This window comes from Streptomyces mirabilis, from assembly GCF_018310535.1.
Lineage (GTDB): Bacteria > Actinomycetota > Actinomycetes > Streptomycetales > Streptomycetaceae > Streptomyces.
This window is the reverse complement of record NZ_CP074102.1, coordinates 8243034-8471276: the sequence shown is the minus strand read 5'-3', so window position 1 is coordinate 8471276 and position 228243 is coordinate 8243034. Positions and strand designations below refer to the sequence as shown.

Here is a 228243-nt window from a genome sequence, read left to right as displayed (position 1 = left end):
GCCTCGATGATCTGGATCAAAGACCTCACCCGGACCACCCATTGATCACGACTCGATACGCGCCCTAGTACTCCAGTTGCGGTACTCCATTTCCTCTGGTCACGGTGCCTGTTTCGAGGGTAGTGATCTGACGGATCGCCAGGGTAGTGGTGGTTCGTGACTCATCCGATCGGGGTGCGTTGAGCCAGTCATGGAGACGGAGTCCTGGCGCTTCCTGGCCAAGGTCCGCATGAACGCCCGTCACGCGACCACCCTCCTGCGGGCTCCGCTCGTCCTTGCGAACACCGAAGTGCAGAGGTAACGGACGATCTCCGTCAAGCGATCACGCTCACGGCCTGCGCGAGTAGGTCACTCCCGACCCACACCATCCCCGCGACCTGCGAAATCACGGTGAAAACCTCTCATTGGACTGTCCGAGCAGTCCACAGGATTTGACAATACCTCCCCCAACTCCCCGTCGCAGACATGTAGTCTATGAATCATCGCAGTTCAGAGACGGTCTACGAGCTCCTGCGGTCGGTAAAGTGGAGTACAAGCGCGGCGTCGATGCCGGCGTCATCAACCAGGGCCTGTTCTACCTGGCATGGCTGATGGACCATCGCGCCGAGTTCGAGCACCTGGTCCGCGACCGGCTCGGGTGAGGGTGTGTCAATTTAACAGCTGATCTTGGTTGTTGAGCGGTCAGTTGTTGCTCGGGGTCAGGCGGCCTTCGAAAGCGATCTGGAACGCGTTCAATGGTGCTTTCCAGCGTATGGTCCACCGCTTGCGGCCCTTCCCCGTCGGGTCCAGGCTCATCAGCGCCATGTAGATGCACTTGAGGGCGGCGGCTTCGTTGGGGAAGTGTCCGCGGGAACGGACGGCCTTGCGGATGCGGGCATTGACGCTCTCGATCGCGTTCGTGCTGCAGATGACCTTGCGGATCTCGATGTCGAAGGAGAGGAACGGCACGAACTCGGCCCAGGCGTCCGACCACAGCTTCACGATCGCCGGATATTTCTGGCCCCACGCTTCCTGGAGCTCCAAGAACCGCTCAGTCGCCGCGTCTTCGCTGGGTGCGGTGTAGACGGGCTTGAGGGCCTTGGCGACTTTGTCCCAGTCCTGACGGGCGGCGTATCGGAACGAGTTCCGCAGCAGGTGAACCACACACGTCTGGACAATCGTGCGAGGCCGGACGGCCTCCACCGCCTCGGGTAGGCCCTTGAGCCCGTCGCAGACCAGCATCAGCACATCGTCCAGGCCGCGGTTCTTCAGCGCGGTGAACACGTGCAGCCAGTACTTGGCACCCTCGCCTCCGGAGTAATCGTCAAGACTTGTGGATGGTGTCTTCTGGGTTTGATGCGGTGATCTCGGCTGCGGCGAGGCGTGCTTCCTCGCGCGCGACCTGGTCGGGGGTGGTTGAGGAGGGCTCGATCGCCGGGAGGGCCATGGGGTCGTGCGTGGCCCCGAGGCCCTAGGGCCTGTGTGGTGTCGTGATCAATCTTGAAGGGGGATCCGGTAGGAAGACGATCGTGACACGCAGGCAACTCACCGACGAGCAGTGGAAGTTGATCGAGCCGTTCCTGCCGATAGGCGAGTACGGGCCGTACCCCGCACGGCTGCGGGATCAGTTCGAGGGGGTGATCTGGCGGTTCCGTACCAGCAGCCAGTGGCGGGAGATGCCCGGCGAGTCGCCCCATCACAATCCTCACCTCCGACCCGGAGGACATCGCCACTCTGTGCGGCGCACGCGCCACCGTGATCAAGATCTGAGCAGTGAGCTCCCCCGCGCTTCGTAGCAGCCGACTTGCATGGCCTGAGGTGTGGTCGAGGAGATCGACGACTGATAGACGCAGCCCCTAACCCTGCAACGGACAGCTTGGCGCCGGTCACTTTCGGGCGGGGAACGCCTCGTCGAGCGTGGGGACGGCGAGGTAGCTGGATGACAGCGCCTGTCGAATGTCGACGACCCGAAGATACCGTCCCTGTTGGATCACCGGTGAGACCTTGTCGATCATGCCGACCTCGTTGAGATAGAAGACTGTCCACGGCGCCTGCGAGGCGTCAAGCGTCTCTCCGTCGCGCACGATCTTCCGAGTCACCGCGTTCGTACGGCGAGTCCCCGGGGCCTGCTGATGAACGACCTCCACTGCCGTAACGTCGAAGACGAGCCCCTGGCCACCGGGGCGGTACATCACGAGCAGACCAGCCGTTCATGGCGCCTCCCGACGAACTGTTCGCGCAGCGTCGAGTTGATGGCGGCCCGAGGGCCGGCCCACGCGGGTCGGTACTCCGTCGTCCGGGGCCCGCTGGTTCACATCAACCGCAGGAGCTCCGTGAGGCGCGTGACCACGCCCGGCCGCTCCTCGCGAGTAGCGGGAGTTCATCGCCTCGAAGGTGATCCGGTCATAACTCCGTGAATCCGTCATGTACTTGGCGGCTCCGTTGACTTCCCGCGTGCGCGAGCGCACCCGGCGAGACGTCAGCGGTGCGGAGCCCTTTGTGCGCGCGCGTCACAGTGACGACGACATGCTCGGCGGGCAGGCCGAGTTCCCGCTCGATCCACTCGCGCACCGGCGTGATGTCGCCTGCAATCGAATCCTGAGATCCAGGCTCGCCCCCCTGACAGAGCGCGAGCAGTGTGGCGTCAGAAGGTCAGGTCGGCCTTGGAAATGCGGCAGTGGACGCCCTTGACGATGTCGACCACCTGGGAGACCTGGAAATCGGCGGCCGCGCTGAGGTAGGCGAGGGCAACCGGGCCGGGGACGGAGAAGCGCTCGTCGAGGAAGGTGAGGGCGTCGCGTACGGCATGGCGCATCGCCTCGTCGAGGTCGATGTCCAGGCCCATGACGATGTGCTCGGTGTCGGTCTCGGCGAAGGGGGCGCGCAGGCGGGATGCGAGTCGGCGCAGGGCGGGGTCGCGGTGGACGGTGAGGCGGAGGGTCGCGCGCAGAGGGGCTTCGAAGGCGGTGAGGGCCACTTCGCCGTCGCCCTGGGAGAAGTGCGGGTCACCGGCGTAGAAGAGAGCGCCCTCGACGGCAACGGGCAGGAAGAGGCGGGCGCCGATGCCGAGGTGGCGTACGTCGAGATTGCCTCCGTGCGGGCCCGGAGGCACCGAGTGGACCGGGGCAACGGTTGCGGGGGCGGTGCCCATGATGCCGAGGAAGGGACGGAGCGGGAAGCGGAAGTCGCGGCCGTCGCCCACGGGGAGGCGGCCACGGCCGTCGTCGTCGACGGTGGCGACCAGGCTGACCGGGTCGGGGCCGGGGCCCTGGGGGTACTCGCCGGGGAGCGCGCCCTTGCCGTGGCGATTGCTGATCACGCCGTAGGGGGCGCGGCGGCGCAGGCGGAGGACTTCCACTTCGAGTACGTCGCCGGGCTCGGCCCCCTGGATGTGGACGGGTCCTGTGACCACGTGCGGGCCGTGGGCGGCGGGGTCGTGAAGGCGCGTGGAATCGGCGAGTTCGACCGTGTCGTGGAGGATGCCGTGGATGCCGGCCGCGGCGAAGAAGGCGGCCGGGTCTCGGCCCTGGTCGGCGAGGATGCCCTCGTGGCTGATGGTGTCGAGGCTGACGCTCGCGCCGGTGGGGACCGAAAGGGCTGGCTTGGAAAGGGCGTTGGGGAGCAGACCCCAGTGGACCGCGGCCGGGTCTGCGGGCAGGTAGTGGTCGCCGTCGACGGGGCCCCGGTGGGGTTGGAGGAGGGTCACAGGGCTTCCTGGAGGTCGGCGGCGGTGAGGGTGAAGCCGAAGCACTGGCGGACGTTGTAGACGGTGGCGTCCATGCAGTACGCGGGTGAGGTGGTGGCCACCGCGTCCTCCAGCATCAGCACGTCGTAGCCGAGGCTCGCCGCGTCCATGAGGGTGGCGAGGACGCACTGATCGGCGTTGACTCCGGCGAACAGGAGCGTGTCGGCGCGGAGATTGCGCAGGACGCTGTCGAGTTCGGTGTCGTGGAAACCGCTCATGCGGTACTTGGCGACGTGCAGGTCGCCGGGTGCCGCAAAGAGGGGTGCGGTGATGTCGGCGGACGCGCTGTCGCGTTCCAGAACCTTTGCGCCGGTGGGCAGTTGGGAGCCAAGGCCGCCTCCGGTTCCATCCTGGTCGTAGACGTGGAGGACGCCGGGCGGGAGGTTCGCGCGGTCGGGGCGGTTGCCCCAGTTGAGCCAGACGACGGGGACGTCGGCCGCCCGGAGAGCGGGGAGGAGCCGCTGGAGTACGGGGATGGGGGTGCGGGCCGGGGACACGTCCACGCCGATCGAGGCCAGCCAGCCGTCGGGCGAGCAGAAGTCGTTCTGCATGTCGATGACGACGATCGCCGTTGAGGCCAGGTCGAGCGTCAGGATCTGGGGCTGAGCCTCCACGGTCACGGGGCGGGCCGGGCGCTGCGGGCGGCGGAGGTCGACGTGAGTGGCGTCCGCGCGCCAGGAGTTGCGGGAGTTGGGGCCGATTTCATGCATGGGTCAGCTCCAGGAGGGCGTGGTCCGTGCCCGGTGCGCCGATCGCGCAGAGGCCGACCGGGAGGTCGCGGACCCGCAGCCGGGGCATGGTGACGGCGGGCAGCCCGGCGAGCGAGGCAAGGCAGGTGAGGCGGAGGGTTGCGGCTCGTACGGTCTCGACCTCGGTCGGTGTCGCATCGGCGCGGGGGGCCGGGCTGCTCGTGGCGGGGAGAAGGAGCGCGCTGCCGGGCGGGAGGGCTTCGACGATGACCGAACGGGCGGACAGGAGCCCGGAGGTGGCGTCACGCACTTCGCCCTCCGCGACCTGGCTCCCCCCGGCGAACCGGGCCTCGATGTCGGCCCCCAGCGCGCCTGGGTGCTTCTCGATCCACTCCCCGTGCGCGGCCCATGCCTCGGCCGCCTGGACGGTACGGAAGGCGGGCAGCCACTCCTCCAGGTGTGGGGCCATGCCGGTGTCGGTTCGTACGAGCTCCAGGCCGATGCGGAGGGAGAGCGCCCGGCATGCCGCCTCGAAGGATGCCTGGACTTCGGGTTCGGCGAGCGCGGTGAGGGCGTCGTCGACCAGAAGCGTGGTCATCGGGGCTTCGTCGTCCCGGGGCAGGAGCACCTTCGCCGCTGTACGCAGCAGGTAGGGGTCCCGGGCGAGCAGTCCCGCCGTGTCGAAGGACGGGGCCAGCGGGAGCAGGCCGCTGATGGGGACGGCTCCGTGGGTGGGGCGCCAGCCGTAGAGGCCGCAGTAGGAGGCGGGGACCCGGATCGAGCCCGCGGTGTCCGTGGCCAGTCCCAGATCCGCCCAGCCGCGGGCGACCGCCGCCGCCGGGCCGCTGCTGGAGCCGCCGGTGATGCGGCCGGGGGCGGCGGGGTTGACGGGGGTGCCGTAGTGGATGTTGGTCCCGGCGAGACTGTAGGCGAGTTCGTCGGTTTGGGCGATCCCGGCGAGCTGGGCGCCAGCGCTGAGCAATTCCCTTACCGCGTCGGCGTGTTGGGACTCCATCGGCGCATCGGCCAGCCACTGCGGGTTGCCCCCACCGATCCGCTGTCCGGCAACGGCGAAGAGGTCCTTGACGGCAGTACGTACACCGGCGAGCGGCCCCGCCTCCGCCCCGGCGACCAGCGGCTCGCCCACGACCCGCCACACCGCGGGGTCCAAAGCCTCGTCCGCCACCGGGCCCGGCACCGCGCTGACGTGCGCGGCCGCGATCCGCCAGCCCTCCCCCATCAGCCGCCACACCTGCGTCTGCATCCCGCGCGCCCCGTCGGCCCGCAGCGTTTCGGCGGTCAGCACGGCAACGTCCTCGGCGATCCACACCTCATGGACGCGCTCGACCGTACGGGCCGGCGCTCCCCCGCTGCGGCCGCGACGGAAGTCCGAGATGGCCGCATGCCCGCTCAGCACCATGGAACCCTCGGCGCGCACCGTGTCCGGGGCGTCCAGGAACCAGTGGTCGAGGCCCGCCACGTCATTGGCGCCGAGGGCCTGCTCGTACGACCAGAAGGCGTCGAGGAGTTCGCTCATCGGGCGGCTCCGAGGACGGCCAGGTCCGCGTCGTCGAGCACCGCGAGGGGGCCGCGCTGGATCAGGTCGGCGAAGCCCTCGTCGGGGGACATGATCGTGAGGGTGTAGAGCCGCTCGGTGGCCGAGGTGTTGGTGATTCGGTGCTTGGAGCCGACGGGCAGGACCAGTACGTCGCCGGGTGCGAGGTCGCGTTCGTGCTCGTCGCTGACCGCGCGGCCCTCGCCCGCGATCACCACGAAGGTCTCCACGGACTCGGGATGCCAGTTGAGCGGCTGGGTGCCGCCCGGTTCCCACACCTCGAAGACGACGGTGGTCGGTGAGCCGTCAGCCGGTCCGGTAAGGACGGCGAGCTTGACCGTGTCGCCCGCGGTGATGTGGTGAGCGGTGATCTCGCTGAGCGGCTTGTGGAGCGGGGGGATGGCCATGGCAGGTGTCCTCGACGTCAGGCGTTCAGGAAGAGGCGGTCAGGCGGAAGGCAGGAAGCGGGCGCATTCGCGCAGTGCGGCCGCGTTGTCGGCGATCGCGGTGTCGACGAGCTTGCGGCCGAGTTCTGGGGTGGCTCCGGTGGGGTCGCCGATGACGCCGTTGCCCGTACCGAAGTCGTCGCTCGTCCAGCCGAAGGAGACGGACTTGCCGAAGCCGATGTGCTCGTAGGCGGTCAGGTGCTCCGGGACACTCCGCTCGGCCAGCGACATGTCCACCGTCTCCGGGTGGAGGTGGAGCATCGCCGCGGTCTCGTTCAGCCCGCCGTGCACCCCCAGACCCAGCTCGCCGGACGGGGACGCGCCGCCCTGGTCCACGGGGAGCGCGGCGTGCAGCAGGAAGGTGAACAGACCGTATTTGGTGCGGAGTTCGCGCAGAGCGACTCCCAGCAGCGCACTGTTACCGCCGTGCGCGTTGAGGAACGCGAGCCGCCGGACGGGCCCTTTGGCGAGGGACCGTCCGAGGTCGTCCAGTACCGCGAAGAGCGTCGCGGCGCTGAGCCACAGTGTCCCGGGCGACCAGGCGTGTTCGTCGGACTTGGTGTACGCGAGGCCCGGCAGCAGGGTGATGTCGCAGCTGTCGGAGGCGGCCAGGGCCGCTCCCTCCGCTATCGCCTCCGCCATGAAGTAGTCCGTGGCGACGGGCAGATGGGGCCCGTGCTGCTCGATCGCGCCGACGGGGAGGACGGCCACGGTGTCGGCGGACAGGTCGGTGACCGACGGTCCGCTGAGGTCGGTGAAACGCGTGAAGGTCATGGTCAGCGCGCTCCCAGGAGGTGGCCGGGGTTGAGCAGCCCCAGCGGGTCGGCCGTGCGGGCGGCGGCGCGGGCGAGGTCGAGGCGCCGGTCGACGTACCAGTTGTGGACGTCATGGACGCCGACGCCCAGCGCCTCCAGGGCGGCGATCCCCTCGTACACGGTGGCTTCGTCCTGGTAGTGCGCCATCAGCATGCCGACGGTCCCCGAGCGCATCCCCTCCAGGTGCAGCACCGTCCCGGGGAAGACGGCCTTGACCGCCGCCGGGTCGCCGAGCAGTACGTCGCCGCCGATCTCCAGGTGGAAGTAGCCTGCCTCGGCCTTCATCAGGTGGTACGTGGGGTGGTTGAAGGAGAGCGAGGAGATGAGGGCGGGACCGCGCGGCGCGGGACGCACCTCCGTCACCCGACCGCCGTGCTTCTCGATGACCGCGCGGGCGTCGTCCTCGGCCCGCTCCTCGATGATCGCGCGGACGCTGAGCGCGGCCGGGTCGAGGGCCGGGTCGGTCTCGAAGGCCTCGACGAGGCCGGGCTCGTCGAGGGAGACCAGGCGCGGGGCGGGCTCCAGACGCACGAGGTCGGAGAGTGCGGCGGTGGCGGAGGTCCAGGTGTCGAAGGAGGCGAAGAGGCCGGTCCAGTCGTGGGCCGGCTGGAGGGCGACGGTCGCGGTCGTGGTGATGCCGGTGGTGCCGTAGGCGTGGATGTACGGGAGTGCTTCCTCGCCGCGTACGGTGAAGGGCTCGGCCTCCGCCGTGCACGGGACGATGGTCAACTCCCGTACAAAACCGTCCCCGTTGGTGCCGTTGGCGAGCGATCCCGTGCCGCCGTTCCCACCGGAGAGGAAGCCGCCGAGCGATGTCCCGAAGGTGGAGGGGAACATCCACAACTCCTGACCCAGCGTGCGCGCATGCGCCTCCAGGTCGGACATCTTCGCGCCCGCCTCGGCCCTGATCCACCCGTCGCCCGCGCCCAGGATGCGTCCGCATCCGGTGAGGTCGAGGACGGCGCCGCCGTGCAGCGGGATCGCCTGACCGTAGTTGCCGGTGCCTTTGCCGCGCGGGGTGAGCGGGATGCGCAGGCGATGGGCGAGAGCGACGAGGGGCTGGATCTGCTCGTACGAGGACGGGCGCAGCACCACCTCGGCGCGACCGGCGGGGAGCTTGGCGGCGAGGATCGGCGACATGTGCGCCCAGTCGCGGGACGCCTTGTCGAGGGCGGAGTCCTCGCGTACGACGGCATCCTCGCCCAGCAGTGCGGCGGCCTCCGCACAGAATTCCTCGATGCCGGGGGTGCGGTGCGTGGCACCTGGGCCGGCGCCCACCATCGCGTCGTCCGCGACCAGTTCGGTCATCCGGCGCAGTTCGGCAGCGGACAGGGTCGTGCCCTTGGGGTCGACGGCCATCACTTCATTCCGATCTTGGTGTCGATGAATTCGTTGGTCGCCAGGTCGTCGGCGCTCAGCCCGGCCGGGATCTTGACGCCGCCCTTGGCGAGGATCGGCCCGAAGGTCCTCAGGGAGTCGGTCACCCGCTTCTTGTCGAAGCTCGCGATCGATCCGTCGGCCTCGTTGCCGAGGATGCCGAGCTTGACCATCTCCTTGGCGGCGTACTGGCCGGTGCCCTTGGAGTAGACCCAGCTCGTGCCGTACTGCTTCACGATGTCGTCGATGAGCGTGACCGCGGTGTCCGGAGCGGCGGCGAAGTCGGCGGCCGACTGCTGGATGACGGGGACCAGCTTCTTCAGGCAGGGGCTGAGCTTCTTCAGCGCACCGGTGCGGACGGAGAGAGCCTCCGGGTAGACGGTGTAGCCGACATCGGACAGCAGCTGGAACTTGACCGGCTTCTTCCAGGCGGCGACCTCGTGCTCATAGATGTACGGTTCCGCGGTCGCGAAGCCCTGCTGCGCGATGGAGGGGTCGGCGACGAAACGGGACGGTGAGCTGTCGTAACTCCCGTCCAGCTGGCTCTCCTTGATGAGCCCCTTCGCCACCAGCATCGGGGCGAAGACCTCGCCGTCGCGGTACACGACCTTGGCGCCGCTCTTGCCGATGTCGGCGACGGTCTTCCAGTCCGGGTGGGTCTTGGGGTCCCACATCAGGACCTGTGGACTCTTCTTCATCAGCGCGGCGACCGCGGTGACGGGCCGCTTGCCGACTGTCTGGATGGCGCTGTCGGTGGTGACCATGCCAAGGGTGATGGACTGGTCGATGTACATCTCCGAGGCGGGGGTCTGGTACCCGACGGCAGAACCTCCCGCCCGTACCTGGATCTTGACGCCGGTGTCCTTGCCGCCGATGACGAGGGGGCCGGTGACCCGCTTCTTGTCGGTGTCGACGGTGTAGCCGGGGCCGACAAGGTTGTAGATCGGACCGTGTTCGGCCTCGGGCTCCCAGTCGGCCTGGACGACGACGGTGGCGGGACAGACCTTGTCGAGGCGCTGGGCGGCGGGGGCGGGCTTGAGGTCGGCGGACGAACCGGCGGTGGTGGTGGTGGCGCCGGCGCCGCAGCCGGTGGCGGCGACAAGGAGCGAGGCGCTCAGTCCCGCAACAAGGCTTCTTCTGGCGGCAATGGGCATGGCTGTCTCCCGGAAGGGGCTCTGACGAGGAAGCGGAGAGGGGGTGGGGCCGGCTCAGCTGCGGCCGGACGCGTGCCAGGAACCGACGGCGAGGCGGGACAGGAGCGTGAAGAGCGCGAAGACGGCGACCCCGAAGAGGGAGGCGAGGATGATCGCGGCGAAGAGGTCCTCGGACTGGAGGCGTGAGCGGTAGACGTCGAGGAGGGTGCCGATGCCGGGCGCGCCCTGCTTGAAGAACATGTCGCCGACGATCGCGCCGATGACGGAGAGCCCGGAGGAGGTGCGCAGCCCGGTGAAGATGGCGGGGAGCGCTGCGGGCAGTTCGAGCTTGCGCAGGCGGTCCCAGTGGCTCGCCTTCTGGAGGGTGAAGAGGTCGTGGTGTGCGCGGTCCACGGACTGCAGTCCGAAGAGGGTGTTGGCGATCATCGGAAAGAGGGCGATGAGGACGCAGACGATGACCCGGCTGGTGAAGCCGAAGCCGAACCAGAGGCCGATGAGGGGGACGATGGCGAGGATCGGGACGGTCTGCAGGATGACGGCGTACGGATAGAGGGAGCGCTCCAGCCAGCGGGCGCGGCTCATCACGACGGCCCCGGTGATGCCGAGGGCGGCGGCGATGGCGAGCCCGGCGAGAGCGACCTGTGCGGTGAGGGCGAGGGCCTGGAGCATGGGCTGCAGGTGGGTCCAGTCGAGGACGGCGACCTGGAGGACCTGGTGCGGGGGCGGTACCAGGAAGCGGCGGGCGGGGGCGAGGAGCAGGTAACTCACCGCGTACCAGAGGCCGATGGCGACGACGAGCGAGCCGACGGGGGCGAGCAGGGCGACGGGGCCCCGGCGGGTGCGGGCGGGCGCCTCGACGGCCGGGACAATCGTGACAGTGGCGTCGGTGGCAGCCTCCGACTGGCGCACAGGGCTCTTCGCCTCGTGGGCCGGAGCGGCAGCGTTCGAACCGGTGACGGCCGGTTCGGAAGCGGCAGACGGTTCGCCGCTCGGGCCGACTGTGACCGAGGCGGCAGTGGTTGCGTGTGCGGTCGGCGCGTCGGCGGGCGTGGCAGCCGGGGTGTTCGTGGTCACTGGGCGTCTCCTCGCAGGGCCCCGGAGACCGCGCCCGCGATCGCGGCGAACTCCGGTTCGTAACGGAGCGATGCGGGCCTGGGGTGGGCGAACGGGACCTCGAACTCGGCGGTGATACGTCCAGGTCGGGCCGACATCACCACGATCCGGTTGGCCAGGAAGACCGCCTCGGTCACCGAGTGCGTGATGAAGAGACCCGCGAATCCCGTCTCCGCGAAGATCCGCTGGAGCTCCTCCTGCATACGAAGCCGGGTCATCTCGTCCAGCGCACCGAAGGGTTCGTCGAAGAGGAAGAGCGCGGGGCGCATCATCAGCGCGCGGGCCAGCGACACCCGCATCCGCATCCCGCCCGAGAGCTGCCCCGGCAACTGCTTCTCGAAGCCGTCGAGGCCGACGAGGCGGATGGCCTCCATGGCCTGCTCGCGCCGTTCGGTCTTGGGGCGGCCGGCCAGTTCGGCCGGCAGCGCCACATTGGCGAGGACGCTCCGCCAGGGCAGCAGGGTGGCGTCCTGGAAGACGTAACCGACGTCCCCGCCCGGGATGTCGATCTCCCCCGCGCTGGGGGCATCCAGCCCGGAGGCGAGCCGCAGCAGTGTGGACTTCCCGCATCCGGAAGGGCCCACGACCGCCACGAACTCCCCTGCCTCGACGCGGAGATCCACACCCGAGAGCGCGGTGGTCCCGCTGTCGAAACGCTTGTCGACGGCTGCGAATCTCAGCGCCGTCTGCACTGCTGTCGCCACGTCGGCTCCTTCCTTCAGGACTGTGCCGCAATCACCAATGTTCGTAGCATCAACATTCATTGTTTCGGGGGGATGTCCTGGGCGTTTACGCCCTGGACCAGTCAGAGCGCTTCGCGGATCACCGTGGTACGGCTCACCGCTCGCCCGCCCTTGAAGACGATCCGGTCCGGGTACGAGGCCCCGACAGCCCCGGAGAGCGAGTCGGCCCGTACGGCGAGGAGGTCGGCGATCGCGCCCTCGTACGGCCCTGCGGCGGGTAGCCCGAGGACCGCACGGGCGCCGGTGGTCACCGCGTGGACGGCCTCGGGCAGCGTCAAGTGTCCTGCCGCGACGAGGAGTCCGGCGGTCTCCAGGGGGTCGGCCCTGCCCACCGGGTTGAAGGGGTCGCGGATGTTGTCGCCGCCTCCGGCCAGGGGCACGCCCGCGTCCAGGAGGGCGCGTACGGCGGTGAGACCGCGCGGGGTGCGGGCAGGGGTATCGCGGCCCTGGAGGTAGAGGTTGGTGAGCGGCAGTGCGACGACCCCGATCCGGGATGCCGCCGCCTCCTTGGCGATCCGGGCGGCCTCGGCCGGGTCCAGACCGCCCAGGCCCACGCAGTGGCTGGCGGTCGCGCCGTGGGCGAAGCCCCGCTCCCGCACCGCCTGGGCGAGCAGCAGCAGATCCTTCGGGTCCGGGCGGAGATGCTCGTCCGCGTGCAGATCGACGCCGGCGCCGTGCCGCTCGGCGATGGTCAGGGCGCGGGCGACTGCGGCCTGCGGGTCGTCGGAGAGGTGCGGGCAGCCACCGAGCAGGTCGGCCCCCAACTCCAGTGCCTTGTCCAGGACTTCGTCGGGCGCCTCGATGTGCAGTACGGCGATCTGCAGGGCAACCCGCTCGCTCAGCTCCGCGCGCAGCCGCAGCAGCGCCCGCAGCCCCCGGAGCGGATCGGGGCCGGGCAGGACGTCGGCGTGGGTGCGGACGGCGGTCGCACCATTGGCGACCAGCTCGTCCAGGGCACGGCGGGCCCTGATCAGCACGTCCTCCTCGGTCACCTGCTCGGCATAGCCGCGCCAGGCGGCGACCGCCCCCGGCAGGTCGCAGGGCGGCGCACCGGCCAGGTCCCAGGTGAGGGCCTTGTCGAGGTGGGCGTGGGGTTCGGCGGGGGCGGGCAACAGCAGAAAGCCGGAGAGGTGCATCTCCTCGCATACGGAGGGGAGTTGACCGGCCTGTGCAACGGCCGATACCCGCCCGTCCTCGATCAGTACGTCCCGGACCTGCCCTTCGGGCAGCCGCGCCCCGCGCAGCAGCAGTGCCGTCGCCGTCATCGTACGTCCCCGTTCTCCGCTGCCGTGAGTACCGCGAAGCCGTCGAAGGCGTGCCACATCGCGGGCGCGCCGAACATGTCCTGGCGGCGGACCGGGCGGGTCCGTCCGCGTACCACCTGGTCGAAACCTTCGGCAACCCGTCCCACGAAGTAATGGCCCTCACGATGGCGGAGGTTGTGCCCCAACAGGGCCGTTCTGACCGGCAGTTCGGCCAATCGCCGAGTCGATGCGGCGAAGGCGGGTACATCGGCGCCCGGCACATGGGCGAAGAAGGTGCCGCTGATCAGGGTGTCGCCGGCGAGGAGCTGGCCGCTCTCCGGCTCCCAGAGGCAGATGCCGTCGGGCGAGTGGCCGGGGGTGTGCAGGACGTGCAGCCTCCGCCCGCCCAGGTCGAGCTGCTCCCCTTCCCCGAGCAGCCGGGTCGGGCGCACCGCGTCGATACGCCATTGGGTCAGTTCGGGGACGGGCCGCACCTCGATCCGCGAGTCGGTGAGGAAGAAGCCCTCGGCGGAGAGTGCGCTCAACTCGATGTAACGCTGTCGCATGTCCTGGGCGATGTGCTCGTACGCCTCGAGCCACTCGCGCGGTGCGGGCTCGCCGTGCAGGTCCGCGCCCGCCTCGTGGACGGCGAAGTCCTTGGCCTCGCCCACGAGTGAGACGTTTCCGCCCCGGTGGTCGTAGTGGTGGTGGGAGTTGACGACGAGCAGCGGCAACGAGGTCAATGCGCGCACCTCGCGCCCGATGTCCCCGATACCCATCCCGGTGTCGTACAGCAGGGCGAGGTCGTCGCCCACGACGAGATAGCTGTTGACGTGCCCCGGCTCGGCGATGAGGAAGGTCCCGGGTCCGGTCTCCCGCACGGAGAACCAGTCGCGCCCGCTCATGCGCCGATGCCGTGGTAGCGGCGGGCGTGGTGGACAAGAGCGCTGACCCCGCCCTGCCCGGCGATGATCTCGTCGATGTCGGCTATCAGCAGCAGGTGGTCCCCGGCCGCCACCTCTTCCCGTACGCGGCACAGAACGGTGTACGTGCTCTGCGCGAGCAGCAGCGGGACACCTTCCCCTCCGGCCGTCCACTCCAGCCCGGCGAACCGGTCGGCGGCCGGATCGGCGAACCGCCGCGAAACGGATTCGCCGTCCGCGGCAAGAATATTGAGGGCGAACCTGCCGCCGTCCTGGAGCAGCGGCAGGGTGCGGCTGCCGCGCTGGACACCGATCGCGATCAGCTGCGGCGTGCGGCTGAGGCTCATCACGGCGGTGCTGGTGAATCCGGCAGGTGTGCCATCGGTTGCGATGGCGGTGACCACGCAGACGCCGCCCGCGAGGGCGGCCATGGCATCGAGGAATCCGGCCGTGGCGGGTCGGTCGGCGGTGGTCGCGGTCATTCGGGCTCCTCGCCTAGAATGTTCGTCACATCAACATTGAGCGTAGGAGACATGTGTTTCGCAGGAGTAAATCCCACTCCGAAGTGACCGTTTAGGATTTCCGCCATGGCAGACCGCCCCACCGAAACCCCCGCCGATCCGGACCAGCAGCTCGGTAACGCGATCCGTCGGCTGCGCAAGAAGCGCGGCCTCACCCTTGTCCAGCTCGCGGGCAGCGCAGGTCTTTCGCACCCCTTCCTCAGCCAGCTGGAGCGCGGGCTGACCCGCCCGAGCATGCCCTCGCTGCACCGGATCGCCCAGGCACTCGGCACCACCCAGCAGGCCCTGCTGGCGCACTCGGCCACCTCCCCCGCCGACATCCATGTCGTACGGGAAGGGACCGGCACCCCCGTCGCCAACAGCGGCGGCTCGGCCCGGATGCTCGGGGCACCCCAATTCGCCGTCCACCCGGTCGAGTACACCGGAGGACCCACCGGCTTCGAGGAGTACTACGACCACCCGGGCGACGAGTTCCTCTATGTGGTGCACGGCGCGATCGAGGTCGACCTGCTGGGCCCCGGCGGCCGCGAACTGCACCGGCTCTCGGCCGGAGACAGCCTGCTCTACCCAGGCGGAACCCCGCACCGCTGGCGGGTTCTGACGGAGGATCAGGACATCCTCGGGGTGCGCATCCTCGCCGTACAGAACGCGCCTCGCTAGAACGCCGAACCAGGAGCGACGGGACAGTGCAGAAGGCCCGCGACCCTGGCTCCGGATCGGCCGTACTCGACAGCCAGGGTGGCCGGTTCGCCTTCCCCTGCGGGGAGTGGCACGCACTCGGGCATGCCTTCGCGCTGATGGGTCAGGCGGTGCTGCGCGGTCCGTTGTACGTCGCCCGAGCGCCGTCTCGGGCGACGCCTTTCACAGGGAGCGCCCCGACAAACGCTCCGTTCCCTCCGGCCAGGAGGCAACCCATCGCAGGGCGCCGAGCAGGTGGGCCCGAAAGACCGGGTCGCCGTAGGCCTCGGTCGCATGGCCGAGCGCAGTGTAGAAGCTGCGTCCGCGGCCATGGCGCCGGTGCCAGACGAGGGGATGGCCGACGCCCATACCGCCGCCGACGTAGGTCGCTTCGTCGACGGTGGCCAGGACAGTGACGTCGCGGGGCGGTGACCTGAAGTCGTACCACTCGTCGGTCCAGTGCCACTGCCGGGGAAGGTGTGCGGTGGCCGGATGTGAGCGGTCGACGGTGAGTACGGCCGGCTGCACCGGGGGATGTCCGGCGAACCTGGCGCCGAGGAGTTCGCCGTAGGCGGGCCACTCGTACTCGGTGCAGGCGGCGGAGTGAACGCCCAAGAATCCCCCGCCTCCCGCGATGTGATCGAGCAGTGCCACCCGGCCCGCTTCGTCGAGGACTTCGCCGCTGGTCGACAGGAACACGACCGCGTCGTACCCGTCGAGGGAACGCAGTGGCTCCTCAGTGGCGTGGACCTTGAAACCGTGCTCGGCGCCCAGCTCGCCGATGGCGGCGACGGCGGCGGGAATGGACTCGTGCCGGTATGCGGCGGTCGCTGTGTACACGAGAACCTGTCTGGTGGACATGCACGCTCCAGTGCTGGAAAACGATCTTTATCGCCACCCGCTGCCCCTTCGGATGGCGCTGTCATCACCGGCGGGTGAGGGAAACACGGCAGCGCAGGGTGTGCTCGCCCGGATCGAGGACGCCTCGCAGAGCCGGAAGGACCGTGCGCGGGTACAGGAGGTGGGAGCCCGGCATCTGCAGCACGACGACGCCGTCGCGTGGTGACTCGTCGGCGGCCAGGCAGACGATCTCGCTGACGGTCACGTCGGCCGTCGCCCGGGCCAGGCCGGGGCGCTCCGTGACGTTGTGGGGCGTCGCGCCGAGGCCGGTCTTCGGGACGCAGAACGCGCCTTCGGCCGTGTACAGCCGGCGCCCGGTGGTGATGCGGTGCTCGCGGACGTGCCCGCCGTCGACGTGCCGCAGTCGGGTGTCGACGACCACGTCCGGCCACGGCCGCCAGCGCACGACCAGGGTCTCGCCGTCGATCCCGGACTCTCCGGCGGACCGCGTGCGCCAGTGTTCGCCGTCGTCGGACAGGGCCAGCGCGCTGTCGAAGCCGCCCTGGTCCAGGGCCGGTTCGCCGGTGGGCACACTGACCCCGGCAAGGGTGGAGTAGGCGAACTTCGCGTACTTGGCGTTCCCGCCACGGGGGTTCCAGCCGGGCGCGTTCTGCCCGGCGAGCGCGATGACATCCCCCGCCGCGTCCCGCGCGAGGATCATCGCCGCGGCCGGTTGCGGGCTGACGCGAGGATGCAGGTCCGACGCGGGCGTCGCCGTCCAGAATGGATGATGGTCGGCCGCGGCGAGGCTCGCGAAGATCTTCATGCCCCAGTACGGCGACCCGCCGGCCATGTACTGCTCGACGACACCGGCGTTCGGGTAGGCGTAGCCGACAGTGAGGGAGCCGTCCTCGGCAAGGATCGGCTGCTGCCACCACCAGCCGAGGTTGCGCTGCGCCAGGGTGCGCGCGGTGGCCCAGTCGACGGCGGGTAGGTCGGCCGCGGCCAGCGCCGACCAGAAGGAGCCCTGGGCGAACCGGTAGCCGAGGCTGCGGCCGAAGGGCACGGCGGCTCCGTCGGCGGCGAACCAGTGCTGGAACTGCGCCGCGAACTCGGTCGCCCGCTGCCCGTAGCGTCGGCACCGCTCGTCGTCGACCGCTTTCAACGACGCCAGCAGGAGCCCGTAGAAATGGAACCCGAACGGGACGTAGTAGTCGCGGGAGCCGGGCCGCTCGGGCGTGCCGGGCCCGTCGGCATACCAGCCGTCGCGCAGTGCGAAGTCCTCGATGCGATCCAGATGCGCGGCCACCCGCCCCTCGTCCACGGGTACGCCCACCGAACGCAGTCCCACGGCGGCGAGCACAGGGAAGAAGCACCAGTTGTTGTCAAAGGGCGTTGCCGACGCCGCCGCCGACAGCCAGTCGGCGAGCTGTTCCCGCTGCCGTTCGGTGAGGGGATCCCAGAGCCGGTCCTTCGCGACGGCAAGGGCGTAGCCGACGGCGGCGGATTCGACGAGGCGCTGGTCCATGTCGGCCGGTCGGCCCACGTACCAGGGATGTTCGGGGTCGACGGCGGCCGTCAACGCGCGGCGCAGTTCGTCCCACTGCCGGTCCGCGCCGGACAGGCCGCCGGCGGCGTGCCCGGCGAGTCCCCACAGCGGGCGGGCGACGAGTTCGAACCAGACCGCCCCACGGTCGCTCATGCTCGGGTAGACCGGCATGCGCTCGGGCCCGGCGGCCGCCATGCACGTGGCCGGTGCGGCAAGGGCGAGCAGCGCGTCGGCCCAGCCCTCCCGGGTGGTGGGGGCTGGGCCGAACAGCTGTGACGGGGTGGGCATGGCCGCCATCGTATGGATCAAGCCTCCCAGCGTGCAACCGGTTGCCTATAATTTCATCAGACAGATCATCCTGTGATGACCTGCAAGAACGGCGGATTCGTGGAATTGGTCCGGCTGGCCAGGAGGACGAGGACCCCGGCCGAGGCCTCGTCGAGGGCGACCGTCGCGGTCGCGTCGCCGGCGTACTGGGTCTGGATGTGGCTGGTGACGTCGATCGGGATCCAGTCCTTGGCGCTACCGATCGAGCCGGAGGAGAGCGCGCTGCCCAGCGCAGGCTGGGTGTTCCAGGTCAGGCCGGTCTCCGTCCAGCTGTCGCTGCTCACCGCGTACCCGGTGACGATGGCCTGGGTGCCGGCGGAATCGGAGGTGGCCCCCTGGACCCACAGCACCGCGCGCCTGGGCGTGGCCGCGAGGCCGGACAGGTCGAACTTGAGGAAGGACCGGCGGTTGTAGCCGGTGCTGCTGGTGGACTTGATGTCCAGGTCGGTGGAGCTGCCGTAGTTGGTTGTGGCGTAGGAGCCGTCGCGGACGTACGCGTCCGCGGTCGGGGTGAGCTTGGTGTATCCGCCGGCGGTGACGGTCGTGCCGGTGCCGAACGTGATGGTGCGGGAGGCGCCCTGCGCGCCACCGACCTCCACGATCAGTGTGAGGGGAGACAGGCCGACGACGCTGACGCCGTCGTCCGCGGTGGCCTTGGTGTATCCGCTGCGGTTGATGGTGACGGTGATGGTGGCGGCGGCGCGGGTGGGGTCGGCGACGCTGACCGACAGCGCGTCGTCGGACTCCCGTATGAGGACGGAGCAGGGGGCCGAGACGGTGATCGGGCCTGCGGTGCCGGCGGCGAAGAAGTTGGCGGCGGTCACGCCGGTGGCGGTGTCCGTGACCGCCTGGATGGAGCTGGTGTTGGCCAGGACGCTCACCGTCGGGGCGGCGGCGCGGGCGGCAGTGACCGTGGACGTGGCGCCGGGCAGGAGGATGTAGCTGTAGGCGGCGGCGGTGGGATCGGTGCCGTGGTCGAACCACAGGGTCAGGTAACGGCGGGTCAGGGAGGTGGTCGAACTCTCGGTGTTGATGTCGCTCCAGGCGCCGGTGCGGGCCTCGCGCACCGCCTTCACGGTGGCCCCGCCGGGAAAGACGTAGCCGCCGACCCCGTTGATCGACGCCCAGGAGGCGCCGGTGAAGGTGGCGGACCAGCCCAGCGTGGTCGACTGGGTGACCCCGTCGACGACCAGCCCGTTGGAGGCGGTGGCGCCGAGGTTGCGGTTGTCGGCAGTGGTCTCGACGGTGTATCCGTCGGTGGCGGTGATCCCGGCGCCCAGGCAGACGACCTGGTCGTCGAGGCAGAACCAGGACTTCTTGGCTACCAGTGTGGAGCCGAGGCCGCGGGTGTCCTGGCCGAGCGCGCTGTAGGTGCCGTCGGTGGCGCCGCCGACCCAGACGACGCTGGATGACGGCGCCGGCCGGGAACCGCCTTGGCCGTCCGACAGCGGGATGCGGGACACGGTCGTGCCGGGGAGGCGGTAGGGGTCGACGGTCGGCCAGTACGCGTCGGAGTACTGGCCGTTGCCGTAGGTGTCGCCCCACCAGTAGGTCATTCCGGAGCTGGTGTGCCAGCCGTGCAGGTTCTCGCCGTTGATGCACTCGTAGAACGCGGTCCGACCTGAGCACATGGAGACGGCGAGGGCCCAGGAGCCGCGTCGGTGGGTGGCGCGGTCCATGCTGCCGAAGACCCGGGCGGCGACCGGTTCGGCGGTCGGGGTGATCGAGGTGTCCTCGAGAACGGACTTGCCGAGCGCCAGGACGGGAAGCGTCTGGTCCGAGTCCTCGAGCAGCGGGGCCCAGTAGTCGCGCTCCAGCCAGCCTCTGGCCATCGCGTTCCACGTGGCGGCCTCGGTGTCCGAGGCGGCGTCCGCCAGCATCAGGATGCTTCCGATGATGAGATGGCCGCGAACATGGTCGTCCTGCTGAATCCCCAGCGGATTGTCGACGACCTTGACGCCGCGGCTGATCGCCCGCCCGGACACGCCGTCCATCATCAGCCCGTTGAACAGGAACGGGGCGAAGGCGTCGGTGACGGCGTCGAAGAGGAGCTGCCGGTTGCCGTCGGTCACCTCCCAGCTCGATCCCGCCAGCAGCGACAGCAGGCCGGCCAGTCCGCTGATCAGAACGGAGCCGTAGGACCCGGTGTAGGGCACGGTGGTGTGCTGGATGAACGAGCCGTCGGCGTAGAACCCGTCGCCGCTGCTGACCAGCGGGAACACCGGTGAGAGTCCGGTGACCCCGGTGGTGATCTTCGCTGAGCTCTTGGCGAGGACGCCGCGCAGGATGAGTACGCGGCACAGGTCGACCCGGTTCGCTCCGGTGCTGACCCCGCTGTAGGAGGAGACCGCCGAATCCGGCACGAAGGTGTCGACCGCCGCGCAGTAATTGGCGAGTTGGCCGCTGCTGAGCTCGGCGTACACCAGGCAGGAGATGTCCAGCGAGAGGCGCGGTGCGCCGATCTGCCAGTCCCACCAGTTGTCGTAGGTGGTGGTCGTCGGGGTGTAGGCGTTGGCGTACATCCAGTCCAGGCCGGTCAGGAGGCCGGAGAGGAGATCGGCGTCCCCGGTCAGCCCGGTGCCGTCGAAGGCCCACGCCTGAGCCATCCACTTCAGGCGCGCATAGCTGGAGGTGACGTTGCCGCTGACGCTGCCGACCGGCAGGTCGTCCCAGAGCGACGCACTGGTCGGGTTCATGTCAGTCAGGAAGCCGGTCGCGGTGCTGCCGATGAGGGCGAGGAGGGTGGCGAACGGCTCGTCCGAGGAGTCGTAGCCGGTACCCAGCAGGGTCTTGTCGATCCAGCGCAGGCGCAGGGTGTCGTACTCATCGGCGGCGAAGGCCGGCGGCGCACCGGTCGCGGCCAGGCCCAGGGTGATGCCGGCTGTGGCGCTGGCGACTTGCAGCAACTGTCGGCGAGTGAGCATCGGGGATCCCCTCCGCACCCCGTGCGGGGTGTGGTCAGGCGGACGCAGACGTCCGCGGTGGACGGTGGGCCAGCTCCCCCCGGTAGCTGGGGCAGGTCAGTTGGCGGGGACGGTAAACCGGTTTCATCATGAGAGGCAATCTCTCCGACCGTCATCGTTCCCAACTCTTAGCCGATTTTCATGGCGAAATCGTCTCCTCACCGCCGTCTCTTGACGCAGCGTCTCGACGGCCTCTACCTTGACGACGCCCAAATATGAAACCGGTTGCACACACAGGAGCAACCACCTTTCCCAAGGAGCAGTGAACCGGTGAGCCGCCGCATGACCGTCGCGATCGCGATGCAGCCTGAGGTCGCCGCACTCGCCCTCACCGAGGCGCTCGTCGCCCGGCTGGAAGAGAGCGCGGCCGTACAGCCCGACGTCATCACCGACTTCACCGATCCGGCCGCCGGCGAGCGCCTGTCGGACATCGACGTGCTCCTCACCGGCTGGGGCTGTCCCCTCGTCGACCGCGACGTCCTCGACGCCGCACTCCGGCTGCGCGCGATCGTGCACGCCGCGGGGTCGGTCAAGCACCACCTCACGCCCGAGGTCTGGGAGCGAGGAATCCTCGTTTCCTCGGCGGTTTCCGCCAACGCCTTCCCGGTCGCGCAATACACCGTCAGCGCGATCCTGCTCGCGGGCAAGCGCGCCTTCCGACTGGCCGACGCGTACTCGCGGGGCCACTACAAGAACAAGCTCGCCGACGACACCGGCAACCACGAACGGGTCGTCGGGGTCGTCGGCGCCTCCCGGACCGGTCGTCTGGTTCTGGAGCTGCTCGCCCCGCACGGCTTCCAGCTGCTGGTCAGCGACCCGACCCTGGAGGCGCGCGCGGCGGCCGAGCTGCTTCCGGCCGGACAGGTGCAACTGGTCGAGCTTGACGACCTGCTGCGCCGCAGCGACGTGGTCAGCCTGCACGCACCGGCCCTGCCCGAGACCCACCACCTGCTCGACGACCGCCGTCTCGCTCTGCTGCGTGACGGCGCCGTCCTGATCAATACCGCGCGCGGACAGCTGATCGACACCGAGGCGCTGCTCCAACACTGCGCCACCGGCCGGATCGACGCCGTGCTGGATGTCACCGACCCCGAACCCCTGCCCGCCGGCCACCCGCTGCTGGCACTGCCCAACGTCACGGTCACGCCACATGTGGCCGGGGCGATGGGCACCGAGATACGTCGGCTCGGCGAGTTCGCCGTCGCCGAGATCGAACGCCTCGCCGCCGACCAGCCCCTGCACGGGCTCATCCGCGGCGACCAACTCGCGCTGCTGGCCTGACCCGGCCTGTCCGGCGCCGACCCCATCGCAGCACCGTCCCCATCGCAATCAAGGAGAGGCACCAATGAACACCCTCCCCCCGTCCTTCTCACGGCGGGCCCTGCTGAGATCCACAGCGGCCGTCGCTCTCGCCGTGCCCGCCGCCGGCCTGCTGGCCGCGTGCGCCGGCTCCAGCGGCGACAGCGGCACTGCGGCTGAAGGCAAGGTCACCGCCGCCAACCCGTTCGGCGTCGCTGAGGACGCCGCGCTGGACGTCGTCGTCTTCAAGGGCGGCTACAGCGACGACTACGCCAAGTTCGACGAGAAGCTGTACGCCAAGAAGTTCCCGAAGGCGAAGGTCAGCCACTCCGGCATCACCGAGATCGGGACCGAACTGCAGCCGCGGTTCGTCGCCGGCGACCCGCCGGACGTCGTCGACAACAGTGGTGCCAAGAAGATGGTGTTGGGCACGCTGGTTGCCGACGGTCAGCTGGCCAACCTGTCCGACCTGCTGAAGGCCCCCTCGGCCGACGACCCGGACACCACGGTCGAGGACACCCTCCTGTCGGGCGCGCTGGACCCCGCCACGTTCGACGGCAAGGTGATGGGTCTTCCGTACGTCTTCACCGTCAGCGGCTTCTGGTACTCCAAGACACTGCTCGACAAGCACGGGTGGACCTGGCCGACCACCTGGGACGGCCTGACCGCGCTGGCCGCCAAGATCAAGAAGGCGGGCATCGCACCGTTCGCGTACGGCGGCACGACGGCGCCCGACTACTTCTTCAGCCCGCTGATGGCGCTCGCGGCGAAGCAGGGCGGGGTCGACGTGATCAAGGCGATCGACAATCTGGAAGCCAAGGCGTGGCAGGCCGAGCCGGTGAAGGCCGCCGCCGAGGCAATCGCCTCGCTGGCCTCGTCCGGGTACTTCCTCAAGGGCAGCGAGGGACTGGACCACACCCAGGCGCAGACCGCGTGGGTGCAGGGCAAGGCCGCGCTGTACCACTCCGGATCGTTCATCGAGAACGAGATGAAGGCGATCACCCCGGACGGGTTCGACATGGTCTTCGGCACGGTCCCCCCGCTCTCGAAGACCGGCAGCCTGCCGCAGACCGCGCTGCACGCCGTCGCCGGGGAGATCTACGTCGTGCCCGCCAAGGCCAAGAACGTCCGTGGCGGCAAGGAGTACCTGCGGACGATGCTCTCCAAGGAGGCAGCGGTCAACTTCACGAAGACGACCCATGCCCTCACCGTCGTCAAGGGGGCAACGGGCGAGGAGGACTTCGGTTCCACCGCGCTGGGATCGGTGACGAAGGCCATCGACGCGGCCGGGGACGACCTGTTCTCCTACCTGTTCCCCAGCTGGTACGCCGACCTGGCCACCACGTTGAAGACCGAGATAGCCAACCTGCTCGCCGGGCGCACCGACGCGGCCGTCTTCCTCTCCAAGATGCAGGCCAAGGCCGACGCCGTCGCCGCCGACTCCTCCATCACGAAGTTCAAGCGCTAGCCGGATCCGATCTGCCGCCCTCACGAGGTTGGGGCGGCAGATCCCGTCTCCCTACTTCCGGAGTCGTTTGTGAACCACGGAAAAACCCGCATCATCCTTCTCTTCCTGGCACTGCCGCTCACCCTGTACGCGGTGCTGGTGGTCTCCCCCTACGCGCAGGCGTTCCAGATCTCGCTGACCAGCTGGTCGGGGTTCACCGCAGACAAGCCCTTCGTCGGGTTCGACAACTTCCAGCGCCTGCTTCAGGACCCGGAATTCTGGCGGGCCTTGGCTCACAACGGGTTGCTTCTGGTGGTGGTGCCGCTGGTCACGATCGCGCTCGGACTGTTCTTCGCCGCCATGCTCAACGTCGGCGGCTCGGGGGGCAAGGTGGCGGGAGTCCGCGGCTCGGCCTTCTACAGCCGCGTCTACTTCCTTCCGCACATCCTCCCCGTGGTGATCACGGCGGTTCTCTGGCAGTTCATCTACAACCCTCAGATCGGGCTGCTCAACGGGGGGCTGGAGGCAATCGGGCTGGGCGGGCTGGCGCACTCCTGGCTCGGCGACCCGACCGTCGCGCTGTGGGCGCTGATCGGCGTGCTGGTCTGGGCCGGCGTCGGGTTCTACGTCGTGCTGTTCAGCGCCGCGATGCAGTCCATTCCCAAGGACATCTTCGAGGCCGCCGAACTGGACGGCGCCGGACGGTTCCAGACACTGACCCGCATCACCCTGCCGCTGCTGCGGGAGACCGTCCAGGTCGCCTGGATATATCTGGGCATCCACGCGCTCGACGCGTTCGCCTTGTTCATGGTTCTCGCCCCCTCCGGCGGACCGGACAACTCCACCATGGTGCTGTCCCAGTACCTCTACCTGTCCGCGTTCCAGAAGGGCAACTTCGGCTACGCCACCGCGATCGGTGTGCTGCTGAGCCTGCTGAGCCTGCTGATGACGGCGCTCACCTTCGGCACCTCCCGCAAGAAGACCACGATCGAGTTCTGAGGCCGGCCCGATGACGACTTCGCCCCAACGCACCCGCCCCACTGCCCCCCTGGCCGAACGATCGAGTTCTGAGGCCGGCCCGACGACGACTTCGCCCCACCGCACCCGCCCCGGCGCTCCCCTGGCCACCGGCGTGACCCACGCTCTGCTCGCCGTCTGGGCCCTGCTGTCCACCGTGCCTCTGCTGTGGGCCCTGATCAGCGCTTTCAAGGACAACAGCGAGCTGTTCGGCAACCCGTGGCAGCTCCCCAGCACCTGGCACGCCGACAACTTCGCCCGGGCCTGGTCCAAGGCGAGCATCGGCGACTTCTTCGTCAACACCCTCATCGTCGTGTTCGGCGCGCTGGCCCTCACGATGATCCTGGGTTCGATGGTCGCCTACGTGCTGGCCCGGTTCACCTTCCCCGGATCCCGGCTGATCTACTACACGTTCGTCGCCGGCATGGCCTTCCCCGTCGTCCTCGCCCTCGTCCCGCTCTTCTTCATCGTCAAGAACCTCGGCCTGCTCGGCAGTTACGAGGGAATGATCCTGGTCTACACGGCGTACGCGCTGCCGTTCACGGTCTTCTTCCTGACCAGTTTCTTCCGCACCCTGCCCACGGCCGTCGCCGAGGCCGCCCTCATCGACGGCGCCTCGCAGGAGGCCATATTCTTCCGAATCATGCTGCCCATGGCCAAGCCCGGTCTGCTGTCGGTCGGCATCTTCAACTTCCTCGGCATGTGGAACCAGTACCTGCTGCCGGTCGCGCTCAACACCGACCGCGACAAGTACGTCCTGTCCCAGGGCCTGGCGAGCCTGTCCAGCCAGCAGGGCTACGAGGCGGACTGGAGCGCCCTGTTCGCCGGACTCGTCATCGCGGCCGTCCCCGTGATCGCCCTCTATCTGATGCTCCAGCGGCGCATCCAGGCCGGCCTCACCGTGGGGATGCTCAAGTGAGCCCGTTGGCTCCAGAGGAAACAGACAGGCAACCGTATACTTCAGATATGCACGACAGCCAGGACGCGGCTCCGCGTGCCGCCACCATCCGCGATGTCGCCGCCCGGGCCGGCGTCTCCCCGGCGACCGTCTCCCGGGTTCTGACCGGCAACCGCCCGGTCTCCCCCACGGCTCAGGCCCGCGTGCAGCGGGCCATCAGAGATCTCGACTACGTGGTCAACGCCCAGGCGCGCGCCTTGTCGGCACCGCACTCACGCACCGTGGCGATCCTGTTGCCGTCGCTGTCCTGGCAGTTCCACAACCGGGTCGCCGGCGGCATCGAAGAGCAGGCCATCAACGAGAACCGGCTCTGCATCGTCTGTTCCACCAGGAGCGACCCGGACCGGGAGATGGCACTGCTGGAGACACTGCGCCAGCACAGCACCGAGGCGGTCGTGCTCATCGGCGGAACGTTCGTCACGCCCCACTACGCCGAGCGCATCTCCCGCTTCGCCCGCGTCCTCGACGCCAGCGGCTCCCGGCTGGTGCTCTGCGGTCGCCCCGCCCCCGCGCCCGACCTGCCGATCACGGTCGTGGACTACGACAACGAAGGCGGCGCCCACGCCGCCGTCAGCCACCTGCTGTCCCTGGGCCACCGGCGCATCGCCCTCCTCGGCGGCCTCCATGACCACACCACGACCAACCTGCGCATCGCCGGATACCGCCGCGCGCATGAGGACTACGGCATCACCCCGGATCCGGGACTCCTCTACGTCGGACGGGCCGACCGGCCGTTCGGTTATGAGACCGTGCGCACCCACCTGGCCTCCGGGCCACTGCCGTACACCGCGGTGTTCTGCTTCGACGACTACCTCGCTGCCGGCGCGATGGCCGCCGCCCGCGAGGCCGGCCTGTCCATTCCGGACGACCTGTCGCTCATCGGCTACAACGACGAGCCGATCTGCGCCGACCTCTACCCACCGCTGAATTCCGTGCACGTGCCCTTCGACGAACTGGGCCGCACCGCGGTGCGGATGGCGCTGCACCGCGACGACCCGTTGCACTCCGCCCAGAGCGTCATGCTCGGCACACACCTGGTCATGCGCCAGAGTGCGCGCTCCATCAATGCGAGACCGTAGGTACGCGGCGGTTGAAGGACGCCGTGGCGGACGCTCCCACCGACCCTCCAAAGATCCCCGGCGCGCTCGGTGGCAGGGGCCTGAGTCCCCGTACTCAGGCGGGTGGCGGCAGCCGCAGTCGACGATAGCTGCTCAATCATCTTGGTCGGCCACTCCAGCAGGTCCGATTCGTGGCGATGCCTGCGCGCTGCCCGATCCGCCGGACGTCGAGAGCCTGAACGACCTCGCGCCCTTGCCCTTGCCCTGCCCTTACCCGCGCTATGGGACGTATTCCGCCGGAGTGGTGGACGTCGGCCGAGTCTGCTTCTCTGCCTCTGCCTCGTCCTCCGCCGTGCGTGCCGGGCGGGTCCGGTTGAAGGCCAGGTTCAGCCCGAACGCGATCAGGGTCGCGCTCGTCACCGGTGAGCCCAGCACGATGCGCACACCGTCCGGGAAACGGGAGTAGAGGTCCGGTGCCACGTCGGGCGCCATGCCCACGCCGATCGACACGGCGACGATCAGCAGGTTGTGCGTTCCCTCGAACTCGACCTTCCGCAGTGTGCTGATGCCGACGGCAGCGACCGTGGCGAACATGACCAGTCCCGCCGCGCCCACGACCGGTCCGGGCAGCCCGGCCACCACCGCCCCCAGCTTGGGAACCAGGCCCAGGGCAACCAGGATGGCGCCCGCGACGGTGACCACATGACGGCTGCGCACCCGGGTCATCGACACCAGGCCCACGTTCTGGGCGAAGACGGTGTCGATGAAGGCGTTCATCACTCCGCCGAGCACCCCCGACAGGCCGTCGGCGGCCAGCCCGCGCGCCATGTCCGCGGTCGTCAGCTCCTTGCCGGTGAGTTCGGCGACCGCGATCAGATCCGCGGTCGACTCGGCGAACAGGACCAGCATCACGACACACATGGAGATGACCGCGACCGGCGGGAACTCGGGCGCGCCGAAGTGGAACGGAGCAGACAGCCCGATCCAGTCGGCGCCACGGGCGGCGGACAGGTCCACCAGACCCAGCGGTACAGCGACCGCGGTACCGGCCAGCAGCCCGAGCAGGACACCGGTCTGGGCCAGAAAACCCCGGCCGAACCTCGCCACCAGCAGGATCACGATGACGACGAAGGCGGCGAGGGCGAGGCGCGACGGCGCCGCGTAGTCCGCCGCCTTGGGGTCGCTGCCGACGACAAGGTTGACGCCGACACCGATCAGCGCCAGGCCGACCACGGTGATCACCACACCGCTCACCAGCGGCGGGAAGAAGCGCGCTGCCTTGGCGAACGGCCAGGCGACGAGCAGGCCGAAGAGTCCTGCGGCGAGCATCGAACCGTATACGGCCTGGAGCCCGTACTCACCGGCGATCAGGATCATCGGCGTCACGGCGGTGAAGGCCGCGCCGGCCATCACGGGCATGCGGACGCCGAGCACCCGCCCGACGCCCGCGCCCTGAATCATCGTGACGACGCCCGCGACCAGCAGGTCCGCGTTGATGAGCAGAGCAATGGTCGAGGCATCGAGCCCGGCGGCCGCGCCGAAGACGAGCGGCACCGTGACACAGCCCGTGTACATCACCAGAACGTGCTGGAGACCCAGCACCGCGAGCCGCCCGAACGGCGCCCGCTCCTTCGCGGACATCATCACAACAGACCCCTTACCGTGCGAAGTTGGCGGCGATGCGCTGCTGGATATACTGCTCCGCCGTGATCGGCAGATACCGGCCGTCCGGCCCCTCGATCACCACGTCACGATCGGCCTGGGCGAAGAAGGCGATGCTGTAGCGGGCGCCCCGGTCCTCGCCGGGGCCCGGGGACTTGACCCGGTGGAAGTTGGACGGAAGCCGGTCGTCGCTCCACCGCATCAGCATGTCGCCGATGTTGCAGGTGACGGCGTCGGCCGAGGGCACCACGGGAGTCCACTCCTGTGCCGCAGCCTCCTTTCCCGGGCACACCTGCAGCCCGCCCTGCCCGTCCCGCTGGAAGAGCAGCGTCAGGCAGTCGAAGTCGGTGTGCGCACCGGCCCGCCACACGCTCGGGTCGGGCTCGGCGTCCTCGGGGAGCGCGAAGTAGTGCAGCATCCGCAGGGTGGACTGGTAGTGCTCGCTCCGCGGGTCGTGGGCGCGAGTGAAGAAGTCGCTGTCGAAGCCCAGCTTGTCCGCGAAGCAGGACAGGACCCGCATCGCCACCTCGCGGCAGCGCGCCTCGAAGTCGAGGGCGCGCAGCCGGAATTCAGGCAGGACGTCGTCGGGCCAGAGCCCCTCCATGTGAGGGCGGGTGACCTGGTACGACTCCTTCTGGTCCGGTGTCCCGACGGACGGCCTGACCTGGGTCATGGACTCCCACCCGGAGTTGAGGCCCTTCTTCAGCCCATGCCGGGCCTTGTGGGCCTCGGGCAGCGCGAAAAATCCCTCGGCGTTCGAGAACGCCTCGTCCACCAAAGCCTGTTCGATGCCGTGGTTGACCAGCTGGAAGAACCCGATGTCCGTGGCCGCCGCCCACAGCTCCTCGGTGATCTCGGCCTTGCGGGCCTCGAAGCCGGAGAGGTCGATGCAGCGGATCTCCCGCGCCGTGGTCTCGCTTCCGGCCCCGCCCATGCGGGTTTCCTTCTCGAGTTCGGCGAGGCCGTACGTCGATTGAGGCTTCGTGTGCGGCACAGCACGCGTCGTGATGTCAGTCATCGCGGCAAGTACCCCTGAGTACGTCGGAGTGTTGTTCTCCGAGTCCTACGGGGTGCAGTCACCGCCCCTGCACCCCCACCGCGGACACACAGAGGTCCGCGGGCACGGTCAGCCTCGGACCCGTCCGTGGGCCCGGCGCCGTGGGCTGGCATTCGCCCCGTCGACAGGGGCCATGCGCGATGAAGTCAGCCTGGCGGCACCGTGTTTCGTCCGGGAACCAGTTCTGTTACTGCGACAGCACGTCCACGACGAACGACGACGTCGGTGTGGCGGCGGTACGGGCCGAAATCGGGACCACCCCCGATGCTGTGCGCTCGGCGCCGCCCACCGTATTCGAAGGGCGATCACCAGAGGGTGGCCTCTATCGCGACAACAGGTCCACCAGGAACGCCTCGGACAGGCGCGCACTGCGCCCGTCCCGCACCACCGCCTCGCCCGCCACCAGGACCGTGTCCACGGTCCGGCTGCTCGCGCAGGTCAGCAGCGTTGCGCCCGGATCGTGCACCGGAAGGCACGCGTAGTCCCGCTCGAAGCGGTGCAGCACGAGGTCGGCCCTGGCACCGGCCACCACACCGTCCGCGCGGGAATCGAGCCCGAGCACCTCGTTGGCGCCGCCGGCGGCGATGGCCAGCATCTCGGTGAAGCCGAGCAGATCGGCCCGCTGGTGCGCTGCACGCTGCAGATACGCCCCGATCCGCATGGCCTCCAGAATGTCCTGGGTGTCGTTGCTGGCGGCCCCGTCGACCCCGAGCCCTACCCGAAGTCCCGCTTCCCGCATGGCGATCACGGGGGCGATGCCGCTGCCCAGCCGCATATTGCTGAGCGGGTTGTAGGAGACGCCGACTCTGTGCCGGGCGAGCGCCGCACGGCCCGCCGCGTCCAGCTCCACACAGTGCACGGCGAGCAGCCGCTCCCACAGGAATCCGGCCGCCTCCAGGTATTCCACGGCTCCTTGACCGGTGTGCTCCCGGCACATCAAGTCGTCCGTCGCCGTCTCCAGGAGGTGGATCGACACCGGCAGGTCCCGCTCTTCGGCGTACGTCCGTACCTGCCGCATTCCCGAAGGAGTGAGGCTGCGCGGATTGGGTACGGCGAGCCCCACCGAGACGCGGCTGCCCGCCGTGGCGTCCACCAACTCGTCGGTGTGCGCGAGGGCGCTGTCCAGCGGCTGCATGAGACGTGGGTCGAAGCCCCACCTGCGGGACGGGTCCGCCCGGTCGGCCATGCCGCGGCACAGCACCGCGCGGATCCCCGAGTCGTGCAGGGCGCGCAGCACCGCGTCGTGGATCTCGGCGGACGGGTTCGGCCACATGTGGTCCACCAGGGTGGTGGTGCCGCTGCGCAGGGCCTCCGTCGCCGCGGCGGCGGCCGCTGCGTAGGCGCGATCGGGAGTGAGCGCGACGGTCTCCTCGCCGACGGTTCGCAGCCAGGACAGCAGCGGCTCGCCTTCGCCGATGCCGCGCATGCACGCCTGGTGGAGGTGGGTATGCGTGTTGACGAGGCCCGGGATCAGATGCCCGCCCGCCGCCGCCAATACCCGCTGTCCACAGGGCAGTTCGCCGGCCCCGACGACCGCCGTCACCCGCCCGTCCGCCACGTGCACGTCCCGCGCGTCCAGCCACCGCCCGCCGCTCCACACACAGACGTCGGTGATCGTGTCGACGTACATCAGGACTGCTCCTTGCCACGAGGCAGGCGACGGGAATGACCCGTGTGGTGGAACAGCAGATTCAGCGTGAAGGCGACGATCCCGGTCACCGCGATGCCGCTGTCCAGGACGGTGCGCAGGTACGACGGCAGCGGCGCGTAGAAGTCGGGCGCGCCGACCGGGATCATGCCGAGACCGAACGCGAGTGCCGCCGTCAGCAGATTGCGCCCGTCGGAGAGGTCGGCACGGCTCAGGATCCTCAGCCCGACCGCGCCGACGGTGCCGAACGTCACGAGTGACACCCCGCCGAGCACAGGTCCCGGTACCGCCGCAACCGCCGCCCCGAACACCGGAACGAAGGCGAGCAGCACCATCAACGCGCCGGACAGCGCGACGACATGACGGCTCATCACCCGCGTCACGCTCAACAGACCGACGGACTGCCCGAACGTCACGATCGGGAAGGACGAGAGACCGCCGGAGACCACGGTGGCCGCCCCATCGGCGCGCAGCGCCCTCACCACGGTCCCCGGGTCGTCGCCGCGCTCCACGATCTGTCCCACGGCGAGGGTGTCGCCCACCGACTCGACCATGTTGACCACCTGCACGACGAGAAGGGCGACGATCGCCGGCACGACGAACGTGGGCGCCCCGAACGCGGTTGGATCCGGCACCGACAGGGCCTGCGCCTCGCCTACCGCCGAACCGTCGAACAGGCCCAGAGGTACGGCCAGAAGCGCACCAGCGGCCATCGCGACCAGCACGGAGAAGCGGGCCATGGCGGGGGGCGCCAGCCGTTCGACAAGGACGACGAGGGCGACGGTGACGGCGGCGAGGGCGAGCCCTCGCGCGCCGCTGCCGTCCTCGTTCCCGCTTCCGGTGATGAGCCCGGCCGCCGACGGCACCAGGGAGAACCCGATGACCGCGATGACCGAGCCGGTGACGAGCGGCGGAAACAGATGCAGGATCCGCCCGAACCATGGCGCGACCGCCACCGTCACGAGCCCGGCGACGATGGTCGCCCCGAACACTGCGGCCAGGCCGTGCTCCTGGCCGATGAGCACGGCCGGAGTGATCGCGGTGAACGTCGACCCCATCACGATCGGCAACCGCGCCCCGAACCACTTGAAACCGAGTGTCTGCAGCAGCGTCGCCAGACCGCTGACCAGAAGGTTGGCGCTGATCAGCAGCCGGATCCGGTCGTCCGGCAGATCCAGCGCGACGCCCACGAGCAGCGGCATGGTGGCCAGGCCCGAGTAAGCGACGAGCACATGCTGCAGGCTCAGCGGCACCATGCGGTGCAGGGGCGGTCGTACGTCGACGGGGTGCGCGGCGGCTTCTGGGGCGCGCGTGTCGGCAGGAGGCTGCACAGCCATCCTTCCTCCTCAAAACGCGGTGAAAGGTGGCTGGTTAGCGCCGGGCTGCCGGTCACCCGTCGGCCGTTGCAGCCATGACCGACGTGCGGGCGACCCTAGGGAGGGTGTGTTTCGCACGAATTTCGGCCAGGCAACGGCCGGGGTGCCGTTCGGTCCCGTGTCTACGGCCGCACAGTACGCGCAGCGACCAGGTGGCGGAGCCAGACGTGAGCGGGGTCGTCGGTCACAGTGGCGACCCGATGTACAGCGACCAGAACGTCATGCTGGGCATGCACCTGCGGCCCGGGTGACGCTGCGCTCGCGCATCAGGGACTCGATCGTGTTCTTGTCGCGGGAGCCGCGGAAGGTGAGGAGTCCTGGATCCGGGGTGATGCCGTAGTCCTCGTGCGCGCGGTGCCAGATCGAGTTGACGGTGTACTCGGGCATCGGCAATGCGCGGCTGGAGCCCCTACGGACCCGCCTAGTGACCGCACGCTCCGCCGGACTCCCGGCCCGCCAAACCACGAATCGAAGCGCGCCCGCCGCCGCAATCAGCGTCGGCAAAACCAGACCGATCTTCGCCAAGTTTCCGCAAAGACGGACCTCAGGAACTGCGCCTCCCGCCCCGCATGACCTGCACGATCAGCTGGGTGACGCCCCGTCAGAACGTGCGTCATACGTGCGTCACGTGCGTCGAATATGCGTCAAGATATCGCCCGTAACGCCCACAGCGCACATAACGCACACCACCCGAACCTGCAGGTCAGATGGCCTTTGCGGCAGGCTCCAGGATCGCTACGCACTCCACGTGATGCGTCATCGGAAACATGTCGGCGGAGCGGAGCAGGACCTCGACCAGCGCAAAATTCCCCAAGGCCGTGGCCGACCGATCACCATCCCCCTCGGTTCACGAAGTGCACCAGTTGACCGCGGCTTCCCGGCCCGCCCCCACCGCCTGGGACGCGGCGGGGACGATCGCGCTGACCGCCGCCCAGGCCCGCCAGCCGCTCCTCGCCCAGGACTGAGCCACCCTGGCCGAGCAGACAGCCCGACGCCTGGCCCGCACTCACACGACCGGACCCCGCCACGAGTTGTCGGTGACCCAGTGCACGCTTTACCAAATCGGGATCCACCACGAACTCAGCGACACCGACCTCGCCCACGCAACCCTGCCCACCCCCGATCGCCGGCCCGCGCCCTGAAAAATCGTGACGACGCCCGCCCTGCTCACCGCTGGCGACCCGGCCAGCGTCTTCACCTAGCTGCGCCTGCTGGCGATTACTGCGTAACCTGTGCGTGGCGGTCGCGTTCATCGGCTGTGTGAAAGATCATCACGTGTGGCTGCTGGATCTGGTGTGCTCCGGGGGCCGGCATTCTCGGTAGCGTGACCATCTGCTGCATGGAGTGTCCATGTGTCCGGCTGGTGCGTGCGGCGGCTTCCGACGGAGAGTGATGATGCTGCAATGAGTGAACTGACGAAGCCCGAGGTCGACGTTCCGGAGGGTGACGCTCCTACCGAGCTGACCATCCGGGACCTGGTCGTCGGGGACGGGGCTGAGGTGAAGCCGGGCATGGTGGTAAGGGTCCACTATGTCGGGGTGACCTTCGAGTCCGGGAAGGAGTTCGATGCCTCCTGGGACCGGGGCCAGCCGTTCAAGTTCGCCCTGGGCAGTGGCAAGGTCATCAAGGGCTGGGACCGGGGGGTGAGGGGGATGAAGGTCGGCGGTCGGCGCGAGATCATCGTTCCCCCGCGTCTCGGCTACGGCAATCAGTCGCACTCGCCGTTGATCCCGGCGGGCTCGACCCTGGTCTTCGTGGTGGACCTGCTGGACTCGTATTCCAGCACAACCGGGTGGAGCAACGCCTAGGGCGTGTTCTGAGTTGAGATCACGGGAGGGCTGGCAGGCTGCGTAACCAGAGGATGGATCCGCGCAGGTGGAGTCCTGCGGCGTAGCTCTCGGATGTCTTGTCGTACCGGCTGGCCAGTCCCCGCCATTCCTTGAACTTGTTGATGGCGCGCTCGACCGTGTTGCGATCTTTGTAGAGCGTGGCGTCGTGGCTGACCGGGCGGCCGCCGGAACGTCCCTTCTTCCTGCGGTTGGCGGCCTGGTCGGCCTTTTCCGGGATCACTGCCTTGATGTTGCGTCTGTGCAGGTGGGCGCGGTTGGCGCGGGAGGAGTACGCCTTGTCTCCGGCGACCGCGTCCGGCCGTGTCCTGGGGCGGCCGACCGGGACGCGCACCTTGATCTTCTTGAGGACCGGGATGAAGCGCGGGCTGTCCGCGGACTGCCCGGGGGTGAGGATGATGGCCAGCGGGCGGCAGCGTCGCTCGACGGCGAGGTGGACCTTGCTGGTGAGCCCGCCCCGGGAGCGGCCCAGTTCGGCGGCCCGCAGTCGGGCCCTGCGGCGTCGGCGCACGGCGCGGCGCTGTTCCCGCTCGGGGTCCTCCCTGTCCGCGGACCCCTCACCTACGGGGTTGTTTTGCCCCTTTGCTGCAGCCCCTTTTCTTCCGCCACGGCCTTCTCCAGGTCCTCAAGGAGCTCCGGGTCGACGACCATGCCCGCCGCGTGGTGATGCGCGCGGGCAACGGTCGAGTCCACGCTGACCAGGCTGAGATCGACATCGTCGCGGGCCGCCGCCTCGGCGATCATCGTTTCCATGAGGGCCTGGAAGACTTCGCCATGCGCCCACATCCGGAACCGGTCGTAGATCGTCGACCAGGAGCCGTAGCTCTCCGGCACATCCCGCCAGGGGCTGCCGGTGCGGAACCGCCACATCACCGCGTTGAAGTAGCTGCGCAGGTCAGGGATCGGTCCGAACGCCCCCAGCGGCAGGTGCGGCTCGATCAACTCAAACTCGGCATCGGTCAGATCACCACGAGTCACGCGACCGGTCTACCGCAGCCAGCGCCCTCCTGAAGCGGGAATGACCGATCCTGTGATCTCAACTCAGAACAGGCCCTAATGACCCTGGCCGCTCCTCCCCTACGACGTACTGCGTCGTCCCTCGGGGTTGGCGCCGACATGCTCCTCGCTGCCGCTCCTGCCTCCGCCTCCGCAGCGTCCGAACGGTTCCGCTGCGACTCATTGACCGCCGAAGGCCACAAGGCGACCGACTTCCTCAACTGCCTGCCCGGCGCCGTCTGAACGTCTGAACCCTGCGGAATCCAGCTCGTCGCACTGCCGATCACAGCGCCGGTCCGAGAAGGCCCCGCCCAGCAGCAGCACATTGCGCAAGCCGATACGGACCAAGATCCGGACCATTTCCGGACCAGCCCCCGCCAGAGAGCCGCACCATCTACTGTTTCCGCTGGTCAGCTTGGGTGCAACTGCTGTACCACCAGCAGACGAAGAACATGCTGGGAGCTTCGTCTTCACCAGAGCGACGTACCAACAGCATGGGTGAGCGGGTATGAACGATCGTGGCTGCCACGCGGCGAACGGCGAGTCAGTCTTGGGAGGTCACGGCGGTCCGGTGTGTGGTGGGGGCTGCGGTTCAACGCTGTCGCGGTTTCACTCCCTCCTCGCCTGAGCACTGTCGGGGCGAGGAGGTTTTGCACCGACGATGACGTCGACAGGGCGGCGCAGGGCGCAAGTGCGGGGCAGGTAACTCACTGGTCGGGCTCGCCGTCACACTCGCGGTCCCTGCGATCGCAGACGTCGTTTCCCTTGCTGTTCGTTGGTACGAGGACCTCAGGGGCCGGACGGTTTTCGATCCACGAGAGGCCCCCGAGATCGAGTCGGCGACGGGCGCGGTCACCGCAACGTACGCGAGTCGGGCGTCCGTTTCATTCACGGGTGCCGGGTTCGGGCGGCCGCAGTCGTCGTTCCGGTCGGTATCCGGAGGCTGAGGAAAGTCGTCGGCGATCCGCACCTGGGGCCACTCCCGGCCTTTCGCTTTGTGTGCGGTGGAGACTGTGACGTCGGCACTGTGCTCGTCGGTCAGAGCGCCGACTGCGGCGATGATGGGCTGTGGGCCGTGTGTGTCCAGGAGTTCCACGAAGGGCTGGAGGTCGCGGCCAGCGGGATCGTAGTTCGCGTAGTCCTGCAACTCGCCCCAGGAGGAGAAGAGAGCCAGTTCCGGGTGGGATGTGCGGCGGCCCTCCTTGAGGTCCTGCGCGGCGAGAGCGAGCCCGGTCAGCGTCTGCCCGCCGCGGGGCAGGACGACCCGGTGGCCGGCGGTCAGCAGTCGCATCACCTCGGTCACTGTGCCGATGTTGGTCCGGCACAGCACGGCGTCGGGGCTGGTGACAACGCCGACCTCGTGGGGATCTCGTCAGTGCCGGTCAGCCGAATGGGGGCCTTCGTGAACGACAGCCATCGGTTGGCCTCTGCGGCCAGGGCAGGGCCGAAGCGGAACGAGCGGGTCAAGGTGGGGTGGGTGGCGTCGAAGCCGGTCATCACGTGGCGAGCGCCTCGCCGGCCGTAGTTGGCCTGAGCGGAGTCACCGACCATGACCAGCTGGGCGTGGGTGCGCTGAGCGGCGAATACTTTGCTCCAGGACCGGGTTCGTGTCCTGGGCCTCGTCGAGACAGAGGAAGTCGGCCTCAATCTTCGTGTCGGTCAGGGCCCACATATTCAGGTGGTGGTCGTGCTCGAAACGCATGACGCCGCGCTCGGCACCGGGTCGACGCCGTCGTCCACGAGTTCCTCATCGCCGCCACTCAAGTCGGCGTGAAGATCCCCACCTCCCCAGACGGCGCCGTCGGACAGATCCACACCGCCACTCGCTTGATCGCCCCGGCATCGGCTGCACGTGGTGCAACGGGCTCATCGACCCGACCGAACTCGCCATCGAGACGCACCCCGAGGCCGAGCGCAAGCAAGCCCGGTACGTCCCCGGCGTGCCCGCACCCAGCGTGATGCCCTTCGACACGCTCGCCGTCGGCGAGGCCGTGACTCACTTCCTCCTCGCATCTGTCGGCCTGCACGAGAACGACGACGATCTCGGATCAATCATCCACCGCCCGCGAACTCGCGAACGGCCTCTCCAAGATCCCCGCCAGAACGCCCGCTGCCGCTGGTGCACGACCACGGGCAACCTCGGACGCGGCGCCAACGGAGAACTCGCGGCCCAGCAGACGGCAACCACTCGATCTTGAATTGGGGCCACCCTTGCCGAGGAGTCGTAGTCGACGTCGGTTCAAGTCCTCGTCGCAGAGTGCCAACTGTCGTGTCACCGCTCAGCCGCCATCTCGATCCCACCTAGTGCCAACCAGCCTCGGTATGTGACAACTAGCGTCGGTAGTGACATCACTGTGACAAGGATCGCTAGTTGGCACCAGGCAACATTCGTGACCTGCACCGATGCCAACTAGGTTCAGCGATTGGAGGTACGGAATCAGAGAGATAGTTGGCACTTTGGTACAGCGCAGGTCACAAGGCGTGTCGCTGGAGTAGGAGATCCAGCTGTCCTCCGGGCGTGAGGCTCCCCCGTGTGCGGCCGACGGACTTCAGGTCCCGATACCGCTGGTCACGAAGAAGGTGCCAGGCAGTGTGTGCCGGCGATCCGTCGCACCGCTGTCCTGTCGGCCACGGATGGTCTCGTCAGCGCACCCCGATGATCAGGCCAGTCCCAGAAGCGCTTCGGCGTTGCCGGCCAGGATGCCCTGGGTGTCCTCTGCGTCGAGACCTGCCCGTTCGATGTAGGCGACAGTGTCGAGGTAGTGCTCGCCGCCCTGGTACGGGAAGTCGCTGCCGAGGACGAGTCGGTCCGCGCCAACGGCCTGGACCGCGGCCCGCAGCGCCGTCTGGGAACTGTGGGCAACGGTGTCGTACCACATTCGGCGCGCCGCCTGGCTCGGCGGGAGGGGGGCCTCAGGTGCCTCGAAGTGGGCAAGGTTGTCCCACCGCTCCAGCAGCATGGGCAACGCCCCTCCGAAATGGGAGTTGAGGATGCGCACATGGGGGTAGCGCGTCACAAAGCCACGGGTGATGAGCTGGGCCGCTACGACGGTGTCCTCCACGGGCGCGCCGACCATCCAGGTGAGGTGGTGGTCAATGATCTGCGGGGAGGCGACGCCGTCGCCGGCGGGGTGGAGGTACATCACGGTGCCGCGGCGGTCGAGTTCCTGCCACACCGGCGCGAAGGCCGGGTCGGTCAGCGCCCGGCCCGCGGCCGAGGTGGTCAGGGCCACGCCCACCACCCCCGGCGCGTCGAGGACGCGGTCGAGTTCCGCCAGGGCCGCGTCGACGTGCGGCAGAGGAAGCACGACGAAGGCCAGGAAGCGGTCGGGGTGGCGGTCCACCAGGGCGACGTACCGGTCGTTGATCAGGCGCGCGGCGGCAGCGGCCCGATCCGGATCCGGCAGGGCGCCCGTCAGCGGCGAGGCGGAGATCACCTGCCGGTCCACACCGGCCCGGTCCATCAGGGAGAAGCGGGCCTCGAGTTCCTTGTCGGTGTCGTCGGCCCCGAGCCCACGCTGGCCGCCGGTGGTGGTGACGCCCGAGTCGGCCAGGAAGTCCAGGTAGTCGCTGGGGTAGACGTGCGCGTGCGTGTCGATGCGCATGAACGCGTTCCTCAATCGTGGAGGGAAGAGGGGAGAGAGAAGGGGGGCGGATTCCGGATTCGCCGAGGGCACATGGCGGCTTGGGCGTCGCTGTTCAAGGAGACATCACCCGCTGTGAGCCGGCTCCCCGGCCCGCAGGTCCGGGGTGGGTCGACAAGCTCTCGGTCACCGAGCAGGACGCGTACAAGTGGGACTACCACAGCGGTCCCACCGACCTCTGGCAGGGTTCTGCCGCCTTCACCTCGTCAGTGATCGTTAGGGCAGGAGGAGTACTTTGCCGGTCTGTCGGTGGCTTTCGAGGTAGGTGTGGGCTTCGGCGGCTTGTTCAAGGGGGTAGGCGCGGTCGATGATCGGGGTGATCTTTTTGTCTGCCAGCAGTTGAAGGCATAGTTGCTGGTCGCGCAGGGTGGCGCCGCGGACGCTGGCGATGGTCACCTGCTGGCCGATGAGGGCGAGTGCGTCCAGTTCGAGGCGGGATCCCTGGTCGGTCGGTGTGCCCAGGACGATGACGGTGCCGCCGAGCCGTGTGCAGGCGAGGGAGAGCTGGAAGAAGTCGTTGCCGCCGACGCAGTCCCAGACGGCGTCGGCGCCCAGGCCGTGGGTCAGCTCCCGTACCTGTGCGGGCAGTCGGGGATCGGTGGAGTGCACGATGTGGTCGTAGCCGAGCTTGGTGAGCGCTTCGTCGTGGTCCGGCTTGGTGGTGGTGCCGATGACGGTGGCTCCGCTCAGTTTTGCCAGTTGTGCGCAGGCGATGGCCATTCCGCCGCTGGCGCCGGTGATGACCACAGTGTCGCCGGGGCCGACGGGTGCTTGGCGCGCGCAGTTGAGGGGGGTGGTGTAGGTCCACATGGTGGCTGCGGCTGTCTCGTAGTCGACGCCGTCGGGGATGGCCAGGATGGCGTCCTGACGGCGGGCGACGTACTGGGCGTATCCGCCGAAGACCTGGTGTCCTGGGTAGGCGGTGTCGATGCACAGGTTTTCGAGTCCGCGTAGGCACAGGGCGCAGTTGCGGCACGGGGGGTGCGGGAGCTGTACCGCCCTGTCGCCGGGGCGCCAGCGGGTGACGTTCTCGCCAGTGGCGACGATTTCACCGGCCGCGTCCCGGCCGAGCTGGAACGGCAGGGGCCACGACGGGCGTCCCGGGAGAGGCTGCGGCAGGTTGCCCGAGCGGTAGCGCAGGTCCCAGCTGTTGACGGCCGTGGCGTGCACGCGCATCAAGACGTCGTCCGGGCCGACCTCGGGAATCGGCGTCTCGATGTACTGGAGCACCTCGGGGCCGCCGTGTTCGAACAGGCGGACCGCCATCATGGTCTGTACCACTTCACGTTCCTTCAGATCGTTACGCAATTCACCGCAGGCTCCACACAGCCGCCCGCACCTCATCCGACCCGGCGACACCGTGAGCGAACGGATCCCGGCCAGGCGGCTCACCAGGGCCGGACCACGAACGCAACAGCGACCGAGTCCGACGCACCCGACGCTCGACACCCCGACGCAGCCACATCGGCAGCCGCCACACGTTGACAGCCCGCCCACATTCTTGACTACGGGTCATGAGAAAAAGACGAGCCTACGCAGCTTCCTTGCTGGCCTTGACTGGAAAGTACCCTAGAACTAGCTTGGCTCCAGTTCAAGAGAGGGACGACGGCAGTCCCACGCCACGCAGGAGCGCTCTGTAGCGGCATGAGCCAACACCGCCTCTGCTCAGACGCTGATGGTCAGGTGGCACGCAGGAATGAGCATCAGCGACTTACCGAGAAACAGCCTGACCTCTTTCGGGCTGGTCCAGCCCGAAAGAGTGCACTCACAGTCGGACCCTGTCGCCGGACGCGGCTCGCCGACTCTGAGAGCCGACCAGGACCAGCCGGTCACGACCAACCCCCTGACTGACGCCATGCCTTCAGCGGCCGCGGCTGGAAGGGCCGTCGGACCGCTCGCGAACGACGCGCACCCTCGCGGAGCGCAACAGCCATTGACAGGACCCCGGCAATCACCCGCGCGCCCTCGATGGAGAGTGGACATGCCCGACGACCGTCCCTTCCAAGCCGTGACTCCGCCCGCCGAGCCCCGCACCCGGCGAAGATTCATCGCCGCGACCGCCGCTGCTTCAGGAGCCGCCATGGTCGGCGGTCTGGTCTCGGGGTCGCCCGCGCGGGCCGCCGAGGCCGCGCCCGGCAGCCGTGTCTCCACGGCGGTCACCGGCGCCCAGGGGGTCAACCCCAAGCACCCGACGTCAGGTCCGCCGCCCCGGCCCGCAGGCGGCCGCTCGAAGGACCATCGGAACACTTCGGAGGACAAGATGCGCATTGTGGCCGTGGAAGAGGCGTTCTCCGTTCCCGGAGCCATCCGGCAGGAGGAAGCGATCCGTCAGCACATGGCGGTGCCGGAGGCGATCAAGCAGGAGTGGTTCCGGCGCCTGGACGATCTGACCGAGCTGCGGCTGGCGGACATGGACGCCAACGGCGTCGACGTCCAGGTCCTCTCGTATTCCACGCCGGGCGTGGAAGTGATGGAGGATCCCGCGGAGGCCGTGGCGGCCGCGCGGCGGATCAACGACTATCTCGCCAAGGCCATCGCCGCCCATCCGACCCGCTTCGCCGGCTTTGCCACCCTTCCGTTGCAGGATCCCAAGGCCGCGGTCGTGGAGCTGCGCCGGACGGTGACGGAGCTCGGTTTCAAGGGCGTGCTGTACAACGACCATGTGCGGGGGCACTACCTTGACGAGCCGCAGTTCAGGCCGGTCTGGGCCGAACTGGAGCGCCTCGGTGTGACGTTGTATCTGCATCCGGCTGTCGTTCCGGCAGACAACTGGCATGTCTTCGACGGGTATCCCGTGCTGGTCGGGCCCTCCTGGGGATGGACCGCGACGACGGGTGCCCATGCGCTCCGGCTGATCTACGGCGGAGTGTTCGACGAGTTCCCGTGCGCGTCGGTGATGTTGGGCCACATGGGCGAGCTGCTGCCGTTCCAGATGGCCAGGCTCGACAGCCGCTACGACCAGGTGCCCCCCGAGCACAGGGTGCAACACCTGCCCTCGTACTACCTGCGGAACAACGTGTACGTCACCACCAGCGGAGTCATGTCGCATGCCGCGCTGCTGGGAGCCGTCCATGCCGTGGGTGTCGACCGGGTGCTGTTCTCCATCGACTACCCGTTCGAGTCCAGCGCTGCAGCGGTGGAATTCCTGCGCTCCGCACCGTACGCGCCGGCCGACCTCGCGAGCATCGCGCACGGCAACGCCGAGCGCGTTCTGGGACTGTGACGAGCCACGATGCCGAACGGGTAGGGGCATCGACGTACGGAACGTGGTCGGCGTCAAAGGGCCCCAGCCCGGTGCAGGTCTAGGGGACGGCCGCCGGGATCCACCCGGGCGAGGCGCGGCACCAAGATGGAGGTTGCGCCGCGGCAAGGGCAATGTCCCGCAGAGTGTCACCACGCTGATCGCCGATGGTGATCTGCGAATCCCCATCGCCCTTGCCACCGGCTCGACAACGTGCTCAAAGCCTTCCAAGGACCGGAACGTCCTCGCACGGTGAGGAAGGATCGTGCTCAGCCGCGACGAACTCTCACCCCCGCTGATGAACGAAGTTCGCGCCCAGCCGGTGAGTCGGCGGCGCGCGCCGGGGCCGCTCTGGAGAACGACTACAGCTGCCGCCTTCACCGGGATGCCCTTCGCAGAGGTCGTACGACATGCCTCGAAGACGCTACGGCGCACGCCACCATGCGGTTTGACGGTGGCGTGCGCCGCTGCCGTTCACAGACCCTGACCGATGTCCCGCGCGGTCGCGAGCAGAGGTTGGGACAGTTCAGCGAGCCTTGCGCGGGTGCAGCGGACAGACGGAGCCGCCACGACCACGGCAGCTACGGCGGCGCCCGTACGGTCGCGCACACACGCGCCGACGGCGTGCACTCCGCGCTCGCTCTCCTGAAAATTGAGGGCGTAGCCGTGGCGGCGCACGGACACCAGCTCGTTCATCAGGCTCTCGAAGTCCTTGGGAGCTTTGGCCCGGTCCTCGGGGAGCCCGTTGGGGTAGAGGGCCCGGAGGCGGTCAGTCGGCAGTGCCGCGAGCAGGGCCTTGCCGCCCGAGGTCACGTGGGCGGGCAGGAGTGTGCCGGTGCGGTAGCTGACGCGCAGCGCCTGTGGGCCTTCCACGCCGTCGAGGAAGCGGCTGCCGTTGCCCTCGAGCACCATCAGGTGGGTCGTCTCTCCGACGGCGTCCGCCAGCCGTTGCAGGTGGGGGTGGGCGATGGTGATCAGGTCGGGAGGAGGGGCTGTCTGGCTTCCCCTGATCGCCTGCAGCGCCGGCCCCGGTCGGTACACCTTGTGGCGGTCCTGCACGGCGAATCCCTCGAAGACGAGCATCGCGAGGATCCGGTGCGCGGTCGAGCGCGCGACGCCGAGCCGGTCGGCAACATCCATCACCCGAAGCTCGTCGAGTTCGTGCAGCAGCCGGACGACGCGCAGGGCGTTGCCGGCGGCGCTCACCGGATACGAAGGGCTCGGCGAAAGACTGCCTGAATTCTCCATAGAGGAATCCTACCCTTCACGGATTCCGGTGAGAGGAAAACGCGGCGTAACGTCAGGGACAGCGCGGCACGATGCGCGCTTCTTCCGGCGGTCGCCGTACAACACGACGTGGAGGTTTCCGTGACCGACACCACCAACGAACAGACCGAGCGCAAGCTGCTCGACGAGCTGTACGCGGATTTCGAGGACGCGGGCCTGATCCCGCTGTGGACCCAGGTGGACGGCCTCATGCCGATGGTGCCGCAGCCCGCCGCGGTTCCGCACCTGTGGCGGTGGGCGGAGCTGCTGCCCATCGCGCAGCGCTCCGGAGAGCTCGTACCGGTGGGGCGTGGCGGCGAGCGCCGCGCCATGGCCTTGTCCAACCCCGGTCTTCCGGGCCTGCCTTACGCCACTCCGACCCTGTGGACCGCGATCCAGTACCTGGGGCCGCGCGAGGTCGCACCCTCGCACCGGCACAGCCAGGGAGCCTTCCGGTTCGTGGTCGAAGGCGAGGGCGTGTGGACCAACGTCGACGGGGACGCGGTGGCGATGCGGCGGGGTGACCTGCTGCTCACGCCGAGCTGGGCCTTCCACGAGCACCAGAACGTCACCGATGAGCCGATGGCCTGGCTCGACGGCCTGGACATCCCGCTCGTCTCCAAGCTGGACGCCGGCTTCTTCGAGTTCGGCCCCGACGAGCTCTCCACCCGCGAAACCCCCGAGCACTCGCGCGGCCAGCGACTGTGGGGCCACCCCGGGCTGCGCCCGATCAGCCGGCCTGACCAGCCCAACTCCCCGCTGAACGCGTACCGCTGGAAGCACACCGACGCCGCTCTGACCGCCCAGCTGGAGCTGGAGCTGGAGGGTGTGCCCGGTGTGCTCGAGCCCGGGCACGCCGGAGTCCGCTTCTCGAACCCCACCACCGGCAGGGACGCCCTGGTCACGATGCGCACAGAGATGCGCCGCCTGAGTGCCGGCACCCGGACCACCCCGGTGCGCACGGTCGGCTCCGCGGTTTGGCAGGTGTTCGAGGGCGAGGCGGTCGCCCAGGTCGGTGACAAGGTCTTCGAGATCGCCAAGGGCGACCTGTTCGTGGTCCCGTCCTGGTGCGAGGTCTCGCTGTCCGCCCGCACCCAGGTCGACCTGTTCCGTTTCAGTGACGAGCCCGTTTACGAGGCCCTCGGCCTCGCCCGTACCTCCCGAGGAGAACACAAGTGAAGCTCGCCACCATCCGGGTCAACGGCACCACGCGCGCCGTCCGTATCGATGACGACAAGGCGGTGGACCTGGGCGAGAGCGATCTGGTGGTCTTCCTGCGCCACAGTGACTGGGCGACGCGTGCCGCGGACGCCGACGGTGAGACGTACGAAGGCGCCCTGGACTACGCCCCCGTGGTCGTCGCGCCGGAGAAGGTCGTGTGCGTCGGTCTCAACTACCGCACCCACATTCTGGAGATGGGCCGCGAACTCCCCTCGCACCCGACGCTGTTCTCCAAGTTCGCGCGGGTGCTGGTCGGCGCGTACGACGACGTGACCCTGCCCGCCGCGTCCACGCAGATGGATTGGGAGGCCGAGCTCGGCGTCGTCATCGGTGCCGAGGTCCGGCACGCCGACACGGAGCAGGCGCGGGCCGCGATCGCCGGGTACACCGTGCTCAACGATGTCACCGCCCGCGACTGGCAGTACCGCACCACCCAGTGGGACCAGGGCAAGAACTTCGAGGCCACCACGCCCATCGGACCGTGGCTGGTGACCGCCGACGACCCCGCGGTCTCCGCAGCGGGTCTGAACCTGACGTGTGAGGTCGACGGCGACACGGTCCAGAAGGCCGACACCGGTGACCTCGTCTTCGACCCGGCCGCACTGGTCGCGTACCTGTCCGAGGTCGTCACCCTCGTGCCCGGCGACGTGATCGCCACCGGCACTCCGGGCGGGGTCGGCCACGCCCGGAAGCCCGCCCGCTATCTGCAGGACGGATCACTTCTCGTCACCCGGATCGAGGGGATCGGCGAGACCCGCAACACCTGCCGTCGGGAGACACGGTGAGCGAACGCCCGGCCGCGATGCTGGGGCGGGTGACCAAGGGTACGGCGGCGTTCGAAGCCGCCGTGCACCGGCTGACCGACCCTGGATTCCCCAGGCCCTCGTACCTGCCGGGCTGGAGCCGCGCTCACGTGGTCGCCCACGTCGCCCGCAACGCCGACGCACTCGTCAACCTGCTCATCTGGGCGCGTACCGGTGTCGAGACGCCCATGTACGCAAGTGGCGACCAGCGTGCGCGCGAGATCGAGGAGGGCGCCCGGCAGCCGGCCGAAAAGCTGCGTGCCGAGCTGCTCGCGGCCGACGGCCGTCTCGCCGAGGAGCTCGCCGCGCTGCCCGACGAGTGCTGGGCGGCCACCGTCCGCACCGCGCGAGGCCGTGAGGTGCCCGTCTCTCAGGTGCCCTGGATGCGGGTGCGCGAGGTATGGGTCCACGCCGTCGACCTGAACATCGACACCAGCTTCGACGACGTGCCGCACGAGGTGTGCGCGGGCCTCGTCGACGACGTGGCCGCCTCCTTCCCCGGCCGGCCGGACCGACCCTCCGTCCGGCTGCGGTCCGAGGCCGGTGCGCACACCTGGCTGCTGGGCGACTCGGCCGACGTCGAGCCGGTCGTGGTGAGCGGTGACCTGCCCAGCCTGGCCGCCTACGCGACCGGGCGCCCCGTCCCCGGCCCGTTGTACCCGACCGGCGGGGGATCCCTGCCGAAGCTGCCCGCGTGGCTGTGAGCACGAAGGAAAGACGATGAAAGTTGCCTGCATCGGCGCAGGTCCCGGAGGACTGTTCTTCGCCACACTGCTCAAGCGGAGCCGGCCCGGCGCCGAGGTCGTGGTCTTCGAACGCAACCGCCCCGACGACACGTTCGGCTTCGGAGTGGTCTTCTCCGACGCCACACTCGACGCCATTGACGCCGCCGATCCCGTCCTCAGCGAGGCGCTGGAGAAGCACGGCCGGCACTGGGACGACATCGAGGTCCGCGTGCACGGGGCCCGGGAGCGCGTCGGCGGCATGGGCATGGCGGCTGTCGTACGCAAGACGCTGCTGAGCCTGCTGCAGGAACGGGCCCGCGCCGAGGGCGTGCAGATGCGCTTCCAGAATGAGGTCCGCGATCCCGCCGAGCTGGACGACTTCGACCTGGTCGTGGTGTGCGACGGCGCCAACAGCCGCTTCCGCACCCTGTTCGCCGACGACTTCGGACCGACCGCCGAGGTGGCGAGCGCGAAGTTCATCTGGTTCGGCACCACCTACGCGTTCGACGGGCTCACTTTCGTCCACCAGGACGGCCCCCACGGTGTCTTCGCCGCCCACGCCTATCCGATCAGTGACTCGCTGAGCACCTTCATCGTCGAGACCGACGCGGACTCCTGGGCCAGGGCCGGTCTCGACGCCTTCGATCCGTCGACCCCGCCAGGCATGAGCGACGAGAAGACCAAGGGCTACCTGGAAAACCTGTTCCGCGAGCAGATCGACGGGCACCCGCTGGTCGGCAACAACTCCCGCTGGGCCAACTTCGCCACCCGCAGGGCCCGTTCGTGGCGACGGGGCAAGTGGGTGCTGCTGGGCGACGCTGCGCACACCGCGCACTTCTCCGTCGGGTCCGGAACCAAGATGGCCATGGAGGACGCGGTCGCGCTGGCCGAGGCCCTGGGTGAGGCGTCGCACAGCGTGCCGGAGGCACTGGAGATCTACGAGGAGCGCCGCCGCCCAAAGGTGGAGAAGATCCAGAACTCGGCGCGGCCCAGCCTGTCCTGGTGGGAGCACTTCGGCCGCTACGTCCGTACGCTCGACGACCCGACGCAGTTCGCCTTCCACTTCCTCACCCGCAGCATCCCGCGGGGCAAACTCGCCGTGCGCGACGCGTTGTACGTGGACCGCGTCGACGGATGGTGGCGGGGCCGTCACGATGCGGGGCCCCTGAAGACGCCTTTCCGGGGCGGGCCGTACCGACTTCCCTCGCGGCGGGTGACGGTCGACGACGACGTCCTGACCGGGACCGACGGCACCGGCATCCCGATGGTCACCTTCAGCGGTCAGTCGTCGGGGGCGGGCGTATGGATCGACGCCCCGGACACTGAGAAAGGTCTGCCGCTCGCCCTTGATCAGGTGCGTGAGACGGCAGAGGCGGGCGCCTTGCTCGTCGGTGTGCGCGGCGGTACGGCGCTGACCCGCGTACTGGTCGCGGAGGAGGCCCGGCTCGTGCACAGCCTGCCCGCCGCGATCGTCGGCGCGTACGACGACGACACCGCGACCACGCTCGTCCTCTCCGGCCGGGCCGACCTCGTCGGAGGCACCAAGTGACCGCCCTGGAAGCGCTGTTCGCCCCCCGAGCCATTGCCGTGCTCGGCGCATCGGCCACGCCTGGGAAGCTCGGCGCGGCGATGGCCGACTCCCTGGCTTCCTTCCCGGGGCCGGTGATGAAGGTCAACTCCGGCCGTCCGGACCCCGATCGGGGCTTCTTCCCCACCGTCGGCGAGGCCGCCGCAAGCCACGGCATCACACCCGACTTGGTCGTCTCCTGCATCCCGGCCGCCGTGACCGCCGACGCCCTGCGGGAGGCGGCAGCCGTCGGCGCCCGCGCCGCACTGGTGTGCGCCGGCGGGTTCGGGGAAGCCGGGGGTGACGGTCCGCTGCACCAGCAGGCGTTGACCGAGGTGGTACAGGACACCGGCATCCTGGTCCTCGGACCGAACACCTCGGGCTTCCTCGTCCCCCACCGACGGCTCACGGCCAGTTTCGTCCCGGGCGCGCCCGGCCTGGAACCGGGTCCGGTGGCGGTCGTGGCCGCGAGCGGCGGCGTGAACCACGCGCTGGCGTTCGCCCTGGCCGAGGCCGGCGTCGGTCTGCGCCTCGGGGTCGGCCTCGGCAACAGCCTGGACGTCACCCAGGGCGACGTCCTGCGCCACCTCGCCGAGGATGACGGCGTAAGGGCCGTCGCCCTGCACGTGGAGACCGCCGCGGAAGGCCGCCGCCTCACCGAGGCGGTACGGCGTCTGACCGATCGTGTCCCCGTGGTGGCCCTGGTCGTGGGCCGTAGCGACATCGGAGACTTCGCCCGCTCCCACACCGGTGCCCTGGCCACCTCCTGGCGCGTGACCAGGACGGCCCTGCGCCAGGCCGGAGCAGTCCTCGTCGACGACGAGCGCGACCTCGTCGACGCCATCACCGCGCTCAGCCGCGTACGACTTCCCGCGCATCCCCGTGCAGGCGTCGGCCTGGTCACCGCCCAGGCTGGACCCGGTCTGCTGCTCACCGACGACCTGCGCTCCCACGGCATCCAGGTTCCCCCGCTGGTCGAACGGACGGTGAAGGAGCTGCGTGAGCTGCTCCCGGCCCTCACTTATCTGAACAACCCCGTCGACACCGGCCGGCCTTCGCCCGTGCTCACGCAGGTGGTGGAGCGGGTCTCGGAGGACCCCGGTATCGATGTCACCGCCGTGTACGGGCTGCTGGAACCGACGGCGGTGGACCTCCCGGCGGCGCTGACCGCCGCCCGTACGGCCACCCCGCTCGTCGCCGTCGTCGGCGGACCCGTGGAGCAGGCGCGGCGGGCCCGCCGTGAACTCGGCGAAGCCGGCATTCCCTGCGCGGCCACGCCGGCCTCGGGATCGGCGATGGTGCGTGCGCTCGTCGAGGACGCGGCTGCGCGCACTCGACTGGAGGCCGTCCTCACCGCCTCCGATGCTCCCACCCTGCCCCCGCCGGGGCCGGTCGACGAGCACACGGCCAAGGGCGTCCTCGCGGACTTGGGCATCCACACGCCCGTACGGCGCGTGTGCGCCGACCCCGCCGCGGCGCACGCGGCTCTCGATGAGCTCGGCGGCTCGGTCGTCGTGAAGATCCTCGACGCGGACATCCTGCACAAGACGGAAGTGGGCGGGGTCCAGGTCGGCATCCGCACGCACGAGGAACTCGACGAAGCCCTCGCCCGCATGCCCGCGAGCCCCGCGCTGCTGGTGGAACAGATGGCCCCCGCGGGTCCCGAACTCATCGTCGGCGTACGCCGCGACCCGGTCTTCGGCCCCGTGCTGGCTCTGGGCGCCGGGGGAACGGCTGCCGAAATCCTCGGCGACGTCTCCCTGCGCCTCGCGCCTCTGTCCGCGAACGAGGCCCACGCGATGCTCGACGAGCTCGCCACCCGCCAGATGTTCCTCGGCACGCGCGGCGCCACCCCGGTCGACCGCGCGCGACTCACCCACGTGCTGCTCGCCCTCGCCTCCCTCGCCGCCGACGATGCCGTGGCCGAGTGCGAGATCAACCCTCTGCGCGTCCTGCCCGACGGCGACGTCGTCGCGCTCGACGCCGTACTGCTGCTGCGAGACCCCCGGGATCAAGGAGGATCCGATGACGCGTGAGGGATTCGTGCCCTGGCCCAAGGAGGCGGCCGACCGCTACCGCGAGGCCGGGTACTGGCGTGGCAGGCCACTGGGCTCGTACCTTCACGAGTGGGCCGAGACCTACGACGACACGGTGGCCGTCGTGGACGGCGACATACGCCTGACGTACCGTCAGCTCATCGACAGGGCAGACGGATTGGCATGCCGTCTGCTGGACAGTGGTCTCAACCCCGGTGACGCCATGCTCGTCCAGCTGCCCAACGGCTGGGAGTTCGTCACACTCACCCTCGCCTGTCTGCGGGCCGGAATCGCTCCCGTGATGGCGATGCCCGCGCACCGCGGTCACGAACTGCGCTACCTGGCCGCACATGCCGAGGTCACGTCGATCGCCGTACCGGACCGACTCGGCGACTTCGACCACCAGGCCCTGGGGCGGGAGATCGCCGAAGCCACCCCGAGCGTACGGCTGTTGCTCGTCACGGGTGGCACGGTCGGCACGGGCGCCACGGACCTGCGCGCCCTGGCGGAACCGGCCGACGACCCGGTCGCCGCACGGGCCCGGCTCGACCGGATCGCCCCGGACAGCGGCGACATCGCCGTCTTCCTGCTCTCCGGCGGCACGACCGGACTGCCGAAGCTCATCACCCGTACCCATGACGACTACGAGTACAACGCCCGCCGCAGCGCCGAGGTCTGCGGCCTCGACTCCGACTCCGTATACCTGGTGGCCCTGCCCGCCGGACACAACTTCCCCCTGGCCTGCCCCGGCATCCTCGGCACCCTCATGAACGGCGGCCGGGTCGTCCTGGCCCGCACCCCGGAGCCCGGCAAGGTGCTGCCGCTGATGGCCGCCGAGGGCGTGACGGCCACCGCCGCCGTACCGGCCGTCGTCCAGCGCTGGATCGACGCGGTGGCCTCCGGCCGCCACCCCGCCCCGCCCGCACTACGGCTGTTGCAGGTGGGTGGCGCCCGCCTCGCGCCGGAGGTCGCCCGCCGCGCCGAACCCGTGCTCGGTGGCACGCTCCAGCAGGTGTTCGGCATGGCAGAGGGGCTGTTGAACTACACGTGCCCTGACGACCCCGACGAGATCAAGATCGAGACACAGGGGCGCCCCATGTGCCCGGACGACGAGATCCTCGTCGTCGACGCCTCCGACGAACCGGTCCCGCCCGGCGCGATGGGCGCCCTGCTCACCCGCGGCCCGTACACCCCACGCGGCTACTACCGGGCCGCCGAGCACAACGCCCGAGCGTTCACTCCCGACGGCTGGTACCGCACCGGTGACGTCGTCCGGCTGCACCCGTCGGGCAATCTCGTCGTCGAAGGACGAGACAAGGACCTCATCAACCGGGGCGGCGAGAAGATTTCCGCCGAGGAGGTCGAGAACCTGATCTACCGCCTGCCCGGTGTCGCCCGCGTCGCGGCCGTCGCGAAGGCCGACCCCGACCTGGGGGAGCGGGTGTGCGCGGTCGTGGTCGTCGAGCCGGGAACCCGCTTGAGCCTCGAATCGGTCCGTGCCGCCCTCATCGCGATGCAGGTGGCGCGATACAAGCTCCCGGAAGACCTGCTGGTCGTGGAGGAGTTGCCGCTGACAAAGGTCGGCAAGATCGACAAGAAGCGTCTGCGGGATGTCGTCCGTGGCAAGGCGAACTCCGTCGAGGCGGTGTGACGGCGCTCGCCGCGGCGGCGAACGGGCCGGCGGCGTTGCGGTGACGCTCCCGCTTCCCCGGAGAAAGTCAATCGGCTTTGCCGGCCTTCTGGCGGTACCTGGGGAAACAGCTCCAGGTACCGCCATCGCCGTCGCCCCGTCCCGACTGTCAGACCAGCAGCGGGATGTACCCCGTCCTGGTGACCAGCGATATGCGTCCTCTCGTACGTCCTGCCGCTGAGTCTTTCTCTGTACGGACCAGGCCGAGTGCTTCGAGCACCAGTCGGTCGGTCAGAGGACACGGATCGGCGTCGTCGGCGCGAGCCCACGGCTGACCAGGGACCGAACGTCGCCACCCGTCGTGCGCATGGCGAACGGCGGCCCGGAATCGAGTAGTGGTCGTCATTCCCCGTCGCAGACGCCCTCTACAGCGAACTTCTGGTACAGGTGCGGGTAGGCCACGGTACCGGCAGGGTAGCTCCCCAGATGCGAGGCGAACTCCGGCGTTCCGAGCGCTGCACGGAGGTGCTCGGTGGATTTCCAGACTGCGACGTTGGTGAAAAGCCAGCTGCCGCCGATGCCCCGGTACAGCTGCACCGAGAGGAGGCTCCCCGACTTCTTCATGTACTCCGCGTCGTCCGTCCAGGCGGCCACCACCTCATCCTCCTTGCCCTCCGGGGCGACAAAGGTGTTGATGATGGTGACCGGGCCGGCCTCCTCCTTCTGCTGGTCGTGGAAGTGGGTGGACTCGTCGAGGTGGCCGAACTTGAGCATGGTTCCTCCATGAACTCGTGTGTGGTGAGTTGTGATCAAGGAGCGGTCCGGGTGAGGGGCCAGGCCCCTGTGGCACAGCCCGTGGTGTGCGTTCAGGCGTTGTGCTTGTCGAGGAAATCGGTGATGAGCTGCAGCCACTCGTCGGTCCGCTCCAGCATCGGCAGGTGGCCGGTGGCGATTTCGGCGAGTTGGGCGCCGGGGATGGTCTCGGCGAGCCGGCGGTGCAGGGCGGTGGAGGTGAGCCGGTCGTCGGTGGTCGAGACGACCAAGGTGGGGACCGCGATGCCGACGAGGTCGTCCCGGACGTCGACCTGGCCGACCAGGTCGGTCTGCTCGGAGCTGCCGTCGGCCGCGCCGGCGGCGACGTAGCCGAGGGTCTGCCGCAGCTGCTCGGCGGGCATGGACTCCAGCGCCTGGGTGCCGAGGGCCATCATGAGCTGGAATTCGGCGAGCAGTTCGCGGTCGCCGGAGGCTGCGATCTTGCTCCAGACCGAGGAGGCGAGAGCGAGCCGGTTGTCGCGGTGCGGGAAGGCGGCGGTCAGGACGAGTGCAGTGACGCGCTCGGGGTGGCGGGCGGCGGCTCGGATGGCGACCGGGCCGCCGAGGGAGAAGCCGGACACAGCGAAGCGGTCGAGGCCCTCCGCATCGGCGGCGGCGACGAGCTGGTCGGCGAGGTCGTCGACGGACAGCGGGGTGGTGGAGCGGGGGGTGTCGCCGCTACCGGGGTAGTCGACGCCGACGACGGTGTGGCGGGCGGCGAGGGCTTCCAGGACGGGGCCGTAGGTGCCGGCCAGGCTGCTGCCGGCGCCGTGGGCGAGGAGCAGGCCGGGGCCCGAACCGAGGCGAGTGCGGGCGAACGTGGGTGCGATCAGGTTGCGAGGTGACATGGCCGTCTGCCTTTCGAATGCGCCGACACGCGAGAATCATCCAGCGCGTGTGATTACTTCTCCAGGTCTATCACACGGAGCGTATGATTTACGCCTGTGACGTCAATCACACGCGCCGTATGATGTGCCGGTAGAGTGGCGGCATGAAGCAGCCCCTCCACCGCCGTCAGCCGACCCCGGGCAACCCGCGCGTACAGCGCACCCGCAATCGCGTGCTGGCCGTCGCGCGGGAACTGCTGCCTCAGGTCGGACCGGCCGGGCTGACCTACGCCCTGCTGGCCGAGCGGTCAGACGTCACCCGCCAAACCCTCTACCGGCACTGGCCCACCCGAGCCGCGCTGCTCTTCGACCTCGTCCTCGAAGGCCCCGACCTCGGCACCTACCCCGAACCGGGCAGCGACGTACGTGAAGTGGCCACCGCCTGGCTGAAGAGCCTGCGCGCCGGCGTCAGCGTGCCGGCCGTGCGAGCGGCGGCCCTGGCCGTCACCGCCCAGGCCGACCACGACCCCGACAGTGCGAGGGCGCTCGTCCGCATCGGCGAAGACCGCTACGTCGGCTTCAACAGGCTGCTGGAGCCTTCGGGCATCCAGATCAGCGACGACGAGTTCACCCTGCTCTACGGGCCCGTCCTCGCCCGGCTCTTCCTCGACCGCGGCCAGGTCACCGACGCCTTCATCGACGCCGTCGTTGCCCAATGGCTCACCACGCTGCAGCCTGCCGACGCACCGCAGGACTCCCGGTAGTAGTCACCGAAGACATCCGACAGAGAGGAACAACCGCATTCAGGCAGCGAAACCGGACTCGTGTCGACCCGTCATCGCCGCCCCTGCCGAGTGAGCCTCGCCACCTGGTGCCGGGCGCTACTCCACACCCAGCATGACCGCCGGCCAGCTGCCCGGGTCCGCATGTGGAGCGCCGTCAGGTCCTCCCGGACGTGCTCGCCGACCCTTGGTTGGCCGAGCCGGTGTGGTCGACCACCGACCTGAGCGAGGCGCCCTGCACCGGTGCGAAGTTCTCGAAGGCACGGGCGTCGCTCCGGCGATCGGCTTCATGGAGGCTTCATGTGCTGAGTGGTACGTGCTTTATGAGGCGGCTGTTGTCTGGCGGTCATGCACGCACTCCTCGTCCCGCCGGTGGACAACGTTGACCACCCTGCTGTGCGGCACCCGACTTCGGCGGTCGGCACCGCGCGGTCCGGTTCCGTCGTGACCGGCGCGTTCCTTGGTCTGGGGTCGGCCAGGCACGTGGAGCCCGCTGGACACGAGCTCGACGATGACGCGCTGCATGAAGGAACCGCCGGCCTGTTCACCCGGGTGGGGGCAGCGGCGGCGGGGCCGGCGGCGTTGCTCGCGGGTCCGCTCCACTAGCCGACCGGTGACCGCCGGCCTATGCGGCTGCGTCGGCGCCGTGGGTTCCCACGCCTGAGCGCCGGACCGGCCTGTTGGCGGCAACCGGCCAGGCCGAGGAGCGGCTTGGCCGCTTGCGCTCCCCGGTCGGCCTGGACCGCGCGCACGCCAGCCCGAGGAGAGGCGGTCTCCACCATCGCGGGGACCATCGCCCTTCTGCGCAGGCCCTGCCGGGCTGGCGACGGCGCCGTGACGCACGCACACACGACCTGACTCGCACACAGAATGAAGAGGGGAACCGGAAATGAACCTGCGACGGAACATCTCGCGTCGAAGGATGATCGAAGGAACATCGGCCGCGGCGCTTGTCACGGCGGCTGCGGCCACGGTGCCTGCTGCCATGGCCAGTCCGGAGGCGGCAGCGTCCGGGCCGGGGCTACCGAAGGGCAACTGGCGTATTGACACCCACGCGCACCACTCCCCCGACGTGTACAACGACTACCTCAAGCGCTATGGCCTCCTCGGCGCCGGGCATCGACCTGGAACTGGCCATCGACATGTTCGTCGGCCCGCTACTCATCCGCACGTTCGTACGCCACGACCCCGACCTCCCGGATGGACTGCCCGAAGAGATTGTCGACACCGTCCTCCATGGCCTACGGCCTGTCAGCTCCCCACGCAGTTGAACGCGTAGGCACGGGGGCGCAGCCGCTGCCACCAGCCCACCGCACCGCACCCGGTGGGCGCGCGAACCCGACATGGTGGTGCGCCCCGGCCGCTTGTCTGTCGCACACCGACCAGCCGTCAGCGCGGTGGTGGTTCTCCGTTGTCCCTACGTGAGGTGTCTCCCCTCCATTGGCGGGCACCCCACGACTGCGTCGGGGGCGCTCAGCCTCGCGCGGCGAACGCGGTGGCCGCTTCCGCGAAGGACGCGGGTTCACGGCCGAGCAGCATCCGCAGGACGTTGCTGTTGCCGCGCAGGCCGTGCCGGTCATAGTCCCGCCACATGGCGCGCATGTCCGAGGCCCGGGACGCAGAGTCGGCAACTCCCGGCGGGAGCGGTGCGTCCGCCCAGTCCACCGTCCTCGCCTCCAGATCCACTCCTCGTGCACGCCCGGCAAAGCGCACCGCCTCGGCCAACGTCAGGGCGGGTCCCGCGAGTTCGTAGGTCGCCGAGTCGTGCCCCAGCTCGGAAAGCACCTTGACGCCGGCTTCTCCGAGGTCACGCAAGTCGATGAACGAGAACTCGTTGTCGACGTTGAACGGCACCCCAACGGGGCCGGCCGGAGCCCTCCCCCACGTCGACAGGACGATCTGCGCGAACATCGAGGGCTGGAGAATCGTCCAGTTCAGCCGCGAGGCCCGCACGGCGGCCTCGGCGTTCGCCTTGCGCAGGTGGTGGCGCAGCCCGGGGGTGTGCGGATGGAGGACGGACAAGTACACGAACCGGTGCGCGCCCGCGTGCTCAGCCGCCTCAAGTGCCCTGATCGCGAGCGCGTCTTCCTCCGGGTGGAACGCCGGCGGAATCATGAGCACGAAGTCTGCGTTCTTCAGCGCCTGCCGGACGGTGTCCGGCTTCTCCAGGTCCGCCTCGACGATGTCGTCCACGCCCAGGGCAGCCACTCGTTCCCGCCCTGCCGAGCCGTGCACCACGGCCCGGACCCGGAAGGGAGCTCGCAGCGCGGCCTCCAGCACGTACGTACCGCAGAGCCCCGCCGCCCCGATCACCGCGATCAGGGGCGGCTCCTGGCTGCGTACGGCTTCTGATTCGGACACTTTCCCGGCTTCCTCTCGCTGTTCTGAGGCGACTCCGCGGAGCCGTGACGCATTCGTGCGTCGGGTCAGGGGTTGATCACGGTCATCCACATGGGGTCGTCGACCCGTTGCTGTATCGCGTCCATGGCCTTGAGCGCTTCGGTGAGCGGGAACCGGTGGGTGATGAGCTCGTCGGCCGTGAGGGCGCCCGTCGCGAGCAGACGCAGGACATCCGTTGCGTCCCGGCGGGTGTAGGCGCGAGTGGCGACGAAGCGCCAGCAATGCATCATCAGGGCGATGGGGGGCAGCGACAGCGGGGTGGAGTTGCCGCCCATGTGCACGAGTGTGCCGCCGGTGGCCATGCCGGCCATCGTCTGGCCGAGGGCGGGACCCTCCGGGATGAAGTCGATGACGGCATGGGCTCCCTCGGGTGCCAGCTCGCGCAGCCGACGGGTGAGAGTGCCGTCGGTCGACCAGTTCTCAGGGAGTTCGTCGAGGGCCACGACGCCGGCCGGTATGCCGCCGGCGAGCCCGGCGACGCGGTGGAGACGCTCGGTGTCGCGGCCTACGAGGATCAGACGGGCGACTCCGAAGTGCTCCGCGAGTTTGACCGTCGCGGTTCCCATGGTGCCGGTCGCGGCGGTGACCACGAGGGTGGCCCGTTTCGGAAGGTCGGCGCACTTGAGTGCGCGCACGGCGTTGGCCAGGTCGTGGACCTTGGCCGCGACGTCGAAGCCGACGGAGTCCGGCAGGGAATCGATCAGCCAGTGCGGGGCGCGGATGTACTCCGCGAGTCCGCCGTCGTGGTACTGGTCGTACAGGGGCATCGGGCCATCGCCGAAGGCGGCGTGGCCGAGCATGGCCTGCTGGGCACACATCATGTCCCGGTCGGTACGGCAGTAGTCGCACTCACGGCAGTTCAGCAGGGGGTGGACCCGCACCCGGTCGCCGACCGCGTGGCCCGTGACGTCGCGGCCCACGGCGGTGACGACGCCTGCGGCCTCGTGGCCGAGTGTGGTGGGCAGGTGCTTGAGCGCTCCCATCCGCAGCAGGCGCATGATCCCCGGGGCCAAACCGGCGGAGGCGACCTTCACGATCACGTCGAGCGGACCTGGCTCGGGGACGGGCATCTCGTCCAGGGCGAGTGCTTCGGCGCCCTGGTGCGCTCGCAGGGCAAGCATCGTGGCCATCAGCGGACCTCCACGGTGAGGCTCGGGAGCCGTTCGGGGGTGTGGGCATCCGCCGTACGCGTGGTCTCGGCGACCTGGGGCAGTTCCTGGTGCGAAAGGAGACTGACGTAGTCACCGGGCTCGGTCACGACGCTGGCGTGGGAGATGCCGAGCGGGATGCGCACGAAGTCGCCCGGCTCGAGGTCGACGACGCCCCGCTGGGTGATCAGCGTGCGGTGACCATGGGCCTGGTACTGGATCTCGTCGGCGTCGAGGGTGCGCCGGTAGCGGCGCTGTCCGCCCGGAACGGTGGTGACCATGCCGAGGCGGATGCGATCCGTCGTGTACAGCCAGGTGACGTCCTGACCGGGATCGGCCCGCAGCACCGCCATCCGACGGTCCTCCTGGTGCACCTGCTCGAGCAGGAGCTGTTCGTCGATCCCGAAGACGGTGATGTCGTGGCCGAGCGCGGCCATGCACTGAGTGATCGCCTCGTTGGCCTCGCCGGGCTGCCAGCCGGGAAACGGCGGGAACATGGCCCCGGACTCCCGCTGGGCCAGGGCCAATTCGGTGACCGGTGCGGGGATGTAGAACAGCAGGTGGCTGTCCTCGCGGCAGTAGTTGTCGTGGGCGACGCCGCGCGGAATGCGGGAGAACTCGCCGGGCTGGAACTCGATCACGCCGAGTTCGGACATCAGCGTCCGCTCGCCGCCGATCTGGTAGGAGATCTCGTCGACGTCGCAGTTGCGGTGGTAGAAGGGCTGCCGGCCGTCGAGTTTCTGCCACTCGACGCGGATCTCGTCGTTCTCGTAGACGCCGCGCGGCGGGGCGTACGCCTCCGGCTCGTACTGCTGCGGGTAGTGCACCACGGTCAGCGGCGGGTGCTCCTGCCACAGCTTGACGGGCACCTTCGGGGGATGCGGTGGCGAGAGCAGCAGGTGCTCGTCGCGGACGATACTGCGCAACGGATGGTCGGAGCCCAGGACCATGACGTCTTCAACGACACTCACGGGGACCTCCTTGTCCTTGGGTGAATGAGTGGATCGACTCGGGTGACGGGGAGGGAATGTGTGCCGCAGCCTGTTGTCTGAAGCCCGCGGCAGTGCTCACCTCTTTCGGCCCCAGTACATCTCGATGCCCTTCCATTCCATCAGCTGAGGGCTGTCGACCTTGTCCCCGAACGCCTCGCGGATCTGCTCTCCGGAGTAGTAGGGAATGTCGTCCACGGGGACGTGCGCGAAGAGTTTGTCGAACCACTGCCGAAGGTGGACGTCGGAGTTGATACGGGAGGAGAACGTCGCTCCCTTCAGGACCGCTTCGGCCAGCACGATGCGCCGGCCGGGCTTCATCACCCGGAGCAGGTCCGCAGCCGTCTCGTGCCAGTCGTCACAGTGTTGGGTCGCCTGCAACACCGCGACGCAGTCGTATGCCTCGTCATCCACCGAGTCCGTGTACGACCAGCGCCAGCAGCCGATCTGGCCGTTTCGGCCGGGGACCTTGCCGAGGACGGCGTTTCGTCCGTCCTTGATGATCTCCACGGTGTCGATGACACCCTCAGGTCCCACCAGGGCCCGCATGTCCTCGACCCACCCGGAGGGCGCGATGCCCTCACCAATGAGCAGAACCCGGTCTCCGGCACGGAGTTCGAGCAGACCGTAGACGATCTCGGAGATCGGCCGCGCCAGCTCCTGCCAGATGTACGGCAGGCCACCGGCGATGGCCATGGCCATTTCCCATTTCACCCGTTGGTTGACGTCGTGGATCTCCGGGCCGAAACGCTCCTCGTCCCACGGCTGGATGTATTTCCAGGGGTCTCCGCCACCGAAGCTGTCCTCGGCTTGTGTACTCATGTCGTCATGTCCTCCATAGCCTGCCGGAATCGTGTGGTGAGGGCGCCATTTCTCCGGCTGGAATGCCGCCCCGAAGCGCCCGGTCCATCAAGCGCAGATGTTGACAAGGGCGCCGATGCCTTCGATCTCGAGGGGGTCGTCGTCATCGTGAGGGCCTCCTTGCCCGTCAAACGGTGGGGTGCAGCGGCCTTGAGGCGCGGCGCGCGATGCGGCATTGGCCCCCGGTACGGCGGAACCGGTGGGTCGTGTTGAGGACGCCGTCCGGGACATAGGCGCCATCAGGCTGTCGCACGTGCAGCAGGATCAGCGCCTGCAACTGGACGGACTCACCGTGGGGCCGCCGGCCTGGACCGTGGTGACCTCATTGGCAAGCACAGGGACGGTCTGCCTCGCCGTGTCGGCCTCCCGCGCAGGAGGAAGTCGAGAATCTCACTGCGCCCACGGAAGGCCCTGCCATGGGCCTCGAATGCGGCATCGTCCCGCGAACACGTCGATCCCGGCAGTGGCCCAGCCTCTGTCGATGTCGTGGTGGTAGCCGACAACCAGAGCCAGGCAGTTGCTCCCGGCATCGTCTTGATCAGCAGGTGTCACCATGACGTTCCCTGTCTCTTGAACCTGAGATGAGCGTAGCACCGCACATGATCGGTCAAAAGTCTTGTATTTTTCCAGGTCTTCCATACATCGACATGCGCGTGCAATTCTGACCCTGGTTCAAGAGGTGGGCCATGAGCGGTCCGACCCTTGCTCAGGAAGGCAGATCTTCTATGTCTGACCAGCACGAGAGAGCCGGATCTCGGCGCGTCCTAGTCGTAGGAGCGGGGCCCGTGGGCCTCGCGCTCGCGATCGAGTTGGGGTGGCGTGGTGTACCGGTCACCGTGATCGATCAGGGCGACGGCCGCGTGCCCTTTCCGGCAGGCGAGGCGATATTTTCACGCACCATGGAACACCTGCGCCGCTGGGGTTGCGCGGAAGAGGCACGCACGGAGTCGGCACCGGCCCCGGACTACCCGCACCGCACGGTGTTCGCCACCTCCGCCACCGGACACGTCCTCACCGAGTTCGACTACGGGGTCACCAACCGGTCTTCGGGCGTGTACAACCCGCTGACGCCGGAGGGTCCCGCATTTCTGTCCAAGTTCTCCTTCGTGCCATTGCTCGCACGCACAGCCGGTGAACTGCCAGGAGTGGAGATCAGGTACGGCACCCGTCTGGAGACGATGGAACAGGACTCCGAGGGTGTCCTGGCCGTGGTGCGCGACCTGGCGAGCGGTGCCACGGAAACGCTGACCGGCACCTACCTGGTGGCCTGCGACGGAGGCCGCAGCGGCATACGTCGGGCGCTCGGCATCGAGTTCGAGGGCATGTTCGCCCAGGGGCACAACTTCGCCGTGCACTTCCGTTCGCCGCAGCTGCTGGACCTGCTGCGGGAGCGGCTGGGCGGCCCAGCGGTGCAGATCCACACCCTGTCGTCGGTGCGCAGGCCGTACATCACGGTCGTCAACGGCGTGGACGAGTGGCGGCTCTCGGTCTACCTGGACGAGGAGCCCGACCCCGACGACGCGGTCGCCTGGATACGCGAGGCCGTCGGTGCGCCGATCAACGTGGAGATCCTCGCAGCGCAGCCCTGGAGCGGACACTGCGTCGTGGCCCGCACCTACCGTGAGGGGCGGGTGTTCCTCGCGGGCGACGCCGCGCATCTGCTCTGGCCCAAGGGTGGCTTCGGCGCCAACACCGGGATCGGCGACGCCGTGGACCTCGGCTGGAAGCTCGCCGCGACCCTCCAAGGATGGGGAGGCCCGGCGCTCCTGGACAGCTACGAGAAGGAGCGGCGGCCGGTCGCCGTCCGCAACGTCACGGAAGCCTCCAGCAACTGGAGGGCCGACGCGCGGCTCGTCCCCGATCCAGTGCTCGACCGTATGGACGCGAAAGGCGAACTGCTCCGACGTGAGCTGGGCGAGGAGATCCGCCAGTCCCGGGCCAAGGAGTTCCGCTGCACGGGCGTCCAGCTCGGATACCGTTACAGCGGTTCCCCGATCTGCGTGCCGGACGGAAGTCCGGAGCCGCCCGACGAGCCGGACGAGTACGTACCGTCGACGTGGCCCGGCTGCCGCGCACCGCACGTCTGGCTGCCCGACGGCAGTTCGGTGCTCGACCACTTCGGGCGCGGGATTACTCTCGTGGTCTCGGGTTCCGCGGACCCGACGCCGCTGGTGCAGGCCGCCCGCCGGTGTGATGTGCCGTTGACGGTGCTGCGCCTCGCCGACCCGGCCGCCGCAGAGCTGTACGAGCGGCCACTCGTCCTCGTCCGCCCGGACGGCCACGTCGGCTGGCGGGGTCGGCAGGCTCCCGCGGATCCCGTCGCTGTGCTCGACATGCTGCGCGGGGCGACGGTCCCGCCTCCGGACGCGAAAGCGCCCGGAGCGGCGCGGACGGTATCAGCGGGAGTCGGTACTCACCTCGTCTGAGTTACCGCTCTCAGCGCTCCCGCCCCTTGGCCCCCGAACTCCTGGCCAGGGCGGACTCCATCAGGAACCGGATCATCTCGTGGGCCGGCCTGTTCCGGTCGTTGGGCACGTTCGCCCCTTCGAACACGGCGACCGCGACATCGCGGACGAGCGCGGCATCGACGCCGGGAGCGTGATCGAGGCCGTGCTCGGCCATGAGCTCGTCGACCAGTCCCACGATCCAGTTCAGGAAGGTGTTGTGGGCCTCGCGGACTGCCTCCGAATGAGGAAGCCGGTCGTGCATGGCCTGGTGCAGCGGACGGGAATAGCGCATGTCGGACAGCCCGCGCACCAGGCGGCTCAGTGGGTCGGCACCGGCCTGCTCCTCGTTGAGGATGCGGATCTCGCGACTGAGCATGCGGTTCATGACGGCGGCGAAGATGTGGTCCTTGGAGTCGAAGTACCAATAGACGTTGCCCCGGGCCACGCCTGCGGCGGAACTGATGTCCGCCATCGTGGTCTTGTCGTAGCCCTTCGAGAGAAAGAGCTCGGTGGCCGCGGCTAGCAGATCACCCGTGCGCTCCTCCCGGGGGATCTGTTGGCGGTTCCGCGGCATCCCGACTCCTCCCATGAGTTCACCACATCTCAAGTGAGTGTAGACACCCGGCAGGCCGCGCCCTGCTCAGGAGGAAGGAGTGCTGTGCCCACCGGCCCCCGGCGAGGAGTCCCTGGAGATCCTTCACCGGGGAAGATGCGGCGCGCGTTCAGCGCGAGGATCGTGCCGCGGAGCAGCTCGCCGCCGCGACGGAACTGTTCCTGACCCGCGGCTATGCCGGCACGACGATGGCGGACATCAGCGCGGCAGCAGGTGTCGCCCGAAGCAATGTCTACGGGTATTACTGACTAAAGAGTGACATATTCGCCGCGGTGATGGACGTGGTGCTAAGTCACGAGATCCAGGCGCTGGACAGCGAATTCCGTGACCGCGATCCGCTGACCTGGCGCCTCGCGGACATGCGTACTTTCCGCTCGCTGCATCGGGCTTCGCACGAGCGACTCGACCGCTCATCGGTCGTGCGGGAGGTCCACGAGCGGTTCCTGCACTGGATGCGGTCGATGGTGTGCGAGGTGCTCGACCGGTGCCCGCACCCAGTGGACAGGGAGATGATCGCGGATCTGACCGTCGCCGTGTTCGAAGGCGCGAATGTGCCCCGCTCCCGTCAGCGCCCCGCCCACGAGCTGATCCGATTCCTGCTGGAAGGGGTCATCGCGCGGGCGGGCTCCTGAGATGGGTCGTTATGAGCTCACGGAGATGGGTTACGGCGTGACGACGATCTTTCCGGTGGTGCGGCAGGCCATACCGGACCGTCCGATGAGCGCGAGCCCCATCACCCTCGACGTGACGGGGTTCCGGATCACAGGCGGCGGCCGCTCGCCGGTTCAGTCCACGGCGGGCCGGGCGAGGCCGTGGTCGTAGGCGAAGATCACGGTCTGGATGCGGTCGCGGGCTCCGATCTTGGCCAGGACACGGCCGACATGCGTCTTGACCGTGGACTCGGACAGAACGAACCGCGCAGCGATCTCCCCGTTGGTCCAGCCCTTGCCGACGGCCACGAGGATCTCGCGCTCACGGTCGGTCAGGGAGGTGAGCCTCAGGTCCTCGGAGGGGTCAGTTCTGTGGGAGGGGACGTACTGGGCGAACTCGTCAAGGAGGCGGCGGGTGAGAGCGGGCGCGATGACAGCGTCGCCGACGGCGACCGCGCGGATCCCGGCGAGGAGCTCCTCGGGGCGGGCGTCCTTGAGAAGGAAGCCGCTCGCGCCGGCCCGCAGGGCGGCGTGGACGTACTCGTCGAGGTCGAACGTCGTGAGCACGAGGACGCGTGAACGGTCACCGGCGGCGACGATGCGGCGGGTGACCTCTATGCCGTCCTTGCCGGGCATGCGTCCTCAGCCTCGTCCGCTCTCGGTCCCCAGCACCCTAAGTACACGATGAGTGCCGAACCCGCCCTGGTCAGCGGGGCGTACGCGCTGTTCGAAGCCGCGTGGGAGACGGCCACCGAACTGGCGGCCTTCTTCGGCCCCAACCGGCCCCGGATCGACGCGCGAGCCCGCGAGGTGCTGTACGCACTGGGCTCTGGAATGACCGACGTGACAGCCTCACGCGAACTGGGCATCTCGCTGCGCACCTACCGCCGCAGAGTCGCCGAACTCCTCGTCGCCCTGGACGCGGGCTCACGCTTCCAGGCCGGGGTGCGCGCGGGCGAGTTGGGCCTGACCCGCGGGTGAGCGGACCCAAGCCCGGACCGAACGGGGTCAAACATCGAGGTTCAGGCGAAGTAGCGGGGGTCCCGCCTGATAGGAGTCGGCGCTGCCTTGGGCCCGGCATCCTCCGATGTCCGGTCCAGCGCTCCGTACCATCGCCAGGCGGCCGCATGCCCGGCGGCCTTCCATCGCTCACCGCTCGCACCCGCGCGCGCACCTGGCGCGTCGCAACTCTCCCATGCGCCCCGACATCGGCGCGGCGTCCGGGACCCGGGTCCAAGACGGTGCAGCGTCTCGAACCCGGGTGCCGGGCAGGCCGATGGCCTGCCTCGTGAGGGCACGTACGGCGTTCCGGGCTCGGCCCGGAACGTCCGTGGGCGCCCGTGAGTTGAATCAGTCCGACTTCTCGCCGCTCTCGGCCAGGATCCTGTTACGGGCGCCGGCGAGGGCTCCCTCCATGGCTCCCTGTGGCCTGCCGAAGGTCGAGGCGGAGAACCGGGCGGGGCCAGTCTTGGCGGTGAAGGAGTGCGCGTAGGCGAACTCCCGCAGTCCCTCCTCCCCCTGCTTGCGCCCGTAGCCGCTGTCGCCCCGACCGCCGAAGGGCACGGCGGGGTTCATGGAGAACACCAGTGCGTCGTTGATGCTGGTCATTCCCACGCGGAGGCGACGGGCGATGGCTTCGCCGCGGTCGCGGCTGAAGACCGCGCTGCCCAGCCCGTACCGGCCGGCGTTGATGTGAGCGACGGCCTCATCGGCGTCGGCGACCTTGATGACCGCCAGCGTCGGTCCGAACGTCTCCTCCGTCGCCGCGAGGGCGTCGGGGGCCACTCCGACCAGGATGGTGGGCGCGGCATAGCGGTCGCCCACCGCGTCGAGGCCGCCGACGGTGGCTGTCGCGCCGCGCTCCAGGGCGTCCTCAATGTGTTCCCGGATGATCAAGGTCTGGCTCGGCAGCGGAACCGGCCCGATCTCCGCGTCCTCGTCGCTGCCGACGCGTACCTGCCCGGCAAGCTCGCTGATCTTCTCGACGAACTCGTCGTGCACCAACTCGACTACGTAGGCCACTTCGAGACTGATACAACCGTGCCCGGTGTTCTGCATGGCGCCCCACGCGATGTGAGCGGCGGCTTCGTCCAGGTCGGCGTCCTCGGCGACGATGACGCCGTCCTTTCCGCCGAGTTCCAGCAGAACGGGGGTCAGGGTCTGCGCGCATTGGGCGGCCACCGTCCGGCCTGTGGCGACGCTGCCCGTGAACGCGAGCTTGTCGAGGCCGGCCTCGATGAGCGCCTGACCCGTGGCCCCGTATCCGTTCAGGTTCTGCAGGACGGCCGGCAGTTCCGGAACGGCACGCTGCCAGGTTCGGATGAGCCATTCGGCGACGCCGGGCGTGATCTGGCTGGGCTTGAGGACGACGGCGTTCCCGGCCGCGAGCGCATCGGCGAGGATGGCCGCGGGAGTGAGCAGGGGGAAGTTCCACGGGCCTATGACGCCGACCACGCCGTAGGGCTGGTACTCGACCCACGCACGCTGGTTGGGCGTGGTGGGGCTGGATGGAACCTCCCGGCGCTCCAGGACCCGCGCGGCGTTGTCAGCAACGTACTGCAGGTGCTCGAGAGTCCCGAGCACCTCCACGCGGGCGTCGTCGAGGGGCTTGCCGTTCTCGGCGTGAATGAGTGCAGCGCCCTCTTCACCGCTCGACGCTATCTGCCGCCGCCACGCGCGCAGCCGCTCCGCACGGCCCTCGAAGCCGAGGTCCCACCAGGCCCCGGTGACCGAGCGTGCGGCGGCGACGGCCGCGGCAGCCTCTTCCTTGCCGGCAACGGGATATCGGGCGAACTCGGCTCCGGTGGCCTGGTCGATGGTGACGATCTCGGTCGCGTCGTACCCGATGACGCCGTCACGGGTGATCGTCGGAATGTTGTCGGTCATAGGTCTTCCCTAACTTTCTTCCGCCCGCCCGAATGAGACACACCGTGGGTGAGGGCGGTGGCGGAGGCGGTCTTCGGCACGAGTGGCCGCTGGAGGGCAGTCGGCGCGGGCCGACGTGGAGGACTGCATGGTGGAGGTCATGGGGAGCGTGTGCCGTGCCCCGTTCGGCAGCTGGGCAAGGGTGGCCGCGGATCGGGAGGCACCCTCGACGGACGGGCGTAGCGCAGCCTTGGGAGGGCGACCCGTGGCCGGGTCGGGGGCAGCGCCGAGGAGACGCCCGCTGCTACGCGTGCGGGCCGCGGTAGCGAGTTGCGGGGGTGGGCTGGTTGCCGCCGGTGAGCAGAGCGGACTCCGCGGCCAGCAGGGCTTCAAGGGCTGCGGCCTGGTCCTCCAGACCGGGTGCGCACACGGTCTCCCCCAGGCGCAGGCCGGCAAGGCTGGCCGAGGCGACGTCCTGCGGGGTCATCGCCCAGGGGATGTCGCGGCCGACGCCTTCGTTCCACTCCGTGGCCACGACGCCGGGCAGCAGCAGCTGCGTACGGATGGGCGTGTCCGCGAGCTCACCTGTGAGGGTCCGGGTGAAGGCGACGGTGGCGGCCTTCGCCGCCGCGTAGAGAGTGCGTCGTGGTGCGCGGGGATCGTTGAGGCCGCCGCTGAAGGCCAGCAGCGAGGCCACCGTGATGATCGCGCCTTCTCCGGCGGCGAGCATTCCGGGAAGCGCGGCGCGGACCAGCTGAATGGGGGCCACGGCGTTGAGGGTGAGCAGGCGGTCGATGTCGGCGGGGTCGACGTCGACGAGCGGGGCGTAGCCGCCGACGCCGGCGTTGCTGACCAGCAGGCGCACGTCCCCCGCGGCGAGACGGCCGGTGACGGCGGTGATGCCCTCGTGGGTGCCGAGATCGGCGGGCAGCACCTCCACGGCGGCACCCCGGGCGCGGAGCTCCTCTGCGAAGTCGCCGAGCCGGTCCGCGCGGCGCGCCACCAGCACGAGGTCGTGGTCATCCACCAGCAGACGGGCGTATTCGGCGCCGATGCCGGAGGAAGCTCCGGTGATGAGAGCGATCGGGCGAGTCATACGCCGAGCATGCCTCAACCGTTAGCTTAGTGTCAAACGCTTGATGGTTATGAAGTGTCGTACCCTTGGCAGGTGATACGTGATGACGAGGAGCCTGTGGGGCTCGGCGCGCTTGACCGGGTGACCTGGGCATTGCGGCGCGCGGAACTGGCGGTGCAGACGCTCAAGGAACAGCGGCTACGTCCGCTGGGCATGGCCGCCGCGCACTACACCCTGCTGATGTCGGTGCACAGCGAACCAGGGCTGGCCGGCGCCGAGTTGGCCCGCCGCCTCAACGTCACCCCTCAGGCCGTCGCCTCCCTCGTGGCACGCCTGGAGGGCCGCGGCCAGTTGGAGAGGCGCGAGCACCCGCGCCACCGGCACGTGCAGGAACTGCACCTCACCGACGCCGGGCGGGAGGCGCTGCGCGCGGCCGACCAGGTGATCGCCGACGTAGAGCGTCACATCACCGAGGGCCTGGGACCGGACCAGAGCGCGCAGCTACGGACGCTGCTCGACCAGGTGAGCAAGACGGTGCGCAACGCCTGAGCTCGTCGGCCGGTCAAGGACAGGCTGGCGCGTCGGTGGCCTAGGCACGGCGCACGCCGCCCGCTCCCCCGGCGGTCTCGGCGCATCGTATGCCGCCGCCAGCGGGGTTCCAGCCGACCGCGGCACCGGTCGGCCCGCAGCGAAAGCAGCGACCACTCGCTCGAGGACCAGTCCACCGCCCTCGCCTCAAGGTCGACATCGGCACGGCGATCTCGTCCATGCACGGTCGGTCCGTGCAGGGCGGCAGGGATCCTGAACGGCGCCCTGCCGCCTGAAGCAGGTGGGTGCCGCAGCTTCCAGCGGTCCCCACCACCGCGAGCAACGGGGCAGAGCTTCTTCGCCCTCCGCTTCCGCCTCGGACGCTCCCTTCTCTCTTCTACTGCGTCATGACGTCACGGGCACACCAGCGTCAGGACTCGTGCGTCGGCCGGCCACGGCCATCCGAACGGAGTTGCCGGTGCAGTCAGGGGCCCGGTCACGGGACGAGGACGATCTTCCCCGTCGTATGCCCGGTCATGATCTGCCGATGCGCGGCGGCGGCTTCGCGCAACGGATGGCTGGCGGCGATCAGGACGCGCAGTCGCCCGGCGCCCGCGGCTTCGGTGAGCTGCAGGCGCGCAGCGGCGCGGACTCCCGTGCCCGGGTCCGCGCCGGGCCCGCCGCCCAGGAGCCTGATGCCGGCTCGGGCCCCGCGTTCGAACGCCGCGACGGTCGCGATGCGGGACCGGTCCGCCACCAGCTCCACCGAGACGTCCACCGCCTCGTCGGTGCCCACCAGGTCGGCAGCCGCGTGGACTCCCTGCGGTGCTGCCGCGCGCACCCGGTCCGCCAGACCCGGCCCGTACGCGATCGGAATCGCCCCCAGGTCGCGCAGTACGTCGTGCTTGGCCGGGCTCGCCGTTCCCAGTACCCTGGCTCCGCGCTCGACGGCCAGTTGCACGGCCATCAGGCCGACGCCACCCGCCGCGCCGTGGACCAGCACCGAGTCGTTCTCGCGCAGGCCGATCGCTTCGAGAACGTGCACAGCGGTGACGCCCGTGACCATCAGTCCTCCGGCCTGCTCCCAGGAGAGAGCGGCGGGCTTGGGCACCACCGACGAGGCCGGGACGATGAGTTCGGCGGCGTACGCGCCGGGCGCTCGGTACGCGATCACCTCGTCGCCGATCTGGATCGGACCGGCGGGGCCGGTCGCGTCGGCACCGACAGCGGTCACCACACCGGCCGCTTCGGCACCGAGCCGCATCGGCAGGTTCGCCGGATCGGTTCCGAAGGCGCCGCTGTACATCTTGTGGTCGAAGGGGTTGACGCCGACGGCGCGGACCTCGATGCGCACCTGACCCGGCCCGGGCTCCGCTACGGCGACATCGATCACCGACAGCACCTCGGGACCACCGTAAGCACGCGCTACTACTACTTCGCTCATGTCAGGAGAGAACGCGGTGCCGGAAGGCCCGATTCCCCATTGCGGTGACTTTTTTGAGCGGAGCGCTCCGCTCCGATAAGTTGGGCAGCCGATCAACCGACGCGGGAGGACACATGAACGCCATGACCAAACCCACGGCCCTGGTGACCGGCGGCAGCCGGGGAATCGGCGCTGCCACGTCACGGGAACTGGCGGCTCGCGGCTACCGCGTAGCCGTCAACTACTTCTCCCGCCGCGAGTCCGCCGACCAGGTGGTCAAGCTCATCGAGGCCGACGGCGGGGAAGCCTTCGCCGTACAGGCCGACGTGTACGACCCCACCCAGGCTGCCGAACTGCTGGAGCGCTCCGCGGTCGACGGGCGCTTGGACGTTCTTGTCTGCAACGCCGGTGCCCGCTTCATTCCCACCCCGGTTCAAGCCCTCGCCTGGGACGACTTCAGGACGAAGGTGACGGACGAGCTGGCATCCGTCTACACGCTCACCCAGGGGGCATTGGGGCTGATGGGCACCCAGGGGCAGGGCCGGATCGTGTACGTCTCCAGCGCCGTGGCCGACGGTCCGCCCGCCCCGGGCATGGCCGCCCACGGCACCGCCAAGGCCGCCCTGAACACCTTCGCCCGCTTCGTCGCCCACGAGGCAGGCCCGCTGGGCATCACCGTCAACGTCGTGGCACCCGGCTACGTCCGCACCGAGAGCAGCGCGCGTATGCCGCAGGAATTCCAACAGCGACTGGCTGCGAACACCCCCCTGGGGCGGGTCGCGGAACCGGAGGACGTGGCCCGGGCGATCGCGATGCTCGTCGGTGAGCAAGCCGCCTTCGTCACTGGCGAGGTGCTCACCGTCGACGGTGGGTACGGCGTGGCACGCCGGTAGGGAAAAATACCTGTCCATGGGTGACACGCAGACCGGCAGACCGCGCGGCCGCCGGCGGGAGGCGGACCGCAACGACGCCCGCCTCATGCAGGCTGCGCGCGAAGTCTTCGCCGAGCTCGGCTGGGACGCCCCCGTCTCGGAGATCGCCCGCCGGGCTGGCATCGGCATGGGCAGCCTCTACCGCCGCTATCCCAGCAAGGAGCTGCTGGCCCAGCGGATGCGCGTCATGGGGATGGAACAGCTCATCGCCCAGGCCCGCACAGCCCTCGCCGAGGAGCCGGACCCTTGGGCGGCCTTCGCCCGCTTCCTGCGGAACGCGCTCTCGGCCCAGGGTGCAGTCGGTCCGCTGCTCCCGCTGGTGGGCGGCCGACTGCCAGCCACCGATGAGATCGTGGCCGCCTCCGGCCGGCTCCGGGCCGCCCTCGACGACCTGGTGGACGGCGCGCACCGCGCGGGCGTACTGCGCGCCGACTTCACTTCCGCCGACGTCCCCTTGCTGCTCGAACACCTCACCGCGCGGATCCCCGTCACCGACGAACGCGCCACCACGCTCCACCTGCGGTACCTGGACCTGATCCTCGCCGGACTGCGCACGTCGACCACCGATGGGCCCTCCGCGTTGCAGAGCCCGGCTCCGGACTGGGCAGAACTCAGCGAGCTGTGGAACGCCTCCGAGGGCTGAGCCCTGCGCTCCCATAATGAATGCAGCGCCCCCGTGCTTTTGCTTCGCCGTTCTGCGCTTTTTCCTTCTCACCGAGGGATCAACCGGATCCCCGGTGCATTGCGTGCCGGGGAAAATTCCTTCCCCCTCACACCGCGTCCTTCCGATGCAATGCTTCATCACGCGGCGAGCACGACATGCGACAAGCCGCGCGACCATGTGCCGTTTCAGGGCCTCCATCTGATGCGCCTCCGCAAGGAGAGAACTATGTCCGACTCCCCGAACATCGCCCTCATCCGCCGGCTCTACGAATCCGGAATGTCCCCGGAAGCAACCGCCGACATCATGGCGCCGAACCTCATCTGGGACATCACCCCGGGCTTTCCGAACAGCGGCGTGTACCACGGCTGGGACAGTGCGGCGAAGGACTTCTTCGGCGGGATGATGCCGAATTACAAGTCCTTCGGCGCGGTGCCCGAGGAGTTCTACGCGGACGACCAAGGACACGTCTTCGTGTACGGGCATTACCACGCCGAGACGAAGACCGGGAACAAGGCCGACGTCCGCTTCATCCACCTGTGGACCATCCGCGACGGCAAGGCCGTACGGATGCAGCAGGCCGCCGACAGCCACGTCCTTCAGGAAGCCCTCAAGGGCTGATCCAGCACCGGGAGACCCCCATGGCGAAGATCCTCTTCGTGATCACCGCGTCCGACCACTGGACGCTGGCCGACGGAACCCGGCAGCCCGCCGGCTTCTGGGCCGAAGAAGCGCTCGGCCCGTACCAGGTCTTCAAGGAGGCCGGGTACGAGATCGCCGCCGCCACACCCGCAGGTGTGCCGCCCACGGCGGACGCACTCAGCCTCAGCCCGGAGTTCAACGGCGGCGAGGAAGGCGCCGAGCGCATGCGGGCCGCACTGCGCGAGGCCACCGAGCTGGCGCATCCGATGCGCATCGAGGACGTGAACATCGACGACTACGTCGCCGTGTTCTACCCCGGCGGCTGGGGCCCGATGGAGGACCTGCCCGACGACGCCGCGTCCGGCAAGCTGCTCACCGAATGGCTCGCCTCTGGCAAGCCGGTGTCCCTGGTGTGCCACGGCCCCGCGGCGCTCCTGGCCACCATCGGTGCGGACGGGACGTCCCCGTTCACCGGCTACCGCCTGACCGGCCTCTCCAACGCTGAGGAAAAGCAGAACGGTCTCGCGGACCGCGCGAAGTGGCTGCTGCAGGACCGCCTCGTCGGCGAGCTCAAGGCGGACTACCGCGAGGCCGAGCCGTTCACCCCGCACGTCGAGGTCGACCGCACCCTGTTCACCGGCCAGAACCCTGGCTCGGCGGTTGCACTGGCCCAGGAGCTGCTCAAGGCACTGGGCTGACGTCCCAGACGTCCCAGCGGTGCGCTCACTCGGCGGCCAGGTCGCGCTCACCAGGCGCGACCTGGCCGCGCCGAGTCTCGTCACATGCGGATACAAACGTCGAAACGCATGATTTGCCCACGCTGGTCGAACGCAACGTAGGAAGAATCCTTCCCCCTCACAACGCCTGACCTCTGTGCGACGCTGGAGGTGATGAACCGCAAACCGCACCTGAACGAGCTGGGAGAGTTCCTCAAGGCCCGCCGTGCCGAGCTCAGCCCCGAGGAGGTCGGGCTGCGCGGCGGCCAACGGCGGCGTGTGCGCGGTCTGCGCCGCGAGGAAGTGGCCTTTCTGGCCGCGATCAGCACCGAGTACTACGCGCGGATCGAGCAGGGCCGTCTCCAGGCGTCGGGTCCCCTGCTGAACGAGGTCGCCCAAGTGCTCCGCCTCAACGAGGACCAGCGCACCTACATGTTCGAGCTCGCGGCGAAGGAGACGGTGCGCACGCCCAGGGCAGGCGAGCGCCAGCAGGTGGACACCCAACTACGGCGCATGCTGGACGATCTCACCGCCACTCCGGCGTTCGTGATCGGTCGGCGGACCGACATCCTGGCCTGGAACCAGCTCGCCGCCGCCCTGTGGACCGATTTCGGGCGCTACCCGGAGCAGGAGCGCGTGTTCGTCCGGCTGCTGTTCGCCGAACCCTGGATGCGCGAGCTGTACGCGGACTGGGAAGAGGTCACTCGTCTGGCCATCGCCCAGCTGCGCATGCAGAGTGCGCGCTACCCCGGCGACCAGCGCCTCACCGATCTGGTCGAGGAGCTCTCTGCACGCGACGCGCAGTTCCGGCAGTGGTGGACCGAGCACGACGTCGCCACGCGGGGCAAGGGCACCAAGAAGCTTCGTCACCCGGTGGTCGGGGAGCTGACGCTCGACTGGGACACGCTCACCTGTGCCACGGATCCCGAGCAGCACATCATCGTGTGGACCGCAGCACCCGGTTCCCCTTCGCACGACGGGTTGCGTCTGCTGGCATCCTGGGCAGCGGACCAGAAGCGGACGGCATCCGGCTCCTTCCGGTGAGCCCTTTCCCAAGATGAGCGCGGTCGGATTCGGGGGAAAGCCCTTCCCCTGGTCAGGGACCCGGACCGGGTACGCGCGGAAGTTCCCGACGCGTCGAGGGGCTCCTCGACGGGGCGCTGCTCGGCGCTATCACCGCTCGGGCCGTCCGGGGCGGCGGCCCTGTGGTGCCGCTGCGCGGCTTCGAGGGTCCCGGCGAGCGAGACGTCGTCTGTCGAGCCGATCGCCGTGTTCCGCTACGCCCGTCAGCGCGCCAGGCTCGACCGGCTCCCGCAGCAGGTGGAGGAGGGCCGGATCACCCCTCCGGGCCGCGAAGACGTTTCCGGCGAAACGGGCCGCCGAGGCCCATCAGGTGCCGGCGGCCGGCGGGGTGCGAGGCCGGCTCGTCCTGACCTTCTGAGTGCCACTCAAGCTGTCACATCCCGTTCCGGCTCGTACGGATCGGCAGTCCGCGACGCCAAGAAGCGCAGTCCGTCATGGGACCGCGTCCCGGGCTCCGCGGTCAGGATCACCAACTGCTGCGTGGGGTCGGCCGAGCAGGTCAGGCTGTCCCAGTCGAGCGTGAGGTCGCCGACGACCGGGTGGCGCAGCTTCTTGGCGCCCACCCGCAGGCCGGCCAGGTGGCGGCCTGCCCACCACTGCCGGAAATCGGCGTCCGCCACCGACAACTCGCCGACGAGCGCCGTCAATCCGGGTTCCCCGGGGCACCGGGCGGCCAGCAGGCGCAGTTGCGCGACGCAGCTCCGGGCGACCGTACTCCAGTCGACGTAGAGATCACGGAAGGCGGGCTCGGTGAAGAGCAGCCGGACGTAGTTGCGCCGTTTCTCCGGGACGCGATGGAAGTCAGTGAAGAGAGCGGCCGCCAGAGAGTTCCAGGCCAGGATGTCCATGCGGCGACCGATCACCACGCTGGGGGTCGCGGTGAGATCGTCGAGCAGGCGACGCAGCTGCGGTTGCACCTTCTGTGCGGCCTGACGGCGCGGGCGAGCCGCCTGGCGACCGGCCAGCTCGAAGAGGTGGTCCCGCTGGTCGTTGTTCAGGTGCAGGACCCTGACGAGAGCCGCCAGCACCGGCGCAGAGGGCTGGATACGCCCCTGCTCCAGCCGTGCGTAGTAGTCGGAGCTGATGGCCGCGAGCAGGGCGACCTCCTCCCTGCGCAGGCCGGGCACACGTCGCGGGCCACCAGTGTCGGGCAGACCGACGGTGCGCGGACTCAACTCGGCCCGCTGCTCCTTGAGAAATGCTCCCAGCTCGTTCACATGCGCGTCGCTGGTCATGCCGACCAGTCTCGCACCGCCCCGTCCTGACGAGGGGGGGAAGGATTCTTCCCTGGATAAGCCTTGCCCGGGGTGGAATTCTCCCCATTGCGGGCTCACGCGATGGTGACAGGGTCGAAGACGGGGTCGGCGAGCGCGGTCGGCCCGCGGAAAGCCTTCAACCGAACAGGCAAGCCGTCAAACGCTGAGTACGGAATTCGTTTGCGAATATGAAACAGCTCCCGGCCGCAGGCCGGGCCACCCGAATCCCTGAACACGCAAGGAGCACCACCCCATGACCGAGCGGAAGAAGTTCGCACCGCCGGCGATCCAGGAATTCGCCCCGAAGCTCGCCGAGGTGACCGACACGGTCCTGTTCGGCGACATCTGGGAACGCCCGGGCCTGTCCCCTCGAGACCGCAGCCTGGTCACCGTCACCGCTCTGGCCGCCTTGTACCGCAACGACCAGCTCGGCTTCCACCTCGGCAAGGCGCTGGAGAACGGCGTGACCAAGGACGAGCTGGTGGAGGCCCTCACCCATCTGGCCTTCTACGCCGGATGGCCCAACGCGATGACCGCGGTGACCCAGCTCAAGGCGATCGTGGAGAAGTCGGACCAGTCGGGCTGAGGTACCGCTCCCATTAAGGGACAGACACACCATGGAACTGCTGAAGCTGCCTGCCGAATGGTTCACCGGCGACGCCTACGCCGACGTGATCCACCGTGGCGAGGAGCCCTCTCGGATGCGGGCCAACATGGTCCGTTTCACTCCTGGCGCCCGCACCGCCTGGCACTCCCACGGCCTGGGCCAGACCCTCTACATCGTCGAGGGCATCGCGCTGGTGCAGTCCCGTGGCGGCAACATCATCGAGGCCCACCCGGGAGACGTCATCCACACGCCTCCGGGTGAGCAGCACTGGCACGGTGCAGCGCCCGACCAGTTCATGACCCACCTCGCCCTGTGGGAGACGGACGACGCCACCTGGCTCGAGCACGTCTCGGACGACGAGTACAACGGACCGCGCGCCAACGCCCGTACCCGCCCCTGACACCACGCCAGATCCGACGCGACCTGAGAGAGCATCATGCGAGCCACCATCATCCACGCGCCTGGTGACATCCGGGTGGAGAACGTCCCCGAACCGAACATCGTCGCACCGACGGACGCCGTCATCCGTACCGTCGCCACCTGCGTGTGCGGCTCCGACCTGTGGAGCTATCGGGGCATCAACCCAGTCACCGAGCCGCAGCCGATCGGCCACGAGTACGTCGGCATCGTCGAGGAGGTCGGCAGCGACGTATCCAATGTCAGGCCCGGCCAGTTCGTCATCGGCTCCTTCATCGCCTCTGACAACACCTGCCCGGTCTGCCGGGCCGGCTACCACACCTCCTGCCAGCACCGTGACTTCCCCAACGGCTGCCAGGCCGAATACGTCCGCATCCCCCTCGCCGACGGCACCCTCGTCGCCACCCCGGAGCAGCCGGCCTCAGAGCTGGTCCCGAATCTGCTGACCCTCTCCGACGTCATGGGCACCGGCTGGTACGCCGCCAAGGCGGCCGAGGTCGAGCCGGGTTCGACGGCCGTGGTCGTGGGTGACGGTGCGGTGGGCCTGTGCGGTGTCATCGCGGCGAAGGAACTGGGCGCCGAACGCATCATCGCCATGAGCCGGCACGCATCCCGGCAGAAGCTGGCCCTGGAGTTCGGTGCCACCGACATCGTCACCGAGCGCGGCGAGGAGGGCGTCGCCCGCGTCAAGGAGCTGACGAACGGCATAGGCGCCGACTCGGTCCTGGAGTGCGTCGGCACCCAGGAGTCGATGCACCAGGCCCTGCAGTCCGCGCGCCCGGGTAGCAACGTCGGCTTCGTCGGCATGCCTCACGGCGTGCAGATCGACGGCCAGGAACTCTTCTTCTCCCACGTCGGTCTACGCGGCGGCCCTGCGCCCGTGCGCGCCTACCTTCCCGACCTGATCGACCGCGTGGTCAGCGGCCGTATCAACCCGGGCAAGGTCTTCGACCTCACCCTGCCCCTGGACGAGGTCGCCGAAGGCTACAAGGCCATGGACGAGCGCCGCGCCATCAAGGCGCTGCTGCGTCCGTGACATGAAGCCCGGCGGTGGTGGGTGCGGGATGAGCCTTGCCCACCACCGCCGCCACCACCGAGCGGTGAGCGCTCGCCCACCGCAGCCCAGCAGAAACGGACCGACGCCATGACCAGCGAGGCGATTGCCACCGTCGAGGCGTACTTCAAGGCGCTCGGTACGCGCGACATGGAACGGATCCTCCCGCACTTCGCTCCCGATGCCACCTGGACGATCCCCGGTGATCCGGCCCTGACGCCATGGGCTGGGCGCCGCAGCGGGCCGGAGGAGATCCGGCAGTCTCTCGCCGCGTTCTTCGCGGCCGTCGAGCCGCTCGCATTTGAGCTGCGCTCCTTGGTGGAGACCGACGGACAGGTGCTGGTACCGGGCCGGTACGCCTCCCGGTTCCATCCCTTGGGGCAGGTGCTCGAAAGCGAGATGATCCTGCGGTTCACCATCACGACGGCCTGATCACCGACTACCGCGTCTTCGAGGACTCGCCCGGCATCACCCGTAGCTACCTCGGTGCGCCTCTCACCCCAGGTCCCGCCTGACCGCAGGTCTTCCGAAACCCCTCGACAGCAACACATCGGTACCTACGCCTTCCTCGGTCTCAGGAGCCCCCGCATGTCCGTTCGGCGCCCTGTTGGCAGCCCATGGCGACATCCCGCACAGCCTGCGCGAAAGCCTGGCCATCACCGCGGTCATGGCCTTCGTCGGTGTTGCGGCGAATCTCTTCCCGAGGGCGGCCCGACGACCTGACGAGCTTCCTCGCGTACTCACCGGATCAAGGAGATCGGAGACACACCCATGACGGCATGGACGAGCGATGACCTCAACCGCATCGCCACCGCTGACGAGTTGGAGATGGCACCGCTCAGGCGCAACGGCACTCTGCGGAGGCCGGTGCCGATCTGGGTCGTCCGCGACGGTGACGACCTTTACGTCCGCTCCTTCCGAGGCACGGATGGCGGCTGGTGGCGTACGGCCCGTGCGAGCTACGAGGGGCACATCCGCTCCGGCGGAGTCGCCCAAGACGTCACCTTCGTGGAGGTGCAGGACGACGAGATCAACGACCGTATCGACACGGCGTACCGCACCAAGTACGGCCGCTTCGGCGGCGCCTACGTCGACCCCATGGTCGCCGCACGCTCCACGACGCTACGGCTGATCCCCCGATGAGCAGAACGATCCCCGCGGAAGCCGCTGAACCCCCACGAACAGCTGGTCCAGCACTGGAGTAAGCGCCATGCTCGGTCTTGAACTCGTCGTCGTCCTGGGCGCGGCCGTGCTGCTGGGCAATGCCCTGGGGCAGCGCTTCGGTGTCGCGCCGCCCGTCGTCCTACTGATCGTGGGCGCCCTCATCGGGCTCGTGCCGGCCGTCCGCCAAACCCAACTCCCGCCCGAAGTCGTGCTATTGCTCTTCCTCCCCGTGCTGCTGTACTGGGAGAGCCTGACCACGTCCATGCGGGAGATCCGTTCGAACCTGCGCGGCATCGTCCTGCTCAGCACGGTCCTGGTGATCCTCACCGCGTGGGCCGTCGCGGCCGCCGGGCACGCGCTCGGACTGCCGTGGGGGCCGGCGTGGGTTCTGGGCGCGGCCGTGGCGCCCACCGACGCGACCGCGGTCGGCGCGCTGGCCGGTTCCCTGCCGCGCCGTGAGGTCACCGTGCTCCGGGCGGAGAGCCTCGTCAACGACGGCACGGCGCTGGTCATCTACGGGCTGGCGGTCGGCATCACCGTCGGCGAGGAGCACCTCACCCTTGCGCACGTCGGAGCGCTGTTCCTGCTGGCGTACGGCGGTGGGGCCGCGGTCGGCGTGGCGGTCGCCTGGGTCAACATGAACCTCCGGCGCCGCCTGGCCGATCCCCTGCTGGGCAATCTCGTCATGATCCTGGCACCGTTCACGGCCTATCTGCTCGCCGAACTGATCCACGCCTCGGGTGTCCTCGCTGTCGTCGTGAGCGGACTGATCATGGCCCAGGTGGCTCCGAGCCTGATCCGGGCCGAGCACCGACGCCAGGCACTGGCGTTCTGGCCGCTGGCGACCTTCATCATCAACGGCGCCCTGTTCGTCCTGGTCGGAGTGGAACTCCAATACGCGTTCCGCCACTTGAGCCGCGCAGATCTGCGGGATGCACTGATCGCCGTCGGTGTGGTCAGCCTGGTTCTGGTCCTCGTCCGGTTCGCGTTCCTGTTCTCCTCCGCCTACCTGATCCGCCTGATCGACCGACGTCCACAGCAGCGGCTGCGGAGAATCAGTCACCGGGCACGCACCGTCAGCGGCTTCGCCGGCTTCCGGGGCGCGGTGTCGCTGGCCGTGGCGCTCTCCGTACCGGAGACCGTCGACTCGGGCGCACCCTTCCCCGACCGCGCCTTCATCGTCTTCGTCACCTCCGGCGTCATCGTGGTGACCCTCGTCGTGCAGGGACTGCTGCTGCCGGGCGTGGTGCGCTGGGCCCGGCTGCCCCGCGACACCTCCGTCGACGAGGAACAGATCCTCGCCGAGACCACGGCAACCGAGGAAGCCGTCAAGGCGCTCCCGGAACTCGCCGTCGAACTGGGCACCACTCCCAAGGTCACGGAGTGGCTGCGCCAGGAGTACGAAGCCCACCTGGCGACCGTACGGGCCGAAGGCGCCGGCACCGACGAGGATCCCGCTCTGCTCCACAACCGCCACTACACCGACCTCCGCCTCGCCCTCATCGCCCACAAGCGCGCAACCGTCGTCCGCCTGCGCGACGAACAGCGGATCGACGACACCGTGCTGCGCCGCCTCCAGACCGCCCTGGACTACGAAGAGGTGCGGCTGGCCGGACGCGAGCAGGTGGAGTGAGCCGAGCCGGCCTCGACGACACCACACACCAGAAGGGACCTCCCGTCATGTCCACCGGCCTCATCGACGTCCACGCCCATCTCCTCCCCGACTTCTACGTCCAGCAGGCGACGGCAGCCGGCCACGGCCACCCCGACGGCATGGGCGGCTGGCCGTCATGGTCCGTGCAAGCCCACCTGGACCTGATGGACCGCAACTGCATCGAGACCGCGATGCTGTCCGTGTCCTCACCCGGCGTGCACTTCGGCGACGACAAGGCGGCCCGCCTCCTCGCCCGCCGCGTCAACGAGTACACCGCCGAACTGGCCCGGGGCCACCCGGGTCGCTTCGGCACCTTCGCCTCGCTGCCCCTTCCCGACGTGGACGGATCCTTGGAGGAGATCGCCTTCGCCTTCGACGGACTCGACGCCGACGGCGTGGCCCTGCTGACCCACACGCACGGGGTGTATTTGGGCGACCAGCGCCTGGAGCCGGTCTTCGCCGAACTCGACCGCCGCCAGGCCGTCGTCTTCCTGCACCCCACCTCACCGGTGTGCTGGGAACAGTCCGCACTCGGCAGACCGCGGCCGATGGTCGAGTACATCTTCGACACGGCCCGTACCGTCACCGACATGGTGATGGCGGGCGTCCTGACACGTCACCCGAACATCAAAGTGATCGTCCCGCACTGCGGCGGTGCGGTGCCCGTCCTCGCTGATCGCATCAACGAGTTCATGAGCCTGTTCCTGCAGTCGCAGCAGCCGCCCCGGTTGGACGCGGTGCAGCAACTGCGCGGTCTGTACTACGACGTGGCGGGCACCGCTTTCCCACGACACGTGCCGGCGCTGTTGAAGCTCGTCGACCCGGACCGCGTGCTCTTCGGCAGTGACTACTGCTGGACGCCGTCCCCGCTGGCCGACGCGCACATCGCGGCGATCGACGCCGCCGAGCCGCCGGCGAAAGGCGCCACGTGGCGGTCACTCACGACGGCAAACGCCAAGCGTGTCTTCCAGAGCGCCTCGTGATGAACCACGGCAAGCCACGTGCCGACGCGGTGATGAAGCCTGCGCCGCCGGTCCGGCGACGAACCTCGTCTCCAGGGCCCAGGTCCGATGTGCCTGCTCGGCGAAGGCGTCACACGGCGGCGCCGTCCAGTCCCTCAGGCGCCCTCTCGATCGTGGACGCCAGAGAGCGCAGAGCCTCGTGAGCGGGGCTTCCTGGCTCCGCGGTCCACACGACGAGCTGCTGCTCGGGATCCTCGGCGCACATGAAGGTGGACCGCTCGAGGGTCAGGTCGCCGACCACGGGATGCCGGAGCAGCCTCGTACCGCCGGCCCGCACGGCGACATCGTGCGAGGTCCACCACAGGCGGAAATGCGCATCCAGCACGGAAAGCTCCTCGACGAGGGCAGTCAGTCGAGGGTCATCAGGGTTCCGTCTGCTGTCCATGCGCAGATGGGACAGGGCCAGGCGACCCATGTCCTCCCAGTCCCGGTACAGCACGCGGATGGCGGGCTCGGTGAACACCAGGCGCACGTAGTTCCGCTGTTCCTCCGGGACATGTCCGAAGTCCATCACCAGGGCGGCGGCCATGGCATTCCACGCCAGCAGGTCCGTGTTGCGCCCGATGACGAAGCCCGCGGTCAGGGAGAGGTCGTCGAGCAGGTGCTGCATCTGCGGCTGGACTCGTTGGCGAACGCTCCGGCTGACAGGGGGCGAGGCCGTTTTCCCTGCGAGGGTCAGGAGGTACTCGCGCTGATCGCCGTCGAGGCGGAGCACCTGTGCGAGCACGTCGACTACGGCAGCCGACGCCTGGACACGTCCCTGCTCGAGCCGGGTGTAGTAGTCGGTGCTGATCGCGGCGATCTGAGCGACTTCCTCACGCCGCAGGCCGGGAACACGCCGGGGCTCACCGTTGTCGGGCAGCCCGGCCTTGTCGGGACTCAGCTGGGCACGGCGCGCCTTGAGGAAGGCGCCCAGTTCCTCCAGGCTCGGATCGCGTCGCACACCCACAGCTTCGCACCTTGCCGCGATCCCGCGCCCCAAACGCCCCTTCACCACCAACCCCGTCCTCACCTGGAGGTCGAGACGCCGGGCGAAGGGCACGGGGTGGCCCCCCGTCATCGCCGAGCGGCCCGCAAGCACCCCCTGATCAAGATCTCCCTTGCAGGGGGCGGCCAACGGTTGCCCCAGCGGCCGGCTCGCTGGTCATGCCCCGACCACGGCTGTGGTGCTGGAAAGCGGCAGGCCTCGGCGCGCCGGCACCGCCAGCGGCGTGTCCGAACCGGGCAGGCGGGTCGGCGGCGCCCAGGCCGCCGACGCTTTCGGCACCCTGCTCGCCCGCCCACTCCAGAGCGGGGGCGGAGATGCTCAGTGCAGGACATCGTCCTCGGCCTCGCGGCACTCGATCAAGCCGCCGTCCTTCGAGGTGGTTGTACGTCATCGTCATCGATGCTTCTCCCTCTGGGAACGGCAGTACGTCGTGTACGGGCCGTGCGGAGGAAGTCACTACGGCTGCCTCTGGTTCTGCAGCCGGGGAGCCGGCTGCGTGGTCGGCGTACCGCTTGAGTGGCCTACAGGTACATAGCCGCCCGCTGACTCGATACCGGCGGTCGGGACACTTCCTGTACGCGGACGCCCCCATACGACGGTGGCCTGAGCGAGCGGTTCGGACGCGGACGTAGCGACGTACGCGTTGACGATGAACACGATTCTCCAAACAGGGGTGGAATGGGAATTGGGTCGCAGCCGCAGCCGCAGCATGACTGTAGGCGAGCATTGCGGCCACGGATCTTTTTTGCCGGGACCTATTAGTCACCGGATCGATGCATGCGCAGTCGTCCGGACGCGAGAATTCCTGCCAAGGACGATGCTGCCAGGCAGATAGAGCTTGCACGGTCGACCCACCCCTGCGCAGGGGAAGGATTCATCCTGGGAAAAATCCTTCCCCCCTTCAGGATCGAGTGCCTGGGTACGATAACTGGTGGCTCTGCGCGAGAAATCCATTGAGCCTCGCCACATCACATCGCGAGAAGTTAGGAAACGGCCGGATGAAAGTCATTGGACTGCGCGAGTTCGGCGGACCGAAAGTGCTGCAATCTTTCGAACTCCCCGACTCGCACCCTGGGGCCGAGGAGGTGCGGCTCCGTGTTCACGCCGCCGGAGTTAATCCCGTGGACGCAATGGTTAGGTCCGGGCAGCTGGTGCAGATGTACACGGGCCTCACGCCGCCCTTCGTCCCCGGGATGGAGGTCGCAGGTACCGTCGAAGAGGTGGGCAGCGATGTCGACCCTCGCTGGGGCCTGGTGCCGGGCGCACACGTCGTGGGATTCGTCGACAACGCCGGAAGGCACGGCGGCTACAGCGAATATCTCGCCCTACCCGCGCGGTCCGTGGCCATCGCTCCCTCGAATGCCTCCGCCGCCGAGACGGCCGGTTTCCTCAACAATGCGCTCACCGCTCACAACGTGCTCGACGCATTTCGGCTGCCAGAAGGCGCCACGCTCTTGGTGACAGGCGCTGCAGGATCGGTCGGCGGATACCTCGTGGAACTCGGTGCCGCGGCGGGCCTTCGCGTCGTGGCCGTCGCGGCAGAGGAAGATGCCGACCTCCTGGGCTCCCTCGGCGCGCACGCGTTCATACCGCGCGGCCCCGGCATCGCCCTCCGGGTACTCGACGAGCTCGGTACTCGGGTGGACGCGGTGGCTGACGCCGCCTTGCTGCACGAGCAGATCGCTCCCGCCGTGCGTGACGGCGGCCAGATCGGCATCCTGCGCTCTTGGGACGGCGATCCAGGGCGCGGAATCAAGGTCAAGCACCTCAACGTGCGAGAACGACGGACGGACCGGGACGCGATCGTACGTCTGCGCGACCAGGTCGAAGACGGCACGCTCACGCTGCGCGCCGCCATGCCCTTCGATGCGGACGACGCGGTTGCCGCCCATGCCCGGCTCGAGCAGGGCGGCCTGCGCGAACGAATCGTCCTCGTGTTCGACAACGAAGCGTGGTAGCCCGGCTCACCAGGCACCACTTCGCTCACCTGGAAGCCCTGAACACCGACTGCGCCTCCACCATCGGCCTTGCTCATTCACCGTTGCGAACCGGAGACGCCGGGAACCGACCGCATGCTCCGGGCTCCATGGGCCGCCGGAAGGACGCAGGACGCTGCGGCCGGCCGTCCTGCGCTCGACATCGGCCGGCCGGCGCCAGCCTCGACAAGGAGAAACAATGCACACGCGAACGCTCGGGCGCGACCTGCGGGTCTCCGCCATCGGCCTCGGCGCCATGGGAATGTCCCAGAGCTACGGGCCCAACCCCGGTGACCGGAGCGACATGATCGCCGTACTCCGTGGCGCCGTCGACCGCGGGATCACCTTCTTCGACACCGCGGAGGTGTACGGCCCTTACGTCAACGAGGAGCTTGTCGGCGAGGCCCTCGCTCCGGTGCGTGACCAGGTCGTGATCGCCACCAAGTTCGGATTCCGCATCGAGAACGGCGCCCCCGCCGGGCTCAACAGTCGGCCCGAGCAGATCCGTGCCGTCGCCGCGGCCTCCCTGAAACGGCTCGGGGGCGAGAGGCTCGACCTGTTCTACCAACATCGCGTTGATCCGGAGGTGCCCATCGAGGAGGTCGCCGGCACGGTGGGTGAGCTCGTGCAGGAGGGCAAGGTCCGCTGCTTCGGGCTCTCGGAAGCCAGTGCGGAGACCATCCGCCGCGCACACTCGGTCCACCCCGTGACCGCGGTGCAAAGCGAGTACTCGCTGTGGACCCGGGATCCCGAGCCGGAGGTCCTGCCGACGTGCGCGGCGCTCGGGATCGGATTCGTGCCCTTCAGCCCGCTCGGCAAGGGATTCCTGACCGGCACGGTGGACGCGTCGACCTCGTTCGTGACCGGTGACGTCCGCACGAACATTCCACGATTCACGGCCGAGAACCGGGCGGCGAACCAGGCTCTCGTCGAACACATCACCACCCTCGCGCAAACCAAGAGCGCCACACCCGGGCAGGTCGCACTCGCCTGGCTGCTCGCACAGGATCCGTGGATCGTTCCGATTCCGGGCACACGACACATCGCGCGAATCGACGAGAACTCCGGCGCCACCAAGCTCCCGTTGTCCCCCGACGAACTGGCGGACCTCAACGAACTCGCCGGCCGGGTCGGGGTACAGGGAGACCGTTACAACGAGCACCACATGTCGCTGGTCGACAAGTAACGGACGACGGCGGCATTCCGCGGACCGGTCCACACCTCATCAGGGACGAAACGGCTCTCCGGCGGCCGCGCGCAGAAGCCCCGTCGGGACCATGCCTGCGGGGCTTCTGCGTCTCGGCCGTCGCGCGCGCTCGCACGCACGTCTCACCGACTGTGCGGGCTCTCCCGGGCCATGAGGCCCCGACCTGGCGATACACCTCCGCCCTCGATCAGAAGGACACCGCTGGACGGTCCCTACAACCTGTGCCATGTGGTACCCAGTCAGGGACCGAGGATCAGGACAGGGGCGTCTTCTGGCCCGTCAAAGCGGTATTGCAGGGTGTTCATCGGTGTCTCACTCACCCGCCTGACCCTTTCATCTGTCACGTTGCTGTCACCAACACCGTCGACGCACCTGGACCATGAAAGCCCGTGGACCTTGGCGCCTCTGCGGCCTCCAACATCGCCGAGGGGACACATGCACACCACTTCAGCACGATAAACCGTCCACCGAAAGCAGCAGATCAGAGTCGGTAGGCGCACACGGAGAGACTCGGCGCCGATCAGACCGAGCCGCCATCGCCAGTGCCAACTATCCCTCTTTTGTGCCAACTAAAAATCCTCGTCACAGTCACACTAACGCCGGACCCGCGGCATCCCCAGTCCGATCCACGAGATGATCTCGCGCTGGATCTCGTTGTTCCCGCCGCCGAAAGTGAAGATCACCGCCGAGCGGTAGCCGCGTTCCAGCTCGCCGTGCAGGACGGCGCCCGTCGAGCCCTCCTTGAGGACACCGGGCGCGGCGACGATCTCCATGAGCCAGGCATACGCGTCCCGGCGGGCCTCGGAGCCGTACACCTTGACCGCGGAGGCGTCCTGCGGGGTGAGGGTGCCCTCCTGGACGGCGTTCACCATCTGCCAGTTCAGGAGCTTCATCGCGTCGAGTCTGGTGTGGGTCTGGGCAAGGCGGCGGCGCACCCAGGGGAGGTCGGCGACGCGGCGGCCGTCGGCAAGCTTGGTGTCCATGGCCCAGCGCTGGACGTCGTGCAGGGCGCGGATCGCCATGGTGCCGTGTGCGGCGAGGGTGACGCGTTCGTGGTTGAGCTGGTTGGTGATCAGCCGCCAGCCCTTGTTCTCCTCGCCGACCCGGCGCGAGACGGGGACGCGGATGTTCTCGTAGTAGCTGGCGGTCGTGTCGTGCGAGGCGAGGGTGTCGATGAGGGTGCAGGAGTAGCCGGGGTCGGAGGTCGGCACGAGGAGCATGGTGATGCCCTTGTGGGGTGGGGCGTCCGGGTCGGTGCGGACGGCCAGCCAGACCCAGTCGGCGGTGTCGCCGTTCGTGGTCCAAATCTTCTGCCCGTTGACGACATAGGTGTCGCCGTCCCGTACGGCCTTGGTCTTGAGCGCCGCCAGGTCCGTCCCCGCGTCGGGCTCGCTGTAGCCGATCGCGAAGTCGATCTCGCCGGAGAGGATCCTGGGCAGGAAGTACTCCTTCTGCTCCGCGGTGCCGAACCGCATGATCGTCGGTCCGACCGTGTTCAGCGCCATCAGCGGCAGCGGTACGCCTGCCTGGGCGGCCTCGTCGAAGAAGATGAACTGCTCCATCGGGGTCAGCCCGCGCCCGCCGTACTCCGTGGGCCAGCCCACCCCGAGCCAGCCGTCCCTGCCGAGCCGCCGGATCGTCTCGCGGTAGAACCGTTTCTGGGCGGCCGGGTCGCCGTATCGGGCGTAGGCGTGGTCGGGCACCAACTCGGCGAAGTAGCCCCGCAGTTCGGTCCGCAGCCGCTGCTGCTCTGGCGTGTATTCGAGATGCACGGCGCCTCCTGGCTCCCCAAGGCCGGACCTGACGGCGCACACCGTAGAACGTGTTTCAGAAATTGTGAATGCCGATGACACCGGCGCCCCGACCGCGACCCTCCCGGCGGCCCCTCACCCGGGGAACCCGTCCGAGGCGTCGGCCGGGCGGCCGTACTCCCAGACACGGTCGAACTCGGCCTGAAAGTGCTGGTACCAGTGCCCGTCGCGGTCGGGGCGCAGGGTGAACACGGCGTCCCGCTGGCCGAGCTGTGGGATTGAAGTGCTCTCCCAGCTGAAGCAGGGAGATTCCCGCCTACCTTGCGGTGGCGGGCTTGACGCGCGGTGCGCGCCTGGCGACTGCCCTCCCGGCAGCCGGGATGAGCGCGTGGCCCATCCGGTACAGGTGCAGGATGTTGCGGGCCGCGTTGTGGTCGGCGTTGCCGGACCATCCGCAGTCCGGGTTCTTGCACACGAACAGGGCCTGGGTCTGCCGGCTGCCGGATGTGGTGAGACCGCACGCGGAGCAGCGCCTGGAGGTGCCCGGGGCGGGGACCTTGGCCAAAGTGCCGCCTTGGCGGGCGAGCTTGTACGTCAGCATGGTGACCGTGCGGCTCCACGCCTGTCCGCTGATCGAGCGGTTCAGCCCGGATTTCTGGGCGACGTTCTTCCCCGGCTCCTCGATGGTCCCTTTGGCGGACTTGACCATGCTCGTGATCTGCAATGCCTCCACCACCGCGACGCTGTACGTGCGGGCGATGTCGGTGGTGGTCTTGTGCTGCCAGTCCAGTGCCCGGCGCTTGGCTTTCGCGCGCAGTCCTGCGATCTGGTCGTAGGTGTGGTGCAGCCGGCGGGAGGTGCGTTCGCCGGGCTTGCGGTGCTTCTTGCGCTGTGCGGCGCGCTGTTCCAGGCCCAGGAGCCTGGCCTGTTCCCGGTTGGTCAGCCACTGGCCGTGCTCGTACGTCTGACCGTCGGAGAGGGCCAGGGGCACGGTGATACCGACGTCGATGCCGGCTTGCGGCCCCTGGTGGGTTTCCGGCGCCCTTTCGAGGGTCTGGACGCGGAAGGCGATGTGCCAGCCGAGCGCGTCCCTGCTCAGTCGTGCCCCGGTGATCCGGTTCTCCGCGCCTGCACGCTTGCCGACGGGGAGGTCTTTGGTCCAGCGGAAGCGGACCCGGCCTACCTTGGGAATGTTGGCCGTGCCCCGGCGGCGGTGCACGCGGGTGATGTTCAGGTCGCGGCCCTGCGGGATGTCCACGGACATCACCGTGCGGAACCGGCCCTTGAAGTTCGGGGTGTCGGCGCGGCCGTCCCAGCAGTTCTTCCACGCCTGGAAGTACGTCTTGAGTACCGCTTGCGCGGCCTGGGCGGGGAGGACGGCGAGGAAGTCGATGCCCTGGCGGGCCTGTCGGATCGCGGCGTCCGCGTTCGCCAGGGTCCGCTTCTCCTTCGGCATCATCTGCCACCAGGCGTGCAGGAGATTCCACATTGTGCGGGCCGCGTGCGCCTGATCGTCAGCCTTTAGCGCCAGGGCAGGGGACAGTGCAAGCCGGGCGCGGTGCCCGAACTTCCGTGTATCCAGGCCGCGATCACTCACGGACGACACACTACGGTATTGGTTTATGTCACCATCTGGAATCCAAACCCCGATGTGCGCACCGGCCGTCACGTCGTGCACAGCCTGCACGTCCACTTGGTTTTTGTCACCAGGTACCGGCGGAATGCGTTCACCGACGCCATGCTGACCCGCTGTGAGGAGGTCATGCGCGAGGTCTGCACCGACTTCGAGGCCGAGCTGAAGCAGTTCAACGGAGAACAGGACCACGTCCACCTCCTCGTGCACTACCCGCCCAAGGTGCAGCTCTCCAAGCTGGTCAACAGCCTCAAGGGCGTCTCATCCCGACGCCTGCGCCAGGAGTACGACAGCCACGTCCGCAGGTATCTGTGGGGCGGGCACTTCTGGTCTGGCTCCTACTTCGCCGGCTCATGCGGCGGAGCACCGCTGGCCGTCGTACGCCAGTACATCGACAACCAGCAGCGCCCCACGAGCTGAGGCAGACAGCACAGACCCATGCTCACACGCAAGTCAGAGCAGTTCCGAGATAGCCTTCACCCCTGCCGTAAACGACAGAGCACTGGCCAAGATCAGAGGTAGATTTCCAGGTTCTCGCCGGAGGCGAGATCGTCCCGAACGCGCCGCAGAAATCGCATGCGGGCCAGCGTCCGCACCTCGGCGCCGGTCCGTCAACGAGGCCGTAGCCGAACTCCGCGGCGGAGTTCCAGGGATTCAGGCGCGGCTCAGTGTGGCGAGGAAGTCCGTGCAGGCCTGGGCGCACTCCCGGCAGGCCTTGGCACTGTCCTGGCCGCCGGGGTGCTCGTCAAAGACGTCCGCGCACTCGCGGCAGACGGTACGGCACCACTCGACCTGGACGCGGATGCCTGCCGTGTCCCGGCGGTCCTCCTCCGCCAGCACACGGCAGGTCGCGTCGCACACCTCCACGCACAGAAGGCCTTTGCGTCGCACGAGTTCCTGCTCCCTCGGCCCGTCCGGATCCACCACGCTCGCCCGCAGCGCACAGGCACGGGCGGCCTCGGCGCAGGCCTGCGCACACTCGAAGCGGTCCTCCAGGAATCGGATGAGTTCTTGCTGGGATGTCAATGTCGTCACCGCCAGCGGGTAGCCGCGGGAAGGCCCGCCAAACCCCGCACCTCAGGGCCCGGCGGCCGCTCTCCGGACCAGCGCCACCCGGTTCGTACGCACAACTCCGGGCACTCGGGACGCATGAGTGCCATGGATACGGAAGGGACAGTGCTCGCCGCAGCCCAGGGCCTGCTGGTCCTCGTGCCGCTCATCGTGGGCGTCGTGCCGGTGGCGATGCTGATCGGTGTCGTGTGGTGGGGCCGCCGCAAGCGGCAACAGCAACCGCCCCCGCCTCGGCCCGAGGAACAGCCCCGGCTGCCGGACAGCGGTCCGGTCCACGAGGTCAGGGAGCACCGCGAACCCAACGAACTGCCCCCGAGCGAGCACCGATCGACACCCCACGAGTTGAAGCGAACGAACCGCTCCTAGGGCCTGTCCGGCGCATCAGGTCGCAGGAAGCGGGCGGTGCCTGATCGACGCTGGTGAGCGGCGCTTGGTGCGTGCAGCTGCAAGGCGGAGGAGGGAGTCGACGCGGAGCGATGGGGGTCCCTCCCTGCTCGAGCGAAGTCGAGAGCTTGGGGGAGAGTGACGACAACGCCGCAGATGTGCGTGCCAAGCCCCGCGTCTGCGGCATGATCCGCCGGACAGGCCCTAGCCGCCCATCGCCTCCGCCGCCTCGCGTGAGATCCGCTCGAACTGGGCGCCCATCGCCTCGGAGAGTGCATGAGCCGCCGAGAGCGGGCGGACCATCACCATCAGGTCGTCGATCCTGCCGTCCTCGTCGAAGTGCAGGAAGTCGCAGCCGTTGAGTTCCTTGTCGCCCACCTTCGCGGTGAAGACTAGCGCGTGGTCGCGACCGTCGGCACCGGCGATCTCGCGTACGTAGCGGAAGTCGGTGAAGACACGGGAGACGCCGCGCAGGATGGCCGCGGTGATGGCCTTCCCCGGGTACGGCTTGAAGGCGACGGGGCTGGTGAACACCACGTCGTCGGCCAGCAGCTCCTCGATCGCGGCGTGATCGCCCGCCTCTACGGCTTTCCGGAAGGGATGCATCCGAGCCCCGCCTCTCACACTCAACTAATTGATTAGGTTACGAGCAGAGTAGTTGAGGTGGCGTCCGCCGTCCAGGCATTGGCTTTCCTATGACTCTGACCGCACTCCCTATTGGTCACCTATGCCATAGCCGCATAACGTCGAGGACGAACGACCCCTCGCAACCCTCGGAGAAACGCACCATGTCGAAGATTCTCTTCGTGATCACCGGCGTCGACCACTGGACGCTCGCCGACGGCACCCGCCACCCGAGCGGCTTCTGGGCCGAGGAGGCCGTCGCCCCGTACGAGGCGTTCGAGGCCGCGGGCCATGAGGTCGTCGTCGCCACGCCGGGCGGCGTCGTGCCGACCGTGGACAAGGGGAGCCTGGCTCCCGAGGTCAACGGCGGCCAGGAGGGCGCCGACCGCATCGCGCACGCCCTCGCGTCGATGACCGCGCTCCAGCGGCCGATCAAGCTGGCGGAGGCCGACCTCGCCGACTACGCGGCCGTCTTCTACCCCGGCGGCCACGGACCGATGGAGGACCTGGCGGTCGACGCGGACTCCGGCCGACTGCTCACCCTCGCACTGGAGTCGGGCAAGCCGCTCGGCGTGGTGTGCCACGGGCCGGCCGCGCTGCTCGCCGCGACGAAGGAGGACGGCACCAACGCCTTCGCGGGCTACCGGGTCTCCGGGTTCACCAACGCCGAGGAGACACAGGCCGGTCTCGCCGACAAGGCGAAGTGGCTCCTCCAGGACCGGCTCGTCGAGGCGGGCGTCGACTTCCAGGAGGGCGAGCCGTGGGCCCCCAAGGTGGTCGTCGACCGCAACCTGGTCACCGGCCAGAACCCGGCGTCCTCCGCCCCCCTCGCCGCCGAACTGCTGAAGCAGCTGCCCTGACCCTCATGGGGCTCGAGAGGCGGCGGCCGAACCCTTCGATGAGAAAGCCCGGTTGTCCGGGGACCTCTGCCACGCGTTCGGCGGTCCCCGACGGAGGACGCCCCCCGGCTCCGGCCATCTACGCGGGCGGCCCGGCGCGGCGCCGACAGTGTGGGAGGGGTTGAGCGTACCCAGCGGGACCCGCGGGTCCCGCGGAACCTGCGGGACCCGCGGGACGAGTGGGATGCGCCATGGTGCGTACGGCTGCGACGCCGTGCCGCGCCCCCGACCGGCCGCCCGCCCGCCCAGCGGGACGTTGCCCGCTTCGGGCCGGTGCAGGCCTGGCCGGCACGCGCAGCAGCGTGGTCCTGCCGGAACCGGACGGCCCCGCGAACACCGCGCTCGCCTGCGCGGCGGCCGTATCGGCCGTACGGGTCCTATCCCCGCGCAGGCGCCGTCGTGCCGCGGACCTCGAGGGCCGGAGCGGTGAGGACGACCTCGCCCGGGCGGGCGGGGTCGGCGATCCGGTCGAGCAGGCACTGCGCGGCGCGGCGGCCGACGTCATGGCCGGCGCTGTCCACGGTGGTGAGCCACAGGTGCCGCAGCCGTGAGAGGTAGGTGTTGTCGTAGCCGACGAGGGAGAGGTCACGCGGCACCTGGAGGCCGAGTTCCTCCGCGGCCGAGAGGGCGCCGACGCAGGCTATGTCGTTGAACGCGAAGACGGCGGTGGGCCGTTCGCGGGCGCTGAGCAGCCGTACCGTGGCACGGTATCCGCCCTCCTCGGTCAGGTCGCCCTGCTCCACGACCGCCTCCGCGGCCAGTCCGTGCTCGCGCATGACCGCCTCGAAGCTGCGGCGGCGCAGCTCACCGACCATCCCCCGCCCCGCGATGTGCGCGATCCGGCGGTGGCCGAGGCCGATGAGATGCTCGGTGGCAAGGCGGGCGCCGCGCTCGTCGTCGTTGGCGACCACGTCGACACCGGGCAGCTCGGGCTCCCGGGCGCCCGCGACCACGGTGGGAATCTGCCCGGCCGCCGTCCGCAGCGCCTCGGCGGCCGGGAGGGTGCCGACGGCGATCAGACCGTCGACACGCAGGTCCACGAAGGTACGGGTGAGGTCCTCGCCCAGACGGCGATTGAGATGGCCGTCGGCGAGCAGCATGTGCAGACCTGAGTCGTGCAGCCGGGAGTTCAGACCGTCCAGCAGCTCCACGAACCAGGGGTTGCGCATGTCGTTGAGGAGCACCCCGACCGTACGGGTGCGCCGCTCACTGAGGCTGCGCGCCGCGGCGTTGGGCCGGTAGCCGAGCTCCTCGACGGCGGTCAGCACGGCCTGCCGCTTCTCGTCACGGACCTGGTCGGAGCCGCGCAGCACGAGGGAGACCAGCGACTTCGACACTCCGGCCCGCTCGGCGACGTCGCGAATCGTCGGTGCTCTCATGGTCTGCATGGCTCCATTCCTGGACCGTTCCACACGGCGGGTGAGCTTGTCAAAGGGGTTGACACGCACTGCAACGGCCTTCAGTGTGAGCCGGGAAATCGTTGGACCGGTCCAAAAAGGGGCAGTCATGGTGCGTTCGCTCGGCGTTGCCGTCGTGGGGTTCGGCTGGATGGGACGGGTGCACACCCAGGCGTACGCCCGCGTGCCCCACCACTTCCCCAGGCTGTCGCTGCGGCCCGAACTGGTCGCCGTCGCCGACGAGGTGCCGGGCCGGGCGGAGGAGGCCGCGGCCCAGTACGGCTTCGCCGCCGCCCACCGCGACTGGCGCGAGGTGGCCGCCGATCCCCGGGTCCAGGCGGTAAGCATCGCGGCGCCGAACTTCCTGCACCGCGAGATCGGCCTCGCCATGGCCGAGGCGGGCAAGCACATCTGGATCGAGAAGCCGGTGGGCCTGACCGCCGAGGACGCCCGCGCCGTGTCGGACGCGGTCACCAAGGCCGGGGTCCAGGGCACGGTCGGCTTCAACTACCGCAATGCACCGGCCGTCGCCGCCGCCCGCGAACTGATCGCCTCCGGCGAGATCGGCACCGTCACCCATGTGCGCATCCGGCTGTTCAGCGACTACGCGGCCCACCCCGAGGGCGCTCTGACCTGGCGCTACGAGCGGGAGCGCGGCGGCAGCGGAGTCCTCGGCGACCTGGCCTCGCACGGCGTCGACCTGGCGCGCTTCCTGCTCGGCGAGATCGAGGCACTGACCGCCGACACCGCGATCTTCCTGCCTCGGCGGGCCCGCCCGACCGGCGCCACCGCAGGTCACACCCGCGCGACGGGCGGCGAACTGGGCCCGGTGGAGAACGAGGACTACGTCAGCTGTCTGCTCCGCTTCGCCTCCGGTGCGCGGGGCGTGCTGGAGGCCTGCCGGGTCTCGGTCGGCGAGCAGAACAACTACGGCTTCGAGGTGCACGGCACCAAGGGCGCGGTCTTCTGGGACTTCCGGCGCATGGGCGAACTGGGCGTCAGCAGGGGTACGTCGTACCAGGACCAGCCCGTGAGCACGGTGTATGTCGGTCCCTGGGACGGCGAGTACGCGGCCTTCCAGCCGGGCTCCGCGAACAGCATGGGCTACGACGATCTCAAGGTCATCGAGGCCCACCACTTCCTGCGGTCGATCGCCGACAACACCCCGTACGGCGCGACGCCGGCCGACGCGGTGCACAGCGCGGCCGCGCTGGACGCGATGTCCCGCTCCGCCGAGCGGGGCACGTGGGTGCCCCTGGCATGACGGGGCGGTCGCGGTGGCCTGAGGCCGGATCCGTCATCGCGTCCTTGACTTCTCCCCTTCCTGAAGGAGGGGGATTCTTACGGCTCGCGCCGTGAGGGTTTCTGCTTCATCGCCGACCGCCCGCCCGGAGAACTCCGTTGAGGTCTTACACCAGCTCCACAGACTGTCACCGCCAGCCCGGCGGCCAGAAGGTTGTGCGCCGCGTTCACGTCGCGGTCGTGGGTCGTACCGCAGTCGCACGTCCAGGTACGGACGTTCAGCGGCATCGTGTCCTGCAAGGCGCCGCAGTGGGAGCACAGCTTGGAGGACGGGAACCACCGGTCCACGGCGATCACCTCGCGCCCGTACCACTGGGCTTTGTACTCCAGCATGCTCCTGAACTCGCCCCATGCCGCGTCACTGATGGCGCGGGCGAGCCGGTGGTTCTTGACCATGTTGTGCACGGTCAGGTCCTCGATCACGATCGTTTGGTTTTCACGAACGAGCCGAGTGGTGATCTTGTGCAACGTGTCGCGGCGCCGGTCAGCGATCCGCGCGTGGATCTTCGCTACCTTCAACCGGGCCCTGGCCCGGTTCGCCGAGCCCTTCTCCTTCTTCGCCAGACGGCGCTGTGCCTTGGCCAGAGCGGCATGGTCACGGCGCTCGTGCCGGGGGTTGGTGATCTTCTCTCCGGTCGAGAGGGTCAGAAGATGCTCCAGCCCGGCATCGATGCCGACCGCATTCCCGTTCGCCGGGAGCGGCTTGACGCCGGGGTCGTCGCACAGCAGGGAGACGAACCAGCGCCCCGCCGCATCCTGGGACACGGTCACCGTGGACGGGCTCACGCCCTCAGGGAGCGGCCTGGACCACACCATGCACAGAGGCTCGCTCATCTTCGCGAGCCGCAGCTCACCGTCCCGGAAACGGAACGCGCTGGTGGTGTACTCCGCACTCCTGCGCGACTTCTTGCGCGACTTGAACCGCGGGTACCTGGCCCGCTTGCCGAAGAAGTTAGTGAACGCTGTCTGCAGGTGGCGCAGCGCCTGCTGGAGGGGGACCGAGGAGACCTCGTTCAGGTACGCGAGTTCCCCGGTCTTCTTCCACGCCGTCAGCATCGCCGAGGTCTGGTTGTAGTTGACCCGCTCCTGACGGGTCACCCACGCCTCGGTGCGGGCGGCGAGCGCCATGTTGTAGACCTTCCGCACGCACCCGAACGTACGCGACAGCTCCGCCGCCTGCGCATCCGTCGGACAGAAGCGGTACTTGAACGCCCGCTTCACATGAGTGGCCACAACTCACAAACTATCGCATCGACTTGTCACTATCTGCGGGTAGTTGGCCGCGAACGACGATCCGCCCCGGCGGCGAATCGTCTTTCCCTGCCCTGCTCCGCAGGAGCCCGTTTCCTCCCCGCCCTGAAGGACGGAGTACCCACGGAGGAATCAGATGAAGGCCAGCGGCCGGGCGACTTTCTGTTATCGGCCGGGTTCCACGGCGTCTCCTGTGCGTAGGCATCCCCGGGCACCGAGCGCTAAGGAACCACGTCAGTGACAGCACAGATCAGTCGCCGGAACATGCTGAAGATCGCCGGTGCGGCCGCGGGCGCCACCGTGGCCGGCACCACCCTCGCGGCGGCCCCGGCAACGGCGGCGGGCGGTGCCTTCGCGCACCCCGGGATGCTGCACACCCGGGCCGATCTGCACCGCATGGCGACCCAGGTGAAGGCCGGCGCGCAGCCCTACACGGCCGGCTTCGCCAGGCTGACGGCCAATCGGCATGCCCAGAGCACCTGGACGGCCAACCCCCAGGCGACCGTCTACCGCGGCTCGGGCACGCCCGAGAACTACGCAACCCTCTACAACGACATCCACGCCGCCTACCAGAACGCCCTGCGCTGGCACGTCACCGGAGACACCGCGCACGCCGACACCGCCCGCGACATCCTCAACGCCTGGTCGGCCAGGCTGACCAGGCTCGACGGCAGCGCCGACCGGTTTCTCGCCTCGGGCCTCTACGGCTACCAGTTCGCCAACGCCGCCGAGCTCGTCCGCGGCCATGACGGCTTCGAACTGGCCCGGTTCCAGAAGATGATGCTCGACGTCTTCCACCCGCTGAGCGAGGACTTCCTCGCGCACCACAACGGCTCCTACATCACCAACTACTGGCCCAACTGGGACCTGACGAACATCGCCTCCGTCCTCGCCATCGGCATCCTGTGCGACGACCGGGCGAAGGTCGACCGGGCCGTCGAGTACTTCAAGCACGGCGCGGGGATGGGCTCCGTCAAGAACGCCATCCCGGTCGTGTACGCCGACGGCCTCGCCGAATGGGTCGAGGCAGGCCGCGACCAGGGTCATGCCCTGCTGGGCGTCGGCCTGATGGGCACCATCTGCGAGATGGCCTGGAACCAGGGCATCGACCTGTACGGCTACGACGACAGCCGCTTCCTCAAGGGAGCCCAGTACGTCGCCAAGTGGAGTCTGGGCGGAGACGTGCCCTACACCTCGTACACCCGTAAGAAGGGCGCACCCGGCATCTGGTCGGGCTCGGAGACCGCGTCCGCGGCGGCGGCCGTCGACCCGGCCATGGCCCGGCCGATCTGGGCCATGATCGCCAACCACTACACCGAGCGCCGGGGGATGGACGCGCCGCACCTCACGAAGATCGCGGCCCGGTTCGCGCCCGAGGGGGGCGGCGGGGACTATGGCCCCAACAGCGGCGGCTACGACCAACTCGGCTTCGGCACGCTGGCGTTCACCCGACCCCGGGCCACCGCGGCCGAGGCGACGGCATCGCCGACGCCCACCACCAGTACGTCGGGTGCGTCGCCCTCCGCCAGCGCGTCCGCCACGCCCTCCTCCTCCGCGAGCCCCCTTGGCGGGAAGGGCGACGACCTGGCCGCCACCGGTTCCTCCGACCTGCCGGCCTGGACCGCCGCCACCGGCGTCGCCGCCCTCGCGGGCGGCTTCCTCCTGCTGCGCCGCCGCGACCGGGCCCGCCGTGACGCCGGGGAGTGACGGGCGGGCGAGTGAGGGGCGGGCGTCCGCCCGTCGGTCGCGGCGCGCTCACGTACGCAGCAGCAGCTGGAACTCGAAGACGTACCGCGAGGAACGGTAGATGTGGGTGCCGTACTCGACCGCGCGGCCGGTGTCGTCGTAGGCCGTGCGCTGCATGGTGAGCAGGGCGGCGCCCGCCGGTTCGTCCAGCCGCTCGGCCTCCTCCGGCGAGGCGGAGCGGGCGCCCACGGACTGGCGGGCGCTGTGCAGGGTGATGCCGACGGCACGCATCATGCGGTACAGGCCGGTCGACTCCAGCCGGGCGGTGTCGACGTCCAGCAGCCCTTCCGGGATGTAGTTGCACAGGGCCGCAACGGGCCGGTCGCGGGTGAGGCGCAGCCGCTCCACACGGTGCACCGCGCCGCCCTCGGCTAGGCCCAGGGCGGCCGCGACCTCGGCGGACGCGGGCTCGACCGCGTTGTGCAGCACCTGGGTCGTGGGACGCTGTCCGGCGTTCTCCAGGTCGTCGTAGAGGCTGCTGAGCTCCAGCGGGCGTTTGACCTGGTTGTGCACCACCTGGGTGCCCACGCCCCGGCGGCGGACCAGGAAGCCCTTGTCGACCAGGTTCTGGATGCCCTGACGGACGGTGGGGCGGGACAGGCCGAGGCGGCCCGCGAGCTCGACCTCGTTGCCCAGCAGGCTGCCCGGGCTCAGCACACCGCGCTGGATCGCGGCCTCCAGCTGTTGGGCGAGCTGGTAGTAGAGCGGTACGGGGCTGTTGCGGTCCAGCGCGAAGTCCAGACCCACGGGCATGGCGGCCGCTGCTCGTGGGGATCGGGCGGTTCGGCGGACGGGAACCCTTGCCATCGCATCGTCCTGACGGTCGGTCCTGAGGACGGCCGGTGCGGGAAGCGAGGAGATCTGTCCCCGCACCGGCCGCCACTGCGAGTCAGGAGTGGCTGGGGAAGCCGAGGTTGATGCCCGCGTCGGCGGGGTCGGGCCACCGCGTGGTGATCACCTTGCCCTGGGTGTAGAAGGCGATGCCGTCGTTGCCGTAGATGTGCAGGTCGCCGAAGAGGGAGTCCTTCCAGCCGCCGAAGGAGTGGTAGCCGACGGGCACCGGGATCGGCACGTTGATGCCGACCATGCCCGCCTGGACCTCCAGCTGGAAGCGGCGGGCGGCGCCGCCGTCCCGGGTGAAGATCGCGGTGCCGTTGCCCCAGCGAGAGGCGTTGATGAGCTTGATGGCGTCGTCGTAGGTGTCGGCGCGCACCACGCACAGCACCGGACCGAAGATCTCGTCCTTGTACGCGTCCGCCGTCACCGGGACCTTGTCGAGCAGCGAGACACCGAGGAAGAAGCCTTCCTCGTGGCCGTCGACGGAGTAACCGCTGCCGTCGACGACGACCTCGGCGCCCTGGGCCGCCGCGCCGGCGACGTACGACGCCACCTTGTCGCGGTGCTCGCGCGTGATCAGCGGGCCCATCTCGGAGGCGGGGTCGTTGCCGGGGCCGATGCGCAGGTTCTTCGCCCGCTCGGCGATCTTGCCGACCAGCTCGTCGCCGGTGTCGCCGACCGCGACCACGACCGAGACCGCCATGCAGCGCTCGCCGGCCGAGCCGTAGGCGGCGTTGATCGCCTGGTCGGCCGCGAAGTCCAGGTCGGCGTCGGGCAGGACGAGCATGTGGTTCTTGGCACCGCCCAGTGCCTGTACGCGCTTGTCGTGCTCGACGCCCTTGAGCTGGATGTACTTGGCGATGGGCGTGGAGCCGACGAAGGAGACCGCGACGACGTCCGGGTGCTCCAGGAGACGGTCCACCGCGACCTTGTCGCCCTGCACGATGTTCAGCACACCGTCCGGCAGCCCGGCCTCGGAGGCCAGCTCGGCGAGCCGGAAGGAGGCCGACGGGTCCTTCTCGCTCGGCTTGAGCACGAAGGCGTTGCCGCAGGCGATGGCGAGCGGGAACATCCACATCGGCACCATGGCCGGGAAGTTGAACGGCGTGATGCCGGCGACGACACCCAGCGGCTGGCGGATCGAGGCGACGTCGACCCGGGTCGAGACCTGCGTGGACAGCTCGCCCTTGAGCTTCTCGGCGATGCCGCAGGCCAGCTCGACGATCTCCATGCCGCGGGCGACCTCGCCGAGCGCGTCCGAGTGCACCTTGCCGTGCTCGGCGGTGATCAGCTCGGCGATCTCGTCGCGGTGCGCGTCGAGGAGTTCGCGGTACTTGAAGAGGATCGCCGTGCGCTTGGCGAGCGAGGTGCTGCCCCAACTCTCGTACGCCGACTTGGCGTTGGCGACGGCGGCGTCCACCTCGTCGACCGAGGCGAAGCCGACCTGCTTCTCCTGGGCACCGGTGGCCGGGTTGTAGACGGGACCGAAGCGTCCGGAGGCGGACTCGACGGGCTTGCCGCCGATCCAGTGGGTGATGGTCTTCATGGTGCGGGGGCCTTTCGGTGGCGGGGCAGGCGAAGAGGTCGGGATCAGAGGTGGCGGCGGCGGGCGGCGACGTGGCCGTCGTACCGTTCACGGGCGGCCGACGCGGCGTCGCGGGAGGCGACTTCGGCGACGGGTACGTCCCACCACGCCTCGGCGGGCGGTGCGGTGGGCGTCGGGTCGGTCTCGACGTAGACGCAGGTCGGCCGGTCCGAGGCGCGCGCGGCGGCCAGGGCGTCACGCAGTTCCCGTACGGTCTTGGCGCGGATGACGTCCATGCCGAGGCTGGCGGCGTTGGCGGCGAGGTCGACCGGGAGCGGGGCCCCGGAGAAGGTGCCGTCGGCGGCGCGGTACCGGTAGGCGGTGCCGAAGCGCTCGCCTCCGACCTCCTCGGAGAGGCCGCCGATGGAGGCGTAGCCGTGGTTCTGGATCAGGACCAGGTTGACGGGCAGGCCCTCCTGGACGGCGGTGACGATCTCGGTGGGCATCATCAGGTAGGTGCCGTCGCCGACCAGCGACCAGACGGGCGTGCCGGGGGCGGCCTGCTGGACGCCGATGCCGGCCGGGATCTCGTAGCCCATGCAGGAGTAGCCGTACTCCAGGTGGTACTGGCGCGGGCCGCGCGCCCGCCACAGCTTGTGCAGGTCACCGGGGAGCGAGCCGGCCGCGTTGATGACCACGTCGTCGTCGCCGACGACGGCGTCCAGGGCGCCGAGGACCTGCGTCTGGGTGGGTACGGCGGAGTCCTCCGCCCGGTAGGCGGCCTCGACGACCTCCTCCCAACGGGCCTTGCCCGCGCGGTACTCGGCCTCGTACGCGGAGTCGACCCGGTGGCCGGACAGCCCCTCGGCCAGCGCCTCGAGACCCGTCCGCGCGTCCGCGATCAGCGGCCGGGCGGCGAGCTTGTGGGCGTCGAAGGCGGTGATGTTGAGGTTGACGAAGCGGACGCCCGGCTGCTGGAACAGCGTGTTCGAGGCGGTGGTGAAGTCCGTGTAGCGAGTGCCGACCCCGATGATCAGGTCGGCGGTGCGGGCGATGTCGTCGCAGACCGCGGTGCCGGTGTGGCCGATGCCGCCGAGGTCGGCGGGGTGGTCGTGACGCAGCGAGCCCTTGCCCGCCTGGGTGGAGGCGACCGGGATGCCGGTGGCGTCGACCAGGGCCTTGAGCGCTTCCTCGGCCTCGCTGTGGTGCGCTCCCCCGCCGGCGACGATCAGGGGGCGCTCGGCGGCGCGGATCGCCCGTACGGCATCGGCGAGTTCCAACGGATCGGGGGCGGGACGGCGTACGCGCCAGACGCGCTCGGCGAAGAACTCCTCCGGCCAGTCGTACGCCTCCGCCTGCACGTCCTGCGGCAGGGAGAGGGTGACGGCACCGGTGTCGGCCGGGTCGGCCAGCACCCGCATCGCGTTGAGCGCGGCCGGGATCAGCATCTCCGGGCGGGTGATCCGGTCAAAATAGCGGGAGACCGGGCGCAGTGTGTCGTTGACGGAGACATCGGCCTCGACGGGGTGTTCCAGCTGCTGGAGCAGGGGGTCGGCGGAGCGCGTCGCGAAGTAGTCGCCGGGCAGCAGCAGTACGGGCAGGCGGTTGATCGTCGCGAGGGCGGCGCCGGTGACGAGGTTGGTGGCGCCGGGGCCGATGGACGTGGTCACGGCCTGCGCGGAGAGGCGGCTCCGCTGGCGGGCGTAGCCGACCGCCGCGTGCACCATGGACTGTTCGTTGCGGCCCTGGTGGAAGGGCATGGTGTCCTCGCCGGCCTCCAGGAGGGCCTGGCCGATGCCCGCCACATTGCCGTGGCCGAAGATGCCCCAGGTGCCGGCGATCAGCCGGTGGCGTACGCCGTCGCGCTCGCTGTACTGCGCGGACAGGAAGCGCACCAGCGCCTGGGCTGTCGTCAGGCGACGGGTGGTGGTGCTCATCAGGACCTCTCGGGGGCGGTGTAGAGGGGCAGGCGGGGGTCGACCGGCCGCTCCGGCCAGGTGTCACGGATCCAGGCGTGGTCGGGGTGGTCGCAGATCAGCCAGGCGCGGTCGGTGCCGGGGCCGGCCATGACGTTGAGGTAGTACATGTCGTGGCCGGGCACGGCCATGGACGGCCCGTGCCAGCCGTCGGGGATGAGGACGACGTCACCGTCGCGCACCTCCGCCAGCACATCGGTGTTGGCGCCGTGGCCCGAGGGCGAGACGCGCTGGTAGCCGAGGCCGGGCGTGCCCTCGTGCGGGGCGAACTCGAAGTAGTAGATCTCCTCGAGTTCGGACTCCTCGCCGGGCCGGTGTTCGTCGTGCTTGTGCGGCGGGAAGGAGGACCAGTTGCCACCGGGGGTGATCACCTCGACGGCGATCAGCTTGTCGCACTCGAAGACCCCGGCCGCGCCGAAGTTGTTGACCTGGCGGGAGCAGGAGCCGGTGCCGCGCAGTTCGACCGGGACGCAGGAGGCGGGCCCGTAGCGGGCGGGCAGCCGGCGGGTGCAGCGGGCGCCGGTGAGCGCGAACCTGCCGCCGTCGCGCGAGGCGATCGAGACCTGGGCGTCGCGGGGCACGTACGCGAAGTCGCTCACCCCGCTGAAGACGCTCTCCCGCCCGGCGAGCCGGAACGTATCGCCGCCGACCGCGACGGTGCAGCCGCCCGAGAGCGGGAGCACGATCCACTCGCTGTCGCCGGTGTCGAAGGCGTGCCAGCCGCCGGCGGGCAGGTCGAGCACCCGCAGGCTGGAGTGGCCCCAGCCGGCCGACTCGGGACTGACGTCCACGGCGTAGACGTCGGCGGCGGCCTTGCCCGCGGGCAGATGGTGCGTGGTGGTCATCGGGAGTGGCTCCTCTACGGGAATCAGAGCGGGCCTTCGGGAGGCGGCGAGTCGGCGCGGGCGGGGGGAGTCAGAGCAGTCCGACCGCGGTGTCCACCGCGGTCTCCACGCTGCCCTCGGCGGGGTAGAGCAGCGAGCGGCCCACGACCATGCCCTGGACGGTGGGCAGCCGCAGGGCCTTGCGCCATCTCTCGTACGCGCCCTCCTGGTCGCCGCCGACCTCGCCGCCGAGCAGTACGGCCGGCAGGGTGGAGGCCTCCAGCACCTCGGCCATGTCGTCGGGGTCGTCGGTGACCGGGAGCTTGAGCCAGGTGTAGGCCGAGGTGCCACCGAGGCCGGAGGCGATGGCGATGGACCGGGTGACGGCCTCGGAGCTCAGGTCGTTGCGGACCTTGCCGTCCACCCGGCGGGATATGAACGGCTCGACGAACAGGGGCAGTCGGCGGGCGGCCATGTCGTCGATGGCGCGCGCGGTGGTCTGCAGGGTCTCCAGGGAGCCCGGGTCGTCGTAGTCGATGCGCACCAGCAGCTTTCCGGCGTCGAAGCGCAGCCGCTCGATGTCCGCGGCTCGGTGGCCGGTGAAGCGGTCGTCCATCTCGAAGGACGCGCCGGACAGGCCGCCGCGGTTCATGGAGCCCATCACGACCTTGTTCTCCAGAACGCCCAGGAGCAGCAGGTCCTCCAGGATGTCGGCGGTGGCGAGCACCCCGTCCACCCCGGGCCGGGCCAGCGCGACGCAGAGGCGTTCGAGGAGGTCGGCGCGGTTGGCCATGGCCAGGCGGTGCTCGCCGACGCCGAGGGCGCCGCGTGCGGGGTGGTCCGCGGCCACGATCATCAGGCGGCCGCTGTCGCCGATCAGCGGGCGGCGGACCCGGCGGGCGGCCGCTTCGGCGATGGCCTCCGGATGCCGGGCGCGCACCGTGGCGAGGTCGGGGATGCTGATGCTCAAGACAGGCTCCGTTCAGGGGGTGGCGTCGGTCAGCCGCGCGCGAGGAGGTCCTCGACCTCGGACTCGGTGGGCATCGCGGAGGAGCAGGCGAGACGGGAGGCGACGAGCGCGCCGGCCGCGTTGGCGTACCGGATGGTCTTCTCCAGCTCCCAGCCGGACAGCAGACCGTGGCAGAGCGAGCCGCCGAACGCGTCTCCGGCGCCGAGGCCGTTGACGACCTCCACCGGGACGGGCGGGACCTCGGCGACGGTGCCGTCGCGGTGGACGGCCAGGACCCCCTTGGGGCCCTGTTTGACGACGGCGAGTTCCACACCGGCCGCCAGCAGGGCTTCGGCGCACGCGCGGGGTTCGCGTACGCCGGTGGCGATCTCGCACTCGTCCAGGTTGCCCACGGCGACGGTGGCGTGGCGCAGGGCCTCGGCATAGTACGGGCGTGCCTCGTCCGGGTCCGTCCAGAACATGGGCCGCCAGTCGAGGTCGAAGACGGTGGTGCCGGACTTGGCACGCGCCTTCAGCGCGGCGAGTGTGGCGGAGCGGCTGGGCTCCTCGCTCAGGCCGGTGCCGGTGATCCAGAAGATGCGGGCCGCGCGGATCGCGAAGAAGTCCAGCTCGTCGGTCCGGATCTCCAGGTCGGGTGCCTTGGGCCGCCGGTAGAAGTAGAGCGGGAAGTCGTCCGGCGGGAAGATCTCGCAGAACGTGATCGGCGTGGGGTAGGCGTCGACGGGCGTGACCCAGCGGTCGTCGACGCCGAACTCCTTGAGCGCCTGGTGGAGATAGGTGCCGAAGGGGTCCTGTCCGGTGCGGGTGATCACCGCGGTGGACCGGCCGAGGCGGGCGGCGGCCACCGCGACGTTGGCCGCCGAGCCGCCGAGGAACTTCCCGAAGGACTCGACCTGCGCGAGCGGCACACCCGTCTGCAGCGGATACAGATCGACGCCGATGCGTCCCATGGTGATGACGTCGAGGGATTCGGCGTCGAAGGATTCAGCGGACTCAGGCATGCGTGACGCTCCTGATGCGTGGGATGCGGGCAACGGGGCGCCCGGTGCCTCTTAGGTGTAGGACCCATGGCCCTCCCCTGTCAAGACTTTGTACTGACATTCGGACCTGATCAGGAAATGATGTCTTAACAAAGTATTGACAGGGGGGTGTGTCAGGGACTTGTATCCCGTCCCAACGAAGCAGCCGCGTCACCCGCATCGACCCGGACGTCCTGTCCGAGCCCCGCACGGGCCCAGCGCCCCGGCGCCGTCCCGTTCCCTTTCCCCTGTCGCACAGTGAGGTGCTGGAAAGATGGACCGCACGTTTCACCCCCGTACCCGCAGAATCGCCCCGCTCGTCGCGACCGCAGCGGCATCCATGCTGCTCATAGCCGGCTGCTCCAGCAGCTCCGGCGGAAAGAAGTCCGAGGAGAGCGGGGCGGCGGTGTCGGCCGGCAAGGCCGGCACGCCCCGCATGACGGTCGCGCTGGTCACCCACCAGGCACCCGGCGACACGTTCTGGGACATCGTCCGCAAGGGCGCCGAGGCCGCGGCCGCCAAGGACAACGTCAAGCTGATCTACTCCGCCGACCCGAACGCGGGCAACCAGGCCAACCTGGTCCAGAACGCCATCGACCAGAAGGTCGACGGCATCGCGATCACCCTCGCCAAGCCGGACGCCATGAAGGACGTCGTGAGCAAGGCGACGTCGGCCAAGATCCCGGTGGTCGGCCTCAACTCGGGCGTCAGCGACTGGCAGAAGCTGGGCCTGATGGAGTTCTTCGGCCAGGACGAGACGGTGGCGGGTGAGGCGCTGGGCAAGAGGCTGAACTCGGAGGGCGCGAAGAAGGCCGTCTGTGTGATCCAGGAGCAGGGCAACATCGGACTCACCCAGCGCTGCGACGGCGTGAAGAAGACCTTCAGCGGCAAGACGGAGACGCTGTACGTCAACGGCACCGACATGCCGTCCGTGAAGTCGACGATCACCGCCAAGCTCAAGCAGGACAGCGCGATCGACTACGTGGTCACCCTCGGCGCCCCGTACGCCCTGACCGCGGTGCAGTCGCTGGGCGACGCCGGCAGCAAGGCGAAGATCGCCACGTTCGACCTCAACAAGGACCTGACCGGCGCCATCAGCAAGGGCACGATCCAGTTCGCGGTCGACCAGCAGCCGTACCTGCAGGGCTACCTGGCCGTCGACTCGCTGTGGCTCTACAAGACGAACGGCAACTACAGCGGCGGCGGGGAGCAGCCGATCCTGACGGGCCCGGCCTTCGTCGACAAGTCCAACGTCGACGCCGTCGCCCAGTTCGCCGCGAAGGGCACCCGGTGATGAGCATGGCCCAGCAGGCTGAGCCGGCGGTGACCACACCGCCGGCCCCCGGCCCCAAGGAGACCGACGGCCGGACCGCCCAGCGCTCCCTGACGCTGCGGCTGCTCGCCCGCCCCGAGGTCGGCGTCTTCCTCGGCGCCGTGGCGGTGTTCGTCTTCTTCCTGATCGCCGCGCCGTCGGTACGCTCCGGCAGCTCGATGGCGACCGTGCTCTACCAGTCGTCGACGATCGGGATCATGGCACTGCCCGTGGCGCTGCTGATGATCGGCGGCGAGTTCGACCTCTCGGCCGGCGTCGCCGTGATCACCTCGGCGCTCACCGCGAGCATGGTCAGCTACCAACTGACCATGAACGTCTGGGTGGGCGTGATCGTCGCACTGATCGTCTCGCTGGCGGTCGGCGCGTTCAACGGCTGGATGATGGTCCGCACCGGGCTACCAAGCTTCCTGGTCACGCTCGGCACCTTCCTGATCCTGCAAGGCGTCAACCTCGCGGTGACCAAGCTGATCACCGGCAACGTCGCGACCGACGACATCAGCACCATGGACGGCTTCGACCAGGCCAAGAAGGTCTTCGCCTCGTCCTTCGACGTCGGCGGCGTCCAGGTGAAGATCACCATCGTGTGGTGGCTGGTCTTCGCCGCCATCGCCACCTGGGTCCTGCTGCGCACCAAGTACGGCAACTGGATCTTCGCCGTCGGCGGCAACCAGGACAGCGCCCGCGCGGTCGGCGTACCCGTCACCTTCACCAAGATCACGCTGTTCATGCTGGTCGGCTTCGGCGCCTGGTTCATCGGCATGCACCAGCTGTTCTCCTTCAACACCGTCCAGTCCGGCGAGGGCGTCGGCCAGGAACTGATCTACATCGCCGCGGCGGTGATCGGCGGCTGTCTGCTCACCGGCGGCTACGGCTCCGCGATCGGACCGGTCTTCGGCGCCTTCATGTTCGGCATGGTCAACCAGGGCATCGTGTACGCGGGCTGGAACCCCGACTGGTTCAAGGCCTTCCTCGGCGTGATGCTGCTCGGCGCCACGCTCATCAATCTGTGGGTCCGCCGCGCGGCGACCCGGAGGTGAACCGACCCATGACAACCAACGGATCCGGACCCGCCGGCGCCATCCTCCCGGACGCTCCGCCCGAGGACGGCACCGCCCCGATCGTCGAACTGCGCAGCGCCGGGAAGGCGTACGGCAACATCCGTGCCCTGCACGGAGTCTCCCTCGCCGTCCACCCCGGCCAGGTGACCTGCGTCCTCGGCGACAACGGCGCCGGCAAGTCCACCCTCATCAAAATCATCTCCGGCCTGCACCAGCACACCGAGGGCGAATTCCTCGTCGACGGCGCCCCCGTACGCTTCTCCACCCCGCGCGAGGCCCTGGACCGCGGTATCGCCACCGTCTACCAGGACCTGGCGACCGTGCCGCTGATGCCGGTGTGGCGCAACTTCTTCCTCGGCTCCGAGATGACCAAAGGCCCCTGGCCGATCCAGCGCCTCGACATCGACCGCATGAAGAAGACCGCGGACGAGGAACTGCGCAACATGGGCATCGTCCTCGACGACCTCGACCAGCCCATCGGCACCCTCTCCGGCGGCCAGCGCCAGTCGGTGGCCATCGCCCGCGCCGTGTACTTCGGCGCCCGCGTCCTCATCCTCGACGAGCCCACCGCCGCCCTCGGCGTCAAACAGTCCGGCGTCGTCCTGAAGTACATCGCCGCCGCCCGCGACCGCGGCCTGGGCGTCATCTTCATCACCCACAACCCCCACCACGCCTACATGGTCGGCGACCACTTCAGCGTGCTGCGCCTGGGCACCATGGAACTCAGCGCCGCCCGCAGCGAGGTCAGCCTCGAAGAGCTGACCAACCACATGGCAGGCGGAGCCGAACTCGCCGCGCTCAAGCACGAACTGGCCCAGGTACGCGGCGTCGACGTCGAGGAACTCCCCGAAGCCGAGGACCTCAAAGCACCCGTGGCGGCCACTCCCGAAGGGACCTCCTGACATGACCGCTCCCCTGGACCGCATCCGGGTCGGCTCCGCACCGGACTCCTGGGGCGTCTGGTTCCCCGACGATCCACAGCAGGTGCCCTGGGAACGCTTCCTGGACGAGGTGTCCGAGGCGGGCTACTCCTGGATCGAACTCGGCCCCTACGGCTATCTGCCGAGCGACCCTGTCCGGCTCACCACCGAGATCGACAAACGCGACCTGAAGGTGTCGGCCGGTACGGTCTTCACCGGGCTGCACCGCGGACCGTCCGTCTGGGACGCCACCTGGGAACACGTCAGCGAGGTCGCCGCGCTCACCCAGGCCATGGGCGCGAAGCATCTGGTGGTCATCCCCTCCTTCTGGCGGGACGACAAGACCGCCGAGATCATCGAGCCGCCCGAGCTGACCGCCGAGCAGTGGGCCCACCTGACCAAGGGCATGGAACGGCTGGGCCACGAGGTCAAGGAGACATACGGCCTCGACATCGTCGTCCACCCGCACGCCGACACGCACATCGACACCGAGGACCACGTCGAGCGCTTCCTCGACTCCACCGACTCCGACCTGGTCAACCTGTGCCTGGACACCGGGCACTACGCCTACTGCGGCGGCGACAGCGTCAAGCTCATCGAGACGTACGGCGAGCGCATCGGCTATCTGCACCTCAAGCAGGTCGACCCGGCGATCCTCGCCGACGTCGTCAAGAACGAGGTGCCGTTCGGTCCCGCCGTGCAGCGCGGTGTGATGTGCGAACCCCCGTCCGGCGTACCGGAGTTGGAGCCGGTGCTGGTGGCCGCCCAGCGTCTGGGCGTGGAGCTGTTCGCCATCGTCGAGCAGGACATGTACCCCTGCGAGCCGGACAAGCCGCTCCCGATCGCCGTACGCACCCGGAAGTTCCTGCGCTCCTGCGGCGCCTGACCCGTCCGGCGCCCCGCCCGCATCCGCCTGCACCCGGATGTCCGCTCCGTGAGGCGGCCTCGTCATCCCGATGAGGCCGCCTCAGGCGTGCAGGGGTGTCGTCCGGATCGCCCCCTGGGGCCTGTCCGGCGGATCATGCCGCAGACGCGGGGCTTGGCACGCACATCTGCGTTCATGAGGGACCGCCCGATTCCCGCGACTTGATCCGCCGGACAGGCCCTAGCCGAGAATGCCCTTGGTCTCCAGGTAGTCGTGGAAGCCGAACTCGCCCCACTCCCGGCCGTTGCCGCTCTTCTTGTACCCGCCGAACGGACAGCCGAAGTCGAACGCGTCGTTGATCGCGACCCATCCCGCCCGGATGCGACGCGCCACGGCACGCGCCTTCTCCGACCGGCATACGATGCGTGCCGGGCCTGTTCAACGGTCAGCGGTCTGCGCCGGAGCCGCCCCCCGACACGCTCTGCCGTCGAAGGGAGACCCGCGTGGCGCCCGACCCCGATGTCGCCGCACGGATGTTCGGCCTCAATGGCCGGGTGGCGGTCGTGACCGGTGCCTCGTCGGGTCTGGGAGCGTCGGTGGCTCGCGCACTCGCCTCGCTCGGCGCCCGGGTCGCCGTGGTGGCCCGCCGTCACGACCGGCTGGCCGAGCTCGCCCAGGGGATCGACGGCCTCGCCGTCCCCTGCGACCTGTCCGACCTCGACCGGATCGGCTCCGTGGTGCCGACGGTCGTCGAGGGACTGGGACCGCCGGAGATCCTCGTCAACGCCGCCGGGAACATGTTCACGACCGAGCGCGCCTAGTCCGAACCGCTCGACGCCGTCCGCCGCACCATGGACCTCAACCTGCTGGCCCCGTTGCTGATCGCGCAGGCCGTCTTCCCCCACATGCGCGCCCTCGGCCGGGGCGCGATCGTCAACATCTCGTCCATCAGCGGCCGGGTCGGTATCCCCGGCATCCCGCAGGCCTCGTACGCGGCGAGCAAGGCGGGCCTGTCCGGCCTGACCGCCGAACTCGCGGTGCAGTGGGCGCGGCATTCGATCCGGGTGAACACGGTCGCCCCCGGCTTCTTCCGCAGCGAGATCACCGGCCCGCTCTACGAGCGGTGAGCGCGCCGCCGAGTACCTGCGCCGCAACACCCCGCTGCCCAAGGAGGGGACCGCCGATGACATCGTCGGCGCGGTCCTGTGGCTCGTCGGCGACGCCGGAAGCTATGTCACCGGACAGACGGTCGTCGTGGACGGCGGCTGGACCGCCCGCTGACAGCATCTCCTGCCGAGTAAAGGGGAACGGCTACGCTGAGGTCATGCCGTCCACACGTCGCACAGCGCGCCAGACCGACCTGCTGAAACGGCTGGTCGCCCTGCTGGCGGCGGAAGGTTTCGCCTCGTTCACGCTCGACGAACTGACCGAGCGGCTGCGCTGCTCGAAGACGACGTTGTACCAACTGGCGGGCAGCAAGCAGGAGTTGGTCCGTGAGGCCGTGAAGCACTACTTCCGGAGTGCGGCCGAGGCCATCGAGAAGCAGGTGGCGGACACCTCCGCGCCCGCGGAGCGCGTGGTGGTCTACCTGAACGCGGTCGCCCAGCAGTTGAGGCCGCTGTCCCGGCGGTTCCTCGACGACATGGCCGGATTCGAACCGGCCCGCGAGGTGTACGAGGCCAACACCCGCCTGGCCGCGGGCCGGATCAGACAGCTGATCGCGGACGGCGTCGCCGCCGGCGCGTTCCGTGACGTCCACGCGGCCTTCGTGGGCGAGGTCGTCGCCGCCACCATGCAGGAGATCCAGCGCGGCGAGGTGTCCGCGCGCACGGGGCTGACCGACGCGGAGGCGTACGCCGAGTTGGCGTCGCTCATCGTGCACGCGGTCTCGCCCTGACCGCGGGGGTGGCGGCCGGGGAGCCGACACCCCAGTCGCGCAGCACCGACTCGGTGTCCGCGCCCGGCGCACCCGGGGCCGAGGGCCGCCGGTTGGGAGTGCGCGAGAAGCGCGGGGCCGGTGCGGCCTGGAGGATGCCGTCGACCTCGACGAGGGTGCTCCGGGCTACCACATGCGGGTGCGCTCCCGCCTCCGCGAACGTCAGCACGGGGGTGACGCACGCGTCCGTGCCGGCGAAGTGCGCGGTCCACTCGTCGCGCGTGCGGGAGGCGAAGCGCTGTTCGAACCAGGCCCGCAGCACGGGCCAGCCGCCGCGGTCGCCCTGGGCGGGCAGGTGGGCCCCGGCGATGCCCAGTCCCTCCAGGAGCGCCGCGAAGAACTGCGGTTCGAGTGCGGCGACGGCCACGTACTTGCCGTCGCCGCACTCGTAGGTGTCGTAGAAAGGGGCGGCCCCGTCGAGGAGGTTGGCGCTCCGTTCGTCCGACCACTCGCCCATGCCGCGCAGCGCGTACGTCATCTGGCCGAGCAGGGCGGTCCCGTCGAGCATGGCGGAGTCCACGACCTGCCCGGCCCCGGAACGTGAGCGCTCCCAGAGCGCGGCCAGGACGCCGATGACCAGAAGCATGGACCCACCCCCGAAATCTCCCACCAGATTGAGCGGCGGGGGCGGCGGATCACCGGCACGGCCCATCGCGTGGAGCAGCCCGGTGAGACCGATGTAGTTCAGGTCGTGCCCGGGATCCTGGGCGAGCGGGCCGTCCTGACCCCAGCCGGTGACGCGTGCGTAGACGAGGCCCGGGTTCTCCCTGCCGCAGTCCTCGGGGCCGACGCCGAGGCGCTCGGCGGCGCCCGGCCGCAGGCCCTCGATCAGCACATCGGCCCGGGCGGCCAGCGCCCGTACCAGCGCACGTCCCTCGGACTCCTTGAGATCGGCGAAGACCGACCTGCGGCCGCGCCGCACGATGTCGGTGGCGCCTTCCGGGCCGAGCCGCAGCGCCCGGCCGGAGGGCCGCTCGACGCGCACCACGTCGGCGCCGAGATCGGCCAGCACCATGGCCGCGTGCGGAGCCGGCCCGAGTCCCGCGAGCTCGAGGACGCGTAGACCGACGAGGGGGCCCCCGGATCCATCGCTGGACTGCATGGCATCACGGTACCAAAAACGATACTGTTGTATCGCTCACCGTATCAATAGTTCCAGAGCGACCGAGGAAATCCCATGCCAGCTACCCGTACGCTTCCCGCCCCGGAAGCCGTCGACCTGATCGGCCTGACCCGTGAGCTCGCCGAGAAGGAGCTCGCGCCTCGCGTCGCCGAGGCGGAGGCCGAGGAGAAGTTCCCCCGCGAGATCTTCCGCACGCTCGGCCGGGCGGGCCTGCTGAGCCTGCCCTACGCCGAGGAGTACGGCGGCGGGGACCAGCCCTACGAGGTCTACCTCCAGGTCCTCGAGGAGATCGCCGCCGTGTGGGCCAGCGTCGGGGTCGGCGTCTCGGTGCACGCGTTGTCCTGCTTCGCCCTCGCCTCCTTCGGCACCGAGGAGCAGAGGAAGGAGTGGCTGCCCGACATGCTCAGCGGCGAGCTGCTCGGCGCCTACTGCCTGTCCGAGGCCCACGCCGGTTCCGACCCCGCCGCGATGCGCACCCGGGCCGTCAGGGACGGCGACCACTACGTCCTGAACGGCGCCAAGGCGTGGACCACGCACGGTGGGCACGCGGACTTCTACACGATCATGGCGCGCACGTCCGACGCGGGCTCGGGCGCGATCTCCTGCTTCCTCGTCCCGGCCGACACCCCTGGTCTGATAGCCGATCCGCCCGAGCACAAGATGGGTCTGACCGGGTCGGCCACCGCGACCATCCGCCTGGAGGACGTGCGTGTCCCGGCGGATCGACGCATCGGCGAGGAGGGCCAGGGACTCAAGATCGCCTTCGCCGGACTGGACTGCGGACGACTCGGCATCGCGGCCGTCGCCACGGGCCTGGCCCAGGGAGCACTGGACCACGCGCTGCGCTACTCGCGCGAACGGGAGACCTTCGGCCGCCCGATCATCGAACACCAGGGGCTGGCTTTCGTGCTCGCGGACATGGCCGCGGCGGTCCAGGCCTCCCGCGCCACCACGCTCGCCGCCGCCCGGCTCAAGGACCAGGGGCTCCCGTTCGCCTGCGAAGCGTCCATCGCCAAGCTGATCGCCACGGACAACGCCATGAAGGTCACCACGGACGCCGTCCAGGTCCTGGGCGGCGCCGGCTACACCCGCGACTTCCCGGTCGAGCGCTATATGCGGGAGGCCAAGGTCATGCAGATCTTCGAGGGCACCAACCAGATCCAGCGCCTGATCATCGGTCGCGCGCTGCGGGAGAGCGACCGGGGCACCCTCAGGGTTCAGAACTAGGGCCTGTCCGGCGGATCAGGTCGGAGGGAAGTAACGGCGCCTCATAAGCGCAGGTGAGCGGGGTCTGGTGCGTCCAGCTGCAAGGCGGAGGAGGGCGTCGACGCGGAGCGTCGGCAACCGACGACAACGCCGCAGATGAGCGTGCCAGACCCCGCGTCTCCGGCAGGGTCCGCCGGACAGGCCCTACTAGAGCCTGTCCGGCGGACCCCAGGAGTGCGGGAGCCCGTGAAGCCGGGCTCGTAGGGCGCGGGCCATACGGTCCGCGCCTTCCGTTGTCACCCGCTCCGGCTCCGGACGGTCCAGGAGCCCGAAGATGCCCGGCCCACGGTGTGCGACGGACAGATCCGCCATGCGCGGCACGATGTGGAAGTGCACGTGCGAGAAGCCCTCGGACTCGGCGAACTGGACGACGTAGGTCTTGAGGCAACCGGTCGCCCCGCGCAGCACCCTGGAGAGCCTGACCTGCCACACCCCCAGGGCCCCGGCCTCGGCGTCGGTGAGGTCATGGACGGCCGTGACATGCCGTCGCGGCAGCAGCACCAGCCAGCCGGGCACCGCGGTGTTGAAGCTGTGAGCCACCCGCCAGTACTCATCGGACACGACGCGTTCGCGGGGCGGAAGTTCGTCGAACCGCGCTTCCTGGCCGCAGGCGTAGCAGGGGGGAGTCGTCATGTCCCGGGATCGTAGAACGGACCTCAACCGCGGCGCCAACGGTGACACTTCACGGTACAGATCACGGCACAGATCACGTACGGAGAGGAAGCCGTCATGGCTGTCATGCGCGCAGTGCGTCTGCACTTCCCCACCCACGAGCTGCGGGTCGAGGAGGTCGACCGGCCCACCCCCGGTGCGGGTGAGGTCCTGGTCAAGGTGGAAGCGGCCGGGGTGTGCCTGTCCGACGTCCACCTGATCTCCGGAGAACTCGGCGGCACACCCGCGCTGTTGCGGGGCGACACGGTGACCCTGGGGCACGAGGTGGCCGGCACCGTCGCCGAGCCGGGTCCGGACGCGGGCGGCTGGGAAGTCGGCGACCGCGTCGTCCTCCAGGCCGGCGAGTACCGCGACGGGCGGGGCTGGACCCGTGGTGTCGACTACGACGGAGGCTGGGCCGAATTCGCGCTCGCCCGGATCGACACCCTGGTATCGCTCCCGGACTCGATCCCCTTCGAGCAGGGAGCGGTCATCCCCGACGCGGTCTCCACCCCGTGGGGCGCCATCACCGACACCGCCGGTGTCCGCCCCGGCCAGGCGGTCGGGGTCTGGGGCATCGGCGGTCTGGGCGCGCACGGGGTGCAGCTGCTGCGCATGGTGGGCGCCTGCCCCATCATCGCCGTCGACCCTTCCCCCGCCGCCCGCGACCGCGCCCTGGCCTTCGGCGCGGACCTCGCCCTCGATCCGGCCGACCCCGGTCTGGCGGACAAGGTCGCCGCCGCCACCCGCGGGGCCGGTATCGAGGCCGCCTTCGACTTCGCCGGCGTCACCCCGGTGCGCGAGCAGGCCCTGTCCGTGCTGGCCGACGGCGGCAAGTTGATCCTCGTCGGGCTGAGTGGAAAGCCGGTCACCATCGCGGACAGCACCACCTTCAGTACCCGAGAGCTACGGCTCCTGGGCCACTTCGGCTCCGGCGCGAACGCGGTGGCACAACTCATCCACCTCACCGAGAACGGGCGGCTGGACTTCTCCCGCTCCATCTCGGACGTACTGCCCCTGAACCAGGCGGCCGAAGCCGTCGAACGGCTGGAGCGCAAGAAGGGCGATCCGATCCGCCTGGTGCTGCGCCCCTGAGGGTGCCGTTCGCGTCGTCAGCACCGCCACCCCCTCGTGAGCGTCAGCCGCCCGCGGCGGAAATCACCGCGGGGGCTGCGCGATGGGCGTCAAGGTGTCCAGCCCGGCGCCGACCACCCGCCCTGCGCTGCGCGTTGAGCTCGAGCATGCGGTGAGTGAGGTCGTCCAGGTCGCCGCGGTGGGCGACCTCCTCGCGCGCCGGTGCTCCAGCGCGTCGCACGGACTCAGAAGTTGATCATATGTCCGGCCAGGCCGTGCACGGCTTCCTTCACCGCTTCACCCAGGGTCGGGTGGGCGTGGACATTGCGGGCGACCTCGTGCACGGTCAGGTCCCACTGCTGCGCCAGCGTCAGCTCCGGCAGCAGCTCCGTCACGTCCGGACCGATCAGATGGCCCCCGAGGAGCTCGCCGTACCTGGCGTCGCTGATCAGCTTCACGAAGCCGACCGTGTCACCCAGACCGTGCGACTTGCCGTTGGCCGTGAAGGGGAACTTGGCGACCTTGACGTCGTAGCCCCGCTCCTTCGCCTGTGCCTCGGTGTAGCCGAAACTGGCGATCTGCGGCTGGCAGTACGTGGCACGCGGGATCATCACATAGTCCAGCTCCATGGTCTCCGCGTCCGCGATCGTCTCGGCCGCGATGATCCCCATGGACTCGGCGTTGTGCGCGAGCATCAGCTTCGCGGTCACATCCCCGATCGCGTAGATGTGCGGTACGGACGTACGGCAGCGGCCGTCGACGTCGATCGCGCCGCGCTCGGTGACCCGTACACCCGTGGCCTCCAGGCCGTACCCGGTGACGTTCGGCGCGAAGCCGATCGCCTGGAGGACCTTGTCGGCCTCCAGAACCTTCTGCGCACCGTCCTTGCCGGTGACCGTCACCCGCACCTGCGGGCCCGACTCGTCGATCGACTCGACACGCGTCGAGGTGAGCACATCGATGCCCAGCTTCCGGTACTGCTTGGCGAGTTCGGCGGAGACGTCCGCGTCCTCCAGCGGGGCGACCCGGTCCAGGAACTCGACGACCGTGACCTTCACACCGTAGTTGTGCAGGACGTACGCGAACTCGATGCCGATCGCCCCGGCGCCCGCGATCACGATGGAGCGCGGCAGGTCCTCGGCGAGGATCTGCTCCTCGTAGGTGACGACACGGTCGCTGCGCCGGGTGCCGGGCAGCAACTTGGGGGTGGCGCCGGTGGCGATGATGCAGTCGTCGAATCCGACCGTCTTCGTGGTGCCGTCGGCAAGGGCGACCTGAAGCGTGTGGGCGTCGAGGAAGGTGCCGCGGCCGTCGATCTCGGTGATCGCGTTCTTCTTCATCAGGAAGTGGACGCCCTTGACGCGGCCGTCCGCGACCCGGCGGCTGCGCCGGAACGCCTCGCCGTAGTCGAAGGAGACCTCGCCGTCGACCTTGATGCCGAACGTCTTCGCCTCCCGCGTGAAGATGTGCGCCAGCTCGGCATTGCGCAGCAGCGCCTTCGTGGGGATGCAGCCGACGTTCAGACACACACCACCCCAGTACCGCTCCTCGACGACCGCGACCCGCTTGCCGAGTTGCGCGGCGCGGATGGCGGCGACATAGCCGCCCGGTCCTGCTCCGAGTACGACCACGTCGAAGCGCTCGTCCATGAGTGGATCCTTCCGGTGAAGCCCGGCTCAGAGCCGGTCCAACATCCTCTGCACCATCTGTCCCTGTGACCTTATGTCTTCAGTGCCGCTACGACACTTTTCGTGTCTGTGATCACATGTGCGTAGGTCGGACCGTTCAATTCATGGGCGGCCCTCATGAGTTCGCTCGAGAACGCCGCGGTGGCGTCGGTCACCAGCGACACATGGAATCCGAGTTCCATCGCGTACTTGGCCGTGGTCTCGATGCAGGTGTTCGCGAGCAGTCCGATGACGATCACATGATCCACGCCGCGCTGGCGGAGGCGCATCTCCAGGTCCGTGTTGGCGAACCCGCTCTGGGCCCAGTGCTGTGCGACCACCGTGTCCGAGGGCTCGGGCCGCAGGGGCGGATACCAATCCCCGCCGAACGCGTCCTGAGCGAAGAGCTGGTTCTTGTCCACGGCGCGTTGTGACGGGTTCGGATGGGACCAGAACTCGTACAGCCCCGGTGCCCAGCGGTGATGTGGCACGTAGAACACCGGAACGTCGACCTCGCGAGCGGTGGACACCAGTTCGGACAGATGGGCCCGCAGGTCGACCTCCCGCGCGACCTCCGCGATGCGCGGCCAGAGCTTGCCCTCGTCGGCGAGGAAGTCGTTCAGCGGATCGACCAGCAGAACCCCCGTCCGGCGCCGGTCGTAGTCATACACCGTCATAGCTGCCTGCCTTCCGTACGTCGCACTCCTGTGCGGGCGCGCCGGTCAGACGGGGAACAGCAGACAGCTGCTGGTCGTGTGCGCCAGCAGCCGGTCCCCGGAATCGAAGAGCTCGGCCTGCGCGAGGGCGGTACGACGTCCGCTGTTCAGGACGGTGCCCACGGCACGGACCTTGCCGGTGTCCACGGTGACCGGGCGCAGGAACTTCACATTCAGGTCGAGTGAGGTATACCCCATCCCCTGCGGCAGGACCGACTGCACCGCGCAGCCCGCCGCCGAATCGAGCAGGGTGGCGTATACCCCGCCGTGGACGCTTCCGATGGGGTTGTAGTGCTCCTCGCCCGGAACGAGGGCGAAGACGACCCGGCCGTGCTCGACCTCTTCGAGCGTCATCCCGAGGGTCGCCGAGATCGGCGGGGCGGGGAGCCGTCCGGCCTGCACCTCGCGGAGGAAGTCGAGACCGCTGTGCTGCCCGACGGCGGCGGCGGAGACGGTGGGGTCCTCCCAGTCGTACGTGCGTGACCTGCCCATGACGCTCCCTCGATAATCTGAATGTGGAATTCGAAGCTAGCCAGGACGACGTCTGGATGTCAACGTCGAAGCCAGCCTACGATGGGGCGCATGACGTGGCTCGAGACAAGCACCGAGAACTGCACGGTCCAGCGGACTCTCGACCTGGTGGGCGAGAAATGGTCACTGCTGGTCCTGCGGGATGCCATGAACGGCGTACGGCGCTTCGACGACTTCCGTCGGCACGTCGGGCTGTCCGAGAGCGTGCTCTCGGACCGGCTGCGGAAGCTCGTCGCGGCCGGGATCCTGGACACCGTCCCCTACAACGAGCCCGGCAGCCGCACCCGCCACGAGTACCGGCTCACCCGCAAGGGCTGGGAGCTGTGGCCGGCGATGATCGCCCTCAAGCAGTGGGGAGACCGCCATGCTGCGGATCCCGAGGGCCCGCCCCTGGAGGTCACGCACGCCGGCTGCGGCGCGCCGGTCGAGACCGTGGTCGTCTGCTCCGCGGGACACGGCCCCCTCGTCCCGCCGGAGGCACGCACCCGCCCCGGTCCGTCGGCGAAGGCCTTGGATCCCACCGCTCGCTAGGGCCTGTCCGGTGGATCAGGTCGGGGGGAAGCAACGGCGCCGCAGAGGCGCAGCGTCTCCGGCATGATCCGCCGGACAGGCCCTGGACCGGTGGGGCGGAGCGCGCGTGCGGGATCGAGCCCGGTGGCCGAGCCCGCGCCGGTCGCGACGGCGTGCGCGCTCGCCGCACCGAGGTGCTCGAGCAGGCCGGTGGGTGGTGTCCTGGGCCGGGTCTCCGAGGCCGTACGCGTCGCCGCGGGCGAACCGCGGGCGAACCCGCGCCTGACACAGCGCGCCCGGCGGCGCCGCGATCCTCGTGGACCGACCGGCGTCACGGTTGTGGAAGTGGATGCCGAAGAAGCCCCGGCCGACGCAGCCGTCGATCATCGCCGTGCGTCCGGTGGCACGGGGTGATGTCGCATCCTACGGGCACGAAGCGGTCGTCGCTCATGCCGACGTCTCGGCCTTCGCTTGGCGTGCGCCGGAGGCGAAGCGCAGGTTGTCGTCCTCGACGGGGCCGCCGCGCAGCAGTTTGACGTCGGAGTGGTAGTTCATCGACATGAGCCAGGGATAGGCGAGTCCTTGACGCGGCATCACGTGGAGGGACCGCTTGACGTATCCGGCGCCGAAGTCGAGCAGCGGACGGGTCGGCATGGCCGGGTCGGGGAGCTCGGGGCAGCAGATGTCCGTGCCGGTGGCGTCCATGTGTCCGAGCAGCCGGGTGAAGTGCTCGCACAGCAGGCCCACCTTGAGCGTCCACGAGGAGTTGGTGTAGCCGATCGCGAAGGCGAAGTTCGGTACGCCGCTCAGCATCATGCCCTTGAAGGCCACCTTGTCGGCGAAGTCGACGGGTTCACCGTCCACCGAGAGCGCCATCCCGCCGAACAACTGCACGTTCAACCCGGTGGCGGTGACGATGATGTCGGCGTCGAGCTCACGACCGGACTCGAGCCGGATGCCGGTCTCGGTGAACGTCGCGATCCGGTCGGTGACGACCGAGGCCGTTCCCTTCCTGAGCGCCTTGAACAGGTCCGCGTCGGGGACCGTGCACAGCCGCTGGTCCCAGGGGTCGTAGGGCGGGTTGAAGTGCTCGTCCACGGGATAACCGGCCGGCAGTTGCCTGATGTTCACGGCGCGGATGAGACGTCGTACGACCCGTGGGTGACGTCGCGAGGTCCGCCAGATGAGGCGCTGCACGGCGATGTTCTTGCGCCGGGTGAGCCGGTGGGCGAGGCCGGCCGGCAACACCTTGCGCAGCGTGTTCGCGATCACGTCCTCCGACGCGACCGGAAGGATGTAGGTGGGCGAACGCTGGAGCATGGTGACATGGCCGGCCGCGTCTGCCAGCGCCGGGATCAGCGTGACGGCCGTCGCACCGCTGCCGATCACCACGATCTTCTTGCCCGCGCAGTCCAGGTCCTCCGGCCAGTGCTGCGGGTGCACGATCTGTCCGGCGAACCGCTCCCGGCCCTCGAACCGGGGGGTGAACCCTTCGTCGTAGCGGTAGTAACCACCGGCGCAGAACAGCCAGTTCGCGGTCATCGACACCGTCTCACCGGTGTCGGCGCGCTCGATCTCCACCGTCCAGCGGGCCTCGGCGGTGGACCAGGCCGCGCCGCGCACCCTGTGGTGGTAGCGGATGTGCGCTTCGATGCCGCTCTCCCCCGCGGTCTCCCGCAGGTAGTCGAGGATCAGATCGGCGGTGGCGATCGACTTGTCGTTGCGCCACGGCTTGAAGGCGTAGCCGAAGGTGTGCAGGTCGGAGTCCGACCGGACGCCCGGATAGCGGAACAGCGCCCACGTGCCGCCGGAGACACCACGGGCCTCCAGGACCGCGTAACTGCTGCCGGGCCGCTCGGTCCGCAGGTAGTGGGCAGCGCCGATGCCGGAGATGCCGGCGCCGATGATCAGCACGTCGATGTGCTCGCTCTGACGGGTCATGTGCGGGGACTCCGTTGATGAGGCGTTCGCTGGGTGGTGCCTCGATGATGACCGCACATACCAGCCAGTACGGTGTGGCAGTTCGCACCGTCATCGGAAAGAACCAGTGCATTTTGCACCACTGCTGGCTACCGTGCAGTCATGACCTGGCAGCACCCGTCCGAACGGACATGCGATCTGCTTCGGCAGGGTGCGGAGATCGCACTCAACAGTCTGCAGGAGTGGCTCGACGAGATCGACGAGGCGACCTTGGCGGCGGTGACCATGCGAGCCATCGCACAGGACCCCGCCCTGCGCGCCGCCACACGGCGGATCAACCGCGCCCACCTGGCGTTCTGGGCGTCGGAGACCGCGCGCGACCCCGGCGCGCCCGTACCCGCGTACATCGGCCCGGACAGTCTCGGCCATGCCCGTGACCTGGTGCGCCGCGGGCTCGACGAATCGGCCCTTGACTCCTACCGCGTCGGACAGAACGCGGCCTGGCGGCGCTGGATGCAGACCGCCTTCACCCTGACCTCCGACCCCGACGAACTGCGCGAGCTGCTCGATGTGTCGGCGCGCTCCGTCTCGGGCTTCCTCGACGCCACGATCGTCGACATCGCCGCACGCATGGCCGCCGAGCGCGAAGAGCTGACCCACGGCACCCACGCCGAACGTCGCGAGATCGTCACCCTGCTCGTCGAGGGCGCGCCCATCAGCCGGCAACGGGCGGAAGCACGTCTGGGCTACGCCCTCGACCGGACGCACACCGCCGCCGTCGTATGGAGCGAGGAACCGGGCCCCGAACCGGGCCACCTCGAGCGTGCGACCGAGGTTCTGGCGCAGACGACCGGAGTGCAGCAACCTCTCACCGTGATCGTCGGCGCGGCCACTTTGTGGGTGTGGCTGCCCGGACCCGCCGCACCGGACACCGGCCTGCTGAGCCGACTCCTCGACCCGCTGCCGGGCGTCCGGATCGCCGTGGGCCCGCCCGCCCGGGGCAGGGAAGGCTTCCGGCGCAGCCACCTCGACGCGCTGACCACCCAGCGCATGCTCGCCAGGCTCCGTTCACCGCGTCGTGTCGCCGGTTTCGACGACGTCCAGCTCAGCAGCCTGATCAGCCAGGACGTCGAACAGGCCGACGACTTCGTCAAGACCACCCTCGGCGACCTCGCCACGGCGAGCCCGGAACTGAGGCACGCCGTCCTCACGTACATCCAGGCCCAGTGCAACACGACCCGCGCCGCCCGCCGGCTCTACACCCACCGCAACACCCTGCTCCGGCAGCTCGACCGAGCCGGCCAACTGCTTCCGAGGCCACTCGAGGACAACACGGTCAAGGTGGCCGTCGCCCTCGATCTGCTCCAGTGGCGTGGCAGCGACTGAGGACCACGGTGGGCGCCGGCATGCGTCTGCATCGGCACTACGCGCACTCCCCGGCGTACTGCGTTCTCAGTAGCCGGGATTGTCGGCAGCCGCAGGACGACGCGGCAGGGCCCGACCAGAGAGCCTGAAGACGTCCCAGCGAGCGGGACGAAGCGACCTCTCCAACGACTGTTTCCCTTTGTCCAGCGGGCTGTTGGGCCTTCCGGCGTGCGCGCCCCTCATCCGTCACCGAGGCAGCAGGACATGTTGATGACGAATCACCTACGAACCGTGCTGCTCGGGGTCTTCCTCGCCTGCGCCACCTTGGTCGCCGCGGTCGGCATCACCCGGCACAACTCGGGCACCGACCCGGTCGGAGTCGCGACGCCACGGGGACCGTATGTGGCGCTCGGCGACTCCTACACCGCCGGGCCACAGATCCCCGACCGGACCGGAACCCCCGCCGGGTGCGATCGCTCCGACCACGACTACCCGGCGCTGGTCGCCGCGCGGCTGGGGCTGCGGGCGGCCCACTTCCGCGACGTGAGCTGCAGCGGGGCCACCATCGCCGACCTGACGACGCCGCAGTCCACCGACGACGGCACCAACCCGGCCCAGCTGTCGGCACTGTCCGCCGGGACGCGGCTGGTCACCCTCGGCATCGGCGGCAACGACATCGGCTTCAGCTCGTTGATCACCGCATGCGTCAAGGCGGGCGTGATCTACGACATGACGGGCCGCGGCAAGTACACCGGGGACGACGCGCCGTGCCGGGGGAAGTACGTCTCCGGCGAAACCGACGACGTACAGCGGAAGATCGACACGGCGGGTGAGCGGCTGTCCGAAGCGGTGGCCGAGGTGAAGCACCGTGCCCCGAAGGCCCGCGTGTACGTCGTGGGATACCCGGCGATCCTGCCGACGGGTGGCTCCGGCTGCGCCGACGACCTGACCCTCGCACCCGGTGACGCTACCTACCTCCACGACAAGGAACAGCAGCTCAACGCCGAGCTGCGCAAGCGGGCGCAGGAAGCCGGGGCCGGATACGTCGACACGTACAAGCCCTCCGTCGGCCGTGACGCCTGCTCGGGCAGGGACACCCGCTGGATCGAGCCGCTGCTGCCCAGCCTTCCCGCCGCCCCGATGCATCCCAACGAGCGCGGCGCACGCGGCATGGCCGACGCGGTGCTGCACGCGGTCGGCACTCCGCGGTGAGCGACACCCCCAGCACACCGCCTTCTCGAGGTTGACGTAGACCTGCTGGAGCTGCGCGTCGCCTTCTGCCGTGCGGGGGGGCTGTCGGGGCGGGGCTCACGAGCTCACGAGCCGAGCGACCGCCTCGGTCACGGGGGTCTCGCCACCGGTGAGTTCGACGATGACGCGGCCCAGGGCCGGCTCGTGCAGGGCCGCGTCGATGAACGCCGCGACGTCGTCGCGGCGCACGTCGCCGTACTCGATGGCCGGGCCCGCGGTGACGCGGCCGGTGCCGGGCTCGTCGAGGAGAGTGCCAGGACGGACGATCAGCCAGTCGAGGCCGGTGCGGGTGAGGTGGACGTCGGCGGTCTTCTTGACCTTCATGTAGTGCTCGAAGCCCTCGTCGGGCTCGCCGGCGCGCAGGGCGTCCGGGAAGACGGAGACGAGCACGAACCGCGAGACCCCGGCGCGGGCGGCCGCGGTTGCGGCCTTCTCCAGGCCCTTCCCGTCGATGGCGGTGGTCTTGTCCCTGCCGGTGCCGTGGGCTCCGGCGGAGAACACCACCGCGTCGTGCCCGCCGATCTTCGCCGCGAGCTCGTCCACCGAGTCGTCGACGAGGTCTCCGGTGAGCGGGGTCGCGCCACTCGCACGCACGGTCTCGGTCTGGGCGGGGTTGCGGTGCATGCCGGTCACCGCGTCACCGCGGGCGACGAGCAGACGGGCGAGCCGGTTGCCGACACCTCCGGCGGCGCCGATCTGGAACACCTTCATGATGATGCGCCTCTCTTCGTCGGTTCTTCGTCGATCGCTGCTCTTCGCAGCGGCGCCGTCAGGCGGCGAAGACCTGGGAGTCGTCGGCGAACGCCTTGAACTCGAGAGCGTTGCCCGCAGGATCGAGGAGGAACATCGTCCACTGCTCACCGGTCTGGCCCTCGAAGCGCACATACGGCTCGATGACGAATTCGGTACCCGCCGCGCGCAACCGGTCGGCGAGCTTCTGGAACTCGGGGATCGTCAGGATCAGGCCGAAGTGCGGCACCGGGACGTCGTGGCCGTCGACCGGGTTGTGGGCGTGCCGCACGCGAGCCGGGGCCAGGTGCGTGACGAACTGGTGGCCCTGCAGATTCCAGTCCACCCAGCTGTCCGCGCTGCGGCCCTGCGCGAGGCCGAGCACCTCGCCGTAGAAGCGGCGCGCGGCGGCCAGGTCGTCGACCGGCATGGCCAGGTGGAACCGCGGGATCGGTGATGCGAGCACGGTCATGGCGCGTGTCCTGCCTTCCTGAACGCGAGTCCGGGTGCGTCCACCGGGGTCAATGTCCGAATGTTAACATTGAGACATCCAAGGAATGTTAACATGCCGACAATCGAGGGAGGCAAGACCATGCGTGACCAGGACAGGGTGGCCCCTGCGCGCCGACGGGGCCTGGCGGACGAGGTCGCGGACCGTATCCGGGAGGCGATCTTCAGCGGGGCCTACGCCCCTGGGTCGCCGCTGCGCGAGGTGGAACTGTCCGGTGCGCTGGACGTCAGCCGTGGCCCGGTGCGGGAGGCGCTCCGGCTGCTGGAGCGCGAGGGCCTGGTCCACTGCGCCTGGCACCGGGGCACCCTCGTGACGACGCTGTCGCCCGCGGACGTCGCCGAACTCGACAGTCTGCGAGGCGCGTTGGAGGAACTCGCCGTGGCGCAGGTGATCGCCCGCGCCTCGGACGAGGACATCGCGGGGATCGAGAAGACCGCCGGGCTCATGGAGCGTGCGGCGGACGAGCACGAGATGGTGCGCTGCGACATCGCCTTCCACGACGCCGTCTTCGCCGCCGCCGGACACCAGCGTCTGCAAGAGGCGTGGGAAGCCATCCGCTGCCAGGTCCACCTGTTCCTGCTGACCCGGATCGGCCACAGCACCGAGGGGTACCTCGCCCACATCCCGGAGGAGCACCGCGGGCTCGTCGCCGCACTGCGCGCCCGCGACACCGGGACCGCGCTCGATCTCTTCGCGGCCCACCGCCGCCTGGCCGTCGACGTCGTCACCGAAGGCGCGGCCGCGACCTGATCGGCGGCCGACGCTGATCGTACGACCGCCTCGCGTCACCTGGCCGACGGCAGTATGTCGGACAGGTCGATCCAGGCGTTCAACCCCTTGTCGGTGAGCTGTTCCTTGAGCCGTTGGACGTCATCGCGGTCCTGGCGCGAAGAGCAGAGGAACACCTGCTTTCCGGGGTCGGCCGCGGGACCGACTCGCTTGAGCGGACGCGTACTTCAGCATGTCGGTCCGGAACGGGCATCGGCAGCCCGAGGAGGAGATGTGCGCTCATGAGCGTGCGCGGACACGGCCGTGGTCCGGGAGACCTTCGGCATGGAGTCGGTCGCGCTCCTGGAACGGGAGAGCGACGTGACGCCGTGGACCTGCACGGGCCGGGTGGGCACGGGGAGAACGGAACTCGCCGTCCAGCGCACCCTGGCCGAGGACCTCGGCGGCACCTTCCACCACGTCATCGGCGACGATCCGATGGTCGTCGTCGACCCCGGTCTGCTGGAACGATCGGTCGCCAACCTCGTGGAGAACGCGGTGAAGTACTGGGCGGCCTCTACCCCAGGGTGTGGACGGGCGGGGTGAAGAACCAGTTCAGCAGCAAGGAGCCGACCACGGCCGGCCTCCGTCGTGGACCTCGCCGCCCGGCGCCTCGTGGGCAACCTGCTGGACATGTCGCGTCTGCAGACCGGGACCGTCACCCCGATCGTGCGGTGACCCGGTGCTCGCTGCGGTACTCGGTCAGGTACTCGTCGACCCGGTCGGCCACCCACAGCAGGGCGAGTTCACGCAGGGCGGTGAGGTTGCCGGGCCGGAAGTAGTTGGACAGGGCCGCGTCGACCTTGTCGGACTTGTAGATGTTGCCGTGCGCCATACGGCGACGCAGCGCGGGCGGTGACATGTCGACCAGTTCGATCTGGTCCGCCCGCCGTACGACCTCGTCCGGGACGGTCTCCTGCTGCCGTACACCCGTGATGGACTCGACGACGTCGCCCAGCGACTCAAGGTGCTGGATGTTGACCGTGGAGATGACGTCGATCCCGGCGGCGAGGAGTTCCTCGACGTCCTGCCAGCGCTTGGCGTTGCGGGAGCCGGGGATGTTCGTGTGGGGCAGCTCGTCGACCAGGGCCACCTGGGGCCGGCGGGCCAGCACCGCGTCGATGTCCATCTCGGTGAACGTGGAGCCGCGGTACTCCAACTCCTAGAGCGGGACCTGCTCCAGACCGTGCAGCATCACCTCGGTGCGCGGCCGGTGGTGGTGTTCCACGTACGCGACGACGCAGTCGGTGCCCCGCTCGACCCGGCGGTGCGCCTCGGAGAGCATCGCGTACGTCTTGCCGACCCCCGGTGCCGCACCGAGGTAGATCCGAAGCTTGCCGCGTGCCATTCTCTTCTCTTCGTCGGTTTCGTACGCACGCCTCAGCTTTCGAAGCGGTATCCCATGCCCGGCTCGGTGATGAGGTAGCGGGGGTGGGCGGGGTCAGCCTCAAGTTTGCGGCGGAGTTGGGCCATGTAGACCCGCAGGTAGTTGGTCTTGTTGCTCTGGCTGACTCCCCATACCTCCGCCAGCAGGTGTCTCTGTGTGATGAGCCGGCCGGGGTTGGTGACCAGGATCTCCAGCAGATGCCACTCGGTCGGTGTGAGGCGTACGTCGTGCCCGGCGCGGGTGGCCTTCTTGGCGAGCAGGTCGATGGTGAATCCGTCCGTCGTGACGAGCGTCGTCTCGGGGGCCAGCGGAACGTCGTCCGTGCGGCGGACGGCGGCGCGCAGTCGGGCGAGGAGTTCGTCCATGCTGAACGGCTTGGTGATGTAGTCGTCGGCGCCCGCGTCCAGGGCCGCGACCTTCTCGTCGGAGGCCCGGCGGGCGGACAGCACGAGGATCGGTACGCGGGTCCAGCCGCGCAGGGCCTTGATGACGTCCGTGCCGTCCATGTCGGGCAGGCCGAGGTCGAGCAGGACCACGTCGGGCTGCCGGGCGGCGGCGATGCGCAGTGCGGTGGTGCCGTCGGGGGCGGGGTCCACGCCGTACTTGCGGGCCTGCAGGTTGATCACGAGGGCCCGGACGAGCTGAGGGTCGTCCTCCACCACCAGTACCCGGGTCATCAGTGTGCGCCTTTCCTGTCGTACGGCGGGCCGGAACCATACGGAACCGGCCTCGTGAACGCGGGAGTTGACGAACCGGGGTCTGTTCCCCGTCCGCCAACTCCCGCGCGGTGCGCCTAAGGCCATCAGCTCTTCGCCACAAGTCCCTTGAGCGCGATGTTGAGCTCCAGGACGTTGACGCGGGGCTCGCCGATGAAGCCGAGGGTGCGGCCGTCGGTGTGCTCGTCGACCAGCTTCTGCACCTGGGCGACGGGCAGGCCGTTGTTCTCCGCGATCCGGTGCACCTGGATGTCGGCGTACTTCGGGGAGATGTCCGGGTCCAGGCCCGAGCCGGAGGAGGTGACCGCGTCGGCGGGCACGTCGGAGGGCTTGACCGTGTAGCCGTTCACCGAGTTGTCCTTGATGACGGCGGCCTTGGCGTCCTTGACCCACTTGATCAGGTCGGCGTTGTCACCCGAACGGTTGGTGGCGCCCGACAGGATCAGCTTGTACTGCGTGTTGACGCTGTTGGCGCCCAGCCCGTTCGCGGGGCGGCCCTGGAACCACTTCAGGTCGGCGTCCGGGGTCTCCTGGCCCTTCTTCAGCGGCAGGTTGTAGGACTGGCCGATCAGCGAGGAACCGACGACCTTGCCGTTCGCCTTGATCTCCGAGCCGTTCGCCTGGTCGGAGAACAGGCCCTGGGCCACGCCGGTGATGGCCAGCGGGTAGAGCACCCCGCAGACGACGGTGAGCACGAGCAGGGCCCGCAGGCCCGCCCAGAGCAACCGGGCAGTGTTCGTAACCGAGTTGTTCATAGCCGATCAGCCGATTCCGGGGATGAGGGAGATGAGCAGGTCGATGATCTTGATGCCGATGAAGGGGGCGATCAGGCCGCCGATGCCGTAGATCCCGAGGTTGCGCCGCAGCATCTTGTCGGCACTCACCGGCCGGTACTGCACACCCCGCAGAGCGAGCGGCACCAGCGCGATGATGATCAGCGCGTTGAAGATGACCGCGGACAGGATCGCCGAGTCGGGCGAGGACAGGTGCATGATGTTCAGCTTGTCCAGGCCCGGGTAGACCGCGGCGAACAGCGCCGGGATGATCGCGAAGTACTTCGCGACGTCGTTGGCGATGGAGAACGTCGTCAGCGCGCCCCGGGTGATGAGGAGCTGCTTGCCGATCTCGACGATCTCGATGAGCTTGGTCGGGTTCGAGTCGAGGTCGACCATGTTGCCGGCCTCCTTCGCGGCCGACGTACCCGTGTTCATCGCCACGCCCACGTCCGCCTGCGCCAGCGCCGGGGCGTCGTTCGTGCCGTCACCGGTCATCGCGACGAGCTTGCCGCCCGCCTGCTCCCGCTTGATGAGCGCCATCTTGTCCTCGGGAGTCGCCTCCGCGAGGAAGTCGTCGACGCCCGCCTCGTCCGCGATCGCCTTGGCCGTCAGCGGGTTGTCACCCGTGATCATGATGGTCTTGATGCCCATCCGGCGCAGCTCGTCGAACCGCTCCCGCATGCCCTCCTTGACAACGTCCTTCAGGTGGATGACCCCGAGGATGCGCGCGCCTTCGGTGTCCTCGACGGCCACCAGCAGCGGCGTGCCGCCCGCCTCCGAGATCCGGCCCGCGAGGGTGTCGGCGTCCGCGGACACCTCGCCGCCCCGCTCCTGGACCCAGGCGATGACCGAACCGGCCGCGCCCTTGCGGATCTTGCGTCCGTCGACGTCCACACCCGACATACGGGTCTGCGCGGTGAAGGCGATCCACTCGGCCCCGGACAACTCGCCCTGGTGCCGCTCGCGCAGCCCGTACTTCTCCTTCGCCAGCACGACGATGGAGCGGCCCTCGGGCGTCTCGTCGGCCAGCGACGACAGCTGCGCGGCGTCGGCCACCTCGGCCTCCGTCGTCCCCGACACCGGCACGAACTCGGAGGCCTGACGGTTGCCGAGGGTGATGGTGCCGGTCTTGTCCAGCAGCAGCGTGGAGACGTCACCGGCGGCCTCGACCGCACGGCCGGACATGGCCAGGACGTTGCGCTGGACCAGCCGGTCCATGCCCGCGATACCGATCGCCGAGAGCAGCGCGCCGATCGTCGTCGGGATCAGGCAGACCAGCAGGGCCACCAGGACGACCATCGTGAGGTGCGTGCCCGCGTAGTCGGCGAACGGCGGCAGGGTCGCCACCGCGAGCAGGAAGACGATCGTGAGCGACGCGAGCAGGATGTTCAGCGCGATCTCGTTCGGCGTCTTCTGCCGGGCCGCGCCCTCGACCAGAGCGATCATCCGGTCGATGAAGGTCTCGCCGGGCTTCGTCGTGATCTTGATGACGATCCGGTCGGAGAGGACCTTCGTACCACCGGTCACCGCGCTGCGGTCGCCGCCGGACTCGCGGATGACCGGGGCCGACTCACCGGTGATGGCCGACTCGTCGACGCTCGCCACACCCTCGACGACGTCACCGTCACCGGGGATGATGTCGCCCGCCTCACAGACGACCAGGTCGCCGACGCGCAGTTCGGTGCCCGGCACCTCCTCCTCGGACGTGCCGTCCGAGGAGAGCCGGCGCGCCACCGTGTCCGTCTTCGCCTTGCGCAGGGTGTCCGCCTGCGCCTTGCCGCGGCCCTCGGCCACCGCCTCCGCCAGGTTGGCGAAGATCACGGTCAGCCACAGCCAGGCACTGATCGCCCAGCCGAACCAGTCACCCGGGGCCTTGAAGGAGAAGACCGTCGTCAGGACCGACCCGACCAGCACCACGAACATGACGGGCGACTTGACCATCACCCGCGGGTCGAGCTTGCGGAAGGCGTCCGGCAGCGACTTCAGCAACTGCTTCGGGTCGAACAGACCCGCGCCGACACGGCTTTCGTCAGTCTTGTGGCCGGTCGGCACGTCACTGTGCGGCGCCCGGGTCGGAGTGACTGTGGACATCGAGTCCTCTTCTGAAGGCGAATCTGTGCGAGTGGTCAAGACGCCAGCCCCTCGGCCAGCGGACCCAGCGCGAGCGCCGGGAAGTAGGTCAGACCGGTGATGATCAGGATGGCGCCCACCAACAGGCCGGTGAACAGCGGCTTTTCGGTGCGCAGGGTGCCCGCGGTGGCCGGGACCGGCTTCTGCTCGGCGAGCGAACCGGCCAGCGCCAGCACGAACACCATCGGCAGGAAGCGGCCGAGCAGCATCGCGATGCCGATCGTGCTGTTGAACCACTGCGTGTCGGCGTTCAGGCCCGCGAAGGCCGAGCCGTTGTTGTTGGCGCCGGAGGAGTAGGCGTACAGGATCTCGGAGAAGCCGTGCGCCCCGCTGTTGGTCATGGAGTGGCCCGGAGTCGGCAGGGCCATCGCCGCGGCGGTGAAGACGAGCACCAGCGCCGGGGTGATGAGGATGTAGCAGGCCGCGAACTTGATCTCGCGGGTGCCGATCTTCTTGCCCAGGTACTCGGGCGTGCGCCCGACCATCAGACCCGCGATGAACACCGCGATGATCGCCATGATCAGCATGCCGTAGAGACCGGAACCGGTACCACCCGGCGCGATCTCGCCGAGCTGCATGCCCAGGATGGTGATACCGCCGCCGAGGCCGGTGAACGAGGAGTGGAAGGAGTCCACCGCACCCGTCGAGGTCAGGGTGGTCGACACCGCGAAGATCGACGAGGCGCCGACACCGAAGCGGTTCTCCTTGCCCTCCATCGCGCCGCCCGCGATCTGGAACGCCGGACCGTGGTGGGCGAACTCGGTCCACATCATCAGGGCGATGAAGCCGAGCCAGATCGTGGCCATCGTCGCCAGGATCGCGTAGCCCTGCTTCAGGCTGCCGACCATACGGCCGAAGGTGCGGGTCAGCGCGAACGGAATGACCAGCAGCAGGAAGATCTCGAACAGGTTCGAGAACGGGGTGGGGTTCTCGAAGGGGTGCGCGGAGTTGGCGTTGAAGTAACCGCCACCGTTGGTACCCACCTCCTTGATGGCCTCCTGCGAAGCGACCGCACCGCCGTTCCACTGCTGCGAACCGCCCATGAACTGGCCCACCGAGTGGATCCCGGAGAAGTTCTGGATCGCACCGCACGCGACCAGGACGATCGCGGCGACCACCGAGAGCGGCAGCAGGATACGGACCGTACCGCGCACCAGGTCGGCCCAGAAGTTGCCCAGCTCACCGGTACGGGAGCGCGAGAAGCCGCGCACCAGCGCCACGGCGACGGCGATACCGACCGCGGCGGAGACGAAGTTCTGCACCGCCAGGCCGCCGGTCTGCACGACATGGCCCATGGCCTGCTCGCCGTAGTACGACTGCCAGTTGGTGTTGGTGACGAACGACGCGGCGGTGTTGAACGCCTGGTCCGGGTCGATCGCGGCAAAGCCGAGCGAGCCGGGCAGATGACCCTGGAGGCGCTGCAGCAGGTAGAGGAAGAGGACACTGACCGCGGAGAAGGCGAGGACGCCACGCAGGTACGCGGGCCAGCGCATCTCCGTGTTCGGATTGGCGCCGATGCCCTTGTAGATCCACTTCTCCACACGCCAGTGCTTGTCGGAGGAGTAGACCTTGGCCATGTAGTCGCCAAGGGGGACGTAGGCGAGGGCCAGCGCCGCTATGAGCGCGAGCAGCTGAAGCACGCCGGCAAGAACGGGACTCATATCGAGGCTCAGAACCTCTCCGGGAAGATCAGGGCGAGGACGAGATAGCCCAGCAGGGCGACGGCCACGACCAGGCCGACAATGTTCTCGGCGGTCACAGCTTCGTCACCCCCTTGGCGACGAGGGCCACCAGCGCGAACACCGCGATCGTGGTGACGACGAAGGCCAGATCGGCCATCGCGAACTCCTAGGAGAGGTTCAGAAATGAAGCGGACGGTTAGAGGTAACCGCCTCGATGGCCGGATCTGGCCGCCGTTGACACCTCCCATACGGCGGCCGGTCCGCCTTTGACGGAACCCTTACGACCGACCGCTCCACGTGCGGCGACGGGTCCCGCCGTCCGGCCGAGTACGCCGATGGCCCGCATCGGCGAGATGCGGGCCATCAGGGCGCGTAACAGGGCAGGACGTCGGAGCAGGGCGTCATAGCGGGGTCCGGAGTAGGGCGTCGAAGCAAGGCGTCGGATCAAGGCGTCAGAAGACGCGGAACCGCAGCCGGCAGATCACCGCGTCCGTGTCACGGCGCACCGCGTGGGCGACGACCGCGCCCCGCTGGTTCTGGAGCAGCCGCTGCCACAGCCGGTCCGGCTCGACCTCGGGAATCAGCACGGTGACCCGGGTGCCGGGCTCCGCGGCGGCCGTCTCGCCCACGTACTCGGCGATCGGGCGCCCCACGGTGCGGCGCTCGGAGGTGAGCTGGACGAGCGGTACTCCGGGGTCCCACTGTGCCCAGTCGCGGGCCAGCGCATGCGTGTGGGCGCGGTCCTCGGTGTCGGGGTGGCACACCGTGACGGCACGTACCTCGTCCCCGAGGGAGGCGGCGGCGTTCAGGGCCTCCACGGTCAGCCGGGACAGGTTCGACACCGGAACGATCACCAGCGAACGGTCGCGGTGCGGCGGCTCGGGGATCCGCCCCAGGCCCAGCCGCTCGCCGATCCGCGCATACGCCCGGTGCACCGTCTCGAAGGCGGCCACCAGCAGCGGCACGGCGATCACTATCAGCCAAGCACCGTCCACGAACTTCGTCGCCGCCACCACGACCGCCGAGACACCCGTGAGCACGGCGCCGAAACCATTCAGCCAGGCCCTGCCCCGCCACCCCCTCCCCCGCTCACCACGCCAGTGCCGGACCATCCCGACCTGCGCGATCGTGAAGCCGATAAAGACGCCGATGGCAAAAAGCGGCACCAGGGTGTTGGTATCGCCGCCGGAGAAGACCAGCAGGACAGCCGACACCAGGGCCAGCGCGAGCACACCGTGACGGTGCACCTGCCGGTCCGCCTTCAGGGCGAAGACGTGCGGGAGGTAGTTGTCGCGGGCCAGCAGCTTCAGCAGCACGGGCAGGCCGCCGAAAGAGGTGTTCGCGGAGAGCGCCAGCAGGATCATCGTCGCGAACTGGATGACGTAGAAGGCCCAGTTGTGACCCAGCGAGGCGTCCGCGAGCTGAGCAAGGACCGTGACACCCTCCACCGGCTGGAGGTGGAAGCGCGAGATGAGGACCGACAGACCGATCAGCATCACCCCGAGGACGGCCCCCAGGGCCACCTCCGCCCGCTGGGCCCGGCGCACACGCGGAACACGGAAGGACGGCACCGCGTTGGCCAGCGCCTCCACACCGGTGAGCGCGCTGCACCCCGAGGCAAAGGCCTTCAGCAGGAGCAGCGCGCCGACCGTGGTGGCGTTGTCCGCGAGGACGGAGGCGTGCCCGGCGGCGGCCGCGGTGCTGACAGGCGCGGACCGGAAGAGACCCACGACGATCAGCACCAGGATCGACACGACGAAGACCGCCGTCGGCACGATGAACGCGCGCGCCGACTCCACGATGCCGCGCAGATTCACGCCCGTGATCAGCACCAGCACGGCCAGACACAACCACAGCCGGTCGCCGTACAGCTCAGGAAACGCCGAGGTCAGCGCCGCCACCCCGGCGGTGACGGCGACCGCCACATTCAGCACATAGTCCAGGACCAGCGAGGCCGCCGCCACCAGACTCGTACGGGCGCCCAGGTGGGTCCTGGCGACGGCGTACGACCCGCCGCCGTCCGGGAACGCGGCGATCACCTGCCGGTACGAGGCGACGAGCACCGCCAGCAGCCCCGCGATGGCCAGCGTCACCGGCAGCGTGAAGCCGAGGCCGTGCGCACCCGCCGCGGCCAGCACCAGGACGATCGCCTCGGGCCCGTACGCCACCGAGGCCATCGCGTCCAGCGACAGAGCGGCCAGCCCCGTGAGGGCGGTGAGGCGATGGCGCTCACCGGTATCCGGCGGCTCCTCGCCGACGGGGGTCGCCCCCGGCTCGATGGTCAGGACAGACATGGAATACGGGCTCCTTACGCGGTGGCCCGCGCACGCGGGGAGGCGATGCGCGGGTGCGCCCAGGTTCTGTCCGTCCCCGACCGCGTTCGACCCTTCCTTGCGCCTTCTTCGCGCCGAACCCCCGGACCTTGACGGGACCTTGACGGCCCACTGCCCCGCACGGCTCCTGCTCGGCTGCGCGCAGTGCCCCCGCGGGTACCTACGGCCCGGCCGTGTCCAGGGCCGCGCCCGTCTGGTCGGCGAGGGTGACCGCCACCAGGCGGGCCTGGAGTGGCGGTACGGGGCCCGGGCCGGGGGTGAGCATGAAGCGGCCCAGGTAGTGGCCGTTGCCGTAGGTGCGCAGTTCGATCTCGCCGTCCGGCCAGCCGCAGGCGTCGACGTCCCGGCGCCGGTGGCCGACCGAGACGTTTCCGTCCTGCTCCAGCCGGGGCGGCTGCCCCAGCAGGGTGCCGTACTCGTAGCGGCAGCCGCGCAGGCCGAGCAGCTCGGTGAGCTGGCCGCGGACGTGGTCGACCACGGTGTCTGAGGACTTGGCGGACTGGGCGAGCTCGGCGGTCTCGTGGACGCGGGCGAGATAGTCCGCGTCCGTCACCGTGATGACCTCCAGGCGGCGGGCCCGGGCCGCGAGCTGGGACACGATCACGCCGACGACGAGCAGCAGCACCGCCGTCTCGATGTCGGCCGAGGTATGGATGTCGAACGTCTCGTACGGGCGGGTGAGGAAGAAGTCGAACCAGGCAGCCGCGGACAGCGCCGCGAGCGCCCCCGCCGTACGGCTGCCTAGGGCGGCGACCGCGACCACCACCACGACCAGGATCAGCGCCGCGTTCGTATGCGACAGATCCGTACGGAAGGGCACGAGGACGAGCGCCACCAGGAAGGGGCCCACCAGGCCCGCCACCAGGGCGAGCCGGTCCCGGAGCGAATAGCCGGTCATCACACCGTCACCTCCTGCGGTTGCCACGGCGACCTCGGGCCCGAGCCCTCGTACGCCGCTTCCATGAGTCGTACGCCCCCTGCTCATACGCCGCCTCCTACGCTCTGCGTATCACTGGGAAGATCCACTCGCTCGGCGAAGGGCAGCGACAGCACCATCGTCAGACCGCCGCCGGGGGTGTCCTCCGGGGTGAGGGTGCCGTCCATCGCCTCGGTCAGCCCCCGGGACAGGGCCAGGCCAAGGCCGAGGCCGGTGGTGTTGTCGGTGTCGCCCAGACGCTGGAAGGGCTCGAAGAGCCGGTCGCGGACGGGGGTGCCTCCCTGCTCGAGCGGAGCCGAGAGCTTGGAGGGCGACGGCAGGCCGGGGCCTCGGTCGACGACACGGATTTCGACGCGGCCCGCGTGGGTGCTCGCGGTCAGCAGCACCTTGCGGTCCGCCGGGCTGTGGCGGGCCGCGTTGCCGACGAGGTTGGCGATCACGCGTTCCAGGAGCGGCGGATCGGCCAGCACGGCCGGGATCTCCTCCAGGTCCCCGACCGCCACCTCGGGGGTGTCCGCGAGCGCCGCCGGAAGGACCTCCTCCAGTGTGGTGGCCCGCAGGTTCAGCGTGAGCGCGCCCGCCTGAAGGCGGCTGAGGTCGAGGAGGTTCTCGACCAAGCGGTTGAGCTTGGCCACGGACTCGTCCGCGGTCGCGAGTAGTTCGTCCCGGTCCTCGTCGGAGAAGTCGACGTCCCGGCTGCGCAGCGAGGAGACCGCGGCCCAGCCCGCCGCGAGAGGCGTGCGCAGGTCGTGGCCGACCGCCCGCAGCAGCGCCGTACGCATCCGGTCGGCGGCCTTGACCGGTTCGACCTCGGCGGCGGCCTCGGCGAGCCTGGCCCGTTCGACGGCGGATCCCACATGGGCGGCGAAGGCGGCGAGCACGCGCCGCTCGGAGGAGGGCAGGGGGCGCCCGCGCAGGACGAGGAAGGCGCCGGGGCCCGCGGGCACGACCGTCGCGCCGTCGTCTCCGGGCGGCTCGTCGACGAGTTCCGCCGAGTCCATGCCGAAGGTCTCGCGTGTGCGTTCCACCAGTGCCGGGATCGTCGCACCACCGCGCACGATGCTGCCGGCGAGCGAGGACATGGTCTCGGCCTCGGCGGTGGCGCGGGCCGAGCGCCGCGACAGGCGCAGGGAGCGGTCGACGACGCCGGCGACCACGGCGGCGACCGCCGCGAAGACCGCCAGGGCCAGCAGCGCGTTGGGATCGTCGAGCGTGAACTGGCCGACGGGCGGGATGAACCAGTAGTTGAGCAGCAGGGACGCCGTGACCGAGGCGATCACCGCCGAGACGACCCCGCCTATGCAGGCCACACCCACCACGGTGAGCAGGAACAGCAGTGCCTCGCTGGTGAGGTTGAGCCGGTCCCGGGCCCAGTCGAGATCGAGCAGGAAGGTGAGCGCCACGGGCAGCAGCAGCCCGGCCACCGGGCCCGCGACCCGGCGCGCGGTCGACAGGGTGCGCCGCCGCGAGGGCAGCAGCGTGCCGCGTCCGGCGCGTTCGTGCGTGACCGTGTGGATGTCGATGTCGCCGGAGAGTTCGACGACCGTCTCGCCGGTGCCGCGCCCGGTGACGAAGCGCTCGACGCGACCCCTGCGGCTGGTGCCGAGGACGAGTTGGGTGGCGTTCTCGGCGCGGGCGAACTCGACGAGGGCGGTCGGCACGTCGTCGCCGACGACCGAGTGGTAGCTCCCGCCCAGGTCCTCGACCAGCCGCCGCTGCCGGGCGAGTGAGGCGTGCGAGGTGCCCGCCGCGAGACCGTCGCTGCGGGTCACGTGCACGGCGAGCAGGTCACCGCCCGCCGACCGGTCGGCGATCCGGGCGGCCCGCCGGATGAGGGTGTCTCCCTCGGGACCGCCGGTGAGCGCCACGATCACCCGTTCCCTCGTCTCCCACACCCCGCCGATACCGTGCTCGGAGCGGTACGACTGGAGCGCCTCGTCCACCCGGTCGGCCACCCACAGCAGGGCCAGTTGACGCAGCGCGGTCGGGTTGCCGGGGCGGAAGTAGTTGGCGAGAGCGGCATCGACCTTCTCTGGCGCGTAGATGTTGCCGTGCGCCATCCGGCGTCGCAGCCCCTCCGGCGGAATGTCCACCAGTTCGATCTGCTGCGCGCGTCGTACGACCTCGTCGGGCACCGTCTCGTGCTGCGGTACCCGCGTGATCTTCTCGACGACGTCGTTGAGGGACTCCAGGTGCTGGATGTTGAGGGCTGTGATGACGTCGATCCCGGCGGCGAGCAGTTCCTCGATGTCCTGCCAGCGCTTGGCGTTGCGACCGCCTCCCGGCACATTGCTGTGGGCGACCTCGTCCACCAGCGCGACCTGCGGGCGACGGGCGAGAACCGCGGCCAGGTCCATCTCCTCGAACTCCCCGCCGCGATAGGAGCAGGGGGCGCGCGGTACGACCTCCAGGCCGTCGAGCATCGCCTCCGTACCCAAGCGCCCGTGGCACTCCACGAACCCCACCACCACATCGGCACCCCGCGCCGCCCTGCGTCGCCCCTCGTCGAGCATGCGGTAGGTCTTGCCCACCCCCGGAGCAGCGCCGAGGTAGACCTTCAGCCGACCGGGCCGTACGTCACCCGCGGCGGTCCATACCTCACCCCCGCCGGTCCGCACATCACTCATCTCGGTCGGTACGTCATTCATCGCAGCCGACGCGCTCCGCTCACTGAAGATCAACTCGCCGACGGGAAGGGCTACTTCCCCCCACCGAAGCCCTTCCGCGAGTCGTCCGGCACAACCCTTGACGCATCCTTGGCGCCGGTCACGTGGACGTTGACACCGCCTTGACGGGCCCTGGCCCGACAGGGTGAAGGCCGTTCCGCCGGAGGAGCGGTTCCGGGTCGGTCATGCCAGTGCGGGGTTCGGTACCGCACCGTGCGTTCAGTGAGCCGCTCAGGAAGCGGGCCGGTATCCGACCCCCATGACGGCACGCTCCACTCCCCTTCGCTACTGTCGGAGAGCCAGTCCGAAGCGATCACAGACGGAGACTACCGGCGTGCACGTGAACCGATACGTACGAGCGGCAGGCGCCTACGGGCACCTGTTGCTCGTCGTCGTTCTCGCGCTGGGCGTGTTCGTCATGCACACCGTGGGACACCCCGACCAGTCGTCCGGCGACGGCATGAGCCCCGCGTCCCACGTCTCGACGATGCCCGCGGCGCCAGCCGCCCACGACCCCATGGGGGCTCCGGCGTCACCGGAGCGGGGCAGCGCCGCGCACTCCGCACACACGGCGTCCAAGGACAAGCCGGCCATGGCGATGGACATGCTCTCGCTGTGCGTGGCGGTGATGTTCGGCGCGTGGGTGCTCACCGCGCTGCTGAGGACGGCCCTCACTCGCCGTCCGGACTGGCTGGCGAAGCTCCTCGCCGAGGCGCCCGTCATGCTGCGGCCCAATCCCCCACCCCGCGGCCCTGATCTCACCGAGTTGTCGGTCCTGCGGCTGTAGGCCGAACCGCCCTCGCGGACGCGCACCACGCGCGCTCCCGCGACGACGCGTACGCCCACACAGCCAGAACCAACACACGAGGTGAGTTCACGATGACTGCCTTCACGCGCGCCTTCCACGGCAAGCACCTCCACCGCAAGCCCGTCCGCCGTGTCGCGGCCGTCGGCGTCGTAGCCGCCGGGGCCCTGATGCTCTCCGCCTGCGGCGGCGACAGCGACGGCGCGAGCGGCATGGACCACGGCGGCAGCAAGGGCCCGGTGACAGCGACCGCGACGGCGGCCGACAAGGCCGGTGACGCCGACGAGGCGGACGTCACGTTCGCGCAGATGATGATCCCCCACCACGAGCAGGCCGTGGAGATGGCCCAGCTGGCCGACGGCCGCGCTTCCGACGCGGAGATCAAGGACCTGGCCGCGAAGATCGAGAAGGCTCAGGACCCCGAGATCAAGACCATGACGGGCTGGCTCAAGTCCTGGGGCAAGCCCACCGCGACGGGGGACATGCCCGGGATGGGCATGGGCGGCGACGGCATGATGTCCGACAAGGACATGAAGGAACTCAAGGCCATGCAGGGCAAGGAGTTCGACAAGATGTTCGCCCAGATGATGATCGACCACCACAACGGCGCGATCGCCATGGCGAAGACCGAGCAGAAGAGCGGCCAGAACCCCGACGCCAAGAAGATGGCCGACGCCATCGTCACGGGCCAGTCCGCCGAGGTCAAGCAGCTCAAGAGCATCCTCGACCGGCTCTGATCCGCGGTACCCGTTGACCGTTCCGGGCTCCCTCGACCGCTGTGGGGAGCCCGGGCGGTCACTCGGGCGCTTCAGTGCACATGCGGACCGCCGGTCGTCTGTGGCCTGCCGCGCGGTACGAGGAACAGGGCGACGCCCGCGCTCACGGCGGCCACGACCGCGCTGAGCGTGAACGCGTCCGTGAAACCGTCGATCGCGCCGTCCTCGATGCCCGCGGCGGCGACGGTGGACAGGACGGCCACGCCGATCGAACCCCCCACCTCGTGGAAGGTGTTGACGACGCCCGAGGCCAGCCCTGCCTCTTCGCGCGCGACCATGGCCAGCGCCGTGGTGGTGGCGGTGACGAAGACCGCCCCGAGGCCGAGCGAGGCGACGGCGAGGCCCGGCAGCAGGCCGGCGTACACGCTGCCGTCGTGCGACAACCGGGTCAGCGGCGCGGTGCCCGCCGCCGCGATCAGCAGGCCTCCCACCGCGGTCGTCCTGCTGCCGATCCTGCCGACGAGCCGGGATCCGAGGTGGGCGCCGACGGCGGTGGCGACGGCCACGGGCAGGAACACGAGGCCGGTCCGCAGCGGGCTGAAGCCGCGTACGTGCTGCAGGTAGACCGAGCCAAGGAAGAAGAACGCGATCAGCAGCGCGGTGGCGATCAGCAGCAGGAACGCGCCCGCGACCACGGGACGGCGGGTGAGCATGCGGAGGTCCATCAGCGGGGCGCCGCCGATCCGTTCGACCGCGGCGAACGCCCCGTACAGCACGACCGCAGCGAGCAGCGACAGCAGTGTGGCAGCTCCGCTCCAGCCCGTGTCGCCCGCCTTGACCAGGCCGTAGATGAGCGATCCGGTGCCCGCGGTGACCAGCAGCGCGCCGGGCAGGTCGAGCCGGGCCGCCCGCGGCGGACGGGCCGGGAGCAGGCCCGGCAGCGCGGCGAGGGCGAGGACGCCGACGGGGACGTTGATGTAGAAGACCCACTGCCAGCCGGGCCCGTCGGTCAGTGCCCCGCCCAGCAGCACACCGATGGCCGATCCGGTGCCGCCGACGGCCGCCCAGACGCCGAGAGCCTTGTTGCGTTCCGCGCCTTGGAAGCCGGTGGTGACGATCGAGAGGGCGGCCGGGGAGAGCAGGGCGGCTCCGATGCCCTGGGATATCCGCCCGCCCAGCAGCATGGGTGCGCCCGTGGCGAGCCCGGTGACCAGGGACGCGGTGGTGAACACCGCGAGCCCTGCGAGGACGGTGCGGTGGGCGCCGAACACGTCGGCGAGGCGCCCGCCGAGCAGCATCAGCCCGCCGAAGCACAGGGTGTACGAGGTCACCACCCAGGTCAGCGCCTGCCTGCCGAGGTCGAGGTCGGCGGCCATGTCGGGCAGGGCGACGTTCACGACGGTGACGTCCAGGATGAGCATGAACTGGGCCAGGCAGAGCAGGACGAGCATCAGCCAGCGGCGCGGGTCGGCCGGGGGGTGCGAAGCGGGCGCGTGGTGCGCGTCGGCGGTGCTGTGCGTCACGACGAATCCTCCAAGCGTGCGATACGGAAGGGGGAAGTGCGGCCGGGCCACGACCATCTCCGCACAAGCCCGGTCAAGTGAACTGTACGGCCCAGTACATATGAACTCAACCGTTCAGTTCACATGCCGGTAGACTCGTCGCATGAGCACGAAGGACGTCAAGCGGCCCCCCGCCGGACCGCGCGCCGAGGCAAAGCGACTGGCCATCCTCAAAGCGGCCCGCGAGCTCTTTCTGCGGGAGGGCTTCGACGTGAGTGTCGATCTCATCGCCGCCGAGGCGGGCGTGTCGAAGGTGACGGTCTACAACCACTTCGGCAGCAAGGAAGCCCTGTTCACCGGAGTCGTCAAGGACTCGCTCGACGCCCCGCTCGGCGGCACCCTCGTCAGCGCCATCGCCCGTCTCGCCGACTCGGACGACCTGCGTGCGTCGCTCATCGCCGCCGCCCGCGCCTGGGTGGCCGGAATCCGCACCGACCCGGAGATCCTCGCGCTGCGGAACGTCGTCGCCCGCGAACTGCACCGCTTCCCCGAACTCGGCAAGGGCTGGCACGACGCCGGTCCCGAGCGCCATCACCCCGTCGTCGCGGGAGCGCTCCGGCAACTGGTCGCACAGGGCCGGCTCGACGTGCCCGACATCGAGGTGGCCCTGCTCCAGCTCTACTCGCTGCTGGTCTTCCCGTACCTGGTCTTCAGTGCCTACGGCACCGACATCGACGACGATCTCACCGACCGCCTGATCACGGGTGGCGTCGACATGTTCCTGGGCCACTACGCCCCGCGTCACACCGAGCCGTAAAGGGAAGCGCCTCGCCCGATCCCAGCGCATACGAGGTCCACCCCGGCGTCCCGTCGGTGGAGGACTACCGCCGGCTCCGCACCAGCGCCGGCCTCACCGACAAGTCCGCCGAGGGCGCGGCGGTGAGGCTGTCCCACACCTGGTACGGGGTGGTGGCCGTCCACGGCGGCGATCCGATCGGCATGGGCCGGATCATCGGCGACGGAGGATGCTTCTTCCAGATCGTCGACATCTGCGTCCTGCCCGAGCACCAGGGCCGTGGACTCGGCCGCCGCATCATGCAGGCCCTGAACGACGAGTTGGAACGCCGCGCACCGGCACTCTCGTACGTCTCCCTCATCGCCGACGGCGACGCCCACCATCTCTACCGGAAGTTCGGGTTCACCGACAGGGCGCCCAAGTCCATCGGGATGGCCCGCTTCATTCGGGCCGACTGAAGGGCGGCACCCCAGCGGTCACTCCACCGATCGTGACGGCGGGGCGCTCGCGGGGCCGGTCGGGGCGAGACCCGTGAGGTGGGCTCGGGCGTACGTACGGAAGGCCGCCACCAGGCCGTTGCGGTCGCGGGCGCGCGTCGCCAGTACGACACGGCTGGGCTCGACGCCCTGGAGCGGGACCGTGGTGAGGTCCGGGCGCAGGCTGTGGGCGTGGACGTCGACGGAGATGATCACGGCCTGCCCGGCGGCGACGAGTTCGAACTTGTCCTCGGTGGACTCGATCAGCGGGCCTTCGGGGGCCGGGCGTCCGTCGGGCCGGGGGTGGATGCGCCAGAACGCGTTCAGGAGCGGGTCGGACCCCCGCACCGTGGGCAGGGGTTCGTCGGCGATGTCGTCGAGGGTGACCGCTTCCTTGCCGGCCAGCCGGTGGTCCCGCGGCACCACCAGGACCCGGGGCTCGTCGTAGAGGGCGGTTACATCCAGACCGTCGGCGGTGAACGGCAGCCGGGCGACCACGGCATCCACCCGGCGGTCGAGGAGCGCCGCGCGCGGTTCGCCGGGGGCCAGATGCAGGGTTCGTACCTCGGCGTCGGGGTGCCGGTGGCGCAGCTCGCGCACGACCGGGGTGATGATGAGGCCCGGCGTGTAGCCGATGGTGATGCGGCTGGGCCGGGCGGCGGCCCGGGCGCGCCCCGCGGCCCGGTCGGCGGAGCGCAGCAGTTCCGTGGCGAGCGGCAGGAAGACCTCGCCGGCCTCCGTGAGGTGGTTGCCGTGGGGCGTGCGCTCGAACAGCCGGGCGCCCAGCTGCCGTTCGAGGCGGTGGATCTGCCGGCTCAGAGACGGCTGGGTGGTGTGGAGGGCCTCGGCGGCGCGGCCGAAATGCCGGTACTCGGCCACGACGGTGAAACACCACACCAGCCGCAGATCGAAGGCTGCCGGAGGCGGTGACGAGTCGGGCACCCGGCCAGCGTAGCTCTCGCGCGACCTGACAGTGGACCCGTCAGCGCCCGAACGACCGCCGTGGCGATGGCACTGGCGATGGCGATGGCGATGCACGCGGCGTATCGCCCCTTGCGAAGCATTCATTGGACCTGGCGTGCGAGGTCGCCGCAGAGTGGGATCACCGGGCGGGCGCCGGCCGAGCGCCGGCTGAGCGCCCCATCGGGCCGGTCCTCGTTTCCCCTCCGCCCAATTCATTCCGATTTCGCATGATCACGCTTAAGTTCGTCCGATTCCTTCCGATTCCGTTCATCCAAGGAGTGCACCGCCATGCGTGTGTTCGTCACCGGCGCGTCCGGGTTCATCGGTTCCGTCCTCGTGTCCGATCTCATCGACGCCGGGCATGAGGTCGTCGGGCTCGCTCGCTCGGATGCCTCGGCGGCCGCCCTGTCCGCCGTCGGCGCCGCGGTACGCCGTGGCACGTTGGAGGACCTCGACGGCCTGCGCGCCGGCGCCGCCGAGGCCGAGGGAGTCGTCCATCTGGCGTTCAACCACGACTTGTCGCAGCACGAGGCCGCGGCGGGCGCCGAGTTGCGCGCCATCGAGGCGTTCGGGGACGCCCTTGAGGGCTCGGACCGGCCGCTGGTCGTCGCCGGCGGGGGACCCGTGGGGGCCGAGGGCGACCCGCGGGCCGCCGCCTCGCCGAGCCCCCGCAGCGCCGGCGGCCGGGCCGCGCTAGCGCTCGCGGAGGGCGGCGTGCGCTCGTCCCTCGTGCGGCTCGCGCCGACGGTCCACGACCGGAGCCGGTGCGACATGGTCGCTCAACTGACCGCCATCGCCCGCGAGAAGGGCGTCTCCGGCTACCTCGGCGACGGGTCCAACCGCTGGCCCTCGGCCCACCGACTCGATGTCGCGCGCCTGTTCCGCCTGGCCGTGGAGAAGGCACCGGCGGGATCGGTGCTGCACGGCGTCGGCGAGGAGGGCGTGACCATCCGCGCCATCGCCGAGGTCGTCGGCCGCAAGGCGAACGTGCCCGTGGCCGCCGTAGCGGACGAGGACGCCGCCGCCCACTTCGGCTTCCTGGCCCGCATCCTCGGGCTCGACATGTCTGCCTCGAACGCGTTGACCCGTGAACTGCTGGGCTGGCAGCCGGTCCACCCCGGGCTCATCGAGGACCTCGGCCACGGCCACGGCCTCGGCAGCTGACCCACGCGTTCACCGTCACCGGCCGGGCGTCCGGGCGTCCGGCTCGGGCCTTGGTGCCTGCGCCGAGTCGTTCGCGCCGGCCGGCCGCGCATCCAGAGGGACGCGCTCTTCGTACGGCAGGCTGATCGCCTCCGTTGTCAGGCCGCTGCGGGCTGGGGCTCGGCCGTGTCCCGCACGAGGCTCGGGGTCTCGCGCCGGAAGACGTCCTTGAGGTAGAGCACGGCGGCGGCGCCCAGCACCCACAGCGGGAGAATCACCAGGGCGCGGGTCAGGCCGTCGTCCTGGAAGCGGGAGAGCCCCTGCATGGCGCGGACGCCGACCCCGACGGGCAGGATCTCGGACAGCGGGCGCAGCCAGGCGGGGAGGTAGGCGGCGGGCATGATGCCGCCGCTGCTGCTGTTGCCGAGAATCAGCAGAAGGATCGAGGCGAGACTGACGCCGGCGGAGCCGAACAGACGCAGCAGCACCATGGTCGTGCCGCCGACCGCGGCGCCCATCAGCGCGACAACGAGGGCGAGGGGCAGGAAGGGACCGGGCAGGGCGCCGAAGCCGGTGCTGCCGGCGATGACGGCGACCAGGACGCCGCCGGCCACGCCGAACAGGGCCAGGCTGGCCATCCGCCAGCGGTACTGGAGGCGGGGGGCGAGCTGGTAGGTGGTCATGCCGAAGAGGTATCCGGCCAGTACCAGGCCGAAGGCCGCGTAGAAGACGGACAGCCCCCGGGTGTCCCCCACTGACGCCGGGGCGACGTCCTCGACGGAGAGGCGGTGGTGTTCCGCGCGGGCCACGGAGCCGAACGCGGTGGTCACTGTGGCGGTGACAGCGGCTCCGTTGGCACTGCCGTAGAGCAGGTCCCCCTTGCCGAGGTAGGCCGCGTACACGGACCGGTCCTGCACGGCGTGCCGGGCGGTGGATTCGTCGGGGTAGGTCTCCAGGGTGAAGCCGTCCGGAACGGCGTGTGCGAGGTCCTGGCGCAGCTGGGCCTGGTGGGTGCCGATCTCCGTGGTGCCCACCCGCAGCTCATGGGGGCGCGGTGCGTGGAAGGCGGCGAGATAGACGCTGACGAACACGGTGCCGATCAGCAGGACGACCGCCACGGGCACCAGGACGGCGCGCGGGGTCCCGGGGCGCGGCGGCGGATGGGCCACGTCCAGGGCGTGCTTGTGGTGCTGTCGGGCGGAGGCGTGCTGGGACATTGGAGGCAGGATCCTCGAAGAATAGGAAGAATGGAAGCCAACTGATAATCTGTTGTACACCACAATCAGCTGCCTTACAAAAGGGGTCCGCCACGTGAAACATCCCGACCGGCGTACCGGATACGTGGCCTGGCAGATCGGCCAGATCATGGCGACCCGGATCGAGCGCACCCTGCGCCCCTTCCACCTGACCCTCGCCCAGAACAGCGCCCTGATCCAGGCCGCCTTCGACCCGGGCGTCACCAGCGCGACCGCCGCACGCAGAGCGGCCATCACCCCCCAGTCCATGGGCACCGCGGTCAACGGACTCGTCGCACGCGGGCTTCTGGAACGCCGTACCGCCCCCGGCGACAGACGCACTCACCGCTTGCACGCCACCGAGGCCGGCCTGCGGCTCGCGGCCGAGGCCGGCGCCGCCGTGGACGCCACCCACGCCGAAGCCCTGGAAGTACTCACACCGACGGAGCAGGAACAGGCCCACTCACTGCTCCTGAAACTCCTGGAGTCACTGAATCCGGCGGCCATGGACGTCGACAGCACACCATGAGGAGCCGCCGGGCCGAGCAGGTCACTCTCCTCCTGTGCGCCGAGCCCGGTCGCACGCGGATGTCCGGAGCCCCACCGGTCCCGGGACTTCGGCCCGACGGGTGATCTCCCCGGAAAGGTGCGGGCCACTGCAGCCCGACGTCAGTTTCAGCGACGGTGACGGATACTGAACCCAGAGGTCTCCCTCCCCGACCAGACTGGCTGAGCTGGGAAATGTGCAGGATTTGATTCGGGAGCGGAGTCTGCCCCCGCAGACAGTGGTCAGCGGCGCGTCGCGATGAGCTGGGACGCAGGGGTAATGCCCACGCCACCGAGGAGCCTGTAGTCGGCCTCCGTGTCGTTCCTCTCGGACCAATAGGACCCCAGGTTCCTGAGTGGCTTGTTGTTCTGCTGATCGACCAGAACCCAGTCCCGGCCATATCTGAACGGCGCGACGAAGTCCCTGAGGTGCTCCCAGAGGGAATCAAGGAAATCGCTCACTGTCTGCGTGCTGTAGACCGTGGAACGGAACAGGTCTCCCGGAACTCCCGTTATGGGGCTGATATCGACGCTCAGAGTGCGCTCCACGAGGACCTGGTTGGCATTGGCCAACGTCTCCTCCACCACGTCTGAGGCATCCGAGGCGCTGCTCAAAGCGGCGGGCAGCACGGTCCGCAGCATGTCGTTGACGACCACTTGGATGGTATCGGGATCTGCTGCCGCTCGTCGGCGCATGCCGTCCACGTAGGTGCTGATCGACACGTGCTCGGGGAAATCCCCGGGTGCGTAGAGCACCTCCGGCCGCTGCCACAATATGAAGAAGAATACGGCGGAGACCAGGACGGGAAACGCGACTGCGAACACCGCGAGCAGCCCTTGGACCCAGCCGCTTGATAGAGCAGTGGCGATTCCCACGGTGGTCTCGGAGAGCCCCAGGAAGAGCGCGATGATCCAGAGAGGGTTGAGGACTCGCGGAGGCTGGCCCGGTGGCAGTTCGCTTTCCATGGACGCCATGGTGACAGCCGCGGAATGCCTGTGGGCCGATATGGCTGTTGTTGCGGGTGGCGCTACGGATGCGCGTGGTCCCCTGGGACTGCTGTTGCTGAGGGGCCATCATGCCCCAGGCACGACGAAGTCTTCGGCCGGTTCGTGTGAGCGACCGGTGGCCGAGGGCTTCGTGTGGCTGGGGTTGTTCGGGCGTGCCGGACACGGCCGGGTGGCGGGTGCGGGCAGGCCCCGACTGCATCCTCCTCCCGCCGGGCCCGCAGTTCCAGGTGGTCCGACAGGAATTGCCGCAGGACGTCGCGGCCTCGCAGGTCAAGGAGTCCTTCCAGCTCATCGTGGTGCAGGCCGGCACTCACCGGGCTGGTGAGGCAACAACGAGCCAGGGGAACAAACGAGTTGAACGGTCAAAGGGGTCGGCTGTCGAGGGTGCGTCGTACCGTTCCACGGGGCTCTTCTCTCCGGGGACGTTTGGTTGGCACCTTCGAATCTAAGGGCTGTCCTCCCTTTCACACATGGGTCTGAGCCCGCGGCAGTTCGGCAAGCTCGTCACTGCGATGCGGAGCGAAGGTACGGACCAGGTGCGCAAGGGGCGGCCGTGGAGGCTGACTCTGGCGGACCGGATCCTGCTGGTAGCGGCCTACTGGCGTACGAACTTGACGCGGAGGCAGCTCGCCCCGCTGTTCGGGGTGTCGAAGCCGGCCGACCGGTCGCGGGCAACCGCAATGATTGCAAGGCATGGGACCTTCCGGTGCGAAGGCCGCCGTCGGCCGGGCTACGGTCATCGCGGACGGCGGCTATCGGGGCACCGGCCTACTCATCCCGCACCGCCGTGAACGCGGCCAGACCGAACTGCCAGCTTGGAAAGAGGAGCACAGCGACTCCCACCGCAAGGTCCGGGCCCACGTCGAGCACGTCTTCGCACGGATGAAGGCATGGAAGATCCTTCGTGACTGCCGTCTGAAAGGCGACGGCGTTCACACCGCCTTGCTCGGCATCGCCCGGATGCACAACCTCGCCCTCACGGGGTAACTCCCTCCCCATACGAGACCAGAGAGGCCCAAGGGAGGCGGCTCCCCACCTCCCCCGGCTCGGAGAGTGCTCAGTCGATACAGAACTCGTTGCCCTCGATGTCCAGCATCGGGATGCACGACTCGTTTTCCTCATCGGCATACAGCGTTTGCACGTGGGTCGCGCCGAGCGCGACCAGTCGTGCGCACTCGGCTTCGAGCGTGGCGAGGCGCTCGTCCCCCACGAGCCCGGTGCCGGCCCGGACGTCGAGATGCACCCGATTCTTAACGATCTTGCCCTCGGGGACGCGCTGGAAGTACAGGCGCGGGCCCACGCCTGAGGGATCACTGCAGGCGAACCATGATCCCTGCTTCTCAGGAGGCAGGGTGCGGTTGAAATCGTCCCAGGTGGTGAACCCCTCCGGTGGCGGCGGTATGACGTACCCCAACACTTCACACCAGAAGCGAGCGAGGCGCTCAGGTTCTGCGCAGTCAAAGGTGACTTGGAACTTCTTGATCGCTGACATCGGCGCACCGTACCGCGTACCAGGGGTACCCTGCCGCTCATTTCCCCAGGCGGATCCGCCCGTCACCCGTCGCGTCCGTCGATCTCACGGCGCAGCCCGGCCGCTTCGTCCCTCGCAGCCGCCTCCCGCCGATACAGCTCTTCGATCAGCGAACTCACCCGACAGCCACCTCGCTCCGACCCGAAACGGTAGAAGCCACCGCGCCATCGCGGCAGATCGACCCACAACTACGCCGGCCAACAGGTCACTTCAGGAGAGCCGCACCCATCGCCTTCTGGACCTGCGCCGTGTCGCCGTAAAGCCGCTGACCGTGCCCCCACATCACGCGGTGCTCCATGCCAAAGGTGGAACAACCAAGGGTGGTTGAGTATTCATTTGTGACTGCGGAGGGGCGGTGCCCCCGGGCCTCACCTCCAGCCCATGGGACAATCCTGGCTGAAGCCCTGGCTGGTCTCCCCCGTCCAGCCAGGGCTTCTCACTGCCCGGACGCTGTCGCCCGCATCGCCACCTCGGCCGGCGGCGCCGCGCCGGGGAGTGCGATCGGAAGATTTCAAGTCCAGTGAGACGGTCGTGAGGCTATGAGATTTGTGGTGCGGGTTCCCTGCGCTTGGCCGGGTCGTTGATCCATGCCTGCTGGGGTATCCGGGGTGGTCGGGGGCGGCGGCCGAAGCGTTCGGGGTGGCGGGCGTATGCCTCGGCGAGGGTGACGGCCCGCTGGTCGCGGACCTCCTCGGCGGTGCCGAAGTGCACGCTGGCCGGTGTGTGCCAGCCGATGCCCGAGTGCCGGTGCTCGTGGTTGTAGTACGCGATGAACGCGTCGAACCAGTCGCGGGCGTGGGCGAGCGAGTCGAACCGTTCTGGGTAGTCGGCAATGCCGCGTAGTTAAGCGACCTGCGGTTTCGTCAAATGGGCGGCGGGATGCGGCTCGTCACATCATGCCCAGTCCGGGACGAGGGCGTAGGTGTCCTTGGCGATCTTGCGGAGCATCCCGTCTTTCACCCAGGTCGAGAGCTGTGTCCATAGGCTCTTGATGTTGGAGCAGGCGATCGCTTCGGCGATCTCCTGTGACCGCCAGGGTCGTTCGGGATCGGTTCGCAGGAGGTCGAGCACGAGCGTCTTGCGGCCCGGAGTGAGGGATGGGCGGGTAGGAGCGGGCGGTGGCATGACCGCCTGATGGACCGCGATGTCCAGGGCAGTGATGTCCTGGCTGATCGCCGGGCGGGGGTCGACGGGGTTGCCGGGGTATCGGGTCATGGGGCACTTCACCTTGCGGGCGCTGACGCGGGGGCGCCGGGCCGGCAGCAGGTTGGCGAGTACGGCTTGGCCGATGCGTCCCGAGCACCCGCTGCTGTCTTCGGCGGGCAGGATGCCTCGCGCCGCGGTGAGCTGGTCCCGCGCTGCTTCGAGGGCCACGGTGAAGCTCACGCGGTCGGGATCAGTCCCCGACGCGGCCTCGGCGGCCTCGACCATGGCCCTGCGGAGAACCTGGTAGAAGGCCAAGGTCGCCCACAGTTCCTGCTCCAGTCCGAACGGGTCGCAAGACCGCAGGACCCGTCCGCGAAGCAGCGTGTGCCGCAGCGAATAGAAGGCCGACTCGATCTCCCACCGCTCATGGTAGAGCCGCACCAGCACGGACGCCGGGTCGCTGCCGGGGTCGAGCAGTGTGGTGACCAGACGGTAGCGGTCGTGCACGCGTTGCCCGTCGCGAAGGGTCACGGTGATGTCCGCCTCAATGACCCGGAGCTTGAGCCCGCCCAGCAGGGTGAGGTAGGAGCCGTCGGCGAGGACTTCCAGGACGACGGGCTTGCGGTGCGGGCCGAGGCGGACCAGCAGCTGAGCACCGCTGCGGGCGACGGCTGCATAGAAGTTGTTCCCGTCGAAGCCACGGTCGGCCAGGAGGAGCATTTTTGGTGACAGGAGGTGCATGAGCTGGGCGGCATGGGTCGGTTCGCCGACGCTGGTGGGGCCGAAGACTGCGCCGAGTAAGCCTCGTGTCCCGGTCTCGACCAGGGCCGTCAACCGCAGGGCCGGGTAGCCGGAGATGCCCCACCGGTGCTTGGACTTGCTGAACAGACTGCGGATCCGAGGCTGGTCAGGGGCCTTGAGCGAACTGCAGCCGTCGAAGGCGACCGTGCGCCAGGAGCGGTAGCAAGTGCCCTTCGTGCCTGGCCGGGCGAGTGGCCCGGACACCGCGTCGAACAACGCCTTCAACGGAGCCGGCCCCAGACGGCGCCGCAGATCGCGTAGTGCCTTCTCCGACGGCCGGTGCGGCGCCAGTCCGTGCAGGCCGACGACAAGCTTGTCCCAGACACGCGCATAGCCCAGGGCCGGGAACATCGCCAAAGCCAGGAGGAAGTAGATGCCGACGCGTGAGGGGAGATGCCGCAGGCGACGATGCCCGGTCCGAGTCTCCTCCAGTACGGCGTCAGCCAGTTCGAACGGCACATGCTGGGTCAACTCGCCGAGGTGCCCGGGCGCGAAAGCGCCAGCCGCGCAGGTGATGGTCTCGGTGAACGTGGTGGTGGCACACTGATCGGGCAACGGGACCTCTCGGGAGGGAAGACCTTGGTCGGCTTCTCTGCCTAACGAAGGTCCCGTTGTCACGTCCGTGGCATCGACGGGCGCAGTTTGACGAAGCCGCAGGTCGCTTAACTACGCGGCATTGGGGTAGTCGGACATGTACTTCGTGGTCTTGAACTGGGCCTCGCTGTAGGGGTTGTCGTTGGAAGTCTTCGGCCGCGAGTGCGACCGGGTGACGCCGAGGTCGATCAGCAACTGCGAGACCTTCTTCGAGGTCATCGAGGTGCCGCGGTCCGCGTGCACGGTCTGGGGCACGATGCCGTTGCGGGCGATGGTCTCGCGGATCAACTCCTCGGCCCGCGCTGCTGATTCGGCCCGCTCGACGGTATGGCCGACGATGTAGCGGCTGAAGATGTCGAGGATGACGTAGGCGTGAAACCAGACGCCCTTGACCGGTCCGGCCGCCTTGGTGATGTCCCAGGTGAACACCTGCGAGGGCCCGGTGGCGACCAGTTCGGGCACCGACTTCGCCGGGTGGGTGGTCTGTCTTCGGCGCTCGCCGGACTGCCCCTTCTCGCGCAGGATCCGGTACATCGTGGAGACGGAGCAGTGGTAGCGCCCGGCATCCAGCTCGCGGGCCCAGATCTGGGCGGGCGGCAACTCGGCGTACTCGACGCTGTTCATCAGGTCCAGGACCGCAGCCCGCTCCTCGGCCGTCAGAGCCGAGGGCTGGACCTGCCGCTTGCGGGGTCCGCGCGGCGGCGCCGGACGCAGCCGACGGTAGTGGGTGGCTCTGGAGCGGCCGGTCAGCCGGCAGGCGGCCGTGATATCGAGCTCGCCCTCGATGCCGGTGAACGCGTCGTCGGCCACCGGGTCGACGGCAGCGTTCAGTCCGCGCCCTCGGAGATCATTTCCAAGAGCGCGGAAGCTTTTCCCATGACCTCCAACGCGGCCTTGTTCCGGGCCAGTTCCTTCTCCAGACGCTCCACCTGGCGGCGCAGCTTCTCGTTCTCCGCCACGGCAGCAGACTTCTTCGGCCTCGCCGGGCCGGTGCGCTGGTCGACCAGCTTCTCCAGGGCCCCGGCATCCCGCGCGGCCCGCCACTCCTTGACATGGGAGTGGTACAGCCGCTCGCGGCGCAGGACCGCGCCCTTCTCGTTCTTGGGCGCGGCGTCGTACTCGGCCACGATCCGCAGCTTGTACTCGGGACTGAAAGTGCGGCGCTTCGGCCGGGGAGCCGGATCGGATCCGGCGGGCTTGGTGCTGGTCATGAGGGGGTGGTTCTCCTGTCGTACCCTCTCAGGCTAACCCGACGAAGCGGGACGTCTCACTCAAGGCTGACAGAGAGGGGATCGAGCAGTTGCTGTTCACGGAGGACTGGCGCGACGGCGTACACGGCCTGGTCAATGAACGCCCTCTCCCGCGTGGCCGGGTACCTTTCCCAGCAGAGTCAAGGACGGCACGGCACTTACGGAAGACCGGTGCGGTGAAGCGGCACAACAGGCGGAGCGGGTTCTACAGATTGCTGACGGGCGCGGTCGTTGCGGCCATGGCGGCCGGCGGCTGCGGCGCGGGGGGTGGCAGCGCAACCGGCCCGGCCGCCACCTCGCGCCAGCCGGCCCCCAGCAACGCACCGAGCGCCACCACCTGGAAGAAGTGGAGTCTCACGCCGCTGCCCGCGCCCCCAAAACCCCCGGCGGACAGGCCCGTCAAACTCTCCGCTACCGGAACCGTCCCGGTCTTCGCGCACCTACCGACCTCACAGAAGGTCGTCTTCATCACGGTCGACGACGGAGCAGAGAAAGACCCCAAGTTCATCGAGATGATAAGAGACTTGAAGATTCCGATCACGATGTTCCTCATGAACGACACCATCAAGTCGGATTACGGGTACTTCAAACCACTGCAGGCGATGGGCAACCACATCCAGAACCACACCCTGCACCACCCCGCGATGAACACCATCCCGTTGGCCCGCCAGAAGGAAGAAGTATGCGGCGACCAGAAGATCCTCACCCATCAGTACGGCACCGCACCACTGCTGTTCCGCCCGCCCTACGGCGCGTACAACAACGACACCAAGACCGCGGTGGGGGAATGCGGGCCCCGGGCGATCGTCCGGTGGCGGGAATCCATGCAGATCACCACCTTGCGGTATCAGGAAGCGGACAAGAAGCTGCGCCCCGGCGACATCATCCTCGCCCACTTCCGCGGACCCAAGGAACTCAAGGGCACCACGATGACGGAGATGTTCGGCAATCTGCTCAAGCGCATCCAAATACAGGGATTCACCGTGGCGCGCCTGGAGGACTACATCCAGCCACCGACTGGGTGAGACCGTGGGACGAACCTCCGGCGCGCCACGGTCCCGGCGGCGGGGCCTGTCAGAGGCGATCGAAACCCTACTAGGCCATGCCCGTACCGGCGCGCGGTCCAGCCCCGCGGCCGCGCGAGGTCATTGGCGGCGGTGTGACTTACCAGCCGCACGGGTGCGTCGACGGCAATGTGCCAGACGGGCGGCATGCGGCTCGCTACGAAGATCACAAACCGTCCGTGATCTTCGAGAGGAAAACCGTCGTGCGCTTCACTCCCGCCGCCCGTACGGCTGCCGCCGCGCTGTCCGCACTCGCCGTACGGTGCGTTGATCATCAACTGTTGGGTGGTCGAGGCGATGGGTAAGGGGTACCGGTAAGGAATACCTGGTGCCGCAGGCCCTCGTCGTGGTCGACAGGGACAGTTGGGCGCCAGGGTGCGGTCGTTCGCGCCGCACGGTGATGCGGGTGCCGACCGACCGCACGACCGACTGGCTCGGTGACCGCGTATCCGATCGAGAACCGCAGGTTCAGCCCGTGCTCGCGCAAGGTCCGGAAGTGGGTGAGGAAGGCTTTCGCGGATCCGGCGCAGTCGGCGCGGACCAGGATCTGGGTGCCGTACCGGTGAGCGTAGGAGATCTGTGCGAGGGCGTCGTCCAGCACCGCGATGTGATGGTCGGCGGTGTTGGCTCCGGAGTTGCCGGGCCGCAGTCGGCCAGACATGACCTCGCCGATGTTCGCGCGGAAACACTGCAGCGGATGGAAGCCGAAGTGAGGCGCGGGCCGCTCGCAGCGAAGCGAGTACTGCCCCGTCGGTGTCGGCGAGCAACCGCCAGGCGGTGGGCGTGGAGGCGACCGGTCCGAATACCCCGCCCTGGTCCCGCAGCACGGCCAGATCCGCTATCGCCCCACCGCTGTCGGCGAACATCACCGCGAGATCGGTGGCGGTCCGACCTGGATCGTGCCCGGTGCCACGCGGTCGCAACGCCCTGAACGCAGTGGAGCAGGCGGTGGTCAGACCGGTGGCATCGGCAAGATCCGCCGGCAAACGTGCGCCCGCGTGCCCGACACCCTCGAACCGTCAGTGGAGACGCGGAGCTTGGGACGAGAACCGATACTCTGCACGCCTCATCTCGGCATTTGAATTCTCGCGAGGTTCGATTCAACCTTCTCCGCGGCACTGAGGTTTTCTCACTGACCGACGGTGAGGAACAGAGCTCCGACTAGAACTGACAGAAGGATCTCGTAGCCGAGGACGATGCAGGCCAGGGCCAGCACTCCCTTCTGCCACAGACGCGGTCCGCGGTAGGGAAGGAGCGGTGGCTGGTCCGAGGGTTGGAGTGCCGCTTCGGTCGGGGTCGTGCCAATCTCCGCGTGAGTGCGCCACCAGTGACGTAGCGTCTGGCTCTTGGCTTCGAACTCCGAGTCCCAGAGCACGCGTCCGACACGCGGTACTGGCAATGGCGTTCGGCGACTGCTCGCTTCAAGGATGACTAGCCTGCGCCCGCCGCGGTGGCGCTCGACGGCGATCCCTTGAATCTCGTCCCAGGGAACGGTTCGGGGCCGCAGCCCTCGTATGACCAGGTGGTCGGCAGTGAGGATGACGCCTCTACCGAAGCTCAGGAAGCCCGCGCCCAGCAGCAGCGAGATCGCGACGAGTGCGCCGAGCGTGCGGCCGAGGAGCGTCGGGTGATCAGCGCCGGGCCCCTCGGCGAACCCCGCCATCACCGCATCAGCCGCAAGCCAGCCGAGCAGCAGGACCGTGGGCACCGACCGGCTCGGCGCAGGTCGCATGCCCAGTCGCTCGGGCAGCCGGCCGTAGGTATGCCCCCAGGCGCCGAGTTCACCAGCTGTGTCTTCGACTTGGGCCGCGCCGCCGTTGGCAAGCCACCAGCTTCGGATGGTCGCGACCTTGTCGTCGAACCGCCGGTCGCGGGACAGGAAACCGGAGCTGGGCATTCGTAGCGGGGTGCGGCGTCCATCCGTCTCGTAGAGGACCACCCGCCGTCCGCCGGTGAACGGCTCGATCGCGACCTCGGCGACGTTGGTCCACGGGATGGTCCGGCGGCGCAGGTTGTGGACGACGACCGCCTCAGGGGTCAGGGTTACCCCGACGTAGCGGCTCAGCACCCACAGTTCGAGCATGACGAAGAACGGCAGCACCAGGGGCAGGACCCGCGACTCGAACGGCAGGCCGGGCAGCCCGGGCCGCTGGTGCGCCCACAGCAAGGGGTTCGCCAACTGCATCAGCACGGCGGCGCCGAGGATCAGACCCAGTGGCAGGGACTGCTGCCACGAAGCCCGATAGCGGACTCGGCCGACCATTCCCGACGATTCCGCTCCGCCATTGCGGGCTTTCTGGTTCACAGCTGTTCCACCCCTGCCGCACGAACAATGCGGGGCATCTTGCCTGGCCAGGGACTGTTCGCGCAATGGCTGCCGGCGGCCCCAGCCCGACAGAGCAACTGGCAGCCAGGGCGAGAACGTGCCTTCTGCTCGTAGCGCCCACGGCGCTACTCCCGCTCCGGCCGTCCGCTGGGGAGCGCATTTGCCCGGGTGTGCGATCTGGGCGCATGGCCAGGTCGCACCGGAGCCCCCGGCCGCGGGTGGCCGTGAAGCCCCTGGTAGGACGCTTCTCACTACCAGGTCGTCCGCCGAACCAGAGGCCCACGTTGGTCACCCATGCTGCCACGCTCGATGTCCCGCGCCACATCGTCGAGTTCCTCGCCCGCCTGGCGCGGGCCATGTGCCGTTGCTCTGTGTACGCGAGGACGGCGGCAGCGACATCCGCGAGCTGCCGGGCGGTCTCCGGTGCTGGGAGTCCTGTCAGGCACCGACTACCTCGAGGAGACCTTCACCCTGGAGGAGGGCACCGCACTGGTCATGCTCACCGGCGGTGTGGTCGAGGGGCCGGGCTTGACGCTGGACACCGGCCTGGAGCGGGCCAGAACACTGGCCGCCCATGCCCTCCACGACGGGCTGAACGCCGAGGCGATCGCTGACCGAATCCTCGACGACGCGGTTGCGGTGGACCACCTCGACGATCGGCACCTGATGCTCCAGAAGGTCGGCACCGAGCCGGTCGACTCCGACTTCCTGCTCCCCGATGTCCCAGCAGTCCAGAGCTCATTGAGTTGCGCTGGGACGACTGCAGATCCGACCTGCAACTGCGCCCGCCATGAGAGGGGCGATGATGAGCACGAAGATCACACATCCCACGGCAGCGACTACCACCGCGCCATCCGTATGGACATCGGGATCGCTCATGATCGTGAAGTCGGCAATCCAAAGGCACGGCCCCACAGCGCCGCACGCTGCCAGCAGCCGCCAGGCACGGGCACGCCCGAGGAGCCCCCCCAACAGCAAGGAAGGCACAAAGCCGCAGACCAGCATGCTCAGGACGAGGGCAATGCCCGTCAGATCCAGGACGCCCATGACGATTGGCAGCCAAGGGCCGACAGCAACCCCTGCCGCCCACAACAGGGATGCCGAGAGGAGTTCAGCGGACGCCCCTATGGTCGTCGCCCACTCACGCACTGGCTTGTGCTTCATCGTCGCCCCCCGGAGCAGTTGAGCGCGATGCTCTCACTAAATCTGAACACGTTCAATACTGGGCGGGTCACCCACCCCCTGGCTCCACGCCGACCCAGAATTGGGTACGCGTACTCATGCGCGTCACCACCAGGCTCGGCACCCTGCAGCCATGACGAATCCCCTTCCAGCGCCGCATCGCTGGCGCCCCTGGTCGCACCGAACACGCCGGGGCGCGGACCTTGCCCTCGCGATACCGCTGCTCCTACTGGAGACCGCGTGGCTGGTGCTGGACTGGATGTTCGGCCTCGGCATGGAGGTATGGGCAGCGCAAGGCGACAAGGCGCAGGTCGACGCGGCAACCCTCGCGCACATCAATCGCGTGTGGGTGCTGTTGGTCGCCGTACTCATCGTGGCAGTACTCGCGGGACTGTTCCGTGCCCCCTGGACGGCGATCGCACACCTGCTGGTGGCTCTCCTGGCTGGCCTGATACTGGGGGCCTCACAGCACCAGTGGAATACCGACCACGCGCCCCCGCCCGGGTGTATCCGCTACAGCGCCAACTGCTGAGACACCCGGGCGCGGCTCGAACCACGCTGTTGCCCGGTATTACTGACGGTGACAGCCGAGACTGAGCTCCGCGGAGATCTGGCGACAGTTGAATACGAGACCCCACCAGTACCAAGGTGGTGAGCACCGACGACATCTACGGATACGGGATCGGCGTGCTCCCGGTGAAGTCACCATTCGATGACGTCACCGGACTGCCGGAACGGTCGACCACCTTCACCGTGAAAGCCCACAAACCAGCCGAGTGGTATCACATGGCCCGGCTCAAGGTGACCGGGCCGGTGACGGGCGACACGTCGCAATGCCGGTTCTGGTACCGGCAAGCTTCGGTGAAGTACCGGCAGGACCTGCGGTGCGTCAACCAGCTCCGCCTCGCCAAGAAGCAGAGCAACCAAGCACGCCCCCAGAACATGTGGTTCTGGGGGCGTCTTGACGTCACGGACCGGGGCGACGGACTCCGGGCGCCGACCGAGTTGTTGCTGCCCCCGACCCGCCCCGGGTGCTCGGTTCGACAGGCCCAGGTGGCTGCCGCGGCTCTGGGGACGGTCGGGCAGCTTCCCCGGCTCTTCATGGGCGCCTGACCGGCTGAAGCGAAAGGCGCAGGACATACGGCTCGCACCGAGGTCGTTCGGCCATGACGGGGTGAAGCAGCCCGGCACCGCCCGTGGGCCGTGGCTCAGTTCACGGTGAGGACGGCGGAGTCGTTGCGGCTGTCCGGATCGAAAGCGGGCCGGTGGGAGTCGGCCGGGTCCGGGCCCCAGACCAGCTGGACGCCGCCCTTGGCATGCGTGACCACGTCGTCGACCCGGACGGTCAAGGAGAAGTTGGTGACCTGCCCCTTGGGCACGACGATGCCCGGCAGGCTGCAGACGTACGGCCCTTTCGCCTCGGCGGCCGGGTTGTTCTCCTGCCACGGGGCGCAGTTGACCGAATGGCCGACGGCGGTGGTACCGGGCGGGAGCGTCACCCAGGCGGTGGGCGCTCCCTCACCGCCGCTGCGGTCACGTGCGAAGACGAGACCCGCCACGTGGTAATGCAACGGTGGGACGTCTGGAAGTCTCAATCCGAGCCCGTCGTGAAGAAATATGGGGCAGAGGGTCGTCTGGTTACCGTTTCCGGAAGCGGAACAGTATCCAGCATCACCGAGCGGGCAATTATCCGCCCTCAACACATACTTCGGCTAAGCGGTTATGGCGAAGTCGAGTACTGATTCTTTGAGCTCGTAACACGATCTTGTTGAACGGCCCTGTTCGGCCGTGTCCGGTGTGACGATTCGACCGTTCGGGATGGTGTGACTACCCGGCCGTGGAAGGTGTTCGGTGATCTGTGGGCGCTGATCGAGCCGCTGCTGCCGCCCTGGCCCGAGAAGGCACCCGGCCCGCGGCCGGTGCCGGACCGGCTGTGCCTGTAGGGCATCCTGCACGTGCTGCACAACCACATCGCCTCACAACTGCTCCCCCTGGAGCTGGGGTTCGGCTCGGGCCAGACCTGCCGGCGGCGGCTAAAGCGGTGGCCGCCGTGGCCGTGCGAGCCATCATCGGGGCCCCGGTCACGGAAACGCCGTGACCGGGGCCCCAGGATCAGCTACCGCGGAAGGTGCCGACCGCCGCTAGTTCCGGTACCGGAACACGATCCGGCCGCGCGTCAGGTCGTACGGCGGGAGCTCCACCAGTACCCGGTCTTCCAGCATGATCTTGATGTAGTTCTTGCGGATCTTCCCGCTGATGTGCGCGAGCACCTGGTGGCCGTTCTCCAGCTCCACGGTGAACATGGCGCTGCGCAGGCACTCGACGACCTTGCCCTCGACTTCGATGACGTTCTTGTGCTTCGTCATCGCACCAGCTCCAGGTTGCTGCTCATCGGCCGGGCGCCGATGCTCTCGAACAGCGCCGAGGCTGCTTGGTTGGACTCGTGGACTTCGGCATAGGCCGCGGCGAACCCGGAGCGGTGCTGCGTCCCCAGCGCGTGGGCCAGCAGCGCCCGCGCGATGCCGCGACGCTGCTCGCCGGCCCGGACCGCGACCAGCCCGATGCGCGGCCGGTTCACCGTCGCTACCCGGATCAGCCCCAGGTAGCGGTCCGGCGCCGCGGCCACCGCGTACTTCGACGGGTCGACGATGGTGTCGTCTTCGGGCCGGGGAATTACCTCCGCGGGCATCGACTGCCACCACCCGGCGGTCGCCTCGACTTCGTCACGGATCGCGCGGTCCACCGCCCGCAGCAGACACTCGTCCGCATGACCGGCGGGCACGATCGTCACGCCCGAAGGCGGCAGCACTTCGCCGAGCCCTGTGACCCGCGGGTCGGTCGGCACGACGTACTCCCACTCGCGGCGCCGGATCGTGAAACCGGCCCGCCGCCAGCCGGCCGTCAGCTCGACGTCAGCTTCGTCGACCACCGTGTACAGCGGCGCCGGCAGTTGCGCCAGCATCACCTCGGCGAGCCGGTCGAAGGTGGCGTCGTGCCAGGCGTCGATGCTGACGAACAAGCGTCCGTCGTGCCGGTGCTCCGCATGCCCGCGGCCGACCACCAGGTCGTCATCCAGTGCATGCCATTGCCTGTCCGCGACGCGCGTGATCATCACCGCGTTCTCGCTCAGGCCAGATGTGAAAGGCTTTGTGTTCATCGGAGTCTCCTTCCAGGAGTGCCTCGATCTCAGGCGCTCCTGGCGACACCGAACTTCAGCCGCCGGACCGTGACGGGTTGAGGGAGCACCCATGGGTAACTGTGTTCACGGGTCTCACCTCCATACGACGACTTCACGATCCACCACGACAGTAGGGGCGGGGCACCGCCTCGCTCAAATCCTTTTCTGTAGACAGGCGTGTCAGGGTGTTCCGTCAGGGATCGATGACCGGGACGCCCGGCGCGGGGAAGCGGACCGAGGTCAGCGCTGTTCCGTAGGAGTGTTCCGGGCCGGGTTCCGATGACGACTCCCCAGCTAGAACTCACCGCCTCGCCAGAGCCGCGCCTGCTCGTTGAGGAGTCCCTCGTCGACGGCGGTGTTCCGGCGGTTTTCGACCCACACCTCGGCGAGTGGCCCGAAAACATCGAGTTGGTCGGCAGGGAAGGAACCATCCTCTTCAAAGAGGGCGATCAGCGGTGCGGCGGCCGGACCATCGCGGTCGCAGAATCGGCACAGCACGGCTTCTCTGAAGCCGCTGACGGTGCCGCCCCTGTTGTTGCCCCAGCTGTGGGGATAGCGGGCCAGCAGTACCGTCGGCCGGCTGCAGCTGGGACAACGTGGTGTTACGTCGACGATGAGGACGATCTCTTCTAAGTCGTGCGGCTCGCCAGTACCGGCTTCCTCGCTCACGCCACCCCTTGCCACGCCTCCGGGCCAAAGGATCCCTTGATGTCTGAGGCGATGGTAGCGGCGTTCACCAGCGAGGGAAGCTGGTAGACGACGGTCTTCTGCGGGCCGCGCACCGCGAGTTGAACGGGATTCTGGCCGGGGTGGGCACCCATGATGCGTTTGAGTTCGTTGATGCACAGCTCGTTGATGCGGTGATAGGGCAGCCGAAGCTGGACGGGGGCTGCGCCGTCGCGTTCGGCGGAGGTCACGTCGAGGACCTTCAGTTCCTGCCCGAAGATGCTGATGGCGCCGTCGCGGTCGTTGACGCGGCCTTGCACGGTGATGACGCTGTCCTCCACCAGGGCGGCGGCGACCATCTGGTAGGTGGCGGGGAAGAAGAGGACCTCGATCGTTCCGTCACGGTCGGCGAGGTTGACAATGGCCCAGGCGTTGCCTTGTTTGGTCATCTTGGGCTGGACGCTGGTGATCAGGCCGGAGAGGCGGACCACGCCTTCGGTACGTCCTGAGGCCAACAGGTCCACGATGGTGGTGTCGCGGTTGGTGGACAGGATGTGCTCGGTGCCGTCCAGCGGGTGCGCGGAGACGTACATGCCGAGCATCTCGCGTTCGATGGACAGCAGTTGCTTGCGGGGCCATTCGTCGTCGCTGACCGGCACATCCAGGCTGAAGCTGTCGTCGCTGGCTGCATCGCCGAGGCCGGCGAAGAGATCGTCCTGTCCGTAGGCGGCTGCCTTCTTGAGCGGGACGACTGCATCGATGGCGCTCTCGTGGGCGGCGGACAGTCCCTTGCGGGTGTGTCCGAGGGAGTCGAAGGCGCCGGATCTGATGAGGGATTCCACGGCCCGCTTGTTCAGCGCGGGCAGGTCGACCTTGTCGAGGAAGTCGGAGAACGAAGTGAACTTCCCCTTGGACTTGCGGGCCGCGATGATCGATTCGATGACGTTGTCGCCCACGTTGCGTACTGACAACAGTCCGAAGCGGACGTCGTCGCCGACGGCCGCGAACTCGGCGAGCGACTCGTTCACATCCGGCGCGAGGACGGTGACGCCGAGCTTGCGGGCATCGGCGAGGTAGATGCCGGCCTTGTCCTTGTCGTCACCGACAGAGGTGAGCAGGGCCGCCATGTACTCGGCCGGGTAGTTGGCCTTGAGGTAGGCGGTCCAGTAGGAGACGAGTCCGTAGCCTGCGGTGTGGGACTTGTTGAACGCGTAGCCGGAGAACGGGAGCATGACGTCCCAGATCGCCTTGATGGACTCTTCCGAGTAGTCGTTGTCGGCCATGCCGTCGTGGAACTTCTGCCACTCGGCGGCCAGCACCTCGGGCTTCTTCTTGCCCATCGCGCGGCGCAGCATGTCGGCGCCACCGAGCGTGTAGCCGGCCAAGGTCCGGGCGATGGCCATGATCTGCTCTTGGAAGATGAGCAGGTGGTGGGTGGAGCCCAGGATCGGGTCCAGGACTTCCTTCAGCTCGGGGTGGATCGGGTCCGGGTCCTGCTTGCCGTTTTGCCGCAGCGCGTAGTTGGTGTGCGCGTTGGCAGCCATCGGGCCGGGCCGGTACAGGGCGAGGGCGGCCGCGATGTCCTCGAAGCGGGAGGGTTCCATCAGTTTCAGCAGCGCGCGCATGCCGCCGCCGTCGAGCTGGAACACGCCGAACGTGTCGCCGCGGCCCAGAAGCTCGAAGGTCTTCTTGTCATCCAGCGGGATCACGGTGACGCTGGTGTCGCCGTTGCCCGGGTCGACGGTGGCCAGCTTGACGCCGCGGTTCTCACGGATGTTCGTCAGCGCGTGGTCGATCACGCCCAGGTTGCGCAGGCCCAGGAAGTCCATCTTGACCAGCCCCATGTTTTCGCAGCTGGGGTAGTCAAATCCGGTGATCTTGACGCCGTCCTTGGCGCGCATGTGCAGCGGGATGCGCTCGGTCAGCTTCGTCTTGGACAGGATGACCGCGGCCGCGTGCACACCGGTGCCGCGGGTCAGGCCTTCGACACCCTTGGCGGTGTCGATGACCTTCTTCACCTCCGGCTCGTTCTCGTACATCGTCCGGATTTCGCCGGCCTCGCCGTAGCGCGGGTGCGCGGAGTCGAAGATGCCGTCCAGCGGGATCGACTTGCCCATGATGTCCGGCGGGAGCGCCTTGGTGATGCGCTCGCCGTGCTGGAAGGGGTAGCCGAGGATGCGGGACGAGTCCTTGATCGCGTTCTTGGCTTTGATCTTGCCGAAGGTGTTGACCATGGCGGTGTACTCGTCGCCGTACTTCTCGGTGACGTAGCGGACCATGGCGTCACGCTGGCGGTCGTCGAAGTCGAGGTCGACATCCGGCGGGTTGATGCGCTCAGGGTTCAAAAAGCGTTCGAAGAGCAGGCCGTGCTCGAGCGGGCACAGCTCGGTGATGCGGGTCGCGTACGCGACGATCGAGCCGGTGGCCGACCCGCGGCCGGGCCCGACCGGGATTTTGTTGTCGCGGGCGTGGCGGCAGATGTCGGCGACCACGAGGAAGTAGGAGGAGAAGCCCATGGGGCCGATGACCGTCATCTCGGTCTCGAAGCGCTCCATGACCTCGGCCGGGATCGGGTCGCCGTAGCGCATGGCCAGGCCCTTGAGGCATTCCTTGCGCAGCCAGGACTCCTGCGTCTCCCCCTCCGGCACGTCCGGGTACTGCGGCATCTCGTCGACGTTCTCGAAGACGGAGTCGTAGGACTCGATGCGCTCGGCGATCAGAAGGGTGTTGTTGCAGGCCTCCGGCAGCTCCGCAAACAACTCCCGCATCTCGGCGGCGGTCTTGAGGTAATAGCCGCTGCCCTGGAACCGGAACCGCTTCGGGTCGTCCTTGTTCTTGCCCACCCCGATACACAGCAGGTTGTCATGCGCATCGGCCTGGTCCTCGTGCACATAGTGCGCGTCGTTCGTGGCCAGCAGCGGAATGTTCAGATCCTTGGCCAGCCGCAACAGCCCGTCACGGACGTCCTTCTCGATGGACAGCCCATGGTCCATCAGCTCCAGGAAGTAACTCTCCTTGCCGAAGATGTCCTGGTAGGCGGCAGCGACTTCACGGGCCTCGTCGTACTGGTTCAGCCGCAGCCGCGTCTGGATCGCCCCGGACGGGCAGCCCGTCGTGGCGATGATGCCGCCTGCCTGCTCGCTGATCAGCTCCATGTCCATCCGCGGCTTGCCCGCGGGGAACTGACCGGTGTAGCTGGCCTCGGTCGACAGGTGGAAGAGGTTCTTCAGACCCTGGACGTTCTGCGCCCACATCGTCATATGCGTGAACCGGCCACCGCCGGAGACGTCCTTCGAGCCCTCACCGTCGTCCGACATCGCCCGCTGGCCGCCCGGACCCCAGAACTCCTGCTTGCGATTCCGGCGCGAGGACGGCGCGACGTAGGCCTCGATCCCGATGATCGGCTTGACGCCGTCGACACCCTTGGACACCTGATGGAACTCGTACGCACCGAACATGTTGCCGTGGTCGCTCATGGCGACGGCCGGCATGCCCTGACGCTCGACCTCGGCGAACATCGGCTTGAGCTTCTGCGCGCCGTCGAGCATCGAATATTCGGTGTGATTGTGCAGGTGAACAAAGGAATCCGTCACCGGGAGGGCACCTCCGGAGCAGTCGCAGGAAGGACCTCACCCTAGCCCCCAAACGTTGATCAGATCCGGCCCTGAAACGACCTCAAAGCCCCCTCGGCCAAGCCCTTCCCGGGTGACCTCGCACTCTCACAGAACGAAGTCGAAACGCTCCTCGGCGTGGCGGCTCGTCGCGTGTCGACGGCGATCTTCAGAAGCCCGAGACAGCCCGGAATGCCTCAGCCAGTGAGCGTTGCGCGGATGCCGAGATCTCACGAGAGTGGCCGATTTCAGCCGTCTTGCCCAGCCCCGACAGACCGGCTCATCGCCCAGCCCGGCAGCAGACGCTTTAAGACGCTTTGAACCAGCTCACGCGCGACAGCGACGACGGCTGAATCCCCTGCGGGCTGCGGGCTGCGGGGCGCCGGGCGTGCGCGCCGGGCCGCGGAAACCGTCCGAGCCGCCTTGTGCCGCCTTGACGACCTAAGGCAGTGGCAGATCCTCGGTGACCCGAACGAGGTGTCCCGGGCCGGGAGACGGGACAGCGGGCCCGGCAACCGCGTTACGGCCAGGCGGGCCTGTATGCCTTACCGCCCGCACGGGTGAGCCGGCAGCCAAGTACCGGATGAGGAAGTGGCAGTCTCGATCGCCGACATCTCGCGGCCAACACCGTTGCGTTTGAGTCTTGATTCGCAGGTCAAGCCCCGATGAATGACGGCGTATGCGGCCGACCTTTTGCTTCCCTGTTGTAGTCGTCATCCTGCGGCTGAGGCGTCCGACGTGTGAGCCGCAGACCCACGGCACGTTACGTGCCGACGGAACGGCCACTGATGGACGGAGTGCAGCAGCAGGTCGTCCGGTGGGGCGGGCAGGGGCGGTGGGGCGCTGGTGAAGTGAGCGATGAGCACGACCCTGTCCTGGCCGCCCAGGTAGATGCCCGCGTCCAGGCAGGCGGAGTCGGCGAGGACGGTGGACAGCACGGTCTGTTCGATGTGGGAGAGCAGGTCGGCCTGTCGGCCGGCTCGGGCGCGTGCCTCCCACATGAGGGGGTCGGGTGGCGATGTGATGGTCATGCCGGTTTCCGGGAGGGCGGTGCCCGGCGGATTCGAACCGCCGGGCGTCGTGGTGGGCAGGGGGGAACGGGGTCAGGAGTGGCGCAGCGGCGGGATGACGGGCAGTTCCACCGCGTTGCGGATGTCCTCGACGGTCATCTTGAAGCTCTCCGGGTAGGCGTCGCGCTGGGTACGGCGGGCCGGCTCGGACGTGCGCCAGCAGTACCGGCACTGCTCACAGTGGTAGACGTCCCAGACACCTTCGACGGGGGAGGTGTGGAGCAGGTCCAGGGTGGTGTGACCGCAGCGCGGGCACTCGGTGGGCGCGCTGTTCTTCGTGGTCCTGGCGGCCATGGCGGTGGGGTCTCCTAATTCGTGAGTAGGCGGTTCCAGGGCAGCCCCGTGAAGGGCTGCTGGACTGACTGATGCGGATGGGTTTCGCGGCGACCGCGTGGGCGCCGGAGGAACTCCTGGTGTCTCCGGGCCCGCAGAGGCCTTATGAAAGAGCGGTTGCCTCCGGCGTCTTCGGGGCGCCGTGAAACCCATCCCGGCTGTTCGAACGTTGATCGTTGTGGTGCGAGCCCGCCGCAGGGTGACCTCCCGTTTCCTCCCGAGCCTTCGAGCTCTGCACGAGACAGAGGCCCCTGCGGTGCGCTGGCGTCACGAACGGCTGGTGAGATGGCGGACCCGAGAGTCCTGGAATTAGGTCGCCGCGTGGCCCACACAGGCTTGTCACCTGCATAAACGGACAAAGTAAGGAGCACGGTTTGAAGGTGTACTGCGGGATCGACTGGGCCGAGCGCCATCACGATGTCGCCCTGGTCGACGACAGCGGCACGCTGCTGGCCAAGCGGCGGATCACCGACGACGCGGCCGGTTACCGGATGCTGCTGGAGCTGCTCGCCGAGCACGGCGACACCCCGGATGACCCGATACCGGTCGCGATCGAGACCAGCCACGGCCTGCTGGTCGCCACTCTGCGCACCGGGAAGCGCCAGATTTTCGCGGTCAACCCACTGTCCGCCGCCCGCTATCGCGACCGGCACAGCGTCAGCCGTAAGAAGTCCGACCCCGGCGACGCCCTGGTCCTGGCGAACATCCTGCGGACCGACATGGACGTCCACCGCTCGCTGCCCGCCGACAGCGACCTGGCCCGTGCCATCACCGTGCTCGCCCGCGCCCAACAGGACGCCGTCTGGCATCGCCAGCAGTTGGTCAACCAGGTCCGCTCGCTGCTGAAGACGTTCTACCCGGCCGCCCTGGACGCCTTCCTCGGCAAGCAGCACGGCCTCGCTCGTCCGGAAGCCCGCGCAGTCCTGGCCACGGCCCTGACCCCGGCCCGTGCAGCGAAGCTCTCCGTCACGCAGTTCCAGGCCGCGCTGCGGCGGGCCGGCCGGGTCCGCGGGATCGAAGCCGAAGCACAGCGCCTGCGCGAGGCATTCCGCGGCGACCACGTCCGTCAGCCGCAGGCCGTCGAGGACGCCATGGGACGCCAACTCACCGCACTCATCGTCCAGTTGGATGCCGCCTGCCGGGCGGCTGATGACCTGGCCGAGGCGGTGGAGGAGTCTTTTCGCGAGCACCCGGACGCTGACATCCTGCTCAGCTTTCCCGGCCTTGGCGTCCAACTCGGTGCCCGGGTGCTCGCAGAAATCGGCGACGACCGCGACCGCTTCACCGACGCCCGCGCTCTGAAGGCATACGCAGGCTCGGCGCCCATCACCCGCGCCTCCGGCAAGAAGAAGTTCGTCGGGCGCCGCTTCATCAAGAACGACCGGCTGATCACAGCTGGCTTCCTGTGGGCCTTCGCCGCACTGACCTCCTCGCCCGGAGCCGACGCGCACTACCGCCGCCGACGCGAGGCCGGAGACTGGCATGCTCAGGCTCAGCGACATCTGTTCAACCGGCTGCTCGGGCAGCTCTACCACTGCTTGCAGAGTCGGCAGCTCTTCGATGAACATCGCGCGTTCACCTCCTTCTCAACAGATCTGGCCGTCGCGGCTTGACTTCTTAAGCACGTGAGATGTCTTTCAGGGTGGGTCAGGGGGTCGGTCACTGCTTGGCAAGCTGCTGCAGCTTGATGAGCCACTCGCCCATCTCGGGCAGGTCGTGTACCTGGTTGCCGTAGTTGCCGCGGTTGTCCGGCCTGGCCGGGGTGGTGGCGTCGATGATGAGTTTGGCGCCGGTGCCGGGGTTGTCCGACTGGGGAGCGAGCTCCATCAGCGACAGGTGGGGCACGACGATGAGGTCGTCGCTGGGGTTCATCTTGGTGGACAGTGCCCACATCACCTGGGGGAGGTTGAACGGGTCGACGTCCTCGTCCACCACGATCACGGTGGCGGCGTAGCCGAGTCCGTGAGGCGTCGTCAGCACCCGCATGCCGACCGCCTTGGCGAAACCGCCGTAGCGCTTCCTGGTGGAGACGATGATGACCAGTCCGTGGGTGTACATCGCGTTGACGGCCTGGACCTCGGGGAAGTCCTTCTTCAGCTGCTCGTACAGCGGCACGCAGGTGTTGGGGGCCATCAGGTAGTCGATCTCGGTCCACGGCATGCCGAGGTAGAGGTGCTCGAAAACCGGGTCGGTGCGGTAGGAGATCTTGTCGATCCGGATCACCGGCATGTTGCGGCCGCCGGAGTAGTGCCCGGTGAACTCGCCGAACGGACCCTCGATCTCGCGCTTGCGACCTTCGATGACGCCCTCGATGACCACCTCGGATCCCCACGACACCGGCAGGCCGGTCAGCGGCGCCTTGGCGATGGGCGCGGGGGCGCCGCGCAGCGCGCCGGCCATCTCGTACTCGTTCTCGTCGTACCCCATGGGCGTGGAGGCCACGATCGAGATCACCGGGTCGTTGCCGAGGGTGATCGCGATCGGCAGGTCCTCGCCGCGCTCCTCGGCCTTGCGCAGGTGCAGGCCGATGTCGTGCACCGGTCCGGGCTGGATGGCGAGCTTGCGCTTGCCCTGGACCTCGATGCGGTAGATGCCGACGTTTTGCTTGCCGGAGTTCTCCGGGTCGTCGGGGTCCTTTGAGACGATGGCGGCCTTGTCGATGTAGAAGCCGCCGTCGCCGTCGTTGAGCCGGATCAGGGGGAGGATGTCGAAGATGTTGACGTCCTCGCCCTCGACGGAGTTCTGCGCCCACAGCGGGTCGTCCCGCCACTCGGGCTTGACCGGGAACTTTGCCCAGCGAGCGATGAACTCGTCCACCTGATCTTTGGTGCCGGTCGCCTTGGGCAGGCCCAGGGCCAGGGCGTGGTTGGCCCAGGAGCCGTGGACGTTCATCGCGATCCGGGCGCTGTCGAAGCCGGAGACGTTGTCGAAGTACAGCGCCGGTGCCGCATCCCCCAGACGCGTGGCAGCGTTCGCGGCGGCGGCGACATCGGGCTCAGGCATCACCTGTTCGGTGATGCGCAGCAGCTGTCCTTCCCTCTCGAGGGTGTCGAGGAAGCTGCGCAGATCGTCGTACGCCATGTCTCTCCTCCAATGGTGGTGGCAGGTGTCAGCAAGCGCGAACGCCGTTGGGTGTGGGGGCCGCAGCGGGCGTGGTGGCGCGCGCGGAGCGCATCCCCTCCCAGCGTTTGGCGGCGGGGAACGGCAGGTCGAACTGGTCCAGCACGCGGGCGGTGACGTGGTCCACGATGTCGTCCACGGACTGCGGGTGGTTGTAGAAGGCGGGCATCGGCGGCACCATCTGCACGCCCATCCGGGACAGTGCCAGCATGTTCTCCAGATGGATCTCGCTCAGCGGGGTCTCCCGGGGGACCAGCACCAACTTGCGCCGCTCCTTGAGAACGACGTCCGCGGCGCGCCCCACCAACCCGTCCGCGAATCCCGCGCGGATGCCGGCCAGGGTCTTCATCGAGCAGGGCACGATCATCATGCCCTCGGTACGGAAGGAGCCCGAGGAGATCGTGGCGCCCTGGTCCTCCGGGTTGTGCACCTCGTCGGCGAGCGCGGCCACCTCGCGGGCCGAGAAGCCGGTCTCCAGCTCGATGGTGGTGCGCGCCCAGCGGGACAGCACCAGATGGGTCTCCACCTCGGGAAGCTGCTTGAGCGCCTGCAGCAGCCGCACCCCGAACGGTGCCCCGGTCGCCCCTGTCATCCCCACGATCAGCCGCATGGCGCTGCCCTCCTTCACCAGTCAGTCGATTCTTGCCTCGCTCTCCACGCTAAGGCGTGTTCGCAGGTCATTCGGGTTACGATCTGGACAGGAGGTGTTCAAAATCGGACAGCAGAGGATTACCGAAGTTCCGTTCCGCCCGGCAGCCGGGGCGCTGCCCGGCCTGGAGGTGCTGCCGCTGGCCCGACTGCCTAGGCGGGCCGCCGAGCACGGGTTGGATCCGCGGACGCCCGGGCGGGCCGCCTTCCACCATCTGCTGACGGTCGAGGAGGGGACCGTGCGGCTCACCGTGGACGGAGAGCCGCTGCCGGTGCCGCCCAGCGCCTGGCTGTGGATCCGGCCCGAACAGGTGTACCGCTTCGACGAGAGTCTCGAGCATGCGCAGGGCACCCTGATCCTCTTCCAGCCCGGCCTCCTCGATCCGGCGACCATCGCTGCGGCCAGCGTCGATCCGCCCTATTCGCGGGGCCCGCTGCTGCCGACCGCGCAGGAGACCGAGCCGATCGACCGGACGCTCGGGCTGCTCATGGAGGCGTACGGGGAGACGGGCGCGCTTCGGCTGGACGCGCAGATTGAGCTTGTCCGGCACCTGCTGGCGGCGCTGGTGCTGCGGCTCTCGCACCTGTACGTCCGCGAGCGGGGCGCGCGCGAGGCAAGTGAGGCGTTCCGTGCGTTCCACGCGGCGGTCGAGCGCGACTTCGCCGAGAGCCGCACCGTCGCCGACTATGCCCGGGCGCTCGGATACAGCTCGCGGACGCTGACCCGCGCCTGCCTCGCGGCGGCGGGGGTCACCGCGAAGCGGTATCTGGACGAGCGGATCGTCCTGGAGGCCAGACGCCTCCTCTTCCACACCGAGTTGCCGACCTCGGCGGTGGGCGAGCGGCTCGGCTTTCCCCATCACACGGCGTTCTCGAAGTTCTTCCGGCACAACACCGGGGAGACCCCCAGCGACTACCGCTCGCGGGCCTCGGGACGGGGCTAGGGTCTGTTGTGAAAGTGCTGGTCACAGCCACTTGTTGATGGCTGCGGCCAGCACCGTTGCTTCATAACGCACGGCCACGAGCGCGCGTCGGGGCAGAATGGGCGCATGGGTGTCCGGCGTGGGCGTTTGTCGCGTGATCGCCTCCTGGAGGAGCCATCGAGCCGCGGGCTGGTGGCGATCCCGCTCGTACTGATCGTGGCGATCACCGTGCTGGATCTCTACACGCCAGCCGATGTCCATCTTGGGCCTCTGCTGGTCATCGCGCCTGCGCTCACTGCCTCTCTCTCCGGGACGCGGCTGACCGCTCTCGTCGGGGTCCTCGCGGTGGCGGCCCTGGTGCTCGTCGCCGTGCTCGAAGGCGGACTGACCACGGCCAACCGCATGGCGCAGATCCTCGCGCTGCTCGTCCTCTCCGCCCTGACAGTTTTCCTGCGATACGTCACGGAGCGGCGTGAACGTGCGCTGAGCCGGGCACGCTCGGTGGCGGCGACCACGCAGCGGGTTCTGCTGCGGCCTCCGCCGCGCCGGATCGGGCCGTTGCGGGTCGCGTGGCTGTATCTGTCCGCGGAGGACGAGACGCAGATCGGGGGTGATCTCTTTGCGGTCGGCCGGGCCGGGCATGCCGCGACCCGGGTGGTGATCGGCGATGTGCGGGGCAACGGCCTGGCCGCGATCGGTGAGGCTTCGCTGGTGCTGAGTGCTTTCCGTGAGGGCACTCACCGCTGTGCCTCTCTGCTTGAGCTGGTGGCTGCCCTTGAGGACAGCGTCTGCCGGAACGTGGAGGACGTGGCAGACACCAAGCACGATCCCGGCGAGCACTTCATCACCTGCCTCGTTCTGGAGATCCCCGACGAGGGCCCGGGGGCCGAGATGGTCACCTGCGGGCATCCGCCGCCGCTGCTGGTGACCGGTCAGCAGGTGATGGTTCTGCACGCCCGCCGCCCCCTGCCGCCGCTGGGCATGTGCGAACTGCCCTTCGAGGCACGCCGCACTGACCCGTTCACCTTCCAGGCCGGCGACATGCTCGTGCTCTACACCGACGGTGTCATCGAGGCCCGCTCACCGGCCAGAGCGTTCTATCCGCTCGCCGAGCGGGTCGCGTCCTTCCCCGCCGCGGGCCCCGACGATCTGCTGGACCGGATCCACCGCGACCTGCTCGCCCACATCGGCGGCCCTCCCGTTGACGACGCCGCCATCCTTGTCATCGAACACACCCCCTCGCACCACCTCCTTCGGCCCCGCACCCACTAGAGGCCTCAACGGCTCCCACCAGCTCCGCACCAGCTGACAGCGCATATCCAACGTAACGGGCGGACTTGACCCTCCGCCAAGCTCGACGACCCATCCCAGAATCAGGTCTTGGTGGAGTACGACGGTGGCGTCGTCGGCTACTCGACGATCAGGTGGTGGCATGAGCGGAACGGGACGTGGCTGTACCTGCACCGCGGCTACCTGCTGCCCGAGCACCGCGGCCAGCCAGGGCACCGGCTCGGCCATGCTCAACTGGGCAGAAAGCCGAATCCGCCAGCTCGTGCAGCAGCACGGAACCGCACAGACGGCCGTGATCGGCGCGAACGCCATGGCCTCCGAACAGGAGGCGACGGCGCTGCTGCTCGAAACTGGATACCGGCGTGTCTTCAGCCTGGTAGAGCTGGAGCTGGCCGATCTCCGACAGCTCCCCGACGAAGAGCAGTGGACGTTCGAGAGCTTCCTCGCCACTGCCGACCCGACCTGCTGGCGGGCCGCTTGGGAGGGGGAAAGCAAGGCCGGGGGCCGCCCTGTGCTCCATCCGTCGGCACGACCCAACTGTGGGCGAAGTCGAGAACTGAGCGTCCGGGCAGAGTCAAGGCGTCTGGGCCTTGGGCGGGCCCTGCTGCTGGGCGGGGTGCGATGTCTTCGCGAGCACGGTGCGAAGACCGCCCGGTTGTACACAGGGACCGCGAATCCGCACCGATCCTACGACCTCTACGAAAGCGTAGGGTTCCGGCGCCAGAACGAGTACGTCCGCTACCGCAAGCCGATCGCCGTCTGATCCGACAGAGGTAGCTCCGCAACACCCTGGCGGTGCGGATTGCCGAAGACTCAGCCCGGCTTGATCGACCGGACAGGTCCTAGGCGTGCGGGTCAGCCGCCCTGACCGGCGCTTCCGACCGGGCCGACCTTCACCGGGGAGCCGGAGCCGTCCGTGACGGGCAGCGTGGCGGCGCCCGGCCAGTTGAGGGTGACCGACTTCGTCTCGTCCGGCGGGGTCACCACCAGCCCGGTGACGCGGACGCCGGAACCACCCGACTTGTTGAACGGGTAGTTGACGGGGAAGAACGTCGACTTCCCGTTCTTGAGGACGGCCGAGCCGGCCTGCTGGCCGGTGCGCTTCGCGGACAGCGATCCCGCGCTGGTCTTCAGGTCGACGCCCGCGTACCCGGAGATCGTGCAGTCCCGGCCGCTGTGGTTCGTCAGTTCGACCACGACGGTGCCGTCGGGATCGCCGTCGATGGTGTTGTCCTTCGCCGTGATCTCCAACTCGTCGGTGCGGCACCTGCCGACCTTGGCGTTCGCGTTGGAGCCGGTCCCGGCGGCCGTACCCGTCCCGCCGGAACTCGTTGCGCCGGAGTTCGTTCCGGAGCTCGTCCCGGCGGAGTTCTTCGCGCCGCCCTGGTCCGAACTGCCCGAGTCCGAACCGCCGTCCGAGGACGACGCGGTGGCCCCGGACGACGGGCCGCTCTGTCCCGTGCCGGCGTCGTCGTTCTGGCAGGCCGTGAGCGAGAGACCGGCGGCGACGGCCAGGGCGGCGAAGGTGAGCTTGTGAACGCGCATCGTTTCTTCCTCAGTATCGGTTGGCAGTGTCGGCCGCTCGGTACGGGTCGGTACGAGCGAGCGTTTCCGACCAACAGGACCGGCCCGGCCCGGTGGACCGTTCCATACAGTCACCTCATAAGACATCCCTGTTACACGCACAGCCAGACACAACGCGCGCCATCACCGGGCAGACCGCGCCGGGACGCGCCGCCGGCCAGCCGGGACGGCGGATCCCGCCACCGTCGCGCACCCGTTCGCAGCCGCCGCCCGTTGGGACAGACCCGTAACCCGACGGACCACAACCGATCGTCTGCCCTCCTCATCCCGCGTAGGACGCAATGGCGGGGGCCGGGCATGCCCGGCTGCGTCGATGCTTGCTGCACTCGCGTCCCAGGCCTGGCTCCGCGAAGCCGGCGGGCTTGGCTTCCTGACGCGGGGCACTGGGTATGGCGTGTTGAGTCGCACGGGAGGGACCGTGGTGCGGGAGATGGGACCGGGGCGGACGCTCGATGGGCGCTACCGGATCAGGAACCGGGTGGGATCCGGCGGACTCGGGTCCGTGTGGACGGCGTACGACGAGGCCCTGCGAGTGGAGGTGACGGTCGAGGCGGTGGGGGCGGCGGGCTCGGAGAGGATGGCACGGGTAGCACGGACTCTTCGCGCGGCCGCGCAGCTGCGGGACCATCCGAACGTCATCCCCGTATACGACATCGTGGAGACGGACGGCGTGCTGTGGACCGTCATGCCGCTCGTCTCGGGCCCGTCCCTCGCCGACCACCTGGCCGAACACGGCCGGATGTCCGGCGAAGGGAACCTGCTGTCTGACCGCAGCGCCGACCGACACGAGCAGAGCTCTACAGGTCGAGCTGGGGACGGTCGGGATCGAGGAGATCGGGGTCCTGGCGAACCAGCGCGTCTTCGAAGGCCTCCCAGCCTTCATCGCGAATGAAGGCGGTCTCCTCCGCCGTGATGGGGATCAGCCAGACGACGGCGACATCACTGCCGTTCTCGATGGTGACCGAGAAGAAGTCGTCGTCGAAGTAGACGGGCAACCCCGCGTAGAGGGACGTCATGGTTCCGCCGGGCAACGGTGCGGGAAGCGGCACCACGTCGCCGCGAAGGATCGCCTCGCCACTCGCCGTCAGCTGCCCGGCGACGTACTCCAGTATGTCGGGGAAGTACCCATAGCCCTTGGTGCGGCTGGCGTTCTCGCAGGCCAGCAGTTCCAAGTGGAAGTGACGGTCCGAAGTCGGGTGCCACAACGGAGTACGAGAGAGGCCGACCGTCGCGAACGCCTGGGCGCCCGGGAGCAGTCCCTCGCGGAAGCACGCCAGCTGAGGAGCGCCCTCCGCAGCGCCTGCGGGTGGAGACCAGGCACCGATCATGCGCCCGAGTCGGCTCTCAAAGTGGTCTATGAGCTCCGGCATCAGGCACTCCCGTCTGACATCCGAGCACGTCAGGCCCGGCGATAGCCAATGATCCCCTGGACAGTAACGATCGGGACGAGGCGGGAGCCAGTCAGGCTGACCTCGAACGGAGCCGCCAGCTGCCCCGCAGTCGTAAAGCAACGGCATTGGCCGACGAAGGCCCCTGGTACCGCTCGCCTCAGCCACCGCGAGCTGTGAAACAACCTGCGGACGGCGACAAACCTCAGCTCCAGGGAGGTTCGTGACGAGCAGTTTGCGCAAGCACCCAAGCCGAAGAGAAGTCTGCGAGCAGACATACATGTCGATGTCCTGCCTGGCTGGATCATCGCCTGCTGTATGCAGCACGGCTGAGGGCAGCAGGCGGCTGTACCGGGTGCAGCCGCATCGTCGAGGCGGCCTGCAGTCTTAGGCATCCAACCCGAGGCGGACGCAGGCCAGTTCGGGAAGCAATCCGACTAAGGGCCGGTGGCGCGTAGCGAGCGGGGCAGGCCGAAGCGAGGGAGCAGGCCGTTGTCGACGAAACGGGTCAGCGCCGAGACACGGTGGCCGGACAGGGTGAGGACGAGCAGTCCGTGGGCGTGCGCGATCGGCGTCCTCGGATCGACGAGGTAAAGGCCGTACGCGGGCTGGCCGTTGGCGTGCGTGGGCACCAGCCGGAAGCGGCGGCCGTCGCGCAGCGCGACCGTCCTCAGGAAGTGGCCGATGGCCTCCAGCCCCTGGTACTCGTACGACAGGGGCGGCATCGTCAGCCACGCGTCGTCGGTGAGCAGGGCGAGGATCGCGTCGACGTCGGCGCGTTCGAAGGCGAGGGAGAAGTCGTCAACGAGTTTGCGCTCGCGGGGTGAGTACGGCAGCTCCGCCTCGGCGTGGGCGTCCGCGGGCAGCCGGGTCGCGAGCGTGGCCCGAGCCCGTTTCAGCGCGCTGGTGACCGAGTCGACGCTGGTGTCGAGCATTCCGGCGACCTCGGCCGCGCGGAAGCCGAGCACGTCCCGCAGGACCAGCACCGCCCGCTGCCGGGGCGGCAGGTGCTGCAGCGCGACGAGGAACGCCAGGGAGACCGCCTCCTTGGTCTCGTAATGGGCCTCCGGTCCGGGCGCGGCGTCCGGCAGCCCGGCGAGCAGCACGTCCGGATAGGGCTCCAGCCAGCTGGGGTCTCCGCGGCGGGTGGGTTCGGGCAACGGAACCTCCAAGCGGTACGCCCAGCCCTCGCCGGGCCGGCGGCTGCCGTCCCGCAGCGCGTTCAGGCAGCGGTTGGTCGCGATCCGGTACAGCCAGGAGCGCAGCGACGACCGCTCCTCGAACCCGTCGAGCCCGCGCCAGGCCGCGAGCAGGGTCTCCTGCAGCAGGTCCTCGGCGTCCTGCACCGAGCCGAGGATGCGGTAGCAGTGCACCTGCAGCTCGCGCCGGTAGGGCTCGGTGAGCTCACGGAACGCCTGCCCGTCGCCCGCCCGCGCCCGCTCCAGTGTGAGCGTCGACATGGGCATCGGCATCGGCGTCTCCTTGCTCGGCATTACGTCGCCTCCCAGGCTCCGGTTCGTCGAGGGTTTGGGCAGTTCGGGTCCGTCGACAGTTATGACACCCACGGCGGCCGAAACTGGTCGCCGAATCCCGACCGTCCGCGGAATCCACAGCCGATCGCGGAATCCGCGACCGTTCGCCGCCCAGTTTCCGGACCACCGCGTGTCTTCACCACCGACAGCACGACTGCAGACACACGGCGACGGGAGCACCAGTGAACAGCAACGAGAAGTCCGTCACGGGGGCGCAGCGGTGGACGCTCGCGCTGGCGTCGGTGGGTTCGTTCATGGTCGTCCTCGATCTGCTGGTGGTGGCCACGGCGCTGACCGCGATCCAGCGCGACCTGCATGCGTCGATCGAGGATCTGGAGTGGACGATCAACGCGTACACCCTCAGCTTCGCGGCCCTGCTGATGACCGCGTCGTCGCTCGGCGACCGCTTCGGCCGCAGGCGGCTGTTCGTCGCCGGGCTCGCCCTATTCGCCGTGGCGTCGGCCGCATGCGCGCTGGCCCCCAGTACCGGCACCCTGATCGCGGCGCGCGCCGTCCAGGGCATCGGCGCGGCGACCGTCATGCCACTCGCCCTGGCCCTGCTGAACGCCGCGTTCCCGCCCGAGCGACGCGGCTGGGCGCTCGGCATCTACGGCAGCGTCACCGGCCTCGCTGTGCTGCTCGGCCCGGTCCTGGGCGGCGTGATCACCGAGGGACTGGCCTGGCAGTGGATTTTCTGGCTGAACGTGCCAGTCGGCCTGGTCGCGATCCCCTTCGTGCTCGCTCGGATCAAGGAGGGCTTCGGCCAGGGCACGGCGGTGGACTTCCCGGGCCTGCTGCTCTTCACCCTGGCCGCGTTCGGGCTCGTCTGGGGCCTGGTCCGGGCGGATGCGGCGGGCTGGGGCAGCGGGGAGGTGACGGGTGCGCTGGCCGGGGGAGCGGTCCTGGTCGTTGTCTTCCTGGTGTGGCAGTCCCGGGCCCGTACGCCGATGCTGCCGCTGCGGCTGTTCCGCTCCCGGGCGTTCTCGGCGGGCAATGCAGTGATGTTCCTGCTCAGCGGCTCGATGTCCGCCTCGGTGTTCTTCATCGCCCAATATCAGCAAGTCACCCTGGGTCAGGGCCCGTTGGGCGCCGGTCTGCGGCTGCTCCCGTGGGGCACCTTCGTGGTCCTGCTCGCCTCGCGCACCGGAGCACTCGCCGACCGCTGGGGCGAACGCTCTCTCGTCGTCGCCGGCCTCGCCCTGCAGACCATCGGCACGTCCTGGATCGCCCTGATCGCAGCCCCGCACCTCTCGTACGCGCCCCAGGTCGTCCCGCTGAGCCTCGCGGGCATCGGCTTCGCCCTTGCGATCCCCGCCGTCACCAAAGCGGTGGTCAGCACCAGCACACCCGCCGACATCGGCAAGGCCTCCGGCGCCTACAGCACGATGCGACAGCTCGGCGGAGCCTTCGGCGTCGCGATCACCGCCGCGGTATTCGCCGCCACCGGTGGCTACACCTCCGCCGCGGCCTTCAGCGACGGCTTCGCAGCGGCAATGGCGGTGGCCGCCGGCCTCGGCGTCGCCGCAACGCTGGCGGGTACCTTGCTGCCGCCCCCGCGGCGACCGGTTCTGCGCGCCCCGACGGGAGCACCGACCGAGGCAGACCGGGTGCACATCTCGTAACCGGCCGCCACCGGGGCGCGGTTCAACAGATGCCGAAGGGGCTCGGCCGAGGATCCGGCCGAGCCCCTTCAAACTGCCCGAGGACCTGCGCGGGTGAACCGCCCGCCGCTCCTGGCGAACTGGGAGCACTGGGAGCACTGGGAGCACTGGGAGCACTGGGGCAGGCCTTGCTCCGGAGCGGCCGAACAAACCTTCGCGCCGATTGCTGCATGCAGCCCGCGGGTGCAGCAATCGCAGGTTCACCGCAGTCCCACACCGTGCAGAGGACATCCGAAGGGCATGGGCGGCGGGTTCTCCCAGACTTGGGCGTTCTGCCGGTACAGCTCCTCCCACCCGCGTTCGTCGTATTCCGCGACGTGCACTGGTCCTCGGCAGCCATGCCCTTGGGGTCTGTCGTGATGTACGGGAAACGGTGGCGCGCTGCGGCAACCCGGCAACCTTCGCGCGCGGCGCGGACTCCGAGATCTGTTGCTGCTCTGCTTCCTTGACGTAGTGCATGGTCACGGGCGCGTCCCCGGTCAGCTTGCACACCAGGGACAGCACCACGGTGAGCATGTCATCGTCGCGCGCACCGTCGCCGGCGCCGTCACAGCGACGCTCGTGGCGATACCGGAGATCCGCAGCCAACGGCGGGACCAAGGCAACGGTCACCAGCAGTGCAGCCGGCGAACCTGGCGCGGCTATGTGTCTGGTGTGCCGGGTGTATCGATCCGTGCAAATACTGCGCTGCGCCAGAAGCGGGTCCAGGAGCTGGAACAAACTTGGGTCCGCAGCGGCCGCATGTTGCAATCGGCAGCAGCGCCTATGGGGCGTTCTTTGCGATCGTCAGGAATTGGCATGGCCTTCACGGGACAATCGGACTCGGACGGCGACGCCCCGGTCGTGGGTCAACCGGCAGTCGGGCATCCCAGTGTGTTCCGGGACCTGCCGTCCCCCTCTGGGCGCCCCTGTCAGTGATGCCTTCGAGTCCGAACGCGTCCCGCTGCCGCCGGGCAGCCTTATCGCTCTGTACACCGATGGGCTCCATCGAAAGCCACGACCACGAACTGGACCACGGCCTGGGCCGACTGGCCCACGCACTAGGCTCGCCATACACTCTGCGAGACCCGTGACCATGTCTTCAGCCAACTGCCGAAACGGCGCTCCGCCCGGCTGGCGCCCAACGGCCTTACGACGAGCGGGAGAAGACCGTCCAGCAGATCGCCGCCATGTTCGGCGAGCCCCGGCGATGGTGTACGGACACTTCGACGAGGCCACGGCCGTGCCCCGCCAACCGAAGAAGACCATGGCCACGAATCCCTGAAAACCACCGGCAGGTTGCTTATTCCCCGGTGTCTGGGCTGGGACTAATCCGAACGATAGACGGCCAGCGCACAGAAGCGCCCCGTTCCCGGCAACTCAAAGACGGTGTTGGCGAATCCGCCCGCCAAGCGGCTCCCCGGCACCTCGCCGCCCCGGGTGTTGGCTCGGGGCGGGAAGCTGGGGAGCCGCTCGGTGTGAGGACCTGCCGGGATCGCCGCTCAGCGGCTTGCTAGGGCCGGGCGTACGGCCGAGTCATGATCTCCATGTTGTGGCCGCCCGGGTCGTCGAAATACGCGCCACGTCCGCCGAAGAGGCGGTTGATCTGGCCCGGTTCGGTGTGGTTGGGGTCGGCGTAGTAGGTGACCCCAACCGCCTCCAGGCGGGTGATCATGGCGTCGAAGTGCTCGTCAGGCACGAGAAACGCGTAGTGCTGCGGCTGGATCGGCTCGTCACGCTTCTCGTAGTAATCGAGTGTCACGCCGTTGCCCAAGTCGACGGGCAAGAACGGCCCGAAGGACGCGCCGACCCTCAAACCCAGGATCGCGGCGATGAACTCGGCTGACAGGTGCCGGTCCGTAGCGTAGATGGCAGTGTGGTTCAGCTGGATGGCGTTGGCCGGCAGCTCAGCTTCGTACTGGCGCTGCTCATCATGTGGCATGTGTGGACGTGTCTCCGAGTCTTGGGTCCGCTGTTGAGCGCCGCGTGTGGGCGCTGAGAGGAAAGACAGGGACGCATCGGCGGGGCTCTTGCCCGCCTCGCGCTCACGCCGAGGCCGGGCGCCTCACTCGTGCATGGCCTATGGCCGACCCGGCAGTCACCCGACCAAGCCTAATGCCCCATCACGCACCACGGCAACGCTTGTCTCCCGCTGTCAGGGCCGGAAGGCTGCCAGGTGGGACGTCCGAGTGCCCCGCCCGCGGGGTGCTGGTCCACCAGGCGTTGAGGCGGTGGAACGCCGCAGGCCGAAGGCTCGGACGCCCTGGGAGATCGTGCCTTCGACACCGGCCCGGTGGGCGTACCACTTCCACTCCTGGGTGTCTTCCCGGGCTCGTGCCTGCTGAGTGAAGCGCCGGTCCGGCTATCGCCCCTTCCTTCGTTGCGGCACCCCACCCCCGCCCTGGGCGAAGCCTCATGTACAGGAGATGGTCATTCGCATCATCGATGTCGCCCGCACCGTCGCCGCCCGGTTCCGTGCGTCACCTAGGGATTTGCCCCGATGCCCGCACCGGGGTCGCTCGCCTACCGTCGTGAGCAGTGCTGAACTTCTGGTCAGCCGATCCATTCCGGATCGAACTCGTGTGCTATGGAGACCCGATGAAGGCGATCGCCCAGGACCGGTACGGCTCGCCTGCCGTCTTGGAGCTCAGGGAGGTCGCCAAGCCTGTCGTCGCCGACCATGAGGTACTGGTTCGAGTCCACGCGGCTGCGGTCAACGCCCGCGACTGGCACCTCATGCGGGGCGACCCGTACCTGGCGCGCCTGGTGCTCGGGTTGAGCGGCCCAAAGACGAAGATCCGGGGCACGGACTTCGCGGGTCGGGTGGAAGCGGTGGGCAGGAACGTGAAGCGGTTCCGTCCCGGTGACGAGGTATTCGGCGAAGTCGACGGCGCATTTGCCGAGTACGTGTGTGCCCAGGACAACGTGGTGGAGCCGAAACCGGCCGGTCTGTCGTTCGAGCAGGCGGCCGCGGTGCCGCTGGCGGGGAACACCGCACTGATGGGCCTGCGCGACCTGGGACAGGTACAGCCGGGACAGCACGTACTGGTCAATGGTGCGTCAGGTGGTGTGGGCACCTTCGCCGTACAGATCGCCAAGGCGTTCGGCGCGGAAGTGACCGGCGTGTGCAGTACGAGAAACATGGAACTGGTCCGGTCTACGGGCGCGGATCACCTCATCGACTACACCCGGGAGGACTTCACCCGGAACGGACGGCGGTACGACGTCGTGTTCGACCTGGTGGGGAACCATTCATTGACCGAGTGCCGACGCGCGCTGACACCCACGGGGAGGCTCGTTCTCTCCGGTGGGGGCGTATCCGAAGGTGGGAGTCTTATCGGGCCGATGGGCCTCATCCTCAAGGGCCAAGTGATGTCACGCTTTGCCCACCATCGGCTGCTCATCCTCACGGCGACGCCGAGCAGGGAGAACTTGGCAGCGCTGAGAGAACTCGCCGAGTCCGGGAAACTCACCCCAGTCATCGACCGGACCTACCCTTTGAGTGAAGTACCCGAGGCCATCCGGTACCTCGAAGTGGAGCACGCGCGCTCGAAGGTCGTCATCACCGTGTGACGGACCACTGAGGCCCATCATGTACCTGAGGCCGCCCCCTCTTCCTCACCTCCTCCCGATACCTGGACCAGTCAGCAGACGGCCGTGCCAGCCAGGGAATCATGAGCGCTGATGACGTTCAGGGGGACACAACCTGGCCACGACGACAGGGGGAAGACTGGTCCGTACACGGTCCAGGGGTGGCCGATGGCTACGACGCGAGCATTCGGCACCGCCGTTCGCGGTTTCGAATGCGGCCCCCGGGCAGTGGATGGGCTACCGGTTGAGGGTGACCGAGTTGTAGGGCGTCAGGTCGAAGCTCCCGATTTCCTGCACCTCGAGCGCCACGTGGCAGCCGACGCCGTTGTAGCCGGTGCACAGGCTCATGCCGGCGCCGCCGTACTGGTTGTTGAAGACGTAGTGGTCGCCGTACTGGTTGCTCAGGTTGTGGGCGCCGTAGCTCCAGTACACGTTGGTCGGGTGGGGGTCGAGGTACGGGTTGCGGTCCTGGCTCCAGATGCAGACGGCCCCGTAAGGGCAACCATTCCAGTCGCCTTCAGCGGGCTTCGCCCGCGCCGCGCCGCACATCGCCACGACGGCGGTCGCCGCGGTAGCCAACGCGGCGACGCCGAGCGAGATTTTGCGCATGTCATTCCCCCTATGTCTGAACCGGTCGACGGAAAGGACATAACCATCGGCTGCGCGCCGTCGCTCTGACCATCGTTTCGACGGTGCCCGAAAGGGGTTTGGGCCGGCAATACCGCAGGAGGAAGGTCGCCAAGTCGCAGGCCCTGCAACGCAAAGCCCGCTAGCCGACAGGTGAACAACTGCGCAGGCCTAACGGCTGGAGGTGATGCCGCGGGCTGCATCAGCGTGACGGGACGGGGTGTCCCGTCACGAACGATCCGGCCCCAGCCGGGCCCGGTGACGTGCGGCACCAGTTCAGTTGAGACGTGGGGCTGCTGGGCATCTCGGTTGATGTGGTCCCGGGTGTATGGATGCCGGACGCTGTCTCGGGTGGTCCGGTCCGGTTCAGCACACCGTCGGGCTGGTAGAGCGCCCACATCGGCGACCCGCCCTGACGTCTACTCGGTGTCGGCCAGCTGGGCCCGGAAGAAGTCGGTCAGCTTCTCGACCGCGAGCCCGACGTACGGCTCCTTGTCGTAGAGGTCGACGTGGCTGGCGCCGTCGAGCCAGTGGAGCTCCTTCGGGGCGCGGGCGTTCTGGAACGCTTCGACGCTCATCCAGGAGGTCACCGCCTCGCGTCCGACGATCATGAGGAGCGGGCGCGGCGCGATCAGGTGGACGAAGCGGAAGGAGTCGAAGACGGCCATGCGGTCGACGCTGGACCAGGTGAAGGCGCGGCCGCCCTGCTCACCGACTTCGGCGCGCTCGCCCCGGCCGAACGCAACCTGATCCGGATGACCTTCCTCGACGACGCCTACCGCGCGCTGTACGCGGACTGGCCGCGAGCCGCGCGCGAGTGCGTGGCTGTTCTGCGCATGGAAGCCGGCCGCCACCCCAAAGACCAGGCCCTCGCCGCGCTGATCGGCGAGCTGAGCCTGCGCGATCCGGACTTCCGCACCTGGTGGGCAGGCCACCGGGTCCGTGGGCCGCGCCAGCTCGCCAAGACCTACCTCCACCCCGTCGTGGGCAGCATCACCCTGGACGTTCAGCAGTTCTCCGTCGACACGCAACCTGACCAGCAACTGGTCGCGTACACCGCCCCACCCGACTCTCCCTCCCAGGAAGCACTGCGTTTCCTCCTCCAGTGGGCGGCCCGTCCCGACCGGGCGAACGACAGTCCAGCCACGCAAGACAATCACCGCAGGAAGTGACCAGGCGGTACGCCCCTGGGCAGCACAATCGCCGCGAGCTCATCCCCGCCGCCATCGGCCCCGCGCCAAGAGGGTGGAACACGTCACGGAGCATCATGGCCTGTACGCGGAAGGCATCACTCAACGAGCGCCGGCCGCTTCGAACACACCGGTGAACCAGATCCCTTGAGGGCACACGCGAAAAGGACCAGATCATCTGAGACGGGGACCAGATCCTTGGAGACACGACACGGGGAGAGGCCGCGAGAGGCAACAGGTGTCCCGTCTCAGATGATCTGGTCCAGCCAACCCGATCGACACAGGCCAGCAGGGCTCGTAGCCACTCCCCCGCTCACCGACTTCGCCGGCACCCTCGACCTGATCCCCCCCGACAGCCGCCGCCTTGCGGAACGGGCCGCCGTGCGGTTGGCCGTCGACCCACGAGGCCGACGGCCAGCCGCACGTCCATCCGCTACTGCCGATCCCCGAGGGACGCGTCGCCCGCCCCGGCGCCGGGCCGCAGTACTTTCCCCGTCGGCCCTCACGCCGCCGCGTCGTACGCGGCCCGCAACCGGACGCCGCCGGTCCGGGGCCTCGGGGCGCGCTCCGCGAACACAGCCAGACGCAGCACGAGATAGCGGCCGATCCCGACTAACGCGGTGGCCGACAGGTACACCGTCTGCTGCAGGACGAGTCCGGCGCCGGGACGGAGCACGGCCAGCGAGCCGACCGCGGCGGATGTGACCAGCCAGCCGAGGGCAATGGTTGCCGCGCTCTTCAGGTGGCCGGCCAGACCGGGCCGTCCGTGGCCGAACGAGACGCGGGCGTGCAGCTCGGTGGCGACCACGGTGGAGGCGACGGTGGTCAGCGCGTTCGCCGCCATCCACGGGATCCACTGCGAAAGCAGGACCAGGGCCGCCGAGGCAGCCACGGTGACCCCGCTGCCCAGCCCTGCGAAGCGCCCGAAGGCCGCCGCGTGCCGACGGATCAGTCGCAGGCCGTTCATGGTGATCCCCTCCCTGGCCGCTACCCCTAGCGGGGCCGTCGTCGTCATGCCGCAGAGCGTGGCCGACCCCCCATTCAGCGCGGTTTCAGAGCGTTCTCAGGGGTGCCGGCGGTGGTGAAACCGGTGCGGCTATACACCGCCGCCCGCCTCGACAGTGATCAGCTGCTCAACGGACTGGAGTTGGGGAAGCCCCGAACCGGCCGTGCCCGCCGGTTGGACCACCGTCACCGTCAAGGCCGCCCCGCTCACCCACCACTATCTGTGGACCCTGGAGGGGGTCGGCATCCGCGAGGTCGAATCCCCACGGGGCGACGTAGGCAAGGTCGTCGTCTATGAGCCCGCCCGGGCCGGCCTCCGCGGCTGGACCGACGACGTCGCCGAACCAGGACCACGCATCAGAGAGTGCGGCATGATCGGCCGGGGTGAACATCTCCGGGTCGTACTCGGCACCCGCCTCGTAGTTCTCCTTCGCCGCGCGCCCCTGGGTGGCAGCACGTAGGGACGCCACGCCGGAGTCCGTCATGTCCGCGAACCAGTCAAGCCCTTCGGCGACGAACGGGGCCAGGCCGCCGAACGCCAGCACACGAGTCTGCCCGGCGATGGTCCTCTCGGAGCCGCAGCGGCACTGCGTAACCGCGCGCCGGCTGTGGGCGCTCACGTAATTCCCCCGGGGTCGGCTCATGGATGGGAACCAGCTGGGGGCTGTGCGGGTTGGGTCTGCTGGGCGGTCGATCGGTATATGGGTCGCGTGTCGTTGCGCGTGTCGGGATACTGCGCCGGTGAGCGGTTCTGCACTGCCTCAACTGCTTCGACCTCGTGCCCTGAGGCCCGGAGATCTCGTTGTTGTCGCATCGCTGTCCGGGCCGCTCCATGCCGCTTACGAGCCCGATCTCGAGCAGGCGGTGGTCGTGCTGGAGCGGATGGGATTCCGCGTGCGTCGGGCACCGCTGCTCGAAGCAGGGCTGCACCGTTGGTGGAGCGCGGCTCGGCCGGCGGAGATCGCCGAGGAGTTCAATGGACTACTGCGTGATCCGGAAGTGCGCGCGATCATCGCGCATGACGGCGGTCAGACGGCGCTCGGTTACCTCGACCTGATCGACGTCGAGGCGATCACTGCCGACCCCAAGCCGATCCTCGGCTACAGCGACATCTCACTGCTGCATCTGGTGCTCTATGCGCGCACGGGTTTGGTCGGCTTCCATGCCGACTTGGCCACCCCTGGACTCGGCGGGCACTGGCAGGCTGCGCCCGCAGCGCGCCAAGCGGTGCTTGAGAAGCTCTACTCAAGGCTGCTGACCAGTGACGAGGCGATCGGTGCGCTGCCGGCCACCCCGTCGTGGGAGTGCTGGCGTGCCGGTCGCACCGAAGGCCGGCTGATCGGAGGGGTGATCAACCGCATCGTGCTGGCGCAGGCGACGCCTTTCGCGCTGCCGCTCGAATGGTTCGACGGCGCGGTGCTGTTCTGGGAGGAGATGGGCGGCCAGGCATCGTATGTGTGGAGCTATCTACAGGTGCTGCGGCACTGCGGCATCCTTGATCGGATCTCCGGCATGGTCGTGGGCGTCCCGCACGCGATCGACGGGCTCGGGACACCTGACGCGTCCCCGACCCTCCCCGAGATAGTCCTCGACGTCCTCGGCGACCGTGACATCCCGGTCCTGGGCAACGTCGAGTTCGGACATGCCGGCCCGAATCTGCCGATGCCGGTCGGCATCCGCGTCGCCCTCGACGCGCAGCAGCGGACACTGTCGCTGCTCGAACCGGCGGTACGGCCGCACGCGATGACGGGACCGGTCGGCTGAGCAACGCGGATCAGTGGTTCTTCGCCACCCCCTGGACGCCAATCGAGTGGGCGACACCGGCTCGTCCTCGACCACGGGCTCGCTGAACTTCCCCATTAGCTTCAGGACTAGATCTACCAGACTGTGCCGTGCCGCCGATGCTCTGCGTGAACCCGACGACCCGCAGCGGCTGCCCGCCGTCGAAGTCGGCGATGTCCCGCCCGGGCGTACGGCGCCGGATCCACGCCCAGCGCAGCAGCACGTCCACCAGGGTCTCGGGACCCGCGGAACGGCGTTCCGCGCGTGCGACCGTCACTTTCCCACCCCCGTCGCCAGTACCGCGTCGACGAATTCCCGCGGCGGCTGGTATCCGTGGTCCGCCACGTAATGCACGACCAGCGCCGGGGCGGCGTAGACACGGCCTTGGCCGCCCCGCACATGGACCTCTCCGCTGCCGATGAACACATCCCGGAACCTGACGTTCTTCCGCGCTTCCTGGAAGGTCGGGCAGAAGTCGCAGAAGTGCATGCCCCGGTAGACGTTCACCGTGTCCTTGGCCAGGTCCAGGAGGGCTTCCACGAATCCCTCGGGGACGTCGCCCCGCCAGAACTCGTGCCCCTCGGCGAGCCACCCCACGTTCAGCAGGGACGCGCCAGAGCCCGCGCCCTCACCCGTCTCGTCCGCGTCGTCCGAGTACTCGTACGGGCTGAGGTCGTTGTAGTACGCCATCGCTCATCTCCTGGGGTTCACATGCTCGCGGCAGATCACAACGCGGCACGCGCCCATGTTCGGTTCCAGGATGTCACTCAGTTTGGTGGGCTTCGACGCGCTGATCGACCTGCTGCTGATGTTCAGTTTGTCGGGGGTGCCGACGGTGTAGTCGGGAATGCTCCGCCCCGGCCCGAACGTCTCGGCGGGCGGAATGTTCGCACCCGTTTCCACGGCGAGACCGAGGGAGTGTGGAGGAAGCGTTCGCGTTCAGCGGCCGTCCCCGAGTGACGCCTGCCTGTGACGCCACCGAGGTGGTCGGCGATGGGGAACCGTTGGCCCGTGTCCCGTCTCGCAGGATCTTGCCTCCGTCTCACCGGACTTTCCCCGATTCGCAAGCGAGGGACAAGGGCAGGTGAGACAGCCCACGTCACCGGGTTGCAGCTCGACGGCCGTCAGTTACGAGGTAGTGACAATCGGGGGCCAACTTCTCAGCGCGCTGACTACTCTTCTTCGGTGAAAGCGCGCCAATTGGGCAGCTATGAACCCTAGCTGGCGCAAAGGGAACGAAGAAGTCCAAGGAGACCTGAGCATGAAGCTTGGTATGAAGCGGCTCGCGGTGGTCGGCGCGCTGGGTGTGGCCTCAGCAGCACTGGCGGCGTCCCCGGCGTTCGCGAAGAGCGACATCTCGATTCAGGCCACCCCCCACACCGCGCATGCCGGCCACGTCGTGAAGGTACACGGCCAGGGCGACGACGACGCCGAGCAGTACACCCTGCTCGTCATACAGGAGCGGTCCGGCAAACCCGGCCACTGGGGCCACTGGCACGCCGTCACGCGGAGCTTCAGCGGCGATGCGCAAGCGAACGTGAAAGCCACGCACACGGGCGAGCTGCAGTTCCGTTCAGTGCTGTACTCGACCGACAAGCACCACCAGCACGCGAAGACGGACCGCACCTCCACGCCGGTGACCGTCCACGTCGTCCACTAGCCGGCGCGCCCTTCGATGACCGTGGCCAGTGCGGGCCACGGGTGCGGGCTGGTGCAGTCCCCTCGGGCGTGTTCGTGGTCTTCGGTCGTTGCCGCCGGCGCTCCGCTGGGATACAGCCGGTCAGGGGCCAGTACATCGGCGTACGTCCGGTGCTGGTCCCGGCAAACCAGGAGCCAGCGCTTACTCGATCGCCACGTCCTCAAGAGCGCGTCACAGAGGACGGCACAGCGGAGCGCTACGCGCACGACCGAAAAGGGAGACGCGAAATTAGGCGTGGCCCTCCACGGGTGACGGTGTACCGGACAATGAATCAGATTCCGGTACACCACCACTGCCGTCTATTCGGTGCAGTCAGTCTTCCGCCGCGCCTCCGGAAGAATCATCAGCCGTCATACCAGCCGTATTGAGTGATGGTGCCGTGACCGCTGCAGCTGCCCCCGAAATCCCAGAAACCGGGCCCCTGCAGCGGGCCATGGATGTCCGTGCCATCACTGCAGTGAGTCCACGCCCCGGTGCGGCCGTAATCGACGGTGACCGTTGCACGCCAGGACACCCCGTTAAAGGAATACGTGTTGAAGCCGTGGTTCGGGACATGCATGGGGCTTACTTTGCCCGACTGCCAGACGACGTGGTGCGTCACGTCCGCTGTTGTCGAGTTGGGCGTCGCCGCCTCAGCTACGCCACCCATGGCGACGGTGCCCGCGATGGTCGCGGCTCCGAAGAACAGGCTGATCGCTTTTCTGTGCACGGGTCAGTTCCCCCTGTCGCAAGTTTGGTCATGTGCACGCTATTGAGATTTCCTGATGCGAGTCAACTGGACCAAGGAGTTGAAATAAGCCAAAGAAGACAGAGAGAAATGGAACTTGTTTCCTCATTCCGTCCCGACACCATTTGCGCTGGTGGGCAAGGTGTTCCCATGGACAAGGTTCGCGAGAACGGAACCTGGTGGCTTCGTCAGCGGTTCGTAACGACGCGATTTCCCGCAGAAACCGCCCTGCACTCGGGTGCGGCGGTCACGGTCACAGCCAGCCGCGGCGAGCCGCGAGGAGGCCGGCCTGGAAGCGTGTAGGGGCACCCAACTGGGCCATCACACGCTGAATGCGCCTTTGCGTGGTGCGCTCGCTCCAGCCCTGGACCCGGGCAATGGCGGCGTCGGTGAGCCCGGCGGCGAGCAGCGTGAGCAGGTGGCGGGTCTCCACGTCGGGTCCGTCGGCCGCCGGTTCCTCCGCGGTAGCGGCGTGCGGCGCCTGGCCCGTCACGGACACCGGAACGGCTCGCTCCCACTCCGCCTCGAAGAGTGACTCCAGGGCCACCAGCATCGGCGAGCTGTGCACCAGGTAGGCAGCGGACTGTCCGCCCTGCGCGAGACTGAAGTGGATAACAGCGTCCCGGCTGTCGCAGATGACGAGCTTGAGCGGCAACTCGGCTCGGACCCGCGCCTGTTCGCCGGCCCGGACGCTGGGCAGGATGTCGCCGCTCAGACGGCCCGGCCAGGCCACCGCCGCACGGTCGTAGACCACCCGGTGCGCCACGCCCGCGCGCTGCTGCTGGATCTGTCCCTCGAAGTTGCTGCCCGGGCGGTCGACATACGGGGGCCGGTCGAAGACCCGTACTTCGCGGCGTGCCTCGGCGGTCAGCCGCCGTACCGCGGCGATGACATCGGTGCGGTCGGTGAGCAGCTCGACCGGCATGTCGGGGTGGCTGATCCGGGATGCCTCGCGGTGAGCGTCCATCAACTGGTGCACCAGCAACCGGGCCTCGCCCAGTTGCTCTTCCCGTCGGCGGATGAGGGCGGTGACCGCGACATCGGGTGCCACCGCGGTGAACCGGGGCGGCCGCCCGGTCGCTCGTGTCGCCAGGCCGTTGTTGACCAGCGCGGCCAGGAGCCGTGCCACGGCCGGCGTGGACAAGCCGCAGGCGTCCGCCAATTCGCGGGCCGTGGCCCGCGGCAGGCCGACCAGCACGGCGTACGCGCGCTCCGTTTCGTCCGTCAGACCCAGCACGTTGAATGCCATGCGTTCTCACCGTTTCCATGGCGGCTCCGGCCAGCTGGCGGGAGACGGCCACCTCTGTCGCCTTGTGCGGCTCGTGTCGTGATCGACATCTTCCCTTCCGGCAAGGAGGTGCCCTCCGGCGGGCCTCCTCCGCCCCCTCGGCGTGGGCCGGTGTCCTCACGCCGGGCGCCGGGCGCCGGGCAGCCGAAGCCCACATCCCGTGGGCGTTCATCACCGTCATCTCCCGCCGCCTGGTCCGGCGGCGCCGATGCACCGAGGCGGTCCCGGCCACCCTCTCGACCGTCACCTGAAGAACCGCTGCGAAAAGAGGATGTGACACGACTTCGTCGGCACTGTCCTACGAAGCGATCAAGTCGCCTATCCCCATCAGCAAGCCGGAAGTCCTGCGGACGTCGCCCCGAGGGCGGGAAAATCGGGTGCGGTTGTCCGGCGGCCACCGCCGCTGGGCCATGCGGCGAGTGTGAACACCACCGCGAGAGGACCGCGGTACGGGCGCCTGCGCCACACGGTGAGGCGGGCGGCCGATTCCGCGTCACGGGCCGTCCCCGCTTCCGACCGCCAACTCTCGGGCCACTCACCGCGGCAGGCTGCAGACGCGTCACAGCAACGCTTTGTTTCGTCGGTCTTACCCAGCACGTCGAATGCCGCGCAATCAAGCCGTTTCGGTGGCGACTTCTTGCCAGTTGGCGTAAGTCCGCCGCCCTCGTGATCTTGTGCCGGCTTCGCCAGGTTGACAGATTCCCCCAAGCGTGGGCGCTGTCCGGGGGTGGCGCCTTCTCTGTGCTTCCTCCCGAGTTCCTTTGTGAGAAGTGGAGTGCCCATGAAACGGCGGAGAAGAGCGATCGCTCGCGGTGTCGCCACCATAGCCAGCGCGGCCGTACTGCTCGGCACACCCGTGCAGTACGCGGCGGCCGCCGGAGCGCAGACCCCAGAGGCCGATTCCGGCGCGAAAGGTACGTCCGCGGGGGCTGCGCTGCCCTCCACCCCCGGATCCTCAGCGCTCGGTCCGTGGCGCTCGTTCCTGAAGCCCACGCCCGCGCAGTCGGCGAAGAACAGCCCTCACCAGGTCCTTGTGGTACTCGGCTCGGCCACCCAGGTGACGGGCAAGTCGCTGGGCAAGCAGCGTAATCTGCAGGTTCGTACCCCGCTGACCTCGGACACCGCGGTCAACACCGCGCTCCACAGGGCCGGCGCGGTCTCCATGCGGCCCCTGATGCCGGGTCTCGCGGCCGCCCAGGCCCAGCAGTTGCGCTCAGCAGCCGAGGCGAAGCTGGGCTCCGGGGCGATCGACCTGTCCAAGGTCCAAGTCGTCCAGCTCACCGGCGGCGACGCCACGGCGGCTGCCCGGGCGCTGGCCGCCACGCCCGGTGTCGTCTACGCCGAGCCCGACCAGACCGTCTCCCCCATGAACACCGGCCCCGTGCCGCTGTCCTCCTCGGTGAGCGCCACGGCGGGTAAGGCCGGCTCGTCGGCGAAGGGGCGGGGCAGCGGTGCGACCGGCTCAGACGGTGTACCCGGCAACGCGGCTCTCGGCACCTCGCTGCAGAGCTTCCTCAACGCCGGCGGTGTCAACGCGACGGGCGCCTACAGCTTGCTGAAGGAGAAGTTCGACCAGCTGCCCGGCACCGGTGAGACCATCACCAACGTATCGATCGGCGACCTCACCGACACATCGACGCCGAACCTGGGCGCAACGGGGCCAACGACCGTCGTCCAGAACGGCCAGCGGTACCTGGACATCCCCACGATGCCCTTGATACCCACCTACACCGCGGACGCGACCGGCGCACTCGACCCGACGGGCTCGGCCCAGGAGGAGGACCCCTCGCTGGGTGAGGTCCTTCTGGACTTCTCGGTGATGGCGCCGCTTCCGCACGAACTCCAGCGCCCGGGCATGCAGGGCAGTGGGGCCTCCGATCTCCTGGGCATCGCCCCGGGTGCCAACTACCGGCTTGTCGTCCCGCAGCAGCCGACGTTCAGCCAGATCGCGGTGGCGCTGCTGGCCGCGGCCCGGCAGCAGCCGCGACCCGCCGTGATCACCGCCAGCCTCGGTTACGGCACCGACGCTGCGGGGCTCCCCGGCCGCTATCTGGAGGACGACCCGGTCCAGCAGGCCGTGATCGCGTCGATCGTGCAGCAGTACGGCATCACCATGGTGGTCTCGTCGAACGACGGGACCAGGCTGTACACGAACGCGGCCGTCGGGCCCGACGGCGGCAGCACCGCGACCAACGTGACCCGCAAGGCCGCCGACACCACCCGGATCGACGACGACCAGCTGTCGACCACGCCCAGCAAGGTGCTGGACTCCGGCGCGATCGCCGCGGGCGGTACCACCACCGACGACACGCTGTCCGTGCCGCCGCAGAACGGCGGAGCCGCGTCGGCCAACGGGACCTGGGCGACCACCAGGCTCAACGGTTCCGGGGTCTTCTCCTCAGGATTCGGCACGCGCGTGGACGTCTCGGCGCCCAGTGACGGCATTCCCGCCTTCGAGCACCAGGGCCAGACCGCGCAGTCGGTGACGGAGGTCCTCAGCGGAGGCACTTCGGCGTCGGCGCCCGAGATCGCGGCCGCTGCCGCGGTCGTGCTGCAGGCCTCTCGGCTGACCGGGCAGCACCCGTCGCCCGATGACGTCCGTTCGCTGCTGGAGCGCACCGGCCGGGCCGTGCCCACGCCGCCGCAGATCGACCAGCCGCTGCACGTGGGCCCGCAACTCGACGTCACCGCCGCGCTGCAAGCGGTCCTGGCCAAGGCACACGGCAGCCACGCCGACACGGGCGCGCCCCGCATCGTCCGGCTCTCCGTGGCGCATCGCCAGACCACGGGCGGACTCGGGAGCTCGTACCTGGAGGCCACCGACCCCGGACGCATCGACCTGGCCGGACCGGGCTCGGGCTCCAGCGCCACCGGGGAGGGCCTGGTGGGACCGGTGACCATCGGCGCCGACGTGACCGGCCTGCCCGACCAGCAAGGCGTCAGCTACGCGCTGCGCATCGGGCATCACGAGTTCACCTCCGATGTGCCGGCGATCCGGCTGACCCCCAGGCAGATGCTGACCGCGGCCGGACTGCCGGTCGTCTCCGCGACGGACCGTCAGGTCTCGCTCACCTTCGAAGTGCGCCACGGCCACCAGGTGCTGGCCTCAGCCACCCACGAGCTGACCTTCGGCCCCACCGACGGCGGCTACGTCGAGTCGCTCGCCCCGGTGGTCCAGCCCGTCGTCAAGGCGGGACACTCCGTTCAGGTGAGCTACGACCTCACCGGTGTGCGGAACGTCAGCTCGCCGGAGTTGGTCGTGTCGGGAGTCGGCCACTGGAGCCCCGCGGCGGCGCCCATCTTCTCCGCCTCCTACACCGCCCCGCTGACGGGACTTCACGGCAGGGTCACCGTCCCGGCCGGCGCCTTCTCCGCCGGCGGCGGCATCTACGGGATCGGTATCCTCGAGAACCCCACAGGCAACCGCAAGGGTGGCCCGCTGTACGGCGAGTTCGCCTCGATCCGGGTCGACGGCGGTGACCCCTCGCAACGCCCGGCAGCGCCGACCCTGGCCGCGAAGACATCCGGAGAGTTCGGTCACCTGCTGGAGATCAACCGGGCCGCACCGCAGTTCTCGGTGCACTACGACGTATCGGGGGTCAAGGGCGCCACCGGCACGCTGCTGGAGTTCTCCGCACCCGGGCCGAACTTGTACAACTCGTACAACCTGGTCAGCAACCAGAACGGCACCACCCGCGACCACAACGGAGTGGACAGCCCGGCCACGCTCGACCGCTCGCTGAAGGGCACGCGGGGCACGGCGGCACTCGACGCCCTCGCGCTCAAGCTTCCCTCATCGATCGCCTATGACCTGCGGGTGTTCGCCGTCGACCAGCACGGCAAGATAATCGGCCAGGCTTCGCCGACGTCCCTGCTGGGATACGACGACGGACTGGCCCCCGACGGGACCAACCTGACCAACTTCGCGATCGTCCCCGGCGGCACGTCCGTCGCGGCGATCGAAAGCCCCACCGGTGAAGGCTCGGTGTACGACTACAACGCCGCCACCGGAACCTATGGGCGCAAGTTGACGAGCGACCCCGCGTACGGCTCCATCTACGAGGTGTTCGGCGTCGACTCCGCCCACCACACGCTGGTCCTGCACAAGCAGACCACCACCGGCGAGCAGTGGCTCGAGACCTACGACACGAGCACCGGCAACGCGGTCGGCAGCCCCGTCCGGGTCGACGACCAGTACGTCGTGATCGGCGGGCGGGTAGACGCCAAGCGCCACCGTGCAGCGGTACTCACCTCCCGTTCAAGCGACCGCGCTGGCTTCGTGCTCCCCGTGAACACGGCGACCGGCGCTCAAGGGATGCCGCTCGAGCTCGAGCCCACCCCGGACGGCTTTGCCACGTACGGCCTGCTGGACGTGGACGAGTCGACTGGCGTCTTCTCCGCGCAGAAGACCGGAAGCACCATCAACTGCTTGGCCTCGACCGGGTCCGGCACCATAGCCGCGATCAACCTGGACAGCGCAACGGTCACCCACAGCAACGCCGGAATCCCTTGCGCCGGGAACCTCGCCTCCGACCAGAAGGGCAACCTCTACGAAACGTGGTACCACTCATCCAGCGTCAACTTCGCCGGCACCGGGTACTACGCGCAGTTGCCCAGCGGGGACCCGGTGAATCTCGGAACGAACCAAGCGGCTGAAGCGCTCGCCATCGACGGCGTGCACCAACTGGGGCTGTTCGCCTTCCGGTACCCGGACCTGAAGCCGACAGGCGGCTTTCAGCAGTACGGCTTCGGCGACAACAACGCCACCGGCCGCATCGCCGTCGTCGACCTGAAGACGGGCGAGACGGTGGGCACCGTGACCGGCGTCGAGTACCTCCCTGCCGGCGCCTACAACGGCAGGCTCCCAGGCCATCACGAGCGCGCCATCCAGCTCGACCCGGCAACACGGACCGGCTGGACGTACGCGGCCGACGGCAGCCAGATCCAGCAGTTCTCCTACTGATCCGATTCGCTGCTCCACCACCCGGGTCCGCGGGCGCCACAGCGCCCGCGGACCCGCGGCGTTACGGAGGACCGGCGGCGCAGGACCCGGCCTAGGACCGGGGCGAGGCGAGGCGAGGACGAACGGGCAGCCGTTCGCAGGTTGTCGCGGGCAGGGAAGGCTCCGCGGGGTTGAGGAACTCCACAACAGGCATGGGGGGCGGCTGGGCCGTCGGGCGATGAGGCGGGGACGCGGTTGGCCCGCAACGGACGTCCCTCACAGCATCCTGAGCATTGATCAGATGCCCGCTGAGCCCTGAAAGGGGCGGGCGGCCTGTGCTTCCGTGCCCAGGCCGCCCGACGCGGTCAGCTGAAGAACGGGTCGTCCACGACGTGAACCCAGCCGCCGTCCGGCTGGCGTCGGAGGATCTCGGTGGTGGTGGAGATCACCGGCTGCGGTCCGACCCCGGTGAGGATGGCGTTGTTCGACACCAGGGCGACGTCGTCGACCTGTCGGATCTCGCGCGGTTCGAGCTTGAGGCGGGCACCGCTGTCGACCATCTGTTGCATGGCCTTGCGGATGGCGTCCGTGCCCACCAGGTGGATTCCGGGAGTGGGGACGAAGTGGGCGTTCGGCTCGTAGAGCGACACCAAACCCTCGATGTCACCGGCCTCCAGGTACTCCATGAACAAGGCACCCACCTGCTGGGGCGTATCGGCGCGGCGCCGGGCGGTGACGCCGACCGGCTTGTCGCCCCAGCCGGCCGCGTCGATCAGGTCGTACCAGGTGGGATAGGCGCCGTAGGGCAGGTGGCGACGCAGCAGGTCGCCGATGAAGGTCGTCGGGGACGCCTTCTGGGGCTTGGCCACGGCCTGGGTGATGATCATGTCGCTGAACCCGTGGGCCAGGTCCTGACGCGGCAGCAGGGCGTGTACTTCGTCGGCGAGGCCGGCCGGAAGGCTCTCACGCTGGATTCCGAGGATGTCGGTGGCGATGCCCGCCTGGGCCAGCGCCACCTCCGTGCCCTTCCGCGAGGCGATGCCGTCCGTGGTGTGCAGAGCGATGGCGTCCCAGGCGACGGCGATACGCTCTTCCTCGACACCACGCTCGCGGAGGAATGCCGCTGCGAGGTCGGCGCCGTCGACCTCGAAACGCTGGTCGCCGTTGCTGCCCTCCTCGCTCAGTCCCAGGTCGTGCAGGACGCAGCTGACGAACAGCAGTTCGTCGTCGTAGTCGGTACCGGCACGCAGACCCTGGTTCTGGGCATGGGCGCGGGCGAAGACGTAGCTGCGGACGCAGTGATCGTGAATGAAGGCAGGCGTGGCCTGTGCCGCAAAGGCGAATGTGTCCCGGGTGAGGCTCGTGTCGGGGAGGTCGAGCTGCTCGAAGACGGACAGGTGTGCGTCGGTGGTCATGATGTGTCTCCTTCTTTTGGGCCCCGGTCCGGGGCAGATCGCCACGGTGGCCGGGTGGCACGCTCACGCGTGCCAGGTATGGGGGGCGGCCGCACGGCACGTGGAGCGACAGCCGATCGCCCCACGGGGGGATGTGCGGCTGGAGCGCTGCGCTTACAGCTGGGCGACGAACGCGCCCATGTGCGCGGCCACTTGGTCGGGCACCTCAAGGGGCGAGAGGTGGCCGGTGTCCTTCAGGACGGTCAGTGTGGCGGTCGGGATCAGCGGCAGCAGGTGGTCGGCGAGCACGGTCGGCGGGTCGACCTTGTCGTGGCTGCCCGCGAGAACCAGCACCGGCACCTCGATGGCTGAGACGCCGGCCGACACGTCCTGGACCAGGCCCTGACGCGGCCACTCGAGACGGGCCTCGTCGCCACCGCGCAGACTGTCCTCGACCACCTGCCGGCGCAGCTCGGGAGTCAGCCCGCCGCGGGTCAGCATCAGGTCGATGCTCTGAAGAACCGCCTCCTCGTTGTCGTAGGCGTGGGAAACCGTCTCCTGCACCTGCTCGGTCACCCCGATCGGCGCGGGCGGCGCGGGCGCCACGAGGACGACTCCGCTCAGACCGGCGGGCTTGCGTGCGGCCAGCATCTGGGCCACCTTGCCGCCCATGGAGTGCCCGACGAGCACGTAGCGGGGGTATCCGAGCGCGTCGATGACGCGCTGCGCGTCGTCCGCGAGCTGATCCAGGTCGTAAGGTCCCGGCACGCTCGTGGAGTCGCCCCATCCACGCTGGTCGTAGGCCACGAAGCCCTGCCCGGGATCCAGACGCTGCAGCACCGGGATCCAGGTGCGCCGTGAGCCTCCCCAGTAGTGCAGGAAGATCAGCGCCGGGCCGTCACCCTCGCGTACGTGGGCGTACACCTGGCCGTCCCGCACGTCGAAGAAGCGGCCCACCACATTCTGCGAAGTCATTGTCAGCTCCTCGTCCACGGCCGGGGCTCTCGGACCGCTCCACTGATGGGTGGAGCCGGTTGCCCCGCGCTCGCTCTTCGATCCTGCTTCGGAACCTCCCTTCCAGACCACGGCTCATCTGCCAGCATGCGTATCTTTTGGGCCAGAACGGTGCGGATGGGCCATTGCATTCCGGTCGCACGATCAGCGGCCTGATCTGCGGATTTATCTCGGGTACATTCCTGGGGCAGGGCGTGGCGGCTCCCTGGCTCCCCTTGTGACACTGGTGTCGGACGTAATATTGCGGCCATGAACAAGCACCGGGTCATGGTCCTGGCGGTCGACGGCGTGCTGCCCATGGATCTGGGGATCCCCACGCAGATCTTCAACGCCCGTCCGAACACCCCCTACGAACTCACCGTGTGCGGCGACACCGAGGAGGCCGTGACCACGAGCGCCGGTTTCACCCTCGGGCTGACCGCGGGTCTCGAGGCGCTCGCCGAAGCGGACACGATCATCGTCCCGGGCTTCGAGGACTTCCGGCGCCCTCCGCACCCACGGGTGAGGGCCGCTCTCAAGCTCGCCGGCCGCGCCGGGATACGCATCGCTTCCATCTGCACCGGCGCCTTCGCCGTCGCCTCGGCCGGACTGCTCGACGGCCGCACCGTCACCACCCACTGGGCCATGGCGGATGACCTCGAAGAGCTCTACCCCCGGCTGCGCGTCGACCGCAACGTCCTCTACATCGACAACGACACCATCCTGACCTCCGCGGGATTTACGGCCGGCATCGACCTGTGTCTGCACATGGTCCGCAAAGACCTCGGCGCAGCCGTCGCGAACGACATCGCCAGGGACATCGTCGCCGCCCCACACCGCGACGGCGGACAGGCCCAATACATCAACAGGACCCTCCCCACCCCCCAGGCCACCACGCTCGCCGACACCCGTGAATGGGCCCTGCTCCACCTCGAAGAAGACCTCACCATCCCCCACCTCGCCGACCATGCCGGCGTCTCCCCACGCACCCTGACCCGCCTATGGCGCCAGGAAACCGGTGTCAGCCCCCACCAATGGCTCCTGACCGCCCGCATCAACCGCGCGCGAGAACTCCTGGAGACCACCGACCTCCAGGTGGAACAGATCGCCATCCGGTGCGGCCTCGGCAGCGGCGCCAACATGCGCGCCCGATTCCGTGACGCCCTCTGCATCACGCCCACGGCCTATCGCCGCACGTTCCAGCACCAGGCCGCCTGACGGCGAAGGCCAGGCGCGGTCAAAGAGTCCGTCGACCCAGGCACGCGTCCGCCCCGGCAGTGTCCAGAGCGGAAAGATCGCCTCACGGTAGTGCTTCGAGGCCGTCCGACCGATCCAGGACGCCATCGAACAACGGGTGCGCGGCCTGCTCGCCGAACTCGGCATCTCGGCATCTCGGCATCTCGGCATCTCGGCATCTCGGCATCCGCATGACCGCAGCGCGGGGCACGGTCAGACCACGAGGCTCATGCCGTCCCGTGAACCGACGCCAAAGTGACCACCGGTGTGCTGTTGCGCCGTCACGCCTCGGTTTGCTGTGCCGTGGGGCGGATGATGGCGACGTCGGTGTGGGCTTCCAGGACTGCACGCAGGGATGCGCTCTCCGTGGTGAGGCGCCGGACGTGGTCTTCGTAGATGTGCAGGTGGCGGGCGGAGACGGTGGCCCGCGGTCCGTCCTCGGCTTCGCGCAGCAGGGTGTCGACCGCAGCTTCGACAGCTTGCGCGGTCAGGCTGTGCCGTCTCATGTGGAGCCCTCGGAGGCATGCGCCGGAAGAGTCTTGTTGAGGAAGGTGCCGATCTCGTCACAGCGGCGGCCCAGGCGGTCACGTACGAGTGGCGGGAGGATGTCGGCACGGGGCAACTGGGCTTCCAGCAAGATGAGTTGGTTGCGCCGAGCCGCCGTTTTCGCTTCGGTGAAGGCGGCGTTGTCACAGGCCAGGGGCCTGCACTCGGGCAGGGACGGGGCATATGTGGCGCCGGCCGGTGGCAGCACAAGCGCCGGTCGGGGTTGTCTTTGCACGTGACGAACATGCCGGGGTAGATCCGCGGGTCGTTGCGGGTCAAGTTTGCGCATTTGGGCTTCGCCGGGGATCTTGCCCATGAAGCGGATCCGGTCGCCGAACTGCTCCAGCCGCCGAGGTCGGCAGCGAGGCTGGCATGACGATCCGACTGTCCGACGGCAACGGCACCGGACTGCATCCAGCCGCGAGAACCCACATCGTTGCGCTCGCGGCCCCGGTTGCACGGTCGGGGCACGGAGGAGGTCGCGGGCAGCCGCGAGGCGGGGCCGGATCAGGCGGGCGGTGGGGCGGTGGGCGGGGCTTGTTCGGTGGGCTGGTCCCTTGCGGAGAGCTGCTGTTCCGTCCAGATGACCTTTCCGCCGGATGTGTAGCGAGTACCCCAGCGATCGGCGAACTGGGCAACCAGGAAGAGGCCCCGGCCGCCCTCGTCCATGGTGGTGGCTCGGCGCAGGTGCGGAGAGACGCTGCTGCCGTCGGAGACCTCGCAGATGAGGCTGCGGTCGCGGATCAAGCGCACACCGATGGGGCCGGTTGCGTGCCGGATGGCATTGGTGACCAGCTCGCTGAGGATCAACTCCAGAGTGAACGCTTCCTCTTCCATACCCCAGTCGCCCAGGAGCCGGGTGGCGGCAGCACGCACGCCGGCAACGGCCGAGGGGTCGGACGGTACGTCCCAGGACGCGGTGCGACTGCCGTCGAGCAGCCGAGTGCTGGCGACAATCAGGGCTACGTCGTCGCGTGGCGCTACGCGGACCATGGCATCCATCGCTGCACGGCACACCTGGTCCGACGTTTGCCCGGCGTGTGCAACAGCACGACGCAGACGCTCGATGCCTTCATCGATGTCACGCTGCCGGTCTTCGATCAGGCCGTCGGTGTAGAGGACGATGGCGGTGCCCTCGGGCAGAAGTATCTCTGTCCTTTCGTAGGGCAGTCCTCCCAGCCCCAACGGCGGGCCGGCCGGTACGCCGGGCAGGTCCGCATGCCCGTCCGGGCGCACGATGATGGGTTCCAGATGGCCCGCCCTGGCCATGGTGCAGAGACGGGAGATCGGGTCGTAGATCGCGTACAGGCAGGTGGCGCCCGTGAGTGTCGGTGTTTCACCGTCGCCGTCCCGGTCCTGGTCGATGCGGGTGACAAGTTCGTCCAGGTGCCAGAGCAGTTCGTCAGGTGGCAGGTCGAGCGTGGAGAAGTTGTGGACGGCGGTGCGCAGTTGTCCCATGGTGGCGGCGGCGTGCAGTCCGTGCCCCACAACGTCGCCCACCACGATGGCGACGCGGGCTCCGGGGAGGGGTATGACGTCGAACCAGTCACCGCCGACACCGCCGAGTCCTGCCTCTGCCGGAAGATAGCGGTGCGCCACGTCGACCGCGCTCTGCTCGGGGAGCGCATGCGGCAGAAGGCTGCGCTGCAGCGTGACCGCCATGGTGTGCTCGCGGGTGAAGCGACGGGCGTTCTCGATACTCACCGCCGCGCGGGCGACCAGTTCCTCTGCGAGCGAGAGGTCTTCCTGAGTGAACGATGTCGGCTCCTTGGAACGCCAGAACGTCGCCATGCCGAGAATCACTCCGCGGGCTCGCAGGGGAGCGGCGATCATGGAGTGGATGCCGTATGCCACCAGTCTGCGAGCTCGGTCGGGGTCCTGTACCTGCCAGCCGGAGAAGGCTGCCAGGTCGGCCTCCAGCACGATCTGCTCGGAACCGAAGCTGGATGCCTGCGGTGTTGACGGGTCGAAATGGATGAGCTCACCAGGAGGGTAGAGCGGCGCATCCTTGCGTATGCCGTCCACTGCGACGCGACGTAGTTCCGCTGCACGCAATGGGTTCGGTTCGTCGCCGCGCAGCACGGCATCGACCAGGTCGACGGTGACGTAGTCGGCGAACCTGGGCACGGCGAACGCCGCCAGTTCCTGAGCCGTGTGGGTCACGTCGAGGGTGGTGCCGATGCGTATACCGGCGTCGTACAGCAGTTTGAGCCGTTCCTGGACTACTTCCACCCGGCCCATCAGCGCGCTGAGTTCGGTTGTGTCGCGCAGCGTGGCGACCCAGCCTCCCAGCCCGGGCTGCTGCGCCATGGGGCGTTGGCTGACGGCCAGGATCCGGTCGCCCACCTCGATGACCTCGTCCGTGGTCGCCCTGCCCGACAGGAGAAGCTGCTCGGCCTTCGGTTCGAGCCCCAGATCCGTGACGGGCCGGCCGTCCCCGTCGGCCCTCAGCCCGAGCAGGCGCCGTGCTTCGTCATTGGCCAGCAACAGACGACCCTGGGAATCGACGATCAGAACACCCTCCCGCACCGTGTGCAGAACAGCATCGTGGTGCTCGTACATACGGGTCATCTGCGTCGGGCCGAGGCCGTGTGTCTGACGACGCAGGCGCCTGCTGATCAGTGCTGTTCCCCCGGTGGCCGCCGAGAGCACCACGCCGGTTGCCCCCAGGACGAGTGGCACCTGCCGCTCGGCTGCCAGGCTCACCTGCTTGACCGTGATGCCCGCGGCGACGAGACCGATGACCCTCCCCCCACCTGTGGTGACGGGAACGACGGTGCGGACCGAGGGGCCCAGCGTCCCGGCAGTCGTTTCGGTGACGATCCCGCCGTGCTGCGCTGCCGCGATGCTGCCGATGTAGCGCCGCCCGATCTGCGCGGGGTTCGGATGGGTGTAGCGGATGCCCGCGGGACTCATCACGACGACGAAGTCCACGGCGGTGCGTCGACGGGTTTCTTCGGCCTGCGGCTGAAGCACGGCGGTCGGATTCGGGCTGGACAACGCCTGTCGCACGGTGGGGGAGGCGGCGACTGCCGAGGCAACGGCCAGTGACCGGTCGCGGGCCTCGCGCTCGGCGTCGGCCCGGTACTGGAACATCAGGGTGGCGACCGCCGCTGCGGCAAGGGCCAGGATCAAAATGGCCTGCAGGAGGAATACCTGGCCCGCGACGGTGGGCAGCCCACGCCAGGACCGCATACGCCCGATCAGCTGATGCATATGCCCATATAACATCGCGGATATATCAATAACACCCCCTAGGGGACATGCAACCTCACTGACGGTTCGAAGCGTGCCCGGATGCGTACGCACGGTGAGCGCGAGTCTTACCCGATGTCGCCGTCGGTCCAGGTGACCACCCGGATCCCCGTCTCCCTGCAGTCGGCGCCCTTCGGTTCCCGCCGAGAAGGCGCTCGTACGCTGCGAGCGCGGCGATTGAGCGGCCCAGCCCGCTCCACTGTGTCTACGCTGCCGCTCATGACCAGCAAGATCCCCGTACGTGGGGGCAGGAAGGGTCAGCAGCACCGGGCGGCCCCGGACGATCTGCGGTCCTACGCGGTGACGCCTGCGTCGCCGGTGACGGTGACCCGGCCCGACGGGTCGGTGGAGACCCGGGCGCCGAAGACCGCAAGGAAAGCGAGCCCGGCGCCGCGGCGGCGAGGTCCGGCCGTGTGCGCGATGTGCGCTGACCCGATCGAGGGGAAGGTCTGGGTCAGTCGTGAACTGGGGCCGTGCCGGGGCAAGCCCGTACACCCGGAGTGCGCGAAGAAGGCGCAGGCCGTCACGGCAGACCGGCGGGAAGCGAAACAGAAGGAGCGGGCCGCCAAGCCGAAGCGGGCGTCCCTGGTGGAAGAGAACCGGCGACTGTTCGCGGAGCAGGACCACATCCGGGAGCTGCGGCGCCGGCGCAGCCGGCCGAAGGAGTAGCCGGGCAGCGCTACAGGTCCCCGGGGCGTACATCGTCCCAGGGACCTGTTGAAGATTTTGGGGATGGTTTGCGCTACCCGGCTCTTCGCGCGCACGGTGTCGTTGCCGGTCAGGGCTCTGAGGGGGTTGCCGTGGAACGGGTTCGGTACCGGTGGCGGGATGAGTACGAGGGTGATCCGGAGTACCAGCGCACCCTGGCGGCGATGGAACGACCCTGGTGGAAAAGGCCGGTGCCCATCGTGGGAGGCGTAGTCGCTGGCGCCGTCGCTTCGTTCTTCCTGGGCGGTGCGCTCATGAGCACTGGGAGCAGCTCGGGCACCCCTTCGCCGGCCCCTGGGTTCAAGGGCAGGGCGATGCCGCGCTCTTGGAGTGCAAGAACAGCTACTACGTGACGGATCAGGGCCAGGTCCTGCCGAAGCAGCCCGGGGCTCCAAGGCCAGATGGCAGGGACCAGGCCGTGTCCGGTGGGTCGCGTACTGCCTCTACGTCCTCATCGTTTCGGTCGGCGTCGGACGAGGCGACCTGTCGAACGAGGAATGGGCCCGGTTGGAGCCACACTTGGTCGGCCTGCCCCGCACCGCCCCGATGAAGCTCTCGGCCGCTCCCGCGGAGGGCTGAGCGCGAAGATTCACCTGGCTGGTGAAGGCGGGCCGCGGCCTCTGGCTCTTCTCGTTGCACCCGGTCAGTGGGGGAACGCCGTGACCAGCGAGCCCACCGCCGCAACCGCGGCAGCACGGGCGGAAGGTCCATTGCCTTCGACCAGGCTTGATATGTCCACAGGAACGAAATCGAGCGCACCATAGACGGGATCAAGAACTTTCGGGGCCCCGCCCCCGCACGGCCTGACCCACCGGACACGGCCTGATGCAACGAGCTGCACAGCGTTGCCCCTCAAGTAGCCGCCCGACCAATTCACAGTGGCATGGCTGGTGTTGGCGCTGCGGGGCTCGCGGCCGAACCTGTGCTAGCTTTTTTTCTGGACGTACAAAAGTCACGGTCCGGTAGGTAGTCCGGATGGCGGTCATGCGCTCGTACAGTGCCGTTGAGGCACGTCCGGTGCGTCCCTTTTCGTTTCATCTTCGAGAAGGGACACAGCTGTGTCGGATCTGCATGTCATCATCGCCGGGGGCGGGCTGGGCGGCCTGGCCCTCGCGCAGGGGCTTCGCCAGGCGGGGATCAGCGTCGCGGTGTACGAGAAGGACTCCACCGCGGCCTTCCGCAACCAGGGCTACCGCATCCGCATCAACTCCGACGGCATCACCGCGCTCAGGGCGGTGCTGACGCCGCAGGCCTACGAGGTGTTCGCGGCTACCGCCACCCCCGGGTCGCGCATGAACGTGTTCGACCACCAGCTGAACCTGCTGCACGCCCAGGAACTCCCGCCCGTCCCGGACCTGCCCGGCGGCGGGCACCTGGCGGTCAACCGCATGACGCTGCGGCAGATCCTGTTGTCCGGCCTGGACAAGGCGGTGCGCTACGGTGCCCAGCTGACCCACTACGACACCGCCCGGTCGGGCTCGGTGACCGCGCACTTCGCGGACGGCACCAGCGCCACGGGCGATGTCCTGATCGGCGCCGACGGGGTCAACTCGGCCGCCCGGAGGCAGTACCTGCCCCAGGCTCAGGTCGTCGACGCCGGACTGCGGCTGCTCTACGGCAAGGTCCCGTTCGCCGGTGACCAGGCCCGAGCCCTGGTCCCGCCCGAACTGCTCGGACTGTGGACCACCGTCATCGGCCCGGACAAGCGCTTCGTAGGACTCGCTCCCGTGCAGTACCGCGAGCCCCTGCACCAGGCGACGGCCCGGCTGGCTTCCGACATCGAGCTCAGCGACGACAGCGACTACCTCGCGTGCGTCTTCGGCACCCGACGTGAGCAGATTCCTTGCACGGACGAGGAGTTCTTCGCGATGAACGGCGCGGAACTACGGGCGCTCACGCTCTCCCTGGTGGGGGGATGGCACCCGGGACTGGTCGAGATCGTGTCCCGTCAGGACCCCGCCTCGATCTTCCCGGTCTCGGTGCGCACCAGCGTGCCCGTCGCGACGTGGGAGACCACCGCGGTCACCCTGCTGGGCGACGCCATCCACGTCATGAGCCCTGCCATCGGCGTTGGCGCGAACACCGCACTCCGTGACGCGCGGGTACTGACCGCTCGACTCGTTCAGGCCGCGGGTGGTCTGCCGTTGGCCGAGGCTCTGCACGCGTACGAGGAAGAGATGATCGGCTACGGCTTCGACGCCGTGCGCGAATCGGCCGCCCGCGGACACAACCTGGTGGGACAGGACCCGCTGCCCTCCACAGGGGTGTAGGCGTCTGCGTCTGGCAACCGCCCGCACACCGAACCGTGCGAACCCACTTCCCGCCTGCGAAGTGATCCAGATACGTTCACGCCATAAGCGACAGGGTCGAAGCGATCCTGGACTCGCGGCCTCGTTCGCCGACGCTACGCGGTTGACCTTGGCGGGCCGCGCGTCAGGGGAGACGGCCCTTGAGGATCAACGGTCGGAAATCTGGCGCCAAGCCGGTGTTCGCAGGTCGACGTCCTGCCCGTTGTGGGCCATGTAGGCCCTCGACAGAAGTTCTTCCTCGGCGCTCACGACGGCCTCGTGGACCGCGGATCGCCGGCCCGGCTCGTCCGCGGCTGCCGTCACAGGCTCAGCAGCAGGTCCCGGACCGCGGCGGGCTGGGACAGGAACGGGTGGTGGCCGGCCTCGAGTTCGACGACGCTCCCGGCCCGGCGGGCGAACTCGCGCTGCAGGCGCGGCGGGGTGCCGCGGTCCTGAGTGCAGACGAGATACGTCGAGGGCACCTGCTGCCATGCGGCCGCCCCGACCGGCTGCCCGGTCACCTGCGCGCTCTGCCGGGCGAGGTGGTCCGCCGCCTGCTCCTGGACCTCAGAATCGCAGTCCTGCAAGAACGTGTCCACGAGCAGCTCGGGGCGGACCCCGAACGTGCCGGCGTCGGGGTCGACGTCGAGGAACGGGGCGGGGCTGCCGTCCCCGAAATCCGAAAGGCTCTGCCCGACCTCGGGCAGGTAGCTGGAGACCAGCAACAGGTGGCGTACCGACCCGATTCCCGCAGCGGCTTCCGCGGTGATGATGCCGCCGTAGCTGTGGGCGACCACGACGGTCGGCTCCTCGCTGTCCTGCAGCACCTGCCGCACCGCGGCAACATCCTCGGACAGCCCCGGACCGCCGACGCCGCCGGGCGGGCCCGCCTCGCCGCAGCTCGGCAGCGCAGGAGCCACGCTCTGCACCCCTTGCTCCTGCAGCAGCCCGGCGGTGCGGTGCCACCACCACGACCCGTCCCGCACGCACGCCCCATGCACGAACACGACCCTCATCGCCACCTCCACGTCTGCCTTGACTGCCTTGACTGTCTCGACTGCCTTTCGATCAACGGTAGACGTAGCCGCCGTTACGTGAAGAAGTCGGGCCGTGGGCAGACGACCGCAACCGCACATCAAGGAGAGGCTGCTCGATGCCTGCGCTGATCACGCCCTCGCGCACGGCCTCCCCGACCGGCTCGAACCGCCGGCCACCGCCACCGGCACCTCAGCCCGCATGCTGATTTATCACTTCGGCACCCGCGACGCCCTGCTGCGGGCCGTCCTCGGGCACGCGCGGCAACGCCAACTCGACACATTCGGCGACCTCCTGCGGGTGCGACCCGACGAGCCCTACACGGCCACCCTGAACCGCGCCTGGACCTCCATCACCGGCCCGGACGGGCGGCCGTACCTGCGGATGTTCGGTCAGCTGCGCGAGAGTGCGGAGCAGCAGTTGTGGCCCAACCCAGGCGAGGAAGCCTGGGGCCGCTGCTGTCGTACGGACAGGGCTGACAACTTCGAGATATGCCACTCGCTTTCGGCGTGCTGCAGCGTGAACGTGTAGAAGCCGGTCGTGATCACGGTCGGGCTCCCACCTGCGTTCGACGTCGGCATCAGGTGGGCCACCCCACTGCCGTGTCGGCGTCCACACGGTGGAAGACCACGTTGATCAGGTTGTGCCTTCGCCGCTCGGCCTGCGCCTCCGATGTATCTCGCACCAAGTCGAGAATCGCCGCGCGTCCGCGGAGCTGTCCGCCCCCACGCCGACTCCGTCAACTCCTCGTCCCACCCCGAGATCAATTATCAGACACGCCCGAGTGCTCTGCTGTGCGTCGTTGGCGATGGCCACGAGAGGCGGAGGCCTGCCGCACGGGCGGCTCCGGGCCTGGCCATCCACTCTCAGCCCGTGTGGACGCCGCCCTCGGTGCGGGAGGCGCCCTCGGTCGCCACCATGTCCTGCGTGCCGATGACGCCGAGCAGCTCAAGCTGAGCGGCGCCCTCGGTACCGGGCGGTGCCGTGAACCACAGGAGGCGCTGGCGGCCGTCCTCGCTGAACAGACTGTGGCAGTCCAACTCGATGACGCCCAGCGCGGGGTGCACGATGCGCTTGTGATCGGTGCGGCGCAGGCCGACGTCATGGGTGTCCCACAGGGCAGCGAACTCCGCGCTGCGCCGCCGCAGTGCGGCCGTCATCCCGGCGACCTCGGTGTCGCGGCCCCGGCGGGCGGCAACTGCCTGCAGGTCAGCGACGAAGACCCGTGAGTGGTGCGGATGGTCCTCGGGCGGGTAGACCGCGCGGGCGGCCGGATCCATGAACCAGCGGTACGCGAAGCCGGTGGCCGGGCCGCGCGGCTCTGGAGCCCGGCCGAGCAGTGCCGCGGCCAACTCGTTCTGGACGAGGGTCTCGTGCAGGTCGGTGATGACCTGGGCCGGGGTGGTGCCCAGCCGGTCCAGCAGCCCGAGCAGAGCGGGCTGGACGTGCCGCGCGCTCGCGCCGAGCGCCGATGCGGGCAGCGGCCGGTCGGCGAGATGGAACAGGTGGTCACGCTGGTCGCCGCCCAGCCGCAGGGCCCGGGCGAGGGCGGCCAGTGTCTGGGACGACGGCTGGGCGCCGCGTCCACGCTCCAGCTCGGTGTAATAGTCGGCCGACAGGCCCGCCAGTTGCGCAACCTCCTCGCGCCGCAGGCCGGGCACCCGGCGCCGGGGCCCGGCGGGCAGGCCGACGTCGGCCGGCCGGATCCGATCACGCCGGGACCTGAGGAACGCCGCAAGCTCGGGAAGGTTCACCCGCTCATCGTCACCTCTCCGGCGGGGTCCGAGCCAGGGGCTGGTGACCCCTGGGTGGGCTCAGCCCTGGCCGGAGCAGGTGACTCGGACGGATGGTTGCCCCATCGGGGTCGACCTCCTGCTCGATGTGAGCAGCTCCGGTGCCCCCGCACGAAGAGAGATCACCATGCCATTCGCGAACTTCAAGGTCCCCGCCGGCGCCCTCACCGCAGAGCAGAAGGAGCAGATCATCACGCGCACCACCGACCTGTACGCCGAGATCTTCGGCGACCGCGCCCGGGCCACCACCCTCGTACTGGTCGAAGAGGTCGCCGACGCCGGATGGGGCATCGGCGGCGGTGTCCTGACGCTTGCCAAGATCCGGCAGACGCCGCAGGAGTGACAGCCTTGCCGGTCGCCGCCCGCAGCGCGACCACATTCGTCGCCCCGTGGAGGGCGGCGCGGATCTCGACGAGGCCGCAGCCACGGCGCAGTGTCGCGTCCCGGCACGCGCCGCCGCCCGTGGCGCGGGCACTCGTCGACGGTCATGAAGCCGTCCGGGAAGCCCTTCGGCCGAGCCAGGCGCGGTGTCGGCGCCGACGGGCGGCTCTACGGGGTGGGCGGCCATCTCGGCCCGGTGCGCGAGGGAGCCCGGACCGCCGCCGAAGACCCGGGCGTGCACGGGAATGCCGCCGTCGGCGGACACCGCGAGCCCGGCCTGGACCTGCTTGAGGTCCGCCCGTCGGTCCTTGGGATGCCCGTACTTGATGACCGGGTACTGCTCGTCCTGACCCTCGGTCGGGTTGGCGCCGTGGACGGACATGCTGGTCATGTCCCAGTGCAACCTACCGACGTCGATGCCGAACTCGGCGACCGCCCGCGCCCCGACCGTGCCCGCGATCCGCTCCAGCTCCGGGGCGATCGCGTCCAGCGCCCGGGCAAGGCGGTCGTCGTTCAGCAGACCCGACTCGACGCCGAGCACTTCCTCCATCGCCGAGGTACGAGCCCAGTCGCCCCTCCGCACCAGCGGAGCGGGCGAGGTGAGCCGGTTCGCCACCATTGGAGATTCCGGGGGTGCTGCCGCCGCCCGTCCGTGACCTGGTCCTCAACACAGCCGTCATCCTGGAGACAGCCCCGGTCGAAGGAGCTGTCAAGTGAGCTGAACCGGGACCGCGGCTGCCGTACAGCGCCTGGTCCCGGGTGCTCCGACCTGCGTGCGCCGACCGGTTGACGATGACTTCCCGGTCGTACGGTCGGAGGTCAGACTCCAAAGCGAGGCAGCTGGTCGGGGGCGAGGTCCTCACGTACTGCTGGTACCCGTCGCCTGTTCCAAGTGCACGGTATTCCTCGCGTGGGGCTTGTTGCCGTGCCCTCTTGGAGACCGGACGCCCCGCGAGGATGAGGATGCATATCTCTTCCAACTACTCTCGTTTTAAAGGGACTTGAATGTATGGTCGGCTTCGGCCTCTCACCGGGAGGAGCCAACGCAGGGGGGAGAACTGTGTCAGAGATTTCCCGGCGGACCGTGCTGGGCGCCGCCACCGGCACGGCCGCGGCGGCAGCGCTTCTCACCGCGGCAGGGACGGCGCAGGCAGCCGCCACCGTGGACGACAAGAGCGAAGGCACCCGGCAGGCCACGAACCAGGAGACCGATACACCCATGGCCGTCACCACCGAAGTACCTGATCGTCACACCGGGTCCGCGGGCTGACTGCACCCAGTTCAAACCGGTGCTGGAGAAGATCCGAGTCCCGAAACCCGGGCCGGTCAGGCCCCGCAACGAGCCCGACGGCGTCGCCGCCGACAACGCCTATGGCAATCGACCCTGTCGTGAGTACCTGCGGCGCCGGGACATCAGGCACACCATCCCGGAGAAGACCGCCAGCCAGGCCGCCCGCCTCCGGAAAGGCTCACGCGGCGGACGGCCACCCGGCTTCGTCGAAGAGCGGGACAAGAAACGCAACACCGTCGAGCGGATCATCAACCCGGCTGAAGCAGCACCGGGCCGTGGCCACTCGCTATGACAAGCGTCGCTACGTCTGCCTCGGCACCGCAACCGCCGCAGCCCTCACCATCTGGCTCCGGACATGATGGACCGGCCAAGTCCTGGTTCTGCATGAGGCAACGAGCGCCCTCAAGTCCGCTTGTTCTGGAACCGCGTCAGTCATTCTCCAGAGACCTTCCCGGTTCGTGTCGCCGCACGAACCTGGCACGAGCGGCGTTGTGGGCGCTGCGTAGAAGCTGCACGGCCGTGTCCGTTGTCCTCTCACCAGGATTGACGACAGAGATCCAGCCGAGTGCCCCGTATACCGGGTGCGGCATCACGCTGTCGGCTGCTGCGTAGTCGCGAGGTCGGGTGAGGCTGCGCGGCTCCTCCCCCGTGAGCTCCCGGAACGTCGCACGGTCGGCGTGGATGTTCACGCGCCAGCGGCCCGGAGGGTCAAGGTCGGAAGCGGCGTCGTCGGGGTAGTTCTTGATGACGATCGTTCCGTAAGGCTGGACGTTCTGAGGCATCCGACCGTCGGGGGCGTAGTAGAAGAACGCATCCCCCCACGCGAGCTCGGGGAAGTCGCCGCCCGGCTCCGGGACAACCACGAGCGCGCCGGCGAAGCCTCGCACGGTCGCGATGATCTGTTCCATACTCATGGTTCAAGCATCACCTTCAAGTGCTTATGTGGGGTTGGCTGATGGGCGAGCTGGTGAGTGGTTCGCAACGGGTGCCGCTCCGAACCGCCGATGTCGCCACGGAGTCGGGGTACTCGGTGCAACAGGTTCGCGACCTGGAGCGGCTGGGAGTCATTCCCCCAGCCACTCGATCGAGCAACGGTTACCGTTCCTACGCACCGCTGCACGTGCAAGCCCTTCGCGCCTACCGAGGACTCGCAGGCGCTGTTGGCCCTGTCACAGCCCGGCAGATGCTCGCGGAACTGCGAACAGAGACGATCGCGGAGGCAGCCTCAGCGATCAACACGGTCCATGTTCGGCTCGCGTGGGAACGCGAGGAGGCTCTGCGCGCCCAACAAGCGTTGCGTGCGATCCAGGCCGAAGCGAACACACCCGAGTTCGAGCAAGAGAGTGACGCGATGACGATCACAGAGCTCGCCGGGGCGCTCAATGTACGTCCCTCCACTCTGCGGTTCTGGGAGCAGGAAGGGCTTGTCACCCCTGAGCGAGTGACGTCACTGCGAGCACGCCGCTACGGTCTTTCGGCCGCCAGAGCGGCCCGAATCGTTGCGGCCCTCCGGAGCACCGGTTACAGCATTCCCGCAGTGCGCGAGGTCATGGGCTCCCTGCACCAACTCGACGGCCTGGGAGAGACCCAACGCATCCTGCAACAGCGTCTTGACCAGATCGCCACACGGTCCGTGGCGCTACTCCGAGCGGGCGCAGACCTGGCAGCCGTCGTCACGGCCGCCCAGGAACCGACGGCCGCCTAGTCCGTATCAGGCAACGTTTGCCCTGGTGAGCACGGCTCGAAGGTGCTGGTCGTCAGCGTGGCGGTTTCGCCAGATGACGTAGCGGCGGATCATGCTGCCTTGCTCTGTGTGGCCGGCGGATCGGCGCCGTCGAGGGTGGGGCAGCGCAGGGCGGTGAACTGGGCCTCGATGCGGTCCAGCCATGAGGAATCGGTCGGGGTGTGGGCGATCTCGACGTCGTTGGCCTCGGCCCAGTCCGCGACCCGGCGGCAGCGCCTGATGGTCAGGTGCGGGGAGTAGTCGTCGCACACGATCGCCAGGCGGGGCATCGGTGAGTAGAGGGGGCGCAGGTAGCGTCCAGGAACTTCGACCGGTTCTTGATCTTCTTGATGTGGCCGTAGAGCTTGTCCTTGGCCAGGCCATAGGCGGCGAACAGGTGCCGGAACCGATGCGGGCGGCTGTAGGTCGCGCGTCGCCGGGGCCTGGGCTCGCGATCGGGGTCCTTGCCTTGCCACCACGCGGCCACCCTTGGCGGTCCTCTCGATCTCGCGCCGTTCGGGCAGCGTGAAGATCCTCAGTCGGCCGCCTTTGCATTTCGGGTAGAGCGAATCGAAGCCGTCCGTGCGACCCGGTCCGTGCTGGTGAACGTCACCTCGGCGATCTTCGTCACAGCCATGCCCTGTGCAGACAGCAGCACCATCTGCGCCCACCGCCAGATCACCACCGACCCGGTGCCACGACGGATCCGCAGTAGCGGTCTGCCCTCGTCATCATCGATCTCACGGACGCGTACTCGTTCTGCCACCAGCACAGCCTGACGGCCGTACGCCGCCCGATACGGCCTAGGGCGTGTTCTGAGTTGAGATCACGGGAGGGCTGGCAGGCTGCGTAACCAGAGGATGGATCCGCGCAGGTGGAGTCCTGCGGCGTAGCTCTCGGATGTCTTGTCGTACCGGCTGGCCAGTCCCCGCCATTCCTTGAACTTGTTGATGGCGCGCTCGACCGTGTTGCGATCTTTGTAGAGCGTGGCGTCGTGGCTGACCGGGCGGCCGCCGGAACGTCCCTTCTTCCTGCGGTTGGCGGCCTGGTCGGCCTTTTCCGGGATCACTGCCTTGATGTTGCGTCTGTGCAGGTGGGCGCGGTTGGCGCGGGAGGAGTACGCCTTGTCTCCGGCGACCGCGTCCGGCCGTGTCCTGGGGCGGCCGACCGGGACGCGCACCTTGATCTTCTTGAGGACCGGGATGAAGCGCGGGCTGTCCGCGGACTGCCCGGGGGTGAGGATGATGGCCAGCGGGCGGCAGCGTCGCTCGACGGCGAGGTGGACCTTGCTGGTGAGCCCGCCCCGGGAGCGGCCCAGTTCGGCGGCCCGCAGTCGGGCCCTGCGGCGTCGGCGCACGGCGCGGCGCTGTTCCCGCTCGGGGTCCTCCCTGTCCGCGGACCCCTCACCTACGGGGTTGTTTTGCCCCTTTGCTGCAGCCCCTTTTCTTCCGCCACGGCCTTCTCCAGGTCCTCAAGGAGCTCCGGGTCGACGACCATGCCCGCCGCGTGGTGATGCGCGCGGGCAACGGTCGAGTCCACGCTGACCAGGCTGAGATCGACATCGTCGCGGGCCGCCGCCTCGGCGATCATCGTTTCCATGAGGGCCTGGAAGACTTCGCCATGCGCCCACATCCGGAACCGGTCGTAGATCGTCGACCAGGAGCCGTAGCTCTCCGGCACATCCCGCCAGGGGCTGCCGGTGCGGAACCGCCACATCACCGCGTTGAAGTAGCTGCGCAGGTCAGGGATCGGTCCGAACGCCCCCAGCGGCAGGTGCGGCTCGATCAACTCAAACTCGGCATCGGTCAGATCACCACGAGTCACGCGACCGGTCTACCGCAGCCAGCGCCCTCCTGAAGCGGGAATGACCGATCCTGTGATCTCAACTCAGAACAGGCCCTAGTATCCTGCGCCGGAGATCCGTCGGCAGAATCGGGCGAGGGAGTCGAGGATTTCTTCGGCTGTCTTGGTCCAGATGAACGGCTTGGGGTCTTCGTTCCAGTCCTTGACCCATGCCCGGATGTCGGCTTCCAGGGTCTGGATGTTTTTGTGTGCGCCTCGGCGGATCATCTGGTGGGCCAGGTAGCCGAACCACCGCTCGACCTGGTTGATCCAGGACGAGCCGGTCGGGGTGAAGTGCAGTTCGAACCGCGGGTGTTTGGCCAGCCAGGCCTTGATCGCCGGTGTCTTGTGAGTGCCGTAATTGTCCACGATCAGATGGACCTGCAGGTGAGCGGGCACCTCCTTGTCGATCCGGATCAGGAACTTCTTGAACTCCGCGGCCCGGTGCAGGCGGTGCAGGGCAGTGATGACCTCGCCCGTGGCGACATCGAACGCGGCGAACAGCGTGGTCAGGCCGTTGCGCGTAGTCGTGGGTGCGCCGCTCGGGCATGCCCGGCATCATGGGCAGCACCGGCTGGGACCGGTCCAGGGCCTGGATCTGCGACTTCTCGTCCACCGACAGCACCACCGCACCCTCGGGCGGGTTGAAGTACAGGCCCACGACGTCGTAGACCTTCTCCACGAACAACGGGTCCATCGACAGCTTGAACGTGTCGCTCAGGTGCGGCTTGAGCTGGAACTGCCGCCAGATCCGGCCGACCGTGGACTTCGACAGACCGCTGTGCTGTGCCATCGATGTTCGCGACCAGTGGGTGGCATTCTTCGGCAGCTGTTCCAGCGTCGTGACGACGACCGCTTCCACCTGATCGACGCTGATGGTGGGCGGCCGGCCCGGCCGGGGATCGTCGGCCAGCCCGTCCAGCCGCTCGGCGAGGAAGCGTCGGCGCCACTTGCGGACCGTGTCCGCGGTCACCCGCAGATCCCGGGCGACCGTGACAATCGGTGGTACCTCCGGCCCCGCACAGGCCAGCACGATCCGCGCGCGTAGGGCCAGGGCCTGGGCCGATGTCGCCCGACGCGTCCACCGTTCCAACACTGCCCGCTCGTCATCGGACAGCAGTAGCGGTTCCAGCTTCGGGCCCCGACGAGGAACTGACGCACCAGCAGCAGAAGTCACGCAACTACTAACGATCAACTACTGGCGCAGGACACTAGTGCTGGATTCCTCAAACGGTGTACACATATCGGCGCCGTAGTAAGCGAGTTGGCGGTGCCGGTCTGCCCCAGATCCAGGGGTTGGCCCGGGAGTTGAGCTGGTCGGTCGCAAGGGTGGTGGCGTATTCGATGTCGTCGCGGTTGGCGAATGACCGGCCGGCGAGGGCGGCCTTTCGGAAGATGCGCCACCAGCCTTCCTGCAGGTTGAGCCAGCACGCACCGACGGGGATGAAGGCGTGATGGATCCGGGGATGGCCTTCGAGCCAGGTCCGAGTGGACAGGCTGTTGTGACTGGACAGGTTGTCGGTGACGATCCAGATCTCACCCTCCGGGTTGGCGTCCTCAAGCAGTTGCAGGAACTGCTGGTAGAAGACGCTGTTGCGGGAGGAAGCGGTCATCGTGACGGCCTGGCCGTCGGCTGGTCGCAGACCGCCGTAGACCCAGGTCTTCTCCGGTCCGCGGCTGTAGTCGAGTTCCGCTTTGATCCGGTGCCCGTCGGGTGACCAGGCGGGGGCGGGCGGGAAGGTCCGCGGGATCACTGGCCCCAGCTCGTCGGCGCAGATCACCGTCGCACCGGCGGGCGGGTGGGTGTAGAGGCCGATGATCCGTGTCCTTTTGGGACGAAGTCCGGGTCCTTCGATCGCGTCCAGGACCGGGTGCGGCGCCAGCGCACGCCCTCGGCGAGCAGGATGCGGCGGACCTGTGAGCGCCCCACCTCGATCCCTTCGGCCCGCGCTGCCGCGGCCAGGGAATCCAGCGTCCACTCGGGTGGCCCGGACTCGTCGAAGGCCCACAGCTCCCCGACCGGCTCCCACCTCAGCCGCCCCGGCGGGACGGTCTTGACCAGGGAGATGATCCGAGATCGTTCCTCTTCGGTGATCCGCCGCTTGCGGCCCTGCCCGCCCAGATCATCCAGCCCTTGCAGGCCTGAGCGGTTGAAGCGGTGCAGCCAGCAGCGGACCGTTTTCTGGCTGCAGTCCAGTTCCACGGCGATCGCCGGCACCCGTAGCCCCGCCCAGCTCAGCTCGATCATCCGGGCCCGCATCACTGCATCCCGCGGAGCCTTCCGCGCCCGCGACAATCGGCGAACGACGGTCCGTTCGTCCTCGTCACGCCCCGGTCGTGCTCGTAAAACCATCGCCCAGCACCCGCCCCCGAGCACCGTCAACTACCCCGCCACCAGGACATATACCCAACGAAAGAGGAATCCAGCACTAGTAGGACTCCGTTAGGTCTGTCTCGATCTTGGTGTGCTGTGTGTTCGCCTGGGCAGGGGCTGATGGCAGGTGGTGCAGGTGCCGGTCCAACACCTCAGGACGTCCTGTAGTGCGTCGAGGACTTGGTAGAGAGTGAGACCGGTTCGGGTGCTTTTGGGGCCAGGCGTTGTTCTGTGAGGAAAGCGTGGGCGGCGGTCACGAGGGTGATGTGGTGGTGCCTTCGCCCGGATGAAGGGCTGGAAGATCCTCCGCGATTGCCGCCTCAAAGGCGACGGAGTCCACCACGCCATGCGCGGCGTCGCACGCCTACACAACCTAGTCCTGACGGGATAAGGGAAGGTCCCACCGATCAGCCCGCTGCAACCCTCAACCCGTAGAAGATCGTTTGCGGGACAACCCTTAGGCACGCTTTGGCCAGACGTTCGACGGCTACAGCCATGTGATGGACGGCGAAGTCCTGGTCCGCAGGCTCTTGCAGGTAGGCGTCGATCGCATCTGGGAGTTGTGTCCTCGGCGCTCATAGTGGGATTTGCGGGCGCGGGCTTGGCTTCGTCGGCGGAAGCGTGACCAGTGCAGGTGGTGTTCGTTGGCATGGTGGTGGGGTGCGGCGACGAAGTGCCCCACCAGCCGGCGGATCTCCGGAACGCTCAGCGGTATGAACTCGTCGCCGTCGGCGGAGTTCTTCCCCAGGCCTGACCGCACGGCTGCGGCCAGCCACCCCGAACTGTGGGGTGGCCGGCCGCAGACATGTCCAGCTCTGCCCACTGGCCCGTCAGGCTGCCCAGCAGGGCGGCCCTGCAGCTTTGGCTTGCGGTGTTCAGGCCGCGCGGGCTGCCCCGGAGCAGGCCGCACTCTCAAGGTGGCCCGCTCCGGTAGCGTGATGAGTTGGACAGAGAATTGTCAGATGGAATCGTCCTCGGCCCAGAAGCTCTGGTATCCGGCGTCCTGAGAGGAGCCGTTGCAGGCGAAACCGCGGGTGCCGCCGCCGGAGGAGATGTCCACGCACATGCTGCTGGGGTCCTCGTTTGTGGCGCTCTTGAGGACCTGGGAGCCGTTGAAGGCGCTGCGGTTGATCATCGCCCATCCCTGCCAGCCGCCAGTGAAGCTGGGACCGTTGCATACGTAGGTACGCAGTTGGTACGCGTGTGAGTAGTCCAGGCAGCGACCTGTGTTCACATTTTTCAGCTGGGCCCAGCCGTTGCTGAGGGCGGTAACCTTCCACTGCTGGTAGTTCTGCCCATTGCAGGTGAAGTTGCGCAGGTAGCCGGAGGGACTGGAGCCGGAGTCGTCCAGGCAGGTACTGGAGTGATAGTAGTCCGGGCTCATGCTGATGAAGCGGTAGATGTGTCCGTACGTCCAGTTGGAGGCCTGAGCCTCCGCGGTTGCGGTTCCGGTGTTCGCGACCGCGAGCCCGAGCGCCATGGCGAGCGCCGCAGTGGCAGATCCAAGGGCGCGGAGCCTCATACGGCCACGAACCGGAGCGGTGGATATGGAACCCGACGTGGATACGGTCACGGCAAACCCCCTGTTGTCGAAGCTGCTGTCCCGAAGCGGGACCTCAGCTGCTGGCCTGTCGGTGAACATCAGGATCGAGGCTAAGGACTACCGTCCTAGATCCGTCCTAGATCCGTCCTAGTGCTGGATTCCTCTTTCGTTGGGTATATGTCCTGGTGGCGGGGTAGTTGACGGTGCTCGGGGGCGGGTGCTGGGCGATGGTTTTACGAGCACGACCGGGGCGTGACGAGGACGAACGGACCGTCGTTCGCCGATTGTCGCGGGCGCGGAAGGCTCCGCGGGATGCAGTGATGCGGGCCCGGATGATCGAGCTGAGCTGGGCGGGGCTACGGGTGCCGGCGATCGCCGTGGAACTGGACTGCAGCCAGAAAACGGTCCGCTGCTGGCTGCACCGCTTCAACCGCTCAGGCCTGCAAGGGCTGGATGATCTGGGCGGGCAGGGCCGCAAGCGGCGGATCACCGAAGAGGAACGATCTCGGATCATCTCCCTGGTCAAGACCGTCCCGCCGGGGCGGCTGAGGTGGGAGCCGGTCGGGGAGCTGTGGGCCTTCGACGAGTCCGGGCCACCCGAGTGGACGCTGGATTCCCTGGCCGCGGCAGCGCGGGCCGAAGGGATCGAGGTGGGGCGCTCACAGGTCCGCCGCATCCTGCTCGCCGAGGGCGTGCGCTGGCGCCGCACCCGGTCCTGGACGCGATCGAAGGACCCGGACTTCGTCCCAAAAGGACACGGATCATCGGCCTCTACACCCACCCGCCCGCCGGTGCGACGGTGATCTGCGCCGACGAGCTGGGGCCAGTGATCCCGCGGACCTTCCCGCCCGCCCCCGCCTGGTCACCCGACGGGCACCGGATCAAAGCGGAACTCGACTACAGCCGCGGACCGGAGAAGACCTGGGTCTACGGCGGTCTGCGACCAGCCGACGGCCAGGCCGTCACGATGACCGCTTCCTCCCGCAACAGCGTCTTCTACCAGCAGTTCCTGCAACTGCTTGAGGACGCCAACCCGGAGGGTGAGATCTGGATCGTCACCGACAACCTGTCCAGTCACAACAGCCTGTCCACTCGGACCTGGCTCGAAGGCCATCCCCGGATCCATCACGCCTTCATCCCCGTCGGTGCGTGCTGGCTCAACCTGCAGGAAGGCTGGTGGCGCATCTTCCGAAAGGCCGCCCTCGCCGGCCGGTCATTCGCCAACCGCGACGACATCGAATACGCCACCACCCTTGCGACCGACCAGCTCAACTCCCGGGCCAACCCCTGGATCTGGGGCAGACCGGCACCGCCAACTCGCTTACTACGGCGCCGATATGTGTACACCGTTTGAGGAATCCAGCACTAGGGCCTGTGTGGTGTCGTGATCAATCTTGCCGATCCGGGTTCCTCGGGAAGGGGGATCCGGTAGGAAGACGATCGTGACACGCAGGCAACTCACCGACGAGCAGTGGAAGTTGATCGAGCCGTTCCTGCCGATAGGCGAGTACGGGCCGTACCCCGCACGGCTGCGGGATCAGTTCGAGGGGGTGATCTGGCGGTTCCGTACCAGCAGCCAGTGGCGGGAGATGCCCGGCGAGTTCGGCCCGTGGCCGACTGTCTACGGCCGCTTTCGGGTGTGGAGGGACACCGGCGTCTTCACCGCGCTGCTCGAAGGCCTGATCGCCGAGGCCGCCCGCCAGGGACGGACGGACTTGTCCCTGGTCAGCGTGGACTCCACCACGGCCCGCGCCCACCACGACGCAGCCGGGATGCGCATCGGCAAGGAGGTCCTGGACGCCCTTGAAGAGGCCGCCATCGAGCAGGAGCGGGCCCGGCAAAAGGGGGCGGCCGGCAAGAACAGAACGGACAGCACGGCAGTGACAACCCCGGTCGGGAAGAGCGGCGGCATATCAGGCGACGGCGCAAGCTCCGCTTGAGCCAGGCCCTGCTCGGCAGATCCCGTGGTGGACTGACGAGCAAGATTCATCTCGCCGCAGACCGCAAGTGCCGTCCGCTGTCTCTCGTCCTGACCGCAGGACAGGCCGCCGACAGCCCGCAGTTCGTCCCCGTGCTGCAGAAGGTGCGCATCCGTCTTCCCGTCGGCCGGCCCCGGACCCGGCCCGACGCCGTCGCCGCGGATAAGGCCTATTCCTCCCGCGGTAACCGCTCTTACCTGCGCAAACGCAACATCAAGGCAGTCATCCCAGAGAAGAAGGACCAGGCCGCCAACCGGAAGAAGAAGGGCAGCCGAGGCGGCCGCCCCACACGCCATGACGCCGATCTCTACAAAGAGCGGAACAGTGTCGAGCGCCTGATCAACAAGCTGAAGGCCTGGCGGGGTATCGCGACTCGCTACGACAAGACACCCGGGAGCTATCTTGCCGGCCTCCACCTGCGTGCCTCGATGATCTGGATCAACGACCTCCTGAAGGCAACTGGTTGATCACGACATCACACAGGCCCTAGTAGGGTCGGGGACTGGCGCGGTGGCTGATGCCCCGTTTCCAGTCCCCGCCGCTTCAAACCGTGCATGCAGTTCTCCCGCACACGGCTTTCCGACATCGTTCACCGGCTGGCATGCGCCGTTGCCCTGTGCACGTTTCCGGTAAGGCGGTAGACACCGAGCCGGGTGATCCACCCATAAGTAAATCGGGTGGTCCAGTTCCTGCCCGCAAGTCCGTGTTTCGCGCTGGCAAAGATCGCCAGCCGTTCGTGGACATAGCCGTCGACCACGTTGAACTTCCGTCCGGAGTTCCCGTTACGGAAGTACGCCGACCAGCCCCGCAGGACCGGGTTGAGATCGGCGACCACGGCGGATACCGGCCGCTCAGTCTTCGAACGAGCGGTCGCCGCACGGACTTTGTCCCGCAGTACCCGCATCGCCCTGGCCGAGGGCCAGCGTTGCAAGTAGTACCTGCCCCGCCATTTCCACGATTCCATCTTCCGGTGGTGGAAGCCGAGAAAGTCGAAGCCCTGCCCGCCTCGGGTGAGGCAGACGATGCCGGTCTTCTCAGGATGCAATCGCATCCCGAGCCGTTCCAGAACTCGTGCCGCCAATTCACGGGCCTGTTCGGCCCGTTGCTTGGTCGGCGACAGGACTACGAAATCATCGCAGTACCTCACCAACGTCCCCAGCCGGCGACCTTCGTTCTGCCACGCCTCGTCGAGAACGTGCAGCGCGATATTTGCCAGCAATGGGGAAATCGGTGAGCCCTGAGGGGTTCCCGCCCCGGTAGGCGAGGTCACCCCGCCCACCAGGACTCCCATCCGCAGCCAGGCCCGGATCAGCTTCAGCATCGGCCGGTCCACCACACGCCGCGCCACTTGGGCCATCAGCGCCTCATGGTCGATCGTGCCGAAGCAGTCGCGGATATCGGCCTCGAACACCCACTCCCGCCGCTGGTTCGCGGCGACACGCACTGCCTCGCACGCGTCGATCGCGGACCGCTTCGGCCTGAATCCATAGCTCGCCTCGGTGAACTGGGCCTCGAATACTGGTTCCATGACCAGTTTCGCAGCCGTCATCACCACGCGGTCCGCCACGGTGGGGATCGATAGCGGCCGGAACTCCCCCGGCCGCCCCGGTTTGGGAATCTGGACCCGTCGCAGCACTGACGGACGATACGTATGCGCCCGCAGTCTCTGCGAAAGGTCTTGGAGGAATGCATCCACCCCCGAGGATTCCACCGCGTCGACGGTCGTACCGTCCACGCCGGGGGCACCCCGGTTTGCGCACACACCGGCCCACGCCCGCCTCAGAACGTCCATGCGGTGGACATGGCCATACAGGGCGTGAAACCGGCGTTCGGGTTCTTGCTCGGCACAGCGGTAAAGCGTCCGTTGCAAGGCTCGGACCTTGTCCAGAGGACGGCGGACTGGTCCTGCGACGCTTTCCTCCCGGCGGATGGAACTAGCCGTAACGGCACTCATCCGGGTCCCTCCCTGTTTTCGAATCGCGTCGATGAAGCAGGGGCCCTTCGCTCCCAGCGGGTTGTGTTGTCCCGCCGATCGTCACTACTACGACCCCCTCCGACTGCCTCTCGACAACCCGCCATTTCCCGGTTCTGCCGGTTATAGGCAGGCCACGCTTCCCGGGCCGCAATACCCGGGGCCGAGGAGGCTCTCTCCAGTTCCCAGGACAACCTTCCGACCATTCCACGCCCCTTACGCCGGGAGGTTCTTCGACGACCGCTCCAGGTCCGAGATCATCTTCCGTGGCCTTCGCCAATCAAGCACAGGCTCGGCTCCTCCTTGGCCCGCCCGCGGGCGGGGGTTAAATGACGACGCTGCAGGCTTCACTTCATGTTGCGGACTGGTCGGTTGCACGCCCCCGAGAGGCGCTTGTCACTCCACTTCGACGCCACCATTTCGGGCGACGCCGGGAGTCAGCTACCGGGGACCCTGGCGTCTCCCCGGACCGGACTTCCACCGGCTGGCTATCCTGAGCTTGACGTCCGGTTACATCGTTCACACCCCTTCTGAACTGGGAAGACGCCCGGACTGCTGGACGTACGCTTGATCTTTAACGTCCGGAGTCGAATGGTGCGTCGAACTTGATCGCTCGGTCCGGTAACTGCCGTACGCGGAAGCGGCCTTCGGCTGAACATGTGCTCCGACCAAGGAACACACACGTCCAGCACGAAGGCCGTGAGGATGAGTCTGCTGCATCACGCTGTCCGGCGAGAGCCGTTGGCGCAACTGTCATGCTTCCGGGGCGAGTTCTACTCCTGTCTGACCGCTCGTTCGGACGCGTTGTTCGAGCTGGCTGATGCCGTTCTGTGCGGTGACGGGCCGGTGAGGTCGCTGGCCGAGCTGTCGCTGGTGGGTGAACACCGCCGCGGCCATGGCGGGCTCTACGCCGCCCTGGCCCGTGGACGCATCGACGCCGGCCGGCTGCGGCGGGCACTGGCCGAAGTGCCACTGCCGCGGGCTGCCGACGGCCGGCTGGTCCTGGCCGTCGACGTCACCTGCTGGCTGCGGCCCGATGCCCACACCTCACCACAGCGGATCCTGTGCCACACCTACGGCCGGGGCAAGGACCAGCACATCCCCGTCCCCGGCTGGCCCTACTCGATCATCTGCGCACTCGAGCCAGGCCGCAGCTCATGGACCGCACCCCTGGACGCGCTGCGCCTGGCGCCCGGCGACGACACCGCCACCGTCACCGCCCGGCAGCTGCGCGATCTGCTTCAGCGACTGATCGCAGCGGGGCAGTGGCAGACGGGCGACCCGGACATCCTCATCGTCGCGGACGCCGGATACGACGCACCCCGCCTCGGCTTCCTCCTGAGGGACCTGCCCGTGCAGGTGCTGGCCCGGATGCGTTCGGACCGCGTCCTGCGCAGAGCTGTCCCGCCCCGGCTGCCGCACACCCAGGGCCGGCCTCCCCGGCACGGCAGCGAGTTCGTCTTCGGACAGCCCGACACCTGGGACACCCCGGACACCGAAACCGTCACCGACACACGCCTCTACGGCACCGCCACCGCTCGTTCCTGGAACCGGCTCCACCCCAAACTGACCCACCGCTCCTCCTGGGCCGCAGCCGACGGCACCCTCCCGATCGTCGAGGGGACCGTGATCCGCCTGGACATCGACCACCTGCCCAGCGGAGCAACCCCCAAGCCCGTCTGGCTGTGGTGGTCCGGCACCGACGCCACCCCGGCAGACGCAGACCGCCTCTGGCAGGCCTACCTGCGGCGCTTCGACATCGAGCGTGCACACACCCCGCAAAACACAGCCGCCGAAGCAGAGAACGAAGAAGTCAACCACCCCACGACCCCGCCGCACAGGTTAAAGATCAAGCTAGGGCGTGTTGTGAAAGTGGGGGTCAGGCTCACAGCGCCCATGAAATTGTGGGGCGGCTAAGGACGTTGACCACGTCATGACTCAAAGACCGGCTCCTCGCCCACTGTCCGACGAAGCCCTCTCCAACCTGCTTGGCAAGCAGCAGTTCGGCACGCTCGCCACCGTCAAGCGCAGTGGCCACCCCCACCTGACCACCATGGTGTACAGCTGGGACTCCGAGGCCCGCATTGTGCGATTCTCGACGACGGCCGACCGCATCAAGGTCGGGCACCTGCGACGCGATCCGCGTGCGGCGCTGCACGTGCAGGGCGGCGACGTGTGGTCGTTCGCCGTCGCCGAAGGAGAGGCCGAGGTCTCCGAGATCACGACGGTTCCTGGCGATGCGGTCGGTCGAGAACTGCTCGGAATGATCCCGCAGGCCGCGAAGCCGGAGCATGAAGGTGCGTTTCTGGAGCAGCTGGTTGCTGAGCGCCGAGTGGTCATCCGGTTGAAGGTGGACCGTCTGTACGGAACAGCGCTGGACATCAACGGCTAGGACGTATCGGGTCCGTGCTGGTCATAGCCACTCGTTGATGGCGGCGACCAGCACGGACGCGCAATAGCGGACAGCGAGTCTGTCGCACCTCGTGGCGACCGCGTGATGGCGTTTCAGCCGGTTAATCCCGCACTCGGCGGCGTGCCGCCGCTCGTAGTCGTCCTTGTCGCACTTCGGTGGGCGGCCACCGAGCGACCCGAGCTTCTGGCGGTTGCGAATGTGGTCGGCCTTCTCCGGGATGGTGCACCGCACGTCGCGTCTGCGCAGGTAGGCGTGGTTCGCGCGGGAGCCGTAGGCTCGGTCGGCGCGGACCTTGTCCGGCGAGCGCGGTGGGGCCCGGCCCGATCCGGGGCACGCGGATGGCGTCCAGGACCGCCTGGAACTGAGGGCTGTCGTGCCGCTGACCGGCGGCAACGAGCAGCGACAGTGGCTTCTGTCCCTGCTCGACCGCCAGGTGCAGCTTGGTGGTCAGCCCGCCGCGCGAGCGCCCGAGGCCGTGGCCGTCGGGCTCAGTGTCGACGCCGCCGGGAGGCTCCTTCCGCAGATCCCCCTTTTACGCGCCCCGGCGGCGTGCCGGTGGGCGCGGGCGATGGTGGAGTCCACGCCCACATCCCACGTGATCAGGCCCTACGCGTCGGCATCCGCCTGCAATTGCTCGAAGATCCGCTTCCAGGTGCCGTCGCGCTGCCACCGCCGGAACAGGTCGTAGTCCCGGTCCCACGGCCCGTAGCGCTCCGGGAGATCACGCCATGGCGCAGCAGGTGCTGCCCCGCTGCTTGGTCAGGGTGTCGGCGTCGGCCTTGACGACGTACACCTCCCATGGTTCCTGGCCTGGGCCGTGGACCCACACCTTGTCCTGGAGGGCGTAGCAGCAGGTAGTGTCGTTCTCCACGTCCGTCGCCAGGCCCTGGTCGGCGAGGCGGGTGGTCGCGGCGTGGACGGCTTCGGAGGATTCGACTTCGACGCCGAGGTGGTCCATCCGCGTGTCCTCGCCCGGCGCGCCCTTGACGAGGACGAGCTTCAGCGGGGGGTCGGCGATGGTGAAGTTGGCGTAGCCGTCGCGGAGTTTTGCCGGCTTGGTGCCGAACAGCTTGCTGTAGAAGGCGATCGAGGCCTGAAGGTCGGGGACGCGCAGGGCGAGTTGTACTCGGGACATGGCGATCCTCCTGCCGTAGGAGTGGAAGTGCCCCGGCCATGACGGCTGGGGCAGCCGGGGTTCAGGCTCAGCAGCAACCACCGGACGACGAGTCCTTGGTGACGGCGGCCGTGGTGGGGGCGCCGATGCCGAGCTGTACGAGTTGCGGTGCCGGGGTGCAGCAGCCTCCGCCGTCACTTTGCCCGGCTGCCGGGTCGTCGAAGATCCCTGCGCCTCCGCACACTCCTGTTTCTGGGAGGGTGAGTTCGACGCGGTCGGCGGATTCGAGGTCGCCTGCGATGGCGGCGGTGACGGATCGGACCTGCTCGTAACCGGTCATGGCCAGGAAGGTGGGGGCGCGGCCGTAGGACTTCATGCCGACCAGGTAGATGCCGTGTTCGGGGTGGGACAGCTCCTTGTGGCCGTGCGGGTAGACGGTGCCGCAGGAGTGCTGGTTGGGGTCGATGAGCGGCGCCAGGTCGAGGGGCGCCTGGAGGCGTTCGTCGAGACCGAGGCGGATCTCGGAGAGGAAGGCGAGGTCGGGGCGGAAGCCGGTCAGGACGATGACCTCGTCGACCGGGTCGAGGTGTCGGCCGTCCTCGCCGACCAGAATGAGCCGTCCGTCGTCCGCCCGCTCGATGGCCTCGGTGCGGAATCCGGTGACCGCGTCGGCGTAGCCGTTGTCGACCGCGGCCTTCGCTGCCAGCCCCAGCGCGCCGCGGGCGGGCAGCTGGTCGGCTTCGCCGCCGCCGAACGTGGAACCACTGATGCCACGCCGCAGCACCCACACCGCATGCGTGCCCGACTCGTCCTTGGCGACGTCCGCGAGGGTGGCCAACGCGGTGAAGGCGGAGGCGCCGGAGCCGATGACGGCGGTGCGCTTGCCCGCGTAACGAATGCGGACGGCCGGGTCCTTGAGGTCGGGGACGCGGTAGGTGACGCGGTCGGCGGCGGCCTTTTCTCCGAGGGCGGGCAGACCGCTGGCCCCGGCCGGGCCGGGCTTGGTCCAGGTGCCGGAGGCGTCAATGACGGCGCGCGCGAAGATGCGCTCCTCCTCGCCATCGGCGGTGGTGAGGTGCAGGACGAAGGGCCGGCTTTCGCGGTCGGCGTCGACGATGCGGTCGCGTCCGGCGCGCGAGACCCCGGTCACCGTGGTGTGGTAGCGCACACGGTCGCCCAGGGCGTCGGCCAGCGGCTGCAGATACTGCTCGGCCCAGTCGCCACCGGAGGGATACGTGGCCGCGTCGGGCTTGGTCCAGCCGGTCGGAGCGAGGAGCTTCTCGGCGGCCAGGTCAGTGACCTCGCCCCAGGTGGAGAACAGCCGGATGTGGCTCCACTCACGCGCCGCGGCCGCCGCGGCCGGCCCGGCTTCCAGGACCAGAGGCTCGACGCCGCGTTCGACGAGGTGGGCGGCGGCAGCCAGGCCGATGGGGCCGGCTCCGATGACCGCGACGGGCAGTTGGCCGGTGGTGAGCCCCTCGTTAGAAGGCACAGTCACAACGAATCCCCTTTGCTTCGACGTTTGTCGATGTCTTGCGCAGCCAGCATCCCACTTGTTTCGACAAGCGTCAACATAGACACTTATCGAAACTGGAGATCGATTGCGGAGTCGCCGACATTGCCGTCGGCGGTGACGGCCGGCCCCTTCGGGGGCCTGGGCGAACACGGCCACCCACCATCGCCACAGCGCGAAAGCGTGTCTCTGGTTCGACATGTGTCAACATAGACGTATGTCGAATACGAAGGTTCTGCCGCTGCTCGAACCTGATGCTGAAGCCGCGGCGCCATGCTGCCCGCCGCTGACGGAGCGTCCGCTGAGTGCCGAGGAGGCGGAGCGGACAGCGGCGACGTTCAAGGCGCTCGGCGACCCGGTGCGGCTGCGGCTGTTCTCGCTGGTCGCCTCGCACGAAGGCGGCGAGGCGTGCGTGTGCGACATCTCCGACGTCGGCGTCTCCCAGCCGACTGTCTCCCACCACCTGAAGAAACTGAAGGAGGCCGGGCTGCTGGCCTCCGAGCGGCGCGGCACCTGGGTGTACTACCGAGTGGAGCCGTCGGTGGTGGCTGCCATGGCACAGATGCTGAAGATCGCCTGATAGCCGTCACCGGACGGGCCACCCTAGTAGGGTCGGGGACTGGCGCGGTGGCTGATGCCCCGTTTCCAGTCCCCGCCGCTTCAAACCGTGCATGCAGTTCTCCCGCACACGGCTTTCCGACATCGTTCACCGGCTGGCATGCGCCGTTGCCCTGTGCACGTTTCCGGTAAGGCGGTAGACACCGAGCCGGGTGATCCACCCATAAGTAAATCGGGTGGTCCAGTTCCTGCCCGCAAGTCCGTGTTTCGCGCTGGCAAAGATCGCCAGCCGTTCGTGGACATAGCCGTCGACCACGTTGAACTTCCGTCCGGAGTTCCCGTTACGGAAGTACGCCGACCAGCCCCGCAGGACCGGGTTGAGATCGGCGACCACGGCGGATACCGGCCGCTCAGTCTTCGAACGAGCGGTCGCCGCACGGACTTTGTCCCGCAGTACCCGCATCGCCCTGGCCGAGGGCCAGCGTTGCAAGTAGTACCTGCCCCGCCATTTCCACGATTCCATCTTCCGGTGGTGGAAGCCGAGAAAGTCGAAGCCCTGCCCGCCTCGGGTGAGGCAGACGATGCCGGTCTTCTCAGGATGCAATCGCATCCCGAGCCGTTCCAGAACTCGTGCCGCCAATTCACGGGCCTGTTCGGCCCGTTGCTTGGTCGGCGACAGGACTACGAAATCATCGCAGTACCTCACCAACGTCCCCAGCCGGCGACCTTCGTTCTGCCACGCCTCGTCGAGAACGTGCAGCGCGATATTTGCCAGCAATGGGGAAATCGGTGAGCCCTGAGGGGTTCCCGCCCCGGTAGGCGAGGTCACCCCGCCCACCAGGACTCCCATCCGCAGCCAGGCCCGGATCAGCTTCAGCATCGGCCGGTCCACCACACGCCGCGCCACTTGGGCCATCAGCGCCTCATGGTCGATCGTGCCGAAGCAGTCGCGGATATCGGCCTCGAACACCCACTCCCGCCGCTGGTTCGCGGCGACACGCACTGCCTCGCACGCGTCGATCGCGGACCGCTTCGGCCTGAATCCATAGCTCGCCTCGGTGAACTGGGCCTCGAATACTGGTTCCATGACCAGTTTCGCAGCCGTCATCACCACGCGGTCCGCCACGGTGGGGATCGATAGCGGCCGGAACTCCCCCGGCCGCCCCGGTTTGGGAATCTGGACCCGTCGCAGCACTGACGGACGATACGTATGCGCCCGCAGTCTCTGCGAAAGGTCTTGGAGGAATGCATCCACCCCCGAGGATTCCACCGCGTCGACGGTCGTACCGTCCACGCCGGGGGCACCCCGGTTTGCGCACACACCGGCCCACGCCCGCCTCAGAACGTCCATGCGGTGGACATGGCCATACAGGGCGTGAAACCGGCGTTCGGGTTCTTGCTCGGCACAGCGGTAAAGCGTCCGTTGCAAGGCTCGGACCTTGTCCAGAGGACGGCGGACTGGTCCTGCGACGCTTTCCTCCCGGCGGATGGAACTAGCCGTAACGGCACTCATCCGGGTCCCTCCCTGTTTTCGAATCGCGTCGATGAAGCAGGGGCCCTTCGCTCCCAGCGGGTTGTGTTGTCCCGCCGATCGTCACTACTACGACCCCCTCCGACTGCCTCTCGACAACCCGCCATTTCCCGGTTCTGCCGGTTATAGGCAGGCCACGCTTCCCGGGCCGCAATACCCGGGGCCGAGGAGGCTCTCTCCAGTTCCCAGGACAACCTTCCGACCATTCCACGCCCCTTACGCCGGGAGGTTCTTCGACGACCGCTCCAGGTCCGAGATCATCTTCCGTGGCCTTCGCCAATCAAGCACAGGCTCGGCTCCTCCTTGGCCCGCCCGCGGGCGGGGGTTAAATGACGACGCTGCAGGCTTCACTTCATGTTGCGGACTGGTCGGTTGCACGCCCCCGAGAGGCGCTTGTCACTCCACTTCGACGCCACCATTTCGGGCGACGCCGGGAGTCAGCTACCGGGGACCCTGGCGTCTCCCCGGACCGGACTTCCACCGGCTGGCTATCCTGAGCTTGACGTCCGGTTACATCGTTCACACCCCTTCTGAACTGGGAAGACGCCCGGACTGCTGGACGTACGCTTGATCTTTAACCTGTGCGGCGGGGTCGTGGGGTGGTTGACTTCTTCGTTCTCTGCTTCGGCGGCTGTGTTTTGCGGGGTGTGTGCACGCTCGATGTCGAAGCGCCGCAGGTAGGCCTGCCAGAGGCGGTCTGCGTCTGCCGGGGTGGCGTCGGTGCCGGACCACCACAGCCAGACGGGCTTGGGGGTTGCTCCGCTGGGCAGGTGGTCGATGTCCAGGCGGATCACGGTCCCCTCGACGATCGGGAGGGTGCCGTCGGCTGCGGCCCAGGAGGAGCGGTGGGTCAGTTTGGGGTGGAGCCGGTTCCAGGAACGAGCGGTGGCGGTGCCGTAGAGGCGTGTGTCGGTGACGGTTTCGGTGTCCGGGGTGTCCCAGGTGTCGGGCTGTCCGAAGACGAACTCGCTGCCGTGCCGGGGAGGCCGGCCCTGGGTGTGCGGCAGCCGGGGCGGGACAGCTCTGCGCAGGACGCGGTCCGAACGCATCCGGGCCAGCACCTGCACGGGCAGGTCCCTCAGGAGGAAGCCGAGGCGGGGTGCGTCGTATCCGGCGTCCGCGACGATGAGGATGTCCGGGTCGCCCGTCTGCCACTGCCCCGCTGCGATCAGTCGCTGAAGCAGATCGCGCAGCTGCCGGGCGGTGACGGTGGCGGTGTCGTCGCCGGGCGCCAGGCGCAGCGCGTCCAGGGGTGCGGTCCATGAGCTGCGGCCTGGCTCGAGTGCGCAGATGATCGAGTAGGGCCAGCCGGGGACGGGGATGTGCTGGTCCTTGCCCCGGCCGTAGGTGTGGCACAGGATCCGCTGTGGTGAGGTGTGGGCATCGGGCCGCAGCCAGCAGGTGACGTCGACGGCCAGGACCAGCCGGCCGTCGGCAGCCCGCGGCAGTGGCACTTCGGCCAGTGCCCGCCGCAGCCGGCCGGCGTCGATGCGTCCACGGGCCAGGGCGGCGTAGAGCCCGCCATGGCCGCGGCGGTGTTCACCCACCAGCGACAGCTCGGCCAGCGACCTCACCGGCCCGTCACCGCACAGAACGGCATCAGCCAGCTCGAACAACGCGTCCGAACGAGCGGTCAGACAGGAGTAGAACTCGCCCCGGAAGCATGACAGTTGCGCCAACGGCTCTCGCCGGACAGCGTGATGCAGCAGACTCATCCTCACGGCCTTCGTGCTGGACGTGTGTGTTCCTTGGTCGGAGCACATGTTCAGCCGAAGGCCGCTTCCGCGTACGGCAGTTACCGGACCGAGCGATCAAGTTCGACGCACCATTCGACTCCGGACGTTAAAGATCAAG

197 protein-coding genes and 23 pseudogenes (1 of these 220 cut by a window edge) are annotated in these 228243 nt (G+C 68.8%); 97 read left to right on the top strand and 123 right to left on the bottom strand.

Annotated elements, in window-relative coordinates:
- Both SMIR_RS37630 and SMIR_RS37625 read left to right on the top strand, forming a co-directional pair.
- Positions 1 to 45, top strand: a pseudogene (locus SMIR_RS37630) (IS5 family transposase); it begins 959 nt to the left of the window's first position.
- Positions 46 to 524: 479 nt separating this feature from the next.
- A pseudogene (locus SMIR_RS37625) lies at positions 525 to 638 on the top strand (DUF5655 domain-containing protein); the annotation flags it as partial.
- 43 nt (positions 639 to 681) lie between these two features.
- Here SMIR_RS37625 and SMIR_RS37620 read toward each other — a convergent pair.
- Positions 682 to 1293, bottom strand: a pseudogene (locus tag SMIR_RS37620) (IS256 family transposase); the annotation flags it as partial.
- 215 nt (positions 1294 to 1508) lie between these two features.
- Here SMIR_RS37620 and SMIR_RS37615 point away from each other — a divergent pair.
- Positions 1509 to 1667, top strand: a pseudogene (locus SMIR_RS37615) (transposase); the annotation flags it as partial.
- Positions 1668 to 1865: 198 nt separating this feature from the next.
- Here SMIR_RS37615 and SMIR_RS37610 read toward each other — a convergent pair.
- From SMIR_RS37610 to SMIR_RS37550, 13 genes are all read right to left on the bottom strand, one after another.
- Positions 1866 to 2174 carry a hypothetical protein gene (locus tag SMIR_RS37610; RefSeq protein WP_212728033.1) on the bottom strand — a complete coding sequence of 103 codons (309 nt, stop codon included), beginning with the start codon at positions 2172 to 2174 and terminating at the stop codon, positions 1866 to 1868.
- Between the two features lie 449 nt (positions 2175 to 2623).
- Positions 2624 to 3685 carry an acetamidase/formamidase family protein gene (locus SMIR_RS37605; RefSeq protein ID WP_168489174.1) on the bottom strand — a complete coding sequence of 354 codons (1062 nt, stop codon included), beginning with the start codon at positions 3683 to 3685 and terminating at the stop codon, positions 2624 to 2626.
- Positions 3682 to 4434 (bottom strand): cysteine hydrolase family protein, encoded by a 753-nt coding sequence (locus tag SMIR_RS37600; RefSeq protein WP_168489176.1) that lies wholly within the window; start codon positions 4432 to 4434, stop codon positions 3682 to 3684. Before SMIR_RS37600 ends, SMIR_RS37605 begins: the two co-directional genes overlap by 4 nt.
- Positions 4427 to 5950 carry an amidase gene (locus SMIR_RS37595; protein ID WP_168489178.1) on the bottom strand — a complete coding sequence of 508 codons (1524 nt, stop codon included), beginning with the start codon at positions 5948 to 5950 and terminating at the stop codon, positions 4427 to 4429. The genes SMIR_RS37600 and SMIR_RS37595 overlap by 8 nt, the downstream gene beginning before the upstream one ends.
- Positions 5947 to 6375 (bottom strand): cupin domain-containing protein, encoded by a 429-nt coding sequence (locus SMIR_RS37590; RefSeq protein WP_168489180.1) that lies wholly within the window; start codon positions 6373 to 6375, stop codon positions 5947 to 5949. The genes SMIR_RS37595 and SMIR_RS37590 overlap by 4 nt, the downstream gene beginning before the upstream one ends.
- A 39-nt stretch (positions 6376 to 6414) precedes the next feature.
- Positions 6415 to 7188: a creatininase family protein gene (locus SMIR_RS37585; RefSeq protein ID WP_168489182.1), complete on the bottom strand. Its 774-nt coding sequence runs from the start codon at positions 7186 to 7188 to the stop codon at positions 6415 to 6417.
- 2 nt (positions 7189 to 7190) lie between these two features.
- Positions 7191 to 8588, bottom strand: coding sequence for an FAD-binding oxidoreductase (locus tag SMIR_RS37580; RefSeq protein WP_168489184.1), 1398 nt, complete (start codon positions 8586 to 8588; stop codon positions 7191 to 7193).
- Entirely contained in the window at positions 8588 to 9760 is a 1173-nt protein-coding gene (locus SMIR_RS37575) for a substrate-binding domain-containing protein (protein ID WP_212728032.1), read from the bottom strand. The genes SMIR_RS37580 and SMIR_RS37575 overlap by 1 nt, the downstream gene beginning before the upstream one ends.
- A 54-nt stretch (positions 9761 to 9814) precedes the next feature.
- Positions 9815 to 10834 carry an ABC transporter permease gene (locus SMIR_RS37570; RefSeq protein ID WP_168489188.1) on the bottom strand — a complete coding sequence of 340 codons (1020 nt, stop codon included), beginning with the start codon at positions 10832 to 10834 and terminating at the stop codon, positions 9815 to 9817.
- Positions 10831 to 11577 carry an ABC transporter ATP-binding protein gene (locus SMIR_RS37565; protein ID WP_248002791.1) on the bottom strand — a complete coding sequence of 249 codons (747 nt, stop codon included), beginning with the start codon at positions 11575 to 11577 and terminating at the stop codon, positions 10831 to 10833. Before SMIR_RS37565 ends, SMIR_RS37570 begins: the two co-directional genes overlap by 4 nt.
- Before the next feature lie 101 nt (positions 11578 to 11678).
- On the bottom strand, positions 11679 to 12881 hold the full coding sequence (locus SMIR_RS37560; RefSeq protein WP_168489192.1) for an amidohydrolase family protein: 1203 nt from the start codon (positions 12879 to 12881) through the stop codon (positions 11679 to 11681).
- Entirely contained in the window at positions 12878 to 13765 is an 888-nt protein-coding gene (locus SMIR_RS37555) for an MBL fold metallo-hydrolase (protein WP_168489194.1), read from the bottom strand. Before SMIR_RS37555 ends, SMIR_RS37560 begins: the two co-directional genes overlap by 4 nt.
- The gene (locus SMIR_RS37550) at positions 13762 to 14265 is read right to left on the bottom strand and encodes a flavin reductase family protein (RefSeq protein ID WP_168489196.1); all 504 of its coding nucleotides are present in this window, start codon (positions 14263 to 14265) and stop codon (positions 13762 to 13764) included. Before SMIR_RS37550 ends, SMIR_RS37555 begins: the two co-directional genes overlap by 4 nt.
- Positions 14266 to 14370: 105 nt before the next feature.
- Here SMIR_RS37550 and relB point away from each other — a divergent pair, with 105 nt between their 5' ends.
- Complete coding sequence (relB, locus tag SMIR_RS37545) at positions 14371 to 14964, top strand: type II toxin-antitoxin system RelB family anti-toxin (RefSeq protein WP_168489198.1); 594 nt, start codon at positions 14371 to 14373, stop codon at positions 14962 to 14964.
- A gap of 201 nt (positions 14965 to 15165) precedes the next feature.
- Here relB and SMIR_RS37540 read toward each other — a convergent pair whose 3' ends face one another.
- From SMIR_RS37540 to SMIR_RS37530, 3 genes are all read right to left on the bottom strand, one after another.
- Positions 15166 to 15843, bottom strand: a complete 678-nt coding sequence (locus SMIR_RS37540; protein WP_168489200.1) for a ThuA domain-containing protein — start codon at positions 15841 to 15843, stop codon at positions 15166 to 15168.
- Positions 15844 to 15907: 64 nt separating this feature from the next.
- The gene (locus tag SMIR_RS37535) at positions 15908 to 17659 is read right to left on the bottom strand and encodes a DUF2264 domain-containing protein (RefSeq protein WP_212728031.1); all 1752 of its coding nucleotides are present in this window, start codon (positions 17657 to 17659) and stop codon (positions 15908 to 15910) included.
- A 65-nt stretch (positions 17660 to 17724) separates the two neighbouring features.
- Positions 17725 to 20622, bottom strand: a complete 2898-nt coding sequence (locus tag SMIR_RS37530) for a polysaccharide lyase family 8 super-sandwich domain-containing protein (RefSeq protein ID WP_212728030.1) — start codon at positions 20620 to 20622, stop codon at positions 17725 to 17727.
- A gap of 309 nt (positions 20623 to 20931) precedes the next feature.
- On the opposite strand from SMIR_RS37530, the gene SMIR_RS37525 reads away from it, so the two are divergent.
- The 5 genes from SMIR_RS37525 to SMIR_RS37505 all read left to right on the top strand — a co-directional run bounded on the left by SMIR_RS37525 (position 20932) and on the right by SMIR_RS37505 (position 26461).
- Positions 20932 to 21942, top strand: a complete 1011-nt coding sequence (locus SMIR_RS37525; protein ID WP_249938550.1) for a hydroxyacid dehydrogenase — start codon at positions 20932 to 20934, stop codon at positions 21940 to 21942.
- Between the two features lie 64 nt (positions 21943 to 22006).
- Positions 22007 to 23428 (top strand): N-acetylglucosamine/diacetylchitobiose ABC transporter substrate-binding protein, encoded by a 1422-nt coding sequence (ngcE, locus tag SMIR_RS37520; RefSeq protein ID WP_212728029.1) that lies wholly within the window; start codon positions 22007 to 22009, stop codon positions 23426 to 23428.
- Positions 23429 to 23497: 69 nt separating this feature from the next.
- Positions 23498 to 24406, top strand: a complete 909-nt coding sequence (locus SMIR_RS37515; RefSeq protein ID WP_168489210.1) for a carbohydrate ABC transporter permease — start codon at positions 23498 to 23500, stop codon at positions 24404 to 24406.
- Between the two features lie 10 nt (positions 24407 to 24416).
- Positions 24417 to 25343, top strand: coding sequence for a carbohydrate ABC transporter permease (locus tag SMIR_RS37510; protein WP_168489212.1), 927 nt, complete (start codon positions 24417 to 24419; stop codon positions 25341 to 25343).
- A gap of 47 nt (positions 25344 to 25390) precedes the next feature.
- Positions 25391 to 26461, top strand: coding sequence for a LacI family DNA-binding transcriptional regulator (locus tag SMIR_RS37505; protein ID WP_168489215.1), 1071 nt, complete (start codon positions 25391 to 25393; stop codon positions 26459 to 26461).
- A 258-nt stretch (positions 26462 to 26719) separates the two neighbouring features.
- Here the strand turns inward: SMIR_RS37505 and SMIR_RS37500 are convergent, their stop codons facing one another.
- The 5 genes from SMIR_RS37500 to SMIR_RS37480 all read right to left on the bottom strand — a co-directional run bounded on the left by SMIR_RS37500 (position 26720) and on the right by SMIR_RS37480 (position 32570).
- Complete coding sequence (locus SMIR_RS37500; protein ID WP_249938549.1) at positions 26720 to 28084, bottom strand: nucleobase:cation symporter-2 family protein; 1365 nt, start codon at positions 28082 to 28084, stop codon at positions 26720 to 26722.
- Between the two features lie 13 nt (positions 28085 to 28097).
- Positions 28098 to 29120 carry an isopenicillin N synthase family dioxygenase gene (locus tag SMIR_RS37495; protein WP_168489217.1) on the bottom strand — a complete coding sequence of 341 codons (1023 nt, stop codon included), beginning with the start codon at positions 29118 to 29120 and terminating at the stop codon, positions 28098 to 28100.
- 361 nt (positions 29121 to 29481) lie between these two features.
- Positions 29482 to 30789, bottom strand: a complete 1308-nt coding sequence (locus tag SMIR_RS37490) for an amidohydrolase family protein (RefSeq protein WP_212728028.1) — start codon at positions 30787 to 30789, stop codon at positions 29482 to 29484.
- A complete protein-coding gene (locus tag SMIR_RS37485; protein ID WP_168489221.1) occupies positions 30789 to 32144 on the bottom strand; it encodes a uracil-xanthine permease family protein in 1356 nt (451 codons plus the stop codon). Before SMIR_RS37485 ends, SMIR_RS37490 begins: the two co-directional genes overlap by 1 nt.
- A 258-nt stretch (positions 32145 to 32402) precedes the next feature.
- On the bottom strand, positions 32403 to 32570 hold the full coding sequence (locus SMIR_RS37480) for a hypothetical protein (protein WP_168489225.1): 168 nt from the start codon (positions 32568 to 32570) through the stop codon (positions 32403 to 32405).
- Between the two features lie 1016 nt (positions 32571 to 33586).
- Here SMIR_RS37480 and SMIR_RS37475 point away from each other — a divergent pair.
- A complete protein-coding gene (locus SMIR_RS37475) occupies positions 33587 to 33991 on the top strand; it encodes an FKBP-type peptidyl-prolyl cis-trans isomerase (protein WP_054229571.1) in 405 nt (134 codons plus the stop codon).
- A 19-nt stretch (positions 33992 to 34010) separates the two neighbouring features.
- Here SMIR_RS37475 and SMIR_RS37470 read toward each other — a convergent pair.
- Positions 34011 to 35008: pseudogene (locus SMIR_RS37470) on the bottom strand (IS5 family transposase).
- 725 nt (positions 35009 to 35733) lie between these two features.
- A pseudogene (locus tag SMIR_RS37465) lies at positions 35734 to 36740 on the bottom strand (3'-5' exonuclease); the annotation flags it as partial.
- Positions 36741 to 36966: 226 nt separating this feature from the next.
- On the opposite strand from SMIR_RS37465, the gene SMIR_RS37460 reads away from it, so the two are divergent.
- The gene (locus tag SMIR_RS37460) at positions 36967 to 37224 is read left to right on the top strand and encodes a hypothetical protein (protein WP_212728027.1); all 258 of its coding nucleotides are present in this window, start codon (positions 36967 to 36969) and stop codon (positions 37222 to 37224) included.
- 462 nt (positions 37225 to 37686) lie between these two features.
- On the opposite strand, the gene SMIR_RS37455 is transcribed toward SMIR_RS37460, so the two are convergent.
- The gene (locus SMIR_RS37455; protein ID WP_168489227.1) at positions 37687 to 38631 is read right to left on the bottom strand and encodes an amidohydrolase family protein; all 945 of its coding nucleotides are present in this window, start codon (positions 38629 to 38631) and stop codon (positions 37687 to 37689) included.
- Positions 38632 to 38886: 255 nt separating this feature from the next.
- Complete coding sequence (locus SMIR_RS37450; protein WP_168489229.1) at positions 38887 to 39951, bottom strand: quinone oxidoreductase family protein; 1065 nt, start codon at positions 39949 to 39951, stop codon at positions 38887 to 38889.
- 700 nt (positions 39952 to 40651) lie between these two features.
- On the opposite strand from SMIR_RS37450, the gene SMIR_RS37445 reads away from it, so the two are divergent.
- Positions 40652 to 41893 (top strand): amidohydrolase family protein, encoded by a 1242-nt coding sequence (locus SMIR_RS37445; RefSeq protein ID WP_248002795.1) that lies wholly within the window; start codon positions 40652 to 40654, stop codon positions 41891 to 41893.
- 492 nt (positions 41894 to 42385) lie between these two features.
- Here SMIR_RS37445 and SMIR_RS37440 read toward each other — a convergent pair whose 3' ends face one another.
- Entirely contained in the window at positions 42386 to 43159 is a 774-nt protein-coding gene (locus SMIR_RS37440; protein ID WP_248002796.1) for an IclR family transcriptional regulator, read from the bottom strand.
- Positions 43160 to 43279: 120 nt separating this feature from the next.
- Between SMIR_RS37440 and SMIR_RS37435 the strand changes: the two genes are divergently transcribed.
- Genes SMIR_RS37435 through SMIR_RS37410 form a run of 6 tightly spaced genes read left to right on the top strand, consistent with a single transcriptional unit; the run spans position 43280 to position 51180 of the window.
- Positions 43280 to 44356, top strand: coding sequence for a cupin domain-containing protein (locus tag SMIR_RS37435; RefSeq protein WP_168489231.1), 1077 nt, complete (start codon positions 43280 to 43282; stop codon positions 44354 to 44356).
- Complete coding sequence (locus tag SMIR_RS37430) at positions 44353 to 45183, top strand: fumarylacetoacetate hydrolase family protein (RefSeq protein WP_168489233.1); 831 nt, start codon at positions 44353 to 44355, stop codon at positions 45181 to 45183. Before SMIR_RS37435 ends, SMIR_RS37430 begins: the two co-directional genes overlap by 4 nt.
- Positions 45180 to 45905 (top strand): maleylpyruvate isomerase family mycothiol-dependent enzyme, encoded by a 726-nt coding sequence (locus tag SMIR_RS37425; protein WP_168489235.1) that lies wholly within the window; start codon positions 45180 to 45182, stop codon positions 45903 to 45905. The genes SMIR_RS37430 and SMIR_RS37425 overlap by 4 nt, the downstream gene beginning before the upstream one ends.
- A 16-nt stretch (positions 45906 to 45921) precedes the next feature.
- On the top strand, positions 45922 to 47475 hold the full coding sequence (locus SMIR_RS37420) for an FAD-dependent monooxygenase (RefSeq protein ID WP_168489238.1): 1554 nt from the start codon (positions 45922 to 45924) through the stop codon (positions 47473 to 47475).
- Positions 47472 to 49529 carry an acetate--CoA ligase family protein gene (locus tag SMIR_RS37415; RefSeq protein WP_168489240.1) on the top strand — a complete coding sequence of 686 codons (2058 nt, stop codon included), beginning with the start codon at positions 47472 to 47474 and terminating at the stop codon, positions 49527 to 49529. The genes SMIR_RS37420 and SMIR_RS37415 overlap by 4 nt, the downstream gene beginning before the upstream one ends.
- On the top strand, positions 49519 to 51180 hold the full coding sequence (locus tag SMIR_RS37410; RefSeq protein WP_212728026.1) for a (2,3-dihydroxybenzoyl)adenylate synthase: 1662 nt from the start codon (positions 49519 to 49521) through the stop codon (positions 51178 to 51180). Before SMIR_RS37415 ends, SMIR_RS37410 begins: the two co-directional genes overlap by 11 nt.
- A gap of 381 nt (positions 51181 to 51561) precedes the next feature.
- Here SMIR_RS37410 and SMIR_RS37405 read toward each other — a convergent pair whose 3' ends face one another.
- Complete coding sequence (locus SMIR_RS37405; RefSeq protein WP_168489244.1) at positions 51562 to 51933, bottom strand: antibiotic biosynthesis monooxygenase family protein; 372 nt, start codon at positions 51931 to 51933, stop codon at positions 51562 to 51564.
- 92 nt (positions 51934 to 52025) lie between these two features.
- Positions 52026 to 52820 (bottom strand): alpha/beta fold hydrolase, encoded by a 795-nt coding sequence (locus SMIR_RS37400; RefSeq protein WP_168489246.1) that lies wholly within the window; start codon positions 52818 to 52820, stop codon positions 52026 to 52028.
- A 143-nt stretch (positions 52821 to 52963) separates the two neighbouring features.
- Between SMIR_RS37400 and SMIR_RS37395 the strand changes: the two genes are divergently transcribed.
- Together SMIR_RS37395 and SMIR_RS37390 are read left to right on the top strand one after the other, a co-directional pair.
- Positions 52964 to 53563, top strand: coding sequence for a TetR/AcrR family transcriptional regulator (locus SMIR_RS37395; RefSeq protein WP_168489248.1), 600 nt, complete (start codon positions 52964 to 52966; stop codon positions 53561 to 53563).
- 1115 nt (positions 53564 to 54678) lie between these two features.
- The gene (locus SMIR_RS37390) at positions 54679 to 54852 is read left to right on the top strand and encodes a TetR family transcriptional regulator C-terminal domain-containing protein (RefSeq protein ID WP_168489250.1); all 174 of its coding nucleotides are present in this window, start codon (positions 54679 to 54681) and stop codon (positions 54850 to 54852) included.
- A gap of 202 nt (positions 54853 to 55054) precedes the next feature.
- Here the strand turns inward: SMIR_RS37390 and SMIR_RS37385 are convergent, their stop codons facing one another.
- The 4 genes from SMIR_RS37385 to SMIR_RS37370 form a co-directional block, all read right to left on the bottom strand.
- Positions 55055 to 55942, bottom strand: coding sequence for an SDR family oxidoreductase (locus SMIR_RS37385; RefSeq protein WP_211118604.1), 888 nt, complete (start codon positions 55940 to 55942; stop codon positions 55055 to 55057).
- A gap of 65 nt (positions 55943 to 56007) precedes the next feature.
- Entirely contained in the window at positions 56008 to 57111 is a 1104-nt protein-coding gene (locus SMIR_RS37380; RefSeq protein ID WP_168489252.1) for an alcohol dehydrogenase catalytic domain-containing protein, read from the bottom strand.
- Positions 57111 to 58100: a hypothetical protein gene (locus SMIR_RS37375; protein WP_249938548.1), complete on the bottom strand. Its 990-nt coding sequence runs from the start codon at positions 58098 to 58100 to the stop codon at positions 57111 to 57113. Before SMIR_RS37375 ends, SMIR_RS37380 begins: the two co-directional genes overlap by 1 nt.
- Positions 58101 to 58196: 96 nt before the next feature.
- A complete protein-coding gene (locus SMIR_RS37370) occupies positions 58197 to 58940 on the bottom strand; it encodes a methyltransferase domain-containing protein (protein ID WP_168489255.1) in 744 nt (247 codons plus the stop codon).
- Between the two features lie 725 nt (positions 58941 to 59665).
- Between SMIR_RS37370 and SMIR_RS37365 the strand changes: the two genes are divergently transcribed.
- Positions 59666 to 61405 (top strand): FAD-dependent monooxygenase, encoded by a 1740-nt coding sequence (locus tag SMIR_RS37365; protein WP_349636917.1) that lies wholly within the window; start codon positions 59666 to 59668, stop codon positions 61403 to 61405.
- Positions 61406 to 61415: 10 nt separating this feature from the next.
- Here SMIR_RS37365 and SMIR_RS37360 read toward each other — a convergent pair whose 3' ends face one another.
- Entirely contained in the window at positions 61416 to 62000 is a 585-nt protein-coding gene (locus tag SMIR_RS37360; RefSeq protein WP_168489259.1) for a TetR/AcrR family transcriptional regulator, read from the bottom strand.
- A gap of 26 nt (positions 62001 to 62026) precedes the next feature.
- Between SMIR_RS37360 and SMIR_RS45060 the strand changes: the two genes are divergently transcribed.
- Complete coding sequence (locus SMIR_RS45060; protein WP_168500833.1) at positions 62027 to 62287, top strand: helix-turn-helix domain-containing protein; 261 nt, start codon at positions 62027 to 62029, stop codon at positions 62285 to 62287.
- Between the two features lie 24 nt (positions 62288 to 62311).
- A complete protein-coding gene (locus tag SMIR_RS37350) occupies positions 62312 to 62671 on the top strand; it encodes a hypothetical protein (protein ID WP_168489260.1) in 360 nt (119 codons plus the stop codon).
- A 153-nt stretch (positions 62672 to 62824) separates the two neighbouring features.
- Here SMIR_RS37350 and SMIR_RS37345 read toward each other — a convergent pair.
- Positions 62825 to 63328: pseudogene (locus SMIR_RS37345) on the bottom strand (LuxR C-terminal-related transcriptional regulator); the annotation flags it as partial.
- Between the two features lie 45 nt (positions 63329 to 63373).
- Here SMIR_RS37345 and SMIR_RS37340 point away from each other — a divergent pair.
- A complete protein-coding gene (locus tag SMIR_RS37340; protein ID WP_168489265.1) occupies positions 63374 to 63670 on the top strand; it encodes a helix-turn-helix domain-containing protein in 297 nt (98 codons plus the stop codon).
- A 369-nt stretch (positions 63671 to 64039) separates the two neighbouring features.
- Here SMIR_RS37340 and SMIR_RS37335 read toward each other — a convergent pair whose 3' ends face one another.
- Positions 64040 to 65575, bottom strand: coding sequence for an aldehyde dehydrogenase family protein (locus tag SMIR_RS37335; protein ID WP_168489267.1), 1536 nt, complete (start codon positions 65573 to 65575; stop codon positions 64040 to 64042).
- Between the two features lie 283 nt (positions 65576 to 65858).
- The gene (locus SMIR_RS37330) at positions 65859 to 66650 is read right to left on the bottom strand and encodes an SDR family NAD(P)-dependent oxidoreductase (RefSeq protein WP_168489269.1); all 792 of its coding nucleotides are present in this window, start codon (positions 66648 to 66650) and stop codon (positions 65859 to 65861) included.
- A gap of 72 nt (positions 66651 to 66722) precedes the next feature.
- Here SMIR_RS37330 and SMIR_RS37325 point away from each other — a divergent pair, with 72 nt between their 5' ends.
- Entirely contained in the window at positions 66723 to 67178 is a 456-nt protein-coding gene (locus SMIR_RS37325) for a MarR family winged helix-turn-helix transcriptional regulator (protein ID WP_116507027.1), read from the top strand.
- Between the two features lie 475 nt (positions 67179 to 67653).
- On the opposite strand, the gene SMIR_RS37320 is transcribed toward SMIR_RS37325, so the two are convergent.
- Positions 67654 to 68601, bottom strand: a complete 948-nt coding sequence (locus SMIR_RS37320; RefSeq protein ID WP_168489271.1) for a quinone oxidoreductase family protein — start codon at positions 68599 to 68601, stop codon at positions 67654 to 67656.
- Positions 68602 to 68723: 122 nt separating this feature from the next.
- On the opposite strand from SMIR_RS37320, the gene SMIR_RS37315 reads away from it, so the two are divergent.
- The 5 genes from SMIR_RS37315 (at position 68724) to SMIR_RS37295 (ending at position 72575) form a co-directional block, all read left to right on the top strand.
- Entirely contained in the window at positions 68724 to 69473 is a 750-nt protein-coding gene (locus tag SMIR_RS37315) for an SDR family oxidoreductase (RefSeq protein ID WP_168500834.1), read from the top strand.
- A gap of 16 nt (positions 69474 to 69489) precedes the next feature.
- Positions 69490 to 70155 (top strand): TetR/AcrR family transcriptional regulator, encoded by a 666-nt coding sequence (locus SMIR_RS37310; protein WP_168489273.1) that lies wholly within the window; start codon positions 69490 to 69492, stop codon positions 70153 to 70155.
- A 246-nt stretch (positions 70156 to 70401) separates the two neighbouring features.
- Positions 70402 to 70794 (top strand): nuclear transport factor 2 family protein, encoded by a 393-nt coding sequence (locus tag SMIR_RS37305; protein WP_168489275.1) that lies wholly within the window; start codon positions 70402 to 70404, stop codon positions 70792 to 70794.
- Positions 70795 to 70814: 20 nt separating this feature from the next.
- On the top strand, positions 70815 to 71513 hold the full coding sequence (locus tag SMIR_RS37300; RefSeq protein ID WP_168489277.1) for a type 1 glutamine amidotransferase domain-containing protein: 699 nt from the start codon (positions 70815 to 70817) through the stop codon (positions 71511 to 71513).
- Between the two features lie 192 nt (positions 71514 to 71705).
- Positions 71706 to 72575, top strand: a complete 870-nt coding sequence (locus SMIR_RS37295) for an MmyB family transcriptional regulator (protein WP_168489279.1) — start codon at positions 71706 to 71708, stop codon at positions 72573 to 72575.
- Between the two features lie 404 nt (positions 72576 to 72979).
- Here SMIR_RS37295 and SMIR_RS37290 read toward each other — a convergent pair whose 3' ends face one another.
- Entirely contained in the window at positions 72980 to 73849 is an 870-nt protein-coding gene (locus SMIR_RS37290) for a helix-turn-helix domain-containing protein (protein ID WP_168489282.1), read from the bottom strand.
- Between the two features lie 274 nt (positions 73850 to 74123).
- Between SMIR_RS37290 and SMIR_RS37285 the strand changes: the two genes are divergently transcribed.
- The 7 genes from SMIR_RS37285 to SMIR_RS37255 all read left to right on the top strand — a co-directional run bounded on the left by SMIR_RS37285 (position 74124) and on the right by SMIR_RS37255 (position 79749).
- Positions 74124 to 74456: a carboxymuconolactone decarboxylase family protein gene (locus SMIR_RS37285; RefSeq protein WP_168489284.1), complete on the top strand. Its 333-nt coding sequence runs from the start codon at positions 74124 to 74126 to the stop codon at positions 74454 to 74456.
- 31 nt (positions 74457 to 74487) lie between these two features.
- A complete protein-coding gene (locus SMIR_RS37280) occupies positions 74488 to 74877 on the top strand; it encodes a (R)-mandelonitrile lyase (RefSeq protein ID WP_168489286.1) in 390 nt (129 codons plus the stop codon).
- A gap of 36 nt (positions 74878 to 74913) precedes the next feature.
- The gene (locus SMIR_RS37275; protein WP_212728025.1) at positions 74914 to 75930 is read left to right on the top strand and encodes a zinc-dependent alcohol dehydrogenase family protein; all 1017 of its coding nucleotides are present in this window, start codon (positions 74914 to 74916) and stop codon (positions 75928 to 75930) included.
- 108 nt (positions 75931 to 76038) lie between these two features.
- Positions 76039 to 76380, top strand: a complete 342-nt coding sequence (locus tag SMIR_RS37270) for a nuclear transport factor 2 family protein (protein WP_212728024.1) — start codon at positions 76039 to 76041, stop codon at positions 76378 to 76380.
- 339 nt (positions 76381 to 76719) lie between these two features.
- Positions 76720 to 77091: a DUF2255 family protein gene (locus SMIR_RS37265; protein ID WP_168489290.1), complete on the top strand. Its 372-nt coding sequence runs from the start codon at positions 76720 to 76722 to the stop codon at positions 77089 to 77091.
- Positions 77092 to 77158: 67 nt separating this feature from the next.
- A complete protein-coding gene (locus tag SMIR_RS37260; protein WP_212728023.1) occupies positions 77159 to 78745 on the top strand; it encodes a Na+/H+ antiporter in 1587 nt (528 codons plus the stop codon).
- A 47-nt stretch (positions 78746 to 78792) separates the two neighbouring features.
- Positions 78793 to 79749, top strand: coding sequence for an amidohydrolase family protein (locus SMIR_RS37255; RefSeq protein ID WP_212728022.1), 957 nt, complete (start codon positions 78793 to 78795; stop codon positions 79747 to 79749).
- Between the two features lie 109 nt (positions 79750 to 79858).
- Here SMIR_RS37255 and SMIR_RS37250 read toward each other — a convergent pair whose 3' ends face one another.
- Positions 79859 to 80731 carry a helix-turn-helix transcriptional regulator gene (locus tag SMIR_RS37250; protein WP_249938651.1) on the bottom strand — a complete coding sequence of 291 codons (873 nt, stop codon included), beginning with the start codon at positions 80729 to 80731 and terminating at the stop codon, positions 79859 to 79861.
- Between the two features lie 1043 nt (positions 80732 to 81774).
- Between SMIR_RS37250 and SMIR_RS37245 the strand changes: the two genes are divergently transcribed.
- Both SMIR_RS37245 and SMIR_RS37240 read left to right on the top strand, forming a co-directional pair.
- On the top strand, positions 81775 to 82734 hold the full coding sequence (locus SMIR_RS37245) for an NADP-dependent oxidoreductase (RefSeq protein ID WP_212728021.1): 960 nt from the start codon (positions 81775 to 81777) through the stop codon (positions 82732 to 82734).
- A 217-nt stretch (positions 82735 to 82951) separates the two neighbouring features.
- Complete coding sequence (locus SMIR_RS37240) at positions 82952 to 83938, top strand: aldo/keto reductase (protein WP_212728020.1); 987 nt, start codon at positions 82952 to 82954, stop codon at positions 83936 to 83938.
- Between the two features lie 614 nt (positions 83939 to 84552).
- Here SMIR_RS37240 and SMIR_RS37235 read toward each other — a convergent pair.
- Both SMIR_RS37235 and SMIR_RS37230 read right to left on the bottom strand, forming a co-directional pair.
- Positions 84553 to 85731, bottom strand: a complete 1179-nt coding sequence (locus SMIR_RS37235; protein WP_212728019.1) for an acyl-CoA dehydrogenase family protein — start codon at positions 85729 to 85731, stop codon at positions 84553 to 84555.
- A 295-nt stretch (positions 85732 to 86026) separates the two neighbouring features.
- Positions 86027 to 87307, bottom strand: a complete 1281-nt coding sequence (locus SMIR_RS37230; protein ID WP_212728018.1) for an RNA-guided endonuclease InsQ/TnpB family protein — start codon at positions 87305 to 87307, stop codon at positions 86027 to 86029.
- A 33-nt stretch (positions 87308 to 87340) separates the two neighbouring features.
- On the opposite strand from SMIR_RS37230, the gene tnpA reads away from it, so the two are divergent.
- A complete protein-coding gene (gene tnpA, locus SMIR_RS37225; RefSeq protein ID WP_168500835.1) occupies positions 87341 to 87763 on the top strand; it encodes an IS200/IS605 family transposase in 423 nt (140 codons plus the stop codon).
- A gap of 234 nt (positions 87764 to 87997) precedes the next feature.
- On the opposite strand, the gene SMIR_RS37220 is transcribed toward tnpA, so the two are convergent.
- On the bottom strand, positions 87998 to 88378 hold the full coding sequence (locus SMIR_RS37220; protein ID WP_168489296.1) for a four-helix bundle copper-binding protein: 381 nt from the start codon (positions 88376 to 88378) through the stop codon (positions 87998 to 88000).
- A gap of 114 nt (positions 88379 to 88492) precedes the next feature.
- Here SMIR_RS37220 and SMIR_RS37215 point away from each other — a divergent pair, with 114 nt between their 5' ends.
- The gene (locus tag SMIR_RS37215) at positions 88493 to 88780 is read left to right on the top strand and encodes a DUF6479 family protein (RefSeq protein ID WP_248002799.1); all 288 of its coding nucleotides are present in this window, start codon (positions 88493 to 88495) and stop codon (positions 88778 to 88780) included.
- A 222-nt stretch (positions 88781 to 89002) separates the two neighbouring features.
- On the opposite strand, the gene SMIR_RS37210 is transcribed toward SMIR_RS37215, so the two are convergent.
- Positions 89003 to 89404, bottom strand: coding sequence for a nuclear transport factor 2 family protein (locus SMIR_RS37210; RefSeq protein WP_168489298.1), 402 nt, complete (start codon positions 89402 to 89404; stop codon positions 89003 to 89005).
- A gap of 182 nt (positions 89405 to 89586) precedes the next feature.
- Between SMIR_RS37210 and SMIR_RS37205 the strand changes: the two genes are divergently transcribed.
- Positions 89587 to 90282 (top strand): type 1 glutamine amidotransferase domain-containing protein, encoded by a 696-nt coding sequence (locus tag SMIR_RS37205; protein ID WP_168489300.1) that lies wholly within the window; start codon positions 89587 to 89589, stop codon positions 90280 to 90282.
- Between the two features lie 416 nt (positions 90283 to 90698).
- Here SMIR_RS37205 and SMIR_RS37200 read toward each other — a convergent pair whose 3' ends face one another.
- Positions 90699 to 91700, bottom strand: a complete 1002-nt coding sequence (locus SMIR_RS37200) for a LacI family DNA-binding transcriptional regulator (RefSeq protein WP_168500837.1) — start codon at positions 91698 to 91700, stop codon at positions 90699 to 90701.
- A 127-nt stretch (positions 91701 to 91827) separates the two neighbouring features.
- Here SMIR_RS37200 and SMIR_RS37195 point away from each other — a divergent pair, with 127 nt between their 5' ends.
- The gene (locus SMIR_RS37195) at positions 91828 to 92982 is read left to right on the top strand and encodes a Gfo/Idh/MocA family protein (protein ID WP_212728017.1); all 1155 of its coding nucleotides are present in this window, start codon (positions 91828 to 91830) and stop codon (positions 92980 to 92982) included.
- A gap of 77 nt (positions 92983 to 93059) precedes the next feature.
- Here the strand turns inward: SMIR_RS37195 and SMIR_RS37190 are convergent, their stop codons facing one another.
- Positions 93060 to 94253: an RNA-guided endonuclease InsQ/TnpB family protein gene (locus SMIR_RS37190; protein ID WP_168489304.1), complete on the bottom strand. Its 1194-nt coding sequence runs from the start codon at positions 94251 to 94253 to the stop codon at positions 93060 to 93062.
- Between the two features lie 282 nt (positions 94254 to 94535).
- On the opposite strand from SMIR_RS37190, the gene SMIR_RS37185 reads away from it, so the two are divergent.
- On the top strand, positions 94536 to 95978 hold the full coding sequence (locus SMIR_RS37185; RefSeq protein ID WP_212728476.1) for an alginate lyase family protein: 1443 nt from the start codon (positions 94536 to 94538) through the stop codon (positions 95976 to 95978).
- Positions 95979 to 96026: 48 nt separating this feature from the next.
- On the opposite strand, the gene SMIR_RS37180 is transcribed toward SMIR_RS37185, so the two are convergent.
- The 6 genes from SMIR_RS37180 to iolC form a co-directional block, all read right to left on the bottom strand.
- Complete coding sequence (locus SMIR_RS37180) at positions 96027 to 96770, bottom strand: GntR family transcriptional regulator (protein WP_283959576.1); 744 nt, start codon at positions 96768 to 96770, stop codon at positions 96027 to 96029.
- Positions 96771 to 96906: 136 nt separating this feature from the next.
- Positions 96907 to 98400: a CoA-acylating methylmalonate-semialdehyde dehydrogenase gene (locus tag SMIR_RS37175; protein WP_212728016.1), complete on the bottom strand. Its 1494-nt coding sequence runs from the start codon at positions 98398 to 98400 to the stop codon at positions 96907 to 96909.
- Positions 98401 to 98444: 44 nt separating this feature from the next.
- On the bottom strand, positions 98445 to 100316 hold the full coding sequence (gene iolD, locus SMIR_RS37170; RefSeq protein ID WP_212728015.1) for a 3D-(3,5/4)-trihydroxycyclohexane-1,2-dione acylhydrolase (decyclizing): 1872 nt from the start codon (positions 100314 to 100316) through the stop codon (positions 98445 to 98447).
- The gene (gene iolB, locus SMIR_RS37165; protein ID WP_212728014.1) at positions 100316 to 101200 is read right to left on the bottom strand and encodes a 5-deoxy-glucuronate isomerase; all 885 of its coding nucleotides are present in this window, start codon (positions 101198 to 101200) and stop codon (positions 100316 to 100318) included. The genes iolD and iolB overlap by 1 nt, the downstream gene beginning before the upstream one ends.
- 70 nt (positions 101201 to 101270) lie before the next feature.
- On the bottom strand, positions 101271 to 102149 hold the full coding sequence (locus tag SMIR_RS37160; RefSeq protein ID WP_212728013.1) for a Cgl0159 family (beta/alpha)8-fold protein: 879 nt from the start codon (positions 102147 to 102149) through the stop codon (positions 101271 to 101273).
- Between the two features lie 29 nt (positions 102150 to 102178).
- Complete coding sequence (gene iolC, locus SMIR_RS37155; RefSeq protein ID WP_168489319.1) at positions 102179 to 103150, bottom strand: 5-dehydro-2-deoxygluconokinase; 972 nt, start codon at positions 103148 to 103150, stop codon at positions 102179 to 102181.
- A gap of 292 nt (positions 103151 to 103442) precedes the next feature.
- On the opposite strand from iolC, the gene SMIR_RS37150 reads away from it, so the two are divergent.
- From SMIR_RS37150 to SMIR_RS37135, 4 genes are read left to right on the top strand one after another with little or no spacing between them, the layout of a single operon-like run.
- Positions 103443 to 104462, top strand: coding sequence for a sugar ABC transporter substrate-binding protein (locus SMIR_RS37150; RefSeq protein WP_168489321.1), 1020 nt, complete (start codon positions 103443 to 103445; stop codon positions 104460 to 104462).
- Entirely contained in the window at positions 104462 to 105538 is a 1077-nt protein-coding gene (locus SMIR_RS37145) for an ABC transporter permease (RefSeq protein ID WP_101407328.1), read from the top strand. The genes SMIR_RS37150 and SMIR_RS37145 overlap by 1 nt, the downstream gene beginning before the upstream one ends.
- A gap of 8 nt (positions 105539 to 105546) precedes the next feature.
- Positions 105547 to 106461 (top strand): ATP-binding cassette domain-containing protein, encoded by a 915-nt coding sequence (locus SMIR_RS37140; protein ID WP_168489324.1) that lies wholly within the window; start codon positions 105547 to 105549, stop codon positions 106459 to 106461.
- A 1-nt stretch (position 106462) separates the two neighbouring features.
- Positions 106463 to 107365 carry a sugar phosphate isomerase/epimerase family protein gene (locus SMIR_RS37135; protein ID WP_168489327.1) on the top strand — a complete coding sequence of 301 codons (903 nt, stop codon included), beginning with the start codon at positions 106463 to 106465 and terminating at the stop codon, positions 107363 to 107365.
- Positions 107366 to 107584: 219 nt separating this feature from the next.
- Here the strand turns inward: SMIR_RS37135 and SMIR_RS37130 are convergent, their stop codons facing one another.
- Entirely contained in the window at positions 107585 to 107767 is a 183-nt protein-coding gene (locus tag SMIR_RS37130) for an aldehyde dehydrogenase family protein (RefSeq protein WP_211119012.1), read from the bottom strand.
- 110 nt (positions 107768 to 107877) lie between these two features.
- Between SMIR_RS37130 and SMIR_RS43890 the strand changes: the two are divergent.
- From SMIR_RS43890 to SMIR_RS37110, 3 genes and pseudogenes are all read left to right on the top strand, one after another.
- Positions 107878 to 108471 (top strand): annotated as a pseudogene (locus tag SMIR_RS43890) (SDR family NAD(P)-dependent oxidoreductase).
- Between the two features lie 16 nt (positions 108472 to 108487).
- Positions 108488 to 108625 (top strand): SDR family oxidoreductase, encoded by a 138-nt coding sequence (locus tag SMIR_RS45055; RefSeq protein WP_211119013.1) that lies wholly within the window; start codon positions 108488 to 108490, stop codon positions 108623 to 108625.
- Positions 108626 to 108668: 43 nt separating this feature from the next.
- The gene (locus tag SMIR_RS37110; protein WP_168489329.1) at positions 108669 to 109241 is read left to right on the top strand and encodes a TetR/AcrR family transcriptional regulator; all 573 of its coding nucleotides are present in this window, start codon (positions 108669 to 108671) and stop codon (positions 109239 to 109241) included.
- On the opposite strand, the gene SMIR_RS37105 is transcribed toward SMIR_RS37110, so the two are convergent.
- Positions 109216 to 110382, bottom strand: a complete 1167-nt coding sequence (locus SMIR_RS37105; RefSeq protein ID WP_212728012.1) for a CaiB/BaiF CoA transferase family protein — start codon at positions 110380 to 110382, stop codon at positions 109216 to 109218. The genes SMIR_RS37110 and SMIR_RS37105 overlap by 26 nt on opposite strands.
- Before the next feature lie 75 nt (positions 110383 to 110457).
- Here SMIR_RS37105 and SMIR_RS37100 point away from each other — a divergent pair, with 75 nt between their 5' ends.
- Positions 110458 to 111630: an acyl-CoA dehydrogenase family protein gene (locus tag SMIR_RS37100; protein WP_212728011.1), complete on the top strand. Its 1173-nt coding sequence runs from the start codon at positions 110458 to 110460 to the stop codon at positions 111628 to 111630.
- A gap of 186 nt (positions 111631 to 111816) precedes the next feature.
- Here SMIR_RS37100 and SMIR_RS37095 read toward each other — a convergent pair whose 3' ends face one another.
- Positions 111817 to 112302 (bottom strand): HIT family protein, encoded by a 486-nt coding sequence (locus SMIR_RS37095; protein WP_168489336.1) that lies wholly within the window; start codon positions 112300 to 112302, stop codon positions 111817 to 111819.
- 96 nt (positions 112303 to 112398) lie between these two features.
- Here SMIR_RS37095 and SMIR_RS37090 point away from each other — a divergent pair, with 96 nt between their 5' ends.
- The gene (locus SMIR_RS37090; protein ID WP_212728010.1) at positions 112399 to 113415 is read left to right on the top strand and encodes a zinc-binding dehydrogenase; all 1017 of its coding nucleotides are present in this window, start codon (positions 112399 to 112401) and stop codon (positions 113413 to 113415) included.
- A 224-nt stretch (positions 113416 to 113639) separates the two neighbouring features.
- Here SMIR_RS37090 and lpdA read toward each other — a convergent pair whose 3' ends face one another.
- The 3 genes from lpdA to SMIR_RS37075 all read right to left on the bottom strand — a co-directional run bounded on the left by lpdA (position 113640) and on the right by SMIR_RS37075 (position 116269).
- Positions 113640 to 115043 carry a dihydrolipoyl dehydrogenase gene (lpdA, locus tag SMIR_RS37085; protein WP_168489342.1) on the bottom strand — a complete coding sequence of 468 codons (1404 nt, stop codon included), beginning with the start codon at positions 115041 to 115043 and terminating at the stop codon, positions 113640 to 113642.
- 71 nt (positions 115044 to 115114) lie between these two features.
- On the bottom strand, positions 115115 to 115738 hold the full coding sequence (locus SMIR_RS37080; RefSeq protein ID WP_168489344.1) for a cysteine hydrolase family protein: 624 nt from the start codon (positions 115736 to 115738) through the stop codon (positions 115115 to 115117).
- A gap of 45 nt (positions 115739 to 115783) precedes the next feature.
- Complete coding sequence (locus SMIR_RS37075; RefSeq protein WP_168489346.1) at positions 115784 to 116269, bottom strand: PaaI family thioesterase; 486 nt, start codon at positions 116267 to 116269, stop codon at positions 115784 to 115786.
- A 90-nt stretch (positions 116270 to 116359) separates the two neighbouring features.
- Between SMIR_RS37075 and SMIR_RS37070 the strand changes: the two genes are divergently transcribed.
- The gene (locus tag SMIR_RS37070) at positions 116360 to 116839 is read left to right on the top strand and encodes a winged helix-turn-helix transcriptional regulator (RefSeq protein WP_168489349.1); all 480 of its coding nucleotides are present in this window, start codon (positions 116360 to 116362) and stop codon (positions 116837 to 116839) included.
- A 426-nt stretch (positions 116840 to 117265) separates the two neighbouring features.
- On the opposite strand, the gene SMIR_RS37065 is transcribed toward SMIR_RS37070, so the two are convergent.
- A complete protein-coding gene (locus SMIR_RS37065; RefSeq protein ID WP_168489352.1) occupies positions 117266 to 118759 on the bottom strand; it encodes a flavin-containing monooxygenase in 1494 nt (497 codons plus the stop codon).
- 141 nt (positions 118760 to 118900) lie between these two features.
- On the opposite strand from SMIR_RS37065, the gene SMIR_RS37060 reads away from it, so the two are divergent.
- Positions 118901 to 120124, top strand: coding sequence for a PucR family transcriptional regulator (locus SMIR_RS37060; protein WP_168489354.1), 1224 nt, complete (start codon positions 118901 to 118903; stop codon positions 120122 to 120124).
- Positions 120125 to 120373: 249 nt separating this feature from the next.
- Positions 120374 to 121315: an SGNH/GDSL hydrolase family protein gene (locus tag SMIR_RS37055; RefSeq protein ID WP_168489356.1), complete on the top strand. Its 942-nt coding sequence runs from the start codon at positions 120374 to 120376 to the stop codon at positions 121313 to 121315.
- A gap of 96 nt (positions 121316 to 121411) precedes the next feature.
- Here the strand turns inward: SMIR_RS37055 and SMIR_RS37050 are convergent, their stop codons facing one another.
- Both SMIR_RS37050 and SMIR_RS37045 read right to left on the bottom strand, forming a co-directional pair.
- Positions 121412 to 122065, bottom strand: a complete 654-nt coding sequence (locus tag SMIR_RS37050) for an NAD(P)H-binding protein (protein WP_168489358.1) — start codon at positions 122063 to 122065, stop codon at positions 121412 to 121414.
- Positions 122066 to 122123: 58 nt separating this feature from the next.
- Complete coding sequence (locus SMIR_RS37045) at positions 122124 to 122555, bottom strand: VOC family protein (RefSeq protein WP_168489360.1); 432 nt, start codon at positions 122553 to 122555, stop codon at positions 122124 to 122126.
- 138 nt (positions 122556 to 122693) lie between these two features.
- Here SMIR_RS37045 and SMIR_RS37040 point away from each other — a divergent pair, with 138 nt between their 5' ends.
- A complete protein-coding gene (locus tag SMIR_RS37040; RefSeq protein ID WP_211119014.1) occupies positions 122694 to 123344 on the top strand; it encodes a GntR family transcriptional regulator in 651 nt (216 codons plus the stop codon).
- Between the two features lie 282 nt (positions 123345 to 123626).
- Complete coding sequence (locus SMIR_RS37035; protein ID WP_212728518.1) at positions 123627 to 123908, top strand: hypothetical protein; 282 nt, start codon at positions 123627 to 123629, stop codon at positions 123906 to 123908.
- A gap of 127 nt (positions 123909 to 124035) precedes the next feature.
- Here SMIR_RS37035 and SMIR_RS37030 read toward each other — a convergent pair.
- The 9 genes and pseudogenes from SMIR_RS37030 to SMIR_RS36990 form a co-directional block, all read right to left on the bottom strand.
- Positions 124036 to 124710: pseudogene (locus tag SMIR_RS37030) on the bottom strand (histidine kinase); the annotation flags it as partial.
- Positions 124711 to 124742: 32 nt separating this feature from the next.
- Positions 124743 to 125426, bottom strand: a complete 684-nt coding sequence (locus SMIR_RS37025) for a response regulator (protein ID WP_212726524.1) — start codon at positions 125424 to 125426, stop codon at positions 124743 to 124745.
- A 125-nt stretch (positions 125427 to 125551) separates the two neighbouring features.
- A complete protein-coding gene (locus tag SMIR_RS37020; protein WP_212726525.1) occupies positions 125552 to 126220 on the bottom strand; it encodes a potassium-transporting ATPase subunit C in 669 nt (222 codons plus the stop codon).
- A gap of 6 nt (positions 126221 to 126226) precedes the next feature.
- Positions 126227 to 128332 carry a potassium-transporting ATPase subunit KdpB gene (gene kdpB / locus SMIR_RS37015; protein ID WP_212726526.1) on the bottom strand — a complete coding sequence of 702 codons (2106 nt, stop codon included), beginning with the start codon at positions 128330 to 128332 and terminating at the stop codon, positions 126227 to 126229.
- A 35-nt stretch (positions 128333 to 128367) separates the two neighbouring features.
- Complete coding sequence (kdpA, locus tag SMIR_RS37010; protein ID WP_168489368.1) at positions 128368 to 130032, bottom strand: potassium-transporting ATPase subunit KdpA; 1665 nt, start codon at positions 130030 to 130032, stop codon at positions 128368 to 128370.
- Between the two features lie 8 nt (positions 130033 to 130040).
- Complete coding sequence (gene kdpF / locus SMIR_RS37005) at positions 130041 to 130130, bottom strand: K(+)-transporting ATPase subunit F (protein ID WP_016434100.1); 90 nt, start codon at positions 130128 to 130130, stop codon at positions 130041 to 130043.
- 375 nt (positions 130131 to 130505) lie between these two features.
- Positions 130506 to 132347 (bottom strand): APC family permease, encoded by a 1842-nt coding sequence (locus SMIR_RS37000; RefSeq protein ID WP_168489370.1) that lies wholly within the window; start codon positions 132345 to 132347, stop codon positions 130506 to 130508.
- A 199-nt stretch (positions 132348 to 132546) separates the two neighbouring features.
- Positions 132547 to 133284, bottom strand: coding sequence for a DUF4118 domain-containing protein (locus tag SMIR_RS36995; protein WP_168489372.1), 738 nt, complete (start codon positions 133282 to 133284; stop codon positions 132547 to 132549).
- A gap of 83 nt (positions 133285 to 133367) precedes the next feature.
- A complete protein-coding gene (locus tag SMIR_RS36990) occupies positions 133368 to 135950 on the bottom strand; it encodes a sensor histidine kinase (protein WP_212728474.1) in 2583 nt (860 codons plus the stop codon).
- A 373-nt stretch (positions 135951 to 136323) separates the two neighbouring features.
- Between SMIR_RS36990 and SMIR_RS36985 the strand changes: the two genes are divergently transcribed.
- On the top strand, positions 136324 to 136776 hold the full coding sequence (locus SMIR_RS36985) for a DUF6153 family protein (protein ID WP_168489374.1): 453 nt from the start codon (positions 136324 to 136326) through the stop codon (positions 136774 to 136776).
- A 92-nt stretch (positions 136777 to 136868) separates the two neighbouring features.
- On the top strand, positions 136869 to 137531 hold the full coding sequence (locus tag SMIR_RS36980; RefSeq protein WP_212728009.1) for a DUF305 domain-containing protein: 663 nt from the start codon (positions 136869 to 136871) through the stop codon (positions 137529 to 137531).
- Positions 137532 to 137602: 71 nt separating this feature from the next.
- Here SMIR_RS36980 and SMIR_RS36975 read toward each other — a convergent pair whose 3' ends face one another.
- Complete coding sequence (locus SMIR_RS36975; RefSeq protein ID WP_249938546.1) at positions 137603 to 139033, bottom strand: MFS transporter; 1431 nt, start codon at positions 139031 to 139033, stop codon at positions 137603 to 137605.
- Positions 139034 to 139175: 142 nt separating this feature from the next.
- Here SMIR_RS36975 and SMIR_RS36970 point away from each other — a divergent pair, with 142 nt between their 5' ends.
- Both SMIR_RS36970 and SMIR_RS36965 read left to right on the top strand, forming a co-directional pair.
- Complete coding sequence (locus SMIR_RS36970) at positions 139176 to 139829, top strand: TetR/AcrR family transcriptional regulator (protein WP_168489378.1); 654 nt, start codon at positions 139176 to 139178, stop codon at positions 139827 to 139829.
- A 56-nt stretch (positions 139830 to 139885) separates the two neighbouring features.
- Positions 139886 to 140266 carry a GNAT family N-acetyltransferase gene (locus SMIR_RS36965; protein ID WP_212728007.1) on the top strand — a complete coding sequence of 127 codons (381 nt, stop codon included), beginning with the start codon at positions 139886 to 139888 and terminating at the stop codon, positions 140264 to 140266.
- A gap of 18 nt (positions 140267 to 140284) precedes the next feature.
- Here the strand turns inward: SMIR_RS36965 and SMIR_RS36960 are convergent, their stop codons facing one another.
- A complete protein-coding gene (locus tag SMIR_RS36960; protein WP_249938545.1) occupies positions 140285 to 141226 on the bottom strand; it encodes a LysR family transcriptional regulator in 942 nt (313 codons plus the stop codon).
- Between the two features lie 309 nt (positions 141227 to 141535).
- On the opposite strand from SMIR_RS36960, the gene SMIR_RS36955 reads away from it, so the two are divergent.
- Positions 141536 to 142411 carry an SDR family oxidoreductase gene (locus SMIR_RS36955; RefSeq protein ID WP_212728005.1) on the top strand — a complete coding sequence of 292 codons (876 nt, stop codon included), beginning with the start codon at positions 141536 to 141538 and terminating at the stop codon, positions 142409 to 142411.
- A gap of 137 nt (positions 142412 to 142548) precedes the next feature.
- Here the strand turns inward: SMIR_RS36955 and SMIR_RS36950 are convergent, their stop codons facing one another.
- Positions 142549 to 143607 carry an ABC transporter permease gene (locus tag SMIR_RS36950; RefSeq protein WP_168489393.1) on the bottom strand — a complete coding sequence of 353 codons (1059 nt, stop codon included), beginning with the start codon at positions 143605 to 143607 and terminating at the stop codon, positions 142549 to 142551.
- Positions 143608 to 143701: 94 nt separating this feature from the next.
- On the opposite strand from SMIR_RS36950, the gene SMIR_RS36945 reads away from it, so the two are divergent.
- Positions 143702 to 144154, top strand: coding sequence for a MarR family winged helix-turn-helix transcriptional regulator (locus SMIR_RS36945; RefSeq protein ID WP_168489395.1), 453 nt, complete (start codon positions 143702 to 143704; stop codon positions 144152 to 144154).
- 260 nt (positions 144155 to 144414) lie between these two features.
- Here the strand turns inward: SMIR_RS36945 and SMIR_RS36940 are convergent, their stop codons facing one another.
- A complete protein-coding gene (locus tag SMIR_RS36940; RefSeq protein WP_212728004.1) occupies positions 144415 to 145137 on the bottom strand; it encodes a hypothetical protein in 723 nt (240 codons plus the stop codon).
- A 512-nt stretch (positions 145138 to 145649) separates the two neighbouring features.
- Here SMIR_RS36940 and SMIR_RS36935 point away from each other — a divergent pair.
- A pseudogene (locus tag SMIR_RS36935) lies at positions 145650 to 146166 on the top strand (transposase).
- A gap of 70 nt (positions 146167 to 146236) precedes the next feature.
- Here SMIR_RS36935 and SMIR_RS36930 read toward each other — a convergent pair.
- From SMIR_RS36930 to SMIR_RS36910, 5 genes are all read right to left on the bottom strand, one after another.
- The gene (locus tag SMIR_RS36930; protein WP_168489401.1) at positions 146237 to 146671 is read right to left on the bottom strand and encodes a VOC family protein; all 435 of its coding nucleotides are present in this window, start codon (positions 146669 to 146671) and stop codon (positions 146237 to 146239) included.
- Positions 146672 to 147247: 576 nt separating this feature from the next.
- A complete protein-coding gene (locus SMIR_RS45165; RefSeq protein ID WP_168500811.1) occupies positions 147248 to 147544 on the bottom strand; it encodes an integrase core domain-containing protein in 297 nt (98 codons plus the stop codon).
- A 60-nt stretch (positions 147545 to 147604) separates the two neighbouring features.
- A complete protein-coding gene (locus SMIR_RS36920; protein WP_248002767.1) occupies positions 147605 to 149212 on the bottom strand; it encodes an IS4 family transposase in 1608 nt (535 codons plus the stop codon).
- A gap of 111 nt (positions 149213 to 149323) precedes the next feature.
- Positions 149324 to 150061, bottom strand: coding sequence for a DDE-type integrase/transposase/recombinase (locus SMIR_RS36915; RefSeq protein ID WP_212728003.1), 738 nt, complete (start codon positions 150059 to 150061; stop codon positions 149324 to 149326).
- A gap of 17 nt (positions 150062 to 150078) precedes the next feature.
- Positions 150079 to 150462, bottom strand: coding sequence for a hypothetical protein (locus SMIR_RS36910; RefSeq protein ID WP_212728002.1), 384 nt, complete (start codon positions 150460 to 150462; stop codon positions 150079 to 150081).
- 215 nt (positions 150463 to 150677) lie between these two features.
- On the opposite strand from SMIR_RS36910, the gene SMIR_RS36905 reads away from it, so the two are divergent.
- Positions 150678 to 151526 (top strand): polysaccharide deacetylase family protein, encoded by an 849-nt coding sequence (locus tag SMIR_RS36905; protein WP_249938544.1) that lies wholly within the window; start codon positions 150678 to 150680, stop codon positions 151524 to 151526.
- Positions 151527 to 151869: 343 nt separating this feature from the next.
- On the opposite strand, the pseudogene SMIR_RS36900 reads toward SMIR_RS36905, so the two are convergent.
- Positions 151870 to 152628: pseudogene (locus tag SMIR_RS36900) on the bottom strand (transposase family protein); the annotation flags it as partial.
- A 66-nt stretch (positions 152629 to 152694) separates the two neighbouring features.
- Positions 152695 to 153870: a hypothetical protein gene (locus tag SMIR_RS36895; RefSeq protein ID WP_212728001.1), complete on the bottom strand. Its 1176-nt coding sequence runs from the start codon at positions 153868 to 153870 to the stop codon at positions 152695 to 152697.
- Between the two features lie 315 nt (positions 153871 to 154185).
- Between SMIR_RS36895 and SMIR_RS45045 the strand changes: the two are divergent.
- Positions 154186 to 154488, top strand: a pseudogene (locus SMIR_RS45045) (SpoIIE family protein phosphatase); the annotation flags it as partial.
- Between the two features lie 141 nt (positions 154489 to 154629).
- Here SMIR_RS45045 and SMIR_RS36885 read toward each other — a convergent pair.
- On the bottom strand, positions 154630 to 155055 hold the full coding sequence (locus SMIR_RS36885) for a hypothetical protein (RefSeq protein WP_212728000.1): 426 nt from the start codon (positions 155053 to 155055) through the stop codon (positions 154630 to 154632).
- A 151-nt stretch (positions 155056 to 155206) separates the two neighbouring features.
- Here SMIR_RS36885 and SMIR_RS36880 point away from each other — a divergent pair, with 151 nt between their 5' ends.
- Positions 155207 to 155605 carry a DUF6234 family protein gene (locus SMIR_RS36880; RefSeq protein ID WP_248002805.1) on the top strand — a complete coding sequence of 133 codons (399 nt, stop codon included), beginning with the start codon at positions 155207 to 155209 and terminating at the stop codon, positions 155603 to 155605.
- 119 nt (positions 155606 to 155724) lie between these two features.
- Positions 155725 to 156186, top strand: coding sequence for a hypothetical protein (locus SMIR_RS36875; RefSeq protein ID WP_212727999.1), 462 nt, complete (start codon positions 155725 to 155727; stop codon positions 156184 to 156186).
- A 95-nt stretch (positions 156187 to 156281) separates the two neighbouring features.
- On the opposite strand, the gene SMIR_RS36870 is transcribed toward SMIR_RS36875, so the two are convergent.
- From SMIR_RS36870 to SMIR_RS36840, 7 genes are all read right to left on the bottom strand, one after another.
- Positions 156282 to 156632, bottom strand: coding sequence for a hypothetical protein (locus SMIR_RS36870; protein WP_212727998.1), 351 nt, complete (start codon positions 156630 to 156632; stop codon positions 156282 to 156284).
- Between the two features lie 582 nt (positions 156633 to 157214).
- Complete coding sequence (gene infA / locus SMIR_RS36865; RefSeq protein WP_069759925.1) at positions 157215 to 157439, bottom strand: translation initiation factor IF-1; 225 nt, start codon at positions 157437 to 157439, stop codon at positions 157215 to 157217.
- Positions 157436 to 158230 (bottom strand): GNAT family N-acetyltransferase, encoded by a 795-nt coding sequence (locus SMIR_RS36860; protein ID WP_212727997.1) that lies wholly within the window; start codon positions 158228 to 158230, stop codon positions 157436 to 157438. The genes infA and SMIR_RS36860 overlap by 4 nt, the downstream gene beginning before the upstream one ends.
- Positions 158231 to 158545: 315 nt before the next feature.
- The gene (locus SMIR_RS36855) at positions 158546 to 158920 is read right to left on the bottom strand and encodes a DUF6300 family protein (RefSeq protein WP_212727996.1); all 375 of its coding nucleotides are present in this window, start codon (positions 158918 to 158920) and stop codon (positions 158546 to 158548) included.
- The gene (gene dnaE / locus SMIR_RS36850) at positions 158917 to 162510 is read right to left on the bottom strand and encodes a DNA polymerase III subunit alpha (RefSeq protein ID WP_168489425.1); all 3594 of its coding nucleotides are present in this window, start codon (positions 162508 to 162510) and stop codon (positions 158917 to 158919) included. Before dnaE ends, SMIR_RS36855 begins: the two co-directional genes overlap by 4 nt.
- 731 nt (positions 162511 to 163241) lie before the next feature.
- Positions 163242 to 163559 carry a hypothetical protein gene (locus SMIR_RS36845; protein WP_212727995.1) on the bottom strand — a complete coding sequence of 106 codons (318 nt, stop codon included), beginning with the start codon at positions 163557 to 163559 and terminating at the stop codon, positions 163242 to 163244.
- Positions 163560 to 163631: 72 nt separating this feature from the next.
- Positions 163632 to 163892, bottom strand: a complete 261-nt coding sequence (locus SMIR_RS36840) for a non-oxidative hydroxyarylic acid decarboxylases subunit D (RefSeq protein WP_212727994.1) — start codon at positions 163890 to 163892, stop codon at positions 163632 to 163634.
- A gap of 413 nt (positions 163893 to 164305) precedes the next feature.
- On the opposite strand from SMIR_RS36840, the gene SMIR_RS36835 reads away from it, so the two are divergent.
- Positions 164306 to 165544, top strand: coding sequence for an IS110 family RNA-guided transposase (locus SMIR_RS36835; protein ID WP_212727993.1), 1239 nt, complete (start codon positions 164306 to 164308; stop codon positions 165542 to 165544).
- A gap of 46 nt (positions 165545 to 165590) precedes the next feature.
- Here the strand turns inward: SMIR_RS36835 and SMIR_RS36830 are convergent, their stop codons facing one another.
- Complete coding sequence (locus SMIR_RS36830; RefSeq protein WP_212727992.1) at positions 165591 to 167012, bottom strand: non-oxidative hydroxyarylic acid decarboxylases subunit C; 1422 nt, start codon at positions 167010 to 167012, stop codon at positions 165591 to 165593.
- A 28-nt stretch (positions 167013 to 167040) separates the two neighbouring features.
- Positions 167041 to 167661: a non-oxidative hydroxyarylic acid decarboxylases subunit B gene (locus SMIR_RS36825; protein ID WP_212727991.1), complete on the bottom strand. Its 621-nt coding sequence runs from the start codon at positions 167659 to 167661 to the stop codon at positions 167041 to 167043.
- Between the two features lie 94 nt (positions 167662 to 167755).
- Between SMIR_RS36825 and SMIR_RS36820 the strand changes: the two genes are divergently transcribed.
- The 3 genes from SMIR_RS36820 to SMIR_RS36810 all read left to right on the top strand — a co-directional run bounded on the left by SMIR_RS36820 (position 167756) and on the right by SMIR_RS36810 (position 170675).
- Complete coding sequence (locus SMIR_RS36820) at positions 167756 to 168643, top strand: helix-turn-helix transcriptional regulator (protein ID WP_212727990.1); 888 nt, start codon at positions 167756 to 167758, stop codon at positions 168641 to 168643.
- A 105-nt stretch (positions 168644 to 168748) separates the two neighbouring features.
- Positions 168749 to 169894: a PP2C family protein-serine/threonine phosphatase gene (locus SMIR_RS36815; protein WP_212727989.1), complete on the top strand. Its 1146-nt coding sequence runs from the start codon at positions 168749 to 168751 to the stop codon at positions 169892 to 169894.
- Positions 169895 to 170054: 160 nt separating this feature from the next.
- Positions 170055 to 170675, top strand: a complete 621-nt coding sequence (locus SMIR_RS36810; protein WP_249938542.1) for a GNAT family N-acetyltransferase — start codon at positions 170055 to 170057, stop codon at positions 170673 to 170675.
- Positions 170676 to 170767: 92 nt separating this feature from the next.
- On the opposite strand, the gene SMIR_RS36805 is transcribed toward SMIR_RS36810, so the two are convergent.
- From SMIR_RS36805 to SMIR_RS36795, 3 genes are all read right to left on the bottom strand, one after another.
- Positions 170768 to 171457, bottom strand: a complete 690-nt coding sequence (locus tag SMIR_RS36805) for a DUF4232 domain-containing protein (protein WP_168489441.1) — start codon at positions 171455 to 171457, stop codon at positions 170768 to 170770.
- Positions 171458 to 172293: 836 nt separating this feature from the next.
- Entirely contained in the window at positions 172294 to 172866 is a 573-nt protein-coding gene (locus SMIR_RS36800; protein ID WP_212727988.1) for a suppressor of fused domain protein, read from the bottom strand.
- A gap of 455 nt (positions 172867 to 173321) precedes the next feature.
- Positions 173322 to 174356 carry a sigma-70 family RNA polymerase sigma factor gene (locus SMIR_RS36795; protein WP_248002807.1) on the bottom strand — a complete coding sequence of 345 codons (1035 nt, stop codon included), beginning with the start codon at positions 174354 to 174356 and terminating at the stop codon, positions 173322 to 173324.
- 242 nt (positions 174357 to 174598) lie between these two features.
- Between SMIR_RS36795 and SMIR_RS36790 the strand changes: the two genes are divergently transcribed.
- On the top strand, positions 174599 to 176038 hold the full coding sequence (locus tag SMIR_RS36790) for an MFS transporter (protein ID WP_212727987.1): 1440 nt from the start codon (positions 174599 to 174601) through the stop codon (positions 176036 to 176038).
- Between the two features lie 1531 nt (positions 176039 to 177569).
- Here the strand turns inward: SMIR_RS36790 and SMIR_RS36780 are convergent.
- On the bottom strand, positions 177570 to 177998 hold the full coding sequence (locus tag SMIR_RS36780) for a VOC family protein (protein WP_212727986.1): 429 nt from the start codon (positions 177996 to 177998) through the stop codon (positions 177570 to 177572).
- A gap of 656 nt (positions 177999 to 178654) precedes the next feature.
- Between SMIR_RS36780 and SMIR_RS36775 the strand changes: the two genes are divergently transcribed.
- Positions 178655 to 179629 (top strand): NAD(P)-dependent alcohol dehydrogenase, encoded by a 975-nt coding sequence (locus SMIR_RS36775; protein WP_212727985.1) that lies wholly within the window; start codon positions 178655 to 178657, stop codon positions 179627 to 179629.
- A gap of 255 nt (positions 179630 to 179884) precedes the next feature.
- Here the strand turns inward: SMIR_RS36775 and SMIR_RS36770 are convergent, their stop codons facing one another.
- On the bottom strand, positions 179885 to 180256 hold the full coding sequence (locus SMIR_RS36770; RefSeq protein WP_212727984.1) for a hypothetical protein: 372 nt from the start codon (positions 180254 to 180256) through the stop codon (positions 179885 to 179887).
- A 437-nt stretch (positions 180257 to 180693) separates the two neighbouring features.
- Entirely contained in the window at positions 180694 to 180942 is a 249-nt protein-coding gene (locus tag SMIR_RS36765) for an alpha/beta hydrolase (protein ID WP_212727983.1), read from the bottom strand.
- On the opposite strand from SMIR_RS36765, the gene SMIR_RS36760 reads away from it, so the two are divergent.
- Positions 180910 to 181446, top strand: a complete 537-nt coding sequence (locus SMIR_RS36760) for an MmyB family transcriptional regulator (protein ID WP_249938649.1) — start codon at positions 180910 to 180912, stop codon at positions 181444 to 181446. The genes SMIR_RS36765 and SMIR_RS36760 overlap by 33 nt on opposite strands.
- 520 nt (positions 181447 to 181966) lie before the next feature.
- On the opposite strand, the gene SMIR_RS36755 is transcribed toward SMIR_RS36760, so the two are convergent.
- Positions 181967 to 182431, bottom strand: a complete 465-nt coding sequence (locus tag SMIR_RS36755; protein ID WP_212727982.1) for a GtrA domain-containing protein — start codon at positions 182429 to 182431, stop codon at positions 181967 to 181969.
- 123 nt (positions 182432 to 182554) lie between these two features.
- On the opposite strand from SMIR_RS36755, the pseudogene SMIR_RS36750 reads away from it, so the two are divergent.
- Positions 182555 to 182735: pseudogene (locus SMIR_RS36750) on the top strand (Zn-dependent oxidoreductase); the annotation flags it as partial.
- Here the strand turns inward: SMIR_RS36750 and SMIR_RS43870 are convergent.
- Positions 182718 to 183014: pseudogene (locus SMIR_RS43870) on the bottom strand (alpha/beta fold hydrolase); the annotation flags it as partial. The pseudogenes SMIR_RS36750 and SMIR_RS43870 overlap by 18 nt on opposite strands.
- A 196-nt stretch (positions 183015 to 183210) precedes the next feature.
- Between SMIR_RS43870 and SMIR_RS36745 the strand changes: the two are divergent.
- Positions 183211 to 184233, top strand: coding sequence for a S66 peptidase family protein (locus SMIR_RS36745; RefSeq protein ID WP_212727981.1), 1023 nt, complete (start codon positions 183211 to 183213; stop codon positions 184231 to 184233).
- A gap of 291 nt (positions 184234 to 184524) precedes the next feature.
- Here the strand turns inward: SMIR_RS36745 and SMIR_RS36740 are convergent, their stop codons facing one another.
- Together SMIR_RS36740 and SMIR_RS36735 are read right to left on the bottom strand one after the other, a co-directional pair.
- Positions 184525 to 184941, bottom strand: a complete 417-nt coding sequence (locus SMIR_RS36740) for a DUF7919 family protein (protein ID WP_168489457.1) — start codon at positions 184939 to 184941, stop codon at positions 184525 to 184527.
- Between the two features lie 3 nt (positions 184942 to 184944).
- Positions 184945 to 185154 carry a putative adhesin gene (locus tag SMIR_RS36735; RefSeq protein ID WP_168489459.1) on the bottom strand — a complete coding sequence of 70 codons (210 nt, stop codon included), beginning with the start codon at positions 185152 to 185154 and terminating at the stop codon, positions 184945 to 184947.
- 358 nt (positions 185155 to 185512) lie between these two features.
- On the opposite strand from SMIR_RS36735, the gene SMIR_RS36730 reads away from it, so the two are divergent.
- Positions 185513 to 185911, top strand: a complete 399-nt coding sequence (locus SMIR_RS36730; RefSeq protein WP_212727980.1) for a hypothetical protein — start codon at positions 185513 to 185515, stop codon at positions 185909 to 185911.
- 382 nt (positions 185912 to 186293) lie between these two features.
- Here SMIR_RS36730 and SMIR_RS36725 read toward each other — a convergent pair whose 3' ends face one another.
- Both SMIR_RS36725 and SMIR_RS36720 read right to left on the bottom strand, forming a co-directional pair.
- Entirely contained in the window at positions 186294 to 186659 is a 366-nt protein-coding gene (locus SMIR_RS36725; protein WP_212727979.1) for a hypothetical protein, read from the bottom strand.
- Positions 186660 to 186930: 271 nt separating this feature from the next.
- Complete coding sequence (locus SMIR_RS36720) at positions 186931 to 187926, bottom strand: TrmB family transcriptional regulator (protein WP_168489463.1); 996 nt, start codon at positions 187924 to 187926, stop codon at positions 186931 to 186933.
- An 820-nt stretch (positions 187927 to 188746) separates the two neighbouring features.
- Here SMIR_RS36720 and SMIR_RS36715 point away from each other — a divergent pair.
- On the top strand, positions 188747 to 192928 hold the full coding sequence (locus SMIR_RS36715; RefSeq protein WP_212727978.1) for a S8 family serine peptidase: 4182 nt from the start codon (positions 188747 to 188749) through the stop codon (positions 192926 to 192928).
- A 344-nt stretch (positions 192929 to 193272) separates the two neighbouring features.
- Here SMIR_RS36715 and SMIR_RS36710 read toward each other — a convergent pair whose 3' ends face one another.
- Positions 193273 to 194322 carry a nuclear transport factor 2 family protein gene (locus tag SMIR_RS36710; RefSeq protein ID WP_212727977.1) on the bottom strand — a complete coding sequence of 350 codons (1050 nt, stop codon included), beginning with the start codon at positions 194320 to 194322 and terminating at the stop codon, positions 193273 to 193275.
- Positions 194323 to 194475: 153 nt separating this feature from the next.
- On the bottom strand, positions 194476 to 195276 hold the full coding sequence (locus SMIR_RS36705) for an alpha/beta fold hydrolase (RefSeq protein WP_212727976.1): 801 nt from the start codon (positions 195274 to 195276) through the stop codon (positions 194476 to 194478).
- 288 nt (positions 195277 to 195564) lie between these two features.
- On the opposite strand from SMIR_RS36705, the gene SMIR_RS36700 reads away from it, so the two are divergent.
- Positions 195565 to 196512: a GlxA family transcriptional regulator gene (locus SMIR_RS36700; protein WP_168489471.1), complete on the top strand. Its 948-nt coding sequence runs from the start codon at positions 195565 to 195567 to the stop codon at positions 196510 to 196512.
- Between the two features lie 299 nt (positions 196513 to 196811).
- Here SMIR_RS36700 and SMIR_RS36695 read toward each other — a convergent pair whose 3' ends face one another.
- Together SMIR_RS36695 and SMIR_RS36690 are read right to left on the bottom strand one after the other, a co-directional pair.
- Positions 196812 to 197036, bottom strand: a complete 225-nt coding sequence (locus tag SMIR_RS36695; protein WP_168489473.1) for a hypothetical protein — start codon at positions 197034 to 197036, stop codon at positions 196812 to 196814.
- Between the two features lie 547 nt (positions 197037 to 197583).
- On the bottom strand, positions 197584 to 200292 hold the full coding sequence (locus SMIR_RS36690; RefSeq protein WP_168500845.1) for a SpoIIE family protein phosphatase: 2709 nt from the start codon (positions 200290 to 200292) through the stop codon (positions 197584 to 197586).
- Positions 200293 to 200550: 258 nt separating this feature from the next.
- Here SMIR_RS36690 and SMIR_RS36685 point away from each other — a divergent pair, with 258 nt between their 5' ends.
- The 3 genes and pseudogenes from SMIR_RS36685 to SMIR_RS36675 all read left to right on the top strand — a co-directional run bounded on the left by SMIR_RS36685 (position 200551) and on the right by SMIR_RS36675 (position 203309).
- Entirely contained in the window at positions 200551 to 201000 is a 450-nt protein-coding gene (locus tag SMIR_RS36685) for a hypothetical protein (RefSeq protein ID WP_212727975.1), read from the top strand.
- A gap of 581 nt (positions 201001 to 201581) precedes the next feature.
- Positions 201582 to 201832: pseudogene (locus tag SMIR_RS36680) on the top strand (IS5/IS1182 family transposase); the annotation flags it as partial.
- Between the two features lie 265 nt (positions 201833 to 202097).
- On the top strand, positions 202098 to 203309 hold the full coding sequence (locus SMIR_RS36675) for an FAD-dependent oxidoreductase (protein ID WP_212727974.1): 1212 nt from the start codon (positions 202098 to 202100) through the stop codon (positions 203307 to 203309).
- A gap of 338 nt (positions 203310 to 203647) precedes the next feature.
- On the opposite strand, the gene SMIR_RS36670 is transcribed toward SMIR_RS36675, so the two are convergent.
- Positions 203648 to 204343, bottom strand: coding sequence for an alpha/beta fold hydrolase (locus SMIR_RS36670; protein ID WP_168489480.1), 696 nt, complete (start codon positions 204341 to 204343; stop codon positions 203648 to 203650).
- Between the two features lie 94 nt (positions 204344 to 204437).
- On the opposite strand from SMIR_RS36670, the gene SMIR_RS36665 reads away from it, so the two are divergent.
- Positions 204438 to 204893, top strand: coding sequence for a TetR/AcrR family transcriptional regulator (locus SMIR_RS36665; protein WP_249938541.1), 456 nt, complete (start codon positions 204438 to 204440; stop codon positions 204891 to 204893).
- Between the two features lie 335 nt (positions 204894 to 205228).
- Here SMIR_RS36665 and SMIR_RS36660 read toward each other — a convergent pair whose 3' ends face one another.
- On the bottom strand, positions 205229 to 206116 hold the full coding sequence (locus SMIR_RS36660; protein ID WP_212727973.1) for a helix-turn-helix transcriptional regulator: 888 nt from the start codon (positions 206114 to 206116) through the stop codon (positions 205229 to 205231).
- Between the two features lie 166 nt (positions 206117 to 206282).
- Between SMIR_RS36660 and SMIR_RS36655 the strand changes: the two genes are divergently transcribed.
- From SMIR_RS36655 to SMIR_RS43860, 4 genes are all read left to right on the top strand, one after another.
- A complete protein-coding gene (locus SMIR_RS36655; RefSeq protein ID WP_057602221.1) occupies positions 206283 to 206498 on the top strand; it encodes a tautomerase family protein in 216 nt (71 codons plus the stop codon).
- Between the two features lie 427 nt (positions 206499 to 206925).
- Positions 206926 to 207192 carry a hypothetical protein gene (locus SMIR_RS36650; protein ID WP_212727972.1) on the top strand — a complete coding sequence of 89 codons (267 nt, stop codon included), beginning with the start codon at positions 206926 to 206928 and terminating at the stop codon, positions 207190 to 207192.
- Positions 207193 to 207596: 404 nt separating this feature from the next.
- Complete coding sequence (locus SMIR_RS43865; RefSeq protein WP_249938540.1) at positions 207597 to 207806, top strand: hypothetical protein; 210 nt, start codon at positions 207597 to 207599, stop codon at positions 207804 to 207806.
- Positions 207807 to 207825: 19 nt separating this feature from the next.
- On the top strand, positions 207826 to 208119 hold the full coding sequence (locus SMIR_RS43860) for a hypothetical protein (RefSeq protein WP_249938539.1): 294 nt from the start codon (positions 207826 to 207828) through the stop codon (positions 208117 to 208119).
- A 136-nt stretch (positions 208120 to 208255) separates the two neighbouring features.
- Here SMIR_RS43860 and SMIR_RS36640 read toward each other — a convergent pair whose 3' ends face one another.
- Positions 208256 to 208735, bottom strand: coding sequence for a DUF6194 family protein (locus tag SMIR_RS36640; RefSeq protein ID WP_168500846.1), 480 nt, complete (start codon positions 208733 to 208735; stop codon positions 208256 to 208258).
- Positions 208736 to 208782: 47 nt separating this feature from the next.
- Between SMIR_RS36640 and SMIR_RS36635 the strand changes: the two genes are divergently transcribed.
- Positions 208783 to 209532 carry a MerR family transcriptional regulator gene (locus tag SMIR_RS36635; protein WP_212727970.1) on the top strand — a complete coding sequence of 250 codons (750 nt, stop codon included), beginning with the start codon at positions 208783 to 208785 and terminating at the stop codon, positions 209530 to 209532.
- Between the two features lie 6 nt (positions 209533 to 209538).
- Here the strand turns inward: SMIR_RS36635 and SMIR_RS44685 are convergent.
- The 5 genes and pseudogenes from SMIR_RS44685 to SMIR_RS36610 all read right to left on the bottom strand — a co-directional run bounded on the left by SMIR_RS44685 (position 209539) and on the right by SMIR_RS36610 (position 213652).
- A pseudogene (locus SMIR_RS44685) lies at positions 209539 to 210316 on the bottom strand (hypothetical protein).
- A 60-nt stretch (positions 210317 to 210376) separates the two neighbouring features.
- A pseudogene (locus tag SMIR_RS36625) lies at positions 210377 to 211374 on the bottom strand (IS5 family transposase).
- Positions 211375 to 211449: 75 nt separating this feature from the next.
- A pseudogene (locus SMIR_RS36620) lies at positions 211450 to 212569 on the bottom strand (IS630 family transposase).
- 49 nt (positions 212570 to 212618) lie between these two features.
- Entirely contained in the window at positions 212619 to 213173 is a 555-nt protein-coding gene (locus SMIR_RS36615; RefSeq protein ID WP_168499913.1) for a transposase, read from the bottom strand.
- Positions 213170 to 213652: a helix-turn-helix domain-containing protein gene (locus tag SMIR_RS36610; protein ID WP_249938536.1), complete on the bottom strand. Its 483-nt coding sequence runs from the start codon at positions 213650 to 213652 to the stop codon at positions 213170 to 213172. The genes SMIR_RS36615 and SMIR_RS36610 overlap by 4 nt, the downstream gene beginning before the upstream one ends.
- Before the next feature lie 391 nt (positions 213653 to 214043).
- Between SMIR_RS36610 and SMIR_RS36605 the strand changes: the two are divergent.
- Positions 214044 to 214157 (top strand): annotated as a pseudogene (locus SMIR_RS36605) (IS5/IS1182 family transposase); the annotation flags it as partial.
- A gap of 567 nt (positions 214158 to 214724) precedes the next feature.
- On the opposite strand, the gene SMIR_RS36600 reads toward SMIR_RS36605, so the two are convergent.
- Complete coding sequence (locus SMIR_RS36600) at positions 214725 to 215339, bottom strand: RICIN domain-containing protein (RefSeq protein ID WP_212727969.1); 615 nt, start codon at positions 215337 to 215339, stop codon at positions 214725 to 214727.
- A 290-nt stretch (positions 215340 to 215629) separates the two neighbouring features.
- On the opposite strand from SMIR_RS36600, the gene SMIR_RS36595 reads away from it, so the two are divergent.
- The 3 genes and pseudogenes from SMIR_RS36595 to SMIR_RS36585 all read left to right on the top strand — a co-directional run bounded on the left by SMIR_RS36595 (position 215630) and on the right by SMIR_RS36585 (position 217755).
- The gene (locus tag SMIR_RS36595; protein ID WP_249938536.1) at positions 215630 to 216112 is read left to right on the top strand and encodes a helix-turn-helix domain-containing protein; all 483 of its coding nucleotides are present in this window, start codon (positions 215630 to 215632) and stop codon (positions 216110 to 216112) included.
- Positions 216109 to 216663 carry a transposase gene (locus SMIR_RS36590; protein ID WP_168499913.1) on the top strand — a complete coding sequence of 185 codons (555 nt, stop codon included), beginning with the start codon at positions 216109 to 216111 and terminating at the stop codon, positions 216661 to 216663. Before SMIR_RS36595 ends, SMIR_RS36590 begins: the two co-directional genes overlap by 4 nt.
- Positions 216664 to 216751: 88 nt before the next feature.
- A pseudogene (locus SMIR_RS36585) lies at positions 216752 to 217755 on the top strand (IS5 family transposase).
- 122 nt (positions 217756 to 217877) lie between these two features.
- Here SMIR_RS36585 and ltrA (SMIR_RS36580) read toward each other — a convergent pair.
- On the bottom strand, positions 217878 to 219080 hold the full coding sequence (gene ltrA, locus SMIR_RS36580) for a group II intron reverse transcriptase/maturase (protein WP_249938636.1): 1203 nt from the start codon (positions 219078 to 219080) through the stop codon (positions 217878 to 217880).
- 885 nt (positions 219081 to 219965) lie between these two features.
- Between ltrA (SMIR_RS36580) and SMIR_RS36575 the strand changes: the two are divergent.
- Positions 219966 to 221024: pseudogene (locus SMIR_RS36575) on the top strand (transposase); the annotation flags it as partial.
- 169 nt (positions 221025 to 221193) lie between these two features.
- Entirely contained in the window at positions 221194 to 221652 is a 459-nt protein-coding gene (locus SMIR_RS36570; RefSeq protein ID WP_168489488.1) for a TIGR03618 family F420-dependent PPOX class oxidoreductase, read from the top strand.
- Positions 221653 to 221673: 21 nt separating this feature from the next.
- Here SMIR_RS36570 and SMIR_RS45040 read toward each other — a convergent pair whose 3' ends face one another.
- From SMIR_RS45040 to SMIR_RS36555, 4 genes and pseudogenes are all read right to left on the bottom strand, one after another.
- Positions 221674 to 221904 carry a hypothetical protein gene (locus SMIR_RS45040; protein ID WP_249938534.1) on the bottom strand — a complete coding sequence of 77 codons (231 nt, stop codon included), beginning with the start codon at positions 221902 to 221904 and terminating at the stop codon, positions 221674 to 221676.
- 375 nt (positions 221905 to 222279) lie between these two features.
- Positions 222280 to 222363 (bottom strand): annotated as a pseudogene (locus tag SMIR_RS43835) (hypothetical protein); the annotation flags it as partial.
- Between the two features lie 31 nt (positions 222364 to 222394).
- Positions 222395 to 222808 (bottom strand): ArsI/CadI family heavy metal resistance metalloenzyme, encoded by a 414-nt coding sequence (locus SMIR_RS36560; RefSeq protein ID WP_212727967.1) that lies wholly within the window; start codon positions 222806 to 222808, stop codon positions 222395 to 222397.
- 67 nt (positions 222809 to 222875) lie between these two features.
- Complete coding sequence (locus SMIR_RS36555; protein ID WP_249938533.1) at positions 222876 to 224285, bottom strand: NAD(P)-binding domain-containing protein; 1410 nt, start codon at positions 224283 to 224285, stop codon at positions 222876 to 222878.
- Positions 224286 to 224517: 232 nt separating this feature from the next.
- Between SMIR_RS36555 and SMIR_RS36550 the strand changes: the two genes are divergently transcribed.
- On the top strand, positions 224518 to 224880 hold the full coding sequence (locus SMIR_RS36550; RefSeq protein ID WP_212727966.1) for an ArsR/SmtB family transcription factor: 363 nt from the start codon (positions 224518 to 224520) through the stop codon (positions 224878 to 224880).
- A gap of 126 nt (positions 224881 to 225006) precedes the next feature.
- Here the strand turns inward: SMIR_RS36550 and ltrA (SMIR_RS36545) are convergent, their stop codons facing one another.
- On the bottom strand, positions 225007 to 226209 hold the full coding sequence (ltrA, locus tag SMIR_RS36545) for a group II intron reverse transcriptase/maturase (protein ID WP_249938636.1): 1203 nt from the start codon (positions 226207 to 226209) through the stop codon (positions 225007 to 225009).
- A gap of 836 nt (positions 226210 to 227045) precedes the next feature.
- Positions 227046 to 228104, bottom strand: a pseudogene (locus tag SMIR_RS36540) (transposase); the annotation flags it as partial.
- Positions 228105 to 228243: the final 139 nt, after the last annotated feature.

Coding starts and splice junctions, on each gene's coding strand:
- SMIR_RS37600 (WP_168489176.1), bottom strand. CDS start 4,434: ATGCATGAAATCGGCCCCAACTCCCGCAACTCCTGGCGCGCGGACGCC.
- SMIR_RS37595 (WP_168489178.1), bottom strand. CDS start 5,950: ATGAGCGAACTCCTCGACGCCTTCTGGTCGTACGAGCAGGCCCTCGGC.
- SMIR_RS37590 (WP_168489180.1), bottom strand. CDS start 6,375: ATGGCCATCCCCCCGCTCCACAAGCCGCTCAGCGAGATCACCGCTCAC.
- SMIR_RS37585 (WP_168489182.1), bottom strand. CDS start 7,188: ATGACCTTCACGCGTTTCACCGACCTCAGCGGACCGTCGGTCACCGAC.
- SMIR_RS37580 (WP_168489184.1), bottom strand. CDS start 8,588: ATGGCCGTCGACCCCAAGGGCACGACCCTGTCCGCTGCCGAACTGCGC.
- SMIR_RS37575 (WP_212728032.1), bottom strand. CDS start 9,760: ATGCCCATTGCCGCCAGAAGAAGCCTTGTTGCGGGACTGAGCGCCTCG.
- SMIR_RS37560 (WP_168489192.1), bottom strand. CDS start 12,881: ATGACGGCGACGGCACTGCTGCTGCGCGGGGCGCGGCTGCCCGAAGGG.
- SMIR_RS37555 (WP_168489194.1), bottom strand. CDS start 13,765: ATGAGCGGGCGCGACTGGTTCTCCGTGCGGGAGACCGGACCCGGGACC.
- SMIR_RS37550 (WP_168489196.1), bottom strand. CDS start 14,265: ATGACCGCGACCACCGCCGACCGACCCGCCACGGCCGGATTCCTCGAT.
- relB (WP_168489198.1), top strand. CDS start 14,371: ATGGCAGACCGCCCCACCGAAACCCCCGCCGATCCGGACCAGCAGCTC.
- SMIR_RS37540 (WP_168489200.1), bottom strand. CDS start 15,843: ATGTCCACCAGACAGGTTCTCGTGTACACAGCGACCGCCGCATACCGG.
- SMIR_RS37535 (WP_212728031.1), bottom strand. CDS start 17,659: ATGCCCACCCCGTCACAGCTGTTCGGCCCAGCCCCCACCACCCGGGAG.
- SMIR_RS37530 (WP_212728030.1), bottom strand. CDS start 20,622: ATGCTCACTCGCCGACAGTTGCTGCAAGTCGCCAGCGCCACAGCCGGC.
- ngcE (WP_212728029.1), top strand. CDS start 22,007: ATGAACACCCTCCCCCCGTCCTTCTCACGGCGGGCCCTGCTGAGATCC.
- SMIR_RS37510 (WP_168489212.1), top strand. CDS start 24,417: ATGACGACTTCGCCCCAACGCACCCGCCCCACTGCCCCCCTGGCCGAA.
- SMIR_RS37505 (WP_168489215.1), top strand. CDS start 25,391: ATGCACGACAGCCAGGACGCGGCTCCGCGTGCCGCCACCATCCGCGAT.
- SMIR_RS37500 (WP_249938549.1), bottom strand. CDS start 28,084: ATGATGTCCGCGAAGGAGCGGGCGCCGTTCGGGCGGCTCGCGGTGCTG.
- SMIR_RS37495 (WP_168489217.1), bottom strand. CDS start 29,120: ATGACTGACATCACGACGCGTGCTGTGCCGCACACGAAGCCTCAATCG.
- SMIR_RS37490 (WP_212728028.1), bottom strand. CDS start 30,789: ATGTACGTCGACACGATCACCGACGTCTGTGTGTGGAGCGGCGGGCGG.
- SMIR_RS37485 (WP_168489221.1), bottom strand. CDS start 32,144: ATGGCTGTGCAGCCTCCTGCCGACACGCGCGCCCCAGAAGCCGCCGCG.
- SMIR_RS37480 (WP_168489225.1), bottom strand. CDS start 32,570: ATGCCCGAGTACACCGTCAACTCGATCTGGCACCGCGCGCACGAGGAC.
- SMIR_RS37475 (WP_054229571.1), top strand. CDS start 33,587: ATGAGTGAACTGACGAAGCCCGAGGTCGACGTTCCGGAGGGTGACGCT.
- SMIR_RS37455 (WP_168489227.1), bottom strand. CDS start 38,631: ATGCGCATCGACACGCACGCGCACGTCTACCCCAGCGACTACCTGGAC.
- SMIR_RS37445 (WP_248002795.1), top strand. CDS start 40,652: ATGCCCGACGACCGTCCCTTCCAAGCCGTGACTCCGCCCGCCGAGCCC.
- SMIR_RS37440 (WP_248002796.1), bottom strand. CDS start 43,159: ATGGAGAATTCAGGCAGTCTTTCGCCGAGCCCTTCGTATCCGGTGAGC.
- SMIR_RS37420 (WP_168489238.1), top strand. CDS start 45,922: ATGAAAGTTGCCTGCATCGGCGCAGGTCCCGGAGGACTGTTCTTCGCC.
- SMIR_RS37410 (WP_212728026.1), top strand. CDS start 49,519: ATGACGCGTGAGGGATTCGTGCCCTGGCCCAAGGAGGCGGCCGACCGC.
- SMIR_RS37405 (WP_168489244.1), bottom strand. CDS start 51,933: ATGCTCAAGTTCGGCCACCTCGACGAGTCCACCCACTTCCACGACCAG.
- SMIR_RS37400 (WP_168489246.1), bottom strand. CDS start 52,820: ATGTCACCTCGCAACCTGATCGCACCCACGTTCGCCCGCACTCGCCTC.
- SMIR_RS37395 (WP_168489248.1), top strand. CDS start 52,964: ATGAAGCAGCCCCTCCACCGCCGTCAGCCGACCCCGGGCAACCCGCGC.
- SMIR_RS37390 (WP_168489250.1), top strand. CDS start 54,679: ATGGCCTCCTCGGCGCCGGGCATCGACCTGGAACTGGCCATCGACATG.
- SMIR_RS37380 (WP_168489252.1), bottom strand. CDS start 57,111: ATGGCCACGATGCTTGCCCTGCGAGCGCACCAGGGCGCCGAAGCACTC.
- SMIR_RS37370 (WP_168489255.1), bottom strand. CDS start 58,940: ATGAGTACACAAGCCGAGGACAGCTTCGGTGGCGGAGACCCCTGGAAA.
- SMIR_RS37365 (WP_349636917.1), top strand. CDS start 59,666: ATGAGCGGTCCGACCCTTGCTCAGGAAGGCAGATCTTCTATGTCTGAC.
- SMIR_RS37360 (WP_168489259.1), bottom strand. CDS start 62,000: ATGCCGCGGAACCGCCAACAGATCCCCCGGGAGGAGCGCACGGGTGAT.
- SMIR_RS37340 (WP_168489265.1), top strand. CDS start 63,374: ATGAGTGCCGAACCCGCCCTGGTCAGCGGGGCGTACGCGCTGTTCGAA.
- SMIR_RS37335 (WP_168489267.1), bottom strand. CDS start 65,575: ATGACCGACAACATTCCGACGATCACCCGTGACGGCGTCATCGGGTAC.
- SMIR_RS37330 (WP_168489269.1), bottom strand. CDS start 66,650: ATGACTCGCCCGATCGCTCTCATCACCGGAGCTTCCTCCGGCATCGGC.
- SMIR_RS37320 (WP_168489271.1), bottom strand. CDS start 68,601: ATGAGCGAAGTAGTAGTAGCGCGTGCTTACGGTGGTCCCGAGGTGCTG.
- SMIR_RS37315 (WP_168500834.1), top strand. CDS start 68,724: ATGACCAAACCCACGGCCCTGGTGACCGGCGGCAGCCGGGGAATCGGC.
- SMIR_RS37310 (WP_168489273.1), top strand. CDS start 69,490: ATGGGTGACACGCAGACCGGCAGACCGCGCGGCCGCCGGCGGGAGGCG.
- SMIR_RS37305 (WP_168489275.1), top strand. CDS start 70,402: ATGTCCGACTCCCCGAACATCGCCCTCATCCGCCGGCTCTACGAATCC.
- SMIR_RS37300 (WP_168489277.1), top strand. CDS start 70,815: ATGGCGAAGATCCTCTTCGTGATCACCGCGTCCGACCACTGGACGCTG.
- SMIR_RS37295 (WP_168489279.1), top strand. CDS start 71,706: ATGAACCGCAAACCGCACCTGAACGAGCTGGGAGAGTTCCTCAAGGCC.
- SMIR_RS37290 (WP_168489282.1), bottom strand. CDS start 73,849: ATGACCAGCGACGCGCATGTGAACGAGCTGGGAGCATTTCTCAAGGAG.
- SMIR_RS37285 (WP_168489284.1), top strand. CDS start 74,124: ATGACCGAGCGGAAGAAGTTCGCACCGCCGGCGATCCAGGAATTCGCC.
- SMIR_RS37280 (WP_168489286.1), top strand. CDS start 74,488: ATGGAACTGCTGAAGCTGCCTGCCGAATGGTTCACCGGCGACGCCTAC.
- SMIR_RS37275 (WP_212728025.1), top strand. CDS start 74,914: ATGCGAGCCACCATCATCCACGCGCCTGGTGACATCCGGGTGGAGAAC.
- SMIR_RS37270 (WP_212728024.1), top strand. CDS start 76,039: ATGACCAGCGAGGCGATTGCCACCGTCGAGGCGTACTTCAAGGCGCTC.
- SMIR_RS37265 (WP_168489290.1), top strand. CDS start 76,720: ATGACGGCATGGACGAGCGATGACCTCAACCGCATCGCCACCGCTGAC.
- SMIR_RS37260 (WP_212728023.1), top strand. CDS start 77,159: ATGCTCGGTCTTGAACTCGTCGTCGTCCTGGGCGCGGCCGTGCTGCTG.
- SMIR_RS37255 (WP_212728022.1), top strand. CDS start 78,793: ATGTCCACCGGCCTCATCGACGTCCACGCCCATCTCCTCCCCGACTTC.
- SMIR_RS37245 (WP_212728021.1), top strand. CDS start 81,775: ATGAAAGTCATTGGACTGCGCGAGTTCGGCGGACCGAAAGTGCTGCAA.
- SMIR_RS37240 (WP_212728020.1), top strand. CDS start 82,952: ATGCACACGCGAACGCTCGGGCGCGACCTGCGGGTCTCCGCCATCGGC.
- SMIR_RS37215 (WP_248002799.1), top strand. CDS start 88,493: ATGAGTGCCATGGATACGGAAGGGACAGTGCTCGCCGCAGCCCAGGGC.
- SMIR_RS37210 (WP_168489298.1), bottom strand. CDS start 89,404: ATGCATCCCTTCCGGAAAGCCGTAGAGGCGGGCGATCACGCCGCGATC.
- SMIR_RS37205 (WP_168489300.1), top strand. CDS start 89,587: ATGTCGAAGATTCTCTTCGTGATCACCGGCGTCGACCACTGGACGCTC.
- SMIR_RS37200 (WP_168500837.1), bottom strand. CDS start 91,700: ATGAGAGCACCGACGATTCGCGACGTCGCCGAGCGGGCCGGAGTGTCG.
- SMIR_RS37195 (WP_212728017.1), top strand. CDS start 91,828: ATGGTGCGTTCGCTCGGCGTTGCCGTCGTGGGGTTCGGCTGGATGGGA.
- SMIR_RS37185 (WP_212728476.1), top strand. CDS start 94,536: ATGCTGAAGATCGCCGGTGCGGCCGCGGGCGCCACCGTGGCCGGCACC.
- SMIR_RS37180 (WP_283959576.1), bottom strand. CDS start 96,770: ATGCCCGTGGGTCTGGACTTCGCGCTGGACCGCAACAGCCCCGTACCG.
- SMIR_RS37175 (WP_212728016.1), bottom strand. CDS start 98,400: ATGAAGACCATCACCCACTGGATCGGCGGCAAGCCCGTCGAGTCCGCC.
- iolD (WP_212728015.1), bottom strand. CDS start 100,316: ATGAGCACCACCACCCGTCGCCTGACGACAGCCCAGGCGCTGGTGCGC.
- iolB (WP_212728014.1), bottom strand. CDS start 101,200: ATGACCACCACGCACCATCTGCCCGCGGGCAAGGCCGCCGCCGACGTC.
- iolC (WP_168489319.1), bottom strand. CDS start 103,150: ATGCCTGAGTCCGCTGAATCCTTCGACGCCGAATCCCTCGACGTCATC.
- SMIR_RS37150 (WP_168489321.1), top strand. CDS start 103,443: ATGGACCGCACGTTTCACCCCCGTACCCGCAGAATCGCCCCGCTCGTC.
- SMIR_RS37145 (WP_101407328.1), top strand. CDS start 104,462: ATGAGCATGGCCCAGCAGGCTGAGCCGGCGGTGACCACACCGCCGGCC.
- SMIR_RS37140 (WP_168489324.1), top strand. CDS start 105,547: ATGACAACCAACGGATCCGGACCCGCCGGCGCCATCCTCCCGGACGCT.
- SMIR_RS37135 (WP_168489327.1), top strand. CDS start 106,463: ATGACCGCTCCCCTGGACCGCATCCGGGTCGGCTCCGCACCGGACTCC.
- SMIR_RS37110 (WP_168489329.1), top strand. CDS start 108,669: ATGCCGTCCACACGTCGCACAGCGCGCCAGACCGACCTGCTGAAACGG.
- SMIR_RS37105 (WP_212728012.1), bottom strand. CDS start 110,382: ATGCAGTCCAGCGATGGATCCGGGGGCCCCCTCGTCGGTCTACGCGTC.
- SMIR_RS37100 (WP_212728011.1), top strand. CDS start 110,458: ATGCCAGCTACCCGTACGCTTCCCGCCCCGGAAGCCGTCGACCTGATC.
- SMIR_RS37095 (WP_168489336.1), bottom strand. CDS start 112,302: ATGACGACTCCCCCCTGCTACGCCTGCGGCCAGGAAGCGCGGTTCGAC.
- SMIR_RS37090 (WP_212728010.1), top strand. CDS start 112,399: ATGGCTGTCATGCGCGCAGTGCGTCTGCACTTCCCCACCCACGAGCTG.
- lpdA (WP_168489342.1), bottom strand. CDS start 115,043: ATGGACGAGCGCTTCGACGTGGTCGTACTCGGAGCAGGACCGGGCGGC.
- SMIR_RS37080 (WP_168489344.1), bottom strand. CDS start 115,738: ATGACGGTGTATGACTACGACCGGCGCCGGACGGGGGTTCTGCTGGTC.
- SMIR_RS37075 (WP_168489346.1), bottom strand. CDS start 116,269: ATGGGCAGGTCACGCACGTACGACTGGGAGGACCCCACCGTCTCCGCC.
- SMIR_RS37070 (WP_168489349.1), top strand. CDS start 116,360: ATGACGTGGCTCGAGACAAGCACCGAGAACTGCACGGTCCAGCGGACT.
- SMIR_RS37065 (WP_168489352.1), bottom strand. CDS start 118,759: ATGACCCGTCAGAGCGAGCACATCGACGTGCTGATCATCGGCGCCGGC.
- SMIR_RS37060 (WP_168489354.1), top strand. CDS start 118,901: ATGACCTGGCAGCACCCGTCCGAACGGACATGCGATCTGCTTCGGCAG.
- SMIR_RS37055 (WP_168489356.1), top strand. CDS start 120,374: ATGACGAATCACCTACGAACCGTGCTGCTCGGGGTCTTCCTCGCCTGC.
- SMIR_RS37050 (WP_168489358.1), bottom strand. CDS start 122,065: ATGAAGGTGTTCCAGATCGGCGCCGCCGGAGGTGTCGGCAACCGGCTC.
- SMIR_RS37045 (WP_168489360.1), bottom strand. CDS start 122,555: ATGACCGTGCTCGCATCACCGATCCCGCGGTTCCACCTGGCCATGCCG.
- SMIR_RS37025 (WP_212726524.1), bottom strand. CDS start 125,426: ATGACCCGGGTACTGGTGGTGGAGGACGACCCTCAGCTCGTCCGGGCC.
- SMIR_RS37020 (WP_212726525.1), bottom strand. CDS start 126,220: ATGAACAACTCGGTTACGAACACTGCCCGGTTGCTCTGGGCGGGCCTG.
- kdpB (WP_212726526.1), bottom strand. CDS start 128,332: ATGTCCACAGTCACTCCGACCCGGGCGCCGCACAGTGACGTGCCGACC.
- kdpA (WP_168489368.1), bottom strand. CDS start 130,032: ATGAGTCCCGTTCTTGCCGGCGTGCTTCAGCTGCTCGCGCTCATAGCG.
- SMIR_RS37000 (WP_168489370.1), bottom strand. CDS start 132,347: ATGTCTGTCCTGACCATCGAGCCGGGGGCGACCCCCGTCGGCGAGGAG.
- SMIR_RS36995 (WP_168489372.1), bottom strand. CDS start 133,284: ATGACCGGCTATTCGCTCCGGGACCGGCTCGCCCTGGTGGCGGGCCTG.
- SMIR_RS36990 (WP_212728474.1), bottom strand. CDS start 135,950: ATGAGTGATGTGCGGACCGGCGGGGGTGAGGTATGGACCGCCGCGGGT.
- SMIR_RS36980 (WP_212728009.1), top strand. CDS start 136,869: ATGACTGCCTTCACGCGCGCCTTCCACGGCAAGCACCTCCACCGCAAG.
- SMIR_RS36970 (WP_168489378.1), top strand. CDS start 139,176: ATGAGCACGAAGGACGTCAAGCGGCCCCCCGCCGGACCGCGCGCCGAG.
- SMIR_RS36955 (WP_212728005.1), top strand. CDS start 141,536: ATGCGTGTGTTCGTCACCGGCGCGTCCGGGTTCATCGGTTCCGTCCTC.
- SMIR_RS36950 (WP_168489393.1), bottom strand. CDS start 143,607: ATGTCCCAGCACGCCTCCGCCCGACAGCACCACAAGCACGCCCTGGAC.
- SMIR_RS36940 (WP_212728004.1), bottom strand. CDS start 145,137: ATGGAAAGCGAACTGCCACCGGGCCAGCCTCCGCGAGTCCTCAACCCT.
- SMIR_RS36930 (WP_168489401.1), bottom strand. CDS start 146,671: ATGTCAGCGATCAAGAAGTTCCAAGTCACCTTTGACTGCGCAGAACCT.
- SMIR_RS36910 (WP_212728002.1), bottom strand. CDS start 150,462: ATGACCAGCACCAAGCCCGCCGGATCCGATCCGGCTCCCCGGCCGAAG.
- SMIR_RS36885 (WP_212728000.1), bottom strand. CDS start 155,055: ATGAAGCACAAGCCAGTGCGTGAGTGGGCGACGACCATAGGGGCGTCC.
- SMIR_RS36880 (WP_248002805.1), top strand. CDS start 155,207: ATGACGAATCCCCTTCCAGCGCCGCATCGCTGGCGCCCCTGGTCGCAC.
- infA (WP_069759925.1), bottom strand. CDS start 157,439: ATGACGAAGCACAAGAACGTCATCGAAGTCGAGGGCAAGGTCGTCGAG.
- SMIR_RS36860 (WP_212727997.1), bottom strand. CDS start 158,230: ATGAACACAAAGCCTTTCACATCTGGCCTGAGCGAGAACGCGGTGATG.
- SMIR_RS36845 (WP_212727995.1), bottom strand. CDS start 163,559: ATGACCATCACATCGCCACCCGACCCCCTCATGTGGGAGGCACGCGCC.
- SMIR_RS36840 (WP_212727994.1), bottom strand. CDS start 163,892: ATGGCCGCCAGGACCACGAAGAACAGCGCGCCCACCGAGTGCCCGCGC.
- SMIR_RS36830 (WP_212727992.1), bottom strand. CDS start 167,012: ATGGCGTACGACGATCTGCGCAGCTTCCTCGACACCCTCGAGAGGGAA.
- SMIR_RS36825 (WP_212727991.1), bottom strand. CDS start 167,661: ATGCGGCTGATCGTGGGGATGACAGGGGCGACCGGGGCACCGTTCGGG.
- SMIR_RS36815 (WP_212727989.1), top strand. CDS start 168,749: ATGGGTGTCCGGCGTGGGCGTTTGTCGCGTGATCGCCTCCTGGAGGAG.
- SMIR_RS36810 (WP_249938542.1), top strand. CDS start 170,055: ATGAGCGGAACGGGACGTGGCTGTACCTGCACCGCGGCTACCTGCTGC.
- SMIR_RS36805 (WP_168489441.1), bottom strand. CDS start 171,457: ATGCGCGTTCACAAGCTCACCTTCGCCGCCCTGGCCGTCGCCGCCGGT.
- SMIR_RS36800 (WP_212727988.1), bottom strand. CDS start 172,866: ATGCCGGAGCTCATAGACCACTTTGAGAGCCGACTCGGGCGCATGATC.
- SMIR_RS36795 (WP_248002807.1), bottom strand. CDS start 174,356: ATGCCGATGCCCATGTCGACGCTCACACTGGAGCGGGCGCGGGCGGGC.
- SMIR_RS36780 (WP_212727986.1), bottom strand. CDS start 177,998: ATGCCACATGATGAGCAGCGCCAGTACGAAGCTGAGCTGCCGGCCAAC.
- SMIR_RS36775 (WP_212727985.1), top strand. CDS start 178,655: ATGAAGGCGATCGCCCAGGACCGGTACGGCTCGCCTGCCGTCTTGGAG.
- SMIR_RS36770 (WP_212727984.1), bottom strand. CDS start 180,256: ATGCGCAAAATCTCGCTCGGCGTCGCCGCGTTGGCTACCGCGGCGACC.
- SMIR_RS36765 (WP_212727983.1), bottom strand. CDS start 180,942: ATGGCCGTCTTCGACTCCTTCCGCTTCGTCCACCTGATCGCGCCGCGC.
- SMIR_RS36755 (WP_212727982.1), bottom strand. CDS start 182,431: ATGAACGGCCTGCGACTGATCCGTCGGCACGCGGCGGCCTTCGGGCGC.
- SMIR_RS36740 (WP_168489457.1), bottom strand. CDS start 184,941: ATGGCGTACTACAACGACCTCAGCCCGTACGAGTACTCGGACGACGCG.
- SMIR_RS36730 (WP_212727980.1), top strand. CDS start 185,513: ATGAAGCTTGGTATGAAGCGGCTCGCGGTGGTCGGCGCGCTGGGTGTG.
- SMIR_RS36720 (WP_168489463.1), bottom strand. CDS start 187,926: ATGGCATTCAACGTGCTGGGTCTGACGGACGAAACGGAGCGCGCGTAC.
- SMIR_RS36715 (WP_212727978.1), top strand. CDS start 188,747: ATGAAACGGCGGAGAAGAGCGATCGCTCGCGGTGTCGCCACCATAGCC.
- SMIR_RS36710 (WP_212727977.1), bottom strand. CDS start 194,322: ATGACCACCGACGCACACCTGTCCGTCTTCGAGCAGCTCGACCTCCCC.
- SMIR_RS36705 (WP_212727976.1), bottom strand. CDS start 195,276: ATGACTTCGCAGAATGTGGTGGGCCGCTTCTTCGACGTGCGGGACGGC.
- SMIR_RS36700 (WP_168489471.1), top strand. CDS start 195,565: ATGAACAAGCACCGGGTCATGGTCCTGGCGGTCGACGGCGTGCTGCCC.
- SMIR_RS36695 (WP_168489473.1), bottom strand. CDS start 197,036: ATGAGACGGCACAGCCTGACCGCGCAAGCTGTCGAAGCTGCGGTCGAC.
- SMIR_RS36690 (WP_168500845.1), bottom strand. CDS start 200,292: ATGCATCAGCTGATCGGGCGTATGCGGTCCTGGCGTGGGCTGCCCACC.
- SMIR_RS36685 (WP_212727975.1), top strand. CDS start 200,551: ATGACCAGCAAGATCCCCGTACGTGGGGGCAGGAAGGGTCAGCAGCAC.
- SMIR_RS36670 (WP_168489480.1), bottom strand. CDS start 204,343: ATGAGGGTCGTGTTCGTGCATGGGGCGTGCGTGCGGGACGGGTCGTGG.
- SMIR_RS36655 (WP_057602221.1), top strand. CDS start 206,283: ATGCCATTCGCGAACTTCAAGGTCCCCGCCGGCGCCCTCACCGCAGAG.
- SMIR_RS36650 (WP_212727972.1), top strand. CDS start 206,926: ATGTCCCAGTGCAACCTACCGACGTCGATGCCGAACTCGGCGACCGCC.
- SMIR_RS36640 (WP_168500846.1), bottom strand. CDS start 208,735: ATGGAACAGATCATCGCGACCGTGCGAGGCTTCGCCGGCGCGCTCGTG.
- SMIR_RS36635 (WP_212727970.1), top strand. CDS start 208,783: ATGGGCGAGCTGGTGAGTGGTTCGCAACGGGTGCCGCTCCGAACCGCC.
- SMIR_RS36610 (WP_249938536.1), bottom strand. CDS start 213,652: ATGCGGGCCCGGATGATCGAGCTGAGCTGGGCGGGGCTACGGGTGCCG.
- SMIR_RS36595 (WP_249938536.1), top strand. CDS start 215,630: ATGCGGGCCCGGATGATCGAGCTGAGCTGGGCGGGGCTACGGGTGCCG.
- ltrA (WP_249938636.1), bottom strand. CDS start 219,080: ATGGACGTTCTGAGGCGGGCGTGGGCCGGTGTGTGCGCAAACCGGGGT.
- SMIR_RS36570 (WP_168489488.1), top strand. CDS start 221,194: ATGACTCAAAGACCGGCTCCTCGCCCACTGTCCGACGAAGCCCTCTCC.
- SMIR_RS36560 (WP_212727967.1), bottom strand. CDS start 222,808: ATGTCCCGAGTACAACTCGCCCTGCGCGTCCCCGACCTTCAGGCCTCG.
- SMIR_RS36550 (WP_212727966.1), top strand. CDS start 224,518: ATGTCGAATACGAAGGTTCTGCCGCTGCTCGAACCTGATGCTGAAGCC.
- ltrA (WP_249938636.1), bottom strand. CDS start 226,209: ATGGACGTTCTGAGGCGGGCGTGGGCCGGTGTGTGCGCAAACCGGGGT.